General features: G+C 64.1%; 182 protein-coding genes and 1 pseudogene (1 of these 183 cut by a window edge). 121 read left to right on the top strand and 62 right to left on the bottom strand.

Annotation, left to right across the window (positions count from 1 at the left end):
* Positions 1-296 precede the first annotated feature (296 nt).
* The gene (locus AC56LN_RS13690; RefSeq protein WP_499572470.1) at positions 297-2,096 is read right to left on the bottom strand and encodes a DUF885 domain-containing protein; all 1,800 of its coding nucleotides are present in this window, start codon (positions 2,094-2,096) and stop codon (positions 297-299) included.
* Positions 2,097-2,414: 318 nt separating this feature from the next.
* Here AC56LN_RS13690 and AC56LN_RS13685 point away from each other — a divergent pair, with 318 nt between their 5' ends.
* The 9 genes from AC56LN_RS13685 to AC56LN_RS13645 all read left to right on the top strand — a co-directional run bounded on the left by AC56LN_RS13685 (position 2,415) and on the right by AC56LN_RS13645 (position 10,809).
* Positions 2,415-2,798: a hypothetical protein gene (locus tag AC56LN_RS13685; RefSeq protein ID WP_482899121.1), complete on the top strand. Its 384-nt coding sequence runs from the start codon at positions 2,415-2,417 to the stop codon at positions 2,796-2,798.
* On the top strand, positions 2,798-4,264 hold the full coding sequence (locus AC56LN_RS13680; RefSeq protein WP_499572468.1) for an ATPase domain-containing protein: 1,467 nt from the start codon (positions 2,798-2,800) through the stop codon (positions 4,262-4,264). The genes AC56LN_RS13685 and AC56LN_RS13680 overlap by 1 nt, the downstream gene beginning before the upstream one ends.
* A complete protein-coding gene (locus AC56LN_RS13675) occupies positions 4,265-5,578 on the top strand; it encodes a hybrid sensor histidine kinase/response regulator (protein WP_499572466.1) in 1,314 nt (437 codons plus the stop codon).
* 97 nt (positions 5,579-5,675) lie between these two features.
* Entirely contained in the window at positions 5,676-6,209 is a 534-nt protein-coding gene (locus tag AC56LN_RS13670; RefSeq protein WP_499572464.1) for a TetR/AcrR family transcriptional regulator, read from the top strand.
* On the top strand, positions 6,199-7,338 hold the full coding sequence (locus AC56LN_RS13665) for an MFS transporter (protein ID WP_499572462.1): 1,140 nt from the start codon (positions 6,199-6,201) through the stop codon (positions 7,336-7,338). The genes AC56LN_RS13670 and AC56LN_RS13665 overlap by 11 nt, the downstream gene beginning before the upstream one ends.
* 476 nt (positions 7,339-7,814) lie before the next feature.
* Positions 7,815-8,969, top strand: a complete 1,155-nt coding sequence (locus AC56LN_RS13660; protein ID WP_499572460.1) for an FAD-dependent oxidoreductase — start codon at positions 7,815-7,817, stop codon at positions 8,967-8,969.
* A 394-nt stretch (positions 8,970-9,363) separates the two neighbouring features.
* Entirely contained in the window at positions 9,364-9,852 is a 489-nt protein-coding gene (locus AC56LN_RS13655) for a DUF2726 domain-containing protein (RefSeq protein ID WP_499572458.1), read from the top strand.
* Between the two features lie 134 nt (positions 9,853-9,986).
* Positions 9,987-10,346, top strand: coding sequence for a VOC family protein (locus tag AC56LN_RS13650; protein WP_499572456.1), 360 nt, complete (start codon positions 9,987-9,989; stop codon positions 10,344-10,346).
* A 94-nt stretch (positions 10,347-10,440) separates the two neighbouring features.
* Positions 10,441-10,809: a hypothetical protein gene (locus AC56LN_RS13645; protein WP_499572454.1), complete on the top strand. Its 369-nt coding sequence runs from the start codon at positions 10,441-10,443 to the stop codon at positions 10,807-10,809.
* Positions 10,810-10,976: 167 nt separating this feature from the next.
* Here the strand turns inward: AC56LN_RS13645 and AC56LN_RS13640 are convergent, their stop codons facing one another.
* Complete coding sequence (locus tag AC56LN_RS13640; protein WP_499572452.1) at positions 10,977-12,173, bottom strand: pyridoxal phosphate-dependent aminotransferase; 1,197 nt, start codon at positions 12,171-12,173, stop codon at positions 10,977-10,979.
* Between the two features lie 46 nt (positions 12,174-12,219).
* Positions 12,220-13,722, bottom strand: a complete 1,503-nt coding sequence (locus AC56LN_RS13635; RefSeq protein ID WP_499572450.1) for a peptide MFS transporter — start codon at positions 13,720-13,722, stop codon at positions 12,220-12,222.
* 203 nt (positions 13,723-13,925) lie between these two features.
* Between AC56LN_RS13635 and AC56LN_RS13630 the strand changes: the two genes are divergently transcribed.
* From AC56LN_RS13630 to AC56LN_RS13620, 3 genes are all read left to right on the top strand, one after another.
* The gene (locus tag AC56LN_RS13630) at positions 13,926-15,158 is read left to right on the top strand and encodes a beta propeller repeat protein (protein WP_499572448.1); all 1,233 of its coding nucleotides are present in this window, start codon (positions 13,926-13,928) and stop codon (positions 15,156-15,158) included.
* A 107-nt stretch (positions 15,159-15,265) separates the two neighbouring features.
* Complete coding sequence (locus AC56LN_RS13625; protein ID WP_499572446.1) at positions 15,266-17,686, top strand: glycoside hydrolase family 31 protein; 2,421 nt, start codon at positions 15,266-15,268, stop codon at positions 17,684-17,686.
* Positions 17,687-17,771: 85 nt separating this feature from the next.
* Entirely contained in the window at positions 17,772-18,851 is a 1,080-nt protein-coding gene (locus tag AC56LN_RS13620; RefSeq protein WP_499572444.1) for a catalase family protein, read from the top strand.
* 11 nt (positions 18,852-18,862) lie between these two features.
* Here the strand turns inward: AC56LN_RS13620 and AC56LN_RS13615 are convergent, their stop codons facing one another.
* The 3 genes from AC56LN_RS13615 to xth form a co-directional block, all read right to left on the bottom strand.
* A complete protein-coding gene (locus AC56LN_RS13615) occupies positions 18,863-19,489 on the bottom strand; it encodes a LysE family translocator (RefSeq protein ID WP_499572442.1) in 627 nt (208 codons plus the stop codon).
* Positions 19,490-19,575: 86 nt separating this feature from the next.
* Positions 19,576-20,151, bottom strand: coding sequence for an MliC family protein (locus AC56LN_RS13610; RefSeq protein WP_499572440.1), 576 nt, complete (start codon positions 20,149-20,151; stop codon positions 19,576-19,578).
* A 58-nt stretch (positions 20,152-20,209) separates the two neighbouring features.
* On the bottom strand, positions 20,210-21,004 hold the full coding sequence (gene xth, locus AC56LN_RS13605) for an exodeoxyribonuclease III (protein ID WP_499572438.1): 795 nt from the start codon (positions 21,002-21,004) through the stop codon (positions 20,210-20,212).
* A 183-nt stretch (positions 21,005-21,187) separates the two neighbouring features.
* On the opposite strand from xth, the gene AC56LN_RS13600 reads away from it, so the two are divergent.
* The 6 genes from AC56LN_RS13600 (at position 21,188) to AC56LN_RS13575 (ending at position 27,049) form a co-directional block, all read left to right on the top strand.
* A complete protein-coding gene (locus AC56LN_RS13600) occupies positions 21,188-22,018 on the top strand; it encodes a transporter substrate-binding domain-containing protein (protein WP_499572436.1) in 831 nt (276 codons plus the stop codon).
* A gap of 2 nt (positions 22,019-22,020) precedes the next feature.
* On the top strand, positions 22,021-22,719 hold the full coding sequence (locus AC56LN_RS13595) for an amino acid ABC transporter permease (RefSeq protein ID WP_499572434.1): 699 nt from the start codon (positions 22,021-22,023) through the stop codon (positions 22,717-22,719).
* A gap of 16 nt (positions 22,720-22,735) precedes the next feature.
* Positions 22,736-23,428: an amino acid ABC transporter permease gene (locus AC56LN_RS13590; protein ID WP_499572432.1), complete on the top strand. Its 693-nt coding sequence runs from the start codon at positions 22,736-22,738 to the stop codon at positions 23,426-23,428.
* 20 nt (positions 23,429-23,448) lie between these two features.
* On the top strand, positions 23,449-24,177 hold the full coding sequence (locus AC56LN_RS13585) for an amino acid ABC transporter ATP-binding protein (RefSeq protein ID WP_499572430.1): 729 nt from the start codon (positions 23,449-23,451) through the stop codon (positions 24,175-24,177).
* A gap of 166 nt (positions 24,178-24,343) precedes the next feature.
* Complete coding sequence (locus AC56LN_RS13580) at positions 24,344-25,999, top strand: hybrid sensor histidine kinase/response regulator (RefSeq protein WP_499572428.1); 1,656 nt, start codon at positions 24,344-24,346, stop codon at positions 25,997-25,999.
* 69 nt (positions 26,000-26,068) lie between these two features.
* Entirely contained in the window at positions 26,069-27,049 is a 981-nt protein-coding gene (locus AC56LN_RS13575) for an aldo/keto reductase (protein ID WP_499572426.1), read from the top strand.
* A 254-nt stretch (positions 27,050-27,303) separates the two neighbouring features.
* Here AC56LN_RS13575 and AC56LN_RS13570 read toward each other — a convergent pair whose 3' ends face one another.
* From AC56LN_RS13570 to map, 3 genes and pseudogenes are all read right to left on the bottom strand, one after another.
* Positions 27,304-28,050 (bottom strand): pseudouridine synthase, encoded by a 747-nt coding sequence (locus tag AC56LN_RS13570; RefSeq protein ID WP_499572424.1) that lies wholly within the window; start codon positions 28,048-28,050, stop codon positions 27,304-27,306.
* Positions 28,051-28,078: 28 nt separating this feature from the next.
* On the bottom strand, positions 28,079-30,661 hold the full coding sequence (locus AC56LN_RS13565; protein ID WP_482899100.1) for a [protein-PII] uridylyltransferase: 2,583 nt from the start codon (positions 30,659-30,661) through the stop codon (positions 28,079-28,081).
* Positions 30,662-30,671: 10 nt separating this feature from the next.
* A pseudogene (gene map, locus AC56LN_RS13560) lies at positions 30,672-31,556 on the bottom strand (type I methionyl aminopeptidase); the annotation flags it as partial.
* A gap of 294 nt (positions 31,557-31,850) precedes the next feature.
* Here map and rpsB point away from each other — a divergent pair.
* From rpsB to AC56LN_RS13475, 17 genes are all read left to right on the top strand, one after another.
* Positions 31,851-32,603, top strand: a complete 753-nt coding sequence (rpsB, locus tag AC56LN_RS13555) for a 30S ribosomal protein S2 (RefSeq protein WP_499572422.1) — start codon at positions 31,851-31,853, stop codon at positions 32,601-32,603.
* A 139-nt stretch (positions 32,604-32,742) separates the two neighbouring features.
* On the top strand, positions 32,743-33,651 hold the full coding sequence (tsf, locus tag AC56LN_RS13550; protein ID WP_183552978.1) for a translation elongation factor Ts: 909 nt from the start codon (positions 32,743-32,745) through the stop codon (positions 33,649-33,651).
* A 343-nt stretch (positions 33,652-33,994) separates the two neighbouring features.
* Positions 33,995-34,711 carry a UMP kinase gene (gene pyrH / locus AC56LN_RS13545; protein ID WP_183552976.1) on the top strand — a complete coding sequence of 239 codons (717 nt, stop codon included), beginning with the start codon at positions 33,995-33,997 and terminating at the stop codon, positions 34,709-34,711.
* 25 nt (positions 34,712-34,736) lie between these two features.
* Complete coding sequence (frr, locus tag AC56LN_RS13540) at positions 34,737-35,297, top strand: ribosome recycling factor (RefSeq protein ID WP_258834509.1); 561 nt, start codon at positions 34,737-34,739, stop codon at positions 35,295-35,297.
* A 175-nt stretch (positions 35,298-35,472) separates the two neighbouring features.
* A complete protein-coding gene (gene uppS / locus AC56LN_RS13535; protein WP_499572421.1) occupies positions 35,473-36,225 on the top strand; it encodes a polyprenyl diphosphate synthase in 753 nt (250 codons plus the stop codon).
* Positions 36,226-37,056, top strand: a complete 831-nt coding sequence (locus AC56LN_RS13530) for a phosphatidate cytidylyltransferase (RefSeq protein WP_183552972.1) — start codon at positions 36,226-36,228, stop codon at positions 37,054-37,056.
* Between the two features lie 12 nt (positions 37,057-37,068).
* Positions 37,069-38,241 (top strand): 1-deoxy-D-xylulose-5-phosphate reductoisomerase, encoded by a 1,173-nt coding sequence (gene ispC / locus AC56LN_RS13525; protein WP_499572420.1) that lies wholly within the window; start codon positions 37,069-37,071, stop codon positions 38,239-38,241.
* A gap of 17 nt (positions 38,242-38,258) precedes the next feature.
* Entirely contained in the window at positions 38,259-39,608 is a 1,350-nt protein-coding gene (gene rseP / locus AC56LN_RS13520; RefSeq protein ID WP_499572418.1) for an RIP metalloprotease RseP, read from the top strand.
* 81 nt (positions 39,609-39,689) lie between these two features.
* A complete protein-coding gene (bamA, locus tag AC56LN_RS13515; RefSeq protein WP_499572417.1) occupies positions 39,690-42,038 on the top strand; it encodes an outer membrane protein assembly factor BamA in 2,349 nt (782 codons plus the stop codon).
* A 40-nt stretch (positions 42,039-42,078) separates the two neighbouring features.
* Positions 42,079-42,624, top strand: coding sequence for an OmpH/Skp family outer membrane protein (locus AC56LN_RS13510; RefSeq protein WP_332531605.1), 546 nt, complete (start codon positions 42,079-42,081; stop codon positions 42,622-42,624).
* A 57-nt stretch (positions 42,625-42,681) separates the two neighbouring features.
* Positions 42,682-43,734 carry a UDP-3-O-(3-hydroxymyristoyl)glucosamine N-acyltransferase gene (gene lpxD, locus AC56LN_RS13505; protein WP_499572415.1) on the top strand — a complete coding sequence of 351 codons (1,053 nt, stop codon included), beginning with the start codon at positions 42,682-42,684 and terminating at the stop codon, positions 43,732-43,734.
* Positions 43,731-44,243: a 3-hydroxyacyl-ACP dehydratase FabZ gene (gene fabZ / locus AC56LN_RS13500; protein WP_332531607.1), complete on the top strand. Its 513-nt coding sequence runs from the start codon at positions 43,731-43,733 to the stop codon at positions 44,241-44,243. Before lpxD ends, fabZ begins: the two co-directional genes overlap by 4 nt.
* 9 nt (positions 44,244-44,252) lie before the next feature.
* Complete coding sequence (lpxA, locus tag AC56LN_RS13495) at positions 44,253-45,041, top strand: acyl-ACP--UDP-N-acetylglucosamine O-acyltransferase (protein ID WP_499572413.1); 789 nt, start codon at positions 44,253-44,255, stop codon at positions 45,039-45,041.
* Entirely contained in the window at positions 45,025-46,227 is a 1,203-nt protein-coding gene (gene lpxB, locus AC56LN_RS13490) for a lipid-A-disaccharide synthase (protein WP_499572411.1), read from the top strand. Before lpxA ends, lpxB begins: the two co-directional genes overlap by 17 nt.
* Positions 46,224-46,892 carry a ribonuclease HII gene (rnhB, locus tag AC56LN_RS13485; RefSeq protein ID WP_499572409.1) on the top strand — a complete coding sequence of 223 codons (669 nt, stop codon included), beginning with the start codon at positions 46,224-46,226 and terminating at the stop codon, positions 46,890-46,892. Before lpxB ends, rnhB begins: the two co-directional genes overlap by 4 nt.
* Complete coding sequence (locus AC56LN_RS13480) at positions 46,889-47,683, top strand: TrmH family RNA methyltransferase (RefSeq protein ID WP_499572407.1); 795 nt, start codon at positions 46,889-46,891, stop codon at positions 47,681-47,683. The genes rnhB and AC56LN_RS13480 overlap by 4 nt, the downstream gene beginning before the upstream one ends.
* A gap of 50 nt (positions 47,684-47,733) precedes the next feature.
* Positions 47,734-48,930 carry an EAL domain-containing response regulator gene (locus tag AC56LN_RS13475; RefSeq protein WP_499572405.1) on the top strand — a complete coding sequence of 399 codons (1,197 nt, stop codon included), beginning with the start codon at positions 47,734-47,736 and terminating at the stop codon, positions 48,928-48,930.
* 452 nt (positions 48,931-49,382) lie between these two features.
* Here AC56LN_RS13475 and ppsR read toward each other — a convergent pair whose 3' ends face one another.
* Positions 49,383-50,240 (bottom strand): posphoenolpyruvate synthetase regulatory kinase/phosphorylase PpsR, encoded by an 858-nt coding sequence (gene ppsR, locus AC56LN_RS13470; RefSeq protein ID WP_183552950.1) that lies wholly within the window; start codon positions 50,238-50,240, stop codon positions 49,383-49,385.
* A gap of 196 nt (positions 50,241-50,436) precedes the next feature.
* On the opposite strand from ppsR, the gene ppsA reads away from it, so the two are divergent.
* The 3 genes from ppsA (at position 50,437) to AC56LN_RS13455 (ending at position 54,355) form a co-directional block, all read left to right on the top strand.
* A complete protein-coding gene (ppsA, locus tag AC56LN_RS13465; RefSeq protein WP_499572403.1) occupies positions 50,437-52,869 on the top strand; it encodes a phosphoenolpyruvate synthase in 2,433 nt (810 codons plus the stop codon).
* A gap of 90 nt (positions 52,870-52,959) precedes the next feature.
* A complete protein-coding gene (locus AC56LN_RS13460) occupies positions 52,960-53,382 on the top strand; it encodes an NfeD family protein (RefSeq protein WP_499572402.1) in 423 nt (140 codons plus the stop codon).
* Between the two features lie 52 nt (positions 53,383-53,434).
* A complete protein-coding gene (locus AC56LN_RS13455; RefSeq protein WP_499572401.1) occupies positions 53,435-54,355 on the top strand; it encodes an SPFH domain-containing protein in 921 nt (306 codons plus the stop codon).
* A 7-nt stretch (positions 54,356-54,362) separates the two neighbouring features.
* On the opposite strand, the gene AC56LN_RS13450 is transcribed toward AC56LN_RS13455, so the two are convergent.
* The gene (locus AC56LN_RS13450) at positions 54,363-56,546 is read right to left on the bottom strand and encodes a TonB-dependent receptor (RefSeq protein ID WP_499572399.1); all 2,184 of its coding nucleotides are present in this window, start codon (positions 56,544-56,546) and stop codon (positions 54,363-54,365) included.
* 118 nt (positions 56,547-56,664) lie between these two features.
* Between AC56LN_RS13450 and AC56LN_RS13445 the strand changes: the two genes are divergently transcribed.
* From AC56LN_RS13445 to AC56LN_RS13435, 3 genes are all read left to right on the top strand, one after another.
* Complete coding sequence (locus AC56LN_RS13445; protein WP_499572397.1) at positions 56,665-57,828, top strand: PepSY-associated TM helix domain-containing protein; 1,164 nt, start codon at positions 56,665-56,667, stop codon at positions 57,826-57,828.
* Positions 57,825-58,016, top strand: a complete 192-nt coding sequence (locus AC56LN_RS13440) for a hypothetical protein (RefSeq protein ID WP_482899038.1) — start codon at positions 57,825-57,827, stop codon at positions 58,014-58,016. The genes AC56LN_RS13445 and AC56LN_RS13440 overlap by 4 nt, the downstream gene beginning before the upstream one ends.
* A gap of 95 nt (positions 58,017-58,111) precedes the next feature.
* The gene (locus AC56LN_RS13435) at positions 58,112-59,566 is read left to right on the top strand and encodes a Ppx/GppA phosphatase family protein (protein ID WP_499572395.1); all 1,455 of its coding nucleotides are present in this window, start codon (positions 58,112-58,114) and stop codon (positions 59,564-59,566) included.
* Here AC56LN_RS13435 and AC56LN_RS13430 read toward each other — a convergent pair.
* Entirely contained in the window at positions 59,563-60,030 is a 468-nt protein-coding gene (locus AC56LN_RS13430) for a SixA phosphatase family protein (RefSeq protein WP_499572393.1), read from the bottom strand. The two genes, AC56LN_RS13435 and AC56LN_RS13430, sit on opposite strands and share 4 nt — an antisense overlap.
* Complete coding sequence (gene ppk1 / locus AC56LN_RS13425) at positions 60,002-62,152, bottom strand: polyphosphate kinase 1 (protein WP_482899035.1); 2,151 nt, start codon at positions 62,150-62,152, stop codon at positions 60,002-60,004. Before ppk1 ends, AC56LN_RS13430 begins: the two co-directional genes overlap by 29 nt.
* Positions 62,153-62,309: 157 nt before the next feature.
* Between ppk1 and lepB the strand changes: the two genes are divergently transcribed.
* The 4 genes from lepB to AC56LN_RS13405 all read left to right on the top strand — a co-directional run bounded on the left by lepB (position 62,310) and on the right by AC56LN_RS13405 (position 66,023).
* Positions 62,310-62,981, top strand: a complete 672-nt coding sequence (gene lepB / locus AC56LN_RS13420) for a signal peptidase I (RefSeq protein ID WP_499572391.1) — start codon at positions 62,310-62,312, stop codon at positions 62,979-62,981.
* A gap of 124 nt (positions 62,982-63,105) precedes the next feature.
* On the top strand, positions 63,106-64,299 hold the full coding sequence (locus AC56LN_RS13415; protein WP_499572389.1) for a multidrug effflux MFS transporter: 1,194 nt from the start codon (positions 63,106-63,108) through the stop codon (positions 64,297-64,299).
* A gap of 30 nt (positions 64,300-64,329) precedes the next feature.
* Positions 64,330-65,409 carry a hypothetical protein gene (locus tag AC56LN_RS13410; protein ID WP_499572388.1) on the top strand — a complete coding sequence of 360 codons (1,080 nt, stop codon included), beginning with the start codon at positions 64,330-64,332 and terminating at the stop codon, positions 65,407-65,409.
* On the top strand, positions 65,406-66,023 hold the full coding sequence (locus tag AC56LN_RS13405; RefSeq protein WP_499572386.1) for an ATP-binding cassette domain-containing protein: 618 nt from the start codon (positions 65,406-65,408) through the stop codon (positions 66,021-66,023). Before AC56LN_RS13410 ends, AC56LN_RS13405 begins: the two co-directional genes overlap by 4 nt.
* A gap of 6 nt (positions 66,024-66,029) precedes the next feature.
* Here the strand turns inward: AC56LN_RS13405 and smpB are convergent, their stop codons facing one another.
* Positions 66,030-66,479: an SsrA-binding protein SmpB gene (gene smpB, locus AC56LN_RS13400; RefSeq protein WP_482899030.1), complete on the bottom strand. Its 450-nt coding sequence runs from the start codon at positions 66,477-66,479 to the stop codon at positions 66,030-66,032.
* Between the two features lie 96 nt (positions 66,480-66,575).
* Between smpB and AC56LN_RS13395 the strand changes: the two genes are divergently transcribed.
* Positions 66,576-67,007, top strand: coding sequence for a type II toxin-antitoxin system RatA family toxin (locus tag AC56LN_RS13395; protein ID WP_258834442.1), 432 nt, complete (start codon positions 66,576-66,578; stop codon positions 67,005-67,007).
* Positions 67,000-67,332 carry an RnfH family protein gene (locus AC56LN_RS13390; RefSeq protein ID WP_499572384.1) on the top strand — a complete coding sequence of 111 codons (333 nt, stop codon included), beginning with the start codon at positions 67,000-67,002 and terminating at the stop codon, positions 67,330-67,332. The genes AC56LN_RS13395 and AC56LN_RS13390 overlap by 8 nt, the downstream gene beginning before the upstream one ends.
* Here AC56LN_RS13390 and AC56LN_RS13385 read toward each other — a convergent pair.
* A complete protein-coding gene (locus AC56LN_RS13385) occupies positions 67,304-67,834 on the bottom strand; it encodes a DUF4124 domain-containing protein (protein WP_499572382.1) in 531 nt (176 codons plus the stop codon). The two genes, AC56LN_RS13390 and AC56LN_RS13385, sit on opposite strands and share 29 nt — an antisense overlap.
* 149 nt (positions 67,835-67,983) lie before the next feature.
* On the opposite strand from AC56LN_RS13385, the gene guaB reads away from it, so the two are divergent.
* Together guaB and guaA are read left to right on the top strand one after the other, a co-directional pair.
* A complete protein-coding gene (guaB, locus tag AC56LN_RS13380) occupies positions 67,984-69,444 on the top strand; it encodes an IMP dehydrogenase (protein ID WP_482899027.1) in 1,461 nt (486 codons plus the stop codon).
* A gap of 168 nt (positions 69,445-69,612) precedes the next feature.
* Positions 69,613-71,223 carry a glutamine-hydrolyzing GMP synthase gene (gene guaA / locus AC56LN_RS13375; RefSeq protein ID WP_499572380.1) on the top strand — a complete coding sequence of 537 codons (1,611 nt, stop codon included), beginning with the start codon at positions 69,613-69,615 and terminating at the stop codon, positions 71,221-71,223.
* A 176-nt stretch (positions 71,224-71,399) separates the two neighbouring features.
* Here guaA and AC56LN_RS13370 read toward each other — a convergent pair whose 3' ends face one another.
* From AC56LN_RS13370 to AC56LN_RS13360, 3 genes are all read right to left on the bottom strand, one after another.
* Positions 71,400-72,062 (bottom strand): HD domain-containing protein, encoded by a 663-nt coding sequence (locus AC56LN_RS13370; RefSeq protein WP_499572378.1) that lies wholly within the window; start codon positions 72,060-72,062, stop codon positions 71,400-71,402.
* Between the two features lie 80 nt (positions 72,063-72,142).
* Positions 72,143-73,114 carry an alpha/beta fold hydrolase gene (locus AC56LN_RS13365; protein WP_499572495.1) on the bottom strand — a complete coding sequence of 324 codons (972 nt, stop codon included), beginning with the start codon at positions 73,112-73,114 and terminating at the stop codon, positions 72,143-72,145.
* A gap of 107 nt (positions 73,115-73,221) precedes the next feature.
* Positions 73,222-73,599 (bottom strand): VOC family protein, encoded by a 378-nt coding sequence (locus AC56LN_RS13360; protein ID WP_499572376.1) that lies wholly within the window; start codon positions 73,597-73,599, stop codon positions 73,222-73,224.
* A 279-nt stretch (positions 73,600-73,878) separates the two neighbouring features.
* Between AC56LN_RS13360 and AC56LN_RS13355 the strand changes: the two genes are divergently transcribed.
* On the top strand, positions 73,879-74,280 hold the full coding sequence (locus tag AC56LN_RS13355) for a winged helix-turn-helix transcriptional regulator (protein ID WP_499572374.1): 402 nt from the start codon (positions 73,879-73,881) through the stop codon (positions 74,278-74,280).
* 482 nt (positions 74,281-74,762) lie between these two features.
* On the opposite strand, the gene proX is transcribed toward AC56LN_RS13355, so the two are convergent.
* The 5 genes from proX to AC56LN_RS13330 all read right to left on the bottom strand — a co-directional run bounded on the left by proX (position 74,763) and on the right by AC56LN_RS13330 (position 82,320).
* Positions 74,763-75,767 carry a glycine betaine/L-proline ABC transporter substrate-binding protein ProX gene (gene proX, locus AC56LN_RS13350; RefSeq protein ID WP_499572494.1) on the bottom strand — a complete coding sequence of 335 codons (1,005 nt, stop codon included), beginning with the start codon at positions 75,765-75,767 and terminating at the stop codon, positions 74,763-74,765.
* Positions 75,768-75,824: 57 nt separating this feature from the next.
* Complete coding sequence (gene proW, locus AC56LN_RS13345; protein WP_499572372.1) at positions 75,825-76,877, bottom strand: glycine betaine/L-proline ABC transporter permease ProW; 1,053 nt, start codon at positions 76,875-76,877, stop codon at positions 75,825-75,827.
* Entirely contained in the window at positions 76,874-78,109 is a 1,236-nt protein-coding gene (gene proV / locus AC56LN_RS13340) for a glycine betaine/L-proline ABC transporter ATP-binding protein ProV (RefSeq protein ID WP_499572370.1), read from the bottom strand. The genes proW and proV overlap by 4 nt, the downstream gene beginning before the upstream one ends.
* Before the next feature lie 521 nt (positions 78,110-78,630).
* Complete coding sequence (locus AC56LN_RS13335; RefSeq protein WP_499572368.1) at positions 78,631-80,298, bottom strand: sodium:solute symporter family transporter; 1,668 nt, start codon at positions 80,296-80,298, stop codon at positions 78,631-78,633.
* A gap of 21 nt (positions 80,299-80,319) precedes the next feature.
* On the bottom strand, positions 80,320-82,320 hold the full coding sequence (locus AC56LN_RS13330) for an NPCBM/NEW2 domain-containing protein (protein WP_499572366.1): 2,001 nt from the start codon (positions 82,318-82,320) through the stop codon (positions 80,320-80,322).
* Positions 82,321-82,633: 313 nt separating this feature from the next.
* On the opposite strand from AC56LN_RS13330, the gene AC56LN_RS13325 reads away from it, so the two are divergent.
* From AC56LN_RS13325 to agaR, 5 genes are all read left to right on the top strand, one after another.
* The gene (locus tag AC56LN_RS13325; protein WP_499572364.1) at positions 82,634-83,593 is read left to right on the top strand and encodes an EamA family transporter; all 960 of its coding nucleotides are present in this window, start codon (positions 82,634-82,636) and stop codon (positions 83,591-83,593) included.
* Positions 83,594-83,596: 3 nt separating this feature from the next.
* Positions 83,597-84,907 (top strand): D-tagatose-bisphosphate aldolase, class II, non-catalytic subunit, encoded by a 1,311-nt coding sequence (locus AC56LN_RS13320; RefSeq protein WP_499572362.1) that lies wholly within the window; start codon positions 83,597-83,599, stop codon positions 84,905-84,907.
* Positions 84,901-86,085 carry an SIS domain-containing protein gene (locus AC56LN_RS13315; protein ID WP_499572360.1) on the top strand — a complete coding sequence of 395 codons (1,185 nt, stop codon included), beginning with the start codon at positions 84,901-84,903 and terminating at the stop codon, positions 86,083-86,085. The genes AC56LN_RS13320 and AC56LN_RS13315 overlap by 7 nt, the downstream gene beginning before the upstream one ends.
* Complete coding sequence (locus AC56LN_RS13310) at positions 86,069-87,037, top strand: N-acetylglucosamine kinase (protein WP_499572358.1); 969 nt, start codon at positions 86,069-86,071, stop codon at positions 87,035-87,037. The genes AC56LN_RS13315 and AC56LN_RS13310 overlap by 17 nt, the downstream gene beginning before the upstream one ends.
* Positions 87,038-87,115: 78 nt before the next feature.
* Positions 87,116-87,883, top strand: coding sequence for a transcriptional repressor AgaR (gene agaR / locus AC56LN_RS13305; RefSeq protein ID WP_482899008.1), 768 nt, complete (start codon positions 87,116-87,118; stop codon positions 87,881-87,883).
* A 31-nt stretch (positions 87,884-87,914) separates the two neighbouring features.
* Here the strand turns inward: agaR and AC56LN_RS13300 are convergent, their stop codons facing one another.
* From AC56LN_RS13300 to AC56LN_RS13280, 5 genes are all read right to left on the bottom strand, one after another.
* Entirely contained in the window at positions 87,915-89,321 is a 1,407-nt protein-coding gene (locus AC56LN_RS13300; protein WP_499572356.1) for a DUF4832 domain-containing protein, read from the bottom strand.
* Positions 89,318-92,014 (bottom strand): alpha-galactosidase, encoded by a 2,697-nt coding sequence (locus AC56LN_RS13295; protein WP_499572354.1) that lies wholly within the window; start codon positions 92,012-92,014, stop codon positions 89,318-89,320. Before AC56LN_RS13295 ends, AC56LN_RS13300 begins: the two co-directional genes overlap by 4 nt.
* Positions 92,011-93,108, bottom strand: coding sequence for an amidohydrolase family protein (locus tag AC56LN_RS13290; protein ID WP_499572352.1), 1,098 nt, complete (start codon positions 93,106-93,108; stop codon positions 92,011-92,013). Before AC56LN_RS13290 ends, AC56LN_RS13295 begins: the two co-directional genes overlap by 4 nt.
* Before the next feature lie 101 nt (positions 93,109-93,209).
* Positions 93,210-96,053 (bottom strand): TonB-dependent receptor, encoded by a 2,844-nt coding sequence (locus AC56LN_RS13285; RefSeq protein ID WP_499572350.1) that lies wholly within the window; start codon positions 96,051-96,053, stop codon positions 93,210-93,212.
* Between the two features lie 595 nt (positions 96,054-96,648).
* The gene (locus AC56LN_RS13280; RefSeq protein WP_499572348.1) at positions 96,649-97,197 is read right to left on the bottom strand and encodes a cysteine hydrolase family protein; all 549 of its coding nucleotides are present in this window, start codon (positions 97,195-97,197) and stop codon (positions 96,649-96,651) included.
* Between the two features lie 137 nt (positions 97,198-97,334).
* Between AC56LN_RS13280 and AC56LN_RS13275 the strand changes: the two genes are divergently transcribed.
* Together AC56LN_RS13275 and AC56LN_RS13270 are read left to right on the top strand one after the other, a co-directional pair.
* Entirely contained in the window at positions 97,335-98,333 is a 999-nt protein-coding gene (locus AC56LN_RS13275; protein WP_499572492.1) for a GlxA family transcriptional regulator, read from the top strand.
* Positions 98,334-98,721: 388 nt separating this feature from the next.
* Entirely contained in the window at positions 98,722-100,920 is a 2,199-nt protein-coding gene (locus tag AC56LN_RS13270) for an OsmC domain/YcaO domain-containing protein (protein WP_499572346.1), read from the top strand.
* Positions 100,921-101,035: 115 nt separating this feature from the next.
* Here the strand turns inward: AC56LN_RS13270 and AC56LN_RS13265 are convergent, their stop codons facing one another.
* Positions 101,036-102,016: a tripartite tricarboxylate transporter substrate binding protein gene (locus AC56LN_RS13265; RefSeq protein WP_499572344.1), complete on the bottom strand. Its 981-nt coding sequence runs from the start codon at positions 102,014-102,016 to the stop codon at positions 101,036-101,038.
* Positions 102,017-102,468: 452 nt separating this feature from the next.
* On the opposite strand from AC56LN_RS13265, the gene AC56LN_RS13260 reads away from it, so the two are divergent.
* From AC56LN_RS13260 to AC56LN_RS13240, 5 genes are all read left to right on the top strand, one after another.
* Positions 102,469-103,368 carry a LysR family transcriptional regulator gene (locus AC56LN_RS13260; RefSeq protein WP_499572342.1) on the top strand — a complete coding sequence of 300 codons (900 nt, stop codon included), beginning with the start codon at positions 102,469-102,471 and terminating at the stop codon, positions 103,366-103,368.
* A gap of 257 nt (positions 103,369-103,625) precedes the next feature.
* Positions 103,626-105,014: an MFS transporter gene (locus tag AC56LN_RS13255; protein WP_499572340.1), complete on the top strand. Its 1,389-nt coding sequence runs from the start codon at positions 103,626-103,628 to the stop codon at positions 105,012-105,014.
* A gap of 8 nt (positions 105,015-105,022) precedes the next feature.
* Positions 105,023-105,955 carry a hydroxyacid dehydrogenase gene (locus tag AC56LN_RS13250; protein ID WP_499572338.1) on the top strand — a complete coding sequence of 311 codons (933 nt, stop codon included), beginning with the start codon at positions 105,023-105,025 and terminating at the stop codon, positions 105,953-105,955.
* A gap of 16 nt (positions 105,956-105,971) precedes the next feature.
* Entirely contained in the window at positions 105,972-106,664 is a 693-nt protein-coding gene (locus AC56LN_RS13245) for an RraA family protein (RefSeq protein WP_499572336.1), read from the top strand.
* 88 nt (positions 106,665-106,752) lie between these two features.
* Positions 106,753-107,835: a porin gene (locus AC56LN_RS13240; RefSeq protein WP_499572334.1), complete on the top strand. Its 1,083-nt coding sequence runs from the start codon at positions 106,753-106,755 to the stop codon at positions 107,833-107,835.
* 128 nt (positions 107,836-107,963) lie between these two features.
* Here AC56LN_RS13240 and eutC read toward each other — a convergent pair whose 3' ends face one another.
* Together eutC and AC56LN_RS13230 are read right to left on the bottom strand one after the other, a co-directional pair.
* On the bottom strand, positions 107,964-108,779 hold the full coding sequence (gene eutC / locus AC56LN_RS13235) for an ethanolamine ammonia-lyase subunit EutC (RefSeq protein WP_499572333.1): 816 nt from the start codon (positions 108,777-108,779) through the stop codon (positions 107,964-107,966).
* A gap of 10 nt (positions 108,780-108,789) precedes the next feature.
* On the bottom strand, positions 108,790-110,181 hold the full coding sequence (locus tag AC56LN_RS13230) for an ethanolamine ammonia-lyase subunit EutB (protein WP_499572331.1): 1,392 nt from the start codon (positions 110,179-110,181) through the stop codon (positions 108,790-108,792).
* A 196-nt stretch (positions 110,182-110,377) separates the two neighbouring features.
* On the opposite strand from AC56LN_RS13230, the gene AC56LN_RS13225 reads away from it, so the two are divergent.
* Positions 110,378-111,790, top strand: coding sequence for a TonB C-terminal domain-containing protein (locus AC56LN_RS13225; RefSeq protein ID WP_499572329.1), 1,413 nt, complete (start codon positions 110,378-110,380; stop codon positions 111,788-111,790).
* A gap of 90 nt (positions 111,791-111,880) precedes the next feature.
* A complete protein-coding gene (locus AC56LN_RS13220; protein ID WP_499572328.1) occupies positions 111,881-112,198 on the top strand; it encodes an H-NS histone family protein in 318 nt (105 codons plus the stop codon).
* Positions 112,199-112,228: 30 nt separating this feature from the next.
* On the opposite strand, the gene AC56LN_RS13215 is transcribed toward AC56LN_RS13220, so the two are convergent.
* Positions 112,229-112,858, bottom strand: coding sequence for a DUF2306 domain-containing protein (locus AC56LN_RS13215; RefSeq protein WP_499572326.1), 630 nt, complete (start codon positions 112,856-112,858; stop codon positions 112,229-112,231).
* Between the two features lie 223 nt (positions 112,859-113,081).
* Here AC56LN_RS13215 and AC56LN_RS13210 point away from each other — a divergent pair, with 223 nt between their 5' ends.
* The 12 genes from AC56LN_RS13210 to AC56LN_RS13155 all read left to right on the top strand — a co-directional run bounded on the left by AC56LN_RS13210 (position 113,082) and on the right by AC56LN_RS13155 (position 124,494).
* Complete coding sequence (locus AC56LN_RS13210; RefSeq protein ID WP_499572325.1) at positions 113,082-113,864, top strand: MipA/OmpV family protein; 783 nt, start codon at positions 113,082-113,084, stop codon at positions 113,862-113,864.
* 48 nt (positions 113,865-113,912) lie between these two features.
* The gene (locus tag AC56LN_RS13205; RefSeq protein WP_499572323.1) at positions 113,913-114,614 is read left to right on the top strand and encodes a response regulator transcription factor; all 702 of its coding nucleotides are present in this window, start codon (positions 113,913-113,915) and stop codon (positions 114,612-114,614) included.
* On the top strand, positions 114,607-115,938 hold the full coding sequence (locus AC56LN_RS13200) for a sensor histidine kinase (RefSeq protein ID WP_499572321.1): 1,332 nt from the start codon (positions 114,607-114,609) through the stop codon (positions 115,936-115,938). Before AC56LN_RS13205 ends, AC56LN_RS13200 begins: the two co-directional genes overlap by 8 nt.
* Before the next feature lie 78 nt (positions 115,939-116,016).
* Positions 116,017-117,231, top strand: coding sequence for an FMN-dependent L-lactate dehydrogenase LldD (gene lldD, locus AC56LN_RS13195; protein WP_499572319.1), 1,215 nt, complete (start codon positions 116,017-116,019; stop codon positions 117,229-117,231).
* The gene (locus tag AC56LN_RS13190) at positions 117,207-118,064 is read left to right on the top strand and encodes an NAD(P)-binding domain-containing protein (RefSeq protein ID WP_499572317.1); all 858 of its coding nucleotides are present in this window, start codon (positions 117,207-117,209) and stop codon (positions 118,062-118,064) included. The genes lldD and AC56LN_RS13190 overlap by 25 nt, the downstream gene beginning before the upstream one ends.
* Before the next feature lie 134 nt (positions 118,065-118,198).
* Positions 118,199-118,819 carry a thermostable hemolysin gene (locus AC56LN_RS13185; protein ID WP_499572316.1) on the top strand — a complete coding sequence of 207 codons (621 nt, stop codon included), beginning with the start codon at positions 118,199-118,201 and terminating at the stop codon, positions 118,817-118,819.
* A complete protein-coding gene (locus AC56LN_RS13180) occupies positions 118,800-120,266 on the top strand; it encodes an AMP-binding protein (RefSeq protein ID WP_499572315.1) in 1,467 nt (488 codons plus the stop codon). Before AC56LN_RS13185 ends, AC56LN_RS13180 begins: the two co-directional genes overlap by 20 nt.
* An 11-nt stretch (positions 120,267-120,277) precedes the next feature.
* Positions 120,278-120,949 (top strand): iron-containing redox enzyme family protein, encoded by a 672-nt coding sequence (locus AC56LN_RS13175; protein ID WP_499572313.1) that lies wholly within the window; start codon positions 120,278-120,280, stop codon positions 120,947-120,949.
* A 1-nt stretch (position 120,950) separates the two neighbouring features.
* Positions 120,951-121,769, top strand: a complete 819-nt coding sequence (locus AC56LN_RS13170; RefSeq protein ID WP_499572311.1) for an SDR family oxidoreductase — start codon at positions 120,951-120,953, stop codon at positions 121,767-121,769.
* Positions 121,766-122,416: a tetratricopeptide repeat protein gene (locus tag AC56LN_RS13165; protein WP_499572309.1), complete on the top strand. Its 651-nt coding sequence runs from the start codon at positions 121,766-121,768 to the stop codon at positions 122,414-122,416. The genes AC56LN_RS13170 and AC56LN_RS13165 overlap by 4 nt, the downstream gene beginning before the upstream one ends.
* Positions 122,417-122,440: 24 nt before the next feature.
* Complete coding sequence (locus AC56LN_RS13160; RefSeq protein ID WP_499572307.1) at positions 122,441-123,106, top strand: response regulator transcription factor; 666 nt, start codon at positions 122,441-122,443, stop codon at positions 123,104-123,106.
* Positions 123,103-124,494, top strand: a complete 1,392-nt coding sequence (locus AC56LN_RS13155; protein WP_499572305.1) for a sensor histidine kinase — start codon at positions 123,103-123,105, stop codon at positions 124,492-124,494. The genes AC56LN_RS13160 and AC56LN_RS13155 overlap by 4 nt, the downstream gene beginning before the upstream one ends.
* Here AC56LN_RS13155 and AC56LN_RS13150 read toward each other — a convergent pair.
* Positions 124,433-128,926 carry a PDDEXK-like endonuclease domain-containing protein gene (locus AC56LN_RS13150; RefSeq protein WP_499572303.1) on the bottom strand — a complete coding sequence of 1,498 codons (4,494 nt, stop codon included), beginning with the start codon at positions 128,924-128,926 and terminating at the stop codon, positions 124,433-124,435. The two genes, AC56LN_RS13155 and AC56LN_RS13150, sit on opposite strands and share 62 nt — an antisense overlap.
* A 153-nt stretch (positions 128,927-129,079) precedes the next feature.
* On the opposite strand from AC56LN_RS13150, the gene AC56LN_RS13145 reads away from it, so the two are divergent.
* Both AC56LN_RS13145 and AC56LN_RS13140 read left to right on the top strand, forming a co-directional pair.
* Positions 129,080-129,445, top strand: coding sequence for a hypothetical protein (locus AC56LN_RS13145; RefSeq protein WP_499572301.1), 366 nt, complete (start codon positions 129,080-129,082; stop codon positions 129,443-129,445).
* Between the two features lie 85 nt (positions 129,446-129,530).
* A complete protein-coding gene (locus tag AC56LN_RS13140) occupies positions 129,531-131,102 on the top strand; it encodes a TerC family protein (RefSeq protein ID WP_499572299.1) in 1,572 nt (523 codons plus the stop codon).
* A gap of 3 nt (positions 131,103-131,105) precedes the next feature.
* Here AC56LN_RS13140 and AC56LN_RS13135 read toward each other — a convergent pair whose 3' ends face one another.
* From AC56LN_RS13135 to AC56LN_RS13120, 4 genes are all read right to left on the bottom strand, one after another.
* Positions 131,106-131,693: a TadE/TadG family type IV pilus assembly protein gene (locus tag AC56LN_RS13135; RefSeq protein ID WP_499572297.1), complete on the bottom strand. Its 588-nt coding sequence runs from the start codon at positions 131,691-131,693 to the stop codon at positions 131,106-131,108.
* Positions 131,694-131,707: 14 nt separating this feature from the next.
* A complete protein-coding gene (locus AC56LN_RS13130; RefSeq protein ID WP_499572296.1) occupies positions 131,708-133,168 on the bottom strand; it encodes a pilus assembly protein TadG-related protein in 1,461 nt (486 codons plus the stop codon).
* Positions 133,155-133,631 (bottom strand): TadE/TadG family type IV pilus assembly protein, encoded by a 477-nt coding sequence (locus AC56LN_RS13125; protein ID WP_499572294.1) that lies wholly within the window; start codon positions 133,629-133,631, stop codon positions 133,155-133,157. The genes AC56LN_RS13130 and AC56LN_RS13125 overlap by 14 nt, the downstream gene beginning before the upstream one ends.
* Positions 133,632-133,732: 101 nt before the next feature.
* Positions 133,733-134,734 carry an Lnb N-terminal periplasmic domain-containing protein gene (locus tag AC56LN_RS13120; protein WP_499572292.1) on the bottom strand — a complete coding sequence of 334 codons (1,002 nt, stop codon included), beginning with the start codon at positions 134,732-134,734 and terminating at the stop codon, positions 133,733-133,735.
* A 114-nt stretch (positions 134,735-134,848) separates the two neighbouring features.
* On the opposite strand from AC56LN_RS13120, the gene AC56LN_RS13115 reads away from it, so the two are divergent.
* Positions 134,849-136,195 carry an MBL fold metallo-hydrolase gene (locus AC56LN_RS13115; RefSeq protein ID WP_499572290.1) on the top strand — a complete coding sequence of 449 codons (1,347 nt, stop codon included), beginning with the start codon at positions 134,849-134,851 and terminating at the stop codon, positions 136,193-136,195.
* A gap of 6 nt (positions 136,196-136,201) precedes the next feature.
* Here AC56LN_RS13115 and AC56LN_RS13110 read toward each other — a convergent pair whose 3' ends face one another.
* From AC56LN_RS13110 to AC56LN_RS13090, 5 genes are all read right to left on the bottom strand, one after another.
* Positions 136,202-136,933, bottom strand: a complete 732-nt coding sequence (locus tag AC56LN_RS13110) for a hypothetical protein (protein ID WP_499572288.1) — start codon at positions 136,931-136,933, stop codon at positions 136,202-136,204.
* Positions 136,934-136,994: 61 nt separating this feature from the next.
* Positions 136,995-137,681 (bottom strand): trimeric intracellular cation channel family protein, encoded by a 687-nt coding sequence (locus AC56LN_RS13105; RefSeq protein ID WP_499572286.1) that lies wholly within the window; start codon positions 137,679-137,681, stop codon positions 136,995-136,997.
* Positions 137,682-137,769: 88 nt separating this feature from the next.
* Positions 137,770-139,119, bottom strand: coding sequence for a VWA domain-containing protein (locus AC56LN_RS13100; RefSeq protein WP_499572284.1), 1,350 nt, complete (start codon positions 139,117-139,119; stop codon positions 137,770-137,772).
* A gap of 1 nt (position 139,120) precedes the next feature.
* Positions 139,121-139,753 (bottom strand): TadE/TadG family type IV pilus assembly protein, encoded by a 633-nt coding sequence (locus AC56LN_RS13095; RefSeq protein ID WP_499572282.1) that lies wholly within the window; start codon positions 139,751-139,753, stop codon positions 139,121-139,123.
* A complete protein-coding gene (locus AC56LN_RS13090; protein WP_499572280.1) occupies positions 139,753-140,217 on the bottom strand; it encodes a TadE/TadG family type IV pilus assembly protein in 465 nt (154 codons plus the stop codon). The genes AC56LN_RS13095 and AC56LN_RS13090 overlap by 1 nt, the downstream gene beginning before the upstream one ends.
* A gap of 124 nt (positions 140,218-140,341) precedes the next feature.
* Between AC56LN_RS13090 and AC56LN_RS13085 the strand changes: the two genes are divergently transcribed.
* From AC56LN_RS13085 to AC56LN_RS13015, 15 genes are all read left to right on the top strand, one after another.
* Entirely contained in the window at positions 140,342-142,051 is a 1,710-nt protein-coding gene (locus tag AC56LN_RS13085) for a sensor histidine kinase (RefSeq protein WP_499572278.1), read from the top strand.
* 30 nt (positions 142,052-142,081) lie between these two features.
* Positions 142,082-142,735, top strand: coding sequence for a response regulator (locus AC56LN_RS13080; protein ID WP_499572276.1), 654 nt, complete (start codon positions 142,082-142,084; stop codon positions 142,733-142,735).
* 503 nt (positions 142,736-143,238) lie between these two features.
* Positions 143,239-143,412, top strand: a complete 174-nt coding sequence (locus AC56LN_RS13075; RefSeq protein ID WP_499572274.1) for a Flp family type IVb pilin — start codon at positions 143,239-143,241, stop codon at positions 143,410-143,412.
* Between the two features lie 81 nt (positions 143,413-143,493).
* Complete coding sequence (locus tag AC56LN_RS13070) at positions 143,494-144,069, top strand: A24 family peptidase (RefSeq protein ID WP_499572273.1); 576 nt, start codon at positions 143,494-143,496, stop codon at positions 144,067-144,069.
* A complete protein-coding gene (locus AC56LN_RS13065) occupies positions 144,066-145,421 on the top strand; it encodes a DUF8689 domain-containing protein (protein ID WP_499572271.1) in 1,356 nt (451 codons plus the stop codon). Before AC56LN_RS13070 ends, AC56LN_RS13065 begins: the two co-directional genes overlap by 4 nt.
* Positions 145,414-146,256, top strand: a complete 843-nt coding sequence (cpaB, locus tag AC56LN_RS13060; RefSeq protein WP_499572269.1) for a Flp pilus assembly protein CpaB — start codon at positions 145,414-145,416, stop codon at positions 146,254-146,256. The genes AC56LN_RS13065 and cpaB overlap by 8 nt, the downstream gene beginning before the upstream one ends.
* Positions 146,257-146,270: 14 nt before the next feature.
* A complete protein-coding gene (locus tag AC56LN_RS13055; RefSeq protein WP_499572267.1) occupies positions 146,271-147,752 on the top strand; it encodes a type II and III secretion system protein family protein in 1,482 nt (493 codons plus the stop codon).
* A gap of 2 nt (positions 147,753-147,754) precedes the next feature.
* The gene (locus AC56LN_RS13050; protein WP_499572265.1) at positions 147,755-148,012 is read left to right on the top strand and encodes a hypothetical protein; all 258 of its coding nucleotides are present in this window, start codon (positions 147,755-147,757) and stop codon (positions 148,010-148,012) included.
* A gap of 8 nt (positions 148,013-148,020) precedes the next feature.
* The gene (locus AC56LN_RS13045) at positions 148,021-149,199 is read left to right on the top strand and encodes a CpaE/TadZ family protein (RefSeq protein ID WP_499572263.1); all 1,179 of its coding nucleotides are present in this window, start codon (positions 148,021-148,023) and stop codon (positions 149,197-149,199) included.
* Complete coding sequence (locus AC56LN_RS13040) at positions 149,196-150,635, top strand: TadA family conjugal transfer-associated ATPase (protein WP_499572261.1); 1,440 nt, start codon at positions 149,196-149,198, stop codon at positions 150,633-150,635. Before AC56LN_RS13045 ends, AC56LN_RS13040 begins: the two co-directional genes overlap by 4 nt.
* A 10-nt stretch (positions 150,636-150,645) precedes the next feature.
* Positions 150,646-151,620: a type II secretion system F family protein gene (locus AC56LN_RS13035; RefSeq protein ID WP_499572259.1), complete on the top strand. Its 975-nt coding sequence runs from the start codon at positions 150,646-150,648 to the stop codon at positions 151,618-151,620.
* 15 nt (positions 151,621-151,635) lie between these two features.
* Complete coding sequence (locus AC56LN_RS13030; RefSeq protein ID WP_499572257.1) at positions 151,636-152,568, top strand: type II secretion system F family protein; 933 nt, start codon at positions 151,636-151,638, stop codon at positions 152,566-152,568.
* A gap of 225 nt (positions 152,569-152,793) precedes the next feature.
* Positions 152,794-154,410 carry a methyl-accepting chemotaxis protein gene (locus AC56LN_RS13025; RefSeq protein ID WP_499572255.1) on the top strand — a complete coding sequence of 539 codons (1,617 nt, stop codon included), beginning with the start codon at positions 152,794-152,796 and terminating at the stop codon, positions 154,408-154,410.
* 146 nt (positions 154,411-154,556) lie between these two features.
* Positions 154,557-154,775: a hypothetical protein gene (locus tag AC56LN_RS13020; RefSeq protein ID WP_482898953.1), complete on the top strand. Its 219-nt coding sequence runs from the start codon at positions 154,557-154,559 to the stop codon at positions 154,773-154,775.
* A 262-nt stretch (positions 154,776-155,037) separates the two neighbouring features.
* Positions 155,038-156,183 carry a PAS domain-containing sensor histidine kinase gene (locus tag AC56LN_RS13015; RefSeq protein ID WP_499572253.1) on the top strand — a complete coding sequence of 382 codons (1,146 nt, stop codon included), beginning with the start codon at positions 155,038-155,040 and terminating at the stop codon, positions 156,181-156,183.
* 30 nt (positions 156,184-156,213) lie between these two features.
* On the opposite strand, the gene AC56LN_RS13010 is transcribed toward AC56LN_RS13015, so the two are convergent.
* Together AC56LN_RS13010 and AC56LN_RS13005 are read right to left on the bottom strand one after the other, a co-directional pair.
* Positions 156,214-156,867 (bottom strand): VTT domain-containing protein, encoded by a 654-nt coding sequence (locus AC56LN_RS13010; RefSeq protein ID WP_499572251.1) that lies wholly within the window; start codon positions 156,865-156,867, stop codon positions 156,214-156,216.
* Between the two features lie 91 nt (positions 156,868-156,958).
* Positions 156,959-158,017: an AI-2E family transporter gene (locus AC56LN_RS13005; RefSeq protein WP_499572249.1), complete on the bottom strand. Its 1,059-nt coding sequence runs from the start codon at positions 158,015-158,017 to the stop codon at positions 156,959-156,961.
* A 258-nt stretch (positions 158,018-158,275) separates the two neighbouring features.
* On the opposite strand from AC56LN_RS13005, the gene AC56LN_RS13000 reads away from it, so the two are divergent.
* From AC56LN_RS13000 to AC56LN_RS12980, 5 genes are all read left to right on the top strand, one after another.
* Complete coding sequence (locus AC56LN_RS13000; protein WP_499572247.1) at positions 158,276-159,133, top strand: hypothetical protein; 858 nt, start codon at positions 158,276-158,278, stop codon at positions 159,131-159,133.
* An 85-nt stretch (positions 159,134-159,218) separates the two neighbouring features.
* On the top strand, positions 159,219-160,502 hold the full coding sequence (locus AC56LN_RS12995; RefSeq protein ID WP_499572245.1) for a paraquat-inducible protein A: 1,284 nt from the start codon (positions 159,219-159,221) through the stop codon (positions 160,500-160,502).
* A complete protein-coding gene (locus tag AC56LN_RS12990) occupies positions 160,495-162,156 on the top strand; it encodes a PqiB family protein (RefSeq protein WP_499572243.1) in 1,662 nt (553 codons plus the stop codon). Before AC56LN_RS12995 ends, AC56LN_RS12990 begins: the two co-directional genes overlap by 8 nt.
* Complete coding sequence (locus AC56LN_RS12985; RefSeq protein ID WP_499572241.1) at positions 162,153-162,785, top strand: PqiC family protein; 633 nt, start codon at positions 162,153-162,155, stop codon at positions 162,783-162,785. The genes AC56LN_RS12990 and AC56LN_RS12985 overlap by 4 nt, the downstream gene beginning before the upstream one ends.
* A 136-nt stretch (positions 162,786-162,921) precedes the next feature.
* Positions 162,922-163,890, top strand: coding sequence for an IS1595 family transposase (locus AC56LN_RS12980; RefSeq protein WP_499572239.1), 969 nt, complete (start codon positions 162,922-162,924; stop codon positions 163,888-163,890).
* Between the two features lie 12 nt (positions 163,891-163,902).
* On the opposite strand, the gene AC56LN_RS12975 is transcribed toward AC56LN_RS12980, so the two are convergent.
* Positions 163,903-165,039: a PQQ-dependent sugar dehydrogenase gene (locus AC56LN_RS12975; protein ID WP_499572237.1), complete on the bottom strand. Its 1,137-nt coding sequence runs from the start codon at positions 165,037-165,039 to the stop codon at positions 163,903-163,905.
* Positions 165,040-165,563: 524 nt separating this feature from the next.
* Here AC56LN_RS12975 and AC56LN_RS12970 point away from each other — a divergent pair.
* Positions 165,564-167,186, top strand: coding sequence for a methyl-accepting chemotaxis protein (locus tag AC56LN_RS12970; RefSeq protein ID WP_499572235.1), 1,623 nt, complete (start codon positions 165,564-165,566; stop codon positions 167,184-167,186).
* 54 nt (positions 167,187-167,240) lie between these two features.
* On the opposite strand, the gene AC56LN_RS12965 is transcribed toward AC56LN_RS12970, so the two are convergent.
* From AC56LN_RS12965 to AC56LN_RS12950, 4 genes are all read right to left on the bottom strand, one after another.
* Positions 167,241-168,308, bottom strand: a complete 1,068-nt coding sequence (locus AC56LN_RS12965; RefSeq protein ID WP_499572233.1) for an SDR family oxidoreductase — start codon at positions 168,306-168,308, stop codon at positions 167,241-167,243.
* 132 nt (positions 168,309-168,440) lie between these two features.
* Complete coding sequence (locus tag AC56LN_RS12960; RefSeq protein WP_499572231.1) at positions 168,441-170,642, bottom strand: TonB-dependent siderophore receptor; 2,202 nt, start codon at positions 170,640-170,642, stop codon at positions 168,441-168,443.
* A gap of 302 nt (positions 170,643-170,944) precedes the next feature.
* On the bottom strand, positions 170,945-172,039 hold the full coding sequence (locus AC56LN_RS12955; protein WP_499572229.1) for an alpha/beta fold hydrolase: 1,095 nt from the start codon (positions 172,037-172,039) through the stop codon (positions 170,945-170,947).
* A gap of 144 nt (positions 172,040-172,183) precedes the next feature.
* Positions 172,184-173,329 (bottom strand): acetyltransferase domain-containing protein, encoded by a 1,146-nt coding sequence (locus AC56LN_RS12950; RefSeq protein ID WP_499572227.1) that lies wholly within the window; start codon positions 173,327-173,329, stop codon positions 172,184-172,186.
* A 114-nt stretch (positions 173,330-173,443) separates the two neighbouring features.
* On the opposite strand from AC56LN_RS12950, the gene AC56LN_RS12945 reads away from it, so the two are divergent.
* Positions 173,444-174,394 (top strand): 2-hydroxyacid dehydrogenase, encoded by a 951-nt coding sequence (locus tag AC56LN_RS12945; RefSeq protein ID WP_499572225.1) that lies wholly within the window; start codon positions 173,444-173,446, stop codon positions 174,392-174,394.
* 70 nt (positions 174,395-174,464) lie between these two features.
* Positions 174,465-175,100 (top strand): class I SAM-dependent rRNA methyltransferase, encoded by a 636-nt coding sequence (locus tag AC56LN_RS12940; protein WP_482898937.1) that lies wholly within the window; start codon positions 174,465-174,467, stop codon positions 175,098-175,100.
* A 682-nt stretch (positions 175,101-175,782) separates the two neighbouring features.
* On the opposite strand, the gene AC56LN_RS12935 is transcribed toward AC56LN_RS12940, so the two are convergent.
* Positions 175,783-176,736: a helix-turn-helix transcriptional regulator gene (locus AC56LN_RS12935; protein WP_499572223.1), complete on the bottom strand. Its 954-nt coding sequence runs from the start codon at positions 176,734-176,736 to the stop codon at positions 175,783-175,785.
* Between the two features lie 207 nt (positions 176,737-176,943).
* On the opposite strand from AC56LN_RS12935, the gene AC56LN_RS12930 reads away from it, so the two are divergent.
* Positions 176,944-177,924 carry a hypothetical protein gene (locus AC56LN_RS12930; RefSeq protein ID WP_499572221.1) on the top strand — a complete coding sequence of 327 codons (981 nt, stop codon included), beginning with the start codon at positions 176,944-176,946 and terminating at the stop codon, positions 177,922-177,924.
* A 92-nt stretch (positions 177,925-178,016) separates the two neighbouring features.
* Here the strand turns inward: AC56LN_RS12930 and zwf are convergent, their stop codons facing one another.
* The 5 genes from zwf to AC56LN_RS12905 all read right to left on the bottom strand — a co-directional run bounded on the left by zwf (position 178,017) and on the right by AC56LN_RS12905 (position 187,364).
* The gene (gene zwf, locus AC56LN_RS12925) at positions 178,017-179,483 is read right to left on the bottom strand and encodes a glucose-6-phosphate dehydrogenase (RefSeq protein WP_482898934.1); all 1,467 of its coding nucleotides are present in this window, start codon (positions 179,481-179,483) and stop codon (positions 178,017-178,019) included.
* Positions 179,484-179,789: 306 nt separating this feature from the next.
* Positions 179,790-182,735, bottom strand: coding sequence for a TonB-dependent receptor (locus AC56LN_RS12920; protein WP_499572219.1), 2,946 nt, complete (start codon positions 182,733-182,735; stop codon positions 179,790-179,792).
* 157 nt (positions 182,736-182,892) lie between these two features.
* Complete coding sequence (locus tag AC56LN_RS12915) at positions 182,893-184,740, bottom strand: glycoside hydrolase family 28 protein (protein ID WP_499572218.1); 1,848 nt, start codon at positions 184,738-184,740, stop codon at positions 182,893-182,895.
* A 2-nt stretch (positions 184,741-184,742) separates the two neighbouring features.
* Positions 184,743-185,951, bottom strand: coding sequence for a DUF4861 family protein (locus AC56LN_RS12910; protein ID WP_499572216.1), 1,209 nt, complete (start codon positions 185,949-185,951; stop codon positions 184,743-184,745).
* Positions 185,952-185,966: 15 nt separating this feature from the next.
* Positions 185,967-187,364, bottom strand: coding sequence for a glycoside hydrolase family 88/105 protein (locus AC56LN_RS12905; protein WP_499572214.1), 1,398 nt, complete (start codon positions 187,362-187,364; stop codon positions 185,967-185,969).
* Positions 187,365-187,563: 199 nt separating this feature from the next.
* Between AC56LN_RS12905 and AC56LN_RS12900 the strand changes: the two genes are divergently transcribed.
* The 7 genes from AC56LN_RS12900 (at position 187,564) to AC56LN_RS12870 (ending at position 195,118) form a co-directional block, all read left to right on the top strand.
* Positions 187,564-188,388, top strand: a complete 825-nt coding sequence (locus AC56LN_RS12900) for an NAD-dependent epimerase/dehydratase family protein (protein WP_482898929.1) — start codon at positions 187,564-187,566, stop codon at positions 188,386-188,388.
* A 17-nt stretch (positions 188,389-188,405) separates the two neighbouring features.
* Positions 188,406-189,281, top strand: coding sequence for an aldose 1-epimerase (locus AC56LN_RS12895; RefSeq protein WP_499572212.1), 876 nt, complete (start codon positions 188,406-188,408; stop codon positions 189,279-189,281).
* Positions 189,282-189,682: 401 nt separating this feature from the next.
* Complete coding sequence (locus AC56LN_RS12890; RefSeq protein ID WP_499572210.1) at positions 189,683-190,108, top strand: GNAT family N-acetyltransferase; 426 nt, start codon at positions 189,683-189,685, stop codon at positions 190,106-190,108.
* Positions 190,109-190,671: 563 nt separating this feature from the next.
* The gene (locus AC56LN_RS12885; protein ID WP_499572209.1) at positions 190,672-191,475 is read left to right on the top strand and encodes a regulatory protein RecX; all 804 of its coding nucleotides are present in this window, start codon (positions 190,672-190,674) and stop codon (positions 191,473-191,475) included.
* 282 nt (positions 191,476-191,757) lie between these two features.
* Positions 191,758-192,156, top strand: coding sequence for an antibiotic biosynthesis monooxygenase family protein (locus tag AC56LN_RS12880; protein ID WP_499572207.1), 399 nt, complete (start codon positions 191,758-191,760; stop codon positions 192,154-192,156).
* A gap of 265 nt (positions 192,157-192,421) precedes the next feature.
* On the top strand, positions 192,422-193,267 hold the full coding sequence (locus AC56LN_RS12875; protein ID WP_499572205.1) for an SMI1/KNR4 family protein: 846 nt from the start codon (positions 192,422-192,424) through the stop codon (positions 193,265-193,267).
* A 1,557-nt stretch (positions 193,268-194,824) separates the two neighbouring features.
* On the top strand, positions 194,825-195,118 hold the full coding sequence (locus tag AC56LN_RS12870) for a DUF7684 family protein (protein WP_499572203.1): 294 nt from the start codon (positions 194,825-194,827) through the stop codon (positions 195,116-195,118).
* A gap of 246 nt (positions 195,119-195,364) precedes the next feature.
* Here AC56LN_RS12870 and AC56LN_RS12865 read toward each other — a convergent pair whose 3' ends face one another.
* A complete protein-coding gene (locus AC56LN_RS12865; protein ID WP_499572201.1) occupies positions 195,365-196,507 on the bottom strand; it encodes a GGDEF domain-containing protein in 1,143 nt (380 codons plus the stop codon).
* A 303-nt stretch (positions 196,508-196,810) separates the two neighbouring features.
* On the opposite strand from AC56LN_RS12865, the gene AC56LN_RS12860 reads away from it, so the two are divergent.
* From AC56LN_RS12860 to AC56LN_RS12830, 7 genes are all read left to right on the top strand, one after another.
* Entirely contained in the window at positions 196,811-197,140 is a 330-nt protein-coding gene (locus tag AC56LN_RS12860) for a hypothetical protein (protein ID WP_499572199.1), read from the top strand.
* A gap of 81 nt (positions 197,141-197,221) precedes the next feature.
* A complete protein-coding gene (locus AC56LN_RS12855; protein WP_499572197.1) occupies positions 197,222-199,210 on the top strand; it encodes a TonB-dependent receptor in 1,989 nt (662 codons plus the stop codon).
* A 276-nt stretch (positions 199,211-199,486) separates the two neighbouring features.
* Positions 199,487-200,725, top strand: a complete 1,239-nt coding sequence (locus tag AC56LN_RS12850; RefSeq protein ID WP_499572196.1) for a porin — start codon at positions 199,487-199,489, stop codon at positions 200,723-200,725.
* 10 nt (positions 200,726-200,735) lie between these two features.
* Positions 200,736-201,143, top strand: a complete 408-nt coding sequence (locus AC56LN_RS12845) for a hypothetical protein (protein ID WP_499572195.1) — start codon at positions 200,736-200,738, stop codon at positions 201,141-201,143.
* 57 nt (positions 201,144-201,200) lie between these two features.
* Positions 201,201-202,775: a methyl-accepting chemotaxis protein gene (locus AC56LN_RS12840; RefSeq protein WP_499572193.1), complete on the top strand. Its 1,575-nt coding sequence runs from the start codon at positions 201,201-201,203 to the stop codon at positions 202,773-202,775.
* 320 nt (positions 202,776-203,095) lie between these two features.
* Positions 203,096-204,637 (top strand): galactarate dehydratase, encoded by a 1,542-nt coding sequence (gene garD / locus AC56LN_RS12835; protein ID WP_499572191.1) that lies wholly within the window; start codon positions 203,096-203,098, stop codon positions 204,635-204,637.
* Between the two features lie 36 nt (positions 204,638-204,673).
* Positions 204,674-207,103 (top strand): alpha/beta fold hydrolase, encoded by a 2,430-nt coding sequence (locus AC56LN_RS12830; protein ID WP_499572189.1) that lies wholly within the window; start codon positions 204,674-204,676, stop codon positions 207,101-207,103.
* Between the two features lie 44 nt (positions 207,104-207,147).
* On the opposite strand, the gene AC56LN_RS12825 is transcribed toward AC56LN_RS12830, so the two are convergent.
* The 6 genes from AC56LN_RS12825 to AC56LN_RS12800 all read right to left on the bottom strand — a co-directional run bounded on the left by AC56LN_RS12825 (position 207,148) and on the right by AC56LN_RS12800 (position 217,044).
* A complete protein-coding gene (locus tag AC56LN_RS12825; RefSeq protein ID WP_499572187.1) occupies positions 207,148-207,855 on the bottom strand; it encodes a DUF6058 family natural product biosynthesis protein in 708 nt (235 codons plus the stop codon).
* 103 nt (positions 207,856-207,958) lie between these two features.
* Positions 207,959-208,951, bottom strand: coding sequence for a hypothetical protein (locus tag AC56LN_RS12820; RefSeq protein WP_499572186.1), 993 nt, complete (start codon positions 208,949-208,951; stop codon positions 207,959-207,961).
* Between the two features lie 277 nt (positions 208,952-209,228).
* Entirely contained in the window at positions 209,229-212,039 is a 2,811-nt protein-coding gene (locus AC56LN_RS12815; protein ID WP_499572184.1) for a TonB-dependent receptor plug domain-containing protein, read from the bottom strand.
* A gap of 310 nt (positions 212,040-212,349) precedes the next feature.
* Positions 212,350-213,048, bottom strand: coding sequence for a FadR/GntR family transcriptional regulator (locus tag AC56LN_RS12810; protein ID WP_499572182.1), 699 nt, complete (start codon positions 213,046-213,048; stop codon positions 212,350-212,352).
* Positions 213,049-213,160: 112 nt separating this feature from the next.
* Positions 213,161-216,310, bottom strand: coding sequence for a pectinesterase family protein (locus AC56LN_RS12805; RefSeq protein WP_499572180.1), 3,150 nt, complete (start codon positions 216,308-216,310; stop codon positions 213,161-213,163).
* Positions 216,307-217,044, bottom strand: a complete 738-nt coding sequence (locus AC56LN_RS12800) for a rhamnogalacturonan acetylesterase (protein WP_499572178.1) — start codon at positions 217,042-217,044, stop codon at positions 216,307-216,309. Before AC56LN_RS12800 ends, AC56LN_RS12805 begins: the two co-directional genes overlap by 4 nt.
* Before the next feature lie 164 nt (positions 217,045-217,208).
* Here AC56LN_RS12800 and AC56LN_RS12795 point away from each other — a divergent pair, with 164 nt between their 5' ends.
* The 4 genes from AC56LN_RS12795 to AC56LN_RS12780 form a co-directional block, all read left to right on the top strand.
* On the top strand, positions 217,209-217,937 hold the full coding sequence (locus AC56LN_RS12795) for a FadR/GntR family transcriptional regulator (protein WP_499572177.1): 729 nt from the start codon (positions 217,209-217,211) through the stop codon (positions 217,935-217,937).
* Between the two features lie 107 nt (positions 217,938-218,044).
* Positions 218,045-218,956, top strand: coding sequence for a 5-dehydro-4-deoxyglucarate dehydratase (kdgD, locus tag AC56LN_RS12790; protein WP_183552723.1), 912 nt, complete (start codon positions 218,045-218,047; stop codon positions 218,954-218,956).
* Positions 218,957-218,958: 2 nt separating this feature from the next.
* A complete protein-coding gene (locus AC56LN_RS12785) occupies positions 218,959-220,545 on the top strand; it encodes an aldehyde dehydrogenase (NADP(+)) (protein ID WP_499572175.1) in 1,587 nt (528 codons plus the stop codon).
* Positions 220,546-220,617: 72 nt separating this feature from the next.
* A protein-coding gene (locus AC56LN_RS12780) for an MFS transporter (RefSeq protein WP_499572173.1) crosses the window boundary here: on the top strand, positions 220,618-221,204 show its start. The gene runs 802 nt beyond the window's last position; the window shows 587 of its 1,389 coding nt (coding positions 1-587); the start codon lies at positions 220,618-220,620; its stop codon lies off the right edge, out of view.

Below are 221,204 nucleotides of genomic sequence, written 5' to 3'. Positions count from 1 at the left end.
ACGTGCTCAATGGCACTCAGTCTGAACAGCGTCACCCCGACCGGCCACATCACCACGATTATCTACTGGTGAGCTGGCATGTTCAATATACGAGGTCTGACATTCGGACACGACCTCGACAGTCACGTAGCTGGCGCTGGGTAATACTAATATGAGGCAAGACACCAGTGGAATTGGCTAAGGCTGAGGCCGTGTCCAAATGTCAGACCTGACCCCGGCTGTACCAAGGCTAAGGCTGAGGCCGTGTCCAAATGTCAGACCTGACCCCGGCTGTGCTGGCCACTCTGCAGTAGCAATCAGCTTTCCTTCGGATACGGACTCGGTCCGCCATCGGCGATGAACGTGTCGATCCGCTGCTGCAGCACCGGCAGCGGCACCGATCCCATGTGCAGCACGGTGTCGTGGAAGTTGCGGATGTCGAACTTCGGCCCCAGTGCTTTTTCGGCCCTGGCGCGGGCTTCCTGGATCGCCATCTGGCCCAGGTAGTACGACAGCGCCTGGCCCGGCCACGAGATATAGCGGTCGACCTCGGTCTCGACTTCGTGCTTCGACAGCGCCGTGTTCTCCATCAGGTAGGCCTGCGCCTGCTCGCGCGTCCAGCCCTTCGCATGCACGCCCGTGTCGACCACGAGGCGCGATGCGCGCCAGGCCTGGTAGCTGAGCATCCCGAAGACTTCATACGGCGTCTCGTAGATGCCCATCTCAGCGCCCAGGCGCTCGGTGTACAGTGCCCAGCCTTCGCCGTAGGCCGAGATGTACGCACGGCGGAACGGCGGCACGCCTTTCTGTTCCTGCGCCAGCGGAATCTGGAAGGCGTGACCGGGCGCCGATTCGTGCAGCGTCAGCGCCGGCAGGCTGTAGAGCGGGCGCGCGGGCAGGTTGTAGGTGTTCACCCAATACATCCCCGGCCCGCCGCGTCCGGCCGTCCAGAACGGCGCCTGGTCGTCCGGCACCGGCACGATCGCAAAGCGCCGGCGTGGCAGGTGGCCGAAATACTGGTCGGCCTTGGCGTCGAAGCGCTTGGCGGTCCACGCCGCACTCTTGAGCAGTTCCGCCGGCGTCTTCGCGTAGAACTGCGGGTCGGTGCGCAAAAACTGCAGGAATGCCTGCAGGTCGCCCTTGAAGCCGACCTGCTGCATGATGTCGTGCATTTCGGTGCGGATCTTGGCCATCTCGGCCAGGCCGATCGCATGGATCTGGTCGGCCGTCAGGCTGGTCGTCGTGAATTCGACGATCTTCGACTGGTAGTAGTCTTTCCCGCCCGGCATGTCCTGGGCCGCCAGCGTGGTGCGCGCTTTCGGCACGTACTCGTCGCGGAAGAAGGCGAGGGTCTTCGCGTGCGCCGGCTGCACCTTGCCGGCGATGATCGCCACGGCCTGGCGGCGCAGCGCTTCCTGCTCGGCCGCGGGCATGGTCGCCGGCATCGTCTTGAACGGGCCGTAGAACACCGTGTCCTGCGGCGTTTTGGCCTCGGTCACCGACAGCAGCGTGCTTTCGCGGCCGGCCAGCGTGACCTTCGGCGGCGTGAAGCCGCGCGCCAGGCCGGCGCGCATATTGCCGATCTCTTCGTCGAAGTAGGCAGGGATGCCTTCGAGCTGGTCCAGGTAATTGCGGTAGGCCTGCGTGGTCTTGAGTGGGCGGCGGGCGCCGTAGGTGACGCCGGTCCAGAACGCGCTGTCGGCATTGACCGGCTGCTCGAACTCGCGGTACACCTGCGCATCGTGCAGCGACGCGATCTGCGCGCGGTACACGGCAAAGTTGATGCGCTCGGCCGGCGACAGGCTGGCGGGCTTGATCGCATCGAGTTGCTTCAGGATGCCGGCCCAGTACACGCGGCGTGCTTCCTGCGCCGGCGCGTCGACGCGGGCGAAGCCGCGGCTCGCGTCCGGCGCGTCATCGTCGCGCTCGAGCTTTTCGGCGACCCGCCATTGCCATTCTTTGGTGTAGATGTCCTTGAAGCGTGCATCGGCGGGCGTCGCTTTGGCAGACTTGCCCGCGGTCGGCGCCGGTGTTGCCGCTGTAACGACTGGCGCCATGGCCAGTCCCATTACCACGAAGGCCGTCGAGATGACGGCGCTCAGCTTCTTCTTTTCCATTGAATCCCAATCCATGAAGGTGCATGACGGTCGGGCGCGTTCGCGCCCGGTGCCAGCCATCTTAGCGGGGAATGCCGGGAACGCCTACTGCATGCGATTCTCGTCGCCACCGCGTATTGACGGACTGCGGGTCAGATTTCACGCCTTCTTTGACCCCATCATTTGCAGGGGCTTTCAAAAGAAATTGTGAAAAGCCACGATATAATGTTGTCAACCTATCGCCGGGCACACTACAACGCGGGCGTACGACAACTCCGCACCGCAGTGTGCATGGACCTTTCATGATGACAACGGCCGCAATTGTTTTCCGATCCATACATGATCACGAGTAAAGGCGATCCCGGGCGCTCCGAAGAACACCTTTTACTCATTCAGTCGTGGCGGCGCCTCGCTGACCAGCTTGGCCCCCTCATCGGCGACAGCGGTTTCTGCGCGCTGTATGGCCGGGCCCTGCGTCTCGTCGGCCCCGACTACACATGGCTGGCCACGACGGCGCCGTGCAAGACCCGCGCCGCCCAGATCGACGCGCTGGATGACATGCTCGCCAGCGTTGCACCCGACCTCGCACAAGTGGCCCATGCGGCCCTGCTCCAGAAATTTACCGACCTGCTGGCGTCGCTGATCGGGCACGCACTTGCCCGGCGCCTGCTCGATGCCGCAGCGGTAGACGGAGAAGAGAAGAAAGTACAGGATCACAACTAATGAGCGACAAAGTATCACTTGGGAAATTGAGCACTGGTGTGCAAGGGCTCGATGTCCTGCTCGGTGGTGGACTGAGCGAGTTTTCGTTCAACCTGATCGCCGGGCCACCGGGTTCGGGCAAGACCACGCTCGCGCACCAGATCATGTTCTCCCTCGCGACGACCGAGCGGCGTGCCCTGTTCTTCACCGTGCTGGGCGAGCCGCCGCTGAAGATGCTGCGCTACCAGCAGCAGTACAGTTTCTTCGACATGGACAAGGTTGGCACCGCGGTGCGTTACGTGAACCTGGCCGAAGACCTGCGTGCGGGCGACTTCAGCACCGTGCTGGCGCGCATGATGAAAGAGGTCGAGGACTTCGCGCCGAGCCTCGTGTTCGTCGATTCGTTCCGCTCGGTGGCGCAGACGGCGCGCAGCGGCAACGAGGGTGCGGCCGACCTGCAGCATTTCATCCAGGATCTCGGCACGCGCATGACGAGCTGGCAAGCCACCACCTTCCTGATCGGCGAGTATGCCAACGGCGATGCCGAGGCCAGTCCGATCATGACGGTGGCCGACGGCATGATCTCGCTGACGCCCGTGCATGACGACAATTCGGTGGTGCGCAAGATGCGCGTGGTGAAGATGCGGGGCCAGGCCCACATGAACGGCTCGCACACCTTCCGCATCACCGACGACGGTATCCGCGTCTATCCGCGCATGCTGCCGCCACTGGCACACGACCACCATGGCGGCGCGCCGACCGACCGCGATCCCCGGCGTATCCCCACCGGCACGTCCGACCTGGATGTGCTGCTGCACGGCGGCCTGCCACAGGGGCATTCGTTGCTGGTGACGGGACCGAGCGGTTGCGGCAAGACCATCCTGGCCACGCGCTTCCTGCAAGAGGGCGTGCGCCGGGGCGAGAAGGGCGTGGCGCTCTCGTTCGAGAAAGGCACGTCGCGCCTGCGCAATGCCGAACTGGCCGGGATGGTGGCGTCTGGCGACGTGGAGGTGCTGGAAAGCCGCATGATCGACCTGACGGTGGACGAGGTACTCGAGGCGCTGACCGAAGCGATCGACCGCACCGGCGCGCGCCGGGTGGTGGTCGATTCGCTGTCCGAGCTGTCGCTGTACCTGGCGCCGGAAGGGCGCAACCAGTTGCGCTCGACCGTGTTCCAGATGCTCACGTCGCTGGCCAAGCGCAACATCACGGTACTGGTGACGATGGGGATGGATGACGACTTCACGCATCTGCGTTTCAGCCAGTCCGAAATCGCCTACCTGACCGATGCAGTCGTCCTGATGCGCTTTGGCGAGAGCGCGGGCCAGCTGCGCCGCTTCATTTCGGTGGTCAAGGTGCGCGGCAGCAGCCACAGTCACGACCTGCGCGAGTTCCATATCGACGACGTCGGCATCCACATCGATCCGATCAGCTCTGCGCACGAAGGCGTCCTGCACGGGTTGCCCACTTCGCGGGGCGCGGCCTGAATGACTTCCGTGCCGGCGCTACAGGCCAGCGAGCCAGCCTCGCCCGACAGCCGTCTGGCGCAGCTGGAACGCGAGAACGCGCGACTGCAGCGCGAGCTTGACGCCAGCACCACGCTGGCCGTGAGCCTGCGCGAAGCCAACGAACACCTGGTGCTGGCGGCGGTCGACGCCCAAACCTCGCGCGACGACGCCGAAGACACGAACCGGCGCCAGAACGAGTTCCTGGCCATGCTGGCGCATGAACTGCGCAACCCGTTGGTGCCGATCAGCGTGTCTGCCGGCCTGTTGGCGCGCGGCCCGGTCGCGACCTTGCCGCTGGCGCGCCTCACGGCCGTGATCCAGCGCCAGGTTGACCACATGGCGCGCCTGCTCGACGACCTGCTCGACGCCGCGCGTCTGAGCAGCGGCAAGATCACGCTGGCGATCGAACCGCTGCGCCTGGCCGAAGTGCTCGAACACGCGGCCGAGACGATCATGCCGCGCGTGCGCGAGCGCGGCCAGCGCTTGACGATCACCCACGACGAGCGCGATCTCGTCGTCGACGGCGACCGCGTGCGCCTGACGCAGGTCTTCACCAATCTGCTCAACAACGCCTCGAAGTACACGCAGGATGGCGGCCAGGTCACGGTCAGCGTACGCTGCGAGGATGGCATCGCGGTCACGATCGCGGACAACGGCGCCGGCATGTCGGGCGAGACGATCGGCCGCGCGTTCGAGCTGTTCACGCAGGGGCCGCGCACGCTGGCGCGCTCCGAGGGTGGACTGGGCGTCGGCCTGAACGTCGTGCGCAACCTGGTCAGCATGCATGGCGGCAGCGTCACTGCCGGCAGCGATGGCCCGGGCCAGGGCAGCGCCTTCACCGTGCGCCTGCCGCAGTCATCGGCCGGCGCGCCGCACGTGCCCGCCGCCGCACCGGTGCATGCGGCCAGCGCCGCGCGCCGCATCCTGGTCATCGAAGACAATGGCGACGCCTCCGAGGTGCTGCGCCTGTTGCTCGAACTCGAAGGCCACCAGGTCGAGATCGCGGCCGACGGCCACGCCGGCCTGGCACTCGCGCTGGAAGGACGCTTCGACGCCATCGTCTGCGACATCGGCCTGCCCGGCATCGATGGCCTGGAACTGATGACGCGCCTGCGCGCCGCGCAGCCGGTCCCAAGGCCGCTGACGGTGGCGCTGTCGGGCTATGGCCAGCCGAGCGACCGCGAAAAGGCGCTGGCCGCCGGTTTCGATCGCTACCTGGTCAAGCCGGTGGCGTCGGCCACGCTGGTCGATGCGCTGGCGGGCGGGCCGGGCGTGCCAGAGCAAAACGCCTAAAGCCACTTTGCACCACGAGACCAGTCCCGTCGGGACACCGTACGCTTGACATGTACAACGATCGTTGTACACTCGGGCCATGGACAAGAAAACTGACATGGCAGCATCTGCCGCACAGCTGTTCGCACGCGAAGGCCTGCGCGGCATTGGCGTCGATCACATCGGCGCCAGCATCGGTGCATCCACGCGTACGCTGTACAAGCATTTCGGTTCGCGTGACGGCCTGGTCGTGGCCGCGCTCGAATCGCGGCATGCAGCGTTCATGGCGCTCCTGCAGCACGACGATGCAGGGATCGGCCCGGTCGAAGCGCTGTTTACTACGCTCGAACGGTGGTCGGCCGAATTCGGCGCCTCGGGTTGTTTGCTGCTGCGGGCTGGCAATGAGTACCGGGGCGCGAACGATGACATCGTGGTCCTGGTGCGCGCGCAGAAAGCCGCGTTTTTCAGCGAGATCACCAGGCGCGTCAAGCACGCGCTGGGGCATGACGATCCGCTGCTGTCTTCCCAGATCTGGATTCTGTTCGAAGGGGCGACGGCCATCGCGAGCCTGGACGATACGGCCGTGATTCGCGCGGCCAGGGATGCCGCCTTGTCGCTGCTTGCGGGCGCAGTCAGCCACCGTGAAGCATAACGTCAACCTGCTGGCGGCCGCCTTCGCACTGACCGCCGTCTCGTACGGGCTGGCGCGGTTTGCCTTCGGGCTGCTGCTGCCGCAGATACGCACCGAACTGTCGCTCGATATCGGCACCACGGGCTGGATCGGCAGCAGCGCGTTCGTCGCGTATTGCATTGGCGTGTGCATCACCTTCATGGTGAACCGTGCGTGCTCGCCACGAACCATTGCCTTCGCCGCCGGGCTGGCATCGACCGTCGGCATGGTGATCATCACGTTGTCCACGACCGGGTGGGCGTTGGGTGTGGGCGTTGCGCTGGCAGGCATGAGTACCGGCCTGACCTCGCCGCCATTGGCGACAGCAGTGGCATTGCGACTGGACGAGGCACACCGGCCGAAGGCCAATGCCATCATCAATGCGGGCACCGCCGCCGGCATCGTCTTCTCCGGCCTGGCGAGCCTGATCGCACTCGGTGGCTGGCGCGAACTCTACGGCCTGTTTGCGGCAATCAGTTGCGTCGTGACGGTCTGGGTCTGGTGTGCGGTGCCAACGGGGCGGGAACGCACCACGAGCGGGCCGGTCTCGCTCGCGATCTTCAAGCGCCCCGGCATGCTGGCGCTGTGCAGCGGCAGCTTGTTGATGGGCTTGTCGAGTACGGCCATCTGGACCTTTGGCGGCAGCCTGTTGCGCGACGAATTCGATTTCACGCAACGCGATATCGCCTGGATCTGGGTGGCGCTTGGTCTGGCCGGCGTCGCCGGCGCGATGACGGGCGCCTTCGTCCAGCGTTTCGGCCTGCTGCGCGTCCACCGCACGTCGTTGCTTGGAATGGCCGCGGGCATCATTGGCCTGTCCTTCACGTCGATCTCCGCCGCATTCGCGTTCGCCAGCGTGGCGCTGTTCGGGGCGTCGTATATCACCTCGTCCGGCGCTTACCTGATCCAGGGCATCAGGCTGCTCCCTGAGCGACCCGACCTGGGGCTGGGCATGCCATTCCTGATCCTCGCATCTGGCCAGAGCGCGGGGGCGCCATTGTTTGGCGCATTGTTGACGGGGTGGGGCGCGGGTGTTGCGCTGGCTGCATTTGCGGGTGTGGCGTTGCTGGCGGGTGGTATTCGTCCACGGCACTCCGAGGTGGCCGGCTGACCGGCGGGTTCACTACGGACGAGGCGCCACGACCCGGGGGGGCTCTCGTCATCTTGATGGCGATGAGTTGGCGACAAACAAGCCCGGAAATCTTCCATACCGCCGATCCGTATGGCCGACCAGGACGATGTGGAATTGACGGACGTGTGCGGCAGTGAAGAATGCCGCCCTGCGCCTGGCACTGCCTGTTGTGGCAGGCAGTGCATCATTTAGGCTGGCAACTTGCTGCTTCCACGCGGCCGACCAATTCCGGCAGGCGCGAACCTTGACACGAGTGCACCGGCCATGAGAATCTCGGGTTTCGTACACCGCGAAAAACGATGGTGTTGCTGTCCATGATGATGCAGTCAAGCAGCTAACCAATCGCCCACACGCCGCCTGACATCCTGTCATGCCGGCCAGCGTTTCCCCGACTCCGTCGGAACTCTTCGAGCTTGTGTGCCTGGTCGCGCATGCTCAGATCGGAACGCACCGCCATGGCCTATCCTGCACATCGTCCTTGTTCTATTCGTCCACGCATCGCTATCATCGGCGCCGGCCTGGCCGGACTGACGCTGGCACGTGTCTTACACATCAACGGCATAGCAGCCATCATCTTCGAAGGCGAGAAATCCTCCACAGCAAGAGCGCAAGGAGGGTTACTCGACATCCACGAGCACAACGGACAGCCAGGTCTGAAGGCAGCCGGGCTCTACGACGCGTTTCAGGCACTCGTACTTCCCGGCGAGGATGCCAAGCGCGTCGTGGACAAGCATGGCACCGTGTTGCTTGACAGGCCTGGCTCAGACGCTGGATCAAGGCCCGAGGTAGAGCGGGGTGCGCTGCGCCAGCTCCTGATTGCGTCATTGCCAGCGGAAACCATCCAGTGGGGCTGCAAGCTCGCACAAGCTGTTCCACTGGCCAACGGGCAGCATCGGTTATTGTTTGCAGATGGCTGCACGGCCGAGGTGGATCTGCTCGTTGGGGCCGATGGCGCATGGTCGAAAGTACGCCCCCTGGTCTCATCCTCTACGCCACGATACAGTGGCACGTCCTTCGTCGAGACCCGTCTCTTCAATGGCGCGGCACGGTATCCAGCGACCGCAGCGGTCATCGGCTCTGGTACGTTGATGGCAGTGGCGCCAGACAGGGCGATCCTTGCACACCACCATGCCGACGGCACGCTGCACAGCTATATCGCCTTGAACAAGCCTGCATCCTGGATCGCTGCCGTTGATGTCAGCTCTGTCCGCGTCGCGCTTGACAGCGTCGCGAAGGAATTTGCCGGGTGGTCTCCGGAGCTTCTCACGCTGGTCGCCGCAAGCGATACCACGCCAGTCGTTCGTCCTATCCATGCGTTACCGGTGACCCATCGATGGCAACACACACCCGGTGTCACGCTGATGGGGGATGCGGCGCATGTGATGTCGCCATTTGCCGGTGAGGGCGCCAACCTTGCCATTGTTGACGGTGCTGAACTTGCACACGCGCTGTGCAATCATCCGGGTGATCTCGAGGCCGCTCTGACAACTTACGAGCGTGCGTTATTCTCACGCAGCGCTACAGCCGCAATGGCAAGTGCGCGCAATCACCGACGTTTTTTTGGCGGCGAAGCGCTTCGAAGCGTGGTTGCCATGTTTGCGACGCGTTGACGGGGACGTGCGCCAGGTAACTTCGGTGGATCTTCGATTGTCATTGACGGGCAGTCAATCAGCGCACGCAGTTCACCGCCCCAGCTGCCGCGCCAGCCACGCCACCGCTTCCTCAATCCGCTCATACCTGGTTGCATACCGGTAGCCAAGGTCAGGTAGCCAGGGTCAGGTCTGACATTTGGACACGGATTCTTCCTTAGTACCTTCATCAGGGCATTCATGAGTAGGCTTTTTGTTGAGTTCGTGTCCGAATGCCAGACCTGACCCTGTTCTTAGAGCTGACCCTGTTCTTGTTTCAATCCTGCGCTCCGTGACATTCTGCGACTATGTCGGCCATGGCGATCGGCTATGCTGAGCCTACTTGATTGGCAACGAATAAAAAGGCATCGGCGGTATGAAAGTCATGTTGGCATTGCTGTTGTTGGCGTTAATCATCGTCGCTATTGGCAAGGTGGCGGGAAGAGGTCGGCGCAAAGGTGAAGCCTATCAATCCCGCGCATTGATGACTGAAAACGAGGCCGAGTTTTTTGGTCGTCTCATCGTCGCACTGCCGGATTGTTATGTGTTCCCACAAGTCGCCATGTCAGCCCTGATCCAGGCAGCCACGACAGACAAAAAGCGCGCATACAGTGACCATCTTCGTATCGCGCAGCAGCGGGTGGACTATGTGGTCTGCGATCGTGGCTGCCAGATCATTGCAGTCGTCGAGCTTGACGACAGAACACATTCACACAAAAAGGATGCGGTTCGGGACGGACGTCTGCTGCAAGCTGGTATTCGAACAGTGCGGTTCCAGTCCAAAAGCAAGCCAACTGCGGACGGTATACGCGCCACGGTTTTCTCGGCATCCACCACGCCCGTGCCTGAATCAACTGCAGCCTGATTGCGGGAACAGGCCGGCCAGTGCAGTTTTCGAATCCGGAACCTGCCAGACTGGCGCGGCTGGCAGAGTTCGGCAAAAGCAGTCGTTCGACGTCATGCACACCGACATATTAACGTCTTATTCTGGAGGCAAAGATGACAATGCAAAACCGCGACCGAAAGATCGATAATATTGAATTCAATGTTGCCGACATTGAGAGAAGTAAATTATTTTATGCGAAGGCTTTTGATTGGCAATATACGGACTACGGTTCTGCCTATACCGAATTCACAGATGGCCGGCTGACCGGCGGTTTCGTTACGGGTGAAACGCCATGCCCCGGTGGCCCGCTTGTCATCATCTACGCAGACAATTTAGCCGAAACGCAGCGACGGCTTGAGATCGCCGGTGCCGTGATCACCAAGCCAGTGTTCGAATTTCCCGGTGGCTGTCGGTTCCATTTTCAGGATCTTGATGGCTACGAGTTGGCAGTCTGGTCTGACAAACAAGCCTAGAAATTTCCCGGACCGCTGATCTGTGCCGCTGACTCGAATGGCCAGCTTCGTAAAAAAGCGGAACAATATTGATCAGCAAGTTCACTAAACGTCCATGAAACTGCTTTTTTCGATGTGTCTGATGGTCGCATCATCCGCAGTTTTTGCGGGCCAGCCTGCTAAATTTTGTGGCAAATTTTCTCCGACCGACCAAGTGTCCAAGCCTTTGACGATTGCTGAAATAGAGCGGCAAGAAAAGGCGACACTTCCGGATATGCTGAAACTCAGATCGGACTATCCGCAAGTGCCATTCGGATTCATGAACGCGGAATGGCGCGCTTTCAAATCGGTGGTTCGACCCGGCGACAAAATTGTCAGGTACAGCACTGACCGGCATTCCTGGCAACACCTGGCTGGCGAAACCGGCTATGCATTGATCCGGTCGGGATGTGTTGTCGAATTGTTCAAGACGATGTGGAATTGACGGACCTGTGCCGCAGTGAACAAGGCTGGTAAATTGCTGCTATCACGCGGCCGGCCAATGTCGACGGCCGCGAACCTTCACCCAAGTGCAACGCTCATAAGAATTTAGCCTCTCTCACACCGCGAAAGACGATGGTTTGTCTGCGCGTGATGATGCAGTCATGCAGCTCACCGCCCCAGCTGCCGTGCCAGCCGCGCCACCGCTTCCTCGATCCGATCATACTTTGTCGCATACGAAAAGCGCACATGCCGCGACGGTGCGGCCACGCCGAAATCATCCCCCGGCACGATCGCCACGTGCGCGTCATTGAGCAGCGCCATGCTCAGCGCCGCGCTGTCGCCCCGCAGCGGATGATCGAGCCCGGTGACGTCGGCGTACACGTAGAACGCGCCATCCGGCATCACCGGCACGCCGAACCCCAGCGCGCGTAATGCGGGCACCAGATAGTCGCGGCGGCGCTGGAATTCCTGGCGCCGTGCCTCGAAGATCGCCAGCGCTTCTGGCTGGAAGCAGGCCAGCGCCGCATGCTGGGCGATCGTCGGCGCGCAGATGAACAGGTTCTGCGCGAGCTTTTCGAACACCGGCACCAGGCTGTCGGGCACCACCAGCCAGCCTAGGCGCCAGCCGGTCATGTTGAAGTATTTCGAGAAGCTGTTCACGGTGATCACATCCGGGTCCAGCGCCAGCGCGCTCACCGGCACGTGGTCATACGACAGTCCCTGGTAGATCTCGTCGACGATGGCGAAGCCGCCACGCGCGCGGACGGCGGCCAGCATGTCGCGCAGCTGCGCCGGCGTCATCGACGTGCCGGTCGGGTTCGAGGGCGAGGCCACCAGCACGCCGCGCGTGCGCGCCGTCCAGCGCTCGTGCACATGGTGCGCGCCGAGCTGGTAGCGGTCTTCGAACGAGGCCGGCACCAGGACCGGTGTGCCGCCAAAGCTGGTCACGAAGTGGCGGTTGCACGGGTAGGAGGGATCGGGCATCAGGACCTCGTCGCCCTGGCCGACCAGTGCGGCGCAGGCCAGCAGCAGGCCGGCCGAGGCGCCGGCGGTGATGACGATGCGGCGCGGATCGATGTCCAGGCCCTGCGTGGCGGCGTAATGGCCGGCGATGGCAGCGCGCAGCTCGGGCAGGCCGAGCGACTCGGTGTATTGCGTGACGCCGCCACGGATTGCGGCCACGGCGGCATCGGCGACGATGTCGGGCGCCGTGAAGTCAGGCTCGCCGACGCTCATGCTGATGATGTCGTGGCCCGCGCGCCGCAGCAGGGCGGCGGCCTTGACCATCTCCATGACGCGAAACGGTTCGATGGCGTGCACGCGCTGTGCGACCTGCAGGTTGGTGGCGAGGGAATTGGAAGACATGATGGCCGGATCAAAAAAGAAGCAATCCGGCCATCTTACAAGAACCCTACCGGTGCGTGTGATGCTCGGCCGTCAGGCGGCGCATCAGCGGCAGTGCAGCCAGCGCGATCAACGTGCACGCGATTGCCGCCAGGCCCAGTTTGTTGAACAGGCTCGTATAGATCGGCAGCGTCTGCAGAGGGTCGGTCATCCCTTGCGGCACGCTGGCCATCGTGGCCACCAGGCCGCCCAGGTATTGAGAAATGCCGACGGCCACGAAGTAGGCGCCCATCATGAAGCCGCCCATCCGCGCCGGCACGTAGCGCGCGATCATGGCCAGTCCCAGGCCGCTCACCAAGAGTTCGCCCAGCGAATACAGGCCGTAGCCCGCAATCATGATCCACGACGAGGTCAGGCCATTGACCGCAAAGGCGCCGGCGAAGCCGTACGTGAAGAAGCCCGCCGCGACAACGGCAAAGCCCAGCGCGAACTTGGCGGCGATCGACAGGTCGCGGCCCGCATTGCTGGCGCGCGTGTAGACCCAGGCCAGCACGGGGCTGAGCAGCATGATCCAGATGGCGTTGAGCGCCTGGAACTGCGCCGGCGACCACGTGAACAGGTGGTTGCCGAACAGGCTGAAATCCAGGTCGACATTGCGTAGCGCGAACAGCGACAGCGATGTCGACATCTGCTGGTAGAAGATGAAGAAGAAGACCGTCTGCAGTGTCAGCACGAGCGCGGCGACGAGGCCCGCGCGTTCGCTGGCCTGGCTGGTGCGGATCAGGTGGATGAAGATGCCCAGTACGACCAGCCCCGCCAGGTACACGAACAGGCGCGCGAGCCAGCCGTATTCGAGGATGAAGGCCGATGCGATCACGGCCAGCACGCCGCCACCCAGCACCAGTGCGAGCTTGCCCCAGTCGAGCGGCAAGTTATCCGGGGGCGAGCCGATATGTCCGATCGTGCGGCGCAACAGGCCCACCGTGATGAGGCCCACCCACAGCCCGACGCTGCAGAATGCGAACGCCACGTGCCAGCCCAGCTCACCGGCGTAGTTGGCGTTGACGTAGTCCTTGATCGCCGGCGTGGCCAGCATCGAGACTGTCGAGCCGACGTTGACGGCCATGTAGTAGATGGTGAAGGCGCTGTCGATCTTCGAGTCGTTGCCTTCGTAGATCTTGCGTACCAGGTTGGCGGTGTTCGGCTTGAACAGGCCATTGCCCACGACGATCACGCCCAGCGCCGAAAACGTCAGCCAGGTGTTGGTCGTCGGGATGCCCATCAGCGCGTAGCCGAGCGAAAGGATGATGGCGCCGATGACCATCGAGCGGCGCGTGCCCAGCACCTTGTCGCCGATCCAGCCGCCGATCGCCGGCGCGACGTAGATCAGGGCAGCGGCCGCGCCCCATACCAGCGTGGCGCGGGTATCGTCGAACCCCAGACGCTGCACCATGAAGTAGACGATCAGCGCCTGCATGCCGTAGTAGCCGAAGCGCTCCCACAATTCGATCAGCGCGATCGTGGCGAATGAGCGGGTCTGGCTGACCGGACGCCCGAGTGTCGTGTCCATACAAGTCCTCTGCGACTGCACCCCGGCCAGGCCGGCGCGCAAAATCCGACGATTCTATGCCATTTGGATGAAAGACGCATCGGCGGGCGCACTGCGCCGTGCTTACAGTTTCACGACAGTCGGCGGACAATAAACCGGCATGCGAGCGCCGGTCATTGCCTAGAATCGCGCACTGACAACATCCACAAGACCCGGAGACTCGCATGATCGAACACACCAGGAGGGCCACCATCGGCGCCGCCCGCGCACTGCTGATCGGCGCGCTCGTTGCAGCCTGCGGCGGCGCCGACAACCCGGCGGCACCGGTCACGCCACCAGTGGCCGTCACGCCGGTGGCAACGACCCTCGAGTTGCTGTCGTCGACCACGCGCGCGATGGACACCATCGTGTTCCGGGGTGACAGCGCCTATCTGTCGCTGGCCAACAGCGCGACCGAGGGCTCGGCCGTCCTGCGTACCGCATTGCCCCTGACTGCCGCATCGGGCTGGCGCCCGATGGATCCGGGCGCATGCGCCATGGCGCCCATCGGCGACTTCATCGGGCGTTCGCCGAAGATCAAGCTGGTGGGGCAGGACGTGTGGCTGATGCAGCCGTGGGCCGATACGCCCGAGACCAGCAATGAGCACTCGACCTGCTCGCTGGGTCCAGCTGCGATCAGCTTCACGCCGCGCGACCAGGACCTGCGCACCTGCAACGACTACTTCTGCGAGACGCTGTCGATGCAGGACCTGAAACTGGCCGGCAATCGCCTGTACAGCAACGCCGGCGGTGGCAACAACCTGCTCACCTCAATCGACAATGGCACGACCTGGCAGGTGATCCGGGGCTCGAAGGATTCGCAGATGTGCTACGCGACCAAGTTTCACGTGCTTGGCGACCGTGTGCTGGTCGGCGGCGAGTGCCCGCTCGACATGGCCTTCGTCGAGGCCTATCGTCTCACCACGGACGGCGGTGCGCTGGCCAGCCAGGACAAGCTGCCACTGACCTTGCCCGAGCTGGAAAACCGCAATGTCCAGTTCATCGAATCGGTGCCGGGTACCGGGATGGTGTACGTGGGCGTCGAAGGCGGCCTGCTGCGCAGTACGGACAACGGTCGCAGCTTCAGGTTCGTGCTTCATGAGCCGCTGACCAGCACGCAGAGCTACCCGTACATCGATGCCTTCCTGCCGCTCAGGGACAATCCGGGCACGCTGGTCATCGGCGGCTTCGACAAACTGCATGGCCGGCCTTATCTGGCCTGGTCGGACGACAACGGCTACTCATGGAAGGACATCTCGGCGCTGGTGCCGGGCTATGGCAAACAGACCGACGATGAATTCTCGACGCCGTCGGTATCGGCCCTGAGCCAGGACCCGCAAGGGCGCATCATCGTCGTGACCAACGAGCGCGCCGACGGGCAGGGGCGCCTGATGCTGCTGACACTCGGAACCCGCTAGGCTGCGAACGGTCTTCAGTTTTCATGAAGGGCAAGGCTGTTGGTCGCGACCGAATTCTGTCATGCTTCGGCTGCAGCCGCACAACCTGACATAACGACATCGAAGACATGACAACAGCCACGATCGCCCGCCTTGCCCTGTGCATTACCGCACTCCCACTGGCCACCAGCACGCTCGCGTTCGCGCAGAACGCCGAGCGCCAGTTCAAGAGCGTCGCGCAGAACGGCAACACGCTCGAGATCGCGACGGCCGACGGGCGCTACCTGATCAAGCCCTATTCGAGCGCGATCGTCGAGACCACCTTCATCCCGAACGGCGAACAGTTCGAGCCGGCTTCGCACGCGGTGATCCTGGCCCCGGTGCAGGCGCCGGCGAGCTTCAGGGACGACGGCGCGCGCATCACGTACGCGACCGACGGCATCGCGGTCACGGTCGACCGCAAGCCGTTTCGCATCGCTTATACGTACAAGGGCAAGCCGCTCGTGGCCGAAAAGCGCGGCTTTGGCCGCGTCGACGGCATGGACACGATCGAATTCGGGCTTGATGACGGCGAGGCGCTGTACGGCGGCGGGGCGCGTGCACTGGGCATGAACCGGCGCGGCAACCGCCTGCGTCTGTACAACAAGGCCGATTATGGCTACGCCGAACGGTCCGAGCTGCTCAACTTCACGATCCCGGTGGCGCTGTCGTCGAAAAAATACGCGATCCACTTCGATAATCCGCAGGTCGGCTGGCTCGATTTCGACAGCCGCAAGGACGGCACGCTGCGCTATGAAGTCATCGGCGGGCGCAAGACGTACCAGGTCGTCGCGGGCGACACCTGGGACGCCGTCATGACTGGCTACACCGACCTGACGGGCCGCCAGCCGCTGCCGCCGCGCTGGGCTTTCGGTAACTTCGCCAGCCGCTTCGGCTACAAGACCGAGGCCGAGACACGCGCCATCGTCGACAAGTTCGCGCAAGAGAAGATTCCGCTCGACGCCGTCGTGCTCGACCTGTACTGGTTCGGCAAGACGGTGCAGGGCACGATGGGCAATATGGACTGGGACCGCGACACGTTCCCGCACGCCGAAAAAATGATGGCCGACTTCAATGCCAAGGGCGTCAAGACGGTCGTCATCACCGAGCCGTTCGTGCTGACCACGTCCAAACGCTGGCAGGAAGCGGTCGACAAGAACGTGCTGGCGCTGGACGGCGCCGGCAAGCCGGCCACGTATGACTTCTACTTCGGGAACACGGGCCTGATCGACCTGTACAAAAAGGAAGGGCGCGACTGGTGGTGGAACATCTACCGTAACCTGAAAAAGGGCGGCGTTACTGGCTGGTGGGGCGACCTGGGCGAGCCGGAACTGCATCCGTCGAACCTGGTGCATGGCACCGGCACGGCCGACCAGGTCCACAACGTCTATGGTCACGACTGGGCGCGCCTGATCGCCGAAGGTTATCAGCGTGAATTCCCGGCCGAGCGTCCGTTCATCCTGATGCGCGCCGGTTACTCGGGCTCGCAACGCTTTGGCATGATCCCCTGGTCGGGTGACGTCAGCCGCAGCTGGGGCGGTCTGCAGTCGCAGATGGAAATCTCGCTGCAGATGGGCATGCAGGGCCTGGCCTACATGCACTCGGACCTGGGCGGTTTTGCCGGTGCGGTGCTCGACGACGAACTGTACGTGCGCTGGCTGCAGTACGGCGTGTTCCAGCCGATCTTCCGCCCGCATGCGCAAGAGGCGGTGGCGTCCGAACCGGTGCTGCGCTCGGAGCGCACCAAGGTGCTGGCGCGCGAAGCGGTATGGCTGCGCTACGCGATGCTGCCGTACAACTACACGATCGCCTTCGATAACCAGCAGACCGGCATGCCGCTGATGCGCCCCCTGATGTTCGTCGAAACCGATCCGGCCCAACCGATCGAGCGCTCGTCGACGTATCTGTGGGGCCCCGATTTTCTCGTCACGCCGATCGTCAAGCCAGGTGCCACGCGCGCCGAGGTGTACTTCCCGACCACGGGCAGCGTGTGGTTCGACTTCCATACCGGCCAGATGCACAAGGGCGGCATCCTGGAAACCGTGCGGCCGGTCGAGGCCAATATCCCCGTCTACGTGCGCGCTGGCGCATTCGTGCCGATGGCGAAGGTGGTGCAGACCACGCGCGATTACACGGGCCGTCACATCGACCTGCATTACTACCACGATGCCTCGGTCAAGACGTCCAGCGGCAAGCTGTATGACGACGATGGCGAGACGGCTGGCGCCTTCGCGGCGGGCAAGTACGAGATCGTGCGCTTCACCAGCAAGCTGGTCGAGGCAGACGGCAAAGGGCGCCTCGAGATCGGCTTTGCCACTGAAACCGGCAAGGCGATGACTGCCGCCCCACGGGGCTTTGCGCTGAAGGTGCACAACGTGGCCGCCAGACCGCGGGTGGTGACGGTGGACGGCCGCGCCGTGCGCTTCGTGTTCAACGCCCAGCAGCACCTGCTGGAAGTGCCGGTCGCGGCGAAGGCTGGGCAGGCGGCGCAGGTGGTCATCACGTTGTAACGGCGCGTGGTCGGGACGGTGGTCTGGCGAACATCGCAGGGTGTCGAAGTTCGCTACATTGGATGCTTCATTTCAGGAGCCACCAATGACGACCAATGCACCAGCCAATCCCCTCGTGTTCCGCAGCGAGTATGAACACGTTGGCCTCGACGAATCCGAGACCATTCACGCGCTGCAGACCGTATTTGCCAACATGGCCAAGAAGGTGGCAGACCATGAGGGCCACGCCAGCCGCGCCGTTCACGCCAAGGGCCATGCGCTGGTGCGCGGCAAGCTCACCGTGCTGGACAACCTGCCGCCGCAACTGGCACAGGGCCTGTTCGGCCAGGCCGGTACCTATGATGTGCTGCTGCGATGGTCGTCGCCACCGGCCGAGCAGCTGCCGGATGGCGTTTCGACCCACCGCGCGGTGGCGATGAAGGTGCTGAATGTGCCGGGTGAACGCTTCGACACCGCCAAGAGCGGCAACTCGCAGGACTTCCTGATGGTGAATGGGCCGGTGTTTTCGGCGCCCGATCCGCAGGGTTTTCTGAAAAGCGTGAAGATGCTGGCCGCGACGACCAACGCATCCGAAACCGGCAAGAAAATCATCTCGGCCGTGCTGCGCACCGCCGAAAATGCACTGGAAGCGGTCGGCGGCGAGAGCGGCATGCTCAAGGCGCTGGGCGGCGAGCCGCAGCACCATCCGCTGGGCGAGACCTATTTCAGCCAGACCCCGTACCTGTACGGCCAGTACATGGCCAAGCTGTCGCTGGCGCCGGTTGCGCCTGAACTGCTGGCCCTCGATGGCGCATCGATCAAGACTGAAGACGACGCGCAGCGTCACGCGATCGGCTCGCACTTTGCATCGCAGGGCGGCGAGTGGGAACTGCGCGTGCAGCTGAACGTCGACGTCGAGAAGATGCCAATCGAGGATGCCTCGGTCGAGTGGCCAGAAGAACTGAGCCCGTTCATCGCCGTGGCGCGCGTGCGCCTCGAACCGCAGACGAGCTGGGATGCGTCGCTGGAAAAGCTGGAAGACGAAATCGCCTACGACCAGTGGAACTGCCTCGTCGAACACCGTCCGCTCGGGTCGGTCAACCGCGCGCGGCGCCAGGTGATGGCCACGTCGCGCGAATTCCGCTCGGAGTTCAACCGCTGCCCGATCCACGAGCCGTCGGCATAACGATGCTGTGCCTAGCGGGCCACGATCAAGCGCAGCCCCAGTCCGATAAATAACGCCCCCGCGATCCGGTCAAGCCACATGCCGGCCGTGGGGGTGCGGTTCAGCCAACCGCCGATCGTGCCCGAGAAGTAGCCGAGCAGGCCGAAGATCACGGCCGCCTGCAGCGTGAAGACCAGTCCCAGCATGCCGATCTGCAGATTGGCGTCGCCACGCGCCGCGACGACGAATTGCGGCAGGAACGACAGGAAGAACAGCACCACTTTCGGATTGATCGCCGCCGCCACCAGACCCTTGGCGAACAGGCGCCCCGCCGGTTCATTCGACAATCCTTCGCCGGAGACGCGCGCACCACCACGGCTGCGAATGGCGCCCCAGCCCATCCAGATCAGGTACAGGCCACCGGCGACCTTGAGCGCCGTGAACGCCGTCGGCGACGCCGCGATCAGCGCACTCACGCCAATGACGGCCAGCAGCGTGTGACTCAGGCACCCGAAGGCGCAGCCCAGTCCGAAAGCCATGCCGCGCAGGCGCCCCTTGGCGATGCCGGTGCTGAGCACCATCAGATTGTCGGGCCCGGGAGAGAGCGTGATCAGGATGGCGGCGGCAAGAAAGCCGAAGAGCTGTTCGGGCGAAAGCATGGTGGCGGCAAGATGAAGAAAGGGCGAACAGCATAGCGCATGTTCGCCCTTCGTCAAGCATCCCGCAGCGCGGGTTCAAGCAGACATCAAGCCTTCTTGCAGCTCAGTTCCTTGGCGTTCTCGCCCCACTTGATGGTGATCTTGCCATTCTGTTCCTTGAACTGTTCGCCGCGATTGCCGTAGGCGACGCCGTTGTCGCTTGGCTCGCCGCGCAGCAGCACATGTTCCTTGTTGCGCGCTGCGACCATCGACGCTGGCGTGGTCTCGAGGAAGAAGGCAGTGATCTTGCTCTTGTCGCTGCAGGTGTACTTCACCGGGCCTTTGGCCTTGGTGACCTTGTACGCCGTCTGCAGCTGCATGGCGCGGGTGCCGTAGGCATTGTTGATGCAGCTGGTCATGTCCTTGGCATCGGCGCATTGCTTGACGCCGTCCCACCACTTGGTGTGCTGCTCCTGCAGCGTCTTGCCGGCGCCGGCGTCGATTTTTTCAAGGGCTGCGCGGTACATCGCGTAGATCAGGCCTTCCGATTCGGCGGAGCCGGGATGGCCGCAGACCTTGGCTTCGGCAGGGCCGATGCCCTTGGCGCAAAAGCCTGGCATCGAGACAGCTTGCGCGCCGATCGGCAGGGCGAGGGCGGCGGCGAGAACGAGAAGTTTTTTCATGAGGGTTCCTTATGGTGGTGGGCGCAGCGCATCTTTGGGTGCGCCGTCGTGAATTGGGTCAGACAGGCTTGCCGGATAGTTTGCTCAGGTCGAATTCAACCCAGGTCGGCGTGTGATCGCTGGGTTTTTCGCGCCCGCGCATGAATTTGTCCACGCCGGCCGCCTTCAGTGCCGGCGCCAGTGCAGGGCTCAGCAGAAGGTGGTCGATGCGCAGGCCGGCGTCGCGGCCAAACGCGTTGCGGAAGTAATCCCAGAACGTGTAGATCGTTTCATCGGGATGCAGCGCACGCAGCGAATCGAGCCAGCCCTGTTCCATCAGGCGCCCGAATGCGGCGCGGGTCTCGTCGCGGAATAGCGCATCGTCGACCCAGCGTTCGGGCTTGTAGACATCGCGCTCGGTCGGGATCACGTTGAAGTCGCCGGCCAGCACGGCCGGCACGCCGGCGGCCAGCAGCTCGAGGCCGCGCAAGCGCAGGCGCTCCATCCAGGCCAGCTTGTAATCGTATTTGGGACCGGGCGCCGGGTTCCCGTTGGGCAGGTACAGGCAGGCGATCAGAATGCCCTGGTAGGCCACCTCGAGGTAGCGGCTTTGTTCATCGGCGTCGTCGCCCGGCAGGCCGCGCTGCACTTCCTGCGCCGGCTCGCGCGTGACGATCGCGACGCCATTCCAGCTTTTCTGGCCGTGCCACACTGCGTGGTAGCCCGCCGCCTCGATCGCGGCGATCGGGAATTTCTCTTGCGGCGCCTTCAGCTCTTGCAGGCACACGACGTCCGGCTGGCGCTCCTCGAGATAGTGCAAGAGGGCGTCCAGCCTGCTGTTGATACTGTTGACGTTGTAGGTGGCGAGCAGCATGGGGTGTTCCGCATTCGTGAGAAGTAATTATGGCAATATTGCGTGAAATCAGTCGCACGCCTCATCGTGCGCGCGTCGGTACATATACGCAAAACAGTATTATCTTATGGCGAATAGTTCGTTTTCTCATATAAGTGTTTGTTCTATACTACGATCATCGAATATTGTTGCTGGAGATTTTGCATGATCAACCGCCGTTCCCTCATCCTGTGCGCCGTTGCGCTGGGTAGTTCGCTCACGATGGGCATGGCTAAAGCCGACCAGCTGGCCGACATCAAGAAAAAAGGCCAGATCGTGTTCGGGGTGCTCGGCACCGATGAACCGAACAGCTTCATCGACCCGAAGACGCGCCAGCTGGTGGGCTACGAGATCGACGTCGCCACGGCCGTGGCCAAGAAAATCGGTGTCAAGCCGGTGTTCAAGCAGCTGGCCGTATCCGCCCGCATCCCCGAGCTGCAGCAGGGCCACGTCGACATCCTGGCCGCCACGCTCACGCACAACAAGGAGCGCGAAGCGCAGGTCGACTTCGCGCTGACGCACTTCGTTACCGGGTCCAAGGTCATGGTGCGCAAGAACAGCGGCATCACGGCGCTGCCGCAACTGGCGGGCAAGAAGGTCGTCACGGTCCGCGGCGGCACCCAGGAAACCAATATGAAGAAGGCTGTACCGACGGCCAATGTCGTGACCTTCGAGAATACCCAGCAAGCGTTCCAGGCGCTGCGCCAGGGCAAGGGCGCGGCCTATGTGAACGACGAGTCGTCGCTGCTGGCCGACTACGGCAAACTGGGTCCGGCGGCAAAGGACTTCGTGATCCTGCCGCAGTCGATCGGCGTCGAGCCGATTGCGCTCGGCCTGCGCAAGGGTGAGGCGGGCATCAAGACGGTCGTCGATCAGGCGCTGCGCGAGCTCGAAGCCAATGGCGCGGCCGAAGACCTCTTCAAGAAGTGGTATGGCCCCGGCACACGCGCCAATATCGCCAAGCGCACCTTCAAGATCAGCACTGACAAGATCTGACCTTGGCGCTGTTCGATCCGACCATCCTGCAATCCGGCCAGTACCACGACTGGCTGGTGCAGGGCTTCATCCTGTCGATCCAGCTGACCGTGATCAGCTTTGCCTTCGCGCTGCCGTTCGGCGCGCTGGTGGCGGTGATGCGCACGTCGACGTCCGGACCACTGCGCGCGGTCGGTGCTACGCTCGTCGAATCGATCCGCAATGTGCCGCTGCTGGCGCACCTGCTGTTCTGGTATTTTGCGTTCCCCGAGCTGCTGCCAGAAGGACTGCGCGAGATCCTGTACGCGAACAATCCCGAAGCGGTATGCGCCGTCATCGCGCTCTCGCTCTACAGCGGCGTGCACATGGCCGAGGATATCCGCAGCGGTATCCGCGCGGTGCCCGCGACCCAGCTGGAAGCAGCCCGTTCGCTCGGCCTGGGGCGCGCCGCTGCGGTGCGCCTCGTGCTGCTGCCGCAGGCGCTGCGCGCGTCGGTGCCGCCGCTCTTGTCGCAGACGGTCAATCTGTGGAAAGACACCAGCGTGGCCACCGTCATCGGCGCAGCCGAGATGATGTACCAGGCCGCGCGCGTCGAGACGGCGAGCTTTCGCAGCCTGGAGGCGTTCACCTTCGCCACGCTGGCTTACCTGACCGTTTCGCTGGTCATTTCGGCGGCGGCGCACCTGTTCCAGCGTCGCTATCCGGTGCGCGCGGCGGGCTGACCATGAAAGCGTCCCGATGCTGGAACTGATCGATACCTACTGGCTGTACTTCCTGGTCGGCCAATACCCGGACGGCCCGCTGGGCGGCCTGGTGCTGACCATCCTGCTCTCCGGCGCCGCGCTGGTGCTGGCGATGCCCCTTGGGCTGATGCTCGGCATCGCGCGCGTGAGCCGCCGCCGCGCCATCAGCCTGCCGGTGGGCGTGTTCGTGCAGCTCGTGCGCGCCGTGCCGCTGCTGCTGGTGCTGTTCTGGGTGTACTTCTTCCTGCCAGCCGTAACCGGCGTGAAGACCTCGCAGGCGACGACGATGCTGATCGTGCTGGTGGTGTTCGACAGCGTGTACCTGGCCGAAATCGTGGCGGCGGGCATCCGCGCGCTGCCGAAAGGGCAACTGGAAAGCGCCCGCTCACTGGGCTTGGGCTATGGCCAGGCGCTGCGCCACGTGGTGCTGCCGCAGACTTTGCGCCACGGCCTGCCGTCGATCGTGAACCAGCTGGTCTCGACGATCAAGGCGACCTCGCTCGGCTACATCATCGGCCTGTCGGAAGTCTCGTTCATCGCCACGCAGATCAACACACTCGTGTTCACCCGCGCGGTGGAGGTGTACCTGATCCTGGCGCTGACCTACTTCATCCTGTGCTTCGGCCTGTCGCGCCTGGCCTTCCTGCTCGAGCGGCGCCTGCAACGGCGGCCCGCCGGCGCGCACTGAACTCCTGAAAGAAGCGAACGATGATCGTCCTCGATAACGTCAACAAGTATTACGGCGACTATCACGCGCTGGTGGGCATCACCGAGCGCGTGGAAAACAATGAAGTCCTGGTCGTGTGCGGGCCCTCGGGCTCGGGCAAGTCGACGCTGATCCGCACGCTCAACCGCCTCGAAGACATCGATGGCGGGCAGATTGCAATTGCCGGACAGGACATCCACGCGAAAGGCGTCGACGTCAACGCACTGCGCGCCGGTATCGGCTTCGTGTTCCAGCAATTCAACCTGTTCCCGCACCTGACGGCGCTCGAGAACTGCATGCTGGCGCCGATGCAGCTCAAGCGCGCCAGCAAGGCCGACGCGCGCGAGCAGGCGATGCTGCTGCTCGACCAGGTGGGCCTGGCGCACAAGGCCGACGCCTACCCGGACGCGCTGTCGGGTGGCCAGCAGCAGCGCGTGGCGATTGCCCGCGCGCTGGCCATGCGTCCATCGATCATGCTGTTCGATGAGCCGACCAGCGCGCTCGATCCTGAGATGGTAGGCGAGGTGCTGCAGGTGATGCGCACGCTGGCAAAACAGGGCATGACGATGGTCTGCGTGACCCACGAAATGGGGTTTGCGCGCGACGTGGCCGACCGCATCTGGTTCATGGCCGAAGGTAAAATCCTGGAGAAGGGCACGCCCGGCGACTTCTTCGCGAACCCGCAGCATCCCCGCGCCATCCAGTTCCTCGCCGATCGACACCGCAACTGAAGCATTGGCACGGTGTGGCACAGCCCCGCCTGGCGACCAGGCAGGGGTGCACAGTTTCGTGGACGCCATGCATATGCACGGTAACGGAATGCTATTTATAATGGCATTCCTGCCCTCTGCGCCGATGCCGGCCTACCCTCACTGTGCCATTTGAAGCTTTTTCGCGATGACGTCCAACTTTGCTAATGTCGACGAAGATGCACGCCTTGCCGTCCTCGATTCGTTCGGTATCCTCGATACGCCGCCGGAGCGCTCGTTCGATGACGTGGTGCGCCTCGTCGGCCAGTTGCTCGACGCGCCGATTGCCGCCGTCAACCTGATCGCGCGCGACCGGCAGTGGTTCAAGTCGGAGATCGGCCTGGGCACGCGCGAAATGCCGCTCGATCATTCAATCTGCCGCCACGCCCTGCTGGAGCATGAGCAGATGATCGTGCCCGATACGCAGGATGATCCCCGCTTCAGCTGCAACCCGCTCGTCACGGCCGATGGCGGCCTGCGCTTTTATGCCGGCGCCGTGCTGCGCACGCGTGACGGCGTGCCCCTTGGCACCCTGTGTGTGCTCGACAAGAAGCCCCGTCCGGAAGGGCTGACCGAACAGCAGCAGTTCATGCTCACGACGATGGCGCACCAGGTCATGAGCCAGATCGAACTGCGCCAGGCGCTGGCCGAACAGGCATCCCTGAACGAGGCGCTGCGCTGCGCCGACCAGCGCAAGGACGAATTCCTCGCGATGCTGGCACATGAGCTGCGCAATCCGCTGGCGCCGATCGTCTCGGCGGCCACGATGCTGTCCAATTTCGAGCTGCAGCCAAGCATGGTGCAGCGCGCTGCCGACATCATCGCGCGCCAGGCCGGCCACATGACGTCCCTGATCGACGATCTGCTCGACGTGTCGCGTGTCACGCGCGGCAAGGTGGAGCTCGAATTTGTCGAACTCGACCTGAAGGATGTCATGGCCGACGCCGTCGAGCAGGTGCGGCCGCTGATCGAGAAGCACGACCATCGGCTGGTGCTGGAATCGATGCCGGCGCCGCTGCTGGTCGTGGGTGACCGCAAGCGTCTGGTGCAGGTCATGACCAATTTGCTGAGCAACGCGGCCAAGTACACGCTCGAGGGCGGGCGCATCGAGGTGCGCATGGCGACGCGCGGCGCGCTGATCGACGTGGCAATTCGCGACGACGGCATCGGCATGTCGCCCGAGCTGATCGCCAGCGCCTTCGACCTGTTTTCGCAGGGCACGCGCGGGCTGGACCGCAGCCAGGGCGGCCTGGGGATCGGCCTGGCGCTCGTGCGCAGCCTGCTCAAGCTGCATGGCGGCGAAGTGACCGCGAGTAGCGACGGGCCGGGCTGCGGCAGCACGTTCCGGGTCACGCTGCCGTTGTCGGCGCGCGCCGGCGCTGCCATGCCGGCCGCAGGTGCCGACCCTGCCGGTGCGCAGGGCAATCCGGCATCGCTACGCATCGGCGTGGTCGACGACAACGAAGACGCCGCCGTGACGCTGGCGCTGCTGCTCGAGACACTGGGCCACACGGTGTCGGTCGCGCATTCGGCGCGCGACGCGCTGGCGTCGCTGCCGCTGTTCGAGCCGGACGTGTGCCTGCTCGATATCGGCCTGCCCGAGATGAACGGCTTCGAACTGGCGCGGGCATTGCGCGCCAAACCCGGGACCGACCATGCGATCCTGATCGCGGTGACCGGCTACGCGCAGGAGAAAGACCGCATCGAAGCGCGCGCCGCAGGCTTTCACGACCTGTTTGCCAAGCCGGTCGATCTCGAGATGCTGGGCGCGGCGCTGGTGCAGATCGAACGGCGCCCGCGCTAGCCTGCTGTGCGACGGGCTTGGCGCGCGTCAGGCAGAATTTGTGCCTGATCCACGCACGAAGGACATGCCATGACACAGCGCTACCAACCAATCACGCGCCTGGGCCTGGGCGGCACCGGCTTTGGCGACATGTACCACGCCACCAGCGACGAGGCAGGCCAGGCGACCGCCGACGCCGCATGGGACGCCGGCATCCGCTACTTCGACACCGCGCCGCACTATGGCGCCGGGCTGTCCGAGCACCGCTTCGGGCACGCGCTGCGCCGCCGCCCGCGCGATGAGTACACGCTATCGACCAAGGTCGGTCGCCTGCTGGCGCCGTCCAGCCCCGGCGAGATCGCCGCCCCGTTCGTCGGCGCCTTGCCATTCAAGCGGGTGATCGACTACACGGCCGATGGCGCGCGCCGCTCGGTGGAAGACAGCCTGCAACGCATGGCGCTGGCATCCATCGACATCGTCTACGTGCACGACCTGTCGCCCGACATGTTCGGCGACCAGTTCGACCACTACTACCGGATCGCGGCCGGCCCGGGCGGCGCCTTCGAGGGCTTGACGAAGCTGCGCGACGAGGGCGTCATCAAGGCCTGGGGCCTGGGCGTGAACACGGTCGAACCGTGCCTGCGCGCCCTGCGCGACGCCGACCCCGATATCTTCCTGCTGGCCGGGCGCTACACGCTGATGGAAACGACGCCGCTGGCCGAGCTGTTCCCGCTATGCGCCGAGCGCGGCGCCAAGGTCGTCATCGGCGGGCCGTTCAACTCGGGCTTCCTGGCCGGCGGGCCGAATTACGATTACGGCCCGGCCGACTCGGACAAGCTCGCGCAGCGCGAACGCCTGCGCAAGGTAGCGGCCGACCACGGCGTCGACCTGGCCGCCGCCGCGCTGCAATTCGGCCTCGCACATCCGGTCGTGGCCGCCACGATCCCGGGCGCAAGCAGCCCCGAGCACCTGCGGCGCAATGCGGTATTGATGGAGATGGCGATCCCAAAGGCATTCTGGGAAGCGCTGCGTACCGAAGGCCTGGTGGCCGAGAACGCGCCACTGCCGTAACCTGCCTGCAGCAGCAAAGCCGGGGTCAGGTCTGACATTCGGACACGATCTCGGCAGTCGTGTAGCCCAAAAGCCGGGGTCAGGTCTGACATTCGGACACGGTCTCGACAGTCGGGTAGTGGGGCAGTCGAAGCAGCTGGCACCGTGCCATGCTTATGCGGGGCAATACACGACGGGTGGTGGCTAAGGCTGGGGTCGTGTCCTAATGTCAGACCTGACCCCAGCTGTGATCCAGTTGCGTACTATCCGCAGGGTTAGAAACCTTCTTCCGGCGTCAGGTAGCGCCACTGGCCCACCGGCAGGTCGCCCAGCTTGACGCGGCCGATTCGCACGCGTTTCAGGCCCAGCACCTTCAGGCCGACCATGTCGCACATGCGGCGGATCTGACGCTTGCGGCCTTCCTTGAGCGTGAAGCTCAGTTGGTCTTCGTTCTGCCAACGCACCTTGGCTGGCAGCAGCGGTTTGCCATCCATCCACAGGCCGTGTTTCAGCTTCTTGAGTTCACTCTCCGGCAGCGTGCCCGGCTTGGTGTACTCCACGCGCACCAGGTATTCCTTTTCGATGGACGTCGTCTCGCCAATCAGCTGCTTGGCGATGCGGCCATCCTGCGACAGCACCAGCAGGCCCACCGAGTCGATGTCCAGGCGCCCGCACGGCACCAGGCTGCGCAACTGGGTCGGGTGGAACTGCTCCGTCGACGGATCCTCGGCCCAGCGGTTCTCGGGCCGGATCAGCGCCACGGCCGGCGTGTAGCCGTCTTCGGCCTGGCCGCTGACGTAGCCGACCGGTTTGTGGATCAGCACCGTGACGCGCTTGGACTGCTCGGCGGCGGCCTGGCGCTCGACCGTGATGCGCTGCGTCGGCAGCACCTTGCTACCCAGTTCCGACACCACCTGGCCATCCACCCGCACCCAGCCGCGCGCGATCCATTCATCGGCTTCGCGGCGCGAGCACAGGCCCAGTTCGGACATTCGTTTGGAGAGGCGGAGCGGTTCGGTCATTGTCAAAGCTTTTCGGTGAAGGAGTAAATCAGATCTTGAGCGCGTCGAGCAGGTCGGTTTCGAGCTGGACCTGGATGCGCGGGTTGTTCAGGGCAGGGCCGTCGACGAGGAACACGTCTTCGACACGCTCGCCGAGCGTCATGATCTTGGCGGTGTGCAGGTTGATGCGGTAGCGTGTCAGCACGCTCGATACCGCATACAGCAGGCCCATACGATCATTGGCGGCGATCGACAGCACGTGGAACTGGCCCCGTTCGTCGGGCCGCACTTCGACCGTCGGCGTGATCGGGAACGTGCGCGACATGCGCGACAGGCGTCCGCGGCACGGCGGCGGCAGCGGTTCCTGCGACACGAGCAGTGCGCTCAGCTCATGCTCGATCAGGTTGATGATGTCGCGGTAGCTGCCGGCGAAGTGTTCGTCGGCCACCATGAAGCTGTCCAGCGCATAGCCGTGGCGCGTCGTGTGGATCTTGGCGTCGAGGATCGAGAAATCCTTGCGGTCGAAGTAGCTGCAGATGCGCGCGAACAGGTCGGGTTGATCCTTGATGTACACGGCCACCTGCAGGCCTTCGCCGATCGGTGCCAGGCGCACGCGCACGATCGGCTTGTCGCTGTCGACCTTGTCGTGCAGGGCGCGCGTCTGCCAGGCGATGTCGGACGCGTCATGGCGCAGGAAATACGCCACGTCCAGCTGCTTCCACAATGCCTCGTGCGCATCGACCGGCAGGCCAAACAGGCGCAGCGTGGCCAGCGCTTCTTTCTGGCGCGCGCGCAGCTCGCGGTCGGCCGAATGCGGCTCGCCGCCCAGCACGCGCAGCGTCGTCTTGTACAGGTCTTCCAGCAGCTTGGCCTTCCACGCATTCCAGACCTTCGGGCTGGTGCCGCGGATGTCGGCCACGGTGAGCAGATACAGCGCCGTCAGGTGGCGTTCATCCTTGACGACGGCGGCAAACGCCGCGATCACGTCGGGATCGGACAGGTCCTGCTTCTGCGCGACCTGCGACATCGTCAGGTGCTGCTCGACGAGGAACACCACCAGTTCGGTGTCGGCCTCGGTCATCCCATGGCTGCTGCAGAACTGGCGTGCGTCGTCCATGCCGAGTTTCGAGTGGTCGCCCCCGCGCCCCTTGGCGATATCATGGAACAGCGCGGCCACGTACAGCACCCAGCGGTCTCGGAAGTCGGCGATCAGCTGGCTGCAGAACGGGTATTCGTGCGCATGTTCGGGCATCGTGAAGCGGCGCAGGTTACGCACCACCATCATGATGTGCTGGTCGACCGTGTAGGCGTGGAACAGGTCGTGCTGCATCTGGCCGACGATCTTGCGAAACGCCGGCAGGTAGCGGCCCAGGATGCCGAATTCGTTCATGCGGCGCAGCGCGTGCACCATGCCGCGCGGCGCCTGCAGCACGCGCAGGAACAGCGCCTTGTTGACCGGATCGGCGCGGTACGCGTCGTCGATGCGGGTGCGGGCATGCCACAGCGCGCGGGTGGCGCGCGCCGTCATGCCCTTGATGTCGTGGCGCTCGGTCATCACGACGAACAGTTCGAGGATCGCCGTGGGCGTCTGCTCGAACGTGTCGTCCTGCGCGATGTCGATCAGGTTCCCCATCTGCAAAAAGTGGGCGCTGATCGGGAAGGCGACGGCCGGCTGCGGGAATAGCTGGGCCTCGATATTCTGCAGCAGGATCGTGTTGAGCTGCGTGACGGTCTTGGCGGCCCAGTAGTAGCGCTGCATCAGCAGTTCGCTCGGACGGCGCGCGCTCGGGCCGTCGTCGGTAGCGACCAGGCCCAGCGTGTTGGCGATCGCCGTCTGGACATCGAACACGAGCCGGTCTTCGCGCCGTCTGGTCTGCAGATGCAGGCGGATCCGGATGTCCTTGAAGGCGCTTTCCTTTTCCATCAGCTGGCGCGCTTCCATGCGCGTGATCATGCCGCGCGTGGCCAGCTGGCCCCAGCTGTCGGCCAGGCCCGCGGCCTTGGCCACCCACATGATCACCTGCAGGTCGCGCAGTGCGCCCGGGCTTTCCTTGACGTTCGGTTCGAGCGCGAACGCGGTGTATTCATGCTTGGCATGGCGCAGGCGCATCTCGGCCGTCTTGGCCCGGAAGAACGCCTGCGGGTCGAGCGCGTCGCGGTAGCGCTGCTGCAGCGTGTCGAACAGCGGCTCGTTGCCAGTGACCAGGCGCGCTTCGAGCAGGCTCGTTTGCACCGTGATGTCGGCTGCCGATTCGATCAGGCATTCGTCGACCGTGCGGATGCTGTGACCGATCTCCAGGCCCAGGTCCCACAGCAACTGGACCAGCCCTTCGAGGCGCGCCTGCGTGATCGCATCCGGCGGGGCCGCCAGCAGGATCAAGAGGTCGACGTCCGAATACGGAAACAGCTCGCCGCGCCCGTAGCCACCCACACCCACCAGCGCCGTACCGGCGGGCAGGCCGGCCGCCTGCCAGGCATCGATCAGCACCGCATCGACCACCTGGCGCAGGTTGCGCAGCAGTTTTTCGGGCATGCCGTCTTCCTGGAACGCCTGGAACACGAGCTGGCGCTCGTTCTTGAGGCGCTGGCGCAGCGTGGTGCGGACGGTATCCAGGTGTTCGGCGTGACCCATGGCCGGCTCCTTATGCCGCTGCGGCGGCAGGGGCCATTGCGGCAAAGTCCGGCCCGAGCAGCGGCAGGGCGATTGCCGGCGGCGGCGGGCTGCCGGCCGACAGCGTCAGCACTTCGACGCCGGTCTCGGTCACCAGCACCGTGTGTTCCCACTGCGCCGACAGGCTGCGGTCCTTCGTCTTGATGGTCCAGCCGTCCGGCATTTCCTTGATGTCGCGCTTGCCGGCATTGATCATCGGCTCGATCGTGAAGATCATGCCGGGCTGCAGGACTTCGAGCGTGCCCGGGCGGCCGTAGTGCAGCACTTGCGGTTCTTCGTGGAACGCGCGGCCCACGCCGTGACCGCAGAATTCGCGCACCACGCTGTAGCCATTTTTTTCGGCATGCTGCTGGATCGCGTAGCCGATGTCGCCCAGGTGCTTGCCCGGCTTGACGGCGGCGATGCCCAGCCACATGCATTCAAACGTGACTTCGGCGAGGCGGCGCGCCATGATCGACGGTTCGCCGACCAGGTACATGCGGCTGTTGTCGCCGTGGAAGCCTTCCTTGGTGATCGGCGTGATGTCGATGTTCAGCGCGTCGCCGCTCTTGAGCACGCGGTCGCCCGGGATGCCGTGGCAGATCACGTCGTTGAGCGAGGCGCAGATCGAGCCGGGGAACGGCGGGTAGCCGGGCGGGGCATAGTTGAGCGTGGCCGGAATCGTGCCTTGCACGTTGACCATGTATTCATAGGCCAGGCGGTCGAGCTCGCCGGTGGTGACGCCGGGCTTGACGAACGGAGTGATATAGTCCAGCACTTCCGAGCCGAGGCGGCAAGCGACGCGCATGCCGTCGATTTCTTCGAGGGTCTTGATGATGGTGGCCATAGGAGAGTCGTATCCTGCGTGGTATCGGGTGAGCGCCCGGCGACCGGGGTGGCAATGGTCGGGGCAGTATGGCCGCCATTATAAGGGATGTCGCGCCGCTGCTGTAAGGCAGGGGCAGCGCCTTGGGCAACGCGCCGCCGGCGCGGCTGCGATTGCACGCTTGAATAATGCTGACAATTCCGCTAGAATCTCGGGTTGCTCGGATTCACATCGTGCAACGTCGTAAAAATAAAGTTTTTTAATTGATAGAAATCGCGAATGTGGCCCTAAAAGGGTGCCTGCTTGGTGACTGGCCACATTCAAGACCCAACCCTGGAGAATTACATGTCCGTTACTATGCGCGAAATGCTGGAAGCCGGTATTCACTTCGGCCACCAGACCCGTTTCTGGAATCCAAAGATGGCACCGTTCATCTTCGGTCATCGCAACAAGATCCACATCATCAACCTGGAAAAAACCATGGCGATGTATCAGGATGCGATGAAAACCATCAAGCAGATCTCCGCCAACCGCGGCACGATCCTGATGGTCGGCACCAAGCGTCAGGCTCGCGACATCATCGCAGCTGAAGCGCAACGCGCCGGCGTCCCATACGTCGACCAGCGCTGGCTCGGCGGCATGCTGACCAACTTCAAGACCATCAAGACGTCGATCAAGCGCCTGAAGGAAATGGAAGTCCTGGTCGAAGACGGCTCGGTCGACAAGATGTCGAAAAAAGAAGCGCTGATGTTCTCGCGCGAAATGATCAAGCTGCAAAAGTCGATCGGCGGCATCAAGGATCTGGGCGGCGTGCCAGACGCGATCTTCGTCGTTGACGTCGGCTACCACAAAGGCGCGATCACCGAAGCCGGCAAGCTGGGCATCCCGGTCATCGGCATCGTCGATACCAACCACTCGCCAGAAGGCGTCACCCACATCATCCCGGGTAACGACGACTCGTCGAAAGCCATCAGCCTGTACGCACGCGGCGTTGCCGATGCGATCATCGAAGGCCGCGCCAGCGCGACAAACGAAGTGGCTGATATGGTCAAGGCAGCCGGCGGCGACGACTTCGTCGAAGTTTCCGAGCAGGCATAAGTGATGGCAGGCCATGTGCCTGCTGCCACATAGAAGGGGGCGCCGGACTGTCGAGCCCCCCTTTTTTTAAGCTAAATACTTGCAGGACGCTCAACTTGAGCGCACTGCACCCCTGGATACACATTTAGGAGAACACACTATGGCAGCTATTACTGCAGCAATGGTTGGCGAACTGCGCGCCAAGACCGATGCACCAATGATGGAATGCAAAAAAGCACTGACCGAAGCCGACGGCGACATGGGTCGTGCTGAAGAAATCCTGCGCGTCAAGCTGGGCGGCAAGGCATCGAAGGCATCGGCTCGCGTGACCGCTGAAGGCGTCGTGGCTACCTATATTTCGGGCAACGTCGGCGCGCTCGTCGAAGTCAACAGCGAAACCGACTTCGTCGCGAAGAACGATGATTTCCTGGCCATGGTCAACCTGGCAGCACGCCTGGTCGCCGAAAACAACCCGGCTGACGTCGCTGCACTGGCAGCTCTGCCACACGAAGGCGGTACCTTCGACGACGTCCGTACTGCCCTGATCGGCAAGATCGGCGAGAACATGACCGTGCGTCGTTTCCAGCGTTTCGAAACCACCGGCAAGCTGGCGTCGTACCTGCACGGCACCCGTATCGGCGTCATCGTCGATTTCGAAGGTGCGGACGAGCAAGTCGGCAAGGATCTGGCCATGCACATCGCTGCCATGAAGCCAGTCGCTCTGTCGTCGGAGCAAGTGCCAGCAGAAATGATCGAAAAAGAGCGTTCGGTCGCTGAACTGAAAGCCAAGGAAGACGCCGACAAGGCCGTCGCCGAAGGTAAGCAGCCACAATCGGCTGACATCGTCGCCAAGCGCGTCGACGGTTCGGTGCAGAAGTACCTGAAAGAAGTCTCGCTGCTGAACCAGGCGTTCGTCAAGAACGACAAGCAGTCGATCGAACAGATGATCAAGGCGGCAAACACCACCGTCAAGGGCTTCACCATGTACGTGGTGGGCGAGGGCATCGAGAAGAAGGTCGACGACTTCGCAGCTGAAGTCGCAGCACAGATGGCTGCCAACAAGCAGTAATCAAACAAACGGGCCGTGAGGCCCGTTTTTGTAGGGCGGACAGCTTCGCTGTCCGCGCGGTGATGGTTGGCGGCGCGGTGATAGGGCGGCGAGCGGAGCCGGTTTGGTTTGGTATCCGAACGTAAGTTTTGCAGGATGAATATTGCGCCTCCGTTATCATTCCGGATGACCGCGTGGCCAACGATCACCGCGTGGACGGCGCAGCCGTCCACCCTACCTAGCGCGCCCCAAGCCGTACCCGCTTTACAATCCCATCCGTCCCGGCACGGATGAGACCGGCCCACGAGGCCCTGGTCAGACCCGAATTCGATCCACAGCAATATCTTAAAGGAGCCGCTTCATCATGACAAAACCAGCTTACCAACGTGTCCTTCTGAAACTGTCTGGCGAAGCACTGATGGGCGACGATCAGTTCGGCATCAACCGCGCCACCATCGAACGCATGGTGGCCGACGTGGCCGAAGTGGCCAAGCTGGGCGTGCAGATCGCGGTCGTCATTGGCGGTGGCAACATCTTCCGCGGCGTCGCCCCCGGCGCTCAAGGAATGGACCGCGCGACCGCCGACTACATGGGCATGCTGGCCACCGTCATGAATGCGCTGGCACTGGCGGACGCGATGCGTCATGTCGGCATCACCGCCCGCGTCATGTCCGCGATCGCCATCGAGCAGGTCGTCGAACCGTACGTGCGCCCGAAAGCGCTGCAATATCTGGAAGAAGGCAAGGTCGTCGTGTTCGCCGCCGGCACCGGCAACCCGTTCTTCACGACCGACACGGCTGCTGCCCTGCGCGGCGCCGAAATCTCGGCCGAGATCGTCCTGAAAGCCACCAAGGTCGATGGCGTCTACAGCGCCGATCCTAACAAGGACCCAACCGCCACCCGCTACGAGAGCATCACGTTCGACGAAGCGATCTCGAAGCACCTGCAGGTGATGGACGCCACCGCGTTCGCACTGTGCCGCGACCAGAAACTGCCGATCAAGGTGTTTTCCATCGTCAAGCCTGGCGCGCTCACGCGCGTGATCATGGGCGAAGACGAAGGTACACTGGTCCACGTCTAAATTAACTGAACAACAGGAGAGCAGCATGTCCTTAGCTGACGTCAAGAAAAACGCACAAGACCGCATGGTCAAGTCCATCGAAACCCTGCGCGCCGATCTGGCCAAGGTCCGCACCGGCCGCGCCCACACCGGCATTCTGGATCACGTCACGGTCGACTACTACGGTTCGCCAACGGCGCTACCGATGGTCGCCAACCTGACGCTGGTCGATGCCCGCACGATCGGCGTCCAGCCATTCGAAAAGAAGATGCTGGCAGCCATCGAAAAGGCCATCCGCGATGCCGACCTGGGCCTGAACCCGTCGTCGCAGGGCGAGATGATCCGCGTGCCGACCCCGCCGCTGACCGAAGAGCGCCGCAAGGAAATGGTCAAGCTGACCAAGTCCGAAGGTGAAGACGCGAAAATTGCCGTGCGCAATATCCGTCGCGACGCTAACGAAGCGCTGAAGAAAATGGTCAAGGACAAGACCGCCTCGGAAGACGACGAGCGCCGTTCGTCGGACGAAATCCAGAAGCTGACCGACAAGGCCGTGGCCGATATCGACAAGCTGCTGAGCGAGAAAGAAAAAGAAATCCTGACGGTGTAAGCAGGCATTTCATCGGCAAGCCTGCGGGCTTTCCTGCGGACCGGCCCCGGCAACTTGCCGCGGCCGGTCCGCGTGCCTTATGATTGGCCAATTGCGCAATGCCATGCGCAATTCTGTATCGCAGTTCTCTGGCGAAGTTTTATGGCGCAGTTTCATGGCGCAGTTTTATGGAAATATGATGTTCAAAAGCTCGACCACCGCCGTTCCCGATACGTCCGCCGTGCCACGCCATATCGCCATCATCATGGACGGTAATGGCCGCTGGGCAACCAAACGCTTGCTGCCGCGCGTCGCCGGCCACGTCAAGGGCGTCGAAGCCGTGCGCGGCGTGGTCGAAGCCTGCGTCGAGCGTGGCGTCGAGTACCTGACGCTGTTCGCGTTCTCGTCCGAGAACTGGCGCCGGCCGGCCGACGAAGTCTCGCTGCTGATGCGCCTGTTCGTGACGGCGCTCGAGCGCGAAGTCGCCAAGATGCATGCCAATAATATCCGCCTGAAAGTGGTGGGTGACCTGAGCCGCTTCGATGCAAAGCTGCAGGACATGATCGCCAACGCCGAGCGCCGCACGGCCGGCAACACGCGCCTGACGGTCACCGTGTGCGCGAACTATGGCGGGCGCTGGGATATCATGCAGGCGACCGGCAAGATGGTGAAAGCCAACCCCGGCATCACCGAGTTCAGTGAAGACATGCTGGCGCCGCACCTGGCGATGGCGTATGCGCCTGAGCCCGACCTGTTCATCCGCACCGGCGGCGAAGAACGCATTTCGAATTTCCTGTTGTGGCAGCTGGCATATGCCGAGCTGCACTTTACCGACACCTTCTGGCCTGACTTCACGCCAAAGGCGCTGGACGAGGCGATTGGCTCCTACCAGGAGCGCGAACGGCGCTTTGGCCAGACCGGCGCCCAAGTAGCGAAGAAGACCAACTAAATGCTCAAGACCCGGATTCTCACCGCACTCGTCCTGCTGGCAGTCCTGCTGCCGGTTCTGTACTCCAACAATTACACGGCGTTTGCGGTGGTGGCCTGCGTCTTTTTCGGCGCCGCGATCTGGGAATGTTTTCGCCTGTTCAATCCCGGCGCCCGTAGTGCGATCCTGATCGCCGGCGCCTGGACGCTGGCCTTTGCCTATGCGTTCTTCGTGCGCGAGCAGGGCAATCCGACCTTCTGGTTCGGCATCGGCGTGCTGCTGTGGGCACTGCGTTTTGCCCCCACGCTCAAGTTCGGCCTGCCGCCGCTGTCGAGCACGCCCAATACCTTGCTGAGTTTGCTGTACGCGATCTCGCTGGTGGCCTGTTTCGTGGCCATCGTCTACCTCTTCAATTATTCGGCCGTGCTGCTGCTGTCCGTGCTGGCCATCGTCTGGGCCGCCGACATCTTTGCCTATGTCTGCGGCAAGACCTTCGGCAAGCGCAAGCTGGCGCCGAGCATCTCGCCCGGCAAGTCGTGGGAGGGCGCCATCGGTGGCGGCCTCGTCACGCTGGTGCTGGCTGCCTGCACCGTGCTGTTCGGCGGCGAAGCTTTTGCCGGCACCTTTGCCGTGCGCGTGCAGGCGGGCCTGGGCTGGCTCGGCCTGTTCGCCGTGATTGCCCTCATTGTGGTTGCCAGCGTCGTTGGCGACCTGTTCGAATCCCAGCTCAAACGCCGCGCCGGCGCCAAGGACAGCAGCAACCTGCTGCCGGGCCACGGTGGCGTGCTGGACCGGATCGACGCACTCGTGCCGGTCCTGCCACTGGCGGCGCTGATCGCGACCTGGCTCTAGAAGGAAGTTTACATGCAACGCATTACCATCCTGGGCGCCACCGGCTCGATCGGCGCCTCGACCCTCGACGTGCTGGCGCGCCATCCGGAGCAATACCAGGTGTACGCACTGAGCGCCCACACGCGCGTGGAAGAGCTGGCCGCCGCCTGCCGCAGCTGCCGTCCCGCGCGCGCCGTCGTCGGCAGTGCCGACGCGGCCGCGCGCCTGGCGGCGCTGATTGCCGACCTGCCCACCAGCGTCGAATACGGCGAGCAGGCGCTGTGCGATATCGCGTCGAACGACGACACCGACACCGTGATGGCCGCCATCGTCGGCGCCGCCGGCCTGGCCCCGACGCTGGCCGCGGCCCGCGCCGGCAAGAAGGTCCTGTTGGCGAACAAGGAAGCACTGGTCATGTCCGGCCAGCTGTTCATGGACGCCGTGCGCGAGCACAAGGCGACGCTGCTCCCGATCGACAGCGAACACAATGCCATCTTCCAGTCGCTGCCCGCCGCCTTCGGCCGCGTGCCGGCGGCGGCCGGTGTGGCCAAGATTTTGCTCACCGCATCCGGCGGCCCGTTCCTGAACCGCGCCGTCGAGACCCTTGGCGACGTGACCCCGGACGAAGCCTGCAAGCACCCGAACTGGGTCATGGGCCGCAAGATTTCGGTGGACTCGGCGACCATGATGAACAAGGGTCTCGAAGTCATCGAAGCCCACTGGCTGTTCGGCGCGCCCGCCGACCAGATCGAGGTCGTCATCCACCCGCAGAGTGTGATCCACTCGATGGTGTCGTATGTCGACGGCTCGGTGCTGGCGCAACTGGGTAACCCTGACATGCGCACGCCGATCGCGCACGCGCTGGCGTACCCTGACCGGATCGCGTCCGGCGTGGCCCAGCTCGACCTGACGCAGATGGCAGCGCTGCAGTTCTTCCCGCCTGATTTTGCGCGCTTCCCGTGCCTGGCGCTGGCCTTCGACGCACTGCGCGCCGGTGGCACGGCGCCGGCACTGCTCAACGCCGCCAATGAAGTGGCGGTGGAAGCCTTCCTTGAGCGCCGCATTGGTTTCCGCGACATCGACCGCGTCATCCGCCATGCACTCGACGCCGTCGAACACGGCCCGGCGCCATCGATCGAGGCCGTGCTGGCCCAGGATGCGCGTGCCCGCGAGGCCGCAACGCATGCGGTCGCCAGCCTGCACTGATTGACGGATACAGCCCGATGACCCTGCTTTACACCGTGCTGGCGTTCGCGCTGGCGCTCGGCCCCCTGATCGTGATCCACGAGCTGGGTCACTACCTGGTGGCGCGTGCCTGCGGCGTCAAAGTGCTGCGCTTTTCGATCGGCATGGGCCGCGTCGTCTGGTCGCGCCGTTTCGGACGCGACCAGACCGAGTGGGCGGTGTCGCTGCTGCCGCTGGGCGGCTACGTCAAGTTCCTTGACAGCCGCGATCCCGACGCCGGCCCGATCGACAAGAGCGAGCTGTCGCGCGAATTCACGCGCCAGAATGTCTGGAAGCGCATCGCCATCGTCGCCGCCGGCCCGCTGTCGAACTTTGCTCTGGCAATCGTCCTGATGGCGGCACTCTTCATGCATGGCGTGGACGAGCCGTCGGCGCGCCTGCGCACCGTGGCCGAATCGTCGGAGGCCTACCGCGCCGGCGTGCGCGGCGGCGAGACGGTGGTTGCCGTCAATGGCAGTGCCGTGCGTTCGTGGTCCGAGCTGCGCTGGCAGATCATGCACGCGGCGGTCGACAAGACCGATGCGCGCCTTGACCTGCGCAGCACGGGCGGCGGCACGAGTGGCAGCACATATGCCGTGGTGCTGCCGGCGTCCGTCATCGGCAAGCTCGATGTCGACAGCGACGTGATGGCCTCGCTGGGCCTTGACCTGTGGCGCCCGCAGCCGCGCATCGACAAGGTCATCGCCGACGGGGCAGGGCAGCGCGCCGGCCTGCAGGCGGGCGACCTCGTGCTGCGCCTGAACGGCGCGCCGGTCGTGGACGGCATCGCCTTCATCGAGGCAGTGCGCGCCGCGCCTGGCCGCGCGCTGCAGGTCGACGTGGAGCGCGCCGGTGCCCCGGTAACGCTGTCGCTGACCCCGGAGCGCGACGCCAATGGCCGCGGCGTGATCAAGGCGATGGTGGCACAGGCGCCCGAGATGGTGACTGTGTCGTCAGGCCCGTTCGATGCCATCGCGCGCGGTGCCGAGCGCACCTGGGAAACGTCCACGATGACGCTGAAAATGATCGGAAAGATGATTACCGGCGAAGCGTCATTGAAAAATGTGACGGGGCCGATCACGATCGCCGATTATGCCGGACAGACCGCCCGCATTGGCCTCGTGAGCTATTTACAGTTTATTGCCTTTATTAGTATCAGCTTAGGCGTCATGAATTTGTTACCAATTCCCGTTCTGGATGGTGGCCATTTACTGTATTATTCGCTGGAAGTTTTGACCGGGCGTCCTGTTTCTGTGCGCGTCGTCGAGTTCGCACAGCGCGCCGGGATCGGCCTGCTGTTCATGCTGATGGCGCTCGCCGTCTTCAACGACCTGGGCCGGCTGCTCTAGCCGCCCGCGGTTCGCTCCCCAGGAGCCCAGTCAAATCACCAAGCAATCGTTGTCCAAATGAGTGACCCTTTGATCCAGCCAATGAAATTACAACCAGATCGTTTCGCCTTGCCGTTCATTCGCCGCAGCCTGATTGGCTCCGCCGTCGTGGCGCTGTGCGCCACGCTGTACGCAAATAATGCCATGGCCGTCAACCCGTTCGTCGTCAAGGACATCCGGGTCGAGGGCATCCAGCGTACCGAGGCAGGCACCGTGTTCAGCTACCTGCCGGTGCGCGTGGGCGAGACCTTCGACGACGTCAAGGCCTCGAGCGCGATCAAGGCGCTGTACGCGACGGGCTTCTTCAAGGACATCCGCCTCGAAGAAGAAAACGGCGTGCTGGTCGTGCTGGTCGAAGAGCGTCCGGCGATTTCGTCGGTCGACTTCACGGGCACCAAGGAATTCGAAAAAGACATGCTGGTCAAGGCGCTGTCCGAAATCGGCGTCGCCCAGACCAAGATCTTCGACAAGGCATCCGTCGACCGCGCCGAGCAGGAGCTCAAGCGCCAGTACCTGTCGCACGGCCTGTACGGCGTCAAGATCACCACCACCGTGACCCCGATCGAACGCAACCGCGTCACGATCATGTTCAACGTGGACGAGGGCGATGTCGCCAAGATCAAGGGCATCAACATCATCGGCAACAAGGCGTTCAGCGACAAAGAGCTGCGCCAGCTGCTCGAGCTGCGCCCGTCCGGCTGGTTCACCTGGTACTCCAAGGCCGACCAGTACTCCAAGCAGAAGCTCACCGGCGACCTGGAAAAGATCAAGTCGTGGTACCTCAATCACGGCTACCTCGAGGCCAACGTCGAGTCGACGCAGGTGTCGATCACGCCGGACAAACGCGATATCTACCTGACGCTCAACGTCACCGAAGGCGAGCAGTACACCGTCTCGAGCGTCAAGCTCGAAGGCGAGATGTTCGGCCGCGAAGAAGAGCTCAAACAGCTGATCCTTCTGCAGCCGGGCAAGACCTACGTGGGCGACCTGCAAGAGGCCACCAACAAGCTGATCTCCGATCGCCTGGGCACCTTCGGCTACGCCTTCGCCAACGTCACGGCCAACCCGGAACTCAACCGCGAGAAGCGCGAAGTGGCCTTCACGTTCTTCGTCGATCCGGGCAAGCGCGCCTATGTGCGCCACATGAACATCACGGGTAACACCGTCACGCGCGATGAAGTCATCCGCCGCGAATTCCGCCAGTTCGAGAGCTCGTGGTACGACGCCAACCGCGTCAAGCTGTCGCGTGACCGCGTCGATCGCCTGGGCTACTTCAAGGACGTGAAGGTTGAAACGCCCGAGTCGCCAGGCACGTCCGACCAGGTCGACGTGAATATCGCGGTCGAAGAAAAACCGACCGGTAACTTCCAGATCGGCGGCGCCTTCTCGCAGTCCGAGAAGTTCACGTTCACCGCGTCGATCTCGCAGGCCAACTTCGCCGGCAGCGGCAACACGGTCGGCATCGAACTCAATACCAGCAAGTACAACCGGACGATCGCGTTCTCGCAGACCAATCCGTACTTCACCGACGACGGCATCTCGCGCGCGTTCTCGCTGTACCTGCGCACGTCGCGCCCACCGGCGCTGAACATCGGTTCCTACACGGTGCGCCAGACCGGCGGCAACATGACCTTCGGCGTGCCGTTCTCCGAGTCCGACACCGTCTACTTCGGCGCCGGCCTGGAACGCACGGAGCTGGAAACCGACGAATCGTCGCCGAGCATCTACCAGACGTTCGTGCGCCAGAACGGCGGCCCGGCCAGCGGTGTCGGCTCGGCCACCACCAACGCGATTCCACTGACAGCGGCATGGGGCCGCGACACGCGCGACAGCGCCGTGACCCCGAGCCGCGGCCGCTTCCAGCGCGCCAACTTCGAAATCGACGCGATCGGCGACGCCAAGTACTACCGCATCGTGTACGAACACCAGTGGTGGAAGCCGGTCACGCGCTGGATGACGCTGGCCCTGCGCGGCGAGTTCGATTACGGCAAGGGCATCGGCGGCAGCGCCTACCCGGTCTTCAAGAACTTCTACGCCGGCGGCATCGGCTCGGTGCGCGGCTACGAAAGCTCGTCGCTGGGCGTGGTCGACCAGCGTTACTACGATGCGATCGGCGGCTCGAAGCGCATCATCGTCAACGCCGAACTGCAGTTCCCGTTCCCGGGCAGCGGCACCGACCGCAGCCTGCGCTGGTTCACCTTCGCCGACGGCGGCCAGGTGTTCCAGGAAGACGCGAAGATCCGCTTCGGCGAGTTCCGCTACTCGGCCGGTATCGGTCTGTCCTGGATTTCCCCGGTCGGTCCGCTCAAGTTGAGTTATGCTAAGCCGCTGAATTCGCTGCCGGGCGACCGCCTGGAGCGCTTCCAGTTCCAGATGGGTACCGGCTTCTGACCGGCCCACTGCGTCCTGAAGAACGATTGCGAGAGACTTTATGTTGAAAAATCTGATTGCCTCGCTGCCTGACGGCTTCAAGCCCACCGTGGCGCCAGCCTTGCTGCTGGCCGCGGTGTGCGCGTCGCCGCTGGCACAGGCGCAGGCGCAGGTGGCGACGGGCCGCATCGGCTTCGTCTACACCGAGCGCCTGATGACCGATTCCAAGATGGCCAAGGCGGCTGACGCCAAGCTGGCGGCCGAATTCTCCAAGCGTCAGAAGGCCGTCGAAGAGATGGTCGGCAAGTTCAAGGGCGCGTCCGAGAAGTTCGACGCCGAAGGCAGCAGCCTGGCCGAGCTGGAACGCACGCGCCGTGCGCGCGAGCTGTTCAACATGCAGAAAGATGTTGAGCGCATGCAGCGTGAGTTCCAGGAAGACCTCCAGCAGCGCAAGAACGAAGAACGCGCCGCGATCGCCCAGAAGGCCTACAAGCTGGTCGAACAGTACGCCGAAGCCGAAAAGCTCGATGCGGTGCTGGTCGAAGCGGCGTGGGTGAATCCGCGCGTGGACATCACCGACAAGATCCTCAAGCTGCTCGACAAGTAACACCTGTCGGCAGTGTTTTCCTGCTTTACCGATTTTGACTCACACTGAAAGACCGAGATGGGCATTCGACTAGGCGATTTGGTCGAGCGCTTCGGCGGACAGCTGGTGGGCGACCCGAACCTCGAGGTTACGGCGATTGCTCCCCTGGACACGGCCGGCGCTTCGCACATCAGCTTCCTTTCCAACAGCAAGCTGCGCGCACTGGCGGCGCAAAGCGGGGCCGCGGCCCTGATCCTGTCGCCGCTGGACGACCCGACGGTGGCCGCGACCTATGAAGGCGCGCGCATCGTCACCACCAACCCCTACGCATACTTCGCCCGCGCGGCGCAGTATTTCGCTTCGCTGACGGATCACGTGCCGCCCGCAGGCGTGCACCCGAGCGCCGTCGTTGCGGAATCCGCCGTGATCGACCCGAGCGCCCATATCGGGCCGCACGTGACGATCGACGAGGGCGCCGTGATCGAGGCGCAGGCCGTCATCGACGCCGGCTGCTACGTCGGGCGCAACGCCGTCATCGGCGAAGGCACGCACCTGTTCGCGAACGTCACGTTCCACGCCGGCTGCCGGATCGGCAAGCGGGGCATCCTGCATTCGGGCGCCGTGATCGGCACCGACGGCTTCGGCTTTGCCAACGAAGGCGGCGTCTACATCAAGATTCCGCAGACGGGCCGCGTGCTGATCGGCGACGACGTCGACATCGGCGCCAACACGACGATCGACCGCGGCGCGCTCGAAGACACGATCATCGAAGACGGCGTCAAGCTCGACAACCAGATCCAGATCGGCCACAACACCCGCATCGGCGCGCACACCGCGATGGCCGGCTGCGTCGGCGTGGCCGGCAGCGCGAAGATCGGCAGCCGCTGCACCTTCGGCGGCGCCGCCATGGTGCTGGGCCACCTCGAGATCGCCGATAACGTCCACATCTCATCGGGCAGCATGGTATCGCGCTCGGTGCTCGAACCGGGCCAGTACACGGGCTTCTACCCGCTGGCCAAGAACGCCGAATGGGAACGCAGCGCAGCGATCGTGCGCAACCTCGGCTCGATGCGCGAAAAACTGCGCGCGCTCGAGAAAACCATCAAAACCCTCACAGAACAACAACAATGACTACGCCAGAACTCACCACCCTCGACATCAACCAGATCAAGGAATACCTGCCGCACCGTTATCCGCTGCTGCTGGTCGACCGCGTGCTGGACGTCGAACTGGGCAAGCGCATCGTCGCCATCAAGAACGTCACGATCAACGAAGAATTCTTCAACGGCCACTTCCCGCACAAGCCGGTGATGCCGGGCGTCCTGATGATCGAAGCAATGGCGCAGACTGCCGCGATCCTGTCGTTCATGACCATGGGCGTGAAGCCCGACGAAAACTCGGTCGTGTATTTTGTCGGTATCGACAATGCGCGCTTCAAGCGGCCGGTGGAACCGGGCGACCAGCTGCGCATGGAAGTGGAAATCGTGCGCGTCTCGCGCGGCATCTGGAAATACAAGGCCGTGGCCACGGTCGACGGCAAGGTCGCTGTCGAAGGCGATCTGATGTGTACCATCCGGGGCGCTGCCGAAGCGCCGATGAAAGGCGCCGAGGCGGCACCGGCTGCATCCACGCCCGAGTAAGGAGACGTGATGAGCAAGATTCATCCAACCGCGATCATCGATCCGCAGGCGCAGCTGGACAGCTCGGTCGAGGTCGGGGCGTACTCGATCATCGGGCCGAACGTGCGCATCGATGCGGGCACCGTGATCGGCCCGCACGTCGTCATCGACGGCCACACGACGATCGGCAAGGACAACAAGTTCTTCCAGTTCTGCTCCATCGGCGCCGCGCCACAGGACAAGAAGTGGCAGGGCGAGCCGACCCGGCTGGAGGTGGGCGACCGCAACACGGTGCGCGAATTCGTCAGCTTCAACCTGGGCACGGTGCAGGATGAAGGCGTCACGCGCCTGGGCAACGACAACTGGATCTCGGCCTACGTGCACCTGGCGCACGACTGCCAGGTGGGCAGCAACACGATCTTCTCGAACAATGCGCAACTGGCGGGCCACGTGCACGTGGGCGACTGGGCGATCCTGTCCGGCTTTGTCGGCGTGCATCAGTTCTGCAAGATCGGCGCCCACGCGTTCATCGGCATGTACACGAGCCTGACGCAGGACGTGCCTCCGTACGTCCTGGTGTCGGGCAATCCGGCCGGCGCGCGCGGCGTCAACCTCGAAGGCCTCAAGCGCCGCGGCTTCACGCGCGAGCAGCTCGATGGCATCCGCAGCGCCTACAAGCTGCTGTACCGGAATGGCCTGACGCTCGAAGAAGCCAAGGCCGCGCTGCAGGCCGAAGAAGAACGCCTGCCGGCAGCGGCGATCGATATCCGCCTGCTGCGCGACTTCCTCGGCACCGCGAGCCGTGGCATCGTTCGCTGACGGCGTGCCGTCCGCTGCGGCCCGCGATGTGGCGCTGGCCCTGGTGGCCGGCGAGGCGTCCGGCGACATGCTGGCGGCGCGCCTCTTGGCCGGCCTGCGGCCGCACCTGCCGGAAGCGCGCTTCCACGGCATCGGCGGGCCGCGCATGATCGAGCAGGGCATGGTCAGCGACGTCCCGATGGACCTGTTGACGGTGCGCGGCCTGTTCGAAGTCATTCCCCGCTACCGTGAACTCAAGGGCATCCAGAGCCGCCTGCGCGATCGCCTGATCGCCGAGCGGCCGGCCGCTTTCATCGGCGCCGACTACCCCGGCTTCAACCTGGGCCTGGAAGAGCAGTTGCGCGCTGCCGGGATCCCGACGGTGCACTTCATCGGGCCGCAGATCTGGGCCTGGCGCGGTGGCCGCATCAAGAAGATCCAGCGCGCCGTGTCGCACATGCTCGTGATCTTCCCGTTCGAAGAAGCGATCTACCGCGCTGCCGGCGTGCCGGTGACGTATATCGGGCACCCGCTGGCCGAGACGATTCCGCTGGCGCCCGACGTGGCCGGTGCGCGCCGCGCACTGGGGTTACCAGATGACGCGCGCGTCGTCACCGTCATGCCGGGCAGCCGGATGGGCGAACTGAAATACCTGGCCGAGCCATTCGTGCGCGCCGTGCAAATGCTGGCGGCGCGCGATCCCGGCCTGCGTTTTGTCGTGCCGATGGTCGGCGAGCGGCAGCGGGCGTACTTCGACCAGATCGTCAACGCAGCCGGCCTGCAGGGCGTGGAGCTGATCGTGACCGCCGAAGGCTCGCACACGGCGATTGCCGCCGCCGATGCGGTGCTGGTTGCCTCAGGCACGGCCACGCTGGAAGTCGCGCTATTCAAGAAGCCGATGGTCATCGCTTACAAGGTCATGCGCGCCTCGTGGGAGATCATGCGGCACATGGGTTACCAGCCGTGGATCGGCCTGCCCAACATATTGGCGCGCGAATTCGTCGTGCCGGAACTGCTGCAGCATGCGGCCACGCCCGAAGCACTGGCCGACGCCGTCTGGCGCCAGCTGGAAGACACCGCAGGGCGCGAGCGCCTGGCGCAGCGCTTCCTCGACATGCACCACAGCCTGCTGCGCAACAGCGCCGAAGAAAGCGCACAGGCGGTGCTGCAGATTATCGGGCGCACGGCGCCCGGAACACGTAGATGACAAAAACCAGAATCAATCTGTATCCCGGCCTGCCCACCAGGGGCCGGCCGTTCACCGCACTGGACATCGTGTGCGGCGTCGATGAAGCGGGCCGCGGCCCGCTGGCGGGGCCCGTGTTTGCGGCGGCCGTCATCCTCGATCCGCGCCGTCCGATCGACGGCCTGCGCGATTCAAAGAAGCTGACCGCCGCGCGGCGCGATGAACTCGCGCCGCTGATCCGCGCCCAGGCGCTGGCCTGGGCGGTGGCCGAATGCTCGTGCGAAGAAATCGACAGCATCAACATCCTGCAGGCGACGATGCTGGCAATGCGTCGCGCCGTGGAGGCGCTGCAGCATGCGCCGACCATCGCGCTCATCGACGGCAACCGCTGCCCCGAGCTGACAGTGCGCGCACACGCGATCGTCAAGGGCGACGACAAGGTCAATGCGATTTCGGCGGCATCGATCCTGGCCAAGACCGCGCGCGACGCGGCGCTGGTGCGGCTGCACGAACAGTATCCGCAATACGGCTTCGACCAGCACAAGGGCTACGGCACCGCGCTGCATCTGGAACGCCTGGGTACGCACGGACCGTCGCCGGCGCACCGCCGCTCGTTCGCACCGGTGCGCGGGATGCTGCAGACCGACCTGTTTGGCGCCATGGTCGGCAATGGGGTGACCGCATGAAGACCATCACCTCGCGCGACAACGCGTTCTACAAAGAGATCAAGGCGCTCGCCACCAGCTCGCAGGCGCGGCGCAAGGCCGGTCACAGCCTGCTCGACGGCGTGCACCTGTGCCAGACCTGGCTCGACCTGCGGGGCGCGCCGCGCCATTGCGTGGTGTCGGAGGGCGCGCTGGGCAACGCCGAAGTGCAGGCCATCGTCGCGCGCTGCGGCGCCGTGAACGCGCCGGTGACGGCGCTGCCCGATGCGCTGTTCAACGCCGTCAGCCAGGTCGAGCATGGCGTGCACCTGCTGTTCGTGATCGACACGCCGCAGCCGGCGACGGCACCGGCGCTGGTGATGGCCAGTGTGCTGCTCGATGGTGTGCAGGACCCGGGCAACGTCGGCTCGATCCTGCGCAGCGCCGCTGCCGCCGGCATCAGGCAGGTGTACTGCAGCCCCGGTACCGCGTTCTGCTGGTCGCCGAAGGTGCTGCGCGCGGCAATGGGCGCGCACTTCGTGCTCGAGATTTTCGAGCACGTCGAATTGCCGGACCTGGTGCGCACGGCGCAGGTGCCGGTGCTGGCCACCAGCGGCTATGCGGCCGAGCGCCTGTACACGCTGGACCTGCGGCAACCTGTGGCGTGGGTGCTGGGGCACGAGGGGCAGGGCGTCTCGAACGAGGTGCTGGACCTGGCCACGCACCGCGTCGCGGTGCCGCACCTGGGGCAGGTCGAGTCGCTCAACGTCGCGGCCTGCGCCGCCGTGTGCTTCTTTGAAGGCCTGCGCCAGCAGCAGGCACCGCAGGCATAGACGGCGCCCGCGCCATCCAGTAGGCTAGCGGCTTGTAACGTGGAGTAACGATGGACATCGCGCATTTGCATTTTCTGGTGGCGCAAGCCGACCTTTCCGAGCGCCGGGCGCTGGTCGCCTTGCTGGGGCAACTCGGTGCCGGCCAGGTCACCGACGTCGCCGACGGCACGGCTGCGCTGCAGGCACTGGACGCCGGGGCCACGCCCCCCGTCAACGTCGCAATCATCGACCTCGACTTGCCCGGCATGGACGGCTTGATGCTGCTGCGGCGCCTGGGCGAGATCAAGTGCGCCGCGCGCCTGATCGTGACGGGCGCGCAGCCGGCCGACCTGCTGTTTTCCGTGGAAACGCTGGCCGAAGCCTTCGGCATCGAGCTGCTTGGCGCCATCGCCCGGCCGGTCACCGCGGTGACGCTCAAGCCCGTGCTGGACAATTACACGCCGCTGCCGCGCGTCGCACAGACGCCAGCCGAACCGCGCTTCACGTTCCAGCAGGTGGGCATCGGCCTGCAGAAGCGCCAGTTCGAGCCGTACTTCCAGCCGAAGATCGAACTGGCGACGGGGCAGGTGAAGGGCCTCGAAGTCTTCGCGCGCTGGAATCATCCGGAGCACGGTGTGCTGGGGCCAGCCTCGTTCGTCGATGCGCTGGGCGAGAGCGGCCGCATCGACTTTCTCGACTGGAGCATGATCGAATTGTCGGTCGAGCGCCGGCGCTGGCTGCAGGACCAGGACATCGCGATCCCGATCTCGCTGAACATCGCGTCCGAGACGCTGGCCCATCCCGCATTCGTGCGCCAGATGTCGGCGTGTCTGGAGCGCCACGGGGTCGCTGCTACCGACGTGACGTTCGAAATCTCGGAATCGTCTGTGCTGAACACGGACCCCGACTTCATCGAGCGCCTGGTCCGGCTACGGATGATGGGCTTCGGCCTGGCCATCGACGACTACGGCACCGGCCGCTCGAACCTGCAGCTGCTGGCGCGCATTCCGTTCACCGAACTGAAGATCGACCGCAGCTTCGTCGACGGCGCCTCGCGCCGCCTGCCGTTGAGCACGCTGCTGCGCTCCTGCCTGAGCCTGGCGCATAGCCTGGACCGCAAATCGGTCGCCGTCGGCGTCGAAACCCGTCGCGACTGGGATTTTCTGCAAGCCCTCGGCTGCACCTACGCGCAGGGCTACCACATCGCCAACCCCATGCCCGCCACCGCATTCCCAGCCTGGCTGAGCGACTGGCGCCAATACTTCTAGCCCCCACCCAATAGCCCAACAATTAGGGTCAGAGTAGAATTGTTGGGCAATTTCCTTTTCGCCGGCCTTGAATAATGAGGGTCAGAGTAGAATTATTGAGCAATTTATCTTTGGGTAAGCAGTCTCATCTTATTGAAAGTGCTTGATTCTGAAAAGTTGTCAAACAATTCGACTCTGATCCTCATTATTTATTGTCTGAGAGTTCTGATTAACTTGCCTGAATGACTGTCGTTGCTATTTCTCGGTGACGGGGCGTGGATTCCAGCGGCGAGCGATCTCGCGGGGGTGTTAAAAAAGCCTCGCAGCCCGATTCCTGGCCACTAATCAATTAATCCACAATTAGGGTCAGAGTCGAATTATTGAGCAATTTCTCAATAAAAAAGCGACCTCATCTAATTGAGGTCGCCTTATTTTAAAAAGTTGTCAAACAATTCGACTCTGACCCTAATTGTTCAGTATTCGCGGCGGTCTGGGGCGATTTCTTGCAGGATTGTTGTCGCGATTTCTTCGATGGATTTTGTCGTTGACGAGAGCCAGCGGATGCCTTCGCGGCGCATCAGGAGTTCGGCTTCGTTGACTTCGTAGCGGCAGTTTTCGATGGACGCGTATTTACTGCCGGCGCGGCGTTCGTTGCGGATTTGCGAGAGGCGTTCCGGCGTGATCGTCAGGCCGAACAGCTTGGCCTTGTACGGCGGCAGGTTGCTGGGCAGGCGGCCGCGTTCGAAGTCGTCCGGAATCAACGGGTAGTTGGCGGCTTTCAGGCCGTATTGCATCGCCAGGTACAGGCTCGTTGGCGTTTTCCCAGACCGCGACACACCTACCAGAATCACATCGGCATCGGCCAGGTTCTTGTGCGACTGGCCATCATCGTGCGCGAGCGAGAAGTTGATGGCCTCGATGCGGTTCTTGTACTCTTCACTGTCGACCGCGTTGTGGATGCGGCCGATCGTGTGCGTCGACTTGACGTCCAGTTCTTGTTCGAGCGGGGCGACGAAAGTCTGGAACAGGTCCATGTGCATGCCCTTGGCCGAGCGGATCACGCTCGACAGGTCGTGCTTGACCAGGGTGGAGAACACGATCGGGCGCTGGCCATGCAGCGCGAAGCTGTCGTTGATGCGGCGCGCGGCGTCGTGCGCTTTTTCGATGGAGTCGATGAAGGGCAGGCGAATCTGCCGGAAGCGCATCTCGAACTGGCTCAGGACCGCGTGACCGAACGTCTCTGCGGTGATGCCGGTGCCGTCGGACACGAAGAACACGGTGCGGGAGGGGGCCGGCGCCAGTGCGGGCAGGGACTGGGGATCGTCGATCATGGTCGGTTTGTTAAGCTTTGCTGACAGAGTTGCATGTAAAGTGCGCTGCACATCCCCGTTTCGCGGGGTAGAATGCTCGGCAACGGATTTTGCATTGTGCTGCACGCGGGCCAGAATAACAAGAATACGCGAATCGCGCCCCGCCCTGCACCGATGCACCAACAGGTTTCCATCATCAAGTAAGGTGTTTTTTATCATGACCAATCCAGCTACTGCAGCGATCCAACCGGGACAGGCCGACCGCGTCTACGTCGCTTCGTTCGAAGACCTGCGCATGACCGACGTCGAGTCGGTCGGCGGCAAGAACGCGTCCCTCGGCGAAATGATCAGCCAACTGGCCGGCGCCGGCGTGCGCGTGCCAACCGGTTTTGCCACCACAGCCGATGCCTTCCGCGACTTCCTCGATCACAGCATCGACGGCGGCGCGTCGCTGGGCGAGCGCATTGCGCGCCGCCTGGATAACCTCGATATCGACGACGTGCGCTCGCTGGCCGTCGCCGGCGCCGAGATCCGTGAATGGATCGTCGCCACGCCATTCCAGCCGCGCCTCGAACAAGAGATCCGCAACTTCTACGAGCGCCTGTTTGCCGACTCGGAAACCGAAGTCTCGTTCGCCGTGCGTTCGTCTGCCACCGCCGAAGATTTGCCGGATGCGTCGTTCGCCGGCCAGCAGGAGTCGTTCCTGAACGTCGTCGGCATCGACAACGTGCTCGAGGCGATGAAGCACGTCTTCGCGTCGCTGTACAACGACCGCGCGATCTCGTACCGCGTGCACAAGGGCTTCACCCACGCCGAAGTCGCGCTGTCGGCCGGCGTGCAGCGCATGGTGCGCTCGGACACCGGCGCGGCCGGCGTCATGTTCACCATCGACACCGAATCGGGCTTCAAGGACGTGGTCTTCATCACGTCGAGCTACGGCCTGGGCGAGACCGTCGTGCAGGGCGCCGTGAACCCGGACGAATTCTATGTCCACAAGCCGATGCTCGAAATGGGCAAGTCGGCCGTCATCCGCCGCAATATCGGCTCCAAGCTGATCAAGATGGAATTCACCGCCGAAGCCAAGGCCGGCCGCTCGGTCAAGACCGTCGACGTGCCGATCGAAATGCGCAACCGCTACTCGCTGGTCGAAGAAGAAATCATCGAACTGGCCAAGTACGCCGTCATCATCGAAAACCACTACGGCCGTCCGATGGACATCGAGTGGGGCAAGGATGGCCGCGACGGCAAGCTGTACATCCTGCAGGCGCGTCCCGAGACCGTCAAGTCGCAGCAGAAGTCGACCGACGCGCAGCAGCGCTTCCACCTGAAGGGCACCGGCACCGTGCTGACCCACGGCCGCGCGATCGGTCAGAAGATCGGCGCCGGCCGCGTGCGCGTGATCACCGACCCGTCCGAAATGGACCGCGTCCAGCCGGGCGACGTGCTGGTGGCCGACATGACCGATCCGAACTGGGAACCGGTCATGAAGCGCGCCGCAGCGATCGTCACCAACCGCGGTGGCCGTACCTGCCACGCGGCGATCATCGCGCGTGAGCTGGGCGTGCCGGCCGTCGTCGGTTGCGGCGATGCGACCGACGTCCTCAAGGACGGCACCCTGGTCACCGTCTCGTGCGCCGAAGGCGACGAAGGCATGATCTACGACGGCCTGCTCGAAACCGAAGTGACCGAAGTCGCGCGTGGCGAACTGCCACCGATCAAGACCAAGATCATGCTCAACGTCGGCAACCCGCAGCTGGCCTTCGACTTCCAGTCGGTGCCGAACAGCGGCGTGGGCCTGGCGCGCGTCGAGTTCATCATCAACAACAACATCGGCGTGCACCCGAAGGCGATCCTCGAGTACCCGAACATCGATGCCGACCTGAAAAAAGCCGTCGAATCGGTCGCCCGTGGCCATGCATCGCCACGCGCGTTCTACGTCGACAAGCTGGTCGAAGGCGTCTCAACAATCGCTGCCGCGTTCTGGCCAAAGCCGGTCATCGTGCGCCTGTCCGACTTCAAGTCGAACGAGTACAAGAAGCTGATCGGCGGTTCGCGTTACGAGCCGGACGAAGAAAACCCGATGCTGGGCTTCCGCGGCGCGGCGCGTTATCTGGCCGATGATTTCGCCGAATCGTTCGCGATGGAGTGCACGGCCATGAAGCGCGTGCGTAACGAGATGGGCCTGACCAACGTCGAGCTGATGATCCCGTTCGTGCGTACGCTCGGCCAGGCCGAGGCAGTCGTGAACCTGCTGGCCAAGAATGGCCTGGTGCGCGGCGAGAACGGCCTGCGCCTGATCATGATGTGCGAAGTGCCATCCAACGCTATCCTGGCCGAGCAGTTCCTCGAGTTCTTCGACGGCTTCTCGATCGGTTCGAACGACCTGACCCAGCTCACGCTGGGCCTGGACCGCGATTCGGGCATGGAGCTGCTGGCCAAGGACTTCGACGAGCGCGATCCGGCCGTCAAGGCGCTGCTGTCGCTGGCAATCAAGGCCTGCCGCGCCAAGGGCAAGTACATCGGCATCTGCGGCCAGGGTCCTTCGGACAATCCTGATTTCGCGCAGTGGCTGGTGGAAGAGGGCATCGAGTCGATGTCGCTCAATCCTGACTCGGTCATCGACACCTGGCAGAAGCTGGCGAAGATGTAAGCAAGGCGGGCACACAGTGCTCGCAAGGCCCCCGCTATCCATTCCGGGTAGCGGGGGTTTTTTTTCACCACAATAAAAAGGAGACACACCATGGCCGACTGGACCTACTGGCTGATCGGGGCCGGGCTACTCATCGTGGCCGAACTGTTCATCGGCACGTTCTACCTGTTGATGATTGCACTAGGCCTTGTCTCCGGCGCCCTGGCCGCCTGGCTGGGCGCAAGCGGCGCACTGCAAACGCTGGTCGCGGCGGCGATCGGGATCGCGGCCACGCTGGTCCTGCGCCGCACGCGCTTTGCCCGCAGCGGCCGGCGCCCGGCGGCGAATGACCCGAGCATCAACCTCGACATCGGCCAGCGCGTCAGCGTGCCACAGTGGCATGGCGGGCGCGCACGCGTGATGTACCGCGGCGCGTTGTGGGACGTCGAACTGCAGACCGGCCAGGACGCGCAGCCGGGCGAGCACGAAATCGTCGAAGTACAGGGCAATCGCCTGATCGTGGCGCGCCAGTAGGCAAGCCCCGTTTCAGCCAATCCGGATCTACACCAAACTCAAAGGGAACCCCATGGAATCGACCCTCAGCATCGTCGCACTGATCATTTTCGTCGTCGCGCTGGTCTTCGTCTTCAAGACCATCAACGTCGTGCCTCAGCAGAACGCCTGGGTCGTCGAGCGCCTTGGCAAATACCACGCCACGCTGGCGCCGGGCCTGAACATCGTGGTGCCGTTCGTCGACCGCGTCGCCTACAAGCACAGCCTCAAGGAAATCCCGCTCGACGTGCCGCCACAGGTCTGCATCACGCGCGACAACACGCAGTTGCAGGTCGACGGCATCCTGTACTTTCAGGTGACCGATGCGATGCGCGCGTCGTACGGCTCATCGAACTATCTGCAGGCGATCACGCAACTGGCCCAGACCACGCTGCGCTCGGTGATCGGCAAGATGGAACTCGATAAAACGTTTGAAGAGCGTGACCATATCAACACCCACATCGTCAACGCCATTGATGAATCGGCCGCCAACTGGGGCGTGAAGGTGCTGCGCTACGAGATCAAGGACCTGACCCCGCCAGCCGAGATCCTGCATGCGATGCAGGCCCAGATTACGGCCGAACGCGAAAAGCGCGCGCTGATCGCGGCGTCGGAAGGCCGGCGCCAGGAGCAGATCAATATCGCCAGTGGTGAACGCGAGGCGTCGATCGCGCGCTCGGAAGGAGAGAAGCAGGCCGCCATCAACCGCGCGATGGGCGAGGCGACGGCGATTGTCGCGCTGGCCGAAGCCAGCGCATCGGCGCTGCGCCAGGTGGGTGATGCGATCCAGTCACCGGGCGGGATGGACGCCGTCAGCCTGCGCGTGGCCGAGCATTACGTGGATGCCTTTGCCAACCTGGCCAAGACCAACAACACGCTGATCGTGCCCGCGAACATGGGCGACATCAGTACCGCCATCGCCAGCGCCCTGCAGATCGTCAAGGCGCAGCGATGAACGTGCTTTAGAAGCCGACGGTTGCCGACACCGCCACGGTGCGCGGCGCCGCCAGCACCAGGTAGCCCGAACCGGGATAGCCACCGGCCGAGGCCCAGTAGTTCTTGTCGGCGACGTTGTCGACACGGGCGCGCAGCGTCAGGTCACGGTCCATGAAGGTCGTGCGGTAGGTTGCGCCCAGGTCGACGCGGGTCCACGACGGCAGCTTCTGCGTGTTGGCGCCATCGGCGTACTGGGTCGCCGTGTAGACGGTGCGGGCATTCAGTGCCAGGCCCTGCACGCCCGGCACGTCCCAGTCGGCGCCGATGTTCAGCTGCGTTTCTGGTACGCCGATCGCGTCCTTGCCCTGGTTGATGCCGCCGGCCGTGACGCGCTGTTCGGCGTCGATCAGCGTCAGGCCGCCCAGCACGCGCAGGCCGCGCACCGGATTGCCGAACACCGACAGCTCCAGGCCGCGGTTGCGCTGCTCGCCGAACACGCCGAACACGCGGTTCTGCACATAGCCGCTCGGCTGGCTGGTCGAGAACACGGCAGCGGTCAAGCCGTAACGGCCGCTGTCGTACTTGACGCCCGCTTCGCGCTGGCGCGAGACGTACGGTGCGAAGACCTGGCCCTGATTGATGATGTCCGTGCCCGAGGCAACGGCGCCGCGCTGCAAGCCTTCGCTGTAGTTGGCATACACCGACAGGTCCTTGCGCAGCTTGTAGACGACGGCGGCGAACGGCGTGTTCTCGCTGGCCTCGTAGGCCGAGTTTTCCAGGCCGGTGCCGTAGTCGTAGCCGTAGTCCTTGAGGCGCTGGTGGCGCAGGCCCAGGTTGACCAGCACCGTGTCGTCCAGCATTGACAGCGTGTCGGCGATTGCCAGGCTCGACAGGATCGCCTTGGACGTCACGCGCGGATTGGCCATGTCGCCGCCGGTGAAGAACGCCGACGATGGCGGGGCCACGTCACGCGGCGTGTACACGTTCGAGGCAAAGCCGGCGAAGTCGCTGATGCCATAGGCGTTGCGCGACTCGCTGTGGAAGCCCGAGGCCGAGGCGCTGAGCATGTGCTTGATGAAGCCGGTGCGCAGCGCGCCGCGCACGCCCACTTCACCGGTGCGCACCTGGTCCTTGCGGATATTGTCGAAGCGGCTCATGGTGCCGTCGCCATTGGCGTTGTTGACGGTGATCGACGCCAGGATGTTGTACTCCTGACCGCTGCGCGCGCCCAGCGCGGCCCAGGCGACGGCGCCACCGGCCAGGTCGGCTTCGGCGCGCACGGTGCCGAAGGTGTGGCGTTCTTCCGAGATGGTCCATGGCTGCGCGAAGTTGCGGTCAGCTTCCGGCGCGGCAATCATCGGGGTGGTCGCGCCCAGCGTCACGCTCGGGCGTGCATTGGTCAGTTCGTGGTCCTGCGCGCCGATGTCGGCCGACAAGCGGAAGCCACGGCCGCGGTAATCAACGCCCAGCGAATACACGCTCAGTTCACGGCCTTCACGGTCGACCGCAGTGTCGCCCTTGCGGTGCGCGACGTTCACGCGCACGCCGGCGCGGCCTTCCGGCCCGAAGCGGCGACCCAGGTCGATGGCGCCGTAACCCTGGCCGCCCGTCTCGACGCCCAGCGTGACTTCGCTCAGGTCCTGGTTCGGGGCGCGCTTGGGCAGCAGGTTGATCGAGCCGCCGATGCTGCCGCCAGCGGGCGCCGCACCGTTGATGAAGCTGTGGGCGCCGCGCAGCACTTCGACGCGTTCGACCAGTTCGGTCGCGACGAACTGGCGCGGCAGCAGGCCATACAGGCCGTTGTACGCGGTGTCGTCCGAGCCGACCGCGAAGCCGCGGATCATGTACAGCTCCTGGTAGTTGCCGAAGCCGCGCGCCACGCGCACCGACGGATCGTTCTGGACGACGTCGGCCACGCTGCGTGCCTGCTGGTCCTGGATCAGCGCATGCGTGTAGTTGGTGCTGTTGAACGGCGTGTCCATGATGTCGACGTTGCCCAGCAGGCCCAGACGGCCGCCGCGCGCGACCTGGCCGCCGGCGTAGGCGGCCGGCAGGCCCTGGGCCGATGCGTCGGCCGACGCGCTGATGACGACGGTCGGGACGGCGCCGTCGACCATGGCCGGCGCGCCGTCCTGGGCGAATGCGGTACCTGCAACGAGGAGGGCGGCGGCGAATGCGGCCGGGGTCAGGGCGAAACGGCGAGTGTTCATGTGATGCAGTCTGGGTGAATAGGGTAGCGCGCATTCTATCCTCGCGCCTTGCAAATGTAAATGAGAACGATTATTATTCTGGACTCAACGATTTTTGCCATAGGCACGCGCAACCATCATGTCACCCGTCTCCCTGCGCCGCTGGGGCTGGATCCACAAGTGGAGCAGCCTGATCTGCACCATCTTCATGCTGCTGCTGTGCCTGACCGGTCTGCCGCTGATCTACCACCACGAAATCGGCCACCTGCTGGGCACCGAGGTCGAGCCGCCCGTGCTGTCCAGCCCTATGCCCCAGGGGAATGTCGACGCCGTGATCGCGTCGGCGAAAGAGCTGTACCCGACCAAGACGCCGATGTTCATCTCGCAGGAAGCCGACGTGCCCGAGATCTGGAACGTCACGCTGGCCGACCACATGCACGACCCCAACTACAAGCCGATCGCGGTCGATGCACGCACGACGGAAGTGATCACCGAGCCAGCTTTTGAGGGCGGCGTCTTCATGTCGACGATGCTGGCGCTGCACGTCGACCTGTTCATGGGCCTGCCCGGAATGCTGTTCCTGGGCTTCATGGCCCTGCTGCTGCTGGTGGCCATCGTCAGCGGCGTCGTGCTGTATGCGCCGTTCATGCGCAAGCTCGATTTCGGCACCGTGCGCAAGGAACGCAGCGCGCGCCTGAAGTGGCTCGACATGCACAATATGCTGGGCATCGTCACGCTGGTCTGGCTGTTCGTCGTCGGCGGCACCGGGATGATCAATACCTGGGCCGACCTGATGTACAAGTACTACCAGAAGAACGAGCTGGCGCAGATCCTCAAGCAGTACGAAGGCAAGAAGCCGCTGCCGCACACCGCGTCGGTGCACGATGCGATCGAAACGGCCAAGGCGGCGCTGCCGGGCATGCGCGTGGCCTTCGTCGCCTTCCCGGGCACCGATTTCAGCAGCGAGCATCACTATGGCATCTACATGAACGGCAACGAGGCGTTCAGCTCGCGCATGTATCGCCCGGTGCTGGTCGATGCGAACACGGGCAAGCTGACCGATGCCCCGGTACTGCCTTGGTATCTGAAAGCCCTGCTGGTGTCGCAGCCGCTGCACTTCGGTGACTACGGCGGGCAGGCGATGAAGCTGCTGTGGGCGCTGCTCGACATCGCCACCATCATCCTGCTGGGCACGGGCCTGTACCTGTGGCTCAAGCGCGGCAAGACGGGCAACGCGACCACCAAGGTCGCGGCGCACGCGCACCCGCTACCTGCAACGACACTCACCGGAGAACGCTCATGATCCGCACACCATCACAGATCTGGGGCGCGCCGATCGTGCTCGGCATCCTCACCACGATCGGCCTGATCTCGGCGCTGCTGGGCGACGGCATCTGGGACGCTGTCTCGGCCATCGCCCTCGGCATCCCGTGCCTGCTGGGCTTCTGGTTCGGCATGCGCCGTACGCCGGCAGCGCGCAGCGCGCTCTAGGCGCACACCGGCCCAGGCTGTATACTCGGTCCCATGAAGATACCTGGCGCGGCGCCTTGCCCGCCCGGGCATCCGGTCATCATCGAAAGGGCCTCATGTTTGCAGCAGTCGACCTCGGGTCCAACAGCTTCCGCCTTCACATCGGCGAGCCGGCCGGTGGCCGCATCCACATCGTGCGCACCGCGCGCAATCCGATCCGCCTGGCGGCCGGTCTCGATGCCGACAATATGCTCAGCGAAGCGGCAATGCGCACCGCGATCCACTGCCTGCAAGAGTTCCGCAAGATCCTCGACGAATACCAGCTCGACGCCATGCGCGTGGTTGCCACCAACACGATGCGCGTGGCGAAGAACGCCGACCTGCTGCTGCCGCTGGCCGAGAACGCGATCGGGCACCCGATCGACATCATCTCGGGCGAAGAAGAAGGGCGCCTGATCTACATGGGCGTGGCGCGCGCGATCGAGCGCCACGACGAACGGCGCCTGGTGATCGACATCGGCGGCGGCTCGACCGAAGTCATCGCCGGCACCGGGGGCGACATCGGGTTGGTGGAATCCTTCGGGATCGGCACCCAGCCGCAGACGCTGGCGTATTTCCCGGATGGCCGCATCACCGCGCACAACTTCGACGCCGCCGTCACTGCCGCGCGCGCGCGCTTTGAAGACGCCGCGTCGCTGTACCACGCCAAGGGCTGGGACACCGCCTACGGCTCGTCGGGCACGATGCGGGCGATTTCCGAAGTCATCGCGCGCAACGCCATCGGCGACGGCACGGTCTCGCAACACAGCCTGCAGGCGCTGCGCGCGATCCTGCTCGACCTGGGCCACGTGGATGCGTCCGTGCTACCGGGCGTCAAGCGCGAGCGCGTGCCCGTGATGGTTGGCGGCCTGACGGTGCTGATCGGTGCGATGCAAGAACTGAAGGTCGAGCGGCTTACGGCCATCAACGCGGGCCTGCGCCTGGGCGTGCTGTCCGATCTCGAATTGCGCGCGAACCGGCGCGACCGGCGCGACGCCGCGATCCGCGCCTGCATGGGGCGCTTCCGCGTCGACAGCGGGCGCGCGCTGCGCACCGTGGGCATCGCGACGCAGCTGTTCGAACGCCTGCAGCCGCAGGGCGAGACGCACCGGCCGTATCTGGCCTGGGCCGCGATGCTGCACGAAATCGGCCTGGCGATCTCGATGAGCGGCGCGCACAAGCATGGCGCCTACATCGTCGAACACGCCGATCTGGGGGGCTTTACGACACGCGAGCAGCGCATGCTGTCCACGCTCGTGCTGGGCCAGAAGGGCAATCTGCGCAAGATCCGCGAAACGCTGGTGGAGGCCGACCTGGCCAAGGCCGTGCTGGCACTGCGCCTTGCGATCGTGCTGATGCACGCACGCGCCGACGACGACATCGCCGGCCTGCGCCTGCGCATGCGCTCACGTATCGACCTCGATCTGCCGGCGGAGCTGATGCGCAAGCACCCGACGCTCGCGCCATGGCTCGAGAAAGAAGTGCAGGCCTGGGGAGAGGTCGGCGTGCCGTTCCAGGTGCGCCAGGCTTAACGCAGCTTGCCGATCACGTCCGGCCCGGCCACGAGCCGGATATACGGCAGACCGTCGCTGGCCTTGTGCTCGATCCAGAACACGCCGCCCTTGCGGATGCGCCAGTCCTGCTTCTGCCCGCACAGCACGAGCGAGGCCACGTCACCCAGCAGCGGCTGGTGACCCACGACCAGCACCGGCTGGCGGTGCGCCGGCCAGCCGCAGGCCTCGATGATCGCTTCCGCGCTCGACGCCGTGCTCAATGCCTCGACCACCTTGTAGCGCCGCCCCAGCGCATCGGCCGTCTGCACGCAGCGCGTCGCGGGACTGACCAGGATGCGGCATTCGTGCGGCAGCGTGCGCTCCAGCCACGCACCCATGCGGGCGGCGTGGCGCTGGCCTTTCGGCGTCAGCGCGCGCAGTTCGTCGGGCAGGTCAGGCGTGCCCGGTTCGGCTTCAGCGTGGCGCCAGAGGATCAGTTCCATTGTCGATTTCCTTGTTGGGGGCGCTTTCGGCGCCAAGCATGTCCATCAGCGCCTGCTGCGCGCTGAAGCCAACCTGTTTGCCGCGCGGCCGGCGACGGCGATAGCGGCCATCGCTGCCCAGTTCCCAGGCATTCACGTTGTCTTTCAGGTAGGGCAGCAGGCCTTCGCGCATGATGCGGCGCTTGAGCAGCGGCGCGCGGATCGGGAATGCCACTTCGACCCGCCGGAACAGGTTGCGGTTCATCCAGTCGGCGCTGCTCAGGTACGTGTCGTGTTTCAGGTCGTTGCGGAAGTAATAGATCCGCGTGTGCTCCAGAAAGCGCCCGACGATCGAGCGCACCTTGATGTTCTCGGACAGGCCTTCGACACCGGGGCGCAGCGCGCAGGCGCCGCGGATGATCAGGTCGATCTTCACACCGGCGCATGACGCGTCGTACAGCGCCTTGATCACCGATTCGTCGGTCAGGGAATTCATCTTGGCGATGATGCGCCCGGGCTTGCCCTGTTTCGCCAGTTCGGTCTCGTTGCGGATCGCGCGCACGATTTCCTTGTGCAGCGAGAACGGCGCCAGCCAGATGCTGGCCAGCTGCTTGGGCCGCGTCATGCTGGTCAGGTGGATGAACACTTCATTCACATCGGAGGTCAGGTCGTCGTCGGACGTGAGCAGGCCGAAGTCGGTATAGAACCGGGCCGTGGTGGGGTTGTAGTTGCCGGTGCCGAGGTGCGCGTAACGGCGCAGGCCACTCGGTTCGCGGCGCAGCACCAGTGCCATCTTGGCGTGCGTCTTCAGCCCCACAACGCCATACACGACCTGGGCGCCGGCCTTCTCGAGCTTTTCGGCCCAATTGATGTTGGCTTCTTCGTCGAAACGCGCCATCAGTTCGACGATGACGGTGACTTCCTTGCCCCGTTCGGCAGCCGTGATCAAGGCTTCGACGAGTTCGGAATTGCTGCCCGCCCGGTAGATGGTCTGCTTGATCGCCACCACGTTCGGATCGGCCGCCGCGCACTGGATGAAGTTGATCACCGGCTGGAACGATTCGAACGGGTGGTGCAGCAGCGCGTCTTGCTTCCTCAGCGCGGCGAACATGTCGGCACCGGACAGCTTGCCCGGATAGCCCGACACATACGACGGGAACTTGAGGTCCGGCTGGTCGTGCAGGTTGACGATTTCGAGCAGGCGCCCCAGGTTCACGGGGCCGTCCACCGTGAACAGGCGGCTGCGGTCGATGTCGAACTGGTTGAGCAAGAAGTCGGCCAGGTGCGCGGGGCATGAACGGCCCACTTCGAGGCGTACCGCAAAGCCGTACTGGCGGCCATGCAGCTCGCTTTGCAGCGCCTGGCGCAGGTTTTTCACTTCCTCTTCGTCGACCCACAGGTCGCTGTTGCGCGTGACGCGGAACTGAGAATAGGAGACGACTTCGCGGCCCGTGAACAGGTCGGCCATGTGCGACTGAATCACCGACGACAGCAGGCAGTACGAGCTGCCCGGCTTGTCCGACAGGTCGTCCGGCAGGCGGATCACGCGCGGCAGCACGCGCGGCGCCTTCATGATGGCGATGCCCGAGCCACGCCCGAACGCATCCTTGCCACTCAGTTCAACGATGAAGTTCAGGCTCTTGTTGATCACGCGCGGGAACGGGTGCGCCGGGTCCAGGCCAATGGGTGTCAGGAGCGGGCGCACTTCGCGGTCGAAGTACTGTTTGACCCAGGCGCGCTGCGCCGGATTGCGCTCGCTGCGGTGCAGGAGGTGGATGCCCTGGTCGGACAGTTGCGGCAGGATTTCGTGGTTGAACAGCGCGTACTGGCGTGCGATCAGGTGGCGGCATTCGACGCTGGCGCGTTCGAGGTCGGCGGCCAGGGTCTCGGGCAGTTCGCTGTCGTTGCGGTCGATCTGGTAGGTGGCGAGCAGGCTGGCCACGCGCACTTCGAAGAATTCGTCCAGGTTGCTCGCGACGATGCACAGAAAGCGCAGGCGTTCGAGCAGCGGTACGGTGGGGTCTTCCGCCTGTGCCAGCACGCGGCGGTTGAATTCGAGCAGCGACAGCTCGCGGTTCAAGTAAGCGCTGCCGTCAGAGAATTGTTTCAAGTCAGCCTCGGTGGCCTTTTTTTTCATATCCATGGTCTGCGGTCGTAGTCGTCCCGCAATCAGTCTAGTTGTCGAATATGACAGCGTGGTGACACTGCTGTCAGGATTGCGTCGTTAACGAAAGGCTAAGCATTGACCGTTGATCGACATTTACCATCGATGACTTCATCCACGCCATCAGGAGCCGTCCGTGACCAAACTCATCCGCGCCAACAAGGGTTTTCTGCTGTTCCTGCTGCTGTTCGGCGTCTTTCGCACCGCGGTCGCCGACTGGAGGCCGATTCCATCCGGGTCGATGCGGCCCAATCTGCTCGAGGGCGACGTGGTGCTCATCAACCGGCTGGCATACGACCTCAAGATACCACTGACTGAACGGCAAGTGGCGCACCTCGGCGATCCCGTCCGCGGCGACGTGGTCGTGTTCTATTCGCCGCGTGACAGCAAGCGCCTGATCAAGCGGGTGCTGGCGCTGCCGGGCGATCTGGTCGAGATGCGCGATGACCGCTTGAGCATCAACGGGGAAGGGGCCGACTACGCGTTGGACGGGACCGCACGCGAGCTGGCCGGCGGGCGCGAGGTCGACGCCGTCCGGCTCAGCGAATCCGTGGGCGGCGCGCACCAGCGCGTGCAACTGCTCCCTGGCGTACCCGCGCTGCGTGACATCGCGCCGCTGCGCATACCGCCTGGCCAGTACCAGATGCTCGGCGATAACCGCAACAACAGCGCCGATTCGCGCGTGATCGGCCTGGTGCCGCGCGCCAAGCTGCTTGGCCGCGCTGAACGCGTCCTGGTCTCTGCCGACTACCAGCACGACTGGATGCCACGGTTCGAGCGTTTCGGCATGGCGCTAAGCACCCGCTGAAAACAGGGTGGCGGCAGATCGGGAAGGCCGAAATCGATTACAATCGCAGCCCTCCAATGCCCGTCATCCGGTCCCATGCATCGTGCATCGTGCGGCGCCGGCAGGTCTTCCGAAAGCGTCGTCCATGCAAAAAATCCTCACCGTCATCCTCGCCTGCCTCGGCATGATCGGGGCCCTGGCCATCGACACCTACCTGCCGTCGATGCCGGCCATCGGCGCCGAATTCGCGGTCGGGCCGGTCGCGGTGCAGCAGACGCTGAGCGTGTTCCTGTTCACGTTTGCGTTCATGATGCTGTTCTACGGGACGCTGTCCGATTCGTTCGGCCGCCGTCCCGTGATCCTGACTGCGCTGACGGTCTACACGCTGGCCTCCATTGGCGCGGCGTGGGCGCCGAGCTTCGGCTGGCTGCTCGTGTTTCGCGCGTTGCAGGGCCTGTCGGCCGGTGCGGGCTCCGTCATCGGCCAGGCCATCGTGCAGGACCGCTTCTCGGGCGCGCAGGCGCAGCGCATGATGTCGCACATCATGATGGTGTTCGGCCTGGCGCCGGCGATCGCCCCGGTCCTGGGCGGCTGGCTGCACGTGACCTTCGGCTGGCGCTCGTCGTTCGTGTTCCTGGCGGTGTTCGGCGCGCTGCTGATCCTGGTCTGCCTGAAGTTCCTGCCCGAGAGCCTGCCGCGTGAAAAGCGCCAGGTGTTCCACCCGGGGACCATTGGCCGCAACTACATCAAGGTGCTGCGCCATCCGCAGTTCGTGCTGCTTTCGCTGGCGCTGGGCCTCGCGTTTTCGGGCCTGTCGCTGTACATCGGTTCAGCCTCGAACTTCGTCATGGTGATCCTCGGCCTGCCCGAGACGGCATTTGCCTGGATGTTCATCCCGCTGGTGGGCGGCATGGTGGTCGGTTCGGCCTGGGGTGGCAAGCAGGCGCACAAAAGCACGCCGACCCGCATGATGTGGCTGGGCTTTGGCGTGATGGCGCTGGGTGCGGCCTTCAATGTCGGCTACAACGCGGTGTTCACCGCCGCCGTGCCGTGGGCCGTGCTGCCGCTGTTCGTCTACACGTTCGGCCTGTCGGTCGCGATGCCGGCGATCCAGATCACGGCGCTGGGCCTGTTTCCGGACAACCGGGGCCTGGCCTCGTCGATGATCGGCTTCATCCAGATGATGTCGTTCGCGCTGGTCTCGGGTCTGGTGGCGCCGCTGCTGTTCCACAGCGCGCTGCACCTGGCGCTGGGCGTGGCGGCCGGGCTGGCGCTGAGCTTTGGTGCCTGGCGCCTGTCGGTACTGATGGCGGTCAAACCTGCCAGCGTCGCGGCCTGAGTGATGGCAGTGCGGCGCTGGCGGGCAGCGGTGGCCGAACCTTTCGGTACCCTGTTCCTGCTGCGCCGCCGCTACTTCGCCGAGCAGTCGCGGGCACTGTACGCGCGCTATGCGCATGCACTGGTCATCTGTCTTGCCTTGTTTGGCCTGGCGCTGGTCGAGCGGCCCGCGCTGCTGGCCGCGCCGATCCTGCACTTCTGGCGTGATCCCGCTGATTGGCGCACCGGCGCCATCTACGTCGCCGGCTGGCTGCTGGCGGTCGCATTGTGGGCTCGCGTCCACAGGCCATTCGTGCGTGGCGCAGCGCTTGCCGGATTTGCCCGCGCGAGCCTGCATGGGCAGCGCGTGGCGCCCGCGCTGGACCTTGCCTTGCTGCTCGTCGCACTGCAGTGGTGGTCGTTGCCGTTTGCGGTCGCCTTCTGGACTGTGGCCACGAGCCCCGCATCGCCGCCCGGCGCCGACGGTTTGTTTCCCCTGTATGTTCTTGGGCTGGTCCTGCTGACACTCACCGCGGCGCATGCCGTGGTGTTTGGTGCTGGTCGTGCTCGTGGCGCGCATCGCACAGACGCAAGCGGCGTGCTGCGTGCTCCTGCGCTGGTGTTCCTGATGCTGCTGCAGTTGCGCAGCTTGTGGCGCGGCCACCTGCACGTGGCGCTGCCGCGCATCGGGGCGGCGCTGCTCGTGCATGCGGCCAGCTGGTGGATGATCTGCCAGGTGGGCAAGCGCCAGGATGCGGCAGGCTTCATCGCGGTGGCGTGCGCCGTCAGCGCGTATGCCCTGGCCGGCCTGTACTACGCGTTCTGGCGCGCGCGCCAGCCGCTCGAACCCTTCCTGCGCAGCATGCCGTTCGGTGTACCCAAGGCGCTCGCGGCCGAACACCTGGTCGTGCTGGGCCTGGGCGGCAGCATCGCCGTCCTGGTGTGGCTGGTGTACCGCGTAGCGCCGGGGAGCGGCCCGGACCTGCTGTCAATGCTGGCGCGCTGCCTCGGCCTGTCGCTGCTGCTGCTCGCGCTGCTCGGCGCACCGGTGCTGCAGCGGCACCAGTACGGCGCCGCGTTCAAGGCCGCGCTCACGTTCGCTGCACTGACCCTGATGGGAGCAACACAATGACGATCTTGTTGGCAGCCGAAGGCCTGGGCATGCGCTACGGCGGCCAGGTGGTGTTCGAGGACCTGCACCTTTCCTTTACCGCAGGCGCCATTGCGCTGGTGGGGCCCAACGCCGCCGGCAAGTCGACCTTGCTGGCGCTGCTGGCCGGCGTCGACGCGCCGCAGGCGGGGCGGGTGCTGGTCTGCGGGCGTGACCTGGCGCGCGGGCAGGGCGCACGCGCGGCGCTGGCCTGGGTGCCCGACGCGTCGGTCGCCTACGACTTCATGACCGGCGACGAATTCCTGCGCATGGTGCAGGCGCTGCGTGGCTGCGCCGGGCCGCATCGCGCGTTGCTGGAAGGCTTCGGGATCGCGGCGTATCTTGGCGCGCGCTTTGGCGACATGTCGCTCGGCACCCGCAAGAAGTTCATGCTGGCCGCCGGCTTGATGGGGAACGCGCAGGTTGTGCTGATGGACGAGCCGACCAATGGCATCGATGCCGAAGCCCGTGCATTTCTCATTGATCAGATCACCACGCGGGCGCAGGAACACCTGGTGCTGTTCTCGACCCACGACAGTGAACTGATCGCACTGACCGGCGCCCGCGTGCTGGCGCTGCCGGCAAGGGATGCGTAGAACGGCTTAGCGCCGGTTGGTCTTCATCGCCGCAGCGACTTCGCGCTTGGCGTCGCGGTCTTTCTCGGTCGAGCGCTTGTCGTGCTGCTTCTTGCCCTTGGCCAGGCCGATCTCGCACTTCACATTGCCCTTCTTGAAGTGCAGGTTCAGCGGCACCAGCGTGTAGCCGGAACGTTCCACCTTGCCGATCAGCTTATCGATCTCGGCGCGGTGCAGCAGCAGCTTGCGCGAGCGCAGCGCCTCGGGGTGGCTGAAGCTCGACGTGGTCGTCAATGCACTGACGTGCGCACCGAACAGGTACAGCTCGTTGTCACGGACGAGCACGTAGGCTTCCTTGATCTGCACCCGGCTTTCGCGGATGGCTTTGACTTCCCAACCCTCCAGCACGAGACCTGCCTCGTAGCGGTCTTCGATGAAGTAGTCAAAAAATGCTTTTTTATTGTCAGCGATGCTCATGAAAAGGCGAAAATTCGCGTGTCGGTTAAACTACTGCTATTGCGCCAACGGTGGCGCCACTTGCAAACGACCCCCATCATAACAAACGGTTGACCAATGGCAGTAGTGCACAAATCAGTTTTCCTTGGCTATAGCGCAGAACAGATGTTCGACCTCGTTGCCAAAGTTGAAGATTATCCCAAGTTTCTTCCCTGGTGCAGTGGCGTGAACATCGTCGAACGCACCGATGACAAGCTCGTCGCGGCCCTGCAAATTAATTTTCATGGCGTCAAGCAGAGCTTCACGACATCGAACCACAACCAACGCCCGACCCAGATGAAGATGCACCTGGTCGACGGCCCGTTCAAGCTGCTCGAGGCCACCTGGAGCTTCAAGTCGCTGCGCGCGGATGCCTGCAAGATCGAGTTCGACATGCAGTATGAGTTTTCCAGCATGATCCTGGCGCAGATCGTCGGCCCCGTGTTCGGCATGATCGCCAACAGCATGGTCGATTCGTTCTGCAAGCGTGCCGAGGTCGTGTATGGCTGACGTCGCGTCTGCGCCCGCACTGCTGGGCGTCTCGGTCAGCTACGCCAGCGACAAGATCGAATGGCTGCGCGACCTGCAGGTCGAACCTGGCACGACGATCGGCATTGCCATCGAGCGCAGTGGCGTGCTGGAAGCCTTCCCGGATATTAATCTGACGACGCAGCCCGTGGGCATCTACGCCAAGAAGAAGACGCTCGACACGGTGCTGCGCGACCGCGACCGCATCGAAATCTACCGGCCGCTCGTGGCCGACCCGAAAGAGTCGCGCCGCAAGCGCGCGGCCAAGCGGGAAGGCGCTAGCGGCAGTCCTGCAGCGCCTGATTGACCTGCGCGGCCCGTGCGGCCCTGTCGGCGTCCGACATATAACTTTTCTGGCCATCCTGGCCGTAGCGCGCGATGCGCGTGCCGGACGCGAGCTGCGCCTGCGTTTCGCGCGCGGCGTTGCAGCGTTCGGCCAGCTGGCGTGCACGCTGCGCTTCTTCCTGCGCCTTCAGATTGGCCTCGTCACGCGCCTTGGTGCGGGCGCGGTAGGCGGCTTCCTGCTCGGCCAGCGTGGGCGGGCCTTTCGGCGGCACCGGCTTGGTGGCGGGATCGGTGGCGACTGGTTCGACGGGCGTGGTGGAGGGCAGCGCCGGTGCCGGCGCCAGTTCGGGACTGGCGCGGCCCGGTCCCTTGACGATCTTGCTGGCCGGGGTGCCGGGCGGCGGCGGACGATCGGAATACTGGCGCGTGCCGCCGGGACCGATCCAGACATACTGGGCCTGCGCGGCCGTGGCGGCAAGGAAGAGCAGGGTGGCGCCAAGGGCGCGGTACGGCATCTGCGACATAGTTATTGCTCCTGAGAATTAACAGATTTCGCCATGCTTCGGGCTGGCTGTCAATCGCAAACCGTACCGGCCCAACTAAATTTGGGCCAGGGCGGCGACGGAAATCACGGGTTTCTGTATAATTCGCTTTTGCGCCTATAGGAAATACTATGCGTCTCCTCCAAAAAGCACTCACCTTCGATGACGTGCTGCTCGTCCCGGCCTACTCCAACGTTCTTCCGGCCCAAACTTCCCTGCGCACCAAGCTCACCCGCAATATCACGCTGAACATTCCGCTGCTGTCCGCCGCGATGGACACCGTGACCGAAGCGAACCTGGCGATCGCCATGGCGCAAGAGGGCGGTATCGGTATCATCCACAAGAATCTCCGTCCAGCCGACCAGGCGCGCGAAGTCGCGCGGGTCAAGCGCTTCGAAGCGGGCGTGCTGCGCGATCCGATCACGATTCCACCGACCATGAAGATCCGCGAAGTGCTGGCGCTGTCGCAACAGCACGGTATCAGCGGCTTCCCGGTGGTCGAGGGCAACCAAGTGGTCGGCATCATCACCAACCGTGACCTGCGTTTCGAGGAAGACCTGGAAGCCGAAGCGCGCGCCAAGATGACGCCGCGCGACAAGCTGGTGACCGTGAAAGAAGACGCGGACACGGCCGAAGCCAAGCGCCTGATGAACAAGCACCGCCTCGAGCGCGTGCTGGTCATCAACGACGACTTCGAGCTGCGCGGCCTGATCACCGTCAAGGATATCCAGAAGTCGCACGAACACCCGCTGGCCTCGAAAGATTCGCAGGGCAAGCTGCTCGTGGGCGCCGCTGTCGGCGTCGGCGAGCGCGACGAAGAGCGCATCGAACTGCTGGTCGCGGCCGGCGTGGACGTGCTGGTGGTCGACACCGCCCACGGCCACTCGCAGGGCATTCTCGATCGCGTCCGCTGGATCAAGGACCGTTACCCGCACGTGGACGTCATCGGCGGCAATATCGCCACCGCAGCGGCTGCGCTGGCGCTGGTTGAAGCGGGCGCTGATGCGGTCAAGGTCGGCATCGGCCCTGGCTCGATCTGCACTACCCGTATCGTTGCCGGCGTGGGCGTGCCGCAGATCACCGCGATCTCCAATGTGTCCGAAGCGCTTGAAGGCACGGGCGTGCCATGCATCGCCGACGGCGGCATCCGCTTCTCGGGCGACATCTCGAAAGCACTGGCGGCAGGCGCGCACACGGTCATGATGGGCAGCATGTTCGCCGGTACCGAAGAAGCACCGGGCGAAGTCATCCTGTACCAGGGCCGCAGCTACAAATCGTACCGCGGCATGGGCAGCCTGGGCGCGATGGCCGACGGTTCGGCCGACCGCTATTTCCAGGAAGCGTCGAGCAAGGCCGACAAGTTCGTGCCTGAAGGTATCGAAGGCCGCGTGGCCTACAAGGGCAGCGTGCTGGCGATCATCTTCCAGCTGATCGGCGGCGTGCGCCAGTCGATGGGTTACTGCGGTTGCAGCACCATCGAAGAGCTGCGCTCGAAAGCCGAATTCGTCGAAATCACGTCGGCCGGCATGCGCGAATCGCACGTGCACGATGTGCAGATCACGAAAGAAGCGCCGAACTACCGTTCGGAGTAACACGACACGCGACGCGGCCGCAATCGGCCGCACCCACGTGGCCGCTTGCGGCCGCATCCGTAGGGTGGACGGCTCTGCCGTCCACGCGTTCAATCAGTGCTGGCTTTGTCTGAACGCGTGGACGGGAAACCCGTCCACCCTACCTAGATTCCTACTGACAGCTATCTCATGCACTCCAAAATCCTCATCCTCGATTTCGGTTCCCAGGTCACCCAGCTGATCGCCCGCCGCGTGCGCGATGCCGGCGTTTTCTCCGAAGTCTTCCCCTACGACGTCAGCGACGAGTTCGTCCGTAACTATGGCGCCTCGGGCATCATCCTGTCGGGCAGCCACAATTCGACGCTCGAAGGCGATTCGCCACGCGCGCCGCAAGCCGTGTTCGAAGCCGGCGTGCCCGTGCTGGGCATCTGCTACGGCATGCAGACCATGGCGGCCCAGCTGGGCGGCAAGGTCGAAAACGGCCTGAAGCGCGAATTCGGCTACGCCGAAGTGCGTGCCCGTGGCCATACGGCGCTGCTCAACGGCATCAACGACTTCGTCACCGACGAAGGCCACGGCATGCTGAAGGTCTGGATGAGCCACGGCGACAAGGTCCTGGACATGCCGGAAGGCTTCAAGCTGATGGGCTCGACCGACAGCTGCCCGATCGCCGCGATGGCCGACGAAGAGCGCCGTTTCTACGCACTGCAATTCCACCCGGAAGTGACGCACACGACGCAGGGCGAAGCCATCATCGGCCGCTTCGTGCACGAGATCTGCGGTTGCAAGTCGGACTGGAACATGCCGGACTACATCGGCGAAGCGGTGGAGAAGATCCGCGCACAGGTCGGCACCGATGACGTGATCCTCGGTCTGTCGGGTGGCGTCGACTCGAGCGTGGCTGCCGCGCTGATCCACCGCGCGATCGGCGACCAGCTGACCTGCGTGTTCGTCGATCACGGCCTGCTGCGCAAGGACGAAGGCAAGATGGTCATGGACATGTTCGCCAAGAACCTGGGCGTGAAAGTGATCCGTGTCGATGCCGAAGACCAGTTCATGGGGCACCTGGCCGGCGTGAACGATCCCGAGCAAAAGCGCAAGATCATCGGCCGCGAGTTCGTTGAAGTGTTCCAGGTCGAAGCGGGCAAGCTGACCAATGCCAAGTGGCTGGCACAGGGCACGATCTATCCGGACGTCATCGAGTCGGCTGGTAAAGGCAAGAAGGGCCAGACGATCAAGAGCCACCACAACGTGGGCGGCCTGCCAGAGACGCTGAACCTGCAACTGCTCGAGCCACTGCGCGAACTGTTCAAGGATGAAGTGCGCAAACTCGGCGTTGCGCTGGGTCTGCCGCATGACATGGTCTACCGTCACCCGTTCCCGGGTCCGGGCCTGGGCGTACGCATCCTCGGTGAAGTCAAGAAAGAGTTCGCTGACCTGCTGCGTGAAGCCGATGCGATCTTCATCGAAGAGCTGCGCAATACGCCGTTCGAAGTCCCGATGGTGCCGGGCATCGATGCCGGCAAGGCGCCGCTGAACTGGTATGAAGCGACCAGCCAGGCGTTTGCCGTGTTCCTGCCGGTGAAATCGGTGGGCGTGATGGGCGATGGCCGGACGTATGAATACGTGGTTGCGCTGCGCGCGGTGCAGACGCTGGACTTCATGACGGCGCAATGGGCGCATCTGCCGCATGCGTTGATGGGCAAGGTGTCGAATCGCATTATCAATGAGGTGCGCGGGATTAATCGCGTTGTCTATGATATTTCGGGGAAGCCGCCGGCGACGATTGAGTGGGAGTGAAGTTTTCTCAGGAAAACTCTGTGTTTGAAATTTGAAAAAGCTCGCTTCGGCGAGCTTTTTTCATGAATGAACTACGACAAAGAGGTCCCACTCGGCCTCAGCACGCCTTATGTCAATAGCCAGATCCGTGTCGCGATGCCAGGCTTGATGCGGACCGCGGAGTGCTGTCCATCTGCCTATTCCGCGTACGGACCGTTGAGGATACGGTCCACCCACGACGGCGCCTGGTACCCGGGGACATAGCGCTCACCGAAGTCGCGCATGAAGTTGTCATAGGTTGTTTCCGGCTTGTCCCTGGCCATCTGGCAGGCACAGGACATGAACTGGCGCACCATGTTCAGGCGTGGCACGGCCGCGACGATCGCGTCGATCTCGGCTTGCTCAAAACTGGCGTAGTCGGGGGTGCCGAAGTCGACGCCGATACCGCGCGCGCACAGGGCCACCTCGGTCTCTTTGAACAGGCTGATGGAAGGCGTGACGTGCAGGGCGACGCTATCCCATACGAGCTGTATGCGGCGTGCATCGAAGCCCAGGCGCCGTACGAAGTCGGCTGCAACTTCTGCGCCGTTGACTTCGAAGCGATGGGGGCCGTCGCCAAGCGGCGTGAGGCCGATGTCGTGCAGGATGGTCGAGACGGCCACGACCTCGGCATCGTAGGCGATTGCGTGCATGGCGGCGATGCGGGTGGCAAAGATCCACGAGCGTAGGACGTGGTTAAACAGATAGTCTGGCATGTGCGCGCGAGCATGATCGAAGGCGCGCACGATCAGCGGTGTCTCAGGAAGATCAGGAAATACGAGGCGCAGTTGTGCGTATTCAATCTGAGACAGGGTGAACAAAGTGAACTCCTTCGCCGACATCGATGGAATCGGAAACCAGGTCGATCAGGGATGCGAGATCGTCGCACCCCCGATCGCGATCAGGATTGGAAGAAAGCCAGCATATCGGCGTTGATCACATCCGCCTGCGTGGTTGCCATACCATGAGGAAAGCCCGGATAGGTTTTCAGCGTGGCATGTTTCAGCAACTTGACGGCGCGTCTGGCGGTGCCCGCGACCGGCGCGATCTGGTCGTCCTCGCCATGCAAGACCAGCACGGGGACCGTGATCTTTGGGAGGTCGGCCGTGAAATCGGTCTCCGAGAATGCGGTAATGCAGTCGTACTGCGCCTTGATGTCGCCGGCCATGCCCTGGCGCACCCAGTTGTCCGACACCCCCGTCAGCACCGTCGCACCCGGGCGGTTAAAACCGTAGAACGGACCACTCGAAAAATCCTTGTAGAACTGGGCACGGTTGCCGGCAACTGCCTTGCGTATGCCGTCGATCACTTCGGGCGGCACGCCGTCGGGATTGGCGCTGGTCTTCATCAGGATCGGTGTAATCGCGCCGATCAATACTGCCTTGGCAACGCGTCCGCCGCTGCCATACAGCGCGACATATCGGATCACTTCGCCGCCGCCGGTGGAATGGCCGACGTGGATCGCATTGCGCAGCCCCAGGTGTTCGGTAAGAGCGGCCACGTCGGCCGCATAGGTGTTCATGTCATTCCCGCTGGCGCTGGGGCTGGAACGGCCGTGCCCGCGACGGTCGTGCGCAATGACGCGGTAGCCTTTGGATGCGAAGAACATCATCTGGGCATCCCAGTCATCGCCGGACAGCGGCCAGCCGTGGTGGAACACGATCGGCTGGCCCGCGCCCCAATCCTTGTAAAAAATTTGGGTGCCATCCTTGGTGGTGATGATGTTATTTGTCACGGCTGGTTTCCCTTTGGCTGGTGTGGCGACTACGGCTTGGGCTGACCCGATCGCAGTGATTGAACCAGCAATCGCTGCAGCACTTCCCACGAGCAGATTGCGACGCAGGGGATTGCCAGGGACAGTAGATTGGGACATGTGTATCTTTCGTTGAGATATCAAAACCCCGAGGGGGGAACGATCGCCAGTTTCCAGCAGATGAAGGATGGGGCCATGGTCTGGCTGTCCGATCCTGTCAGGCACGATCAAGCCTTGTGCACCACTTCAAAATGGTAGCCATCGGGATCAATCACATCGGCGGCATAGTAGCCAGGATAAAACTCCAGCCTTGCGCGTGGTGAGATGCGATCCTTGGCACCGGCCGCCATCGCCGCTTCGTAGAAAGTGTCGACTTGCTGGTTGTCGCCAGCCTCGAAACCCCAGTGGATCGCCTCCGGAGAAGGTGATCCCTGTTTCAGCCAGAAGAACGCGCGCTTGCCATCGCCGAACCCCCACAGATCGGGGTTTCCGTTGTTGCCTTTGAATGGCATGAACATCGAGATGTTCAGCGGCGCCAGCGCCGCTTCGTAAAATGCCAACGACCGCTGGACATCGCTGACAGTCAAAATGAGGTGGTCGATCATTGCTTTTTCTCCGGTTACAAAAACGTCTATGTGTTTGGCCGGCACCGAGCATCTGGTTCCGGACGGTTGTTCGTTCAATGTCCACGGCTGCATCGCTCTCTGCCGATCCGATGGGAAAGGCGCCACGCTGCGCATATGGGTTTATTCGGCATAAATCGGATGCAAAAACTCGTGTTGCATTTAAAAATAGTTCCGCATCTCAGGTGTGCAAGAATATCGAGATTTGTAAGTCTTCGTAAGGAGGCACTTAATAGTCAGTCACTAACCTGGAGGTAAGTCTTGAGCCCGCGAGAAAAAAGAACGATGCCGCCTGATCCCACCGAACTCTGTAATAGCAAGGACCCGGGTGCCATTCGCGAAATATTGACCAAGGTGGGCGACAAATGGAGCATCTTCATTTTGCTTACCCTGGAGATGTTTCCTGATTGGCGCGCCCGCTTTTCCGTGATCGAGAAATGCATCCCCGGAATTTCGCAAAAGATGCTCACCGCAACGCTGCGCAACCTTGAGCGCGACGGCCTGATAGTGCGCGAGGTTTTTCCCGAGGTCCCGCCACGCGTTGAATACGAGCTCACTGACCTTGGCGAGAGCTTGCTCGATCCGTTGCAGAACCTTTTGCATTGGGTGAATGCGCACGCGGAACAGGTGAGGGCAGCTCAGAGCCAGTACGACGACCGATAGGGTTGCGAACGACGAGTCCAAACAACAAAGCCAGCCAGGCAATGCCGAACTGTTGAGCGCCAAGCAGCAGCGTGTCCGTCATTTGGTGCAGGAAGACCGGCAACTTCGTCGTGACGCAGACAGCTTAAAAAGGCATCGGCCTTGTTTGCCCGCCAGCGCAATTGAGCTAGTGGCCGATAGCAATGCATGAAACAGGCAGGGCGTCAGGAAGTTGAGCGTCGCGAAAAAAACAGCGAGATAGCCAGATAAAATGTAACTAACCAACATGGATGGTTAAGCGAACAGATGTTTCGACGCCAGCAATACCAGTGACTCATCCGTTAATCAACCGGGCTTGCAAGGATGGGGGGGGGGCTCGTCCATCACCCATCCCGGTTTTGATCACGGGCCTCTATCGACAGTGCAGCCGGGGCAAGACAGCAGCCGTCAGGCTGATCGCAATCAATGTATGCTGACGGCGCTGCACCTTGACTGCAGCAAGATCACCTCGTTACTGCCGCCCGCGCCTGCGCAATCCAGCCATCAAATTCCTTCTGATGGAACTTGATCCAGCCCGACACATGGCGCGCAATATCGGCCTGTGAGTTTTCGCCACTGCGCATGCGCGCATTCTGCGCATCGATATCGGCGATCGGCAGGCGCATCACCTGGAACAGCTTCACGGCTGCCGGGTTTTTCTCAGCCCAGGTACGGTTTACGACAAAGCGCGTCGTGTTGATGGCAAAGCCGTAGTCGCTGCCATCGGGCAGGCTTGTATCGGGCTTGCCCGGATACGCGGTCTTCGGCGCCTGCAGCCACACGACATCCTTGCCCGGAATCAGGACGCCATTGACCCAGTAGGGTGTCCAGGCGTAATACAGGATCGGGGCGCCGCGCTTGAAGCGGCCGATGGTGTCGGCGATCAATGCGGAGTAATTACCCTGCACGTGCGTGACCGTGCCGCGCAGCTTGAAGCCGTCCATGTGCTGCTCGATCATCGCTTCGCAGCCCCAGCCCGGATTGCAACCGGCCATGTCTGCCTTGCCATCGCCATCGTTGTCAAACAGCTTGGCCAGGCGTGGCTCGCGCAACTGGCCGATATTCGTGATGCCGTACTTGTCGGCGGTGGCCTTGTCGATCAGGTAGCCCTGGGCGGCCGGCCCGGCGTACTCGCCCATGCGCAGCAGTTTGGCGTCGCCGCCCGCGTTGTCATAGAAATCCTTGTGCAAGGGATCCCAGTGCACCGCCAGGAACGTGGCGTCGCCATTGGCAATGGCGATGTGGGCCGTTGGGTATTCCACTTCCTTGATCGGTTGCGGTGCGTAGCCCAGCGCTGCCAGAGCACGGTCGACCAGCATGGTCTGGAACGTCTCTTCGGCAACCGGGCTTTGCAGCGCTTGCACCTTGATCCCCTTGCCGGGAAGGGCGTCCGCCGGGGTTTGCGCCATGGCCAGGTGGGTAGTCAGCGCCAGTGCGCCAAGCGCGATGGTGGCGATCCAGCGAAACATGCGTCGTGACTGGTGTTTGATCGTAAATTTTTTCATGCGATGCATTCGTGTTCCTTTTTATGATTGTGGCTTGCCGCGCGTCAGGCGCAGGATGAGGCCGGCCGGGCCAGTCTGGTACCAGTGGCGTACGCCACGACGCGGCTGTCCCATCGATTGCGTCAGGCGGTCCAGCGTGATTGCCAGCAGCACGATGCCCAGGCCACCCACGGTTGCGAGACCCATGTCCAGGCGGCCGATGCCGCGCAAGACCATCTGGCCCAGGCCGCCGACGGCGATCATCGAGGCGATCACGACCATCGACAGCGACAGCATCAGCGACTGGTTGATGCCAGCCATGATCGATGGCATCGCCAGCGGAAACTGGACGCGGGTCAGTAACTGCCATGGCGAGGCGCCATAGGCGCGCGCCGCCTCGATCAGGTCGGGCCGCACCTGGCGGATACCGAGATTGGTCAGGCGCACCAGCGGTGGCAGGGCAAAGATGATCGTCACGATCACGCCCGGCGCATTACCGATACCAAACAGCATCACCACCGGCACCAGGTAGACGAAGGCCGGCGTGGTCTGCATGGCGTCGAGCAGCGGTCGCAAGAGGTTCTGGGCGCGGTCGCTGCTGGCCAGGAAAATCCCCAGTGGCAGGCCGATCACCATGCAGAACGCGAGCGACGTCAGCACCAGCGACAGCGTGATCATGGCGTCAGACCAGATGCCCAGCATCGACACGATCAATAGCGCCACCACGGTGCCGATGGCGAGCGTGCGGGTAGTGAATTGCCAGGCCAGCACGCCGATAACGGCGATCACTGCGAGCGCTGGCGCAGCCAGCAGCAGCGCGCTGACGGCGTCGAGCGTGGCGTCGATGGGCGCGCGCACGATCTGGAAGAATGGCCGGAAGTGTTCAACCACCCAGCCCAGCGCGTCGTTGATCCCGGACTGGAGCGGCAGCGAGCCGTCCAGCAGGTCGGACAGCCCGACGCTGGCCTGATCGGGCGATGCGGCTGGTGCGGCGTCGAGCCAGGAAGTATCGCGCGGCGGGGTCGGCAGCCATGGATTGATCTGCGCAGCTTGTGGGGCGACGGCTTGGGTCGCTTTGGCGGTGCCGGAATTCATGCTTGTCCTTTCGGGGTGTGTGGTGCGGCGATGGGCGGCGTGTCGCGGTCAAGGAACTTCAGCAGGGTGGTCTTGCTGATGGCGCCGCGGTATTTGCCATCGTTCGTCACGACGGGCACGCCATAGGGCATCTGCGCGACCTGGCCGAACAGGCCGGCCACCGGTTCGTCGGCATCGATGGTGGTGACATCGGGCAGGTAGGCATGCGCCAGGCCCAGCGGGCCGACGTGGCCGTCGAGCGCGCTGCGCAGCGAGTCGGCCGAGACCACGCCCAGGAATTTCTGCTGCGGGTCGACGACGTAGGCATAGGCCCGATCCTGTTCTTCCAGCATCGACAGCGCTGCGCGCGAACCGCGCGCTGGCGACTCCGACACCACGATCTGGCTTTTACGGGCGATATCGCCGGCCTTGAACACGGCCGCCGCATCGACGCCGCGCACGAAGTTGCGCACGTAGTCGTTGGCAGGCTGGCGCAGGATGTCTTCGGGCGTGCCGACCTGCACGACATGGCCGTCCTTCATGATGGCGACCCGGTCGCCGATGCGCATCGCTTCGTCGAGATCGTGCGAGATGAACACGATGGTGCGGCGCTTGATCTGCTGCAGGCGCAGCAGCTCGGATTGCATCTCGGTGCGCATGATCGGGTCGAGCGCCGAGAACGCCTCGTCCATCAGCAGGATGGCGGGATCGCATGCCAGCGCGCGGGCCAGGCCCACGCGCTGCTGCATGCCGCCCGATAATTCGTCCGGATAGCTGGCGCCGTACCCGGCCAGGCCCACCTGGTCCAGTGCCTGCAAGGCCAGCGCATGGCGCTCGGCCTTCGGCGTGCCGGCCAGCTCCATGCCGAACGCAGTGTTGTCGAGCACGGTAAGTTGCGGCAGCAGCGCGAACGACTGGAACACCATGCTGATGTCCTTGCGGCGCAGCGCGCGCAGCTGGGCATCGGGCAGGGTGTTGATGTCGTTGCCGTCGATCAGGATGCGACCGGCGGTCGGTTCGATCAGGCGATTGAGCATCCGCACCATGGTCGATTTGCCCGACCCGGACAAGCCCATGATGACGAAAATTTCGCCGGCTTCGATCGTGAAGCTGGCGTCGAACACGCCGATGGTGCAGGCGGTCTGCGCCAGGATATCCTGCTTGCTGGCGCCCTGGCGAACCAGGTCCAGGGCGGCTTCCGGTTGATCGCCGAAGACTTTGAAGACCTGGTCGATGATGATTTGTTTTGCCACGGTGTGGTTCCCCCTCGATCTGTCTAATGAAATGAAATCGCCGCCGGCAACGAGGCCCGCGGCGGAGATCGCGACATGGTGGTGAAGCAGACAGCGGTGCCTGGCTTGTCGACGCGGCGACAATGCCAAAGGCGTAACGGCGCTCGCGAGTTGCGCAGTGCGTGCCGGGTGCTGTGTGCGTGTTATTGACGCTGAGTAGCGTTCAGCCGCGATGCAGCGAACGTTGCTTGATGCGGGCGGTTGGCCCAGGGTTCGGTCCCCATGCACGGCATGGAAAACGATCGATAGCAGATGTGCTACCGTGGGTTTTGTTGTAAAAGGGCAGCAATTATAGCAGCAATCATGTCAAACGACAATTGCTTTTTGCGGTAAAACATGATTGCTGGAGCAGCATCAAGCCGGGGCACAAGCCGGGGTCAGGTCTGACATTCGGACACGGACCCAGCTGTGAACACGAGCGCGCTGCCGATCTCGTTCCCTTCGAACGACAAATCGAACCGGCGCGACGACGGTCCTTCAAACTACCAGCCTCCGTAAATCGCCACCAGCACGATAAAAATAACCACCGACCCAACCGCAAAGCCGCGATCCACGCGGAACATCGACCGGTCGATCACCATCCGCTTGTGGCTGCCGTCGCGCTGCGCTGTCGTGCTCAACAAAACCATACCAATCACCACCATGACAAACACGATCAGCATCCGGTCAAGGAACGGGATCTCATATACACCGGCGCCGTTATTGACCGCAAATCCGATCGGCGCCAGAAACCCCAGATCCATCACCATTGGCAAGAACTTGAGAAACACCGAAAACACCAGCCCGCCAATCGTGGCAAACATGGCCGCCGCAGCGGTGGTCTTGCGCCAGTAAAAGCCCAGCAAAAACATCGCCAGGATGCCGGGCGACACAAAGCCGGTGTATTCCTGGATGTACTGGAAGCCACCTTTCTTGTCGATCCCCAGCAAGGGCGCGAGCAGCACGGCAATGGCCATCGCCGCCACCACCGAAATCCGGCCGATCCAGACCATGCGCTGCTCGCTGGCCCCGCGGTTGACGTGCTTGTTGTAGACGTCGAGCGTGAAGATCGTCGCCACGCTATTGGCCTTGCCGGCCAGCGACGCAACGACCGCCGCAACGAGCGCGGCGAACGCAAGCCCCTTGAGCCCGGCCGGCAGCAACGCCAGCAGGGTAGGGTAGGCGCGGTCCGGATTGAGTTCGCCGCCCGGCCGCATCGCGTCGCCAAGCGTGCCCGACTTGTCGAGCGCATAGGCGGCGATGCCGGGCAAGACCACGATGACCGGCATCAGCAGCTTGAGAAAGGCCGCGAACAGCAGGCCCTTGCGCGCCGTGTGCAGGTTGGCGCCCAGTGCGCGCTGGACGATGTACTGGTTGCAGCCCCAATAGTTGAGGTTCACGATCAGCATCCCGCCGATGATGGTCGACATGCCGGGCAGATCCATGTAGTTGGGATCGTCGCGCGTGAGCACCATATTGAAATGCTCACCGGCGCGCAGGTACAGCTCGCTCAGGCCACGCACCGCACCCTGGCCACCGGCCAGCGCCGCCACCAGGTCGAGCGCGATCCAGGTCGTGACCAGCCCGCCGATCACCAGGCACAGCACCTGGATCACGTCGGTATAGCCGATCACCTTCATGCCGCCCAGCGTGATCACGGTGGCAAACACGGCCAGGAACAGCATGCAGGCCAGCACGTTCAGCCCGGCGATACTGCTGATCGCCAGCGCGCCCAGGTACAGGATGGCGGTAAGGTTGACCACCACGTACAGCCCGAGCCAGAACACGGCCATCGTTGCCGCCACCGCCGGGCCGTAGCGCTGCTCCAGAAATTGCGGCATCGTATAGATGCGGTTCTTCAGGTAGATCGGCATGAAGAACACGGCGACGATGACCAGGGTCGCTGCGGCCATCAGCTCGTACACGGCAATCGCCATGCCGATGCGAAAGCCCGCTCCGCTCATGCCGATGAACTGCTCGGCCGAGATGTTTGATGCGATCAGCGAGGCGCCGATGGCCCACCACGTGAGCGAGCCTTCGGCCAGGAAGAAGTCGTGGGTGGCCTTGCCCGATGAGCGTTTCTTGCTCCAGTAGATCCAGATGCCGTAGGCCGAAATGGCGACGAAGTAGATGAGGAAGACGAGGGTGTCGAGGCCGGTGAATGAGGTCATGGTGGTGTCGTGTCCCTGCACTCAGATGCGGTCGCTGCTAGAGGTTCGCGGACCCGCCACAGCAGCAGCCGCCTGCGTCAGCTGCACATTCCCCCAGGTCGCAACGACAGGCACGGCGTTGCCGGTCCTGGCATCCCGCACCACCAGTTCAATGACCTTCATGCCGCGCACATCGGCCGTCAATGCCTGAGCCTTCGATCCGAACCGGGCCGGCGCGCTTTGTGCCAGCAGTTTGCCATCGCCATACACGTAAAAGCGCACCAGCTCCCTGGTGTTGTCCGTCGAATCGTCCACGCCAACCGATGCGGTCAAGCGCGCGTAGCCAGCATCGTTCTTCACCTGAAGACGCGAATTGGACAGCACGCCGAGCCCCGACGTGAACACCTGACCGGCCACCTGCAGGCTCTGGCCGAATGGTGTTGCATCCGGCTGCGCGCCGCCCCAGCCCGCATACTGGGGCCGCGAGCCGCCGGAGCGGGTGCTGGACCACGGGTCGATCATGCGATGGACGGTCGGATCGAGTTGCGGCTGGCGGGTCCCGTCGACGGCGACATTGATGGCCCCCGGAATCTCCGACAGATACACACCGTGTTCCAGCTGGCGCTTGCCGTGCGCTTCGAACACGAGCGTCTCGTGCGGCGCGAGCGTGAAGGCCTTCTCGCCGGTGAAGGTCAAGGTTTCCTTCGTCCACAGGTTGCGCAGCGTGACCGGTGCGCCATCCGCCAGTTTCAGGTGCATCGCCAGCAGCGTCACCGGTGCCGGCGCCGCGCCGCGGTTGAACAATGCCACCGCCTTGCGCTGCCCGTCACCCAGCGTCTTGACGATGATCTGCGCATCGTCGGAATCGTAGGCGACGATGCCCTGGTGGCCGGCCTTGTCCTGGTTCAGGCGAATCACGTCCGCATTGCCGAGGACGGCCAGCAGCGACGCCGGACCATGCTGCAAGTCATAGCTGATCAGCAGCGGCGCATTGATCATCGCCCACAGCGAAAAATGCGAGCGCACTTCGACCGGGTTGCTGGCATCGAATTGGCCATGGCCGATGTGCAGGATATCCGGATCGTTCCAGTGGCCGGGGCCGGCGTACAGCGCGCGTTTGGCCGCGCTGTCGAAGTTGTGCAGCATGCTGGTCCAGCTCGGCGTGATGTCGGCGCTGGTGCGCCACAGGTTGCCGACATCCTTGCCCCAGCTGCGCACGTTCGCCATGCCCCAGGCGCAGATCGACATCACATAATCGCCCAGTGGGCGCGCCGTCTTGATGGCCGCGGCAACGGTCTCGTAGCGGGCACGCACGGCGCCGATCTCCGTGCGGTTGATCGACCCGCGTTCGATCAGCGGCGCCATGCCGCGGTAGCTCTGCTTCTTGACCAGGTCCGAGCCCGGTATGAAGTCGGCCAGTCCGCAGGCGTCGATCTTCAGATAATCGAAACCCCATTCCTTGAAATACAGGTTGATGTCCTGCGTGACGTGGCCGTCCAGGCCCACTTCGCGTTCGGCCGTCGTGCCCTGGGGCAGATTGGGCGAATGCAGGTCGTAGGCTTGCGAGCAGGCGTTGCGCCCGACGTCCGTGTAGATGCCCGCCTTGAAGCCCATTGCGTGCAATTTGTCGGTGAACGGCTTGAAGCTGGTGCCGTCCGGCCCGCCGGTGGCGGCAGACGGAAAAATGCCGGTACGGATCTGCAGGCGGCTATCGCTGGTGCGGCGTTTCATCCACCAGCCATCGTCGAGGATGACATGGTTGTACCCGAGCTTCGCCAGGCCGCTGTCGGCCAGCACCTGCGCCGCGCCCATGACCTTTGCCTCGTCGACTTCCGTGCGAAACGCATTCCAGCTGTTCCAGCCCATCGGGGGCGTGCTGGCGCTGCCACTTGTGTTGCCCTCCCAACGGCCTGCCGGGGCCAGGGGATCGTCCGGCGAAGTGGCATGCACCTGCGTCATCGTCAGGCTCAAGGCAGCAGCCACACTGCCGCAGACAACGATCCAGGGTTTGGTTTCACGTGGCTTGTGCCAAAGGTGGTTCATGCAAATCTCCTGACGATGAATTTGTCTGCGGGCGGGAAAAGGGCGGGCGGTATATGCATCCGTCGTCCTGATGGTAATCGAAAGTATTCGAAAATAAAAGGCGCGATTTCGTTGACCAAAACACGCGAAAGCGAAAATATTTGGAAAGACTTTGCTTTTCGTTTGGCACTTCTTTACTATCGCATGGGTGGCAACGAAAACGTTTGAAACTAACGCACCTGGCGGAGAGGATTCGGATGAAAAGCACAACGAGCGATGGCGTCGAGTACGGCACAAATTGGATGGCGGCATGGATGACAGTGTGGGTGGCCCTGTGAACCCAGTAGATACCCTGGAAAAGACGACGCTGCCTGAGCAAGCTACCGCCAGTGCTGCCAAGCCGCGCTGGCTCGGCTACGCGCTGGCGACGGCGCTGCTGTGGGGCGTGTGGGGCGCGTTCGCCGGCCTGCCCACCCAGAACGGCTTCCCTGAAACACTCGTGTATGTGGTGTGGGCGCTGACGATGGTGCCGCCGGCGCTGTTCGTGCTGGCGCGCTCCGGCTGGCGCGTGCGCCGCGATCGCACCGCCGTGGGCTACGGCCTGGCCATTGGTCTGCTGGGCGCGGGCGGCCAGATGGTGCTGTTCTACGCGGTCAAGGCCGGCCCGGCTTACCTGATTTTCCCGCTGATTTCGCTGTCGCCCGTCATCACGATCGTGCTCTCGTTGCTGTTCCTGCATGAGCGTACGGGCCGCATGGGCGTGCTTGGCATCGTGCTGGCCGTGTGCGCGCTGCCGCTGTTTGACTTCAACCCGGGCGGCGCGCCCCAGCAGTACGGGCTGTGGTTCGTGCTGGCGATCGGCGTGCTGGTTGCATGGGGTTTGCAGGCGTACTTCATCAAGCTGGCCAGTACGCGCATGGATGCCGAAAGCATTTTCTTCTATATGACCGCCAGTGCGCTGCTGTGCATTCCGGTGGCACTGGCGATGACCGATTTCTCGCAGCCGATCAATTACGGGCCATCCGGGCCGCTGCTGGCCGCCGCCACCCAGGTGCTCAACGCCATTGGTGCGCTGACGCTCGTGTACGCGTTCAGGCATGGCAAGGCGCTGACAGTATCGCCGCTGGTCAATGCCGGCGCGCCGCTGCTGACCACCGTGATCGCGATGGCGCTGGCCGGCGCGGTGCCGGGCGGCTACCGGCTGGCCGGCATCGGCCTGGCGCTGGCGGCCGCGCTGTTTCTTGCGCTGCAGGCGGACGACGTCGCGCCTGCCGAATCAACCGAAGGAGCCTGACAAATGGACTACATGTTGAATCTGGTGCGCCGTCACAAGGCCGGCGAAGCCGTCGGGATCCACGCGGTGTGCTCGGCCCATCCGATCGTGCTCGAGGCGGCGATGGAAGTGACGCTGGCGGCGGGGCCGGCGCAGCCGGTGCTGATCGAAGCCACGTCGAATCAGGTGAACCAGGATGGCGGCTACACCGGCATGACACCCAGCGCGTTCCGTGATTTCGTGTACGCCATCGCCGACCGTGTCGGCCTGGCGCGCGAGCGGGTGCTGCTCGGTGGCGACCATCTGGGGCCCAATGCCTGGCAGGGCGAGCATGCGGATGCCGCCATGGCGAAGGCCGAAGTGCTGATCGAACAGTACGTCACGGCGGGCTTTCGCAAGATCCACCTGGATTGCTCGATGTCGTGCGTTGGCGACCCGGTGCCGCTGCAGGATGACGTGGTGGCCGCGCGCGCTGCGCGGCTGTGCGCCGTCGCCGAGCGGGCCTGGCAGGCGGCCGGTGGCGAAGCGCCCGTCTATGTGGTGGGCACCGAAGTGCCGGTGCCTGGCGGCGCGCACGAAGACCTGGCCGAACTGAGCGTCACGACGCCCGCTGCGGCGACGCAGACGATCGCGGCGCACCGCGCTGCATTTGCCGCTGCCGGACTGGATGCGGCGTGGCCGCGCGTGGTCGGCCTGGTGGTGCAGCCGGGCGTCGAATTCGACCACCACAAGGTGATCGACTTCCTGCCCGAGCGCGCCGTGGATCTCGGCCGGATGATCGAAGACGTGCCCACGCTGGTCTACGAGGCCCATTCGACCGATTACCAGACGGCGGCCAACCTGGCCGCGCTCGTCGCCGGCCATTTCGCCATCCTCAAGGTGGGCCCGGGCGCGACCTTCGCGCTGCGTGAAACGCTGTGGGCGCTGGCCGATATCGAGGCCGCGATGGCAGGTGATGGCAAAGGTTCCGGGTTCAAGGACACGGTGCTGGAGGTGATGCGTGCCGAGCCGGCGCAGTGGCAAAAGTACTACGACAACGAGCCGCGCCGCGCCCGCTTCGACCAGCAATACAGCCTGAGTGACCGGATCCGCTACTACTGGCCGCATCCGGCCATCCAGGCTGCGCAGGCGCGGCTGCTGGCCAGTCTGGAGCGCACGCCGCCGCCGCTCACGCTGCTGAGCCAGTACCTGCCGTTCCAGTATAACGCCGTGCGTGAAGGACGGTTGAACAACCAGCCGGTCGATCTGCTCAAAGAGGGCGTAGCCAGGGTGCTGCGCCAATACATGGCGGCCTGCATGGCAGGCGCCGCAACGAAGGAGTTGGAAGCATGTTAGTCGCTGACAGGAATATTCTGGGCATTGGCGCGGAGCGGCTCGATGCCGCCGGCGCCGGCCTGACCGCGCGCGAAATCGCGCAGCAACCGGCCATCTGGCCCGAGATCGAGGCGCTGGTCACTGGTCAGCGCAGCGCGCTCGACGCGTTTCTCGGCCCCTTGCTCGCGCGGCCCGACCTGCGCATCGTGCTGACGGGCGCCGGCACGTCGGCCTTCATCGGCGAATGCCTGGCGCCGGCATTGCTGGGTGGCGGCTGGCGCGCGGAAGCCGTGCCGACCACCGACCTGGTGTCGGGCCCGCGCCAGTTCCTGCAGCCGAAGGTGCCGACGCTGCTGGTATCGTTCGGCCGCTCGGGTAACAGTCCAGAAAGCGTGGCGGCCGTCGATCTGGCCGACGGGGTGGTGGACGAGATCTACCACCTGGTCATCACCTGCAATGCCGACGGCGCTTTGTGCCGGATGGCGCAGGGCCGCGCCAACGCGTATGCGATCCTGCTGCCGGACGCCACGCATGACCGCGGTTTTGCCATGACCACCAGTTTCACGTCGATGCTGCTGGCTGCGGCCAGCGCGTTCGGCGTGCTGGTACCGGGCGCCACCGCCGGGCCGTCGGCGGCGGCCGCGCAGGTACTGGCGTCGATGCTGCCGCTGCTGGACGCCCTGGTGGCCCGGCGTTTTCGCCGCGTGGTCTACCTTGGCAGCAATGCGCTGCGCGGGCTGGCCCGTGAAGCGTCGCTCAAGCTGCTCGAGCTGACCGATGGCCAGGTGGTCGCGCTGTTCGACTCGCCGCTGGGCTTTCGCCACGGGCCGAAGACGATCGTCGATGCCGACACGCTGGTCGTCGTGCTGCTGTCGAACGACGCCCGTGCGCGCCGCTATGATCTCGACCTGCTGCGCGAGCTGCGCAGTGATGGCCGGGCCGGCCGCGTGCTGGCGCTGAGCGGCCGCGATGAGCCGTCGCTGGGCGACGCCTGCATCGCGCTGGACGGGGTCGGGCAGTCCCCGGACCTGGCGCTGGCGCTGCCGTACATTGTCTTCTGCCAGGCGTTCGCGCTGCTGCAGTCGCTGGCGCTGGGGTTGCGCCCGGATACGCCAAGCGTGTCGGGCACCGTCAACCGCGTGGTGCAGGGCGTCACGATCTATCCACTGGCGGAGGACGGCGATGTTTCTCGGGGTTGACGGCGGCGGTACCAAGACGGCGTTTGCGCTGATCGACCGGCAGGGCCAGGTCCTGGCGCGCAACGAGCAGAGCAGCGCGTACTACCTCGAAGTCGGCATGGATGGTGCGGCTGACGTGCTGGCGCGCGGCTGCGCCGGCTTGTTCGCGGCGGCCGGCATCAGTGCGAACGACGTCACCTTCGCGTTCTTCGGCTTGCCCGCCTACGGCGAAGACCGCGCCGTGCAGGCGCAACTGGATGCGCTGCCGCGCGCCGTGCTGGGCCACGGGCGCTACCTGTGCGACAACGACATGGTGTGCAGCTGGGCCGGTTCGCTCGCCTGCGCCGATGGCATCAGCGTCATCGCCGGCACCGGCTCGATGGCCTACGGGCGCATCGGCGGGCAGGGTGCGCGTGCCGGCGGATGGGGCGAGTTGTTCAGCGACGAAGGCTCGGCCTACTGGATCGCGCGCGCCGGGCTGGCGCTGTTCTCGCGCATGAGCGATGGCCGCGCGCCGCGCGGGCCGTTGCACGGGCTGGTGCGCACGCGCCTGGCGCTGCAGGACGATCTCGACCTGTGCCAGGTCGTCTATGGCGACCTGAAAGGGGAGCGCAGCAAGGTGGCTGCGCTGTCGCGCCTCGTGTCCGAAGCGGCGGCGCTGGGCGATGCGCAGGCGGCGGCGATCCTGGCAGCGGCTGCGCTCGAAGTGGTGGCGCTGGTCGACGCGGTCCGGGGCCAGCTGGGTGTCGATCCCGGTACCGACGTCACGGTGTCGTATTCGGGCGGCTTGTTCGGTGAGGATGGGCCACTACGCGCGCCATTTGCCCGCGTTCTCGCTGCCAGCAGTGCCGGCGCCTACCGCTTGGTGGCGCCGCGCCTGCCGCCGGTGCTCGGCGCTGCCGTGTATGCGGCGCACCAGGTCGGCATACCGCTGGAACCCGCAGCGCTCGCACGTCTGGCAGGCGCGCAATGACGCGCCGTCAAGCACTGGGCGTGCCGGCCGTGCGCCAATCTGGTAAGCTGTTTTTTTATTAAATCTGCGTATCCAATCATGGGTCAAACCGGTCAGCGCCGCGACACCATTCTTAAAGCTCTAACTGAACAGGCCTCGGTCCAGGTCAGCGAACTCGTCAAGCAACTGAACGTATCGGCGGTGACGATCCGCAGCGACCTGAGTGCACTCGAGGCGCAGGGCCTGGCCATCCGCAGCCATGGCGGCGCCACGCTGGCACGCATGCCACCGACCGAGCACACGGTGTCGCAAAAAGACGCCCTCAATCACGAGCAGAAAGAGCGCATCGGCGCGCTGGCTGCGCGCCTGGTCAAGCCGGGCGAGAACATCATCATCGATTCGGGCACCACGACGCTGTCGCTGGCACGCCACCTGCGCGATGTGCAGAACGTGACGGTGCTGACCAATGGCCTGAACATCGCCTGGGAGCTGGTCAACGCGGCAGGCGTCGACCTGATCCTCACCGGCGGCCTGCTGCGCAAGCAGGCGTTGTCGATCCAGGGTTTGCAGGCCGAAGCCTGTCTGCAGGCCTACAGTTTCGACAAGCTGTTCCTGGGCGTCGATGGTCTCGACCTGCAGTTCGGCGTGACGACCCACCACGAGGCGGAAGCGAGCCTGAACCACAAGATGGTCGAGCGCGCACGGAAAGTCATCGTGCTTGCCGATTCGTCGAAGTTCGGCTTCATCAGCCTGCACCGCATCGTGCAGCTCGACCGCGTCCACACCGTCATCACCGACAGCGATATCAGCCCGCAATACCGGGACGGCCTGCGCGAGGCCGGCATCGAACTGCTGATCGCGGACTAGGCCGGCCACGCGCCAGCGGCGTGGCAGCACGTCAAAGAATGTGCAGCGTCGTCCCGGTACGGAACGCGCCCGGCGATGCTTCCCATGCCTGCGCTTTGGCGGCATCGTCGGCGTTGGCAGGCCGCACGCTGTAACGCGCATCGCCAGCGAGCGATGCCGCGCCATCCGGCAAGGCCAGCAGCATGTCCCAGGCGCCACTGGGTGTGCCGCCCGGGATGGCAACCCGTGCGGTTGCGGTACTGGTCTGCCCGGGCAGCCAGGTGCGCGGGTCGATCGATGCCAGGGCCAGCCGCACGACCTGGCCGGTGGCGCGGTGCCTGAGCACCAGTTGCACGCCCCGCGGGTTGAAGGCGCGTGCCCAGCCGCTGTTGCGCACGGTCAGCACCAGTTCGCCCGACTGGCCAGCCATGATGCGCGCACTATGCCGCAGCGTCACCAACTCGAACCGGTAGCCCATGCTGCGCCTGACCTGCGCCAGACAGCCCTGCGCCTGCCAGCGTGTGTGAAACAGGTCGCGGTAGTAGCTGTCGTTCAGGTAGGTCAGGCCAAAGCGCCGGCCTTCGCGCAGGATGTCGTCGCAATTCGTACGTGGCGTCGGGTTGACCGCATCGGCAGGGTTACAGGTCTCGGCGCCGAACGGCGCCGTGGTCGACAGCGCGGCCACATAGGTGCGCTCGCGCTGCCGGATCGCCGCGTTCTCGCTGTAGGTGCCGACATCCGTGCCGGATGCGAGAAAGCAGTCGTTGTGCACGCCGATGCGTGCTGCGGTCGAACCGTCGCGCCAGCGCGGCGCTTGCGGCGCCCACGCCATCAGGTAGGGCGGATAGCGCAGTTGCAGGAAGCGGTCGGCGGGCAGCGCGGCCAGCAGCGCATCGCGGATCCGCGTGCGCTGCGTCGGCAGGGTCAGGTCGTTGGATGACGTATGCCATTCGCCCCAGGCCCCGATGAACCCGCCCTGCAGGTACGCGATGACATCGGCATTGGCCGCCAGGACCGGCTTGAGCTGCCCGATATGCTCCAGCACGCGTTCGAGCGGTGCATCCTGCGCCGCGCGGTAGGCCGTTTCGCCGGCCGGGAAGTTGTACATAAAACGCGGAATGACTTTCAGGCCCGCGCGGCGCGCAACGGTAAAACCTTCGGTCAACTCGCGCAGCAGCGTCGCAGGCAACGTGCGGCCGGCATGCGCGTCCAGCCGCACCGGCGCGTAGACGATCCGGTAGCCGGCCGCAAACTGTGCATCGGCCTGCGCCTGCGTCCACGCCGCCAGGTTGTCGGCAGCCCAGACGTACATGCCACGCTCGGGGTTGGCGATTTCGTCTGCCGACGCCCTGAACGTCGTCCCGACCATGCCCCCCGGCCGGTCTGTCGACTGCACGGCGTGAGCGTACCCCGACAACATGACGAGCAGCGCGAGCGGCCGCAGGCGCTGCAGCATCATGCGTCGATCAGCAGCCGGCCGAACGCGCGTGGCACGTGGAAGTCGGGCGCAGCGGTGCGGGTCGGGCTCCAGGCCGAATGCAGGCGGTCTTTTGCGGCGCCTTCGACGCGGAACAGGTTCAGGCGCCAGCCATCGTCGGCGCCGCCCGTAGCGCGCATCGGCACGGCCAGTTCGGCTGTCCAGACCTTGTTGTTCGCATCGACATGCGCCCTGGCGCGGCTCTCGCCGGCGATGCGCCGCTTGCCCGACACCTCGACCGCGATTTCCTGCAGTAGCCCGTTCGGCGCAACCTGCACCTCGCGATAGCTGTTCAGCCCGGCGCGCTCGGGCGCCTGCAGGAAGACTTCGACGACGTCACGCTCCCACAGCGGCCAGATGGCGCTTGCCGGGCCGGCCTGGTCAAAGGTGGCGAGCGTCTCGTACTTGCAGATGAAGCGCAGGTACAGGTGGCCCGCGCCCCGCAGCAGCTGGACACGCGTCGACTGGGGCCCGGCAAGTGGCGTGCCCTGCCAGTCGTGGCGGAAGAAGGTCGCGGGGGCATCGGCCCACTGCGAGGCGTGCGGGAAGCCGTCCGCCCCCACGGCCTGGATCCTGCTGGCAAACGCAACAGGCAGCAGGTCAGGGACGTCGGGCCGCGCTTCGACCAGCAGGCTGTGGGTGAAGCGCAGCGGCAGCGTTGGCTTGTCGGCGGACACCTTGCCCAATGCCTTGCCGCTGAGCGAGTCGCGCAGCGTCCAGGTGCCCGGGCCAAGGCCACGCAAGGCCACCATGCCGTCCCAGCGATCGGCGTAGAACGCGTAGTGCAATGCGCCAGCCTGCTCCACCACGTGGGTTTCCGGCTTGTCGAACCCCAGGTCATACAGCTCGCCCCGGTAACGGCCTTCGGCCAGCCGCCCCTTGTTGTACAGGTCCACCCACTGGCGCCAGTGGGCTTCGCGCTCGGGTGTCAGCAGGAACGAGTCCTTCGGTTTCGGGTCGACGGGCCACGTGAACTTGGTGGCGATGACGGCGCCGATGCCGACGCTGGAGGCGAAATCCTGCCCGCCCGTGCTCAGTTCCACGTGGTCGCCCGCGTAGGCGGACCATGGGCCCATCAGCGCCTTGAGCGTCTTGCCCTTGTGGCGCACCTGCCAGCTCGACAGCGGGTCGGACGATGGCGCCTGGTCCATGAACGGCATGTTGTGGAAGGCGTAGCTGGTGCCGCATGGGCAGACCTCGAGCACCGCTTCCGGGTTGGCTGCATGCACCACATCGTGCATGACCTTGTAGAAGTCGGCGACCGCCTCGACCGATTCCTCCGGGCGCTTGTGCTGGTGCTTCGGATTGAAGCATGGCGCCACGCCGTTGAGGTGCTGGCCATCGACCTTGAGGCCGTCGAAGCCCCAGTCCGCTATGATCATGCGCAGTGTCGCGGCCAGGCGCGTTTGCGTTTTTTCGTAGGCGGGGCACAGGTAGAAGCAGTTCCACCAGGTGACGTCCTGGGCTGCGCCGGTCTCGTCGAGCAGCAGCAGGTCGGTATGCTCGTGCAGCTCGTCGCTGCCGGGCGCCACGGCAAGCGGCGCGATCCACAGGCGCGCCTTCATGCCGCGTGCGTGGATGTCGGCCACCAGCGCCTTCATGTCGTCGCCGCCGCGCGGGAATTTGGCGAGGTCGGGCGTCCAGTCGCCGGTCTTGACCTGCCAGCCATCGTCCAGGACGGCCCACTTGAAGCCCAGTTCCTGCACCTTGGGCAGCGTGGCGCGCACATAGTCGAGCGAGAAATCGCGTTCGTAGCCCCACGCGCACCACTGCGCATCGTAGGCGCTTTGCGGCGGCTCGGGGGCCGCCAGGCCCTGCGCGGCCATCAGGCGGCGGTAACGGTCGAGCGGTACATAGAAGTCGCCACGGTGCACGGCGATGAACGTGGGCGGGGTGGCAAGTGTTGCACCTGGCGCCAGCCTCTGCGGGATGTCGCCGCGCAGGGCGATCTCGACCCCGTCGCCGACCGCCTTCACGGGCAGCGCCACGAGCAGCGGTTGCAGGGCTAGGTGGCCGACGGCCAGGCCGACGTCGCGGCGCCAGACATCGGCGACCGGGGTGCCGCCGCCGTAGTCCGACGCGTTCATGCCCAGGAAGTTGCCCTGCTCGAAACCGCGCTTGACGGGCTGGACCCAGTCGCGCCGGTCGGCGTGGCTGGCGCCGGAATAGGTCCAGTAGCCGCCCGCATGGCGCGGCGCGGCGGCCAGGCGGTGCGCGCCGTTCGCCCAGGCGTCGATCGTCAGCGGCTTGTCGCCGATATTCAGGTATTGCACGTCGAGCAATGCCACGCCCGGATGCTCGTCGAGCAGGGTCACGGTGACGCGCTTTTCGATGCCCGCGGTGGCACGGCCGATGAGGTGCAGCGCCTGTCCGGCGCCAAACGGCGTCGTGGCCCGGGCCGGCGCGGCCTTTTGCAGCGTGAAGCGGCCGACCGGCTTGCCGCCGACGACCAGGTGTTCGCTCGTGTCAAAACCCGTCAGCGCGACCGGCTGCTTGCCCAGCAGGCTGACGATACGGCAACGCAGCTGCCCGTCGAACTGCAGCGAGACGGCGCTGTCCTGCACGCGCACATGGCCCTTGCCGGAGACCGGGGTTGCCGCCGCCTGGGCCAGCGGGATGTGCGTGGCCAGCGGCGCCGCGCCCAGCCAACCGAGGAATGCACGGCGCGCGGTCATGGCTGGCCTTTCCAGGCGCCGGGGAAGGCGCGCTCGGCATTCGTGCGGTAAAGCTTGTCGACGACGTCGCGTGGCAGTGCGAGACCTTGGACGGGCTTGTCGAGATCGGCAACCTTGAACGACTCTGCCGTATTGAAGTAACGCCAGTGCATCCGCCACACGCCTTCGGCTTCGCGACCCAGCGCGGCGCCATCCTGGCCAGGCTCTTGCGCCATGTCGCTGCCGTACAGGATGCGGTCCTGGTACTTGATGAAGAAGTTGCGCACCTTCTCGCGATCGCGCTGGCTCTGGTATTGCAGCTGGCCGATGCGCGCCGACGCGTCCACGACGGCGTGCGGGAATTTGTCGAGGAAGGCGGCCAGTTCGTCCACATTGCGCTCGAGCGACGCCAGGTGCACGCCGACGAAGTGCAGCGTCGGGTGCGCCGCCACCATGCGGTCGCGCGCCGCCATCTGCGCTTCCCAGCTCGGCATCTCGGGGTGCAGGTACATATGGTATTGCGGGTGGTTCTTGAAGTAGGTGCGGTCGTTGTTGACCGTCATGCGCGCCAGCGGCAGCCAGCAATTGTGCGGCTCGCCCTGGTGGCCCAGCAGCGGGATGCCCTGGCGGGCCAGGTCGTCGAACAGCGGCGCAAAGCGCGCGTCGTCGATCATGACAAGTTCTTTATCGGCACCACGCAGGCTCATGCCGATGTTCTTCCAGACCTTCACGCCGACGGCGCCGGCTTCCATCGATGCGGCGATGCGGTGGCGGGTGGCGGCCAGCCAGGCCGGTTGGGCGGAGCCATCGACGGAGAAGCTCGCTGCCCATGCCACGTCCTGCGGGAACTGCTTTTTCAGTGCGATGGCGACGCGCTGCTGGTCATCGAGCGGTGGAAAATCGGGATAGTCGACGTTGATCGACAGGATCTTGAAGTTCTGGCGTTTTGCGCTTTCCATGAACGCCGGCGCTGCGTTATGCAGGTGCAGGTGGGCGTCGATCTTGGCGACGCTGGCGTAGTCCGCCATCGTGTAGCTGGACTGGTCCGCGGCGTGCGCGGCGAAAGGGACGGTCCCGACAATCAGGACGGCAAAGGAAAAGACAGCAGTGTGCATCAGGATTCCAGTTCTCGGTATGGCGGGCCGGTGGATTGCCAGGCCGGCCCGCGCTGGCGATGGACTTGGTGGCGCCACGGACCATGGCGCCGCATACTTCATCAGAATCGCAGGCTGGCGCCCAGGGTCACGGAGCGCCCGTAACGGTAGTAGCCGTTGGGCAGGCTGACGGTGCCGTTGGTCAGCCGGGGTGCCTGCTCGGCATCGGTCAGGTTGTTGCCCTCGATGCTGATGCGCAGCGACTTGTTCACATCATAGGCGAGCTGGGCCGTAACCCAGGTCACCGAGTTGGTCACTTCGTTGAAGCCGGAACCGATCACGTTGCTGGCAGTGACGAACGAATCGGTGAAGTCGGCCGTGGTACTCATGCTCCACGGACCACGCTCATACAGGAGGCCCAGCGACGCGCTTGCAGGCGCAACGCCCTCGAGCGGGCGTTCGACGCCGGCGACCCAGCTGGTCGACAGGTTGCGCGTGTATTGTGCGCGCACGCCGAAACCGTTGTTGAACAGGTGCTGCATGCCGATCTCCATGCCGCGCGCCTTGGCGCTGTCGCCGTTGATGGGGCGTTGCACGTTGAACAGGCGTCCGCCCGGTGCACCAATGTCCTGGCCGGTCAGCCAGAGGTTGGTGATCTGGTTCTTGATGTTCTTCTGGTAGACGGCGAAGGTCATCGCGGAGCCTTTGGCGTAATACCATTCCAGCGACACATCGGCCTGGTGCGCCGTGTATGGCTTCAGATCGGCATTGCCGCCGTAGATCTGCGTGAAGTCGCCCCACGAGATGCTGGCCGTGGTGCTCGACGGCGCCAGCTTGTCGACCGATGGGCGTGCCATCGTCTTGGCCGCGCCGACGCGCAGTTGCAGCTTGTCCGTGAGCGAATAGGTGAAGTTACCCGACGGCAGGGCAAAGCTGTAGGTGGCATCCTGGCGCACGATCGACGGGTCGGCGTAGATGGGCGTGAAGTTGAAAGCGCCGTTCTGCACGATCTCGTTGATCTTGGCGTCCCACGCCTGTGCACTGGTCTTGGTGCGCACGAAGCGCACGCCGACGTCGGCGAACCAGCGGTCGCCGGCCAGGTCGGCCTGCACGAAGGCGGTCGACGTCTTTTCTTCGACGCGGTAGCTTTCCAGCGGGTTGAAGGCGGGGGCCGACAGCGTCGAGCTATAGACGCCGCCGCCCGGCCGCGGCTGGCCATCGTAGCCCGCCAGTGCCTGTGCATAGCTGTCGACGTCGAAGCCGAGGAAGCTGCGCGGGAAGTTGCCGTTCACGCCCGACAGAAAGCCTTTCGGGCTCAAGGTCTGGTTGATCACGTTGCCGCCCAGGGCGCCCACGTTGATCGCGTTTTCGCCAGAATAGTGATCCTGCCCCGAGTTGAACGCATTGTTGATCATGTCGCGCGATTTCTTGCGGTTCGTCTGGCTGAGGCCAAACCTGAGGTAGTCGATGCTGTAACGGTCCACCTTCCAGTCGGCATTGACTGTCGCGCCGCCGATGCGGTCATCGATATTGTCGCCCGCACGGCTGTAGAAGTGGGTGTTGAAGTCCTTGCCGCTGAACAGGCCCTGTGCCAGGCCGCTCTGCAGGTCGCGGCCGTCGGCCAGCGTGGTCGTCACGTCGGGCACGGCGCCGCCGTTGAGCCGGATGCGCGTCGTATTCGGCTGGTTCATGCGCAGCACGACGTAGCTGTCCTTGCCACCGGAATCACGTTTCGATGTCGACAGATAGACATCGCCCGCCACGTTCAAGGTCGGGGAAATCCGCCATTCGGCGCGGGTGCCGTACATGGCGGTATCGACGACCCGGTATTCGGTCTTGTTCAGCACTTCGGGATTGAGCCGCAGTTCGGGGTCGCTGCTGTTCAAGGTCAGGTCGGTCACGACATTGTTGCTGACCTTGATGTCGGACCAGCGGCCCGGCGCATACAGCGGGTAGTACGACAGCTGGTAGCCCACCTGCGGCGAATCGAGCCGGGTCTTGAAGCCGTCGAAGATGACCTTGACGTCGCTGCTGGGCCGCCACTCCACCTTGCCCGAGAGCGCGATCCGCTCCTTTTTCTCCATGATGGAGCCGAAGCGGAACTGGCCGGGCCCGATCAGGCCTTCTTCGTTCGGGTCGAGTACGCCGTTACCGTTCGGATCGATGGCGCCGCCCCAGGTATTGCCCGATTCCCAGAACTGGCTCGGGTCGCTCGGGATCGGATTGCGTGACCAGCCGCCGTCATTGCCGGCGGTGTCGGTGCGCACATCGCGCTTGGCATACACGAGACCGAACAGCACGCCGAGCTTGTTGTCGAAGGTATTGCTGTAGGTGGCGGACAGCTTCTTGCCGTTCAGGCTACTCATATCGTTGTGGTCAGCCTCGGCGCGCACCAGGCCACGCTGGCCCTTCTGGTCGAACGGGCTGGCCGAACGCAGATTCACCAGGCCACCGATGGCGCCTTCGACCAGTTGTGCCTGGGTCGATTTGACGACGTCGGCGCCGCTGATCACATCGGCCGGCAGCACGTCGAACGCGAAATAGCGGCCCGCGCTGTCGGTGCCCAGCAGGCGACCGTTGAAGGTGGTGAGCGTGTAGTCCGGCCCCAGGCCGCGAATGCTGACCCGCTGGCCTTCGCCGCCGGCCGTGCGCGAAATCGAGACACCGGTGATATGGCTGAGCGAGTCGGCCACGTTGTTGTCGGGGAAGCGGCCCAGTTCCGTCGCGCTGATGCTGTCCTGTACGACCGCGGCATTGCGCTTGAGTTCCAGCGACTGCTGCAGACTGGCACGAGTGCCGGTCACAACAACTTGTTCCAGCTTGCCGGCATCGGCTGCGATGACATCCTGGGCGCGGGCCGATGTCGCGAGCGTGGCAAGCGCGAGCAGGGTGGCAGACGTCAGCGGATTGAGCACGAAGCGACCATGACGGTCTGCGCCCGAGCGGCACTGTGAAGGAGAATTCATTAAACGCTTCCTTGTATAAGTTGTTGGAGCAGCGTGGCGAATGCTGGCAAACGGAAAGGCTGTCTCGTTGCGATCACTGCCTACACTAGCCGGGATACGGACCAGCTGGATGATCTGTTTCTTTCTTTCGTTTTATTTCGTATTGCTCAAGTCCTTAACTTACAGGTTTCGGTTCGTCGATATCGAAAGTCTTCGACACTGCTCGAACTGTCACTGTGATGCCAAGTCTATAGCGAAATTCGGTTGAATACAAAGCATCTTTCGTTTTTTCGAATTTCCGTTGTGTTCGCGTATTTCAAGGAAATTCTTTCATTCGAAAGTCGTGTCTGTCGATGATTTTTGTTTGGTGTGGTGGTGGGCGTGACGAGAGGCCGTATGGCGGTGACTGGCGCTGGGCGCAGAGTGTGGTTCGACGCGTGTGCGGACGCATTCAGGACGAATGCACGAAGCACGATCGATGGGGATGGGGATGGTTAGAAACGACAGGGGGGGCTGCCGGAGCGGGTGCGCCGGCATGCTGCTTGGCGTGCTGATGACGGCAGGAGGCAGAGCAGGGCACCCCGCTGGCTCCCGCCCGTCACGGACCAGTTGCTGGTCAGCCCGCCAGATAGTCGTCGGTAGACGGCACCGACGCATAGGCAAAGGCGAGTCCCGCCATGAACGCGGCGTGCACCTGCGCCGCTGGCACGGTCGTTCCACCGAACTCGAGGTCGCGCGTGGCGCAGGCGTCGTGCACGACCGTCGTCTTGTACCCGAAGTCGGACGCCGCTCGGGTCGTCGCATCGATGCACATATGGCTCATGGCGCCGATCACCGTGACTGCCTCGACACCGTGGTCGTCGAGCAGCTCCCTGAGATTCGTCTTCAGGAAGGCATTCGGGAAGTTCTTCACGACGACCGTTTCGCCATGCGCAGGCGACACGGTGTCGTGAATCTGCACGGCCTGCGTTCCCGGAGTGAAGAAGGGCGCGTCAGGGTCCGCGGACTCGTGGCGGATATGGATGACCAGGTCGCCTTTGGCCCGGGCATCCGCGATCACGCGTGCTGCATTTTCCAATGCAGCATGGATGCCGGTCAGGGCCAGCTTTCCGGCAGGCAGATACTCGTTCTGGAGGTCGACGACGACGATAGCGCGTTTGTTCATGGTGTGTTCCTTTCATGGAGATCTGGCGCCCGACGACGATGTCGTTTGACCTGTCGGGCAAACCGGTGCAACGATTATCTGCGGGATGGGGACGATCGAACATTGGCCCGAAGGCTGACTTTCGATACAATCGGGCCATGCATCCACTACACTTCGTTGTCAGCCATCGTAAGATCGCCGTCATTGCTTTCGAGGGCATCACGCCATTTCATCTGTCGGTGCCTTGTCTCGTGTTCGGCAGCCACGCGGCCGGCGCCGAGGCGATGTCGTTCGAGATCACTGTCTGCGCGTCGCAGGCGGGCCCGTTGGCGACCTCTGCCGGGTTTGCGATCTCGACCACTGCCGATCTGACGGCAGTCGACGAGGCTGACATCATCGTCATGCCGTCCTGGCATGCAGACGGTCGCAGCGCGCCGGACGATCTGCTCGACAGTTTGCGCCGTGGACATGCGCGTGGCGCGATCATTGTCGGCTTGTGCCTGGGCGCTTTCCCGCTGGCGCAGGCTGGCCTGCTCGATGGGCGCACCGTGGCAACGCACTGGCAAGCGGCCGACATGCTTGCAAAGCACTATCCCCGAATCAACGTGGACCAGCACGTGCTATATGTGGACGACGGGGACATACTGAGCTCGGCCGGTGTTGCCGCCGGCCTCGATTGCTGCCTGCATCTGCTGCGGCGGCTCTGTGGCGCCGAGGTCGCCAATCGGGTCGCCAAGCACATCCTGGTCGCGCCGCACCGCGACGGCGGACAGGCACAGTTCATCGAGCGGCCGGTGCCGGACGATGCGGCGGCAGGGCGCTTCGCCCAGTTGCTCGACTGGGTCGGCGCGCACCTGCACGAGGAGCACAGCATCGACATGCTGGCCGAACGTGCTGCCATGAGCCGGCGAAATTTCACCCGCCATTTTCGTCTTGCGACAGGGACCTCCTTCAAGCAATGGTTGCAGAGCCAGAGGCTGATCCACGCCCAGCGGCTTCTCGAGACGGGTGACTTGTCGATCGAGCACGTCGCGCACGCGTCCGGGTTCGGCACGGCGCTGTCGCTGCGGCAGCATTTCAAGGCAACGCTGCGTACATCACCGTCCGACTACCGCAAGCGCTTCCGTGCTGGCGCGATCGATCGCGGCGATACCTGATCAGGTGCTGCCTATCAGACGGCACAATCTGCATCTCAATAAAATGTAACTAACCAACAATTAGGCTGAGTACGGCAAAACCCCGCCGTCAGCAGCGGCCCGCGCTTTGTCGGCACGTGACACCGGCGCCAGACGGCTGCCACGCCGGTGGCATCCAATCTGGGAAGAGGGCGACATTTGAAGGACGCGCGCGCTTTTACCTGTCTGCTCATTGCGCCGGTTGTCGATTGCCCGACACTGCAACGATGCTAAAATGGCGGGCCGCGAGCGTGGCACCTGGCGCCTGACGCCGGCAGCCCACCCGCCCGCATACGAATAATAATAGAGCCCTGTTTTTACAGGGCTTTATGCTTTTGAACGATTTAGAGCGTTACTGAGGAAATCTGCGATGGAAATTAAGGTCAACTTTCTCGATAAACTGCGCCTCGAGGCGAAGTTCGATGACTTCACGGTGATTGCCGACCAACCCATCCGATACAAGGGTGACGGCTCGGCCCCGGGGCCATTCGATTACTTCCTGGCGTCGTCGGCCCTGTGCGCGGCGTACTTCGTCAAGCTGTACTGCGACACGCGCAACATCCCGACCGAAAACATCCGCCTGTCGCAGAATAATATCGTCGACCCCGAGAACCGCTACCAGCAGATTTTCAAGATCCAGGTCGAGCTGCCTGCCGATATCTCGGACAAGGACCGCCAGGGCATCCTGCGTTCGATCGACCGTTGCACCGTCAAGAAGGTCGTGCAGGCCGGTCCCGAGTTCGTCATCGAAGAAGTCGAGAATCTCGACGCCGATGCGCAGGCACTCCTGACGCTGCAGCCGTCGACCGATTCGCGCACCTATATCACCGGCAAGGACCTGCCGCTCGAGCAGACCATCGCCAATATGTCGGGCATGCTCGCCGACTGGGGCATCAAGATCGAGATCGCCTCGTGGCGCAATATCGTCCCGAACGTGTGGTCACTGCATATCCGCGACGCCCATTCACCGATGTGTTTCACCAACGGCAAGGGCGCGACCAAGGAAAGCGCGCTGGCGTCTGCGCTGGGCGAATACATCGAGCGTCTCAATTGCAATCACTTCTACGCCGGCGCGTTCTGGGGCGAAGACATTGCCAACGCATCGTTCGTCCATTACCCGAATGAACGCTGGTTCAAGCCGGGGCCGAACGACGCGTTGCCAGCGGAGATTCTCGATGCCTATAGCCTCGAGATCTACAACCCGGACGACGAACTGCGTGGCTCGCACCTGATCGATACCAACTCGGGCAACGCCGCGCGCGGCATCTGCGCGCTGCCGTACGTGCGCCAGTCCGACAACGAGGTTGTATACTTCCCGACCAACCTGATCGAGAACCTGTATGTCAGCAATGGCATGAGCGCCGGTAACACGCTGGCCGAAGCGCAGGTGCAGTGCCTGTCCGAGATTTTCGAGCGCGCCGTCAAGCGCGAGATCCTGGAAGGCGAATTGTCGCTGCCGGACGTGCCGCAAGAGGTGCTCGCGAAATATCCGGGCATCGTGGCCGGCATCGCAGCACTGGAAGAGCAGGGCTTCCCGGTGCTGGTGAAGGACGCGTCGATGGGCGGCACCTATCCCGTCATGTGCGTGACGCTGATGAACCGCAAGACCGGCGGCGTGTTCGCCTCGTTTGGCGCGCACCCGAGTTTCGAGGTGGCGCTGGAACGCAGCCTGACCGAGCTCCTGCAAGGGCGCAGTTTCGAAGGCCTGAACGATCTGCCGCAGCCGACCTTCGCCAGCAATGCCGTCACCGAACCGAACAACTTCGTCGAACACTTCATCGATTCGAGCGGTATCGTCTCGTGGCGCTTCTTCAGCGCCAAAGCCGATTTCGATTTCGTGGAATGGGATTTCACGAGCGAGGGCGAACACGCCAATGCCGAGGAAGCGGCGACGCTGCTGGCAATCCTCGCCGACATGGGCAAGGAAGTGTATATGGCCGTGTACGACCAGCTTGGCGCGACCGCCTGCCGCATCCTGGTGCCGGGTTACTCCGAAATCTATCCGGTCGAAGACCTGATCTGGGATAACACGAACAAGTCGCTGCTGTTCCGCAGCGATATCCTGAATCTGCATCGCCTGGACGACGACAGCCTGGAAGCGCTGATCGATCGCCTGGAAAACAGTGAACTCGACGAGTACTCGGATATCGCCACGCTGATCGGGATCGAGTTCGACGAGAATACCGAATGGGGCCAGCTGACCGTGCTCGAACTCAAACTGCTGATTCACCTGGCGCTTGGCCAGCTCGAAGATGCACATGAACTGGTCGGTGCGTTCTTGCAGTACAACGACAACACGGTCGAACGTCGCCTGTTCTACCAGGCGATGAATGTGGTGCTGGAAGTCTCGCTCGACGACGATCTGGAACTGGATGATTACGTCGTGAATTTCCGCCGCATGTATGGTGACGAGCGCATGGACGCCGTCCTCGGTTCGGTCGATGGCAGCGTGCGCTTCCATGGCCTGACCCCGACCAGCATGGCGCTCGAAGGTCTCGACCGCCATCATCGCCTGATCGACAGCTATAAGAAATTGCATGCAGCGCGGGCGAAAGCGGCGGCGCGCTGAGCTGATGGCGGGTCGGTTCGCTTCGCTTCCTGCAGCAGCAACGGAGGCCCGCCACGGCTCAGCGAGCCGCCATGACTAGTGCAAACACCCATGCACCTCGACGACGCTTTGACATTCACTTCTGCTTATCCGCGAGTACTTCCTGCAACAGCTTGCGAGTCTGATTCAGCGAATTATTCCATTGAGCACCCGGAAGGTAGGCAAAAACAGGAGCGTCTCCGGGGTTTGCTATAGAAAATTCAGGATCACGAACAACTGTTTCGACCGCTTTTTGCAGCTGTAGGGTGATATTCAGCGGAACATTTTTATGGACCGCAAATCCACGTTCCGATGACATCGTCACTTGCAAGCCTGATTCGATCGCTGTCGGCACTTGAGGCAGTGCCTTGATTCTTGTCCGGGAGAGCTGCGCAATTGCACGATACTCAGCCGTTTTCCCGTGATGGAGTTCAGGCACTTCACTTGCACTCACGACCGCAATATCGATGAAACCACCGAGCAAGTCGGTGCGCTGTGCTGCCGTTCCTTTGTACGGCACTTCGTTTAGCGACAATCCCGTTTGCTTGCTGATCAATTTGGCAGCAATCTCGCTATTCGTCCCAATGCCGTTATTTCCGAATGAGACAGAACCTGGTTGCCGTTTGAGGGCTGCCAGAACGCTGGCGAGGTTGGTATATTTGCTGTCCGATCGAACAATTAACACCGTTGGATCATCGACGATTCGCGCGACCAGGCGGAAGTCTTCAGACTTGTATTGGGATTTTTTCGACATCGGGACATACAGGAACCCCGGCATGTTGACGACCGCAATGGAGTAACCGTCTGCCGCAGCACGTGCAACGTAACCCGTGGCAATTTCGCCTCCCGCGCCAGGTTTGTTCATGACGATAAACTGTGTTTTTTCGCCGAGCGGCTTTTGCATGAACCGCGTTATCTTGCGCGCCAACAGATCGGTACCACCGCCTGCTGCGAAGCCAACGACCACTTCGACAGGTTTGTCGTTCGGCCAAGCGGCGTAAGCTGGTTGGTAAAAAGCAGTGCCAAGGATGGCACTGACCACAATCTGTCGGATACTCTTTCTGTTCACTCGGTTCATCTTTTATCTCCAATTATTTTAATTTTGGTGCGCCTGCTGATGGCCATGGCGGCATCACAGGTCGCAGCAGGTTGCATCGAGACTGCAGACGGCGTCCTGGATAAAACGCAGCACTAAACGTGGTGTGAGATTACCTCGGCAGTACCCATCCCACAGCCTTGCTGCGATGCAGTCTCTCTGCCAGATATGTCACCACCACGTAGTATGGTTTCTTTAAAAAACTTCCTCCCAAGGCTCCGTTGCAGTTCAGAGCGCATGTTAGATCACGAGTTCTGCATGAAAAAAGCGAATAATTTCGATTCGGAGTCATTCGTTTTTTTCGTGGTGTACGATCGTTATGATAGGCTGGCCTCATCCCGGTCACCAACGATGTGCGCACGAAAAAACGTCGAGCAACGTTGATTCACTGCCGATGAATTGGACCCCACCGACTTGCCCGAACACGCCATTCCATGACACTCAAACAGCTAGAAGCGTTTTACTGGGCGGCTACTCTCAGTAGTTTTTCCGCCGCCTCGGGTCGTCTCAACGTGACGCAGTCGACACTTTCCAAACGCGTCGCGGAACTGGAGTCTTCACTGGGCGTATCGCTCTTCGCCCGGTCTGCCAATCGGACGATACTCACAGAGCATGGACAGCTTGTGCTGGAGAAGGCCCAGCAAATGCTTGTCATGGAAGCGGACATCAAATCGCTTCATGGCGGTCCACAACCCCTGCGTGGTACCTGCCGTTTTGGGATCAGCGAGTTGACTGCGCTGACATGGTTCCCGAAATTTGTGTCGAGGATCAATGAACTGCATCCGCAACTGCTGCTCGAACCCTACGTCGATCTTGGATCGGCGCTGGAAAAAAAGCTGATGCGCGGCGAGATCGATTTCGCCATCTTGCCAAAGACCAGTTCGGGTAACACGATGTTGTCGACGGTCGCACTGGCAACGCTCGATTTTGCCTGGATGGCATCGCCGCGGCGCATCGCAGCAAAGGACGAGCTAACGATCGAGGAGATCGAGCAACATCCAATTATCGTCATGACGAGCGAGTCGAGGCTGACCGAATCTTTTCATCAGTGGTCATCACAACACAATGTCACCGTGCGGCGTGTCCTCGCCTGCAATAGTCTGAGTGCTATCGTCGGACTCACCGTCGCGGACGTAGGCATCAGTTTTTTACCGCGCCGGTTTCTCGAGCCTATGGTTCAGCAAGGAAAGCTGAGCGCCTTTCAGAGTAATCCTGCGTTGCCTGCAATTGAATATTGCTTCCGCTGGCGGGCAGACGACACGCGCACACTTGGTCCAACCCTGGCGCAACTTGCCCTGGAAGAAGTGGATTACTCGCTGACGTACGGGTTCTAGGGCTGCAGCGCTTGCGAGTCATAGCGCAAGCGCTGTCATGGGGCCAATGATGCGTGGAATTGCTGTTAAATAACTTTTTATTCCTTACGAAAACCTAGCCGCCTTCGACAACACCGATCAAATATTACCGCGAAAAAAACGAATAGCAGCCGATCGAAATAATTCTCTTTTTTCATGCTGGGGTCGTGATCTACCATGGTTGAAAGGCTGCAGCCCGATCTGCAGACCGACAACAATAACGAATATGGAGACACACCTTGGAGAATTCTTCGGGTAAGCGCACGCGCTATCGCTGGATCGTCTTGCTGATGATCTACGTGACCTACATGATTGCCGGAGCGGACCGCGCCAATATTGGCGTGCTTATTCCCGTCATTCGCCAGGATTTTAACCTCTCCAATACCGACGTTGGCGCGCTGGCAAGCCTTTTCTATATCAGCTACGCCATCATCCAGATTCCGGCTGGTTACCTGTTTCAGAAGTTTGGCGTGCGCAAGCTGCTCGTTGGCTCGATGGTGCTGACGTCACTGGCGACGCTGGTAACCGGTCTGGCCGCGACCACATTGCAACTCAAGCTCGCGCGCTTCGTGCTGGGGGCTGCTGAAGGTCCGATCAATATCGGTATCGTGTCGACGATCAACCGTTGGTTTCCTCCGCAGGAAAAGGGGCTTGCGACTGGCGTATTCATGTCGTCCATCAAATTTGCGCCTGCATTCGTCCCGCCGCTGTGCGCATTCCTGATGCTGCATTTCGGTTGGCGCGAGGTGTTTTTCATTTTCGGCATACCGGGATTCGTGTGCGCAGCACTGTGGTATTTCCTGGTGCGCGATGATCCTTCCGAATCAAAAAGGTGTTCGCCGGCGGAGGTCGCCTATATCAAGGATTCACCACGTCAGGATGCAGGCGACAGCGCTGTGCAGCCCAAACAGGTCGCCAGCTCGCCCGATTGGATCGATGGGCTGATTCGTACCCGCGATGTGGATCTTCTCGATACCAACAAGGAAGTCCTGCGATCGTGGAATGTCTGGGCGTGCGCACTGGGATACTTCTTCATGGTTGGCATTACCTACACGATCATGACCTGGATTCCGACCTACCTGGTTTCGGTCAAACACTACTCGATCATGAAAATGGGGCTGGTTGCGTCGGCTCCTTGGGTGGGTGCCATTGTCGGCAATATTCTGGGCGGCTGGCTGTCAGATCGTGTATTCGCCCGCCGTCGCAAACCCGTCATGCTGATAACTTCAGCTGCAACGGTGCTGTCGATGTTTGCTCTGATTCATGCCCCGGCCGCTCCGCTCGCATTGTCTGCGATGTTCTTTTGCGTTGGCGTGTTGCTGAACCTGGGCTATTCGACGTTCCTCGTCTACCCGATGGCCATCGCCACGAAAGAGCGCGTCCCGTTCACAGCGTCGATCGTCAATACGGCCGGATCTCTCGGTGGGGCATTCACACCCTTCGTGGTCGGGGTGTTGCTCGACAAGTTCAGCTGGACCTGGGTATTCGGCCTGCTTGCAGCAACCTCACTACTGACGTTCTTGCTGGTGGTCTCGATGATCGAACCTCGAGCTCGCAAACGCAATTCAGACACCGCTACCGACACGGATGCGCTGTCAGGAACTACCAAATCTTCCTCAGCTCCTTAAGGCAAAAAATGGCAATCTTTATCATGGACCGCATTGCGCAAGAGGCGGTTGATTTTCTGCGCGCCCATTACGAAGTCGTCGATTTCCCGATGTCGCGTGAACGGGATTGGCGGACCGAGGCAACTGCGATGATTGTCAGGACATTCCAGATGCGCGAAGCAGATATCGCAACAGCGCAACGTCTGAAGATTATCGCCAAGCACGGTAGTGGCGTCGACAACATCGATATCCCTGCCGCGACAAGCAAGGGAATCACCGTGACCAACACGCCTGGTGCGAATGCGGACGCGGTTGCCGAGTATGTGCTGACCCTTGCCCTGGCCACTGCGCGCCGGGTTTCGCTGTCAGATCGGCGCCTGCGAACAGGCGTGCCTGGACAAGTGCAGGACGGTATCGAACTTGGAGGAAAGACCCTTGGCCTAATTGGTCTCGGGGATATCGGCTCGCGTACGGCAAGCCTCTTCCGCAAGGCGTTTTCCGCCGAGGTGATTGCCTACGATCCGTATGCACCAGCATCTTCATTTGAACAGTGCGGCGCCCGCCAGGTACATGACGTGTCGAGCGTGCTCACCGACGCTGACGTCATCAGTCTCCATGTGCCGCTCATCGACAGCACACGACATCTCATCGGCGCTGCCGAACTGGCCATGATGAAGCCGACTGCAATTCTGATCAATGCCGCGCGCGGCGGCATCGTCGATGAACTGGCGTTGCATGCCGCATTGCTCGATGGCCGTATTGCTGGGGCAGGGAGCGACGTGTTTGAAAGCGAGCCCCCGCCGGCAGACCATCCCTTGCTTGGTCTGGACAATTTTGTCGGCTCTCCTCATGTGGCCGGCAGCAGCCGTGAAGCACTTCAGCGAATGGGATTCGGTGCTGCACGCGCAGTGCTTGCAGTCCTGTCCGGCGAAACGCCGCCCCATGTTCTCAATAACAAATAATCATCAAAGGTCCCCAATGAAAACTACGAAATTCGACAAAGTCGCCCAGTTCGAGCGTGTTTCCTCCAATCTTGTCGATGAGGCACGTCAGTTCCAGTCAGCTGTGCTGTGTGACGTTGCAGGACGCCGCGGCGCCCTTCACGCACGCATCCAGGGGCTGTCCCCAACAATGAAGCTGGCCGGCCCTGCTTTTCCGGTCGAAGTACGACCGGGCGACAACCTGTTGTTTCACGTTGCGCTGGCGTTGGCCAGGCCTGGCGACATCATCGTCGTCGATGGTAAAGGCTACGAGTCAAGCGCCCTCGCTGGCGAATTGATGGCGACACAGGCCGTCGCGGCCGGCATCGGCGGCTTCGTCATGGACGGTGCCATTCGTGATACCGACACGCTGGGAAAGGGACCACTCCCGATCTTCGCGGCAGGTCGCAATCCGGCCGGCCCCACGAAAGGCCTCGACGGACGCGTGGGCACGACCGTTGCAATCGGCGATGTGGCGGTGCATCCAGGTGACCTGGTGGTCGCCGACTGCGATGGCGTGGTGGTGATTCCTCGTGCCGACGTGCCGGCCGTTCTGCAGGCGGCGCACCAGAAGCTCAAGGCGGAAGCCCAGCGCCTGAAAGAAATCGAAGAAGGTCTGCTGGTGTCGCCTTGGCTCGATGACGCACTGCGCATGGCAGGCGTGATCGGTAAGGAAGAAACCCTGCTTTGATCACCATGAGGGGGCGGCAATGCGTGTCCCCGGCCTGGCTGAGGGCAGCTTGCTCCGGTAATCGCTTCATTTAACTGAAAAGAATGACATGAACAAGAAACTGGTGTCAGTACTGAGCTTTGCCCTCGGTACGAATGCGGCCTTCGCCCAATCCAGCGTGACGATCTACGGCATTGCCGACGCCGCTATCGTCCATGAGCGCGGTGGTGTCGGCGGCAACGTGAACAAAATCACGAACGGCGGCGTTTCCGCATCGCGCATCGGCTTTCGCGGCAACGAAGAGCTCGGTGACGGAATGTCCGCCTTTTTCACGCTGGAGAATGGCTACCGCATCGATAACGGAGAAGTCGATGCTGCCGGAACGCTGTTCAATCGTCAGGCCTTTGTCGGTTTGAAAACACGTGCCGGTGCGGTGTCGATTGGCCGCCAGTACACGCCCTGGCACCAAACCCTGGGCCAGGTCGCCGATCCGTTCGTGACTGGTTATGCCGGCACGTCCAAAAACCTGTTTCCTGATTCGGGGACGAATGTACGAACCAGTAACACAATTCAATACACGGCGCCGGTCATACAAGGGTTTACTGCAGAGCTGGCTTACAGTTTTGGTGAACAGGCCAGCAGCAGCAAGATCGGACGACAGATGGGCGCGTCCATCGGGTACGCAAGCGGAAAACTCGCTGTACGCTATGCATACAACAGCAAGAATACGGACGTTGTTGGTTCACCGGGTATCGCCCCGATCTCGAGAGGCGACAGCACCAACCACCTGATCGCGGCCAATTACAATTTCACGGTTTTGAAGTTGCACGCTGCCTATGGCAGGGACAAAGGCTTCAACAGCGCCCCGATACAGAACCCTAATAATCCATTTGGCGGTGTCCGGCCAACGCCGTCAACGAACAGCAATGCCATGTTGCTCGGTTTGTCAGCGCCCGTGCCCGGAGGGATTGTCATCGCCTCCGTCATGCGCAAGGACGACAGGACAAATGTCGATCAGGACGCGCGTGCCTGGGGTGTCGCTTATGTGTACGCACTATCGAAGCGGAGCACCCTCTACACATCGTACGGTGCTGTCGTGAACGAAAATGGCGCTGGCTATACGGTCGGCAGTAATGGCGAGACAGGCTCCGGAGATCGTGCATTCAACGCCGGGATGCGACACGCTTTCTGAAAAAATCGGCCGGTATGCATTGACTTGCCTTGTTGTTCAACACCGATGCACAGACAAGTGCCAGCGTCGACTTGAGCGTAGTGTGCGCCTGCGCCGCAGGCGCGTCGTGAAGTGGTTTGCTTCACTGCCTACAGCAGGAACGGCGGCCCGCCGCCGCCCGGCAGCGCGTCATCCTGCGTCGTCTCATCCTTCAATGCAACACCGCTCAACTGCCGCAGTTGCGCCTGCCCGAGCAGATAATGCAGCCTGGCTGCAGCCTGGGCATAACCCAACCCCGCCGGTCTGACGTTCGAGATGCAGTTGCGACGCTCGTCGGTCAGCCCGACGCGTGGCGCCCAGGTCAGATAGATGCCCATGCTGTCGGGCGCGCTCAGACCTGGCCGTTCGCCGATCAGCACCACGACGATTTTCGCTTGCAGCAATTCACCGACTTCATCGCCCACCGCCACGCGGCCTTGCTGGACGATCGTGACCGGGGCCAGCGTCCACGTTTCGGCGGCCAGCTCCAGACGCAGCGCTGCCAGAAAGGGTGCGGCATTCTGCGCAATGGCATGGGATGACAGGCCATCGGCCACGACGATGGCCAGGTCGCAGCGGCGTTTGTCATCGTCGATATCGGCCAGGACTGCGCGCGATGCCGGGTCGAGCCGCCGGCCCAGATCCGGTCGCTGCAGATAGACGTTGCGATTCGCAGCCGCGCTGTGCAGCAAGAGGGGCGGGCAGGCATGCGGCCACGCTGCCTGTAGCGCCGGCATGAGCACATCCGTGTCGAGCGGCAGGTGCACGGCGTCGCGCGCCTGCGCATGCGCGAGCTGAAAGTCAAGCTGGGCACCGGTCGGCTGGCTGATGCCGGCCGCGCCCAGCGCGATACGCGCGTCGGTGAACTGGCGCAAGCGCTGCCAGGGTGCGGCGTCGGCAATGGGGTGGTCGGTCGAATCGGCCATGATGGCAACCTCAGGATGACTGCAGCAGCGCGCGCTGGAATGCCGGAGGCACGGTCCGCCCCAGCTCGGCCTGGCCCGCGCCCTTGAAAATACCCATTGCGCGCAACCACGCATCGAATTCGAGCGCTGGCTGCAGGCCGAGCGCGCGGCGCGCATACAGCGCGTCGTGGAACGACGTCGTCTGATAATTGAGCATGATGTCGTCCCCGCCGGGAATGCCCATCACGAACGTGCAGCCGGCCGCGCCCAGCATCGTCAGCAGCACGTCCATGTCGTCCTGGTCGGCTTCGGCGTGGTTGGTATAGCAGACATCGCAGCCCATCGGCAGGCCGAGCAGCTTGGCGCAGAAGTGGTCTTCCAGGCCGGCGCGGATGATCTGCTTGCCGTCGTACAGGTATTCCGGTCCCATGAAGCCCACCACGGTGTTGACCAGCAACGGCTCGAAGGCGCGCGCCACCGCATACGCGCGCGCCTCGCAGGTTTGCTGGTCGACGCCGTGGTTGGCATTGGCCGACAGCGCGCTGCCCTGGCCGGTCTCGAAATACATGACATTGTTGCCGACCGTGCCGCGGCCCAGGGACAGGGCCGCGGCGCGGGCTTCGTCGAGCAGTGCCAGGTCGATGCCGAAGCTGGCATTGGCGGCCTGTGTGCCTGCGATCGACTGGAATACCAGGTCGACCGGCGCGCCGCGCCCGATTGCCTCGATGGTATTGGTCACGTGCGTCAGCACGCAGGACTGGGTGGGAATCTCGTAGCGGCTGATGATATCGTCCAGCATCGTGACGAGCTTGACCACCTGCCCGACATTGTCCGTAGCCGGATTGATGCCGATGACCGCATCGCCGCTGCCGTACATCAGGCCGTCGAACAGGCTGGCCGCGATGCCGGACAGGTCGTCCAGCGGATGGTTCGGCTGCAGGCGCGTCGACAGCGTGCCGGCCAGGCCGATTGTGTTGCGAAAGCGCGTGACCACGCGGCACTTGCGCGCCACCAGCAGGAGGTCCTGGATGCGCATGATCTTCGATACCGCCGCCGCCATCTCGGGCGTGATGCCAGGGGCGACGCGCGCCAGCGTCACGCCGTCGACCGCGTCGCCCAGCAGCCACTCGCGCAAACTGCCCACGGTCAGGTGACGGATCGGCGCGAACGCTGCGGCGTCGTGGCTGTCGATGATCAGGCGCGTGACTTCATCGGTCTCGTACGGCACGACGGCATCATTCAGAAACGTGGTCAGGGGCAGGTCGGCCAGCGCCATCTGCGCGGCGACGCGCTCTTCGGCGCTGCCTGCGGCGATCCCGGCGAGGTGGTCGCCCGAGCGCGCGGGCGTGGCCTTGGCGAGCAGGTCGCGCAGATCGGCAAACAGATAGGTCCTGGTGCCGACGAGGTGGGAAATCTGTGGCATGGACGGCGGTCCTTTGCTGGTGGTAGTCGATACCGGGAGACTGCGTTGCACCACGGTGGCGTTTCCAGCGATAGTGCCACAGGTCGGCCGCGCTCAGCGCGCATGGCGACGGCGCCAGCGGTGTGATAGCATCGCCGCTGATCTTGCACCCTTGGCAACTTGCCACCATCACGCCGACCGCGACCGACCTGACAATGTGAGAACCCCTTCCGACACGCCCACCTTTTCCTGGCGGATGCGCCTGGCATTGCTGCTCTCCGTGGCGATCCACGCGCTTCTGCTCAGCATTCCGCTCGAGGGCGACGTGTTCGGACTTCCAGGATTGCGCATGCCGTGGGAAGAACGGCGCCTGGCAGCGACGGAACTGAATGTCCGGCTGGCGCCTGCACCGGCCCCGGCCCCGGCCCCGGCACCTGCTCCTTCGCCTGTGTCAGCCACCGCACCAGCAGCAATGCCACCCGTGGCAACACAAGCACCGATGGCCACGAGCGAGCCGACGCGGCCCGTCGCGCCAGAGCCGAACGCGCCCGCGCCCCCGGCGGCACCCACACCGACTGCCAGGGTCCCGCCAGCGCCGACACCGCAGAATGACGACGGGACCGGCGCGCGCATCATCGCGCTCGATGACGACAAGCAGGACAAGGCGATCGCGGAAGAACGCGTGCGCCAGCAGGTTGTCCAGCGCGAGTCTGCGCGCGCAGCGGCAGCAGCTGCGTCGGAAGAACAGCGGCTTGCCGAGCTGACGGCACAGGCACAGGCACAGGCACAGGCACAGGCACAGGCACGTGAGCAGGCCGCCCGCGAAGCGCTGGCCAGCGCCGAAGCGGCGCAACGCGACGCCGAACGCGCTGATGCACAGCGCCTCGAGGAAGCAAACCGCAATGCGGCGGCCCAGCGTGAGGCTGCCCGTGCGGAAATCGCTCGCCAGGAACAGGCCAGGCGTGAAGCGGCGCGCCAGGAGCAGGCACGGCTTGACGCCGCGCGCGCCGAAGCGGCACGGCAGGAGCAAACCAGACTGGCGCAACAGGAAACGGCACGGCAGGAAGCGGCACGCCAGGAAGCCGCTCGCCAGGAAGCATCCCGCCAGGAAGCATCCCGCCAGGACGCGATCAGGCAGGAAGCCGCCCGTCTTGCCCAGTTAACGCAAGCGCCACCGGTGCCCGTGCAAACCGCGCAGGAAGCGCAGCGTGAAGAACGCCTGCGCGCGATCGGCCGCCAGCTGAACCAGGAAGCCGCGCAGCGTGACGCTGCCGGCGGGCAGCGGCGCGGTTGGCTGCTGGGCCGTGCCGACGCTAACGCCGACCTCGTGGCGTATGCCGAAGCCATGGGCCGCAAGATCGAGCTGAACATGAGCCTGGACGCCGTGCGCGATGTCGTCAAACAGCCGCACCGGCAGCCGCTCGTGACCGTGGCCGTGCGCAGCGACGGTTCGGTGGAGCGGGTGACGTTCGTGACTTCGAGCGGCGTGCCCGCGGTCGATGAGGCGATCCGCCAGATCATTGCCAGTCACGCGCCGTATGGACCGTTCCCGCCGGCGCTGGCGCGCCAGTACGATGTGGTGGAAATTCGCCGGACGTGGCTGTTCGACGTGGCGGTTCGCCTGCAGTAGGAATGGACCAACAGCATCCGATCGGGTCGCCAACAGGCGGTCCGGCATGATAGGGTGCTGTTTTCATTCACCACAAAGCACCAGGCAACCATGCAAGACCTCTCCAAATATTCGCTGGCCAAACTTCGCGCACTTGAAGCCGAGGTCAACGAGGCACTCAAAACCCATCATTACCTCAGCATCAGCAAAGCGCGCGAACAGATCCTCCACATCGCCCGCAATGCCGGCCTGACCGAGAAACAGGTGCTGGCGATCAAGGCGCCAGCGACCCCGGGCGCGGACGCCGTCAGCTACACCAATCCCGACGATCCTGCCCAGCAATGGAGCGGTCGTGGCCGCCAACCGGCCTGGGTCAAGGCCTGGATCGCCGCCGGCAAGTCGCTCGACGACGCCCGAACACCAGCTTGACCGTCCCATGCATCGGCGCTGCCTGCGCCTTCAGGCCGACCGGCGCAGATACCGTTCTGCGCACAGCAGGTTCGGCACCCAGCACAGGAACGAGATTGCCTGGTAGCTGCCCACCTCGGGCAGCCCCAGCACATCGGCAAGCGGCAGATACAGGCGCAACGTGACCGCGGCCAGCGTCAGCGAGAATGAGCGGATCATCCATCGTTTGTGCTGCGCGATGCGGCCTCGCACGGCGCAGCGCCAGGCCAGCGTCGTGGTCACGAGCCAGGTCGCCGCCAGCGTGCCGAAACCGGCCGTGGTCACGATGCCGGTCGACGCGCCGATCGCCAGCAGGCCGCCCGACAGCGCGCCAACCATACATCCCAGCACATAGAACCGGCCAGCCCAGCGGTGCCAGCGGCCATAGCGCATGCGCAGTGCAGGAAAGAACTGGAACGGTCCCAGCAGCAACGCAGTCGCGGCGCCGGCTGCGTGCACGGCGAGCCATGGCGTGAAAAACGCATTCTCGGCGATTTGCGACGGTACCTCCTGCGCATCGCCAAGATAGCGGTAAGAGACCAGCGCAACGCCAGACGACAGGATCGCCGTCAGGACCAGCGTCCAGGTGGGTATGGCCCTGAGCGGGCGGGGTGCTGCACATGCTCCGGCATGATGTGTCATGAGTTGTTCCTTGCAAGTTGCTTGTACGTGGACAGGCAGTGGCCGCATCACGCAGGCCACCGTGCCCCGACTATGGCGTGTGCACCGTCGTCAGGATGTCGACGCCGCACGACATCCTGACGACATGCGTGGCGGCATAGTGAGCCTGCGTGTGGCGCTTGCCATGCCAACCAACCGACTCACTCAGTGAAACACTCACTCACTTACACACATCAGGGACTCCATGAATCGTCTTCTTCTTCCGATATTGATGTTCGCCGCCGCAGGCAACGCCTGTGCCCAGCAATCGCAGCAACCGCAGCAACCTCGCTGGGGCCTGGGCCTTGGCGCTGCAGTGACGAGCGACGTGTATGCCGGCGAAGGCACGCGTGTCACGCCGGTGCCGCTGGTGACCTTCCAGGGCGAGCGCTTTTTCTGGCGCGGCATTGGCGGCGGTGCGCGCCTGTACACCAGCGGCGGCGTGACGCTTGACGCCATCGTCGCTGCCCGCATGGACGGTGTCGAGCGGGATGATTTCGGCCAGGCCGAACTGGCCGAACGGGGGATTGACCGGGCACTGCTCGAGGATCGCGACAATGGCCTCGATGTCGGCCTCGCGGGCAGCTGGCGCGGGGCGATCGGTCAGCTCGAATTCGATGTCAAAGGCGACGTCACCGGCGCCAGCAAGGGCTACGAAGCGGGGATCCGGTACGCCTACCCGTTCCAGTGGGGTGGCGCGCGGATTACGCCGCACATCGGCGTGTCGCACCTGTCGAAGAAACTGTCCAACTATTACTACGGCACGCTGGACGCCGAAACGGCGCGGGGCGTCGTCGATTACAAGCCGGGCAGCGCCACGATCCCGCGCATTGGCGTGGATGTCGTGCGACCGTTTGCCGGGCGCTGGGCGTTCATCGGCAACATCGCCTATAAAAAACTGCCGGGCAAGCTCGCGGACAGCCCGTTGATCGAGAAGGACACGGACGGTGTGGTATCGGCCTTCTTCGGTGTATCGCGCGGCTTCTGATGCGATACTGTTCCGCTCATCTCCACCCATCTGGCCAACGTATCCACCATGATCACACAGCAGGCACTAAGTATTCTGATCGTCGAGGACAACGCGGGCCTTGCCGCCAACTTCTACGATTACCTGGAAGCATGCGGCCATCATCCTGATGCGGCGCCCGACGGCGAGTCCGCGCTTGGCCTGCTCGCCATCAACCGTTACGATGCGATCGTCCTCGACTGGATGATGCCGCGCATGGATGGGGTGACGATGCTCGAACGACTGCGGCGGGACCTGCAGTCGCGCATTCCGGTGATCCTGGTGACATCGAAAGACCGGATCGAAGACAAGGTCCGGGGCTTCATGAGCGGCGCTGATGACTACGTCGTCAAGCCGGTCGCGCTGGCAGAGCTCGAGATCCGGCTGCGCGTGCTCGTCGAACGCGCGCGCGGCGCCGTGCCCGAGATGCGGGTGCTGGAGGTGGCCGACCTGTGCTTCAACCTCGATACGCTGGTGGTGACGCGGGCCGGCAAGGCCGTTTCCATGACGCCGGTCCGGCGGCTGCTGCTCGAACTGCTGATGCGCAGGTCGCCCAATCTGGTGCGGCGCGACGAGCTCGAAACGCTGATCTGGAATGACAGGGTGCCCGATCACGACGTCCTGCGCTCGCACATGCACATGCTGCGCAAGGCGGTGGACGGCGGCACGGTGCACAAGCTGATCAAGACCATCGCGGGCAGCGGCTACCGCCTGGGCGCAGCCGATGATTGAGCACGCTCGCGCCCAGGCGGTGCAGGCGGACCGCACGCCCAGCCTGCAAAGCAAGATCACGGCGTTGTCGCTGTTGTTCTGCGTGATCCTCACGCTCGGGCTGACCATCCAGGGCAACCTGGGGCAGCAACTGATCGTGCACCCGATCTGGCGCGAACTGCTGCAGTCCAGTACCGACCAGTATCTCGGGGCGCCGTCCCCCGCCGGCGGCCGCTTGCCGTCGCAAGGCCTCGTGCGCGGCTGGCATGTGCGCGGCGCGGTGCTGCCGGCCGATATGCCGCCGTATTTCGCCCGGCTCGGCGCCGGCTTTTACGACGAAGAGCAGATGGATGCCTACGACAACGACATCAGTTACGCGGTGCTCGTCACGCCGGTGGATGGTGGCCGCGACGGCCGCATCGTCATGGCTGTCGATATCACCGAGCTGGAGGATTACCAGAACAGGTCGGCGCTGGTCAGTGTGCTGATCGCGATCGTGAGCGGGCTGATGATTCTTGGCGCCATCCTGTGGCTGTACCGGAGCATGCGTCGCCCGATCCTGACGCTGGCGCAGCGGATGGACGCACTCGACCCCGAGCAGCCATCGCAGCGCCTGTCACCTGACTTCGCGCTGCGCGAACTGACCGACATTGCGCTGCTCGTCAATCGCCATCTTGACCGCGTCGAGCGCTTCATTGAGCGCGAACGCAGCCTGCTCGACCAGGCCAGCCATGAATTTCGCACGCCCATTGCCGTCATCGCTGGCGCCGTGGATGTGCTCAAGCTGCACGACCTGCCGCCAGCCGCCAGGCGGCCGCTCGATCGCATCGAATCGACCACCCATAACCTCAGCCAGATCATGGCGGCGCTGCTGTTTTTGTCGCGCGAAGCCGATACCGGCGCGCAGGGCGACAGCACCCGCGTCGATCTGCTGGCAGCGAGCCTGGTGGACGACCACGAGCACCTGCTGCAGGGCGAGTGCGCGGCGTTTCTGGTCGAGACGTTGCAGCCGCTGTCGGTCGATTGTCCCGAGGCGATCGTGCGCATCGTCGTGGGCAATTTGCTGCGCAACGCCGCCGAGAACAGCCCGCAGGGTGCGATCAGGGTGCGGCTGGTGGACGCCACGCTGCGCATCCAGGACAGCGGCGAAGGATTCGATACCGTCGCGGCAGCCCGCCGCTACACGCAGAGCTTGCGCGACTCGGCGAAGCAGGGGGGCGGGCAAGGGCTGGGTCTGTTTTTGACACGGCGCATCTGTGAACGCTTCGGCTGGACGCTCAGGATCACCTCTAGCCCGGGCGTGGGAACGGTGGCCGAACTGGCGTTCTCCGGCGCGCAGCCCTGATCGCCACGCATATCCGCCGATGGACAGCAGCGCGCGCATCGACGTAGACTGCCCCTTCGATCCGCTCCTGCCCCTGCCATGATCATCTCGTCTTCCCTCGATTTTCGCGCCGCCGCGCAGCGCCGCTTGCCACCGTTCCTGTTTCACTACCTCGATGGCGGCGCGGGCGCCGAGCAGACCCTGCGCAGCAATGTCGACGACCTGCAGGCTGTCCGGCTGCGCCAGCGCGTGCTCAGGGGCAGCGAGCATCTCGACCTGGGCGTGCGCTGGTTCGGCGACGACTACGCGCTGCCGATGGCGCTGGCGCCGGTCGGCCTGACCGGCATGTATGCGCGGCGCGGGGAGGTGCAGGCCGTGCGCGCCGCCGGCCGTTGCGCCATCCCGTTCATCGGGTCGACCGTGTCGGTGTGCCCGCTGGCGGAAGTGGCGGCGCAGGCGGCCACGCCGGTCTGGTTCCAGCTGTACGTGCTGAAGGACCGCGGCTTCATGCGCGACATGATGCGGCGCGCGTGGGAACTCGGCTCGCGCACGCTCGTGTTCACCGTCGACATGCCGGTGCCAGGCGCGCGCTACCGCGATGCGCACAGCGGCATGAGCGGGGCGAACGGCCCGCTGCGGCGCGTGCTGCAGGCGCTGACGCATCCACGCTGGGCATGGGATGTCGGCGTGTTCGGCCGGCCGCACGACCTGGGCAACATCACGGCCTACCTGGGCAGCAGCACCGGGCTGGCGGACTACATCGGCTGGCTGGGTGCCAACTTCGATCCCGGCATCGGCTGGCAAGACCTGCAATGGATCCGCGACGAGTGGCAGGGCCGGCTCGTCATCAAGGGCATCCTCGACCCCGACGATGCGCGCGCCGCGCTGGCGTTTGGTGCCGACGGCATCGTCGTGTCGAACCACGGCGGGCGCCAGCTCGATGGTGCCCCGTCGAGCGCGCAGGCGCTGCCGGAGATCGCCGCTTCGGTGCGCGGCAAGATGACGATCTTCGCCGATGGCGGCGTGCGCACCGGCACCGACGTGTTTCGCATGCTGGCGCTGGGCGCCGATGGCGTGCTGCTGGGCCGCGCCTTCGTGTATGCGCTGGCCACGCATGGCCAGGCCGGCGTCGAGCGGCTGCTTCAGATCATCGAGAAGGAGTTGCGGACCACGATGGTGCTCACGGGCGTGCGCTCGGTAAGCGAGATCGGACCGCATCTGCTGGTACGGTCGCCGGGCGCGAACCCGGGACATGGGACAATGGCGTTGCGCACAACAGAGGACATCGAATGCACATTGCCATCATCGGGTTAGGGGAAGTGGGGCGTTGCTACGCGAGGGCGCTGCACGCTGCGGGCATTGCCCTCAGCCTGTGCAATGTGCGGCCATCGGCTGCCGCCGTCGACTGCGCGTCGTCGCTCGCGCTGCCCTTGCACACCGAGCCTGGCGCATGGCTGGGCCAGGCCGACTGGGTGCTGTCCTGCGTGCCTGGCACCCAGTCCGCGGGTGTCGTGGCACTGGTGCTGCCTTTCCTGAACCGTGAGGCGGCGTTCGCCGATTTCAGCACTGCCACGCCCGATGTCAAACGCAGTAATGCCGATGCGGCGGCCGCGCAGGGTAGCCGGTACGTGGACGCGGCGATCATGGGCGCGATCTCGCTTGGCGGCGCACGCACGCCGCTGCTGCTGGCGGGCGCAGGCGCCGAGGCATTGCAGTGCGTCCTTGCGCCCTGCGGCGCGCGGATTCGTATCGTTGCCAACGGCGTGGCAGGCGACGCCATGTCGCTCAAGCTGCTGCGCAGCGTCTTCACCAAGGGCATGGAAGCGCTGGCCGTCGAGTTGCTGATGAGCGCAGAGCAGCAGGGCATGCGCGAACAGCTGTATGCCCAGCTGGCCGACATCGACGAAACGCCGCTGCGTGATTACCTCGACATGCTGGTGCGTACGCACGTGGTCCACGCGGCGCGGCGGGTCCACGAAGTGCGCGATGCACAAGCGTTGCTGGCCGCCCGCCAGCACCCGTCGCTCGTACTGCCCGGCGTCGAACGCCGCTTTGCCGCGACCGTGCTCGGGCTGGCCAGCGACCCGCTGGGCAACGCCGACCCCTCCGTCGGGCAGGCCCTGGACTGGCTGCTCGCGCAGCGTTAACGGCCCACGCATCGCGGGCGCCCGTGCGTGGCGCGCCGTCTGACCCGCGTGCATCAGCACCACACTCGTCGATTAATCTGGCCTTAATGTTGCCCCCATAAGTTTCGTCATGGGAACAACAAAAGGAGTGACCAGTGTCGACCACCATGCCATGCGCGACTCGCGCCAGCGCCATGCCACCCGCCGCATCCGGGGCGGGGCGCGCTCTTGAAATCGTGCCGCCGGGCCATCCGGAACGCGCATCGCTCGAGGCCTTCATCGCCGCGGAGTTCGCCCGTGTCTACGGTGCCAGCCTGCAGCATTTCTGCCATACGCTTGCCGGGCGCCGCGACAGTGCCGGGCGCTGGGTGGCGGCGCTGGGCTATACGCTGGCCGGCGAGGGGGCGTTGTTTCTCGAACAATACCTGGATAGCCCGGTCGAGACCGAAATCGGCGCGCGCACCGGCCGTCCTGTCGCACGGACGGGCATCGTCGAAGTGGGCAATCTGGCCAGTACCGATGCGGGCGCCGCGCGCGCGCTGATCGTAGCCATGACGCACCAGCTGCATTGCCAGGGCCTGGTCTGGGTCACGTTCACCGCCACGCGGGCACTGCTCAATTCGTTCGCACGGTTGCGGCTGGCACCGTCGGTGCTGGCGGACGCCGATCCGGCCCGCCTGGGGCAGGCGCAGGGGGCATGGGGCAGCTATTACGCGACCCATCCGCAAGTCATGTTCGGCAATATTGGATTCGGTCATGATCAACTGGCGCGCTAATCTCCCCGCAAGCGGCGCCGTGCTGGAAGGCGCGCACGGCACCTGGAGCGCCAGCGTGCTCATCGAGCGTGTCGAGGCGCTGGCGCGGATGCTGCGCGCCACGTTCCGTCCCGGCGCTGCGCTGGCGATCCTGGCCGACAACGGTCCTGAATGGATTGCCATCGACCTCGCCGTGCACGAAGCCGGCATGGCGCTGGTGCCGCTGCCATCGTTCTTCACGCCGCCCCAGTGGCAACACGCACTGACGCAGGCAGCGGTCGATGGCCTGTTCTGCGTCGACGCGTCGCTGGCCGGGGCGCTGGGCTACGCCACGGAGGTGGCCACGCCCGGCGCCCTGTCGCTGTATGCCGGCGCCAGCCGGCCGGGCAGCGTGCCACCCGGTGTGCAGAAAGTGACGTTCACGTCCGGCACGACCTCGCAGCCCAAGGGCGTATGCCTGGCTTCCAGCCAGCAGTGGGAGCTGGCCCAGGTGCTGGCCGACGCGCTGGCCGGCCTGAACATCCGGCGCCATCTGAATCTGCTGCCGCTGTCGGTCCTGCTTGAAAATATTGCCGGTACCTACACGGCCTTGCTGTCTGGCGCGCTCAATATCAGCCTGCCGCTGGCGATGACCGGCCTGCGCGGCGCGGCCTCGTTCGATCCGGGCATCTGTCTTGCCGCCATCGCCGCCACGCGCGCCGAAAGCGTGATCCTGTTGCCGCAGATGCTGCAGGCGCTGGTCGGCGCCGTGCGGCCGAACGATCCGCGTCTTGCCAGCCTCAAGTTCATCGCGGTCGGCGGGGCCAGGACGCCCAAGGCGCTGCTCGAGGCGGCGCAGGCCATGGGATTCCCCGTGTACGAAGGCTATGGCCTTTCGGAGTGCGGCTCGGTGGTGTCGCTGAACCTGCCGGGGCAGGCGCGCATCGGCAGTGCCGGCAAACCGCTGCCCAACCGCAGCGTGCGCATTGCGCCGGACGGCGAGATCGAAGTCGGTGGCGGCGTCATGGCGGGCTACCTGGGCCAGGCACCAGCCGATCACGCGCCAGGTCAGGAAACCTGGCTGGGCACCGGCGACATCGGCCATCTCGACGCCGACGGCTACCTGCATATCGACGGGCGCAAGAACAATGTGCTGGTCACCGCGTACGGGCGCAACGTCTCGCCGGAGTGGCCCGAATCGCTGTTGCTCGGCACCGGCGTCCTGGCCCAGGTGATGGTGGTGGGCGATGCCCGCGCCTACCTGGCTGCAGCGGTCGTGCCGCTGCAGGCGGATGCGCCGGACGCCGTGATCGACGCCGCCGTGGCCCGCGTCAATCAGGAACTGCCGGACTACGCGCGCATCGGCGCCTGGTTCCGTACCACACCGTTTTCCGAGGCCGACGGCACCGTCACCGCCAACGGCCGCTTGCGGCGCGACACGGCGCGCACGCGCTGCGCCGCGCACATCGAACAAATCTATCAGTCCTGAAGGAGCAATGTATGCAGTTCTACGACATCCTGTGCCAGCAAACCGAACCCCAGCGCCAGCAACTGCTGGGCACACCGCTGATCCAGCAGGCACTCATGGGCGATATCGACCTTGACCAGTACGTGGTGTTCCTGACGCAGGCGTATCACCACGTCAAACACACTGTCCCCCTCATGATGGCGTGCGGCAGCCGGCTGAATAACGAGCAAGCCTGGTTGCGCCAGGCCATTGCCGAGTACGTCGAAGAAGAGATCGGCCATGAAGAGTGGATCCTGTCCGATATCGCTGCCTGTGGCGGCAACCCGGACCTGGCGCGCCGTTCGCAGCCGTCGCCGGCAACCGAATTGATGGTGGCATATGCCTACCACGGGATCGACCGCGGCAATCCGGTGGGCTTCTTTGGCATGGTGCATGTGCTGGAAGGGACCAGCACCGCGCTGGCCACCCAGGCCGCGCAGACCATCCAGCTGCGCCTCGACCTGCCGGATGCCGCGTTCAGCTACCTGACCTCGCACGGCAGTCTCGACCTGGAACATGTGGCGTTCTTCGTGAACCTGATGAACCAGCTCCAGAACGAAGCCGACCGCGCGGCCGTAATCCATGGTGCGCGCATGATGTACCGCCTGTACGGCGACATTTTCCGCAACCTGCCGCAGCGCGCCACCAGCCTGGTCGGGGTCTAGCATGGCGCACACGACATGGCGGCTGGTACTGACCGGCGCGAGCGGGGGCATTGGCCAGGCGCTGGCAATCGCCCTGGCGCCGTACTGCGCGTCGATGGTGCTGGTCGGGCGCAATGGCGCGGTGCTCGAGGCGCTGCGCGAACGGCTCGGGCCGCACCTGGTGCGGGTCGTCGTCGGCGACGCGACGCAGGAGGCGACACTTGACGCCATCGCGGCGGCGGCGAGTGAGCTCGGCGGCGTCGATCTGCTGATCAACAATGCTGGGATCAACGCGTTCCATGCGTTCCAGACCCAGGAGCCGGCAGCGCTGCGCAGCCTGCTGGAAGTGAACCTGCTCGCACCGATGCTGCTCACGCAGCGCCTGCTGCCGCAGCTGCGCCTGGCGCCGAGCGCGCAGGTCATCAACGTGGGCTCGCTGTTCGGCTACCTGGGCTATCCCGGGTTTGCCGGCTACTGCGCCAGCAAGTCGGGCCTGCGCGGCTTTACCCAGGCGCTGCGGCGCGAGCTGGCCGATACCGGCATCGCAGTACGGCACTTCATCCCGCGCGCAACCCGCACGCCGATCAACGCCGGGGCCGTCGAGACGATGAACGCCGAGATGGGCGTGGCGCTCGACGAACCGGCCGATGTGGCGCGCCAGTTATGCAAATTCATCGAAGGGTCGGCATGGGAGTACAAGCCGGGGTTGAAAGAAGCGCTGCTGGCGCTCGTCAACCACCTGCTGCCCGCCTTGCCCGACCGGGCCATCCGGGGCCAGTTACCCGTCATCCGCAAACACATGCCGGCGCCTGTCCGGCACGCACAACCGAGGTCATCATGAAAATGTCGTTTCGCACCATCACCACCGCCGCGTTCTGCATGGCGGCCTTCAACGTCGCCGTGGCCGCACCCGCCGACGACGCCGTCAGCACACTGCAACAGCGCTGGGAACAAGTCAAATACGGGGCGCCCACAGCGGGGCAGGAGCGCGCGTTCGAGGCCCTGAGCGCCGAGGCGGACACCGTGCTGTCGCGCTATCCCGACAACGCCGGGGTGCTGATCTGGCATGGCATCGTCGTGGCCAGCCATGCCGGCGCCAAGGGTGGCCTGGGCGCGCTCGGCCTGGCCAAGACGGCCAAGAAGGACTTCGAAGCCGCGCTGCAGATCGACCCGAAGGCGCTGGCCGGTTCCGCCTACACGAGCCTCGGGAGCCTGTATTATCAGGTACCGGGCTGGCCGATCGGCTTTGGCGACAAGGACAAGGCACGCGAAAACCTGCAGCAGGGTATTGCGCTGAACCCGGACGGCATCGACGCCAATTACTTCCTGGGCGACTTCCTGTACCGTCAGGGTGACATGGCGGGTGCCGAGCGCTGCCTGCGCAAGGCGCTGCAGGCGCCGGCGCGGCCTGGCCGCAAGCTGGCCGATTCAGGGCGGCGTGCCGAAGTCGAAGCGCTGCTCGCGCAAGTCGCGGCCAAGCGCAAGTAATACAATCAGCTGGAGACGTGCAGGATGCGAATATTACTTGTCGAAGATGACGAATCGCTGGCATCGGGCCTGAAGCTGGCGCTCGGGCGGGCCTGTTACACGGTCGAACACGTGGGGGACGGCGTGGCTGCGGTTGCGGCGCTCGAACACAATGCGTTCGACCTGGCCATCCTCGACCTCGGCCTGCCGCGTCTCGACGGCATCGACGTGCTGGCGCGGGTACGGCGCGCCGGCAATGCCGTGCCGGTGCTGGTGCTGTCGGCGCGCGATGCAGTGCGCGACCGGATCGTGGCGCTCGACCTGGGCGCTGACGATTACCTGATCAAGCCCTTCGATATCGACGAATTGCTCGCGCGGGTCCGGGTGCTCGAGCGGCGCCGCGCCGGCCTGTCGGTCAACCAGCTGCGCTTTGGCGACCTGGCGCTGGATCTCGCGGGCATGGCGGTCAGCTGGAAGAACCAGCCGATCGATCTGCAGCACCGCGAATTCATGCTGCTCCGGCGGCTCGTCGAGCAGCCCAACAAGGTGTTTACCCGCAGCGAACTCGAAGCGTCGCTGTACGGCTGGGGCGAGGGCGTGGCCAGCAACGCCATTGACGTCTACGTGCACCATGTGCGGCGCAAGACTGATCCCGACCTGATCAAGACGGTGCGCGGGCTTGGTTATCGCATCGGGAATCCAGCCACATGAGCGGTCGGACGAGCGGGCGCCGCTATTCGATCCGCCGGCGCCTGATCACGCGCACGATGGCGTGCATGCTCCTGATCCTGGGGGGCATCTCGCTGGCCGCGCACTGGTTCGCCGGTCACGAGTCCGAGGAATTCTTCAGCGCGCGCCTGGCCAGTTCGGCGCGCGTGCTCGAAACGCTGGCGGCTCACCAGCTCGAGACGGCCACCATCGGGGCCCCGATCGTGATTCCGATTCCGCAGCAGCTCGGGTATTCAGGGGGTGCGACGCCGTATGGCCACCCGTACGAACACAAGATCGCGTTCCAGGTCTTCAATGCCGAAGGGCGCCTGCTGGCCCGTTCGGCGTCTGCGCCCGAAGCGCCGCTGGCGCCCCTGGCTTCAGGCTTTACCAGCAAGCTGCTGGGCGAGACCCTGTGGCAGGTGTTCGCGCTGCAATCGGGCCACGTGTGGGTGGTGGTGGCCGAGAAGGACGAGGTGCGCGAAGAAATGGTCGAGCAGCTTGGCGCGTCCGTGCTGGCGCCCGTCATCATCGGCGGCATCCTGCTGCTGGTGGCGGTCAACCTGGTGCTGGCGACCAATTTGGCGCCGCTGCGCACGCTGGCCGATGCGATCGCGCGGCGCGAGCCGGAGTCGCTCGCACCCGTCGAACTGCCCGACCTGCCGCGCGAGCTGTCGCCGGTCGTCGATGAACTCAACAGTCTGTTGCAGCGGGTCGCCGCTGCCTTCGAGCGCGAGCAGCAATTCATCGACGCCGCCGCGCACGAGATCCGCACACCGATCGCGGCGGTGCAATTGCATGTGCAGAACGCGCTGCGCGCGGCCAATCAGGCCGAGTGCGACGCCTCGCTGGGCGAGGCGGTCGGCGCGCTCGAACGCACGACGCAGCTGGCCGAGCAGCTGCTGACCTTCAGCCGCCTCGCGTCCGGCACCGACATGCAGCTGCAGCGCCAGGTCTCGCTGGCCGAAGTCTGCAGTGACGTGATGGCGCTGCAGGAACCCTTGCTCGACCGGCGCGGCCAGTCGCTTGGCTTGTCGGCGCCGCACGATTGCAGCGTGCAGGGCGACCCGTACCGGCTGCAGCAACTGCTGCGGAACCTGATCGAGAATGCGTCGCGGCATGGCCTGGCGCGCGGCGACATCGACGTCGCCATCGACTGCGCCGACGGGCAATGCCTGTTGCGCGTGTCGAACGATGGCGAACCGGTGCCGGACGAGGAAACGGAAAACGTGTTCCGTCCCTATTACCGGCTGCGGCCCGGCGGCAAATCAGGCGCTGGCCTGGGCCTGAGCATCGTGCGCCAGATCGCCGACCAGCACGGGGCGGCGGTCACGATTGGCCGGAAGGCGGATGCTCAAGGCTGCGTGGTAACGGTGGCGTTTCCGCGTTAAGCGCGTCACGTCCCCATTCGCGGTACTCGACCAGCAGCGGCGTGCGCGCCAGTGCCCCAAGCGGCTCGATCCCCATTGCCGCCAGGCGCGCCAGCAGCTCGGCCAGGATCGTTTCGCGCTGCAGCGACCAGGTCGAGGCAAAGCAACGCCAGAAGGTCCAGCCGGCCCGTTCCAGCACGCGCTGGCGGCCCATGTCGGCCTGCCACCGGTCTGGTCCATGGAACTCGTCGCCATCGAGTTCGATCGCCAGGCGCCGGTCATGCGCGCCTTCCACCACCATGTCAATGCGGTAGCCGGCGGCCGGCACCTGCGGGATGACGCGGTAGCCGCGCTCGAACAGTTCGGTGTACACGTCGCGCTCGAAGCCCGACTCGCACAGGTCGATCAGGCTCGTGGCTTCTTCACTGGCTTCAAGGGGTTTGGCGAAGTGCTCGACCAGCGTGCGGCGCAGGTCGAGCGTCGACAGTTCTTCGAGCCGCACCGAGCGCACCAGGTACATGCGGTCGCGCGCGCGCGAAGCGGCGACGTTGAAGCGCTGGTCGAACTGCACGCCCGACAGCGCGTGATGCTGCTTGCTGTCGGCGACCATCGACAGGAACATGATGTCGCGCTCGCTGCCCTGGAACAGGCGTGCGTCGCCGCAGGCGAAGTTGCGCCGCACCAGTTCAGCCATGTCGCAGCGCGAGCGCACCATCTTGTCGATCAGTTGCGCCTGTTCGGGGCCCAGCAGCGACACCACACCCAGCGTGCGGCCGGCATAGGCCGGATCGCGCAGGATGGCGTCGATCTCGGCGACGATGAATTCGGCCTCGGGGCGATTCAGTCCCTTGTTCTCGCGGTAGCCATTGGCCACGAACACGTCGATCAGCGGCGGATCGAGCCGCTCGGACGCCGTCGGGATGCGCAGCGGCTGGATGAAGCCCTTGTAGAACACGCGGTTGCTGTAGGCGATGATCGGCGCAACGCTGCGGAAGTGCTCGCGCAGCATGACCTTCGACGCAGCAAACACGGTCGAGGCAATGTCGTACAGCGACATGTCGGCCGTGAGCACGGCTTCGAACGGCTGGCCGGCCAGGAAACGCCGGCGCAGGTCGGTGATCTTTGCGGCCGAGACGAAGCCGGCTTCGGGCGAGACCTGGCGGTCATCGCCGACCACCAGGATCTGCTTGCCGCGCAGGACCGCCGGCAGCGCCCACAGGTCAGACTGGCTGGCCTCGTCGACGATGACGAGGTCAAACGCACCGAGCGTGGCCGGCAGCGTTTCGGACACGCGCGCATGGCTCATGATCCAGCACGGCACGGCGGCCTGCGCATTGACCATCGCTTCCTGCGCATCGCGCCGGTAGCGAGGAGCGTTCACGCCAGTTGCCTTGCCTAATTTACGTATCGACGTGCGGTAGGTTTCCAGCGCGCTCAATACGTTCTGGCCGGCCAGGCGGCGCGTGGCCAGCCAGGACGATTTCGACACCAGTTGTTCGTACAGGCGCGCCAGGCCCCGTTCGAGTTCGCGGCGGCGCTCGGCCAGGCGCAGCATCTCGTCGCGCGCATCGATATCGTCGAGGTAGGTTTTCAGGCGCGCCCAGGTCCAGGCATCGCGCCAGCGCACGGGGAACACGGCATCGTCGCCATGGGCGTCGACGGGGATGGTCGTCAGGCGTGCTGCCAGTCGGCCCGCGCCATGCGCCGCGACCTGTTCGGCGAATTCGCGCACGGTGGCCAGGTCGGGCGCCAGCGCGTCGATGCGGCGCAGTTCCGCGAGCAGCGCCGCATAGTCGGCGCTGACCGTGTCGGACTCGAGGCCCGGCATGCCGAGCGCCTGTCCGGCGAGCTCGCGCAGGCGCACGCCGACGGGGCCGTCGGCACCCGCCAGCAGACCATGCAGCGCGGCCATGGCCGTGCGGGCCTGTTCGAGGCCGGCCCGCGCCAGGTGCCGCGCCAGGTAGTCGCGCACGCGCAGCAGGTCGGCTTCGCGGCCCAGCAGGTCGTTCGTCGGCGGCTGGCTGAACACCGCGCGGGCCAGGCCAGGCAACTGCACGTCGTGGCGCGTTGCCTGGGCATGTGCGGCGCGGGCTGTGGTCAGGACCTGTTCGATGGCCCGCAGGTGCGCCACGTCGGCGACCAGCACCGGCAGCGACAGATCGGGTGCGAACGCATTCCAGCGCACGGCGAACGAGTGCAGGCGGCTCTGCAGCGCAGCGTAGCGCTGCACGTGGGCCCAGTCGTCGGTGGAGGCGGGCGCCAGGCCCGCAACGCGGATCGCGGCGATCTGCCCCTTGACGTCGCCGCCGCCAAACGACAACAGGCCGAACGGCTTGCCAGTGTCGACGGCGCGGTGGATCGCTTCGATGGCTTTCGGATTGCCGAGCGCTTCGGTCGGCGCCGTGACGGGCCGCTGCATGAATTCGGCGCGGGCGCGCAACAGCGCATCCATCTCGGGCAGCAGCGCCTCGAACGCGCTGCGCTCGGTGACGAACTGCGACTGGCGCGATTTCAGGCGCAGGGCGTGCGCCCAGTCGACGCCTGACGCTTCGACCTCTGCTGCGGTGGCAATGGCGTCGGCCAGTGCTGCCTGCAAGGCCTGCGCGGCGGCAAAGACGTCGGGCGTTGTGGCGCGCAGCGGGGGCAGCGCGCCACTGGCTTCGTCGCGCTCGATGTCGCGCATGGCCAGCAGCGTGTCATGCAGGCGGCCGATGCTGGCCGGCGCCGGCAGTGCGTCGGCAGAAGGCAGCCGCGCATTGCAATAGACCAGATCGGGACCGAGCCGGCGCCGCGCATCGCGCAGCGCCACCGCCTGTTCGTCGCCAAATGGCGGTGCGTGGTGCGGCGCCAGCGACAGCTCGTCGTCGAACCAGCCGTAACGTTCGGTGCCGTCGATGACCAGTTCGGCCATCTTCTGCGCGCGCATCTCGACACCGTCGACGCTGACGGCAGCCAGCTGCGCATGCGCGATCTCGTCGATCCGGGTGTCGATGGCGGCAGTTTCGGCGTGCGCGCGGTCGAGCGCAACGCGGCACGCGGCGATGGCCTCGGTCTCGAGCTGCGGGTTCAGGTGCGACAGCGTATGGATGATCGCCTCGATCGACGCCTGGAACTGGCGCATGCCTTCCTTGTCGCCCGAGAGCAGGGCGACGGTGAGCGGCCGGATCGATTCCGGAATCTTCTCCTGCAACACCTTCAGCGCCGGCTCGCCTTTGGACGTCACCAGGATGCGTTTGCCCGAGGCCAGGTAGTGGCTGATGATGTTGGCGATCGTGTGCGTCTTGCCGGTGCCGGGCGGCCCCTGGACCGTGACGCCGGGCGAGCGCGCCAGTTGCTGGACGATCGTTTCCTGCTCACGGTTGTACGGCAGCGGGAAGTACAGCTCGCGCGGCTCGCCGGCATTGACCGCGCCGCCGGACAGGCCGCGAAACGCGATCGGTTCGTGTTCGAGCACCTCGCTGCCAGGCGGTGTGACAAGGCTCAGCGGCCCGGCCGGCAGCGCCTCGCTGACGTCCACGCGTTCTTTCAGGCGCGCGATGTCGTCGATCAGGAAGTGCGTCGCGCGCGGTCGCGCGAAGATCACCCAGCCGTGCGTGACGACGAGACGCTCGCCAGGGGGCGGCGCCTGCGTGGCGGCCATGTCGTAGCGGGCGTCCGCGCTGACCTGGCCGGCAATCAGCTTCAGGATCGGCTCAATCGTCTCGGGTGCGAACGGCGAGATCGCGCTGTCGCCGCGTACGGCAAGCAGGCTGCGCGCGGCGCGTTCAACGTCGCCGATCCCGGGCACGCCGCAGGCCGCGAACGCATCCAGTTCCAGGTGCGCGTCGAGCTGGCGGGGCCGCAGGCCGATGGCGTGCGAGGCCGGGTCGATGTCGATTTCCAGCGCCTGCGTGATGAGCGGGTAATGGAAGTCGACGGGTGCCGGGGCGCCGATCTGCCACGACGACAGGCCCATGCCCCAGACCAGTTCCAGCGGGCGCGCCGCTTCTTCGGATTCGAGCCGCGCCTTCAGGGCGAACAGGTCCGCATACAGCGAGATCACCTGGCGCCGCGGGCGTTCGCGCGCTGCCCATTCGTGCCACGGCGCCTGATACACGGCCAGCGCGTGGGCGGCGCCGGCGCGGGCCGGATCGTCGCTCGCCAGGCCGGCCAGCGCGGCTTCGGCGAGTGCCGGCGGATTGCCGGACGGGTCGGCGCCGATCGCCAGATAGGGCGCCAGCGCGGGATCGGCCAGCAGGGGCGGCGGCGTCGCCTCGAGCCGGTGCACGCGCAACCACAGGTCATCCTGCTCGGTTTCGACGTTGAATTCGATCCACGGCAGCGTCGACAGGTCGGCAAAGGTCTTCTTGAATTCGGTGACTTTCGCGAGCGTGAACGCGGAAGGATCTATGTCTTTGGCCTGCTCGACGAGATAGTCGAGCAGAGCGCTCATGCGCTGGGCAGATGTGTGCATCGGATGCTTCCCGGCGGGGCCGGTGGGTAAGGTGGCGGCCATTGTACAAGAGGGCTGCTACGCGTGCGGCGCGCACGGATGGCGTGCGGCGCGCACGGATGGCGTGCGCGGGGCCATGCTAGAATGGCCGTGTCATCGACTTTCCCGCCGTATATGAGACGAGTATTCGTCATCTGCCTGATCCTGCTGCTCCCCCTGAACATGTTTGCCCTGGCCATGGCCGCATCCGCGATGTTGCCGCCCGAGCCAGCCCAGCGCGTCATTGCATCCGAACCGCTCGTCCAGTTGACCACTGCACCGGTGTTCGCCGACGCCTACCTGCCCGATAACTACGACTGCCAGGCCAGCTGCGACATCGATCCCGATGAACCGCCGGCGGGCGCCGACGTGCACGACACGATCAACGAAGAGATTTCGCTGCGCCTGGCTGATGTGCGCGGCGGCGTGCCCGCACCCCCATCCCTGTCGCATCCCAGCCAGTCCTGGCATCCCCTGCTCAAGCCTCCCCGCATCGTGTGACGCCTGCCCGTGCCGCTTTGGCGGCACGCTCTCGCTGCGTCTCGCGCAGCTGCACCTTCACACTGATTCAAACAAGAGGTAACACATGGAATGGCTCTTCGACCCCACCATCTGGGCGGGTCTGCTCACGCTCGTTGTCCTGGAAATCGTCCTGGGCATCGACAACCTGATTTTCATCGCCATCCTGGCGGATAAATTGCCGCCGCACCAGCGCGACAAGGCGCGCCTGATTGGTCTCTCCCTGGCCATGCTGATGCGCCTTGGCCTGCTTACCATCGTGTCGTGGCTCGTCACGCTGACGACACCGCTGTTCGCCCTCGGGTCGATGGCGTTTTCCGGCCGCGACCTGATCCTGCTGCTCGGCGGCGTGTTCCTGCTGTTCAAGGCCACCGTCGAACTGCACGAACGCATGGAAGGCGTCACGCATGTGCAGACCAGGTCGCGGGTGTATGCGGGCTTCGGCGCCGTGGTCGCCCAGATCGTCGTGCTCGACGCCGTGTTCTCGCTCGATGCGGTCATCACCGCCGTCGGCATGGTCGACAATCTGTACGTGATGATGGCTGCGGTGATCATCTCGATCGGCGTCATGATCCTGGCGTCCAAGCCGCTGACGCGCTTCGTCAATGCGCATCCGACCGTCGTCGTGCTGTGCCTGAGCTTCCTGTTGATGATCGGCCTGTCGCTGGTTGCCGAAGGCCTGGGCTTTCATATCCCGAAAGGCTATCTGTATGCTGCCATCGGTTTTTCGATCCTGATCGAGGCGCTGAACCAGTTCGCACGCCGTAATTTCCTGAAACAGGAAGCGCGCGTTCCGCTGCGCGACCGCACCGCCGATTCGGTGCTGCGCCTGATGGGTGGGAAGAAGCGGATGCATCCCGATGCAGATGTGGAACCGCAGGATGAACCGGTGGCCGAGCCCGAAGCGTTCGGCGTCGAAGAACGCAATATGGTCAGCAGCGTGCTGGCGCTGGCCGACCGGTCGATCCGTTCGATCATGACCCCGCGCTCGGAGCTCACGTGGGTCAACCTGGACGACGATCCCGACACCATCCTGCGCCAGTTGCAGGCGTCGCCGCACAGCGGCATGCCGGTGGCGCGCGGGCAGCTGGACCAGCTGGTGGGCATTGCGCGCACCAAGGATTTGGTCAGTGCGCTGATGCTGCACGGGCGCATCGATGCCTCGCCCGAGGCTGGCGTCGTGCGCGCGCCGATCCTGCTGCCCGATACGGCCGGTGTGCTGGGCGCGATGGACACGCTCAAGCGCGCGCACGGTCAGCTGGTGCTGGTGACCGATGAATTCGGGATCGTCCAGGGCCTGCTCACGCCGGTGGACATCCTGGAGGCGATCGCCGGCGAATTCCCGGATGAGGATGAGCAACTGGCCATCCGGCCGCAGGGCCCGGACCTGTGGGAAGCCGATGGCGCGGCCGACCTGCATCAGCTGGAGCAGGTGCTCGAGACCGATGCGCTGGTGGGGGACGAGGACTACACGTCGCTGGCCGGCTTCCTGCTGGCGCGCTTCGCGTCGATGCCGGAGCCGGGGCAGGCCATTGAGCTCGATGGCTGGCGCTACGAGGTCGTCGCAGTCGAGGATCGCCGCATCGCGAAGGTCGCCATATCGCGGGTGGTGCAGGCCACGTCGTCCGACGTCCTGTAGGTACTACCCGCCGCCGCCCACCGGCATTGGCACGCCGGGCGGCATGCCCAGGGTTTCGGCCCGGGCGATGGTGGTGGCGGTGGGCAAGCTGAATGAAAACGGCAGGAATGACGCCAGTGGCCGGTACGGCACCGGTGTACAGACATCGCTGGCGCCCCCGGGCAGGCAGATCCGCACCCTGACCAGCTGGATGCAGTTGGCCGCGTTGGGATTGGAGGTGCAGTTGATCCGGTTTTGCTGGGGACTCGCGGGCATCGATGTCCCGATCGGGGCCGGATTGGCTGTCGCCGGGATCTGCAGGTAATCGATCTTGACGTGCTCGTCCGAGATGGGATCGGCAAAGAGCAGGGCGCCGCGCGTCGTGCGAAACACCGCATGGGTGCGCACGTTCAGCATCGCGGTTGCATCGTTGAAATCACTGTTGACGGCCAGCGCCGTCGCCCGTCGCGTGACCTCCTGCAGGATATTGCAGATATAGAGTGCCCGGATGATGTCGAGAATGCCGAAGAAGAGCATGAAAAAAATCACGGCAACGACGGCGAATTCGACAGCGGCGACGCCACGTTGCCGCTCTGGCGTTTGGCGGATCATGGCATGTCCATCCATCAGGGGTACAAAACGATGCGGGTGCCCAGGGACTGCTCGGTCGCCAGGCCTGCAAACTCGCCGTACAGAGACGTCTTCGTGGCAGGGACGGTCATGAAGAACTTACCGATGCCACGCACGGTGGCATTGCTGCCAGCGACCGGACAGGCGAGCAAGGGCAGGTGCAGGACGCGGCGGTGGGCCAGACCCTTGTTGCTCGCCGCTGGTCCTTTGTAAAATTGGGTACCGGACCTGTAGGAGTAGGGCGTGGGCGTGTCCGCACTGTCGGGATAGGGTGTGGACGTTGATGTAGTCGGCTTGCCCGGCGTGTACAGGGTGCTCCATTCGCTGACGTCATAGGTTGCATAACCAGTTGCCGGTTCCGGCGAACCCGTACTGGCATACGATGCATAAAGGACCGCCTTTGCGTACGACCAGAGCGGACCGAATTGCACGGCCAGGGTACCGGCGGGTGCCGCATCGGGGCCGGCAACCGTCCACCGGCGCTCGGACGTCGCCAGCAGCGCGGCCGACTGCTGCGCGGGCGTCGCGCCCATCCACGGGGTGCCGCTGTTGTGGGTGAATTCCTTGATATTGATGTCGGCGGGCGCCGTGCGGGCGTCGCACGCGGTAGCACCCGTCCCGTAGGTGCCGAAGCGCGAATTGAGGTGCTGCCAGAGCTGGTCGAGCGGGAACGTTGCCGACACCTTGACCGTGCCACCGGACAGCCGTGACATGGCCATCGTGCCAGTGCAGACGAACGGCGCCAGCGTTGCTGCATCAGTGACGGGCGTGGACTGCGCAACCGGATTGACGATGAAGGTCTGGCCAGCATCGGCGCCGGGCAGGTTCAGGTCCAGCAGGTTGTAGCCCACGCCGCGGCGAAAGCCGAATTCTTCAAGCTCGCCAGCGTGGTTGCGGTGGGCTTCGTCACGCATGGCGCAGATGCCCAGCGGGGTGACCTTGATGGCAGAGCGGCCGGCGATGGCGCGGGCACTGGTGAAGGCGTCCAGGATGTCTGTGAACGTCGGGAGAAACAGGGTGGCGACGGTACCGTATCCGGTGTCCAGCTGCGCGGTATCGACTTGCAGGTACAGTAGATTTTCAGGATGTTTCACGGCCTCGCCGAACGCGAGCCACGGGCCGGACGGGCTGGCAGCAAATTCGATGGCCGTATCCGACCAGTTCATTGACGCCTTGCCGTAGTTGTAAGTGAATCTGCCATCCCCCTGCAGGAAGCGCTGCGAGGCGGCTTCCAGTGCGCCGTTAATGCCGGCCGCGGTCCCGTCAAGCCGGTGCGCAGCCGACAGTGCAGCGCTGTCGGCGACATTCTGGAGTTCCATCTTGCGGTGCGTGAGCATGGACAGATCGAGGGTCAGGGCGAGAAAGCCCAGGATGATCATCAGGGCGGCAACGAACATCACGCTGATCGAGCCTGTCTGCGTTACGCGCCTCGGGCACGCGTGTTCACTGATCGACATAGCGCATCGTGACTTCGCTGCTTATCGTCATACCGGCAGAACCCAGGTAGTCCATCGTCAGGTCGCCGAGAACATGATCGTGCAACCCGATTTGAACGCCGGTGCGGACCTTGGCAGGCGCCAGGAGACCGCAACCGTCGCCGTCGCATTGAATCGTGATGACGATGCTATCAGTAAATTGTACGATTTCGCCCAGTTCCTGTTGGGCGATCCAGCGCGCGATCGCGGGAACGCGGGCTTCGTTGAAGCCACCGCCGCCAGTGCGAAGTTCGGCCTGCGTCGCGGTCGCGATATAGCGTGTCGCATCGTGCGCTGCTTTCTGCCCGACGCTGTAACACCATGCGGCGCGCGCGATATACAGCGGCCCGGCGAGCAGGACCAGGAACAGGGGAAGGATCAGTGCCATCTCGACGGCGACGCTGCCTTTCGCCGACCCGTTCAATCGCTTGTAGCGCGCAGCCATGGTTGTCTCCCCCGTAGCGTTCGACCATGGTCGATACTAGTGGAAGCCTCCGCCGCTGATTTGACTTGCGGCAACTATTGAGAGCACCGGTGCGATGGTTTTCAGCGAATGCCGGGCACGCCTACGCGGATCGCGCGCGAAAAATCGCTGCCCTCGACATCGGCCTGGCGCGCCCGCGCGTTGATGTGGCCGCGCTGCTGCAGCACGGCGTACGGCACGCCCGGCGTGAGTGCGTTCTGGTCGTACGCGTATTCGGCGAAGTGGCCCGATGCCAGCAAACGGTAGTCGAGCGGCAGATCCGGTGCGATGCGGTGTGCCAGCTCGTACAGGATCGTCGTGCAGTTGCTGGTGAGCGTGTTGTAGAACTCGGGCTGGCGGCGCAATGCTTCGGCGCGTTCCAGGTAGGCCAGCAGCACGGCGCGCAGCTGCCCCGGCGTGGCGCGCAGGCGGTACAGGTAGACCTGCTCGCCGCGCGCATTGCTGCGCGTGCGGATCAGGTCACGCTCGTCCGAGGCGATGATCACCTGTTCGAACTGGCGAAAGAAGCCGCCGATTGCGCTGAAGGTCTCGGTGCGCTCCTTGCGGATCTCGAGCGAAAACACCAGCTGTTTGCCGTCCTTGAAGCCGAACGTCACCAGTGTGTGGGCGATGTGCGGCCCCATCCAGTACGACAGGATCAGGTCGGCCGACACGATGCCAGCCAGGTCGTAGTCGCGTGTTTCCCAGCGCGGCGTGTAATCCGTTTCGGTGCGCCAGTCGAAATTGCGCACGTTCTGCAGCACGAGGCGATCGCCGTCGACACGCGAGACCAGCATGCGCGACACGTCGTCGGCCCACACGCGCTCGTGCGATGGCGCGAGCGACAACCACCATCCCAGCAGCACGGCCAGCGCCACGGCGCCGGTGACCAGCGCTTTCGTGCCCGGCCACTTGCCCTGGCCGTGCGCCATGGCGATGGTGGCGGCCAGGCCGGCGAGTGACCACAGTCCAATCGCGGCGTAGCCGCCGGGCCGCGATAGCTGGAACCACAGCGCCAGCGCGCCCCATGCGGTGACCAGCAACGCGCACACGGCAAGGATGGCGCGGGGAACGGGGCGGCTCATGATCATCTGCTACTTTCGGAAATGCTGGGGTGGTGCAGTGTAGCCGTTCGGTTTGGCGGCAACAAGCGCCGTCCTGGAGCGCGCCCTGTAGAATGCCGCCTCCAGGAGGGACCAATGACGACGCCAGGCTTGACCATTTCGCGCATCCTGCATGCGGGTTACGTATTCGATTGCGAGGGTGCGACGATCGCATTCGATACCATCTTCGAGAATCCGTTCAGCCGCAACTGCCATGCGTTTCCCGACGTGCGCTTCGATCTCGCGGCGATCCGCCGCCAGCGTTTCGACGCCGTCTTCATCTCGCATTTCCATGATGACCACTGCTCGCTCGACAGCCTCGATCTGCTGGATCGCGCGACGCCCCTGTACATCTACTGCATCTTCGACGCACTGTTCGACATGGTGCGCCAGCTGGGCTTCACGCACGTGCACCTGCTCCGCCTGAACGCGCCGGTGACCGTCGGCCCGTTCACCGTCACCCCGCGGGAGGCGATGGATGTCGATGTCGATTCGATGTTCCAGGTGCAGGCGGCCGGACAGAACGTGCTCAATGTGGTCGACTCGTGGATCGACGACGACACGCTGGCGCAGCTGATCGAACTGGGACCGTGGGACATGGTGCTGTGGCCGTTCCAGACGATGCGCGAAATCGAGGTGCTCACGCCATCGCGCACCGTGCCCGCGCCGCCCGAGCTGCCGGCCGAATGGATCGCGCAGTTGCAGGCGCTGCAGCCGCGCTACGTGGTGCCCAGTTCATGCCAGTTCGTGCAGGAGCCGTGGTCATGGTACAACCGCGCGTTCTTCCCGATCACCTATGCGCAGTTCACGCGGGAGGTCGGCGCGGCGCTGCCGGCCGCATCGATCGTGCGGCTCGATCCCGGCAAGTCCGTGCGGCTGGACGGCGCGGCGCTGCAGGCGGCGGCGCCGCTGGCGTGGCTCGAACCCGTGGGGCCGCAGGATGTCGATTACGTTTATGAAGGCAATGCGGCGCCGCCTTCGACGGCGTCGATTGCCCGGCGTTTTGCGGCCCTGGGCGAAGCGCAGATGGCGCGCGTGGTGGATTACTGCCGCGCGGGTCTGCCTGCCAAGTATGCCGATGTAGAGGCGGCGTCCAGCTACTTCGATGGTCCGCGTTACTGGCGACTGTCGGTGTATGACCATCTGGGCCAGGTGCAGGTGTTCGATTACCTGCTCAAGGGTGACGTGGCCACGCTGATGGATCAAGCGGGCCCGCTTGGCTGGACGACGGAAATCCCGGCCGCCAGGCTGTATGGTGCGCTGGAACAGGGCGAGTCGCTGACCACGATGTACATGCGCATCAACGATGCCCGTTTTGACGCCGATGCCGAGCGCGATCTGCTGGATGTCGATGTCGTCGATGATCCGCTGATCCGCTGCCTGTTCAGCGATACCTTTGGCGCGTACCAGGCGGCGCAGCTGCGCCGCCTTCTCGCGCGCTGACCCGTTCTATTTGCCCAGCAGGCGCAGCGACTGTTCCCAGTCGTCTTCCCAGTCCAGCAGGAAGTCGTGGGTCTTGAAGGCGCGCCGCAGCGGGCCCAGTGGCACGCGGTGGAGGTCATGCAGGCCGAGCGCCAGCGTCACCGGGTTCCACACCGCGTTGCGTTTCGACTTGCGCACGCTGGCCTTCACGCGCGCGCCATCGTCACCAAAGATGCCGATGGCGTTGTCGAGCGCCGCGCCCAGGTCGATGCGCGCATTGGCGGCAAACGCTTCGATTACCTGCGCCTTGTTGATGCCGAAGGCCGATTCGGTTGGCGCCTTCGGCTCCGGCGGTGGCGCGGCTGCGGCAGCAATGGCCGCCTGCGCCTCGCGTTCCAGCCTGACCACCAGCTGCGTCAGGTCTTTTTTCTGGAACCGCAGCGCATCGAGCGGCCGCTTGAAGCCCGGCGCCGGCAGGTGCGCGACGATCTTGTAGGCGTCCTTGGTCATCGTCATCAACACGTCGTCACTGCCGGCAATCAGGCGCGCGATGTCGTCCTGGAAGAAGATCGGCGCCGCGTAACCACCATTCGCGTCGCCAAACAGCTCGGCGTGGTCCGGGTCGTAATCGAGCCAGACATACGGTGTGACCGCGTGTTCCAGCAGACGTGCCAGGGTCCAGGGCGATGCGGTCTGTTGCTCGAGCCAGGTGCAGGCTTCGAGCAGGGTGGCACGGTAGGGCAGGTCGGTGGCGCTCATGTCGATTCAGTGGGGGGCGTGGCTGGCCCCCATTGTAGTGCATGCATATGCCGGACCGCAGTCAGCGGCCGTCGCGGTTGTGGTCATTGGCGTCCGGCGGCTCGATCCCGCGCGCGGTCGGCAGGTGCCAGCCATAGCGGATCGCGGCCAGGCGCAAGCCAAAGCACAGGGCTGCGCCGACGCAGGCAGTCGGCGTCGTGGGCAGTTGCAGGGCATCGCCGATCACCACCACCGACGCACCGGCCAGCGCCGCGACCGCGTAGATATCCGAACGGAACACGGCCGGCACGTTCGACAGCAGCACATCGCGCGCGACGCCGCCGCCGATACCGGTCAGCATGCCCAGCAGCGCAGCCATCACCGGTTCGAGGCCGAACACGAGTGCCTTTTGCGCACCCGCGACACAAAACAGCGCCAGGCCCGCACCGTCGAACAGCAGCACCGGATTGCGCGCGCGGTGGATGAACGGGTGCCAGAAGAAGATCGTCACGCCCGCCAGCAGCGACACGCCCAGGTAGCGCCAGTCCGAAAACGCAGCTGGTGGCGTGGCGCCGATCAGGAGGTCGCGCACGATGCCGCCCGAGGTGGCAGCCACGAACGACAGCACCAGCACGCCGAACAGATCGAGATGACGCCGCACGCCGGCGGTGGCGCCGGACAGTGCAAACACAAAGGTGCCCACCAGGTCGAGCGTGAGCACCAGCGTTTTCATGGCGGCCCCCATGTCGAGGGCAAGAACGGCAAACACGTGAATCCACCTTGCAAATGCTGGTGCGCTCGGCACCGAAGAGGGCGATTCTAGCGCATGGCTGCGTTACTCCCGGATCAACCTGCTTTTATTTGGTGATGCGCAAGATTGCCGAGGCGAGGCGTGAGAAGCAGGGCGTCAGGTCGGCATCCGTTGCCGCGTAACAGTACATGCCGACCGGCTGGTCTGGCTTCTGGCAACGTGGCAACGCGTCGACCGTGTTGGCCATGCACTTCATGATCATTTCGCCATTGGTGCTCGTATCAGATGAAAATGCTTCTTTCAGTCCCGGACCAAAGCCGAGGGTAAAAACGTAGACGCCTTCGCTTCGTGTTTTGGCAGCGATACTTTCGGCAAGATTGCGTGACGCCCGCAGAATATTGCCTTCAAAAAGCTGCGGAGTGCTAATGTCAGCCGTCACGACGCGAGGTGTTGTCGTCACGATCGGGAATTCGCGAACGGATTCGGGGCGCGCGTTGTACCAGTCCGGCAGCCTCCTTACGGCCGGCTGATCTTTGTTGTTGACCGTGCGCCACGTCTTGCAGCCTTCGCTAATAAAATCGAAATCGCTGCTCCCCAGATTGCCAAGCCCGCCTTCTCTCAAGATACGATCGACAGAACCTGCGCGGGTGCAGTCCGTAGGCGTATTGAAAGTCAGATAAGAGCCGAACGAGGTGGGCGCACCATCGGAGAAAAAGACGACGACGCGCATCGTTGAACGATTTGCCAACGGTACGGTGTTGAGCTGTTCACGAGCCTTGTACATGCCTTCGAATGAAGACGTGCCCCCATCGAAGTTGTATGCGTTAATCTTGCTGTTCATTGACGCACGATTGAAGCCACGTGCCAGCGGGTTGATGGGAATGTCTGTTTCGACACCCGAGGCGAAGTGGACCAATGCCACCCGGTCTTGCGTCACATTGAACTTGTTGAGGAAGCTTTTCGCCGATGCTCTCACAGTCGATGCTGATCCCAGCAGAGACCTGGACGTATCGATCACCAGCGCCATATCCAGATCATTCCGAATCGTCTGCGCTGCCGCGATGGGCGTCAGCGTCGTGAAATTCATGATCTGCATGATCGACACGGGCATCGGGGCTTCGGCGACGACATCGATGGTCGCCTGGCCGGCGTTGAAGGTTACATTGGTGCTGGTGATGCGTGGCGACGACAACAGGTAATTAGTCGGAATATTGGCAGCAAAAAAGTCGGCTGCCGCCGCCCGCGCGCTGGCGATCTGCTCCGTCTGGTTATTGCCGGTCGTGACCGCGCGCGCACCGGCCAGCGCCGCGGAATCCACCGCTGCATTCAGGCGCGCCTTGACCAGATACGCCAGCCCGGCATCGACGCACAGGCCCACCACGGCAAGCAGCACGAACATCGACACGGCCACCATGATGGCGATCGCACCGCTTTGACGGGACAGATTCGGATTCATCTCAGAACACACTCATGGAATACAGGTCGGGCCCGAACGTGGGCAGGGTGTTGTTGCCGGTGGTGAAACCGCTGACCAGCATGTCGAAGCGATAGAACGTCTCGACCACGAAGACGACTTCGCCAGGGTCGAGCTTGCCGGTCATGACCAACGTGGTCGGGCGCGAGGCGCTGTTGACGCTCGAGCATTTGCCGGTGGTGCTCCAGGCGCTGCAGCCATATACCTTGCTCTGTGGCGCGTAGCCGCTGCGGCGAAACCCTTGCACACGCTCGGCATCGTCCCAGCGGTACTGGTCCAGCACGACACTGCGCGAGACGCCATTGGTGACCTCGCCCATCACGCGGGTGATGTACATCATCCCCAGCTGGTTGACGTTCAGCGGCGGGGCGCTGGCCATCAGCGCATTGATCGTGTCCTGGCTGCTGTCGTCCAGATCGCTCCCGCTGCGCGAGAGGATGTTCGCGCCTTCGCGCGCAATATTGGTGATGATGATATTGGCTTGCAAGGCGCGCGCGCCATCGATGGCGCACAGCAGCAGCACCACCAGCATCGGCAGCAGCAGGGCAAGCTCGACCGCTGCGACGCCACGCTGGCGGCGCGCAGGATGGATGCGGGCAGATGGCGTGGGCAGCATCAGAAATACTCGTTTCGCATGGTGGCGCCGACGGCGAAATTGTTCTGGCCGCCGGTGAAGAATGCCGAGAGCAGTGGCGTCGTTACGGGCCATGCGCAGTCGAGCTGCAGCACCACCATGTCGCCCGCGCCGCCGAACATGGCGTTGCTGTAGCTGGTGCTCGCATAGCTCTTGCCATTGACCGACACGACGCAATTCGTGCGCTCGTACATGCCCAGCGAGTTGTCGCGGATTTTCGCAATCACCGTGGCGTAGCGCTGCTGGCTGCTGGTCCCGCCCTCGTTGGCGCGACCGGTGATGGCAAAACGCGCACCTTCACGCACCGCGTACTGCATGGTCAGCGTGGCGAAGAACATCATGCTCAGCTCGATAATCCCCACGAGGACCAGCATGAACACGGGCGCGATGATCGCCATCTCGACGAGTGTGGCGCCAGATTGACGCTGGGGTCTCTTAAACAACATATTCGGGCAACTGTGAGAGTGTGCGTTGGTTGTATGCGATAAACTGCAGGGATTCTACAGGGCAATAATCACGCCCTGTAACCGTTTTAGCGAGGAGTCCGCGCGTTTGTCGGCGCGCAACAACATGAGTTGGTACCCTGATATCCGTCGTTTGATGACTGCCGCCCGGCGCACGCCCGGCGTCGCCGCGCCATCGGCTGCTGCGCCCGAAGCAGAAGCCTGGATGGTGTTCGGGATGCGCGTGCTGCTGTCGGTGTCGGCGCTGCTGACCCTGTACATCGGTCCTGGTGGCGTGGTCGCCTCCAGCGCATGGACCTGGCCCGTGCTGGGTGGCTATGTGCTGCACAGCCTGACACTGCTCGTCATCGCGAGCTACCGGGCGGGTTTCTGGCACGGGCCGAATGTCTACTGGATCGACATCATCTGGTACGGGCTGATCGTCCTTGCCACCGGCGGCGGCACCAGTCCGTTCTTTTCGTTCTTCCTGTTCGCCATCCTGGCCACCTCGTTCCGCCACGGGTTCGATGCCGGCGCCAAGCTGACGCTGGGCGCAGTGGGCATCGTGACCCTGTCGGTGGTGCTGGTCCAGGGCTTCCAGTCGTTCCACATCCTGCTGCTGCGCGCGACTTTCCTGCTGGCGCTGGGCTACATGATCGCGTTCTGGGGCGGGCTGTCGGTCGACCAGCGCCGCCGGCTGGCACTGCTGCGCGACGTCAGCCGGCTGTCCAACCCGCGCTTCGGCGTCCAGCACACGCTCGATTCGCTGATGGACAAGATCCTGCGCTACTACGGCGCCAGCACCTGCACCCTGCTGATGCAGGACAGCCACCAGCGCTGGATCCTGAATACCGCCCATCACCCCAAGGCCGGCCGCCCGATCAGCCGCAGCCGGCCCGATGCCGAGGACGTGCAGCCGCTGCTGGCGCTGGCGCCGGGCGCGACGCTGTACCGTGGCCCCGGCGCCGGCTTGCGGCGCCTGCTGCCGGGCGGGGTGTGCGCGGTGCGCCTGGCCACCGGCGAAAAGGAGTGGTCCAGGACGGACATGGATGCCTGCGGCCACGTGGCCGACCTGCTCGATACCGATGGTTTCGTCAGCGCGTCGCTGCCGCTGCGCAAGGGCAGTGGCCGGATCTTCGTCACGGGCAGCCGCCTGCGCCGTGGTGATGCGACGTTCCTCAAGCACATCGTGCAGCAGGCGTTTCCCGTCATTGAAACCATCGATCTGCTCGACCGGCTGGCATCCGAAGCAGCCTTCCGCGAGCGCCAGACCATCGCGCGCGACCTGCACGACAGCACCATCCAGCCGTATATCGGCCTGCGCCATGCCGTGGCCGCGATCCGCAATGGCGCCGGTGAGGACAGCGCCGTGGCGCCCGAACTCGACCGCTTGCTGGCCATGTGCTCGGACGTGATCGGCGACATGCGCGACTTCGCCCAGCGTTTTCGCAGCGGGCGCCAGGAGGAGCCGGAACTGCTGGTGGCGCTGCGCCGCCAGTTGCGCCAGGTGCAGACCTTCTATGGCGTGGACGTGATGCTCGAGGTGCAGGGCGAGGGCGTGGCCAACGACCGCATGGCAGCCGAGGTGTTCCAGATCGTCACCGAAGGCATCAGCAATATCTGCAAGCACACGCGGGCACGCACGGCCGGCGTCGTGATCGAGGACGACGCCGGCCAGCTGGCGATCGATATCTTCAACCCGGTGTCCGATGGCGCCGTGGCGCCGAAACCGTTCGTGCCGCGCTCGATTGCCGAGCGGGTGGCGGCGGTGGGCGGCACGCTCGACGTCGAAGCCGACGCGCGCCAGACGCTGCTGCGCATCCGCATCCCGGTCTGACCGGCACCGACATAACGTATTGGAGACATCATGACCATCCGCATCCTGCTCGTGGATGACCACAAGACCATGCTGTGGGGCCTCGAACGCCTGATCCAGTCCGAGGGCGCGTCGTTCACGCTGGTGGGCAGCGCCAGCGATGGCGCCGAGGCCACGGCCCTGTGCGCCGCGCTGCGCCCGGACATCGTGCTGCTCGACCTCGACCTGAAAGGCAGCAGCTCCATCGACTTTTTACCGGCGCTGGTGGCCAATGGCAGCACGCGCGTCGTGATCCTGAGCGCGAACCGCGACCAGGGCACGCTGGCGGCCGCCGTCAAAGCGGGCGCGCGCGGCGTGGTCAGCAAGGAAGCGCCGACTGACGACGTGCTGCTGGCCGTGCGCAAGGTGCATGGCGGCGAGCTGTGGCTTGACCAGTCGCTGATGCAGGCGCTGCTGGGCCAGCTGGTCGCGCCGGCGCCCAAGGCCGATCCGGAGGCCGAACGCATCGGCACGCTGACGGCGCGCGAACGCGACGTCATCGGCATGATCGTGCAGGGCAAGGGCGCCCTGAACAAGGAACTGGCAGAACGCGCGTTCATCTCCGAGCGCACGCTGCGCAACCACCTCACCACCATCTACCAGAAGCTGGACGTGGCCAACCGCCTCGAGTTGTACGTCTACGCCATCAAGCACGGCCTCGCCTGAGGCATCGCCTTTTGCGCAGTCAGCGTTGTCTATTGATGACGCTGATTGCAATGCAGAACAATTGTCTGCAGAACTGACCCGCCCGCCATCCAGGGCCCAGCGCCAACCCAGGTCATTGACGTTGACTGCGCCTCGCCTTTCCTCTCCGTCGGAATGCGCCGTACGGCGACCCGGTACAAATGTACCGGGTTGCTGTGGCGCAACGTACCTCTCAAAAAGGTAGTTTTGACGGATGGCAACAAAGTTGCCGGTCCGTAAGATTCAACTCATGCGCTGCGTATCGTGACATGCGGTACGACGGCAAGCGAACAGGAGCGAACGGTGCACGACAGAGAAGACAACCCGGAACAGCAGTATGAAAGCAGCAGCAATCCGGCCATGTCGTATGTCGTTCTCTCGGTTCTGCTCGCAGTTGTCTGCTTCATCGCGGCAATGGCTGCATGGACGAGCGCATAAAAGCCAACCTGCTAATGCTTGATTACCGACCCTTGAAAGGATCCACCATGAACTTCATCAAAAACCTGATCAAAGAAGAAGACGGCGTCACCGCCATCGAATACGCACTGATCGCATCGCTGATCGCCGGCGTCATCATCACCGCCGTGTCCCTGCTGGGTGGCAACATCAGCACCATGTTCACGAACCTGGCAGGCAAGATCAACCAGACGCCGAAGTAATTGACGTCCCGTCCGCCGCACGGTGGACCCGATCCGGCACGGGCTGTCCCGCGGCCGGATTTTTTTTACCCGGAGAATTCATTGTCAACTCTGCCACTCCTGCTGCTGTTCGCTCTGCTAGGCGCCGCCGTCCTCACCGACGTGCGCGTGCGCCGCATTCCGAATGCCGTCGTGTTTCCGGGCATGCTGGCCGCGTTCGCGCTGCATGCCTTGCTGCCGGCAGGGGCAGGGTTGTTCACGACGCCGGTCGGCGGGCTCGGCATCCTGTCCGCGCTCGGCGGCTGTGCGCTCGGCCTGGCGCTGCTGCTGCCGATGTACGCGCTGCGCCTGATGGGCGCCGGTGACGTCAAGCTGCTGGCGATGGTCGGGGCCTTCGTCGGCGCCGGCCAGATCCTCACTGTCGGCCTGGTCACGCTGGTGGCCGGCGGCGTGCTGGCGCTGGTGTTTGCGGCCTGGCAGCGTAATCTGCGCCGCCTGGTCGCCAATGCTTACCACATGGCGCTGCACACGACCTACTCGGCGCTGGCCGGCACCGTCGCCGCGCCGACGGTGCCACCCGAAGCTGCCAGCGGCCGCCTGCCGTACGCGATCGCAATTGCTACCGCCACCGCGGGCTGCGTGCTGTGGCTGCGCGTGCACGGGGAGCTGCCGCTGTGAGCCTCGCTCTGCTTGCGCCATCGAACGCCAGGGCGCCGCGCACGGTCGACGAGACCGGCCTGCCGTTCCTGTTCCTGGCCGAATTGCTGGGCAAGATCCTGTTCCAGCGCGGCCAGATGCGCCTGGCGGAACTGGCCGCGCACACCAAACTCAATGTCAGCGTCATCGATCCCCTGATCGCGTTCCTGCGGGCCGAAAAACTGTGCGAAGTCGCGCGCATCGGCAACAGCGGTACCGACGCCGACCTGTGCTACATCCTTACCGAGGCCGGCCGCGCGCGTGCCCAGGCCGCGCTGGGCCGCAATGCCTATGCCGGCCCGGCACCCGTCACGCTGGCCGCCTATGTCGCCCAGGTCAAGGCGCAAAGCGTGGCAAACATGCAGGTCACGCGTGGCGCGATGGCTGCCGTCTTCGATGGCGTCGTCGTCAACCCGGTCGTGCTCGACCAGATCGGCGCCGGCATGAATTCGGGCCGCGCGCTGTTCCTGCACGGCGTGGCCGGCAGCGGCAAGACCTACCTGGCTGAGCGCCTGCGCGACCTGCTGGTCGGCACGATCGCCGTGCCGCACGCGCTGATGGTCGATGGCGAAGTCATTCCGTTTTTCGACAACGTGCAGCACTGCGTGACCGAGCCCGCGCTGACGGAAGCACCGGGCCTGGACCGCGGCAGCGCGCCGGACCTGCGCTGGATCCGCGGCGTGCGCCGCCCGGCTGCGCTGGCCGGCGGCGAACTGACGCTCGACATGCTCGACCTGCGCTTTGATCCGCACACCCGCCTGTACCAGGCGCCGCCGCATCTCAAGTCGAACAACGGCATCTTCATCATCGATGACCTGGGCCGCCAGCGCTGCACGCCGGAAGCATTGATGAACCGCTGGATCGTGCCGATGGACCGCAACGTCGATTACCTGACGCTGCACACCGGCCACACGTTCCAGGTGCCATTCGACGTGATCATCGTGTTCTCGTCAAATTTCGTGCCGCAGCGCCTGTCCGACGGCGCCTTCCTGCGCCGCCTCGGCTACAAGATCGAGGTGCCCGAAGCGTCGACCGACGAATACACGCGCCTGTTCCGCCAGGCGTGCGAATCCGTCGGCGTCACCTTCGACGCCGCGGCCTTCGACTACCTGCTGGCGTGCCACCGCGAGCGCGGCGTGCCGCTGCTGGCCTGCTACCCGCGCGACCTGATGCGCCAGTTGCGCGACCTGGCGCGCTACGAAGACTGCGCGCCCGAACTCTCGCGCCGCACCCTGGACTGGGCCTGGGACAACTATTTTGCCGCGGGCACCCCGGGCCGGCCCGCCTCACAAGAACGCCGCGAACGCGGCACGACGGAGTATGAACATGCGTAATTCGAGAGCGATCCTGATCATCGGCGTGGCGCTGGTGCTGGCGCTGGGCGCCGTGGTACTGGCGGCCAAGTGGATGGGCGAACAGGGCCCGGCGGGCACCCGGGTGGTGGTCGCCGCCACCGAGATCGGGCAGGGCGCGCGCATCCTGCCGGCCAGCCTGCAACTGACCGACTGGCCCGCCGGCTCGATGCCGCCGGGCGCGATCACCGACATCAAGCTGCTCGAAGGACGCATCGCGCGGGGCGACATTGCGCGCGGCGAGCCGGTACTCGAATCGAAGCTGGCGCCGGCCGGCACGCTGGGCGGTCTGTCGGCGGTGGTCGCCAGCGGCAAGCGCGCCATGACCGTGCGCGTCAACGACGTCGTCGGCGTGGCCGGCTTTGCACTGCCTGGCAACTATGTCGACATCCTCGTGAACCTGGCCCCGACCAACAGCGACCTGGCGCAGAACGCCGGCTCGATCTCGAAGATCGTACTGGAGCGCATCCTGGTGCTGGCCGTGGCGCAGGAATCGGCCGTGGACGACACCAAGCCGCGCGTCGTGAATGCCGTGACGCTGGAGCTGACCCCGAATGAAGTCGAGAAGCTCGACCTGGCCCGCTCGATCGGTTCGCTGTCGCTGGTGCTGCGCAACCAGATCGAGGCGCAGCCGGCCAACACGACCGGCGCGACGCGCGAATCGGTGCTTGGCCTGCCGGCACTGTCGGCGCAGGCCCCGGCGCCGGTCCGTGATGCGGCGCCACGCATTGCTCCTGTTACCCCACGTCAGCCAAGCGCGCCGCGCGACGGTGTCCTGGTGATCCGCGGCCTGGACGCCGCTTCGCAAAGCTTTTGATTGAAGAATCCGTCATGACCACATTGACCCACAAGACCCTGCTGGCCTGCGCCGTCGCATTGACGCTGGACGCCGGCGCTGCCGCCCCTGCCGCCAAGGTGGACGCCGCCGTCCCGGTCGCCGCAGGGGCCGACTGCATCGACCTGCGCGGCGGCGCGAATCAACGGCTCCAGCTGATGCGCGGCAAATCCGTCCTCAAGCGCTTCTGCACGCCGGCCGGCGCCGTCATGGTGGGCGACCCGAAAGTGGCCAACGTCGTGGTCCCGGGCGCCAGCGAAGTCGTGATCGTCGCGCGCAGCGTCGGCAGCACCAACCTGATCGTGTCCGGTCGCGACAAGCGCTCGACCGTGATCGACCTGGACGTGGCCATCGACACGTCGTCGCTGCGGGCGCAGTTCGACGCGCTGTTCCCGCTCGAGCGCGATATCCGCATCGGCGCCAGCGGCAACGCGGTGGTGCTGTCGGGGATGGTCAGCGACGTCGGCGTGGCCAGCGCGCTGGTGGACCTGGCCACCGCGTTCCAGGAAAGCGCCGTGCCTGCCGCTGGCGGCCAGGCCGACAGTGGCGCTGGCAGCCCGTCGCCGCTGTCCGTCGGTGCGCCGGCGGCGGCGCCCGCCGCGGGGTCGGCAACCGCCGCGAAAGTATTGAACATGCTGGCGATCGCCGCACCGCAGCAGGTCATGCTGGAAGTGAAGATCGCCGAAATCTCGAAGTCGCTGGTGGACCAGCTGGGCGCCAAGGCGGGCTTTTCCAAGACCAACGGCAACTGGACCTACGCTGCCGTATCGAGCCTGCTCAGTGGCGGCGCCGGCGCCATCAGCGCCGTGGGCAACGGCATGAAGCAGCTGACCATCGACGGCGAAAAGCGCGACGGCCTGATCAAGATCCTGGCCGAGCCGAACGTCATGGCCATCAGCGGGCAGGAGGCAAGTTTTCTCGCTGGCGGCAAGATCTTCATCCCGGTCGCGCAGAATTCGTCCAGTGGCGCGGCGCTGATCACGCTGGAAGAAAAAGAATATGGCGTGGCCGTGAAATTCACGCCGACCGTGCTGGCGGGCGGACGCATCAACCTGCGCGTGGCGCCGGAAGTGTCGGAACTCAATCGCGAAGGCATCGGCATCACCACGCCCGGCGCGACCAACAACAGCGCGACCGCGATCCTGCCGTCGTTTACCACGCGGCGCGCGGCGACCACGGTGCAGCTGCAGGATGGCCAGAGCTTCGCCATCGGTGGCCTGATCCGCAATAACGTGACCAGCACCATCAAGCGCTTCCCGCTGCTGGGCGACGTCCCGGTGCTGGGCGCACTGTTTCGCAGCAGCGACTTCCAGAATGACCGCACCGAACTGGTGTTCATCGTGACGCCGCGCCTGGCCAAGCCGATGCAATCCCAGCCCGCGTTGCCGACCGACGACTACGTGCAGCCAAGCCGCACCCAGTTCATGCTCGGCGGCCGGCTCGAAGGCCGCGCCGCCCCTGCCGCCAAAGAGAAATGATCATGAAGACGACCACCACCGCCATCCTCGCCGCAACCTGCGCCAGTCTGCTGCTTGGCGGCTGCGCTACCCGGACGCCGGCCGGCACCGGCAAGACCGTGCGCAACATCATGGCCAGCCAGATCATCGCGCCCCAGGCCACGCCAACCGTGCCGGGCAGCGACGCCGGCAGCGCCATCCTCGCCTACAAGAATTACCAGGGCTCGTTCGCCGCGCCCGCGCCGCAGGTCGAGATCACGCTATTCGGCGGGAACAAGTAGAGGCCATCATGAAAATCGCAGTCCTTTCGCGCGACGAGCGCCACCTGATCGAGCTGTCGCGCCAATTGCGCGCGCGCCCGGGCAGCGACGAAGTCGACATGATCGCCGGTACCCCGGCGCGCCTGTCGACGATGAGTGACGACGCCATCCCCGACCTGCTGGTGGTCGACCAGCCGCGCGCCGACGAGGGTGACCTCGACCAGCTCGAGCGGCTTGGCCACCTGTTCCCGCGCATGGCCTTCATCGTGCTGTCGGGCGACCTGTCGCAGGACTTTTTGCTGCGCGCGATGCGCGCCGGGGTGCGCGAAGTGCTGCCGGCCACGCCCGGCGCGGCCGAACTGGCCAAGGCCGTTGACCACATCGCCGAGAAGTTCGGCAGCCAGGGCGCGGCGCAGGGCAAGGTGCTGGCCTTCATCTCGTGCAAGGGCGGCAGCGGCGCGACCTTCCTGGCCACCAACCTGGCCTACGCCTTGTCGGCGGGCGGCACCAAGCGCGTGGCGATGATCGACATGAACCTGCAGTTCGGCGACGCGTCGCTGTTCGTCTCGGACAGCAAGCCGCTGGCCACGCTGTCGGATGTCGCGACGCAGATCCACCGGCTCGATCCGTCGTTTTTGTCGTCGAGCATGGTCGCCGTCACGCCCAACTTCAGCGTGCTGGCCGCGCCGTCCGATCCGGCCCACGCCAGCGACGTCAAGCCCGAACACATCGACGCGATCATCAAGCTGGCGCGCCGCCAGTACGATTTCATCGTGCTCGACGTGGCGCGCAGCCTGGATCCGGTGACGATCCGCGCGCTCGACCATGCCGACACGATCTACCCGGTGCTGCAAACGACACTGCCGTACATCCGCGACGGCAAGCGCCTGCTCGACGTGTTCCGCAACCTCGAATACGGCAGCGACAAGGTCGAAATCGTCGTGAACCGCCACGACAACAACAGCGACATCAAGCTCAAGGATCTCGAGCAGGCGTTCGACACGACGCATCTGCGCACGATGCCGAACCACTACGATGCGGCGGCCAAGTCGGTCAACCAGGGCGTGCCGATCACGCGCCTGGCGCCGGAGAGTCCGCTCAGCGTCGCCCTGATGACGATGGCGCGCAGCCAGACGGGCGAAGCCGCGCCACAGGCGGCGGCGGGCGTGATGGCGCGCCTGTTCAAGCGCCGCAAGACTGACGTATGACCCGCGAACTGCTCAAGGAGTCCAACGACATGAACATGATCCCTTCCGCGTCGCTGCGCGAACGCCTCGGCAGCGCAGCGCTGTCCAGCAGCACGACGCCAAACACGCCGACGCGCGTGACCACCGGCGCCCCGGCGCCACGGACCGCCGCCGTGCGCGGCGGGCCGATCGACAACCGCGCCTACCACCAGCTCAAGGCCCGCATCCACGAGGCGCTGCTCGACCGCATCGACCTGGAAAGCATGCAGCGCCTCAATGGCGACCAGATCCGGCAAGAGCTGCGCCTCCTGGTCGAGCGTCTGCTCGAAGAAGAGATGGTCGTCATCAACGACGCCGAGCGCAAGATGCTCACGCGCGACATCCAGAACGAGATGCTGGGCTTCGGCCCGCTCGAGCCGCTGCTGGAAGACCCGACGGTTTCGGACATCCTGGTCAACACGCACAAGCAGGTCTATGTCGAACGGCGCGGCAAGCTCGAACTGACCGACGTGACGTTCACCGACGAAGCGCACCTGATGAAGATCATCGACAAGATCGTCTCGCGCGTGGGCCGCCGCATCGACGAATCGAGCCCGATGGTCGATGCGCGCCTGCCGGACGGCTCGCGCGTGAATGCGATCATCCCGCCGCTGGCGATCGATGGCGCGGTGATGTCGATCCGGCGCTTCTCGGCGGACCCGCTGCGCCTGGCCGACCTGGTTGCCTACGGCAGCATGACGGCCGACATGGCCGAGGTGCTGCAGGGCCTGGGCAAGGCCAAGGTCAATATCGTGATCTCCGGCGGCACGGGGTCGGGCAAGACGACGATGCTCAACGTGATCTCGGGCTTCATCAACCACAACGAGCGCATCGTGACGGTCGAAGACGCGGCCGAACTGCAATTGCAGCAGCCGCACGTGGTGCGTCTTGAAACGCGCCCTGCGAACATCGAGGGCAAGGGCGAAGTGACCCAGCGCGCTTTGGTGAAGAACGCGCTGCGGATGCGGCCCGACCGCATCATCCTGGGCGAGGTGCGCGGCGAAGAAGCGATGGACATGCTGGGCGCGATGAACACCGGTCACGAAGGCTCGATGGCAACCCTGCACGCGAACACGCCGCGCGAAGCGCTCACGCGCCTGGAAAACATGATCAGCATGGCCGCGCCGAACCTGCCGCCCAAGGCCATGCGCCAGCAGATCGCGTCGGCCGTGGGCGTCGTGGTTCAGGTCTCGCGCCTGACCGACGGCAAGCGCAAGGTGCTGTCGATCACGGAAGTGACGGGCATGGAAGGCGACGTCATCACGATGCAGGAGATCTTCACGTTCCGGCAGACCGGCGTGGCCGATGACGGCACGGTGCTGGGGCAGGCGACCGCCACCGGCGTGCGGCCGCACTTCGCCGAGCGCCTGCGCACGTTCGGCGTGAACCTGGCGCCGCACATCTTCGAGCCGCGCTAGGACCCCGGGCATGGATACCACCTTCCTCCTGTTCATCCTGCTGGTGTTTGCCGCCGTCCTGCTGCTGGTCTGGGGCGTGTACACGGCCTGGCAGGCGAACAACAACCCGGAAGCCGAGCGCATCGCGCGCCGGCTGCGCAGCGTGATCGGGCGCGAGACACGCGAGCTCGATGTCACCATCGTCAAGGAACGGCGCCTGTCCGACAATCCGGAGCTCGAACCGCTGCTGCAGCGTCTTCCCGGCGTGTACCGGCTGGACCGCATGCTGCTGCAGGCGGGTAGTGCGCAGAAGGCGGCGTCGCTGCTGGCCGTCTGCGCAGCGTGTGCCTTCGGCGGACTCATGGCCGCCTTGCTGCTGCGCCTGCCGTTGCTTGGGCTGCTGGCCTGCATGCTCGTTGCCGGCTGGCTGCCGCTGCTGCGCCTGACGCGTGCGCGCGACGCACGCATGGTGCGTTTCGAGCGCCAGTTGCCCGAGGCACTGGACATGATGAGCCGCGCGATGCGCGCCGGCCACGCGTTCCCGACCGCCCTGAAACTGGTGGCCGACGAAGTGAGCGCGCCGCTGGGCGACGAGTTCAAGACCGCCTTCGACGAAGTCAATTTCGGCGTTTCGATGGGCGACGCGCTGAACAACCTGGCGCAGCGGGTGCCCAGCATGGACTTGCAGTACTTCGTCGTGGCGGTGCTGATCCAGCGCGAGAGCGGCGGTAACCTGACCGAATTGCTGACGTCGATTTCCAGCATCATCCGCGATCGCCACAAGCTGGCCGGCCAGGTGCGCGTGCTGTCGGCCGAGGGCCGCATCTCGGCCTGGGTACTGTGCCTGCTGCCGTTTGGTGCCGGCGGCATGATGGCGGTGGCCAATCCCGAGACGATGGGCGTGCTGGTGAACGACCCGATCGGGCGCCAGCTGAGCGGCGCGGCGCTGGGCATGATGAGCTTTGGCGTACTGGCGATCCGCAAGATCGTGCGCATCCGGATGTAAAGAAAGAACGACACGATGACCATCCCGAAAATAGTCATGCTGGCGGTGATGTTCCTGCTGGTGTTTGGCGTTGCGGTGGCAGCCTTGCTGCTGCTCACGCGCGACCCCGTCAAGGCGCGCCTGGTCGCGCTGGACGAGCGCGATGTGCCGAAAACCAGGCGCGGTGACGGCTGGCGCGAGCGCCTGGCCGAATTCGCCGAGCCGCTGGCCAGGTTGTCCGTGCCGACCGAAGGGTGGGAATCGTCGCCGTTGCGGCTGCGCTTCATCAATGCCGGCTGGCGTGCGCCCTCGGCCCCCGGGTTATACCACGCCGCCAAGACGGCGCTGACGCTCGGCTTGCCGCTGCTGGTCTGGATCGCGCTGCCGCATCACGGTAACCGGCCGCTGGCGCTGACCTTCCTGTTCCTGGTGAGCGCGGCCAGCATCGGCTACTACCTGCCGGATTTCCTGCTCAAGCGCCGCGTCGCCAACCGGCAGCGCGACATCTTCGAGGGCTTTCCCGATGCGCTCGACCTGATGACCGTCTGCGTCGAAGCGGGTTTGGCGATGGATGCGGCGCTGGCGCGCGTGGGCAGCGAGATCGGCCTGAAAAGCCCGGTGCTGGCCGACGAACTGCAGCTGGTGACGCTGGAACTGCGCGCCGGCAGCGCCAAGGAAAAGGCGCTGCGCAACCTGGCGCTGCGGACCGGCGTGGAAGACGTCGATGCGCTGGTCAAGATGCTGATCCAGGCCGAACGCTTCGGCACCAGCGTCGGCACGGCGCTGCGCGTGCAATCGGAGCAACTGCGTACGCGGCGGCGGCAACTGGTCGAGGAAAAGGCGGCGCAGATTGCGACCAAGCTGCTGTTTCCGCTGATCTTCTGCATCTTTCCCGCGTTGCTGGTGGTATTGCTGGGGCCGGCAGTCATCCAGATCTTCCGCGCGATCACGCCTGTTGCAGGCAGCTGACGTCGGTCAGGGCGCATTGCATGCATGCCGAATCGACCATGCTTGAGGTTCAAAGCATTTACGCGGACTACGCAGGGATTCGCCGCCATTGATGGGAGATGTTGGCCGTGTGCAACACATGAGTTTCTCGCCTGTGCGATCATGTTGCCTTTGGGCATCTTTGCCACGCGGCGTTCCTTGCATACGCAGGGCGCCGGTCTCTCCCACCTTCCCGGACAACGTTTGATGAAAAACTTAAAAATTGGCACACGCCTGGCGTTCAGCTATGCGGCCGTCCTGCTACTCATGGCCATCGTGATTGTCGTTACCCTCGGTCGCATGGGCGACATGAAGGACGCGACTGACCGCGTGGTTAATACCAGCATGAAGAACCAGCGCAACGTGGCAGAGTGGGCGAAAATCATCGAAGTCAACCGCGTGCTGGTCGAGATGGCTTACCACACGCCCGAGCCGGAACAGGTCAAGATCATCGGCGACCGCATCGCTGCCGGCTCGGTGCGCTCCACCGAATTGCAGCAAACGATCAAGGCCGGCTTGCGCAACCCGAAGTCGCAGGCACAGCTCGAAGAGGTCGTGGCGGCGCGGGTGCCCTATGCTGCAGCACGCAAGGCGCTGCTGGCGGCCAGGATGGCTGGCGACACGGAAGGCGCACGACGCATCTTCGAGACCCAGATGCTCCCGACCAGCGTCGTCTACGTCGACTCGATCAGCAAGCTCGCCGCTGCGCAGCAAAAGTCGGCGGAGAAGTTCGTGGCCGACGCCTTTGCAGCGCATGACACCGCGCGCACGACCCTGATCGGCCTGGGAAGCCTGGCCATGGTGCTGGGTGTCATGTTCGGCATTTTCATCACCCGTTCGATCGTGCGTCCGATCCAGGATGCGGTGGCCGTTGCCGACCGCGTCTCGTCAGGCGACCTGGGCAGCGAGTTCACCGTCACGACCCGCGACGAAACCGGTCAGCTGATGACGGCACTGCAAAAAATGAACGATAACCTGCTCGGGATCGTGCGCCAGGTACGCACCGGCACCGAAACGATCGCGACGGCATCGGCCGAAATCGCTGAGGGCAACCTCGACCTGTCGCGCCGTACCGAGCAGCAGGCCGGTTCGCTGGAAGAAACCGCGTCGTCGATGGAAGAACTCACGTCCACCGTGCGCCAGAATGCCGACAACGCGCGCCGCGCCAACACGATGGCCTCCGAAGCGGCCAGCATTGCCGGGCAGGGCGGCGCCGTGATTGCGCAAGTGGTGGGCACGATGAGCGAGATCAATGCGTCGTCGCGCAAGATCGTCGACATCATCAGCGTGATCGACAGCATCGCCTTCCAGACCAATATCCTGGCGCTGAATGCCGCCGTGGAAGCAGCGCGTGCCGGTGAACAGGGCCGCGGCTTTGCCGTCGTCGCCAGCGAAGTGCGCAACCTGGCGCACCGCTCGGCGGCAGCGGCCAAGGAAATCAAGGGCCTCATCGACGACTCGGTGCAGAAAGTCGAAGCCGGTACCAGCCTGGTGGACAATGCGGGCACGACGATGACCAATATCGTGCACAGCATTTCTCTCGTCACCGGGATCATGAGCGAAATTTCCCACGCCAGCGACGAGCAGAGTGCCGGCATCGAGCAGGTCAATGCTGCCATCACCGAGATGGACCAGGCAACGCAGCAGAACGCCGCGCTTGTGGAGCAAGCCGCCGCTGCCGCCGGTTCGATGCAGGAGCAAGCGGCGCACCTGGCCGATGTGGTCAGCGTGTTCAAGACTGACGTACACGTCGGTGCTGTCCGCACGGCGCCAGCGCGCAGTCACGAAGCGCCGGTTGGACGCCTGGCGCTGGCTGGCATCTAAGACCGTGTGGTTTCCTGTTATCGATCAAATATCGATTTCCAAGATAGTTGTTTTGTGAATGACGACTATCATGGATCGCAATTTGATTTCTATCTGATAGAGCGCATACTAGCTTCATACCAGATCAAATAAACAGGAAGAAAATCATGACCACCTTGTCCCTCCGCCCGTCCTTCGCTGCCCAACTGTCCGCCCTGGTCAGCACCGCATTCGATTTCGTGCGTGAAGTCAAGACTGCGCCAGCGGCTGCAGCCCGCACCACTGGCAGCGCCGATGTCTGGGCGCTGTACCGCATGACCCGTGGCGCCGACGCCGTGTCGCCAGCCGTGGCCCGTCGCCTGGCTGCGCACGCCAAGTCGAACTGATCGCATCACGCCGATCGTGTCACACTGATCGTGCTGCCGGGCCCGTCCCGGCATCGATGCAACGCCCCGCCCGATGCGGGGCGTTTGTCGTTTACAGCCACATTTTCGCGCCCGGACACTGGCGCTGCCGGCAACGCTCTTCCGGCACCTGCACGTCAACCTCCGACAAGAATGGTAGTGTGTCTCCTACGCAGTGCAAATGTTGCAACCTCGATAATGTCGATTGAGACTTCGATAGCGGTGCTCTTTCCGCATTTGCACCATGACCCATCAGAACACGCCTCTCGAAGGCGAATTTAGCGAGTTGGACAATGGCTGGCCCGAATCGTACGCATGGGCGATCGAGCAGATGCCATGTCCTGCATATTGTTGCTCGCCCACGGGCGCGCTGGTGCACGTCAACGCGGCAGCCAGGCGCATCTGGGGCGACGACTGTCCGCATGTCAGCGATATGCGCTGGGACGGTTTTGAGACGCTGCGGTCGCTGGATGGCCAGTTGCTGGACAAGAAAGCCAGCCCGGCAGCGCTCGCCGCCGCCGGGGCGACGCCATCCCCGACCGAGCTGCTCGCCGTGTGCCGCGATGGCCAGCCGCGCCGGATCGTCATTCACGCCAAGCCCGTGTTCCACGCCGGCGGCGCCGTCGTGGGCGCATTGTGCTGCCTGACCGACATCAGCGAACAGCGCCGGCTGCAGGAGCGGGAACGTGACGCTGCCCATGCCCGCGAGGAATTCCTGGCGATGCTGGCGCACGAACTGCGCAACCCGCTGGCACCGATCATGAGTATCGCGGGCCTCCTGCAGCGTGCCAACAACGATCCGGTCGTGTCGAAAATGGCCGGCGTCGTGCAGCGCCAAACCCGGCAGCTCGCGCGTTTCATCGCCGACCTGCTGGACGCGTCACGCGTCGATTGCGTCCACAACCTCCCGGTCGAGCCACGCACGTGCACGAAACACGAGATCGTGAACCTGTCGCTCGACGCGGTGGAAACACTGGTGCGTTCGCGCAACCAGCGCCTGATCGTGGAAGTGGATAACCCCGACGCCGAGCTGTTGTGTGATCCGGAGCGGGTTGCGCAAGCGCTGGGGAACGTCTTGTGCAATGCGAGCGCATTCACGCCGGACGGCGAAGAAATCTGCCTTCGGGTGTTCATCGAAGGCAATGTGCTGCGCGCGGAGGTGATCGATTGCGGGGCGGGTATCGCCGCCGAAGACTTGCAGCACATTTTCGAACCGTTCGAGCGGCGCGCGCTGGCGCCGGGTCGCGCGCCCGTCGGCGCCGGGCTGGGCCTGACGATCGCCAAGGGCGTCTGCGAAGCCCATGGCGGGTCGATCTTCGTGCGCAGCGCGGGCCCGGGGAAGGGCACCACCGTCTCGCTGGCGCTGCCAGTGGCGGTCTGCGCCGCCTGATTCACTGACGCCGCAGCCCCTGCCGCTGGCTCAGGCCTGGCCGTCGGCGCGGCGACCGCGGTGGCGTTCCAGCAGCCAGGCCACGATGCCTGGCACCAGCGACAGCACGATGATCCCCATGATGACGGCGGTCAGGTTGTCCTTGACCCAGCCGATATTGCCGAAGATGTAGCCGACAACCGTCAGCGAAACGACCCACAAGGTGCCGCCAGCGACGTTGTACGCGAGGAAGGTGGTATAGCGCATGCTGCCCAGTGCCGCGACGAACGGCGCGAGCGTACGCACGATCGGCACGTAACGCGCCAGCACGATGGTCTTGGGGCCATGGCGCAGGAAGAAGCGTTCGGTATGCGCGATGTGCTCTTCCTTGATGAGCCGGAACCGGTAGCCACGCTTGACGCGTTCGCGGAACGCACTGCCGATCGCAAAGTTGACGATATCGCCCGTCACTGCAGCGAAGATCAGCAGCGGGATCAGGATTTCCAGCGACAGCATGCCTTTGGCGGCCAGCGCGCCGGTGACGAACAGCAGCGAGTCGCCAGGAAGGAATGGCATCACGACCACGCCCGTCTCCACGAAGATCACGGCAAACAGCAGCACATAGACAAGCAGCTGGTATTCGGCGGCCAGTACGGCGAGGTGGCGGTCCAGGTGGAGGAACCAGTCGAGCAGGGTAGTCAGCATTGAATGTCTCGTTGAATCGGGTTGCGGCAACACCCCGGCCAAAGGATGCCGGCCGGGGCAAAGCGCGTATCTTACCCTTTACTCTTGCCCTTTACTCTTCCTGGAACTCGTCCGAGCGGCAGAACAGATCCCATGCTGCAATGAACAGGGCGGCAATGACCGGCCCGATCACGAAGCCATTCAGGCCAAACAGCGCCATGCCGCCCAGTGTGGACAGAAGGATCACATAGTCGGGCAACTTGGTGTCCTTGCCGACCAGGATCGGGCGCAGGATGTTGTCGACCAGACCGATGACGAGCACGCCATATGCGGCCAGCACCACGCCCTGCCAGATATCGCCTGTCACCAGGAAGTAGATCGCAACCGGCCCCCACACCAGTGCCGCGCCGATCGCCGGCAGCAGCGACAGGAACGCCATCACCACGCCCCACAGCAGCGGGCCGGACACGTCCAGCATCCAGAAGATCAGGCCGCCCAGCGCGCCTTGTGCAACCGCGACCAGCACATTGCCTTTGACCGTGGCGCGGATGACCGTCGTGAAGTTCTGGAACAGGCGACTCTTGTATTCGACGCTCAGCGGCACGGCGCGCTGGATGCGCGCCGCCAGGATGCGGCCGTCGCGCAGCAGGAAGAACAGCAGGTACAGCATGATCGTCATGCTGACGACGAAGTCGAGCGTGTTGCGGCCGATATTGAGCGCGTAGGTGGCGGCTGCCTGGCTGATCTGCGCTGCAAATTCGGTGATCTTGGTCTGCAGCGACGCCAGGTTGGTCAGTTCGAACCGTTCGAGGATCGAAATGGCCCAGTTCGGCAAGGCGCGCATCACGATCTGGAAGTAGCCCGCGAAATCGATCTGGCCGCTGCTGACCATCGTATAGATGCCGGCAACCTGGTCGACCAGAGACGCCGTGATCATTGCCAGCGGCAGCAGCACCATCAGCACGATGACCAGCAGCGAGAGCAGGGCGGCGACGGTTGGCTTGCCCTTGGTCGCACGCAGCAACCTTGACTGCAACGGCGCGAAGATGATGGCGAATACGACGCCCCAGAACACGGCGCCGGAGTACGGCAGCAGGATCCATAGGAAAGCGATCGTGACGATCGTGAGCAGGAGCAGGAACGAATTCTGCGGAAGGGTAAATTGCTTCATTGGCTGCGTTTGTGAAAAGGTTAATGTTTCTGGATGATAAACCATGACTTGCAAAGCACCGGGTGCGTTCGTGTAATGACGCGGAGCGGATGTCACATGTATGCAACTTGCATGACATGACATTCCCGTGTGGCTTAATGACCACAAAGTCAGTTCAATCGTGTGGGTTGGCAAACTAACATCTTGCGATAATTAATTGTTGCCGCGTCGAGACACAGTCTGGCGGGCACTTCTTTCAATTGATTATCCGGAGAATCCATGTCCCGCCCTGCACCACGCACTGCTGCCCCGTCCGTTCACACCACCCTCGTCCGCGCGCTCAAGGGCGCCATTCTGCTGGGCGCCGCCGCAGCAGGCATGGCGCAGGCGCAGCAGTCGCCAGCGCTCGACCGCGTCAGCATCTCGGCCGGCGCGTTCTATGCCGAGCCTGAAATCCACCTGGGTGGCGACACGCGCTACGGCCGCGTCGATACGCCGGACGAAGAGATCAGCGACGTCACGCTGCCACGCGTCAAGGGCGAAGTCCTGATCGGAGACAGCCACGGCATCTCGTTTGACTATTTCCGCTTCGATGAGGGCTACGGCGCCGATCTGAATGGCGACACCGTGTACGAAGGCCGTCCGGTCAGCGGCACGATCCGCGCGGATGCCAACCTGCGCATCGAGCTGGCGCGCCTGTCGTACAAGCTGTGGTTTGGCAAGGAAAAGAACGTCTTCGGCGTCGGCCTGGGCGCAGCCCACCTGCGCGCCAAGATTTCCGGTTCGGCGACGGCCAACGTCAGCTCGACCGCGCCAGTGGAAAACTACTCGTGGAGCGGCTCTGCATCGGCCAGCGAAAGCGTCTGGGCCCCGACTGTCGAACTGGCATGGCGCCACGCCCTGAACGATCAGGTCCGTTTCTATGCGGAAGCCTCGGGCGTGAAGAAGAACGGCGGCAACGTCGAAGGCCATATCTATAACGGCGCGGTCGGCGTGGAATACTTCCCGCACAAGAACGTCGGCCTGGTGCTGGACTATGGCATCCAGAAAATCGACCTGCACCGCAATGGCGAACGCACGGCCGACATCGACCTCAAGCTGACCGGCCCATCGGCCTACCTCAAGGTCCGCTTCTGATCGGACTGCGCTCACGTTGGAACTGCACGTTCAGTTGCTCTCGGTCATAATACCTAGTGTGAAAGCACTGGTGTAAGGGGAGTGGGTGAAAACGGATCAACTGGTCGCGTGTCATGACTGTGGCAGCCTGTATCACTGGCGGCCGCTGGCCGCCTGCGAGCGCGCGAGCTGCACCCGCTGCCAGCACGAGTTGTACCGCTGGCACAAGGGCAGCCCGGCGCGCCAGGCCGAGGTGCTGGCCGCCCTGACGCTGGGCGCCGTGTTCGTGTTCCTGCTGGCGCAGTGGTTCCCCATCGTCACGCTCGAGATGGGCGGCATGCTCTCGGGCGCCACGCTGTACCAGGCGGTGGCGGTGCTTTGGGGGGCGGGAGACCAGGTCATCGCGGCCATGGTCTTTTTTTGCGCCATCATCTTTCCCGGCATCGAGCTCGCTTCGCTGTTCTACGTGGCGCTCGGCCTGACCCGGGGCGTGCGGGTGCCCGGTTTCAACCTCGTGCTGCGCACGGTGCAGGGCGCCCGCCATTGGGCAATGACCGAGGTGCTGATGATCGGCATCCTGATCACCGTGATCAAGATGACCAGCCTGGCGCGCGTGGAGCCACATCCGGCCCTGTTCGCCTTTGGCGTGCTGACGGTCCTGTGCGCGCTCGTCATGCGCTACGAACCGAAAGCGCTGTGGGCGCTGGCCGACCGTCTCGCACCGCTGCGCAAATCCGATCCGGCGCGCCAGACCACCACGATTCCCGAAGCCGATTCGGTGCTGGTCTCGTGCAGCGCCTGCGGCCTGGTGAACCACACCTGTCCGTCGCGCGACGGCACCGATCGCTGCGCCCGCTGCAGCGCAGCGCTGCACCGCCGGATTCCCCACAGCGTCGGCTGGACCTGGGCCATGCTGCTGGCGGCCACGCTGCTCTACATTCCCGCGAATATGCTGCCCGTGATGTATACCCGCTCGATCGGGGGCACGGAAGGCGACACGATCATGAGCGGCGTCGTGCTGTTCTGGAACACCGGCTCGAAGGGCCTGGCCATCATCATTTTCGTGGCCAGCATCGTGGTGCCGGTGTCGAAACTCGCCGCGCTGGCATGGCTCAACGCCACTGCCCAGGCGCGTTCGCGCACGGCGCCGATGGCGCGCACGCGCGCGTATCGCGCCATTGAATTCGTCGGCCGCTGGTCGATGCTGGATATTTTCGTGGTTGCCCTGACCGTCGCGCTGGTGCGCTTCGATGCGCTGGTGGTGATCACGGCCGGACCGGGCGCAATTGCGTTTGGCTGCGTGGTGATCGTGACGATGGTCGCGTCGCACCAGTTCGACCCGCGCCTGATCTGGGACCCTATTGAATCGAACGGAGAACCACATGTCTGAGCAGGACAGCGCAACACCACCGGGCACACCGCCGCCAACCCCGCCCGGACCACCCGTGGGGCCATCGGCGCCGCTGGCGGCTTCGCCCGCCGTCGACCGCCCGAGCCGCTGGCTGCCGTCGCTGATCTGGATGATTCCCGTGCTCGCTGCGCTGATCGGCGCCTGGCAGGTGGTCAGCTGGGTGACCAACAAGGGCGCGACCGTCTATGTGTATTTCTCCAGTGGCGAAGGGCTCGAGGCCGGGCAGACCAAGGTCAAGTACAAGGACGTCGACATCGGCCGCGTGGTCTCGGTCACGCTCGGCGAAGACGGCAACCGCGTCGTGGCCAAGATCGAGATGGCCAAGGAGGCCGACCGCTTCACCGCCATCGACTCGCGCTTCTGGGTCGTGAAGCCGCAAATCGGCGCCAGCGGTGTCTCGGGCCTGGGCACGCTGCTGTCCGGCCCCTACATCGGCGCGGCGCCCGGGGTCAAGGAAGACACAACCAACAGCTTCACCGGCCTGGAAACGGCGCCGCCGATTCCGATTGGCCTGAAAGGCCGCGAATATAAGCTGCATGCGGAGACGCTCGGTTCGGTGGCACCCGGTTCACCGGTCTACTTCAAGCGCGTGCGCGTGGGCCAGGTGGCATCGGTGGCGCTCGACAAGGCCGGGCACGGTATCGACATGTCGGTGTTCGTCGAACAGCCCTACATCGGCCTGGTGGGCCCGGATTCGCGCTGGTGGCATGCCAGCGGCGTCGACCTGCGCCTCGATGCAAGCGGCCTGAAACTCAATACCCAGTCGCTGGCGGCGCTGGCCACCGGCGGCATCGCATTCGAATCGGCCGACGACCGCAAGCCGGTGACGCCGGCGCCGGCCGGTACCCGCTTCGTGCTGTCCGAAGACCGTAGCGCCGCGCTGCGCCCGCCTGACGGGCCGGCGGTGACGGCCGTGGTGTACTTCGACCAGTCGCTGCGCGGCCTGTCGCCGGGCGCCGTCGTCGATTTCCGCGGCGTGGCGCTGGGCGAAGTGCGCGCGGTCGGCATCGAATTCGATCGCGAACGCCAGAAATTCACCATGCCGATCACGGTCGACCTGTATCCGGGGCGTCTCGGCAAGGGCTTCATGGCGGCAATGGAACGCGAAGACGGCGGCCTGCGCGCCTTGACCGCGATGGTGGGCCGCGGCCTGCGGGCGCAGCTGCGCAATGGCAACCTCCTGACCGGTCAGCTGTACATCGCGCTCGACTTCTTCCCGAATGCCCGCAAGGCGACGATCGCCGCGCAGGGCGACACGCTGGTCTTGCCGACGGTGCCGGGCCAGCTCGACGAGCTGCAAAGCCAGATCTCGCGCATCGCTGGCAAACTGGACAAGATTCCGTTTGACGAGATCGGCGTGAACCTGAACCGCACGCTGGTGCAGGCCAACGCGACGCTGGCACGGATCGATGGCAAGGTACTGCCTGAAATGCAGCAGACGCTCAACGCCGCCAAGGCCACCTTCGCCAGCGCCGAAAGCGTGCTGGCGCAGGATGCGCCGCTGCAGTCCGACCTGCGCAAGGCGCTGCAGTCGGTGACCGACACGATGGCCAGGATCGATGCGCTGGCCGATTACCTCGAACGCAATCCGCAGTCGCTCATTCGCGGCAAACCTCAGGAGAAAAAAGAATGACGCTGTTTACCCAGGCGCGCCGCGCACTGACCGGCGCGGCGCTGGCAGCCCCGCTGCTGCTGGCAGGCTGCTCGAGCACACCGACCGACCAGTTCTATACCCTCAGCGGCGGCGCGGCCACGGTCGTGCCGCCGGCAGCGGCGAGTGCGCCGTTGTTCTTCGAGATGCGCCCCGTGACGATTCCCGCGCAGGTGCGCCGGCCCCAGCTGATGGTAGCGGGCGAGGGCGGCAAGATCGAGCTGATGGAGCATCATCGCTGGGCCGGCCCGCTGGCCGATGAAATCACCACCGGGTTGTCGCTGGGGATCGCCGCCGAGCTGGGCGGCGTGGATGTCTACCGCAACCCGGCACCTGCCGGCAGCACGCTGTACCGCATCGGTGCCAACGTCCAGCGTTTCGAGTCGAAGGAAGGCAGTTACGCGCTGATCGACGCCGTCTGGAATGTGCGCAAGGTCGATGGCGGGACGGTGCAGACCTGCCGCAGCGTGTTCCAGGAAAACGTGGGGCCAGGTTACGAGGCGCTGGTGGCCGGGCACCGCGCCGCACTGGCCAGGCTGTCCGCGGCAATCGCGGCCGGCGTGCGCAGCCAGGTTGCCGGCGGCACGCTGGCCTGCGTGAACAACCCATAGCGCGACAGCGGGCATGCCCGCGTCACGCAGTTGTCGCGGGCTTACTCTTGGCGCAGTCAACGTTAAATAGAGGAGCGCTTTGAACTGATGAGTGAATTCCTGGTCCAACCCCTGTCCCCAGCGTCAGGAGAAGATCATGAAAGCGCCGTGTTACAAGGCCTGGTTCGCAAAACTGCCTTCGCTGAACCAGCCACAGCGCCGGCAAGTGCTCGATGCCCTGCATCCTGCAGCCGGGCTCGATCGGGTGGTCGCACTCATCACTGAGGTCAGAACGCCAGGCCGCTGCTGCCCCAGATGCGGCAACGAGCGTTGCTACCGGCACGGTTTCGCCAACGACTTGCAGCGCTACCGCTGCTGCGCCTGCGGCCGCACCTTTAACGACCTGACAGGTACGCCACTGGCGCGGCTGAGGCTCAAAACCAAATGGCTCGCCTATTCGCAGGTGCTGCTCGATTCACTCCCGGTACGCAAGGCAGCAGATCGGGTCGGGGTACACCGCAACACGGCCTTTCGATGGCGCCACCGCTTCCTGCAATGGGTCAAACTCGACCGGCCCGCGGCCCTGAATGGCATCGTCGAAGCTGACGAAACATTTCTGCTCGAATCACAAAAAGGTTCGCGCTCGCTTGATCGGCCACCGCGCCACCGCGGCGGCCGTGCCGGTAAACGAGGCATTTCCAGCGAACTGGATTGCATCCTGGTCGCGCGCGACCGCGAGGGACGCACGGTCGATGCAGTCACTGGCCGTGGTGCACTCACAGTTGCGCAACTCGAGCGTGACCTGCTACCCAGGCTCGATCCGCAGGCACTGCTGGTCAGTGACAGCCATGCTGCCTACCGCGCCTTTGCACGCAAGCACAGGATCGCGCACGAGACGGTCAATCTGCGCGCCGGGGTGCGTGCGAGGCGGCTGGGGAAGCTTGCCATCCATGTGCAGAACGTGAATGCCTACCACCAGCGTTTCAAGGCTTGGCTACAAGGCTTTCGTGGCGTGGCGTCGTGCTACCTGCCCAATTATCTGGGCTGGCGCTGGGCGCTGGATGGTGAGCGGATTTTTTCGCCAGAACAATTGCTTGGTATTGCCATCCGCGTCATCAACAGATAACGCTGACAGCGCCTACTTTTTCGGTGTCAGCATCAGGAGCTTGCCGCGCGGACCGTCCTCCAGCAGCCATACTGCACCGTCCGGCCCGGTGCGAACGGCGCGGATGCGTTCGCCCATGTCCCAATGGTCGACCTTCTTCGCGTTCTCGCCGTCGAGGGCGATGCGGTCCAGCGACTTGCCCGAGAGGCCGGTAATGAAGAGGGAATTTTTCCACTTCGGGAACAGGTCCGCATCGTAGTAGGCGAGGCCGCCCGGTGAGATGGCCGGATCCCAGGACACTTTCGGGGCTTCGAAGCCGTCGCCAGGCTTGTGGTCGGGGATGTCCCGGCCGTCATAGTGGCTGCCATTCGATGCTTTCGGCCAGCCATAGTTCAGGCCCGGCTTGATCAGGTTGATCTCGTCGCCATGGCGCGGTCCCATCTCCATTTCCCACAAGCGCCCCTGCCTGTCGAAGGCCACGCCCAGCAGGTTGCGGTGGCCATACGACCAGACGGCCGGGTTGAACCCCTTCGCCGCGAGCGGGTTGCCGGCCGCCGGCGTGCCGTCGAGGTTCAGGCGCAGCACCTTGCCAAGCGTCGACCTGGGGTCCTGCGCCGGGTCGAACAGCTGGCGGTCGCCACTGGTAAAGAACAGGTACTTGCCATCCGGCGAAAAGCCGATACGGCCCGAATAGTGCCCGCCCGTCGACGCATCCTGGCTGCGGAAAATCACCTTCGTATCCTTGAGTGCAGCGCCGGCCTGATCCAGTGTCGCAGTCGCGAGCGCGACCCGGGTGTCGGCACCGTTACCCGCTTCGGAATAGCTGAAGTAAAGCAGCTTGCTGGCCGCGAAGTCGGGAGCAGGCACGATGTCCATGAGCGCGCCCTGGCCCTTGCTGCTGACGGTGGGCGTGCCTGACACGGTCTTCCTGGTACCGGTTGCAGGATCGAACAGGATCAACGTCCCTTCCTTTTGCGTCACCAGCACTTTGCCGTCAGGCAGGAATGCCATCGCCCACGGGCTGTTGAAGGTGGCGACCGGCTTGACGTCGAACGGCAGGCCGCCGGTCGCGGTTGTGCTGGCCTGGGCGTTTGCGGCCACCGGGGCGGCAGCAAGCGCGAGAAGGGTGAGCGAGAACGTGGTGGCAACGCCGAGTATGTTCGAATTCATGTTTTCCAGATCTCCATTCGCGGATTAACGCCAGGTGGTTAAGACGGTGCGTACCCGTCGCCCATGCGCGCGACGTCATCGCCGGCGCTATTGGTGTGAAAGTGCGGTAGGAAGTGTAGAGCAAAACGCCAATTCGATGCCAGATTCGGGTAACTGGTCCAGGTCAGCTGCTGCGGGCAGTACGAAAAACTCGTCGCCACCAAGGCGTGCCTTCGAGCATGTTGTTTATGGGCAACGAATAATTCTTTATGTGTAACGCATGGTGCGGTGCCCTGAATTCTTGCTTACACTAAAGCCTGTATTTACTCAGTAATGTGGTCGTCATGCCGGTCTGGCCTGGCACTGACTGGACCATGACATCCCGTCATGACGACACACCGTCGACCCGCTGCATTCCACGCCCTGAACGGCCTGTATGCGATGCAACATCATTCTGTCGTTGCCAGTCACACCGCATCCGGCTTTCGCTGCGCGTGCCCACTTCACCGCTGATAGTAACCAGCAAAACCCCTCGAGGCAAAAAAATGAACGCATTCAAGAGCTTGAAAATCGGCACGCAACTGATGCTGGGATTCGGTCTGGTCACTGCATTAATGCTGGTGCTGGGTTCATTCGCGATATTCGGTTTGACGAGCATTCACGCCGCAACGGAGAAGCTGCACCGCGTCAACCAGGAGCACCTCAAGCCCTTGTATATCGCACGCGAAGCATTGGCGCAGACCGGACTGGCAGCGCGCAATGCGTATGTGTTCACCGGCGACGCGCAGGCCAGGAACGAGCTCGACCTGGTCGATCAGCAAAAGAAGGTGTATCTGGCCGCGCTCGACGGCATGTCGCCGGCATTTGCCGGCGATACCCAATTCGACAAGGTGCGCTCAGGATTGCTGGCGATGGCCACTGCGCTGGAAAAACCACGCAAGTTTCGTGAGGCCGGCCAGATGGAGGCGTTCGGCAAATTCCTGGTCGAAGAGTGCAGTCCGCTGCGCCAGCAGATCGTCAAGGACATCGCGGTACTGGTCACCAACGCCGAGCGTGAGGTGGCTGACGCCGATGCATCGGCCGAGCAGGCTGAAGCTGCTGCCCGCAACTGGGTGATCGGCCTGACGCTGACCGCATTCGTGTTCAGCGTCGTGATCTCGACCGCCATCAAGCGCCTGCTGCTCAAACAGCTGGGTGGCGAACCTGCGTACACTGCCGCGATTGCCAACCTGATCGCGTCGGGCGACCTTGCCACGAACGTGGACGTGCGCACGGGTGACAGCACCAGCCTGCTGTTCTCGGTAAAAACCATGCGCGACAGCCTCGCGTCGATCGTCGGTAAAGTGCGCCATGGAACTGATGCGATTGCGAGCGCCTCAGCAGAAATCGCCGAAGGCAGCTGCGATCTGGCCACCCGCACCGAGGTGCAGGCGTCTTCGCTCGAACGTATTGCATCGGCGATGGAAGAGCTGACCACGACCGTGCAGCAAAATGCGAACAACGCACAGCAAGCCAACACCTTCGCGCAGTCGGCGTCCTCGGTCTCGCAGGAGGGCGGCGCGGTCATGCTTCAGGTGACAGATACGATGGCGTCGATCAATACGTCATCGAAGCGCATCGTCGACATCATTTCGGTCATCGACGGCATCGCGTTCCAGACGAATATCCTGGCGCTCAACGCCGCGGTAGAAGCGGCGCGCGCAGGCGAACAAGGGCGCGGGTTTGCCGTCGTGGCCAGTGAAGTGCGCAACCTGGCGCAGCGATCGGCGAGCGCCGCCAGGGAGATCAAGGTCCTGATCGAAGACTCGGTCGGCAAGGTGGACACCGGCTCCGAACTCGTTCAGCGCGCGGGCAGTACCATGCAGACGCTGATGGAGAGCGTGCAGCGCGTGACTGAAATCATGGGTGACATCACGATTGCCAGTGCCGAGCAGAGCGTCGGCCTGGGCGAAGTGAGCAACGCAATCGGTGAAATGGATGGCATGACCCAGCAGAATACGGCGCTCGTCGAAGAAGCCTCGGCCGCATCGCAGGAACTGCAGGCGCAGGCAGCTGGTCTGGCCAGCCTGGTGGGCCAGTTCCGGCTGGCCAGCGCCGGTGGCGAGACCGGCCGGCAAGCGCGGCCAGCACGTACGCCTGCCTCGTTGCGTCTTGCCGCTGTCGCCTGAACCTGGCGTGCAGGCGTGGTCGCGAACCGGCCCGTCGCACGCCAGCCTGGTTGATTACGGAATCAGGCGCTCTGCGCGCAGGCGCGCAAACAGGTCGAAGAACGACGCGTCGGTCGCCTGGTAAGCCGTGAAGCCCAGGCGGCGGCTGTTGGCCATGTCCGTCATGACTTCAAGGGGCCGGCCCAGATCGAGGTCGGTATGCCAGGCCGAGGCCAGGCGATCAAGATCGGCCTCCACCAGGCCATGGCGCGCCGCGATGTCGCGCCACAGCGGTGCATCGTTTGCCATTGCTGCTTCGAGTGGCTGCACGGTGCCATTGAAACCGGCCGCCTCGACGCCGAAGAACGCGGCCAGCTTCGGCCACAACCAGCTCCAACGGAACACGTCGCCATTGACGATATTGAAGGCTTCGTTGCGCGCCGCATCGGTATCGGCGGCCCAGACCAGCTGCCTGGCCAGCATGCGGGCATCGGTGACGTCGGACAAACCATTCCACTGCGCAGCTGAGCCGGGGAACTGGAACGGGCGCCCGGTTTCCTTGCAGATCGTCGCATACACGGCCAGCGTGGTGCCCAGGTTCATCGCGTTGCCCACGGCCAGGCCGATGACGGTGTGCGGACGGTGGATGGTCCAGGTGAAGCGGTCACGCTCCGCGGCCGCATAGACTTCGTCTTCCTGCGCGTAATAAAAATTCTCGAGCGGCAGGCGTGGCTGCGATTCGCGCAGCGGCGTGTCGGGCAGCGTGCCCGAACTGGCGTACGCTTCGAATGGTCCCAGGTAATGCTTCAGGCCAGTCACGAGCGCGACGTGGCGTACGCTTTTCTGCGGCGACAGCGCGTCCAGCAGGTTGCGCACGAGCGCGGCGTTGACGCGGATGTTCTCGGCCTCGGTGTCCTGGCGCATCCAGGTCGTGATGAAGACGTGGGTCGGGGCGACGTCCTTCAGTGCGGCGCCCAGCGCGGCAGGGTCGAGCAGGTCGGCGGCAATGTGACGCACCTGCGGCAGGTCGCGTGGTGCGCGGCGCGATAGGCCGACGACATCCCAGCCTTGCGCCAGCAGTTCGCGGGCGGCGTGGTTGCCGCCAATGCCGGTGACGCCGACGACGAGTGCAGTTCGTTTCATGGTGTGGCTCCTGAATTGACAATTGTCATTCATTCTACTGCGCACGATTGATGTGCGTGCTGCCGCACCGCGCTGCACCCGCGTCGGGCCCATGGCCAGGCCCATGACACAGGGCGTTACTGCATCACCGCATCAGAAGCGGTAGCGCAGTGTCAGCGACGTGTTGCGCGGTGCGCCGTACGTGAACTGGTTGTAGGCAGCGAACATCGCAAACGTTTTCTTGTCGGTCGCGTTGTTGACGTTCAGCTGGGCCGACAACTGCTTGTTGAACTCGTAGCGCGCCATCAGGTTGACCAGCGCGTACGACGCTTGCTCCATGCGGCCATCGATCCCCGGCGCCACGGTGCCATCAATCGTGTAGGTGCTGCCCTCCCAGTTCACGCCGCCGCCGACGGTCAGCTTGTTCCACTGGCCTGGCAGGCGATAGCTGGCAAACGCGCGCAGCGTCTTGCGTGGATAGATCGAGTTGAAATCGACGCCGGTGGCATCCTTGGCGCGGAAGATCGCGTAGCCGACGCTGGCGTTCAGGCCCGAGACGATTTCGCCCGAGACATCCAGCTCGATCCCCTTGCTGGTGGCGCCCTGGGCGGCGCGATAATAGTTTTCTTCAAGCAGCGGTCCGGACGGCCCATCGCGGTCGATGCGGCCTGCGGTCTGGCCCAGGTTGTCCTGCTTCAGGTGGAATACGGCCAGCGAAGCGTTCACGCGGCGGTCGAAGAACTCGCCCTTGATCCCGGCTTCATTGGCCTTGCCCTCGATCGGGTCGAGCATATTGCCCGCGACGTCCTTCAGGTTTTGCGGCTCGAAGATGCTGGTGTGGCTGGCGTACAGCGAATAGGTATCGTTCAGGTCGAACACGAGGCCGGCATATGGTGTGATCTCGTTGTCGTACTTGAGCGAGTAGGCCGGCGTGTACGGGCCACCGCCTTCTTTTTCATACCTGGTCACGCGTGCGCCGACGACGGCCTTGAGGCGGTCCGTCAACGTGAAGCGCGCCATGCCGTACAGGCCTTGCTGGGTGGTTTCGCTGCCTTCGTAGAACGCCTGCGCGCCGAACGTCGGCGTCGGGTACGACGCCGGATTCCAGTTGTTGATATCGGCCACGACCGGGTCCGTCCCATCGTACCTGGCCGCGCGGCTGTTCGAATTGAAGTCTGTCTTCGCATGCAGGTAGCCGAAGGCGGCTTCGTGCTGACGCTCGCCCAGCGTGAACTTGCCGCTCGTGTGCACGCCGAAGTCCTTCTGCGTGGTCTGGATCACGTACGATCCCGTGAAGGCATTCAGGCCGCCGCCCGTTACGCGATCGGGTACGCCCGACAGATACAGCAGGTGCGAATCGCCGTCGCGGGTGGCGTCGGTGTAGGTCAGGCGCAGCTTCCAGCCATTGGCGAAGCGGTGCTCGTAGTCGGCAAAGAAGTTGTCGTACTGGTTTTCGTAGCCGGCCCATGGCGTGGCGGTGGTTTTCGAGCGGTCCCAGTCGATGACCGAGCCATCGCTGTAGCGGTACGGCAGGCCGCCCCACATCGAGCCGCGCGGGCTCATTTTTTGGCGCGAGAAGCCGGTCGAGAAGGTGCCGTCGCGGCCGATGTCGGCTTCGACGGTGGCGTAGATGGTGCGGTCCTTGTTTTCCAGGTATTGCACCCAGCTGTCGCCCGCGCTGTATTCGGCCACGGCGCGGCCACGGATGCTGCCCGAGGCATTCAGCGGCGTCGAGACGTCAGCCATGACGCGGCGCTTGTCCCAGCGGCCGACGGTGGCTTCGACCGTGCCATCGAGTTTCTTGCTGAAGGCGCGCTTGCGCACCAGGTTCAGCGCGGCCGACGGCGTGCCGGCACCGGTCATCAGGCCGGTCGCACCGCGCACGACTTCGACGCGGTCGTACAGGGCGAGACTACTCAGCACTTCGCCCGCGCTCCAGGCGGCGTCCCAGGTGGTCGGGATGTTGTCGATCTGCAGATTGGTCACCTCGAAGCCACGCGCGGTGAAGCTGGCGCGGTGCGTTTCGTACTGGTTGACCGACACGCCGGTGACGTTGTTGGCGACGTCGGTGACGGTGAGCAGGCCCTGGTCTTCGATGCGCTGCTGAGTGATGACTGACACCGATTGCGGCGTGTCGCGCAGCGACATGTCCAGTGGCGTGGCGGTGCGGGTGCGGCCGATGGTGTACGAACCGACGGCGTCGCCCAGCTTCTGCGCCTGTACCTGCACTTGCGGCATCGACGTCGTGCCGGCATCGGTGGACTGGGCCTGGGCCAGCAGCGGCAGGGCGAGGCCCACGCAGACCGTCAGTGTTTTCAGGTGAAGACGCCCGGCAGGGCAGACCAGCTTATCCATCGTTGTTCCTGTTGTTCGTGATTGATGCGGAAGGCGACGACCCGGGACCCGGGTGAGACGCGCCAGCCATGGTCACATGGCTGATCATCCGTAATGATAACCATTCTCATCTACTGGTGTCAACTTGATATTGAGCAATGCGACGCGCAGCCTGGGAGGCAGGCAGCTTGCCGGCTGGCCGACGGGGGAAATGGAAATGGTGCCAGCGCGGTTCGCGGCGGAGGAGGTGCGTCGATGCCGGGGAGTCCGCGGCACGAGGAGTTGAAGCGGACAGCGGCGCCGGGCGCGCCGCTGTCCGTGATTCAGGCGCCCGATGCTGCCGGCGCGCCGAGCCAGTCGAAGATGGTGGGCCACAGCGTGGCATGCGCGCTGCGGCCGACCAGCACGCCGACATGCTGCAGGTTCACACCGATGTCGCCATGGTATTGCAGCACCTGCTTGCGCTCGCTTGAGGTCGCCTCGTGGAAGGGCACCACGGCGGCCGGTGGAATGACCTTGCTGCGGAAATCGACGACGCTGAGTAGCGGCGAGCGCAGGTCGGCCGGCCCGATCGTGCGGTCGTTGATGGCAAGACGGCCTGCCATGAAGTCGTCGTTGCGGTACAGCGACTCGACGATGTCGACGAACAGCTTGCCGGGCAGCGCGAATTCGTCATGGCTCCAGCGCTCGACCTGCATGTGCGTGGCCAGCGCGGACGGATCGAACAGTGACAGCCAGCGGTCGGTCGCGCGTTCCCAGCCGAAGGCGTGTGGCTCGGCCATCGCGCTCATCATGTTGAGGAAGGCGCCCGGCACGTGGTGGAAGGTGTCGGCGATCTGGCGCGCGTCGGGCGTGGCCTTGACCAGCGGCGCAAAGCACGAGGCGCCGTGCGCGAAACGCAGCGGCGACTCGAGCAGCACGGTGGCCGTCACACGATCGGGATGCATGGCGCTGTAGATCGCTGCCAGGATGCCGCCCAGCGAATGGCCCACCACCGTCAGGCTGGCTTCGCCGCTGTCGGCCTGGATGGCGCGCTGGCAGCTCGACAGCATGCGATCGCCGTAATCGGCCAGGCCGACGGCCGGGTCGCCGTCCGGCATCGGCAGCCATTCGGCCAGGTAGACGCGGTAGCCGCGTTCCTGCCAGCGCTGCACGACGCTGATGGCGGGCGCCAGATCCCAGATGTAGGCGCGCTTGATCGGCGCCGGCACCAGCAGCACCGCCGGCCCGCTGGCGGCAACGGGTTCGTAGCGGCGCAGGTGCAGGCCCGTTTCGGCCAGGATGACCGTGAACGGCGTTTCCTGCGGGCCGTGACCGGCCTGCTCGAGCTGCCGGCCGCGTTCCTGGCGGCTGCGGTCCATATTCCTGAGGGCTTGTACCTGCTGCGGCCCCAGGGTAGTCCAGTTGCTGGCGTACATGGCGATCCCATCGAAGTGGCGACCATCGAACTGTACCCGCTTCGGCGATGTTCGCCAATCGGGGCGTGCGCGAATCGCCACGGGGTTTGCGCTCGCTGCTATGCGGTCTGCAGCGGCAATGCCATGCCGACATTGCCGCTCGCTCTACAAGTACTTGACCCAGGCCTGGCCGCTCTCGCGTTTGTAGCGGCCGAACCGCTTCGTCGGCCAGTACAGCAGCGTCGCCAGCAATACCGAGCCGAGCCATACCTGCCAGACATGACCGACATCGACGCGCGGCAGCTCCAGCACGAACGCGGCCACGCGCTGGGCCACCAGCAGCAGGTACAGGTGCGCGATATAGAAGAACAGCGGGGCGCCACCGAACACGGCCGCGACCCGCACCCAGCCGGCGTCGATGCGCTCGATCCAGGCCAGCACCAGCACGCCCACGCCGAGCGTGAGCAGCAGGAAGTCCAGCGATGGCGGGTATTTCGTGAAGTTCAGCCACGACATCGCGCTGTGCAGCAGGGTGTCGTGCGGTGCCCAGGGCTGCGGCTCGCCGTACACGTTCCAGGTGCGCAGCACCGCGAGCAGCAGCAGGCTGGCCACGCCAGCCATGACCAGCCAGCGCCGGCGCTGCGCAGCGGGCATGCCGCGCGCATACAGGGGGCCGCAGGCGTAACCGAGCAGGATCACGCCGATCCACGCCAGCAGCGGATAACTGATGCGCACCCGCACCGGGTCGTACATCAGGTTGCCGCGCTGCTCGAGGATCTTCCAGGCGCTCTCGGCCCAGCTATCCGGCGCGAATGCCACGCCGGCCAGTGCATTGTGGCCAGCGACGATCACCACGCCGATGGCCGCCAGCAGTAGAAGGGGCAGGCGGTGCAGCAGGGCCAGCGCCAGCATCGACAGCCCGATTGCCCACATCACCTGCAGATAGATGGTCTGCGGCGTGAAGGTGCCGGTCCAGGCGAAGTTGATGACGACGATTTCGAGCAGGATCAGGAAGGCGCCGCGTTTGGCCAGGAAGCCCGTCGCGCTCCTCGGGCCGCTCGCCGGATTGGCATACAGCCAGGCCGACAGGCCGGTCAGGAACACGAACATCGGCGCGCAGAAGTGCGCTGCCAGGCGCGAAAAGAACAGCGCCGGGTCGGTGGTCGCGACGTCCATCGGATCGCTGACCTGGTGCTGCAGATAGAAGGTTTCGCGAACGTGGTCGAGCGTCATGATCAGCATGACGAGACCGCGCACGACGTCAATCGAGGCGATGCGCTGGCTTGGCGTGTGGGCTGTGAGGCTGTGCACTTCGGGGTTCATGCAGTGGTGAAGTCCCGCATTCTACCCTGCGCTGCGATCAGCAAACGTCGCCTCTGGCATACTTGGGCCATCTTCCACGACGAAACGGCAGGGTGTTGAACGATGAAACCGAGCATTCTCGTATTGGGCAGCGTCTGGTCGGACGACGTGCGCGCGCAGGTGACGAAGGCCTTCGACTGTCACTTCATGAAAGCCATCCCGCAGGCGGGCGACGCCGCGTTCGACGCGATCGCCGGCAGCATCCGCGGCGTGCTCACCACCGGCACGGTCGGCGTCACGCCCGCGCTGGTGGCGCAGCTGCCGCGCCTTGAAATCGTGACGGTGCACGGCGTGGGCGTCGATGCGGTGCCGCTGTCGCTGCTGGCCGGGAAGGGCATCCACGTGACCAATACGCCCGACGTGCTGACCGATGACGTGGCCGATTTCGCTGTCTTGCTGCTGCTGGCCACGGTGCGCCGCCTGCCGGTGCTCGACCGCTACGTGCGCGCCGGCGACTGGCCGGCCAAGGCGCCGCTCGGGCACCTGCAGGCGCGCGCTTTGAAGGGCAAGGTCGCGGGGATTGTCGGGTTCGGGCGTATCGGGCAAGCCGTCGCCGCGCGTCTGCAGGGCTTCGGGCTGCAGATCCGCTACTACCAGCGCAGCCCCGGGCCGGCGCCGGCACAGCGCAGCGCGACGCTGCTCGCACTGGCGCGCGAGAGCGACATGCTCGTGCTGTGCATGCCGGGTGGCGCCGACACGCAGGGCATGATCGACCGGGAGGTCATTGACGCTCTCGGGCCGGAAGGCACCCTGGTCAACATCGCGCGCGGTACCGTGGTCGACGAAGCGGCACTGGTCGCGGCGCTGCAGGACGGCCGGCTGGGGGCGGCGGGCCTGGACGTGTTCGAACATGAACCGCAGGTGCCACAGGCGTTGCTGGCGCTGGAGAATGTCGTGCTCACGCCGCACGTGGGCAGTTTTACCGTTGAAGCACGGCGCGCGATGGGCGCGCTGGCAGTGGCCAATCTGGTCGCGCATTTCGACGGCCAGCCGCTGCCGACGCCGGTGGACTGAGGTCGGCAACAAGGGGCGATAAGGGCGCCGCATTGCTGTATCATCCCCGTCCTGCAAACGAAAGTCTCACATGCTCATCATTACCATCAAGCAGGGCAAGGAAAAAGCCCTGCTCGCCGGCGACCCGTGGATCTACCTGTCGGCTGTCGAAAAAGTCGACGGCAAAGGCCACGAACGCAACAAGCCAGGCATCACCGCGATCGTGCAAACGTCGACCCGCCAGTTCATCGGCCGCGCCGCTTACAACGCCAAGTCGCAGATCGTCGGGCGCATGTGGTCGCTGCGCGAGGACGAGCCGGTCGATCACGCGATGATCAAGCGCCGGGTCCAGGCCGCCATCGACAAGCGCGCCGCCGCGCTGCGCATTGCCGATCCGCAGGCGCTGATTGGCTTGATCGATGGTGAAAAGGATGGCTTGCCGGGCCTGCAGGTGCATCAGTATGGTGGCGCCGACGGCTATCTGATCTGCCAGTTCAACGCTGCCGGTGTCGACATGTGGAAGGTGCCGGTCGTGCAGGCGCTGCTCAAGGCCACCGGTTGCCGCAACGTCTACGAACGCAGTGACCCGCTGGTGCGCCAGGGCGAAGGGCTGCTGAATACCCCGGGCGCGCTGGCTGGCGACGAGCCACCCGACCGCCTGATGGTGCGCGATGGCAAACGCCTGGTGCCGATGGATATCGCGACCGGGTTTACCTATCCGCGCTGAGCGTTTGACCTGTCAGTCCAGCCGCTCGTGATGGTCGGCCACGCCGCGTTTCCGGCAGTGGGAGGCCTTGGTCGCTCGGAGTGGTAAGCCTTTGTCGATCAGCAGTTCACATATGTGGGTCAACAGCGCCGTCCAGTAACGCCCAGACCAAGCCGGCGCTTGATCGCTCAGCCAAGTCCGTCAGCACCTGCAGCAGTTCGAATTGGCTTGCCACTCAGTCGAGTTTCACATCGGAGCGTGTGGCAAATGTGCCGTAGTCTGATATATCAACTAGCAGTACCCCTGCATGCTTGCACTGTCCACCGATTCTTCGAGCTGCGCGGCACGACCGGCAGTGCGCTCTCGTCGCCGATTAGCAAAAAGCGGCTCAGTCTTCAGCGCCAAGATCATCGAGCCATGCGGCCACCTGATTATGGCGACTTACCGAACGTGCCGTTACGAGTCCATTCAGCTGTCCCTCTGTGGATTTGTGCGTCGACTCCATGTCGATCTCGCGGGCTGCACTGTCGAAGTCTGAGCCGTTTTGATTAATTCACGCAACGGGCGACGTCATGATCCCTCTAAGGGAAGTGCAGGTCCGCGAAACCTTGGCAACTTATTAGCGCACGTCCGCCACAATTCGTAAATCGGCTCGCGCGCGCACCAGATATTGGGACGGCAGTTAATTCAACAGCGTTAGACCTTAATGCTGTTGCCTTACTAAATTTGCTAGTGAGGCCTTGTCATGCACATCCAGTTTTTGATAAATTCTTTGAAGAAAATTGCGCGCGGTGGTCGGTTCGATATGCAGCGTATTTGCGATACGCTTCGCCGACATTCCTTCTGCGTACAGGCACGCTACTTCGAGTTCCCTTGGGCTCAAGCGTCCTAATGTTGGACTGGGCGCGATGCGCAAAAAAAGTAATGTTCCCACCAACTTGCCGCCCGCCGCTAGATGCCGACCATTAAAGCGGGGCATATCTGGTTGTGCTATTGCTGATATGAGAGATTCTGGTAGCCGTGACTTGTGCCACCGTGGCCATTCCAATTCGATCAATTTCTGAGCCTCACGACTACAGTAATGGATCGCACCGTCTTGTTGGGCGATAAGCAGGTTACCACGTGCTGAGGGAAGTGGCTCGACCAAGCGCCGATTTAATCTGAGTGCTTCCTGAAGGTGGGGCATCAATACTTGCACTATATTCATATCGCGCAATTCAAATTGCGCATCCTGATTTTTCCGGTAGAAAGATAAGCCATCTGTATGGCCGGTGGCCGGATCGTCCAGCACCATCACCAGCCCGTTCTGATGGCCGTATCTTGTAGCATAGTCGCGAATGACAGCATGCTTAGGTTGCGCGAATAAGACTGGTGAATTGAATGACAGAGGTACGCCACGGTGCGCTAGCACATGGGGCAGCACGAGATCAGCATGCTGTATTTCTTCCCAGTCGCGCGCATTTTCAGGTGGAATATTAAACATCAAACAACCACTGACAACCGCAGTTTCTTCTGTAAGAAACGTACTCAGTAGACGCGCTGAGTCAAATTGCATCACGGCGTGCACAAGCGACATCATTGCTTCTGGGAATTCGTCAGGGGGCAAGTTGGCCGCAGCTCGATATATTTCCAAGAGTAATTCGCCGATAGCATACATATGAGTCTTTCCTTCTTGCTGAGGCAATCACACCTGATGAGTAAGTGTCTGAAAGTCTGTAATGCATCTGCATCATTTACGTATGCGCGCATGTCTGCGAAAGTTATCTTGATCCTAACGGCGTGAATGCATGATCGTCAATCAGCTTCTGGCATGACGCTGGCATGGAGCCGTCAGGCCCTTCAACCAATGACCGGAGTGATTAACATGGAACACGATATCTCGGAAGCAATAAATATGCAAACTGGCACTTTTCCTTTGGACGTACAGCACGCAATTTCCGCCGCCGGTACGCAAGGCGACCTGTTTTCAGTCAGCGGCGTACGCGCGTTCGCCGGCCAGATCCTAAAGACTGGCGTGCTTACCTTTCAACCAGATGCAAGATTGATCCTGAATGATTACAGTTACCCTTGGATTGCAATTGTCACAAACCAGCTTCAGTTCGTAGACACCAACAAAGACGCGGCGATCAGGTTGTCAATCGACTGGCAAGCAAAAGTACAGGAAACGCCCGCGCAGCCCGCACCCCAACCGAAGGGGCCCAAAGCTCCCATCACTCAGGATGGCGTGGCAGGCGTCCCTGGAACACCTGGACAAGAAGGTCTGCGCGGCGAGAATGCACCGCCCACGCCGCGACTGTACATTGTTTGCGGGAGTGTGGCTGATAAGCAAAGTAAGCCGATTCCAGCAGCATTGACACTGAGCGTGTTTGCGAACGGCTATTCCGGCGGCAATGGCGGCGCCGGCGGTACCGGTGGCAATGGCGGAAGCGGCGCGGATGGGGGCGATGGCGAAATGGGATCGATTTTGGAAGGCTGCAAGCACAGCGCAAGCAATGGTGGTCCCGGCAGTAGGGGTGGGCAGGGTGGTGCAGGAGGGCAGGGCGGGGATGCGGCGTCAGGCGCTGATGTGGTGTTAGTTGGAACTCAGGACGCCTTGACTGCGCTTTCTTACGCCGCATTCGAAACCCATGCTGGTATGGCTGGCCAAGGCGGATACTCCGGCGCTTCGGGGCTTTCCGGCGGCGGTGGAGCTCGTGGCGCTCACCCAGGTAGCTGCGGCGGTGGAGAGCCTGGTGCTACGCCCGTGACGCCGCCAACACCTCACGTCCAACAGTCTGGAGGTCACGAAGGGCGCGCAGGGATAATCACCAAGGTTATCGATAACGATGTGGCGCGCTTCTTCTGAATTAGAGCGCGCCATACCGGCTTCGGTGTCGACCGCTACCCACGGCTTGGACTACGTGTAAATTCTCAGTGATGTCGAATGCATCGCTGCTTTTACTCGACCCAGCCAAACCCGTCGCGCGCCAGCAGCGCGAACGACTCCGGCGGCCCCCAGGAGCCGGCTGCATACGCATGCGGCTTTTCGCCCAGCGTCTCCCAGCCATTGATGATCGGCTCGACCCATTCCCACGCGGCCTCGAGTTCATCCCGGCGCATGAAGTGCGTCAGGCGGCCGCGCACGACGTCGATCAGCAGGCGTTCATAGGCTTCGGCGCGGCGCTGCGCGAAGGCCGATTGCAGATCGAGATTCAGCGCGACCTGCTGCATCAGCATGCCGCTGCCTGGCTGCTTGGCAAAGATCTGCAGCTTGATGGCTTCTTCGGGCTGCAGCTCGATGACGAGGCGATTGGCCACGCCACCCGGCGTTTCGGGGAACAGCGGGAACGGCGGATTGGCGAATTCGATGACGATCTTCGACGAGCGGCGCGCCATGCGCTTGCCGGTACGCAGATAGAACGGCACCTTCGACCAGCGCCAGGTATCGATGTGGGCGCGCAGGGCGACGAAGGTCTCGGTGTGGCTGTCGGCCGGCACGTTGCTTTCTTCGTGATAGCCCTTGGCTTCCTGGTTGCCGCTCACGCCACGCGAATACTGGCCGCGCACGGTATCGCGCGCGATATCGGCCAGGCCCATGCGGCGCAGCGAGCGCAGCACCTTGAGCTTTTCGTCGCGCACGGCGTCCGGCGACAGCGACGTTGGCGGTTCCATCGCCACGATGCACAGCAGCTGCATCAGGTGGTTCTGCACCATGTCGCGCATCGCGCCGGCGCTGTCGTAGAAGCCCGCGCGGCTGCCCACGCCGACTTCCTCGGCCACCGTGATCTGCACGCTGGCGATGTTCGGCGCGCGCCACAGCGGTTCCAGGATCGAGTTCCCGAAGCGCAGCACCATCAGGTTCTGCACGGTCTCTTTGCCCAGGTAGTGGTCGATGCGGTAGATCTGGGATTCAGCGAAATGCTTGCCGACCGCCTCGTTGATTTCGACAGCCGAGGCCAGGTCGCGGCCCAGCGGTTTCTCGAGCACGACGCGCGCGTTGGCGTCGACCAGGCCGGTGGCGGCGAGCTTGTCGCAGATCATCGTGAACAGCGATGGCGCGGTAGCGAGATAGAACACGCGCTGGGCGCCATCGCGCGAGACGTCGCGCAGCGTGTCGAAGATGGGCGCTGCCGCGACGTCGACTTTCACGTAGACCAGCAGGTCCAGGAAACCGGCCCAGCTTTTCTCGTTGAAGTTGTCGCCGCTGATGAACGAGCGCGAATGCTCTTCGATGAAGGCGAGATAGGCGGCGCGGTCATAGTCCTGACGGCCGGTCGACAGGATGCGGGTCGATGCCGGCAGGTTGCCGTGCAGGTAGGCCATGTACAGGGCGGGCAGCAGCTTGCGCATGGCAAGGTCGCCCATCCCGCCGAAGATGGTCATGTCGAGGGGGAGGCCGTTATCAATCTCGGTCGAGGTGCTCATGGGTCTTTCGCTGGCAGGTTGGAGAAAATCGCGTGCGTCGCGGGCCGTAGATTGTAGCGTACCTGAAGCCATGGGATGCCCTGGCGTGCCGCTGTGGCATGCGGGACGCTGGCAACATCGGTAGGGTGGGCGGCTACGCCGCCCACGCGTTCAACGCACCGCGGCATGCCACGTTGCGACGTTGGTTTGGACGCGTGGGCGGGAAACCCGCCCACCCTACGGCATGCCACGGTGCGTTGAACGGGCGGGCGCGGACGAAAAAAAACCCGCGCAAGCGCGGGCCGAAGGACGCGAGGACGCGTTCGGTCAGAACTTGTAACGCAGCCCGAACAGGTATTCGCGGCCCGTCACGTTGTTGACGACAACGCTGTTGCGCGCCCGGCTGATGAACTGGTCGCTTTCTTCGTTGGTCAGGTTGACGCCTTCGAGCGTGAACTCGAGCTTGTCGTTGACCTTGTACGAGAACGACAGGTCGACGTTGAGCGTTTCGTTCTTGCCTTCGACGTCGTTGTTGTTCTGGCCCGGCACGCGGGTCACGAAGCCCGAACGCTGGGCGGCCGAGACACGCGCGCTGAACTTGCCGTCGTCATAGAACAGCGTGGCGTTCCATGCCTTCGGCGACAGGTTCAGCAGGTCGTCCGTGATGCGCGCGTCGCTGGTCGGCGAGACCAGGTATTCGATCTTCGACGAGACCCGGGTGTAGTTCAGCAGCGTGCCGAAGTTCTTGCCCCAGCCGGGCAGGAACGTGAACGGCTGCTGGTAGTTGATCTCGAAGCCTTTCAGCTTGCCGCCGTCGGTATTGACCGGGGTGGTCAGCGCAAACACTTCTTCACCCGTGAAGTTCGCCGGCAGCAGCGACAGCGGCAGGCCCGAATCGCGGAACGCCACGTTGGTGCGCAGGCTCTGGATGTAGGTGTCGATGTTCTTCTGGAACAGGCCCACGCCGACGAACGCCTTGTTCTTGAAGTAGTACTCGAAGCTGGTGTCGAAGGTCTTGGCGCGGAACGGCTTCAGGAACGGGTTGCCGGTGTTGATCGACAGGTTGCCGGTGGTCGCGATACTGCCACCCGGCGACAGGAAGCCCAGTTGCGGACGCGTCATGACCTTGGCGGCGCCGACGCGCACGATGAATTCGTCGGTGATGTTCGCAGCCAGGTTGAACGATGGCAGCGTGTCCTTGTAGTCGTGATCGACCGTGACGGCGGTGCCACCGCCGGCGGCCTGGTAGCCGGTCGTCGACAGGTCGGTCTTCACGTGGCGCACGCCGACGTTGCCGCGCACCGGGATATTCCACAGGTCGTAGCGGAACTCGCCCATCAGGTACAGGCCATCGCTTTTCTCGGTGACCGAGCGGTTGTTGCCGCGTGCATTGCCGTTCTCGATCGACGACAGCCGGAAGTCGCCCGGGCCGCCGGCAGGGCCGCTCTTGATGCAGTTGCAGTAGATGTCGTAGGCGGCGGCAATCGCCTGCAGGTTCGGCACGACCCAGCCGGTCGGATTCCCGGCGGGCAGGCCGAGGTTGCTGCCAAAGCCGGTCAGGTTGGACGTCAGCCCGCCGGAACCCGCTGGCGGCGCGAAGATCGTGTCGTTCTGGTTCACGCGCCGGAATTCGTAGGTGTCCGAGCTGTACTTCTTGCTGTTGACGCCACCCTTGATCGTGAAGATGTCACTGGCTTCCCACGCCAGATCGAACTGACCAACGTTGTTGACGTTGTCGGTGCCTTGCGGACGGGTACGGATTTCGCTCGTGGTCGTATTGGCGACCGTGGACGGCTGCGTGCCGCTGGCCACCTGTGGCACGCCGACCAGGCCCAGACGGTTGCCCATCGGGTCGAACGGATAGCCAATGACCGGACGGCGGTCGTCGTTGCGGAAGTCGAGCGTGTAGCCGTCGACGTTCAGCGCGTCGAGCGTGACCGTGGTCTGCACCGGATTGCGGAACTTCGAATTGGCGCGGCCATAGCGGGCGCTCATGCTCAGCGTGTCGGTGAGCTTATGTTCGAGCGTCAGCGTCGGCTGCGTGAAGGTGGTCTTCAGTTCATCGAAACGCTGCTCGGAGCGGATGTCGACGCCGTTGTATTTGCCGTACAGCAGGGAGCCGTTCGGCGCGTACTCGGCCTGCACCACGCTCATTTGCGGCTTGCCGCCCTGGCTGGCGCTGCGGCTGAACGAGGTCGCTTCCAGGAAGTCTTCCTGGCGCGTGGCGTCGAGCTTCGAATACAGCATGTCGAAGGTGAGCAGGGTGCCGCGCTGCGGGCGCCATTGCACCGACGCGGTCAGGCCCAGACGATCCTGGTCGTGGGTCAGGCGGCCATAACGTGGCAGGCGCGGATGGAAGTTGTCCGCGCTGCTGGCGGCGGCATAGGCAGCCTGGTTTGCCGGGGTGTTCGGCAGGCGCGCAACGCCCTGCGCGGCCGGGCCGCAGGTGGTCGCGGTGGAATTGGTGGGGTTGGCGGCGGCGCCTTGCGGTGCGCACCAGCCGCCCGACGACGGGCCGTTATCCCAGCGCACGGTGCTGAAACCGTCTTCCAGCACGCGCCGTTTCGAGAACGCGCCCGAGACCAGCACGCCGACCTTGCGGTCGAAGAAGGTGTCCGAAATCATGAAGGCCGCGCGCGGATCGGTCTTCTCCGAGCCGTCGTTGTACTTGCCCTTGAGGGCGACCGTGGCGTTGAAGCCTTTCAGGTCGAACGGACGCAGCGTCTGCAGGTCGACGGTGGCGCCGAGCGAGCCTTCGTCCACGTCGGCCGAGGAGCTCTTGCGCACGGTCAGGGCGCTGAACAGTTCAGATGCAAACACGTTGAAGTCAAAGCCACGGCCGCGGTTGGTGCCGCCCGAGCTGTCGGTGCCGCCCGTGGTGGCAAGACCTTCGATGCCGTTGATGCGCACACGCGTAAAGTCCTGGCCCAGGCCGCGCACCGTGATCGAACGGCCTTCACCTGCATCGCGGTCGATGACGACGCCCGGCACGCGCTGCAGCGATTCGGCCAGGTTCGTGTCGGGGAACTTGCCCATGTCTTCCGACTTGATGACGTCGACAATGCCGTTTTCCTGACGCTTGGCGTTCAGGGCGCTTTCGAGCGAGGCGCGCAGGCCCGTGACGACCACCGTTTGCGCTGCGCCGGTGCCGGTTGGTGTCGCGGCCACTTCCTGCGCGAACGCAGGGCCGAGCGACATGGCGGATACCGAGGCCGTGCCGAGCAGGCACAGGGTGAGTTTGCGCAGCGAGGCGCGGTGCGGGTGTTGGTTCATGCTGTCTCCATGCGTTTTTATCGGGGTGGACGCTGACGGGTCCACCGGCGCTGCATTTAATTATCTGGTCAGGCCAGTTTTTTGATTCTATGACACAACAAGCACTTTTGGTCAGGCCAATTAAAAAATATTTTCATTTGGCCTGACCTGTTGCGAGTCAGGTCTTTTTATGCAGCACCTGCTTGTACCGCTTGCCGCCGATGGTGACGTTGTCCAGCGTGATGTCCACGGCGTTGTGCACGAACCACGGTTGCGCGGTGTTGACGGGCGTGCCGAAATCCGAATCGCTGATGCGCACACGCGCGATCGGCGGTATCGCCGTGCCTGGCGCGCCGTTGAAGCTCGACGCCACGGGGCCGAGCAGGACGAATGCCTGGTAGCACGAGAACTGGCCTCTGCCCGAAGCGACATTCTTCGCGCGGACGTTGCGGATATCGATGTCCGATACCTGCGGCGGGCGATTGCGCATCGTGTCGTCGCCCGGCACGTAATCGCAATCGATCGTGACGATGGCGCCGGCGCTCGAGGCGACCGGTGTCTTGAGTTCACGCGCGCCGGCAAGGGGCTTGTACAGCCCGGGCTCGAGCGCCACGCCATTGGGGAGCGTCACGTCGCGCACGTAAAGGTGGCGCAGAAAACCGCCCCGGTTCATGTTCGTCTTGAGCCGGATCGCCGTATTCAGCGGATCGTCCTTCCAGTGCGTGTTGCGAAAATCGAGCTGCTGCGCGTAGACGTGTTCGATCCCGCCGGCCATCTCGCTGCCGAGCGTGACGCCGCCGTGGCCGCTGTTCATCACGCAGCGCTGGATGACGATATTGCGCGTCGCACCGTGCTGCGTGTCGCGGTTCTTGCCGGCCTTGATCGCGATGCAGTCGTCGCCATTGTTGAAGTGGCACTCGTCGACCAGTACGCCGTCGCAGGCTTCCGGGTCGAAGCCGTCGCTGTTCGGGCCCAGGCTTTCCATGTTCACGCGGCGGATCAACAGGTCCTTGCAATCGACCGGGTGGTGCAGCCAGAACGGCGCGGCATTGACCTGGTAACCCTGCAGCAGCACCTTGCTGCAGCCAATCAGCTCGATCATGCACGGGCGCAGGTAGTGGCCGTGCCCAAACACGCGCTGCTCGACCGGCACGCCGGCTTCGGACAGCGCCGGCAGGTAGCGCGAGTCGGTCTGCCAGCGGTTTCCCTCGCCCTGGATGCTCGCCTGCAGGGCCGCGTCGATGCCGGGAACGACGCGGTCGAGCGGGGCGTTGGCCGGGTTGGCGGCCACCTCGGTGCGGGTGCGTTTCGGTTCGCCCGGCTTGGTGCGGCCTTTCCAGTCCCACCAGCATTCGGGTTGCTGCGCAAAGCCCGGTTCGAACGGCACGCCGCCCTGGCCATTGAGGATGCTGGTCCAGTCCTCGCCCGTCAGCGCGATATTCTGCTGGTCGATCGCGTACACCATCGGCGAATAATTCAGGCAGTCGTTGCCCTGCCAGCGCGACAGCACCAGCTTGCCGTTGGCGCCGCAGTCATGCGCGCCGTGGCGCGCGAAGTGAGCGGGATTGGCCGAAAAATGCACACGCGCGCCGGCAGCCAGGTGCACGTGCACGTTCGAGCGCAGCACGATCGGCCCGGCGCAGTACCAGTCGCCTTTCGGGATCACGACGCGACCGCCGCCCTTGGCGTGGCAGGCAGCGATGGCCGCTGCGATGGCCGGATAGGCGTCGGGCGAGTCGGGCGCGGGCGTGTCAAGCACGCCATCGACGAGCGAGGCGACCTGGCCTTTCACCTGCACCATCGATGCCGGTCTGGCGCCGTAGGTGGTGACGTCGAAGTCTTCCTTGCGAAATACCAGCGGCGTGGCAAAGCGGGCGATGATGTCGTTGGCGCGTTGCCACGGGTCGGCTGGCGTGGCCGCTTTGCGGGCGGTGGCGGCGGGGGCAGCTGCGGTGACGCCGGAGAACAGCAGCGAGGCTGCCGGCACGGTGCGCAGCAGCGCGCGGCGTTTCGGGTGAAATGGCATTGTCAGTTTCCTTTGGTCGGTGCGATGGTCACGCGCACCGGGCTGGCGTCGCGCGCGGCGACGGCGGTCGCCTCGCGTTGCCACAGTTCGCGGCTGGTGATCTCGCCCGCGCGGCGCCAGGCTGCGCCGGCGTAGTAGCGCAGCGGCGTGCCCGGCGTGGCCCTGGCTACGATCAGCTCATTGAGCGCGTCCTGGGCGAAGCCTTCGGCCGTCGGCAGCACAACGGCCGTGCCGAATGCATCGTTGGTGGCCTGTTCGATCCACTGCAACAGCACCTTGCCGTCGCGGGTGGTGGCGATTTTCGGGGACTGGCCCTTGTCCGCCGGCGTCTTGTTCAGGCCCACGGCGACTGACAACGGGCCGTCGCCGCTGGCGGTAAAGGTGCTGTCGATGCGGTCGAACCATTGGCCGGCGTCGACAGTGAAGCGTTTGACTTCGCTGACCTGGCGCCCGCCAGCGTCCCACGGCGCGTAGTGCAGTTCGAATACGGTGCGGATCGGGCCATTGGCGAGGATCCTGAAGTTCGCGTAGTTCACGCCCGGGTACAAGGTCTCGCCGCTCCAGACGCCACTACCACCGGCGCCGCGCGACTTGCCGACGTTGTACATGTCCATGCCTTCGCCCTGGTCCTTGTGATAGTGATCGTGCCCCTTGTTGTACCAGCGGTCGACGATCGGATAATCGACGCGCTTGAACCAGATATCCAGGCCACTCGTCACCAGGACTTCCTTGACGACGCCGGGCGGCGCGGGTGCTGCCAGCGCCGGCCCGTAGGTGCGGTGCGCAACCTTGTCGTTCTCCCACGCGAAGTCGTCCAGCCGCTCGGGCACCTGGCGCGCGAACGTCTTGACCGGGAACGGCGGCGCAACGCCTTCGATGCGCTCGATGGTGAAGCCCGCGCTTTTCTCGCCGGCGGCAAAGCTGTGCTGGAACAGCAGCTCGCCGTAGGCGACGCCTTCGTTCTTCGGGTCCTTCGCCTGCGGCGCAATATTCGTCACCTGGTGCGGCAGCACCCGGCCACGCGCATCCTTTACCGCGATTTTTTGCACCATCGCGCCGGGGAGGGCGGCATTCACGTCCTTCCACGGGATCGCGATGGTTTCGGCGGGGCGGGCGATTGCCAGGTCCTGCTGGACAGTCACGCGGATGCCATCGGCATGGGCGTGCGCCAGCGGCGCGGCCAAGATGGCGGCGAGTACAAGTCGGTTCATGATGTCATTCCAGGATCAGTGGTGTTCGCGGTAGTCGGTCTGCCCACCCTTGGGCATGTAGTGGTAGGTACGCACCTTGTGCTGCACCTCGAACGCGGGGTTCGTCACCAGCCGGATGATCTCGGCGCCGGCCAGCAGCATCGGCCCGTAGCCGTGCAGCGCATCCACGCTGGTCGGGCGGTTGTAGTAATAGACCATGTCGCCCGCCAGCGTCGTACCAACGCACGTGCCTTCGACCTGGCCCAGCGCCGTGATGCGGGTCGACAGCGCGTTCCAGCCGGTTTGCGCGATCGAGCCGTAGGTGGTCGGGCTGACCCAGCCCTCGTTGACGGCATGCGCGAACACATACGTGAAGATGGCGCTGGCCGAGGTTTCCAGATACGAGTCGTTGCGGTCGATCATCTGGTGCCACAGGCCGCTGCCGCTTTGCAGTTCGGCGATGCCCTTGAGCGATGCGCGCAGCTGCGCCAGCACCTTCGGGTAGCCGGGATGGTCTTTCGGCAACACGTCGAGCAGGTCGGACATCGCCAGCACCGCCCAGCCATTGGCGCGCGCCCAGTAGAAGCGCGGCGCATCCGGGTGGTTCGCATGCCACCCGTGCGTATACAGGCCAAGCTGCGGATTGAACATGCGGCTCGACATGCCCATCACGTTATTCACCGCGTCGTCGAAATACGCGCGTTCGCCCGTCAGGCGGCCCATCTCGGCCAGCGCCGGGATGCTCATGTACATGTCGTCGGCCCACAGCGACACTTCCTGTGGGCGCTTGCGGGCCATCGTGCCATCGTCCAGCCGGAACTGGCGCTTGGCGACCCAGTCGCTGCAGGTGTCGATCATGGATTTGAGATCCGGCCCGACCTTGGCGGCGCGCGCGCGCATCAGGGCCGCGCACATCGAGCCGGCGTCGTCGAGCGAGCGCGGATCGAGAAAGCGCGAGAAGCTGTTGGCGCGTTCGAGCTTGAACTGCTGTTCCTGCGCGCGGAAATACGGTAGCGTCTCGCCAAAGAAGGCGAAGTGGCGTTTGGTCATCGCGGTGAAGCCGGGGTCCCTGGTGACCTGGGCCGCCTTGAGCAGGCCCGAATGGACCACGCCCATTTCGTACACCTGGATGCCGTAGTCGCCAGCGCTCTTTTCGAAGATGGCGTCGGCACTCGGTTTTTTCAGGTCCGTGATTGGCTGGCCTGTGCGCTTGCTGACGATGCGGGTCGGCGTCGCGCGGTCCATGAAGGCGCGGATCGCCTGTAACTGGGCGGTGACCTCGGCCACCACCGGTTTTTTATACGGGATCGGGTAGCTGCCTTCGCCGGCGTCGCCCAGGTTCGTGTTGTCAGTATTGCGGTATTGACCCTCGGCCAGCGCGGGCGAGGATACCAATGCGCAGCCCAGCAGGGCGGCAACGAAGTGCAGTTTCATTTGTCTCCAATCGGCATCGTGATATTCACTGTTGTATTACCTGTGTTCCGGAAGTGCAGGTAAAGCTCTTTTGGTCGGCTCATTCTAATTTGGTCTGACCAAAATCGCAAGCTGGACTAGCCACTTTTCGATGTTGTATGGCATACTTTCCCCGAGCAAGGTCGCGGCAGAATCTAACAGAACACATGAGGAGATGGGCATGACCCAAGCAGTACAGAAAGTCGGCAAGCCATTCAAACGCATCCTGTTGACCGGCGCGGCCGGCGGCCTGGGCAAGGTGCTGCGCGATCGCATCAAGCCCTGGGCCGACGTGGTGCGGCTGTCGGATGTCGTCGACATGGGCGAGGCCCGCGAAGGCGAAGAGATCGTCCAGTGCGACCTGGCCGACAAGGACGCAGTCATCAAGCTGCTCGAGGGCGTGGATGCGGTGCTGCACTTCGGCGGCGTCTCGACCGAAAAGCCGTTCGAGCCGATCATGCAGGCCAATATTCTTGGCGTGGCCAATCTGTACGAGGCGCTGCACAAGGCCGGCACGAAGCGCGTGATCTTCGCCAGCTCGAACCACGCGATCGGCTACCACCGCACGACCGAGATGCTCGATGCGAACTCGCCGACACGCCCGGACAGCTACTACGGCCTGTCGAAGGTGTTCGGCGAACAGATGTCGCGCTATTACTATGACCGCTTCGGCATCGAGACGGTCTGCGTGCGGATCGGCTCGAGCTTCCCGGAGCCGGCCAACAAGCGCATGATGAGCACCTATCTGTCGTATGACGACCTGACCGAGCTGCTGCGCTGCGCGCTGTTTGCGCCGCGCGTGGGCCACACGATCGTCTACGGCATGTCGGACAACGACAGCGTCTGGTGGGACAACCGCCTCGTCGCGCACTTGGGCTTCAAGCCGAAGGACAGCTCGCGCACCTTCGCGCACCTGTTCCCGGATTCGGCTGAATTTCCGGCGCCGGACGACGTGACGACGATCTACCAGGGCGGCAAGTTCCTGCTCGACGGCCCGCAATACTGATGCCGGCGGCGCGCCCCATGCTGCAACGCCTCTTCCTGCAGAACCACAGCCTGGCGGCCGTCATCGTGCCGCAGATCGGCGGCGGCCTCGCGCGCCTGGACTGGCTGCGCGGCGCGCAACCGGTGCCGCTGCTGCGTGGCCTGCCGCCCGATTTCACGGACATGCCGCAACCGGGCCAGCTGGCCTGTTTCCCGCTGGTGCCGTGGTCGAACCGGATCGCGCCATCGGGCTTCGAGTACGACGGCCAGCGGTATGTGCCGACGCCGAACCGCCCGGGCGAAAAGGTCGCCATTCATGGCGATGGCTGGCAGCAGGCGTGGGACGTGCAATCGCTGACGTTCGATTCGATCCTGCTGCGCCTGACGCGGCACGCGTTTGCGCCGCTCGCGTATGACGCCACGCTGCGCTACACGCTGGATGGCGACGCACTGATCGTGGAACTCACGGTGCGCAATGCCGGTGCCGTGGCGCTGCCATTCGGTCTTGGTCTGCATCCGTGGCTGCCCGACCCGGGCGGTGCGCAGCTGCAGGCGCGGGCCGATGCGGTCTGGTTGTCGGGGCCGGACAAGCTGCCGTCCAGCCGGCGCGCTGTGCCTGCGCACTGGGACTACCGCACGTTTGCGCCGCTGCCGAAGGAGGCCGTCGACAACGCGTTCGCCGGCTGGGATGGCGTGGCGCGTGTGCGCTGGCCGGAGCGGGGTGTTGGCTTGAACATCGAGGCGGCGATGGATTACTTCATCCTCTACGCGCCACCCGGCCGCGACTTCTTCTGTTTCGAGCCGGTTGATCATCCGATCAATGCCCACAATATGCCGGGCTATCCCGGTTTGACCGTGCTGGCGCCCGGCGCCAGTGTGAGCCGCTCGGTGATCTTCCGTGGCGAGTCGCTGTGACGCGCTGACCGCTGGCAATCTGGTTGTTGTTGGCGGTCGCCAGCGCTGCAACAGCGCGATCGCCCAGCGGTGCAACGCCAGGAGCGCGGACCGTACATTTGTCTCTGGGTATCCCGACATCCGTGTTCCCAGCAGCACGCCACCGGTGGTGGTGCGAGTGCGGGAGGACGTTGTCCAGGCGGGCAGGGGCGAATAGTCGCGGGCGATCGATCTGTAATATCTGCGACCGCGCCCCCGCGCGGTGGGTGGATTGGTTGCTGAATAGAGTGCGACTGAAATATATGAAAATAAACTGAGACCCAAAACAATGATGTTTGACACGGCGGGCTGAAGCGGACACGTGCTCGGGAACTTATGCTATCGGCCAAAACCGACCCACGTAATCCTCGGAGTTACCCGAGATGAAAATTCGTACGGCTGCGACTGAGGACCTGGAGCGTATCGTTCATTTGTTTGGACAGCTCGGATATTCAACTGAACCAGAGCAAGTAGAGAAACAGCTCCATGCACTGCGCTGCGGTTCCCTGGGACAGGCATTTGTAGCGGAGGATTGCCGCAGCATTGTCGGAGTCGCGATAGTGCACATCTTGAAGCCGTTACATGTCGACGGCTCATGGGCTTTACTATCTGCGTTGGTGGTCGATGACAAATGCAGGAGTTCGGGCGTAGGCGCGCACTTATTGACCGCTGCAGAGCAGTTTGCGATGCAGCACGGCTGTTCACAAATCGAATTGTCCAGCAGCACTGCGCGCATTCGAGCGCACATGTTCTATGAGCGAAACGGCTATGAAGAAAAGCGACTGCGTTTCGTTAAATTTTTGTTGTGACTCCGGCGTCCGGTTCGGGACGGTTCGGGACAGTTCAATCTGTCGCGGCCACAGCTGAATTTTCAGCCTGACAACTTGCAATGCTGGCCTGAACAGCTGGGTTCGGCCAAAAACGGACGTTGCAGCTGTCATTGTTCAGGTACATACGCTCAGGTATCGTGTTCACACTTCCGATCCAAACGTCACCATCGACTCAGGGATTTTATGTTCAACTTTTTCCATCCTAAGCCTGTCGTTGACGGCCGCGCGGTCGCAGTGATGGTTGTACAACAAAGGCATCAGCTCTGCAGGACAACCGCACGTTGATCGTGAAGACCCGAAATGCTGAACCGACCGGGCTAACTGCAAAAGATGGGGGTTGCGAGAGATAGTGTTTGTCTGCTTTGGGTCGGATGCGGCCTGTCGCACCGGCCCCTACTTTTCGTTTGGCAACCTGATATGCTTCACCCTACGGCCGGGTTCGGCCACAAGCCACAGTGCACCTGTGCAGGGAATACAATGGTCCGGCGAGGCGATTCGCCTGACGCCGACATCGTTAATCATGCCGCGAGCCTGACCTATCCATGTACCTGATCAACTCGAAGACCGGAAAACCTGAAGAGGTCACCGATGATGACCTTAAAGGGTATGGGAGTGGCGAAAAGCCGAAGCGATCAAACTTCGGAGCGAGACCGAAGAGCAAGGATGACCAGACCGACCGGCCCAGCAAGCTTCCGCAACGTACTTTTGAGACGGAGGAGGCACCGGCGCAAGATGGTGTGCCTAAAATCACACGCAGCTCAGACTACAAGAAGAAGGTTCCCAAGACCAGTTTCGGGACGAAAAAGCCTGCTCCTGGAGAATATACAAGGACGTCCGACAAAAAGCCAAAGTACAAGGCGCGCGACCCGGCTCAGCCACAGCAAAAACCGAAGCAACCGGCGCACCAGTATGCCGGATGGCTCCTGTCCAAACGGGAGTATTCGGCAGCCGTACTGCGGCGCAAGCTAGTCCTGCGAGGCTACAGCGAACAGGAGGCAGATGACGCACTGATCCTCCTGCAGGGGTTGAATTACCAGTCCGATGAACGGTATGCGGAGATGAAAACGCGGCAGATCGAACCACGGGTCGGTGACGCGCGTGTCGCGCTGACGCTTCGACAGAAGGGGATCGACGAGCAACTTACGAAGGCAACCATCGAGCAAATGGAGCCGGAAGATGAGCGCGTTGTGATTGTGGTCGAGAAGTTTCGCAAGGACATTGCACAGACGGGGATGACACAAGAACTGCGGCAGAAGGTTTATCGCTTCCTGGCTTACCGGGGCTTCAGCGGCCATTCGATAAATATCGCCATGGAGCATCTGAAATCGGGGCCTGAAGATGACTAGACGTTGCACTGGTAATGCGATGTGAAGCGATCAAGGCGCAGAAATTATTTCAGGATTTCCCTGCGCGATTGCGGGTGACACGGCGTTAGAATCCTGAGGCGGTTTTTCTTGAGCCAATAATTTCCCGCTTGACAGGCTGCCTCGGGGCGACGGGCGCTAACGGGTGCCTGAGAAATGATGTGCTTGGACCGGTTGGCGGCTATTAGCGAGAGCCAGGACAGTCAGCCACCTGGGCCGCACACAAAAACTTTCAAATGAGCAATTCCGCCCGGTTGACTGCTGATGATGAAACTTCCGCTATCGGCCGAAAGCGGTCCTTCGGTATCCATTCGCGAGCAGAATGGTTTGGCCACAACCCGACAGGATGATATGCACGCGATTTACTTCAGATGGAAGGTAGCCTCTGGCCATGAGCGAGACTTCGAGCAGGCCTGGCTAGAACTCACCAAACTTGTACGCGACGAGCGAGGCGGTCTAGGGTCGCGTTTGCATCGGTCCACCGACGGCCACTATTTTGCGTATGCGCAATGGCCGTCCGAACTCGCCTGGGCTACACAACCTGAGCCTACTCCACGCATGGTCGAGCTGCGAAACCGAATGCATGAATTCGCCGAACTCGTGGATGGCCCACTCCGGGCTGACGTCATTACCGACCTTCTGATATCGGTAGCTCCCGATTGAGGGTACAGCTTAGCGAGAGCATTTACAGGCGCGAATGACTGGTTTGGGTCGGTTGCTGCCCTTTGTTACAGTCCGCGATTTTTCCGCCTTGGCGACCTGATATGCTGAGGTGACCGGCCGCCTTCCGCTAGAAGCGGACGTTTAAGAGACCACGCCGCCAATATTGACAAAGCACTGCCAATACACATGGTAACCACTTTCACGATCTGGAACCCCGCACCAAACGTAACCCAGTATCCAAGCGTCCGCAGGAGTCCATTCCGAGATGAACATTCGTTCGAACGATCAATCGAAACGTATCTGGCGTGTTCCCGCCTATTTGCCTTACCTGCAGCCCGACCTGACCGACGAGGCGTTGGCCGACGCCGAGCAAATACTTGGGTATTCTTTGCCCAAGGATTTCATCAGCTTGCTGCGCGAACAAAACGGCGGGTATATCCGATATGCCTTGTCAGACATGCCCCATCAGTTAATCAAAGGCATTGGTCCGAATTTTCCGTCGCTGACCGATTTCGACTGGTCAGAGGAGCAAGAATACGTAAGCTTCCCTCTCGACGGGCTAGTGCCGTTTGATGGAGACGGTCATTGGCATATTTGCTTGGACTATCGTGAATCCGCAGAAGCTCCCTCGGTCGCTTATGTCGATGTTGAGCGCGATTCGAGTTCGATTATTGCCCCTTCGTTTAGCGCTTATCTTTCATTGCTCGAAACTGCCTATTCAGATCAATTCGTCCTGCAGCCCTTAGGCGATATCGACGGCTTCATTTCCCGGCTTTCGTCGGCATTGGACTGCGAATTTTTAGATCCGGACAGTTTAGCGCACGGTTACCCTGTGTATCGAGCCAGACTGGGCGGTCCAGCTTCGTCCGAGTGGATCTGGTTGAGTCCAAACCGCGCGCCACGAGGATTCGTTCGCAGCGATGATCCTCGATACGAGCAGCTAAGGAATGTGCTTCCGGGGCATGGATTACGCTTTGATGAATTGCCAGAAGCGAGCTATTTAATGGGCGCTACAGAAGGTCAACGGGACCACGTACAGCGTGCAGTCGAGACGCTTGGCTATGTGCTTCAGCCGTTACATGGTTACGTCGACGACAATCCGAAAAGCTAGTCGAGAATAGCTCAGGGCTTCGTCGAAGCTCCCGATGCTCAGTCGCTTAGCTGGCTATCAAGACAGCCGGTGACTTCTCCAGCCCGGCAACCTGCTAAGCTAACGCGAACGGCCAAGTTCGGCCAAAAGCGGACCTTTAAACCAATAAATAATTATTATGAAAACCCATAGAGAAGTAATGTTTTTGGCTCTGATAGTATCTCTGTCGATCCAATTGCAATCAACTGCTCAGGCTACGGAAAATTATTCTTGCTGGATTAAGCGAGTCGAGGCACGCGAGGGAAAACTGTATATATCTTTCCTACCAGATTACCGACGGCGCGCATTTGTGACAGACGAGGTTCAACAACGGCAGAGTACAACCTCATCAACGGCCGCTTCAGATGACCTGATCATGTGGGAAAATGAAAAGGCAACTATTGATAATGGATTGCACAGCGGTTGCACAATCACTGCTGAGAAACATGAGGGACGGCTTGGAGTGCAAGTTCGAGCCTACGTTTCCCTTCCCGGAATGCCGGCTAGTGAGAAAACGGAATTTATCGCTGCAGCAAGATCCGAAGAAGCGCAACAGCCGAAGTAAATGAAGACGAGGCATTCGTATCAACTTGGTCGAGAAGAGCAGTCATGGTCTGCTTTGGGTCGGTACCGGCCTGTCGCGGCACACACTGAATTTTTAACCGTGCATCCTGCCATGCTGGTTCGGCAGGTTGGATTCGGCCAGAAGCGATCATTGACGCAGAAAGCTGGCCACGGTTGAAAGGAAACGATGAAGAAAGTTATCGTGTACTGATTGGTGGCCCTTTTTGCGACCCTGCTTTCCAGTTTAGTGCCGCGCAAGGTGGACGCGGTGATTCCAGGGAGCATGAACTGCGAGAGTGGTTGCACCTTCGTTGCAGCCGGCTGGCCTCTGGCATACCTAGTTGATCATCATGGGATTTCGCCCCAAGGTTCAGTGTCGTTAATCTTGGGATTTCTAGGCGACGACCATATAAGAAAAGCGGATTTCTTGCTGACTTTCGTGTTCTGGCTGGCTATTTCGGTAAGCGTACGCAACGGAGTGAAGCGTTGGCGGCCCCGCGTATGAGCTTGTCGGCGAGGTCCGCTATGGGTCGGCCTCTGCGTGTCGATACGGTAGGTGATTTTCCCAGTCCGGAAACTTGCTTTTCGAACGCGAATGGCTGGGTTTGACCAGAAGTGGACTTTTTGAATCACCGAAATTTCGCCGTTTCGTAGCATCTCTAAGGGAAAATATGCTTTTGGATTTGTTTGTAAACATCGTTGGCCCCATTGCGGAGAAACGCTATCCAGCAGTACGCAAAACGGTTAGGTGGTCCGGCGCTGTCCTTCTGAGTGCATTCGCTCTCTACGTCGGGTATGCATTTCTGGCGTCTTAAGGTAGGTCCGCCTCGGGGCGGTACCTGGCTGTCGCTGCTACCTCTGAATTGATAAGCGGCTAAGAAATACTCAACTGCGAGCGGCAGTCATCTCGGAAGTATCTGAGCATCCTGCCTGAATGGCTGCGTTGGGCCAGAACTGGACTGTTGAAAGTCAAGGATGACTTACCCTGGAAAAATCGTATTGGTGTCTGCGTCTGGATACAGGCCTGAGCAAGACAATGCCTTTTTGCGTGACCTGCTCGCAGCGCGTATTGCGCTTTTCTGCGCGATTGGCGTGGACGCGGAGAAGTGGGAAGACGCTCTCGATTGGACGTGCGTCGGGGAAGACGAACTTGGGGAACACATGATCCTCACGACATCGCATAAAGAAGAATCTCTTGCCGAAGTTGTCGCATTCGCCGAAGCCTTCGAAACGCACGTGCCCCATCCTGTCCAAGTCATCTATCGCTAGCCCGGCCACCTTCAGTAAAGAAGCGCTTCGGGTCGTATTGCGGCTGTCGTTCCGGCAGCGAACCGGTCCTGCAGCAACACGGACAGCAGGCCCGGCGACCCGGTTCAGCCATCAGCAGTCACGAGTTATCGCACAAAACGGGTGCGCATTTGTTGGCAGCTACTCGTACGCTGTAAGGTCACAACCGCCTGATTGCCCGCACTTCCCATCAGCCGCTGAGTGCAGTATGCCGCCGAGGCCGCGCGCTCACGCCGCCTCGCTGCGGTCGCGACCGGCCGCCTTGGCGCGGTAGAGGGCGGCGTCAGCGCGCGCCATCAGGGCTTCCAGGCTCTCGTCGGACGCCTGCTGGCTGGCGATGCCGATGCTGACCGTGTAGTCTGGCAAGTCGCCGCCGCGCGCTGCGAGCAGCAATGCCTGGATGCGTAGCGCCGTCGCTTTCGCCCGCTCGGCCGTGGTGCCCGATAGCAGCACGATGAATTCCTCACCGCCGAAGCGCGCCACGTGGTCGATCTCGCGCAGGGCCGAGAGGGTGGTGCGCGCCGCGTGCACCAGTACCTGGTCGCCGACTGCGTGGCCGTGCTGGTCGTTGATGGCCTTGAAGAAGTCGAGGTCGATGCTGAGCAGGGAGATCGGCTCGCCGTGGCGTTTCATGCGCGCTACCTCGCGCCCGTAGGCGGCGGCGAAACCGCGTCGGTTCAGCGCCCCGGTCAGTGGGTCCGTGCCGGAACGGTGCTCCATCACAACCTGCAGGCGCCGGGTGGCGACGGTCATGAAACCGACTGCCATCATCAGCGTCATGAAGTTGGCGGTTAACAGGAAAATACCCTGTATCGTGCCGTTGCTGGCATTGCTCGTGCCAACCGCGCCATTGAGCGCCGCCACCAGCCGCAACAGCAGCACCATCGACTGCACCAGCAACAGCGAGCCAAAGAACCAGCTGGAGAAGTGGCGCTCCCCATGACGCACCAGCAGCACCAGTTGCGCCACGTAGAACGACAGCGTCAGCAATGAAAACACCGCGACCCGCAACGCGTAATTCTGGGTGATCACATACCAGCCGACCAGACAGCCCATGCCGGCTACCCACGTCAGCGCCAACCACCACCAGCTCGGCTTACGGCCGTAGAATAGCTGGGTGCCGACCAGCATCAGCCCGGCGGCGCCCAGCATGGTGCTGTTGGCCACGAACAGCAACAGCCCTTCAGGAATCAGTGGCGCCACACAGAACAGCACGCCGCTGACCGTCAGCGACAACATGCCGAGCGCCTGATAGCCCAAGCCCCGCACTTCGGCAGGGAAGCTACGGTACGCAGAAAACAACACGACGGTCATCGCCGCCGCCATCATGGTCGACGTGAGAATGACGGTGGTAGGGTCGAGCAATATCACAGTGGTAAATCGGGAAAGGTGGTGATCGGCGAGGATACCAGCAACCTCGACCATGCCGTTAGGCCAGTCGCTTTTCCGGTCGTTTCTTCACAACACTACCGGACTGTGCCCCTGCATCACCGCGAACACCCTGTCGCCTCAATGCGCGCTGCTATCCGGAGGTCGCCGGATCAGTGGCCTCCAATGCAGAGCGCTCCCCGCCTCCATGCCTGGTCAATACAACTGCATCGCAATGGCTGATGGTTGCTGTCGCAATCGGCGCCCATCACGTAGAATGCGCCGGTCAACCGTCATTCGCCGCGCATGCCACGCTCCATTCTTCATTGCCTGCTATCGCTGTTATTGCTCATCTCGCAGCAGATGGCGCTGGCGCACGGGCTGTCGCACTGGCACGGCACGCAGCAACACCAGGGCGTGCAGCAGGCGGGTGGCCAACCGGATGCGCCTGCGCTGCAGGAATTCTGCGCCGAGTGCGCGGCCGACGCCCAGCTCGATGTCGCGCTGCCGCTGCCGCACTACATCGGGCATGTGCCGCACACGGCCGTCGCCAGCCCGCTGGCGCTGGCCGCCGAGCGCGTGCGGGCGCAGCCCATTCACGCGAGTTACCCGCGCGGTCCCCCTCGGGCGAACTGAGTCGATTCGCAGTTATCGATGCATTGCCGTGGCGCCGCCATGGCAATGCCGTTCGCACCCATTTTGCCCAAGGTTGTCACCATGAATATTCAACGCACGCTGCTTGCCAGCGCCATCCTGCTCGCCTGGACTATGCCAGGACAGGCCCAATCGGTCCGCACCGCCGACACGCAGCAGGTGATCGTCACCGCGTCGCCGTTCCGTAACGGCGAAAACGACCAGATCCTGACCCCGGCGAAAGTACTGGCCGGGGATGAATTACGCGAAAAGGCCGGGAGTTCGCTCGGCGAGACGCTGTCGCAGGAACTCGGCGTGTCCGCCTCGGCCTTCGGCGCCGGCGCCTCGCGCCCCATCATTCGCGGCCTCGAAGGTTCGCGGGTAAAAATGCTGGAAAACGGCATGTCCGTGTCCGACGTGTCGGGCCTGTCGAACGACCATGCGGTCTCGGCCGAGGGCGCGGTGGCGCGCCAGATCGAGATCCTGCGCGGACCGGCGGCCTTGCTGTACGGCTCGGGCGCCATTGGTGGCCTGGTCAATATCGTCAACGAGCGCATTCCGACGCACCTCGAAGCCGCGCCGACCGGCCAGGTCGAGACCCGCTACAGCACCGGCGACAACGGCAAGAACGTCTCCGGTACCGCGGACGCCGCCAGCGGCAAGATCGCCCTGCACGTCGATGGCAACTGGCGCGATACCGACGACTACCGCATCCCGGACCGGCGGGTCCTGCAGGATGCCGACTCGGCAATGCGCCGCCTGACGCACTCGGACACGCGCGAAAAGAACCTCGGTGCCGGCGCCTCGTGGGTCGATGAATGGGGTTACGCCGGCGTGTCGGCATCGCACCTGACCAATCTGTACGGCATTCCGAGCGCCGAGGGTTCGCGCATCGACCAGAAGCAGGACCGCTATGATTTCGACAGCATGCTGAAGCAGCCTTTCAAGGGGGTTGAATCGCTGCGCTTGAAGGCTGGTTACACCGACTACGAGCACGCCGAGCTGGGCGAGGACGGTCCCGAGGTCCTCTTCAATAACCGGTCGCTCGAAACCCGGCTCGAACTGACGCACGACGCCATTGCCGGCCTGCGCGGGACGATCGGTGCCCAGACCGAGAACACGCACTTCTCGGCCCTCAGCGCCGAAGGCGGCCCGGACACGGTGCCGTTGACCCATTCCAGAACGACGGCCTTGTTCATGGTGGAAGAGGGCGATGCCGGCCCGCTGCGCATGAGCGCCGGCGCGCGCTACGAGAACGTCAAGCGTGAGCCGGTCAGCGGCAGGCAGCGTACGTTTGACCTTGGCTCGGGTTCGGTGGGCGCCGCCTGGCCGTTCGTGCCGGGCTACAGCGTCGGCGCGACGCTGTCATACGCGCAGCGCGCGCCTGCGATCGAAGAGCTGTACTCGGCCGGGCCGCACGATGCCACTGCCACCTTCGACATCGGCAATCCGGATTTCGACAAGGAGACCTCGCGGAACGTCGAGCTCACGCTGCAAAAGAACACGGGCCTGGTGCGCTGGAAAACCAACCTGTTCCGCAACAACATCGACAATTACATCTTCGGCCGCATTGGCAGCGACATGGTCGACGAGGCAGGCAACCCGGGTGACGAATTGCGCACCCGCACGTTCGAGCAAGGCCGTGCCCGCATTCATGGTGCGGAAGCCGAGGTGACCTACAACCAGACCGGCGCCGGCTGGTCGGGCCGGCTGTTTGGCGACACCTCGCGCGGCAGGCTCGCCGATGGCGGCGGCAACCTGCCGCTGCAGCCCGCAGACCGGATCGGCGCCAGCGTCGGTTACCGTGAGGGTGCGTGGCGCGGCGGCTTGTCACTGGTGCATGCGCGCGGGCAGGATCGCCTGGCCGCCAACGAGCAGCAAACTACGTCGGCCTATAACCAGCTCGACGCCAACCTGTCGTACACGCAGCGCGTACAGGGTCTTGACCTCACGTGGTTTGCACTGGCCAAGAATATCCTGAACGACGATATCCGCCTGTCGACCTCGGTCCTCAAGGACATCGCGCCGCTGCCGGGCCGGCGTGTCGTGCTGGGCGTCAGGACGGCTTTCTGACGCAGCGGTAGTGCAGGGCGCCGGGCAGCGCGCGAGCCGTTGCAGCCTGGCGTCGTCAGCAGCCTGGGAATCGGTTGAAATAGTTGAATTGCAATAATGCGTTAGAAGTTCGCAACAAAAACACACTTATTGAACAGAAAAAGTGACTTTGTGTGAATTTTCGTTGCGGCAACAGTTTCCAGATGGATACAATTGCCTCAGCAAATGCGATGCGGCGCAGGTCATGTCGCTGCTTTTGCATTCAACAAACCACTTCACCGCACTCCCCAGGAATTTATGAAAACACGTTTCATCGTGGTGGCACTCGCTTTGCCATTCGCCGTCGCATCTGCCTTTGCTCAGGATAACAATACCGTTCGCATCAGCGGTTTCGGCACCGGCGCTCTCACGTTTGCCGACACCGACCAGGCTGAATTCGCCCGCTCGAACCAGTCGTCCGGTGTCAAGAAGGATCCACGCACCGGCGTCGATTCGAACCTCGGCCTGCAGGCCGACTATACCGTCAACTCCTGGTTGTCGGTCACCGGCCAGGGCCTGGTGCGCAAGGATGGCGAAGACAGCTTCGGCGCCGAACTGTCGTGGGCCTTCGTCAAGGCCAAGCTGTCGGATAACCTGAGCATCCGCGTCGGCCGTATGGCCATGCCGGCCTTCATGATTTCGGAATACCGCAACGTGGGCTACGCCAACACCTTCCTGCGTCCGCCGCAGGAACTGTATTCGCAGATGCCACTCAACAACATCGACGGCGCCGACATCACCTGGCAGCAGCAGTACGGCGAGACGACCGTCACAGCGACGGCTGCCTACGGCCGCAGCGACTTCAAGACGTCAAGCGGTCCTACCGCCGAATCGCGCGACCAGTACGCACTGAACCTGACGGCCGAACAGGGCCCGTTCATCGTGCGCGTGGGCCGTAGTGGCACCAAGCTGTCGTCGGAGAGCGCGCAACTGGATGCAGCCGTGATCACCTTCAACAACACCGCTGCCGCGTTCAACATCCCGCAAGTCGCGGACATGGGCAACCTGCTCAACACCAAGGACCGCAAGTACACGTTCACGTCGGCTGGCCTGTCCATGGACTGGAACAATATCGTCGTGCTGACCGAATACGCCAAGCGCAAGATGCCGGATTCGTTCCTGGGTTCGTCCAAGTCGTTCTACGTGATGGGCGGTTACCGCTTCGGCAAATTCCTGCCGTACTACACCCACGCCAAAGTGATGTCGAAGGGTGTGACCAACACCATCCCTGGCACCTGCCCGGCAGGTTCCCCGTTCGTGTGCGCGCCAACCCTGGCGGCGCTGTCGGGCCTGATGAACACGCTGACCACGGCCATCGATGGCACCAGCCAGACCACCGACAGCATCGGTGTGCGCTGGGACTTCACGACGTCGGCCGCGCTCAAGGTGCAGATCGATCGCATCAAGCCGCAAGGCAACGGCCAGTTCGTCAACGTCCAGCCTGGCTTCAAGGGCCCGGTGACCGTCGGCGCAGTGGCGCTCGACTTCGTGTTCTAAGGAATTACCAATGAATCAACTGTTCAAAGCAAGCATCATCCTGAGCGCCCTGTTGCTCGCACTGCCAGCCGCTGCCGAAGTCGTCGTCGTCGTCAATGCGAAAGCTGCCGAATCGTCGCTGACCAAGGACCAGGTGTCCCAGTTCTTCCTGGGTAAATCGACCGCCATGACCCCGGTCGACCAGGCCGAAAGCGCGCCGGCGCGTGCCGAGTTCTACAAGAAAGTCACGGACAAGGATCCGTCGCAGATCAAGGCACTCTGGTCGAAGCTCGTCTTCACCGGCAAGGCCACGATGCCGAAGGAAGTCGGCGACAACGCCGGCGTCAAGAAAGCGGTTGCGGCTGATCCGAAGGCGATTGGCTATATCGACAAGAGCGCGGTCGACGCGTCGGTCAAAGTGGTCTATTCCGGTTCCTGATCATTTATCGGTACCCCGCCGCGCGTGCGGCGGGTTTTGCATTCAGGAGCAGGCAGCATGAGCATCAAACGCAGGATCTGGGCACTGCCGATCATCTCGGCCATCATTTTTACCCTCGGGGTTGCCGTCAGTGCCGGCATCGCCAACAAAGCACTCACGTCGATCAACACGACCGAAAGCGTGGATTATCCGGCACTCGACATCAGCAAGGAACTGGCCGGTGACATCGAGTCGGTCACGAATGGCTTGCGCGACGCCGTCAGCGAAGGCGACAAGGCGCGCCTGACACAGGTTGGCGAACAGGCCGACAAGGTACGGGCCAAGCTGGCCAGCTTCGGCAAGATCGACGGCATGGGGGCAACCAGCGCCCGCCTGCGTCAGGAATTCGAACAGTATTACGAACCGGCCGTTTCAGCGGCCAAGATCATGCTCGAAATGGAGCAGGGCGATCCGCAGGCCGTCGTGACGCGCATGCAGTCGACGCTCGCAACCCTGACGACCGACGTCGCCAAGGTCAATGAACAGGCGCAGCAGCAATTCAAGGCCGGCATTTCGCGCAGCGAGACCAGCGTGACGAACGTTGTGACAGTCACTATCGTTACCGGCCTGATCGTGATCGCCGTACTGATCGCTGTCTCGTGGTTCATGGTGCGTACGATCTGGCAGCAACTGGGCGGCGAACCCGAATATGCGCGCGACATCGCCCGCATGGTCGCCGACGGCAACCTGTCGATGGCGATTCGCATCGAGCCGGGCGACAACAGCAGCCTGCTGGCCGCGCTGTCCGACATGCGCGATCGCCTGGCCAATATGGTGGCCGGCATCAAGACCTCGGCCGACACGATCGCGTCGGCCAGTGGCGACATCGCCAGCGGCAATGCCGATCTGGCGAGCCGTACCGAGCTGCAGGCCGGTCGCCTCGAAAACACGACTCGTGCCATGGAAGCCTTGACCGACACGGTGCGCGCCAATGCCGCCAACGCCAACCAGGCCAAAGACCTGGTGGTGACGGCCAGCGACATCGCCACGCGCGGTGGCGAAGTGGTGGGCAACGTCGTGCTGACCATGAGTGCCATTAATACGTCGGCCACCAAGATCGTCGAGATCATTTCGGTGATCGATGGCATCGCGTTCCAGACCAATATCCTGGCGCTGAATGCGGCCGTCGAGGCAGCGCGGGCAGGCGAGCAGGGCCGCGGCTTTGCGGTCGTGGCGTCCGAGGTACGCAATCTGGCCCAGCGCAGCGCCACCGCCGCCAAGGAAATCAAGGAGCTCATTGGCGACTCGGTCTCCAAGGTCGACGCCGGCAGCGCGCTGGTAGACCAGGCGGGCAGCACGATGGAGCAGATCGTGGCCGCGGTGCGCCGCGTCCAGACGATCATGGGCGACATCAGCGACGCCGGCCAGCGCCAGAGCGAAGGTATCGAGCAGATCGGCCTGGCGATCAGCGACATGGACCAGATGACGCAACAGAACTCGGCGCTGGTCGAGGAAGCGTCGGCTGCGGCCACGTCACTGACGGACCAGACCGCGCAGTTGTCGGAAGCCCTGGCGGTGTTCAAGCTGGACACGTCGGCGCCAATGGCGATCAGCGGTGGCCGCCCGGCCCCGTTGACGCTGGCGCATCACTGACGCTGACAACGCAACAGACGTCGCTGCTTGTGGCGTCTGTTGCGCCCGGTTCGCCGCCAGGCGAATGCCGTCCCGGTCGCAGTAACAGACCATACCCCCTCCATCATCCTGACTGTCCTCCGGCCCGCCTGCGCGATCGCGTCGCAGGTCGTCCGGGGCACCCGTCGCCGCTCACCCCTCGATTCTCGTATTGTGCTGTTTTGGTCAGGCCATTCTTATTTGGTCCGGCCAAAATAGAGATGTGGACTAGCCGCATTGGAACGTTTTATGGCATACTAAAAACGATCCTCCCAACTTCAGCCGACAGGCAGACACGAAACATGAACCACGACGTTCCGCGCACGATCCGCATGCAGCCAGGCGACAATGTTGCCATCGTCGTAAACGATGGCGGCCTGGCCGCCGGCACCGTGCTGCCCGGCGGGCTGGTGCTGCTCGAAGGCGTTCCTCAGGGCCACAAGGTCGCGCTGAGCGATCTGGCGGACGGCGAACCGGTGATCCGCTATGGCGTGACGATCGGCTACGCGAGCGGTCCGATCGCGCGCGGCAGCTGGGTCTCCGAGCGCGTGCTGCGCATGCCGGCGGCGCGCTCGCTCGACGACCTGCCGGTTGGCACCCATGCCGTCGCTGCCGGTCCGCTGCTGGACGGGTACACATTCGAGGGCTACCGCAACAAGGATGGCTCGGTCGGCACCCGCAATCTGCTGGCCATCACCAGCACCGTGCAGTGCGTCTCGGGCGTGATCGAGTACGCGGTGCGGCGCATCCGCGACGAACTGCTGCCGCGCTACCCGAACGTCGAGGACGTGGTCTCGCTCGAGCACGTGTATGGCTGCGGCGTGGCGATCGACGCGCCCGGCGCGGATATCCCGATCCGGACCATCCGCAACCTGTCGAAAAACCCGAACTTCGGCGACAACGTAATGGTGGTGAGCCTGGGCTGCGAAAAGCTGCCGCCCGCGCGCCTGTTCCCGGCCGGCTCGATCCCGATTGGCAATGGCGCGCCGTCGGTCGTCACGCTGCAGGACCAGCAGCACGTGGGCTTCATGTCGATGATCGACGCGCTGATGGTCACCGCCGAACGGCACTTGCAGGAACTGAACGCGCGCCAGCGCGAAACCTGCCCGGCGTCCGACCTGGTGGTGGGCGTGCAGTGCGGCGGCAGCGATGCGTTTTCGGGTGTGACGGCCAATCCGGCCGTGGGATACGCCACCGATCTGCTGGTGCGCGCTGGCGGCACTGTGATGTTTTCCGAAGTGACCGAGGTGCGTGACGGCATCGACCAGCTGACCGCGCGCGCCGCAACGCCGGAAGTGGCTGCGGCCATGGTGCGCGAGATGCAGTGGTACGACGATTACCTGGTGCGCGGCAGCGTCGATCGCAGCGCCAATACGACCCCCGGCAACAAGAAGGGCGGCTTGTCGAACATCGTCGAAAAGGCGATGGGTTCAATCGTTAAATCGGGCAGCACGGCCATCACGGGCGTGCTCTCGCCGGGCGACAAGCTGACGCAGAAGGGCCTGATCTACGCGGCGACGCCGGCCAGCGACTTCATCTGCGGCACGCTGCAGATGGCGGCCGGGATGAACGTCCACATCTTCACCACCGGACGCGGCACCCCGTACGGCCTGGCCGCGGTCCCCGTCATCAAGGTGGCCACCCGCACCGAGCTGGCGCGCCGCTGGCATGACCTGATGGACCTGGACGCTGGCACCATCGCCAGCGGCGAAGCGAGCATCGAGGACGTCGGCTGGCAACTGTTCCGGCTGATCCTGGATGTGGCCAGCGGCCGCAAGACCTGGGCTGAACACTGGAAGCTGCATAACTCGCTGGCGCTCTTCAACCCCGCACCCGTGACCTGAACGATGGGGCGGGCTGCAATGGTGTGCAAACGCATCGTGCTCGCCTGCCTTGCGTTGGGTACGCTCTCGGTCATGGCACTGGCGTCGGCGCAGGCACGCTACGACGCCGACACCACCTATAACAAGCTGGTGCGCGACTACCCGTTCATCCGGATTGCCAGCGCCGACGCACCGGCGCCGGTGCAGGTGCGCAAGGATATCGTGTACGCGAAACGGGGCGCACTGACCCTGGCACTGGATCTGTACCTGCCGGCAGCGGGCGCCACCCCGGCGCCGCTGGTGCTGCTGGTGCATGGTGGTGGCTGGGCCAGCGGAGAGCGCTCGAACATGGCGCCGCTGGCCGCGCGCCTGGCCGCGCGCGGTTATGCGACGGCCACCGTCAGCTATCGATTATCGGGCCAAGCGCGCTATCCGGCAGCAATCGACGACGTCAAGGCAGCGCTGGACTGGCTGCGCGCGCAGGCGCCCGGCCTCGGCCTGGACCCGGCGCGCATCGCCATCGCGGGCGGTTCGGCCGGCGGGCAGATCGCGGCGCTGGTGGGCATGACCCGGCCCGATGCGGTGCGCGCCGTGGTCAATATCGATGGCCTGTCGGATTTCACGTCCGAACTGGCGTTGCGCTTTGAAGACGACCCGGCCAAGCGCCCGTCGGCAGCGGGCGCCTGGTTCGGCGGGCGCTATGCCGAGCAGCCGGCACTGTGGCGCGACGCCTCGCCACTGACCCATGCCAGCAAGGACAGCCCGCCGGTGCAATTCATCGTTGGCGCTGCGCCGCGCTTTTCGAGCGGACGCGAAGCGCTTGCGGCCACCCTGGCCAGCCACGGCATCCCGACCGATACGGTGGCGCTGGACGGCGCGCCGCATTCCTTCTGGCTGTTCGATCCCTGGCTGGCGCCGACCGTCGATGCGATGGACCGCTTCCTCGGCAAGACGCTTGGGCCAGTATCCGCACGCGCGCCGTGGTCGCCGGATCTCGGCAACGGCCGCTACCGCAATCCGATTTTGCACGCCGATTATTCCGACCCCGATGCGATCCGCGTCGGCGAGCGCTATTACATGGTGTCGTCGAGCTTCGCCAACGCACCGGGCTTGCCGCTGCTCGCGTCAAGCGACATGGTGAACTGGGAGCTGGTGGGCCACGCGCTGCCACAACTCACGCCACCGGCCACATTCGCCGCGCCCCAGCCAGGCAAGGGCGTGTGGGCGCCCAGCCTGCGCCATCACGACGGGCGCTTCTGGATCTTTTATCCCGACCCGGATCACGGCATCTACGTCACGACGGCAACCGAGTTTACTGGCCCGTGGAGCGCGCCACACCTGCTGTTGCCGGGCAAGGGCATCATCGATCCGGCCCCGCTGTGGGACGACGATGGCCAGGCCTGGCTGATCCACGCCTGGGCCAAGAGCCGCGCCGGTATCAACAACGTGCTCACGCTGCGCCGCATGGCGCCCGATGGACGCAGCCTGCTGGATGAAGGCCGGGTGATCATCGATGGCAACCGGTTGCCGGGCTACCGGACCCTGGAAGGGCCCAAGCTGTACAAGCGCAATGGCTGGTATTACGTGTTCGCGCCGGCCGGTGGGGTCGAGCAGGGCTGGCAATCGGTGTTTCGCTCGCGCCGGATCGAGGGGCCCTACGAAGACCGGATCGTCATGGCGCAGGGCGCGACCAGGATCAACGGACCGCACCAGGGCGCCTGGGTCACGACGCCGCAGGGCGGTGACTGGTTCTTTCACTTTCAGGACCTGCGCGCTTATGGCCGCGTGGTGCATCTGCAGCCGCTGCGCTGGAACGACGACTGGCCGTTGATCGGTGAACCGTCTGCTACGCCGGGCGTTGGCCAACCGGTCGTCGAGCATGGCAAACCTTTGCCGGGCAAGTTTGCCCGCCGCGAGCCGGCAACAAGTGACGAATTCGATGGCGCTGCGCTGGGCCATCAATGGCAATGGGCCGCCAACCCGCAGCCCGGCTGGTACGCCCTCGACGCACGTCCCGGCATGCTGCGCCTGTTTGCGCAGCCAGCGGCGCCGCTGCGCACGCTGGCGTCGGTGCTGACGCAGAAATTCCCGGCGCCGGCCTTTGGCATGACGGCCAGTGTCGAATTGCGCGCGGGGCGCGATGGCGATCAGGTTGGGCTGGGCGTTCTGGGACTGACCAGCCAGTGGTTCGGACTGCGCCGCGTTGACGGCAAGCCACGCATGGTGGCGGCGCGCTGCGAGGTGGCGGGCGAGTGCATTGAAACGCTGGGGCCGGCGCTGGCCGGCTACAAAGTGCTGCTGCGCGCGCACGTGACGCATGGCGCGCGCGTGGCGTTTTCGTACAGCCAGGATGGGATAGTGTTCACGCCGGTGGGCGCGCCGTTCGATGCTGCGATGGGGCGCTGGGTTGGCGCGCAGGTCGGCCTGTTTGCGACTGGCGCGGCGGGTGCCTGGGCTGACATTGATTACGTGCGCGTTGCGCCTTGACGGCTTGGGCTTTGCAACAAGACGCCCAGCCCAATCCCGCCACGTCAGGTGGCGCCAGCCGATCTGTGGATGTTTTCTCGCAGATCCTCGACCAGTCGCTTACGGCTGCTTGAAGCATACTCAATGGGCGAGAAAGGCATGGCCGCTGCCGCGTAAGCGTCGATCAACTCGTGGGTCGCCTGCGCCAGTTGCGGAGAAAACACCGTTTGACGCCCGTTATCGCTGATTTTTGTGAGTTTTTCTTGAAGCACTTCTTTGTACGCGATGTGCGCCTCCGACATTGCATTGGCAACGCACAAGCTGAACGTCCCGTTCAAAAAATGCTCCCACGCAGCATCGGTACGCGCGAGCAAGCCATCGACAATCGGTGCCCCATGGTCATCGAAGCTGTCACGCAAACGCCAGGTTGACAGATTCAGCGTTGCGAGCGCGGTGGCGAAATTGGTTGTGAACTGAGCCTTCAGGCGTACCTCGGCGTCTTCCTTCGCATCGCATGCGATGGCGTGGCGTGCCCGATCGATCCAGATCAGTTGCGACGGGGGAAAGTAACGACCCGGCGTGGCGCCGGGTGCGGCCATCTCGCCGAACACAAACGAACACAGGTTCCCCGCCCCGGTGACCACATACGATGGCGCGGGAACCAGTCGTTCGTGGATCAGAGCATCCAGCTCATCGATACTTATGGCACCGGCACGTGTCAGCTGTACCTCGTTCAGGAAATGTCTTTCGAGGTAATGATTCAGTTCTGTCATGCGTTGGTTTCCATTGTTGCTGTGTTGCGTATGTTGAAGCGTAGGGCTGTCTGAAGCGCCCTTCGATGGCGGGAATGATCATGGACAGTGCTGGCGGCGCTCTTCAAGCGCGTGCTAATTCGCGCTGCACCCGGTCATGCACAAAACCCAGATGGATGCTTTCGCGCCTTCCTTCCGCAATCCATGCCCAGGGTATCGGCATGATTTTACGCTCCAGCGCCGCGACGAGTGTCTTGGCCTCCTTGCTTGCCCCGCACAGGTAGCATGCGACGGCAAAGTGGTTCAAGCCCACAGCGCGGAACCCGTCGCCAGGCTGATTCAGTTTCTCTTCGAACGTGGCAGGAGTAGCGTTGAGCCAGGCATATAGCGCGGTGCTAACGCGGTCGGCATGGGAGGCGTTGCGCAGTTGCGCGACCGTATTTGCTTCCAACGTCAGAGCATGTTCGCAATATGCCAGGGCCACCAGAAAATGGATCGCACTCCCGCGCGGCGCCCGCTCCGCGCTTTCCTGAGCAAAGCGGAACATCCTCTCGTGGCTGCCGCCCCATTTCTCGGTGGTGACCATGAAATACCGATAATACGTCGGCCAGTGCATGGGAACGCGTGCAGTGGCTTGGGCAAAGTACTGGTCGATCAGGTCACGATCGCCGCTTCTTCGCACTTCCGCCAGGATCAGCCATGCGAACGGGTCGGCCGTCCCCGCGTCCAGGCTTGCCGCCTTGAGCAGCGACTGCGGGGCGCTGTTGATCAGGTCAAAGAACGGCTCGATGGCCGCTGGGTCGACGTTCTTGCCATAGGCGTTGCCGCGAATCTTCCATGCCTTACCGATCAGGCTGGCGCCCAGCACCGTGTGCGCAATTGACGAGTCGCTCCTGCTACGCACCCATTGCTGCGCCAGGTCGACCGCATCGTCGCGCTGGGAGAACGTGTGGAGCATGCGCTCGCGCTCCTCGTCGCTTGCGGAGAGCAGCTGCCGTTCGGCTTCCTGGTAGCTACCCGCGATAACATGCTTGAGCAACTGGCTCGCCGATGGCGTCACGATGTCGTCGATGACGGCTGCCTTGGGAGTCAGCCCGAGGATAGAAAGGATGGACATCCGACGATTTTCTCCTGACAAATATTTTACGATCGAAAGCGGCAGCCTGACCTTTTTGAGCTTAATGAACCTTGCAAACCTCAAGCAAGGAGATGAAAGCTCCATTGGGATCAATCTCAAACTACCTTAAAACGATAGCACTCTATTATTTAGAGAAAATCCACTGATTGTCACAATGTTAAAATTTGGGGCTCTTGCGAATGCTGCCTTGCACAGTGGCTGACGGGCGTACACCCGCCGTTCCCGCACAGACGGAAACGGCGGACCTCACCGACGATCAGAACGTGTAATCGACCCGCACCGTGAACGCCCGGCCAATCGGCTTGGCAATATTTTGTGCGAACACCACACGCGACGACAGGCGCTGGTTCGACAGCGGCGGATCGGTGTCGAACAGGTTGTTCACGCCGGCGCCAATCTTGAGCTGCTTCGAGACCTTGTAGGTCGTCGACAGGTTGTAGACGCGGTACGGCTCGATCACGTTGTAGAACGGCTGCCCCGGCTGCTGGGTCGGCAGCGCGTTGGTGTCTTCGTAGCTCGAGCTGTACTGCTGCGTGAGCTGGGCGAAGAACGGGCCGTACTGCCAGTTCACGCGCGCCTGGTGCTTCCACTTGAAGATGTAGGTGTTGGCCGAGGTCGAACCGGTCGAGAGCGCGCCGATGCGTCCGACGCTGTCGACCCACGGGCTGCCCGCATCGTTCTGGCCTTCGTAGCGGTCGGTGTAGGTGCCGTCCATCGAGAAGCCGAAGCGTCCCCAGTGCGCGGTTGGCAGCATGTAGTTCAGGCTCAGATCGATGCCCTGGGTCTTGAGCCCACCCATGTTCAGGCGCGTCTTCGTGATGTACTGCAGCGTGCCGTCCGGGTTGCGCACGAACAGGTCCTGGTAGCGGTCCAGGTTATCGAAGATCGAGTCTTCGTTGATCTGGGCGATCGTGCGCTTCATGTCGATCTTCCAGAAGTCGATCGTCGCGACGAAGTTCTTGACCGGCTCGATCACGAAGCCGACCGTGTAGGTCTTCGATTTTTCCGGCTCCAGGTCCGGGTTGGCGCCGACGAGCGTGGTCAGGCGCGTGTTGCAGACGCGCTCTGCGTCCAGGCCCAGGCCGGCAAAGCGCGGGTCGGTGGTCAGGGTGCCGGAACCGGCCACGTTTGGTGTCGGGCCGGGGCACAGCAGCGGATCGTCCCAGCTTGACGTCGATGGCGTCAAGGTGCGCGGTACGCCGTACAATTCCGGCAGGGTCGGCGCGCGGAAGCCCGTGCTGACCGTGCCGCGCACCATCAGTTCCTTGATCGGCTGGTAGCGGAAGCTGGCCTTCGGGTTGAAGGTCCTTCCGAAGTCGCTGAAGTGGTCGCCGCGCACGGCGAAGTTCAGGTTCAGGTCCTTCGTCACGGGGGCGTCGAGCTCCGCATACAGAGCGGCCACGCGGCGCTGGCCGCTCGGGTTGTTGCCGGGCGCGCCGCTGACGCGCCAGACCACCTCGTTGCCGATCATCGGCACGTTCTCGGCATAGGTTTCACGGTGCCAGTCGCCGCCCACGGCAATCCCGAGGTCGCCGCCAGGCAGGGCCATCAGCGTGCGACTCAGGTTGAAGTCGACGCCGTAGTAGCGCACGTCGGCTTCGCGAAACAGCTGGCCGTCGGCCGAGATGTCCTCGAGGTAGGCGCGGCCTGCTTCGTCCTGCGCGCCGAACGGATTGAGAATGCCATTGGCCACGCCGGCGTACACGGCTGGCGTGCGCACGAAGTTTTCCTTGAAGCCGGAGTCGCGGTGGCTGTAGCCGTACGAGCCGCCGACGCGGTAATCCCAGCCCTTGAACTCGCCTTCGTCGGCAATCACCAGGCGGTGGTTGGTCTGCACGTCATGCAGCTTGGCTGCGCCCAGTTCGTCCAGGCTCCAGGTCAGGGCCAGGTCTTCGCCGTTCACGCCGGCCACGGCCGGCACGCCGCCGCGACCGCCCGGATACCACGGGCTGGCCCTGGTGATCATCAGCGGGCGGCGCGAGGCGGTGAGGCGGTCGTAGTCGGTGTTGTTGCCGAACGGCTGGGGCGGACTGATCGCGTCGATGTACGAGCGCGACAGATTCAGCTCCACGGTCAGCATCTTGCCGTCGCCGTGCGCCAGGCTGCCCTTGGTAAACAAGGTCACCTGCTGGTTTTCCGGCAGCAGTTCCGGGTAGATGCCTGGGTCGGTGATGCAGGTCCGGGCGCCGTTGGCCGCGGTGCGGGTGGACGGCACCGTCGTCTGGGCCAGGCCAGGGGCCACGCAGCCGGCGGCGAAGTAGGGGTTGCCGGTGATGTTGGCCGGGCGCCCGTTGCGGTAGATGGTGAAGTTGGCCGGCGAGGCCGAGCCGCCCGATGTGTTGGCCGTGAATGGCGTGCCGCCCAGCGACGCGAGCTTGCCCGCGTCCCAGATCTGCGGCCGGTCGCGTTGCAGCAGCGAGCTGCGGCGCTGGGCGCTGAACGCGGTGTAGACGTTCCAGCCGTCGGTGGCGAGATCGCCTTTGCCGGCCACGAGCGTCACGCGCTTCTGTTCGCCGCCGCCGGATTCCTGCGGCTGCACGGTGCTGGCGTGGATCGTCACGTCCTGCACCGTGCGCCGGGTGATGAAGTTGACGACACCGGCGATCGCGTCGGTACCGTACAGGGCCGAGGCGCCGTCGCGCAGGACTTCGACGCGTTCGATGGCGGCCATCGGGATGACGTCGACATTGACCGAGCTTGCGCCCAGTGCTTCGTTGGCCAGGCGGCGGCCGTTGAGCAGCACCAGCGTGCGGTTGGTGTTCAGGCCGCGCATATTGATCATGGTGCCGCCGCCACCGCCGCCAACCGGTTCGTTGGTCGCGGCCACGGTCAGGGCCACGGCCACTTCCGACATTGTGGTCAGGCCCTGATTGACCAGTTCCTCGGCCTTGTAGGTGGTCAGGGGCAGGGCGTTTTCCGTCGCCAGGCGCTTGATGGAGGAGCCCGTCACTTCAACACGCTGTGGCTGCGCTTCCTGCGCAGCCGCGCCGTTGGCGAGGGTCATGGCGGCCAATGCGATGGCCGAAAGTAAAAAGCCCGGGAATGCGGGTGTACGGTAGATCTTCACTGAGTGTCTCCTGCCTGTCATCGTGAACGTGCGTCCGGATGTGTCTCGGGATCGCGTGCTTGTCTGGCGGTTCGTGATTTCTATGAATCATGCGAGACCGGCGACTGGTATGTTCAATTTTACTTTGGTAAGACCACTTAGGCAATCTGGACGTGCCGAAATATCTTCTGGTCTATACAGATGATGTCTTATTGAAGTCGGATGACGCTGGGGAGGCAGGGCGCGAGCGGTGCAGGGGAAGGGCGTGCGCCGGGCGGCGCTTGCCCGTGAGACGGGCGCGATGCGCAACCCGCCGTCGTGGCGGGGCTGATCAGCCGCGCGAGAAGGTGCGCGTGACGCGGTCGAGGTGGGCGCGCATCGCCTGGCGTGCGCCGGCGACATCGTGCGATGCGATGGCGGCGAAGATATTGCGGTGGTCGATCAGCGTTTGCTGGCGCAGCTCCTCGGTCTGGAAATGCTCCTTGAGCTTGTGCCACAGCGAGCCGCGCTGGCTCCACAGGTATTCGATCACGCCGACCATGGCGCTGTTGCCAGTGGCGCGCGCGATCGCCAGGTGAAAATTGCGGTCGGCCATTTCATTGGCGCTGCGGTCTTCATGGTGCTGTTCCATCTCTTCGACGGCGAGCAGGATGGCGTCGATGGCCGAATCGTTGGCATGTTTGGCGGCCAGCGCTGCAACCTCGACCTCGATCATGCGGCGCGCGGCCAGCACTTCGAACGGGCCCGGCCCGGCCGTCGGCACCACCGCCTGCGGCGCCGCCTGTTCGCTGACATAGACACCGGAGCCGCCACGCACCTCGACCTTGCCGCCCAGTTCGAGCGCGATCAGGCCTTCGCGCAGCGACGTGCGGCTGACCCCGAGCTTGGCCGCCAGCTCGCGCTCGGCAGGCAGGCGCTCGCCACCGCGGATCCTCTCGGCACGGATCAGTTCTTCGATCCTGGCCGCCACGACCCGGTACAGCCGCGGCTCGGTGGTGCCGGGTTCATTCGGCGCTGGAGTAATCTTCATCGGTCGGTTTGTCCTGGATAATTGGCAGCTCTGCCAAAACTAGCGAATCTTAGTTTGGCCGGCCTGATGTGGCAAGGGTTCACGGCAAATAGTTATCGTGGTTGCTATATGTTCATGGCTGCGGGTCCCAGCCGCTCCCGGCAAACACGGCGGCGCGGGTCCGATAGCGCGCCGCCTGCGTGGCGTCCAGCACGGTGCCGCCGTAGTGGCGCGGCTGGCCGTCCGGCGCGCGGTTGCCATATTCGCGCCAGCCGCCCTGCAGCGGATTGGGCGCCGGACGGCGCAGCCAGCCATCGGCCGCGATGTGCGGGCCGATGGTGCACTCGACGAAAGCGACGTGGTCCCAGGTGTTGGCCGTGCCCGGCGAGCGCGCCAGGTAGGCGCTGCCATCCGGGGGCAGGTTGCCCGCCGGTCCGGGGCCGCGGGTCAGGCGCGAGCGCAGGAAGACGAAGCCCGTCTCGGCCGGGCCGATGGTGCGCGCCTGGACGATGTAGCCGCCGCTGTCGGGATTCGCGCTGTCGCCAACCGTGCGGATTTCGCTGTCTTCGAACAGTGTCGTCTGGTTGTTCCCCCAGACGAAGTCGACATTGCCCTCGACCAGCGATTTGTAGATCCACGCGTAGCTTTTCAGTTGCAGCGTATCCTGCTCGCTCGAAAAATGCGCATTGCGCACCGCCAGGCGCCCATCCGGGCTGTTGAAGAACAGCGTCTCGGCCTGCGGCGAATGACCGTCGCTGCGCAGTGTGGTGTTGTGCAGGGCGATGTCGCGCAGTTCCAGCAGGTCGCTGTCCTGGGCCAGGAACAGCGCGCGTCCGCCCAGCAGCCCTGGCTCCTGCGGCGCCTGGCCGCTGCCGGAACCTGGATTGAGCGTGTCGCTGTTGGTGGCGCGGATGATCGTCGCTTCGCGGCTGGCGCCGCGCAGCGTCAGCCGGTCCTTGTCGCGCAGGTACAGGAGTTCGGGATAGACGCCGTCGCGCACATTGACCGTCAGCGGCATGGCGCGTGGCAGGCCCATCGCGTAATCGAGCGCACCCTGCACGGTGCGGAAGTGGGCACGGCCCGTGGTGGCGACCGTGATGCTGTCGCCCACCGGGCGGTGCGGCGTCGTGCGAAACGCCCAGCGCCCGCCAGTGAAGTCCGCGCCGCGTATCAGGCGTGCCTCGGCCGCCGCGACATACTCGGTATCGTAGTCGAGGCCCTGCGGCAGGCGCGCCTGCAACTGGCCATCGACCAGCCGCAGCCGATGCTCGCGCACCAGGCGCTGGCGCGGCGCCGGTCCGATCCTGCTCACGGTCTCGCCGGGCCGGATCACGCTGACCAGCGCGCCATCGCGCTTGCGCCAGATCCGGATGCTGCCTTCACCGCTCAGCTGCGCGCCGGGCGCCAGCGTCAGATGCAGCGGCGTGTCGGGCGGTACGCCGCGCTCGCCGCGCGCCGGGTCGAGGCCGGCGCTGACCGGCGCGTCCGTGGGTTCGGCAAAGCGCGGGCCGACGGCCACGGTCAGATTCGCCCCGGCCCACGGGTCGCTCGCGCTGCTGAGCGCGATCGTGGTCTGGCCGGGCGCCAGCGGCGTGATCCGCAGCGCGCCATCGACCACGGCAGCCGTCGCGATGCGCGCATCGGCCACCACGGCAACGGGGTCGGACGCGCCGCCGATGCCGACCGTCTCGGCCGGGTCGCCGGCCTGCAGCGCGATCCCATTGTCGGCGACCTGCGGCGTGACGCGTGCCGGCGCCGTGCCTTGCGGTCCGGTGCGTACGTCGAGCACCGTGTGCGCACCCGCTTCCCAGTCGAGCGGCAGGTTCGTCGGCAGCGGCGTTTCCAGCGCACTCGTGACGCGCTCGCCATCGATCAGCGCAAACAGGACGCCGGCCTCGAACGTCAGACCCACTGTGAGCGGGGTGCGGGAAGACACGAACGCCGGTGAAAGACGGCGCCGCACCTGCTTGAGGCGTTCCAGTTTGCCGCTGCGCGACGCCAGCAGTTCGACCTGAAGGGTCGTTCCTTCATCGACCAGCTGGACGCGCACGCCTTGCCAGTCGCCCTCGGCCTGGCGCCGGGCGCGCAGCACGAACGGTGCGCCCGGCGCCAGTGACAGGCGCACTTCGGCAATGCCGTCTTCGCCCTGGGCCGGGCGCGGGCCGGCGTTGGCCCGCACGTGGTCGGGCACCAGCTGCGCCGGCAGCGCCGTGTGCGCGTAGGGCAGGGGCGCCAGCGCCGCCCCGCCAAACGGACAGGCGCCGAGCGGGTGGCCATTGAGCAGCGAGCCGCTGTCGGCAAACACGCCGTGGCTCGACCCCGGGTCGCGCACCACGTCCGCGCAGCCACGGGCGCCGGTCACATCGAAGGCGTTGGCGTCAGAGCGCACCAGCGCCTGGTGTCCCACGCCGATGCTGTAGTGGTGACCGTAGACGGATCGCTTGCGCTCGCCTACATAGTAGTTATTGAAAAGGTGCACCTGGCCGTAGCGTACGCGCGGCGCGCGCTCGGCGACGTGCTCGAACAGGTTGCCCTTGAGCGTGATGCGCAGCCGGTCCGTGTCGCCGGTGGCGCGGTCGCTGGCGCCGATCAGCATGTTCTTTTCATGCTCGGCGAAATGGTTGTAGGTAACGCTGACCAGGTCCGCGCCCTGCGAGATATCCAGTGCCCCGTCGTGGCATTGCCTGGTCTTGCCATTCTTGACCGGCGCCCGGTGGTCCGTGTCGGGTGCATCGGTGAAACTGTTATGGTCGATCCAGACATGGCGCGCGGCCCGCACCGTGATGCCGTCGTAGTCCGAGTTCCAGTTGCCTTGGGGGCCGTCGTGCGCATCCCATTGCGGCGTGATGTCGCATGGATTGCGGATCGCCAGGTGACGCACGATCACCTGTTCGACGCCGCTGACAATCAGGCTGGCATTAACGAACCCGGCCCCGGGCGCGACGCCCAGCAGCGTGGTATGCGAAGGAATGGTCACCGCGCCGCGCCGCGCCTGATCGGCGTTGTCGGTAAAGGCGCGGCCTTCCGTCATGTCGATGGTTGCCGCCACCCGTACGATACGTGCCGGCGCGGTCGCCTTGAGCGCCGCGACCAGTTCGGCGCGGTTGCGCACCGTGTAGACGTGAGCGGGCAGGGCCAGCGCCCCGCCGCGCGTGCCGCCTTGCTGCGCGGCCCAGCCATCGGCCGGGGCGTGCTGGCGTTCGGCGCTTGCTGGCGCCATGGACTGCGCGTGGACGGGTGGTACGGCCAATGCCAGTGCGACCACTGCCAGCGCGGCCTTCATTGCGCGCCCCCGGCGCCGTCGGTCGCAAGCAGGTCGCCCGCCAGCTGCGGCACCTTGCGCTCGATCTCGCGCACGACGATGTCCGAGAAGCGTCGGGCGCCCAGCGGGCCCACGTGCGTATGGTCGAAGTTCTCGCCGACGCGCGCCAGTTTGTTGGCCTCGTCCGGCCCCATCGCCTGGACTGCCGCCAGCGACAGGGCATTCAGTTCGATCAGCGGCGTGGCCGTGGCGGCGGCAATCCGGCGCACGGTGGCCGCCCATGGCGCCAGGTCATCCTGTACATAGCCCTGCTTGAAGCTGCGGCGTGTGAGCGGCGTGACCAGCACCGGCACCGCGTTCAATGCGCGCGCCTCAATGACGTAGCGTTGCATATTGGCGGGGAATTCGGTCACGTAGTCGGTCGAGCGGCCCGGCTTGCCCGGCTGATCGTTGTGGCCGAACTGGATCAGCACGAACGTGCGTCGGTAGCCGCCGGCGCGCAGCAGGCCGGTGACTTCATCCCAGCGGCCCTCGGCCCGGAAGCTGCCCGAGCTGCGCCCGCCGCGTGCCAGGTTCAGGCACGCTGTTTCGGGCGTGAAGCGTGCGCACAGTGCGTCGCCGTAGCCCGTGGTGCTGGCCATCGTGGAGTCGCCCACCAGGATCACGCGGTCGTGGGCTGGCGGCGCGGCCGTGGCGGCCACGCCATATAGCGACAGGCACAGCAGGGTCAGGGCAGAAGGGCGGACATACGCCATGGTGTCTCCATATTCTTATGATCAGTTGATTCTAGGTTGGTCGGACCAATTTTGCAACGTGGCTATACCACGATCATAGTAACGACATGAGTAAGTCATAGGATGTCGGACAACTTGAAGGTCGCGTATAATCAAGGCCATTCCAATCTTCGCGATTTCCCACCATGACGCTCCCGCAACGCAAACACCGCAGCCTGTCCCAGGGAGTGGTCGAGCAGATCAGTGGCACGATCCGGCAGGGCGTACTCAAGCCCGGCGACAAGTTACCCACCGAGTCATCGTTGATGGGCGAGCATGGCGTCAGCCGCACCGTCGTGCGCGAAGCGATTTCGCACCTGCAGGCGGCCGGGCTGGTCCAGACCCGCCACGGGATCGGCACCTTCGTCATCGAGCGCGCGCAGGCGGGGCTGGGCCTGGATTCCGAGAACATCGTCACGCTGCGCGATGTGCTGGCCGTGCTGGAATTGCGCATCGGCGTCGAGACCGAGACGGCAGGCCTTGCAGCCAGCCGCCGCAGCCAGGAACAGGCCGACGAGCTGGCCGCCGCGCTGCGCGAGATGCAGCAGGCGATGGCCGAGGGCAGGCCGGCAGTCGAGGCCGACAAGCGCTTCCACCTGCTGATTGCCCTGTCGACCGGCAACCGCTACTTCGTCGATATCCTGACCCGCCTGGGCGATGTCTTCATCCCGCGCGCGCGGCTCAATACGCCCGTGCTCGACCAGGACAAGCCCGCCGGTTTCCTCGAGCGCGTCAGCCGCGAACATGACGATATCTACCGCGCCATCGAGCGACGCGACCCCGAGGCTGCGCGCGCGGCAATGCGCACCCATCTGTCGAACAGCCGTGAACGCCTGGTGGAAGCGCAGCGCCGCCTGGAAAGCACGCTGAACTGAATTCCCGCATTTTTTGCTTGCGGACCTGCGCAACCAGTTGTACGATGACTTACAACCTGCTCGATGGCAGGTATTTCGTCCAACAACCAGATAGCGGAGACAGCACGATGCAACCAAACGAACTCAAGCAAGTCCTTTCCCACGGCTTGCTGTCGTTCCCGATCACCGATTTCGATGCGCAGGGTGACTTCGATCCAAAAGGCTATGCCGCGCGCCTCGAGTGGCTTGCACCGTTCGGCGCCACCGCGCTGTTCGCCGCCGGCGGCACCGGCGAGTACTTCTCGCTGCATGGCGAAGAATACGGCCAGATCATCAAGACGGCGGTCGACACCTGCGCCGGCGTCGTGCCGATCCTGGCCGGTTGCGGTGGTCCGACCCGCACCGCCATCGCGCACGCCCAGGAAGCCGAGCGCCAGGGCGCCAAAGGCCTGCTGCTGCTGCCGCACTACCTGACCGAAGCCAGCCAGGACGGTTTGATCGCCCACGTCGAAGCGGTGTGCCGCTCGGTGAAGATCGGTGTCGTGGTCTACAACCGCGCGAACTGCCGCCTGACTCCCGATTCGCTGGAAAAGCTGGCCGATCGCTGCCCGAACCTGATCGGTTTCAAGGACGGCAATGGCGACATCGAACTGATGGTCTCGATCTGGCGCCGCATGGGCGACCGCTTCAGCTACCTGGGCGGCCTGCCGACCGCTGAAGTCTACGCCGGTGCCTACAAGGCGCTGGGCACGCCGGTGTATTCGTCGGCTGTATTCAACTTCGTGCCGCAATTGGCGATGGACTTCTATCACGCCACCGTCGCTGACGATTTCGCCACCACCAACCGCCTGATCGACGATTTCTTCCTGCCATACCTGGAGATCCGCAACCGCAAGGCCGGCTACGCAGTCAGCATCGTCAAGGCAGGCGCCCGCCTGGTCGGCCATGGTGCAGGCCCGGTGCGTCCGCCACTGACCGACCTGACGGCCGAAGAAGACGCGATGCTGCTGGCCCTGCTCAAGAAGAACGGGGTCGTCTGATCATGGCGATTCTCGGTGAAATGATCATTGGCGCGCACAGCGTGCGCGGCGCAGGTAAAGAGGTATTCGGCTTCAACCCTGCCACGCGTGAAGACCTGCAGCCCGGCTTCGGCCAGGCCACGGGGGACGACGTCGAGCGCGCCTGCGCACTGGCCAGCGAAGCGTTCGACCCGTATCGCGCACTGCCGCTCGAGCAGCGCGCCGCGTTCCTCGAACTGGTGGCCGAAGAAATTCTGGCGATCGGCCCCGAGCTGATCGAACGCGCCCAGCTGGAAACCGGCCTGCCGCAGGCGCGCCTGGAAGGTGAGCGCATGCGCACCGTGACCCAGCTGCGCCTGTTTGCCAAGGTCGTGCGTGACGGCTATTTCATGGATGCGACCATCGACAGCGCCTTGCCGGAACGCGCGCCGCCGCGGCCTGACCTGCGTCTGCGCAAGATCGGCCTCGGTCCGGTCGTCGTGTTTGGCGCCAGTAACTTCCCGCTCGCGTTCTCGGTTGCTGGCGGCGATACGGCATCGGCCCTGGCGGCTGGTTGCCCGGTCGTGGTCAAGGCGCACGGCGCCCACCCCGGCACATCGGAGCTGGTCGGGCGCGCCGTGCAGCGCGCCGTCAAGGCAAGCGGCCTGCCGGAAGGCGTGTTCTCGATGCTGTTCGGCGACGGCCGCACGGTCGGCCAGCAACTGGTCTCGCATCCGGCCATCAAGGCCGTGGGCTTTACCGGTTCGCGCCAGGGTGGCCTGGCGCTGCTGCGCACGGCTGCTGCGCGCGCCGAACCGATTCCCGTGTACGCCGAGATGAGCAGCGTGAATCCCGTGTTCCTGCTGCCGGCGGCAGTGCAGGCCGGTGGCGCCGCACTGGCGCAGGGCTTCGTCGATTCGCTGACGCTGGGCGTCGGCCAGTTCTGCACGAACCCGGGCCTGGTGTTTGCCCTGGCCGGCGCCGAGCTGGATGCCTTCGTCGCCGCAAGCGCGCAGGCACTGGGCGCGAAGGGCGCCGGCACGATGCTCACCGCCGGTATCCACGACGCCTACACGAAGGGCGTGACCGCGTTCGACGCCGTCGACGGCCTGCAACTGGTCGCACAAGGCACGACCGAAGGCAACGGCTGCGCTGCGCAGGCTGCGCTGTACGTGTGCGACGCTGCCACCTACATGGGCAACCCGGCGCTGGAAGATGAAGTGTTCGGCCCGTGCGCGGTGCTGGTACGCTTCACCGACGCGGCCCAGATGCTCCAGGCAGCCGAACACCTGCACGGTCAACTGACCGTCACGGTCCATGCGCGCGACGGTGACCTCGACCTGGCCGCCAGGCTGCTGCCGATCGTCGAACGCAAGGCGGGCCGGGTGCTGTTCAACGGCTTCCCGACCGGCGTCGAAGTGGCGCACGCGATGGTGCACGGCGGCCCGTTCCCGGCCACCAGCGACAGCCGCACGACGTCGGTTGGCGCCAGCGCGATCGACCGCTTCCTGCGGCCGGTCTGCTACCAGAACGTGCCGGGCAGCCTGCTGCCGGAGGCGCTGCGTGACGACAATCCGCTGGGCCTTTCGCGCCTGCAGGATGGCACGTTGCAAGTGGGCGGGGTGAAGTAACACACGACGCCTGAAGCAGTACCAGCCGGAGGAGACGCCGGCTGTCACCCAACTTGAAAAGAACTGATCATCATGAATCAGCAAGTCATCGACGTAACACCGGCGCAATCGGTGGTGGGCAGGTATCGCTGGACGATCTGCGCGCTGCTGTTCTTTGCCACCACCATCAATTACCTGGACCGCCAGGTCCTCAGCCTGCTCGCACCGGTACTCACCGAGCAGTTCAACTGGTCGAACACCGACTACGCCAATATCACGGCGACCTTCCAGTTCGTCTACGCGATCTCGATGCTGTTTGCCGGCCGCGTGATCGACCGCATGGGCACCAAGCGCGCCTACGTGCTGGCCATCGTGATCTGGTCGCTGGGCGCGATCGGCCACGCGTACGCAATCGGCATCGGCGAAGCAGTCAACACGGTCTTTACCAGCATCGGCCTGGCCGTGGTGCCCGTATCGGTGGCCGGCTTCATGATCGGCCGCGCGGTGCTGGCCATCGGTGAAGCCGGTAACTTCCCGGCCGCGATCAAGGCGACTGCCGAATACTTCCCGAAACGCGAGCGCTCGTTCGCCACGGGCATCTTCAATTCGGGCGCCAATGTCGGCGCGATCCTGGCGCCACTGACCGTGCCGCTGATCGCTGCACACTGGGGCTGGCAGGC

The organism is Telluria sp. ZT3P26 (assembly GCF_059686035.1).
The sequence above is the reverse complement of the archived record's forward strand: the minus strand, read 5'-3'. Positions and strand labels throughout refer to the sequence as shown.

Bases quoted from the DNA above. Each gene is read 5' to 3' on its own strand.
- AC56LN_RS13475 (WP_499572405.1), top strand. From the start codon at position 47,734: ATGGACATCGCGCATTTGCATTTTCTGGTGGCGCAAGCCGACCTTTCC.
- AC56LN_RS12965 (WP_499572233.1), bottom strand. From the start codon at position 168,308: ATGAAACGAACTGCACTCGTCGTCGGCGTCACCGGCATTGGCGGCAAC.
- AC56LN_RS13100 (WP_499572284.1), bottom strand. From the start codon at position 139,119: ATGAATCCGAATCTGTCCCGTCAAAGCGGTGCGATCGCCATCATGGTG.
- AC56LN_RS13210 (WP_499572325.1), top strand. From the start codon at position 113,082: ATGAATCGTCTTCTTCTTCCGATATTGATGTTCGCCGCCGCAGGCAAC.
- AC56LN_RS12785 (WP_499572175.1), top strand. From the start codon at position 218,959: ATGGCGATTCTCGGTGAAATGATCATTGGCGCGCACAGCGTGCGCGGC.
- AC56LN_RS13140 (WP_499572299.1), top strand. From the start codon at position 129,531: ATGGAATGGCTCTTCGACCCCACCATCTGGGCGGGTCTGCTCACGCTC.
- AC56LN_RS12990 (WP_499572243.1), top strand. From the start codon at position 160,495: ATGTCTGAGCAGGACAGCGCAACACCACCGGGCACACCGCCGCCAACC.
- AC56LN_RS13125 (WP_499572294.1), bottom strand. From the start codon at position 133,631: ATGGCTGCGCGCTACAAGCGATTGAACGGGTCGGCGAAAGGCAGCGTC.
- AC56LN_RS13220 (WP_499572328.1), top strand. From the start codon at position 111,881: ATGCAAGACCTCTCCAAATATTCGCTGGCCAAACTTCGCGCACTTGAA.
- lpxD (WP_499572415.1), top strand. From the start codon at position 42,682: ATGGGCATTCGACTAGGCGATTTGGTCGAGCGCTTCGGCGGACAGCTG.
- AC56LN_RS13385 (WP_499572382.1), bottom strand. From the start codon at position 67,834: ATGTCGCAGATGCCGTACCGCGCCCTTGGCGCCACCCTGCTCTTCCTT.
- AC56LN_RS12845 (WP_499572195.1), top strand. From the start codon at position 200,736: ATGAATCAACTGTTCAAAGCAAGCATCATCCTGAGCGCCCTGTTGCTC.
- AC56LN_RS12855 (WP_499572197.1), top strand. From the start codon at position 197,222: ATGAATATTCAACGCACGCTGCTTGCCAGCGCCATCCTGCTCGCCTGG.
- AC56LN_RS13430 (WP_499572393.1), bottom strand. From the start codon at position 60,030: ATGGAACTGATCCTCTGGCGCCACGCTGAAGCCGAACCGGGCACGCCT.
- AC56LN_RS13130 (WP_499572296.1), bottom strand. From the start codon at position 133,168: ATGTCGATCAGTGAACACGCGTGCCCGAGGCGCGTAACGCAGACAGGC.
- AC56LN_RS13510 (WP_332531605.1), top strand. From the start codon at position 42,079: ATGTTGAAAAATCTGATTGCCTCGCTGCCTGACGGCTTCAAGCCCACC.
- kdgD (WP_183552723.1), top strand. From the start codon at position 218,045: ATGCAACCAAACGAACTCAAGCAAGTCCTTTCCCACGGCTTGCTGTCG.
- AC56LN_RS13440 (WP_482899038.1), top strand. From the start codon at position 57,825: ATGATCCGCACACCATCACAGATCTGGGGCGCGCCGATCGTGCTCGGC.
- AC56LN_RS13655 (WP_499572458.1), top strand. From the start codon at position 9,364: ATGAAAGTCATGTTGGCATTGCTGTTGTTGGCGTTAATCATCGTCGCT.
- AC56LN_RS13150 (WP_499572303.1), bottom strand. From the start codon at position 128,926: ATGCACACATCTGCCCAGCGCATGAGCGCTCTGCTCGACTATCTCGTC.
- AC56LN_RS13250 (WP_499572338.1), top strand. From the start codon at position 105,023: ATGGCAATCTTTATCATGGACCGCATTGCGCAAGAGGCGGTTGATTTT.
- AC56LN_RS13615 (WP_499572442.1), bottom strand. From the start codon at position 19,489: ATGCTTTCGCCCGAACAGCTCTTCGGCTTTCTTGCCGCCGCCATCCTG.
- smpB (WP_482899030.1), bottom strand. From the start codon at position 66,479: ATGAGCATCGCTGACAATAAAAAAGCATTTTTTGACTACTTCATCGAA.
- AC56LN_RS13565 (WP_482899100.1), bottom strand. From the start codon at position 30,661: ATGGGTCACGCCGAACACCTGGATACCGTCCGCACCACGCTGCGCCAG.
- AC56LN_RS13310 (WP_499572358.1), top strand. From the start codon at position 86,069: ATGTTTCTCGGGGTTGACGGCGGCGGTACCAAGACGGCGTTTGCGCTG.
- guaB (WP_482899027.1), top strand. From the start codon at position 67,984: ATGCGTCTCCTCCAAAAAGCACTCACCTTCGATGACGTGCTGCTCGTC.
- AC56LN_RS12945 (WP_499572225.1), top strand. From the start codon at position 173,444: ATGAAACCGAGCATTCTCGTATTGGGCAGCGTCTGGTCGGACGACGTG.
- AC56LN_RS13435 (WP_499572395.1), top strand. From the start codon at position 58,112: ATGTTTGCAGCAGTCGACCTCGGGTCCAACAGCTTCCGCCTTCACATC.
- lldD (WP_499572319.1), top strand. From the start codon at position 116,017: ATGATCATCTCGTCTTCCCTCGATTTTCGCGCCGCCGCGCAGCGCCGC.
- AC56LN_RS13365 (WP_499572495.1), bottom strand. From the start codon at position 73,114: ATGTCCCAATCTACTGTCCCTGGCAATCCCCTGCGTCGCAATCTGCTC.
- AC56LN_RS13090 (WP_499572280.1), bottom strand. From the start codon at position 140,217: ATGTTGTTTAAGAGACCCCAGCGTCAATCTGGCGCCACACTCGTCGAG.
- AC56LN_RS13335 (WP_499572368.1), bottom strand. From the start codon at position 80,298: ATGACCTCATTCACCGGCCTCGACACCCTCGTCTTCCTCATCTACTTC.
- AC56LN_RS13635 (WP_499572450.1), bottom strand. From the start codon at position 13,722: ATGGACACGACACTCGGGCGTCCGGTCAGCCAGACCCGCTCATTCGCC.
- AC56LN_RS13010 (WP_499572251.1), bottom strand. From the start codon at position 156,867: ATGCTGACTACCCTGCTCGACTGGTTCCTCCACCTGGACCGCCACCTC.
- AC56LN_RS12895 (WP_499572212.1), top strand. From the start codon at position 188,406: ATGCTGCAACGCCTCTTCCTGCAGAACCACAGCCTGGCGGCCGTCATC.
- AC56LN_RS13215 (WP_499572326.1), bottom strand. From the start codon at position 112,858: ATGACACATCATGCCGGAGCATGTGCAGCACCCCGCCCGCTCAGGGCC.
- proX (WP_499572494.1), bottom strand. From the start codon at position 75,767: ATGTTTCGCTGGATCGCCACCATCGCGCTTGGCGCACTGGCGCTGACT.
- ppsA (WP_499572403.1), top strand. From the start codon at position 50,437: ATGACCAATCCAGCTACTGCAGCGATCCAACCGGGACAGGCCGACCGC.
- AC56LN_RS13025 (WP_499572255.1), top strand. From the start codon at position 152,794: ATGAAAAACTTAAAAATTGGCACACGCCTGGCGTTCAGCTATGCGGCC.
- rnhB (WP_499572409.1), top strand. From the start codon at position 46,224: ATGACAAAAACCAGAATCAATCTGTATCCCGGCCTGCCCACCAGGGGC.
- AC56LN_RS13285 (WP_499572350.1), bottom strand. From the start codon at position 96,053: ATGAATTCTCCTTCACAGTGCCGCTCGGGCGCAGACCGTCATGGTCGC.
- proW (WP_499572372.1), bottom strand. From the start codon at position 76,877: ATGAATTCCGGCACCGCCAAAGCGACCCAAGCCGTCGCCCCACAAGCT.
- bamA (WP_499572417.1), top strand. From the start codon at position 39,690: ATGAAATTACAACCAGATCGTTTCGCCTTGCCGTTCATTCGCCGCAGC.
- AC56LN_RS13075 (WP_499572274.1), top strand. From the start codon at position 143,239: ATGAACTTCATCAAAAACCTGATCAAAGAAGAAGACGGCGTCACCGCC.
- AC56LN_RS12860 (WP_499572199.1), top strand. From the start codon at position 196,811: ATGCCACGCTCCATTCTTCATTGCCTGCTATCGCTGTTATTGCTCATC.
- AC56LN_RS12825 (WP_499572187.1), bottom strand. From the start codon at position 207,855: ATGACAGAACTGAATCATTACCTCGAAAGACATTTCCTGAACGAGGTA.
- cpaB (WP_499572269.1), top strand. From the start codon at position 145,414: ATGCGTAATTCGAGAGCGATCCTGATCATCGGCGTGGCGCTGGTGCTG.
- AC56LN_RS12940 (WP_482898937.1), top strand. From the start codon at position 174,465: ATGCTCATCATTACCATCAAGCAGGGCAAGGAAAAAGCCCTGCTCGCC.
- ppk1 (WP_482899035.1), bottom strand. From the start codon at position 62,152: ATGGATATGAAAAAAAAGGCCACCGAGGCTGACTTGAAACAATTCTCT.
- fabZ (WP_332531607.1), top strand. From the start codon at position 43,731: ATGACTACGCCAGAACTCACCACCCTCGACATCAACCAGATCAAGGAA.
- AC56LN_RS13320 (WP_499572362.1), top strand. From the start codon at position 83,597: ATGGACTACATGTTGAATCTGGTGCGCCGTCACAAGGCCGGCGAAGCC.
- AC56LN_RS13395 (WP_258834442.1), top strand. From the start codon at position 66,576: ATGGCAGTAGTGCACAAATCAGTTTTCCTTGGCTATAGCGCAGAACAG.
- AC56LN_RS13035 (WP_499572259.1), top strand. From the start codon at position 150,646: ATGGATACCACCTTCCTCCTGTTCATCCTGCTGGTGTTTGCCGCCGTC.
- AC56LN_RS13675 (WP_499572466.1), top strand. From the start codon at position 4,265: ATGACTTCCGTGCCGGCGCTACAGGCCAGCGAGCCAGCCTCGCCCGAC.
- garD (WP_499572191.1), top strand. From the start codon at position 203,096: ATGAACCACGACGTTCCGCGCACGATCCGCATGCAGCCAGGCGACAAT.
- AC56LN_RS13030 (WP_499572257.1), top strand. From the start codon at position 151,636: ATGACCATCCCGAAAATAGTCATGCTGGCGGTGATGTTCCTGCTGGTG.
- AC56LN_RS12885 (WP_499572209.1), top strand. From the start codon at position 190,672: ATGTACCTGATCAACTCGAAGACCGGAAAACCTGAAGAGGTCACCGAT.
- eutC (WP_499572333.1), bottom strand. From the start codon at position 108,779: ATGGCCGATTCGACCGACCACCCCATTGCCGACGCCGCACCCTGGCAG.
- AC56LN_RS13460 (WP_499572402.1), top strand. From the start codon at position 52,960: ATGGCCGACTGGACCTACTGGCTGATCGGGGCCGGGCTACTCATCGTG.
- AC56LN_RS13405 (WP_499572386.1), top strand. From the start codon at position 65,406: ATGACGATCTTGTTGGCAGCCGAAGGCCTGGGCATGCGCTACGGCGGC.
- frr (WP_258834509.1), top strand. From the start codon at position 34,737: ATGTCCTTAGCTGACGTCAAGAAAAACGCACAAGACCGCATGGTCAAG.
- AC56LN_RS13175 (WP_499572313.1), top strand. From the start codon at position 120,278: ATGCAGTTCTACGACATCCTGTGCCAGCAAACCGAACCCCAGCGCCAG.
- AC56LN_RS12840 (WP_499572193.1), top strand. From the start codon at position 201,201: ATGAGCATCAAACGCAGGATCTGGGCACTGCCGATCATCTCGGCCATC.
- AC56LN_RS13145 (WP_499572301.1), top strand. From the start codon at position 129,080: ATGAGACGAGTATTCGTCATCTGCCTGATCCTGCTGCTCCCCCTGAAC.
- AC56LN_RS13275 (WP_499572492.1), top strand. From the start codon at position 97,335: ATGCATCCACTACACTTCGTTGTCAGCCATCGTAAGATCGCCGTCATT.
- AC56LN_RS13245 (WP_499572336.1), top strand. From the start codon at position 105,972: ATGAAAACTACGAAATTCGACAAAGTCGCCCAGTTCGAGCGTGTTTCC.
- AC56LN_RS12795 (WP_499572177.1), top strand. From the start codon at position 217,209: ATGACGCTCCCGCAACGCAAACACCGCAGCCTGTCCCAGGGAGTGGTC.
- AC56LN_RS12930 (WP_499572221.1), top strand. From the start codon at position 176,944: ATGGAACACGATATCTCGGAAGCAATAAATATGCAAACTGGCACTTTT.
- AC56LN_RS13650 (WP_499572456.1), top strand. From the start codon at position 9,987: ATGACAATGCAAAACCGCGACCGAAAGATCGATAATATTGAATTCAAT.
- AC56LN_RS13095 (WP_499572282.1), bottom strand. From the start codon at position 139,753: ATGCTGCCCACGCCATCTGCCCGCATCCATCCTGCGCGCCGCCAGCGT.
- AC56LN_RS12890 (WP_499572210.1), top strand. From the start codon at position 189,683: ATGAAAATTCGTACGGCTGCGACTGAGGACCTGGAGCGTATCGTTCAT.
- ppsR (WP_183552950.1), bottom strand. From the start codon at position 50,240: ATGATCGACGATCCCCAGTCCCTGCCCGCACTGGCGCCGGCCCCCTCC.
- lpxA (WP_499572413.1), top strand. From the start codon at position 44,253: ATGAGCAAGATTCATCCAACCGCGATCATCGATCCGCAGGCGCAGCTG.
- AC56LN_RS13085 (WP_499572278.1), top strand. From the start codon at position 140,342: ATGAGTTGGTACCCTGATATCCGTCGTTTGATGACTGCCGCCCGGCGC.
- AC56LN_RS12880 (WP_499572207.1), top strand. From the start codon at position 191,758: ATGATGAAACTTCCGCTATCGGCCGAAAGCGGTCCTTCGGTATCCATT.
- AC56LN_RS13005 (WP_499572249.1), bottom strand. From the start codon at position 158,017: ATGAAGCAATTTACCCTTCCGCAGAATTCGTTCCTGCTCCTGCTCACG.
- AC56LN_RS12960 (WP_499572231.1), bottom strand. From the start codon at position 170,642: ATGGATAAGCTGGTCTGCCCTGCCGGGCGTCTTCACCTGAAAACACTG.
- AC56LN_RS13270 (WP_499572346.1), top strand. From the start codon at position 98,722: ATGGAAATTAAGGTCAACTTTCTCGATAAACTGCGCCTCGAGGCGAAG.
- AC56LN_RS12935 (WP_499572223.1), bottom strand. From the start codon at position 176,736: ATGTATGCTATCGGCGAATTACTCTTGGAAATATATCGAGCTGCGGCC.
- AC56LN_RS13200 (WP_499572321.1), top strand. From the start codon at position 114,607: ATGATTGAGCACGCTCGCGCCCAGGCGGTGCAGGCGGACCGCACGCCC.
- AC56LN_RS12820 (WP_499572186.1), bottom strand. From the start codon at position 208,951: ATGTCCATCCTTTCTATCCTCGGGCTGACTCCCAAGGCAGCCGTCATC.
- AC56LN_RS13450 (WP_499572399.1), bottom strand. From the start codon at position 56,546: ATGAACACTCGCCGTTTCGCCCTGACCCCGGCCGCATTCGCCGCCGCC.
- AC56LN_RS13570 (WP_499572424.1), bottom strand. From the start codon at position 28,050: ATGACCGAACCGCTCCGCCTCTCCAAACGAATGTCCGAACTGGGCCTG.
- AC56LN_RS13330 (WP_499572366.1), bottom strand. From the start codon at position 82,320: ATGAACCACCTTTGGCACAAGCCACGTGAAACCAAACCCTGGATCGTT.
- AC56LN_RS13190 (WP_499572317.1), top strand. From the start codon at position 117,207: ATGCACATTGCCATCATCGGGTTAGGGGAAGTGGGGCGTTGCTACGCG.
- AC56LN_RS13180 (WP_499572315.1), top strand. From the start codon at position 118,800: ATGATCAACTGGCGCGCTAATCTCCCCGCAAGCGGCGCCGTGCTGGAA.
- xth (WP_499572438.1), bottom strand. From the start codon at position 21,004: ATGCTGCTCGCCACCTACAACGTCAACAGTATCAACAGCAGGCTGGAC.
- AC56LN_RS13625 (WP_499572446.1), top strand. From the start codon at position 15,266: ATGACAACAGCCACGATCGCCCGCCTTGCCCTGTGCATTACCGCACTC.
- AC56LN_RS13265 (WP_499572344.1), bottom strand. From the start codon at position 102,016: ATGAACCGAGTGAACAGAAAGAGTATCCGACAGATTGTGGTCAGTGCC.
- AC56LN_RS13590 (WP_499572432.1), top strand. From the start codon at position 22,736: ATGCTGGAACTGATCGATACCTACTGGCTGTACTTCCTGGTCGGCCAA.
- AC56LN_RS13015 (WP_499572253.1), top strand. From the start codon at position 155,038: ATGACCCATCAGAACACGCCTCTCGAAGGCGAATTTAGCGAGTTGGAC.
- AC56LN_RS13205 (WP_499572323.1), top strand. From the start codon at position 113,913: ATGATCACACAGCAGGCACTAAGTATTCTGATCGTCGAGGACAACGCG.
- AC56LN_RS13585 (WP_499572430.1), top strand. From the start codon at position 23,449: ATGATCGTCCTCGATAACGTCAACAAGTATTACGGCGACTATCACGCG.
- AC56LN_RS13230 (WP_499572331.1), bottom strand. From the start codon at position 110,181: ATGCCACAGATTTCCCACCTCGTCGGCACCAGGACCTATCTGTTTGCC.
- AC56LN_RS12980 (WP_499572239.1), top strand. From the start codon at position 162,922: ATGAAAGCGCCGTGTTACAAGGCCTGGTTCGCAAAACTGCCTTCGCTG.
- AC56LN_RS13530 (WP_183552972.1), top strand. From the start codon at position 36,226: ATGCTCAAGACCCGGATTCTCACCGCACTCGTCCTGCTGGCAGTCCTG.
- AC56LN_RS12875 (WP_499572205.1), top strand. From the start codon at position 192,422: ATGAACATTCGTTCGAACGATCAATCGAAACGTATCTGGCGTGTTCCC.
- AC56LN_RS13685 (WP_482899121.1), top strand. From the start codon at position 2,415: ATGATCACGAGTAAAGGCGATCCCGGGCGCTCCGAAGAACACCTTTTA.
- AC56LN_RS13390 (WP_499572384.1), top strand. From the start codon at position 67,000: ATGGCTGACGTCGCGTCTGCGCCCGCACTGCTGGGCGTCTCGGTCAGC.
- AC56LN_RS12800 (WP_499572178.1), bottom strand. From the start codon at position 217,044: ATGGCGTATGTCCGCCCTTCTGCCCTGACCCTGCTGTGCCTGTCGCTA.
- AC56LN_RS13045 (WP_499572263.1), top strand. From the start codon at position 148,021: ATGAAAATCGCAGTCCTTTCGCGCGACGAGCGCCACCTGATCGAGCTG.
- AC56LN_RS13445 (WP_499572397.1), top strand. From the start codon at position 56,665: ATGTCACCCGTCTCCCTGCGCCGCTGGGGCTGGATCCACAAGTGGAGC.
- AC56LN_RS13055 (WP_499572267.1), top strand. From the start codon at position 146,271: ATGACCACATTGACCCACAAGACCCTGCTGGCCTGCGCCGTCGCATTG.
- AC56LN_RS13000 (WP_499572247.1), top strand. From the start codon at position 158,276: ATGTCCCGCCCTGCACCACGCACTGCTGCCCCGTCCGTTCACACCACC.
- AC56LN_RS12810 (WP_499572182.1), bottom strand. From the start codon at position 213,048: ATGAAGATTACTCCAGCGCCGAATGAACCCGGCACCACCGAGCCGCGG.
- AC56LN_RS13050 (WP_499572265.1), top strand. From the start codon at position 147,755: ATGAAGACGACCACCACCGCCATCCTCGCCGCAACCTGCGCCAGTCTG.
- AC56LN_RS12850 (WP_499572196.1), top strand. From the start codon at position 199,487: ATGAAAACACGTTTCATCGTGGTGGCACTCGCTTTGCCATTCGCCGTC.
- AC56LN_RS13295 (WP_499572354.1), bottom strand. From the start codon at position 92,014: ATGACCGCGCGCCGTGCATTCCTCGGTTGGCTGGGCGCGGCGCCGCTG.
- AC56LN_RS13575 (WP_499572426.1), top strand. From the start codon at position 26,069: ATGACACAGCGCTACCAACCAATCACGCGCCTGGGCCTGGGCGGCACC.
- AC56LN_RS13260 (WP_499572342.1), top strand. From the start codon at position 102,469: ATGACACTCAAACAGCTAGAAGCGTTTTACTGGGCGGCTACTCTCAGT.
- AC56LN_RS13640 (WP_499572452.1), bottom strand. From the start codon at position 12,173: ATGTCTTCCAATTCCCTCGCCACCAACCTGCAGGTCGCACAGCGCGTG.
- AC56LN_RS13315 (WP_499572360.1), top strand. From the start codon at position 84,901: ATGTTAGTCGCTGACAGGAATATTCTGGGCATTGGCGCGGAGCGGCTC.
- AC56LN_RS13300 (WP_499572356.1), bottom strand. From the start codon at position 89,321: ATGATGCTGCAGCGCCTGCGGCCGCTCGCGCTGCTCGTCATGTTGTCG.
- AC56LN_RS13165 (WP_499572309.1), top strand. From the start codon at position 121,766: ATGAAAATGTCGTTTCGCACCATCACCACCGCCGCGTTCTGCATGGCG.
- AC56LN_RS13080 (WP_499572276.1), top strand. From the start codon at position 142,082: ATGACCATCCGCATCCTGCTCGTGGATGACCACAAGACCATGCTGTGG.
- AC56LN_RS12905 (WP_499572214.1), bottom strand. From the start codon at position 187,364: ATGAAACTGCACTTCGTTGCCGCCCTGCTGGGCTGCGCATTGGTATCC.
- pyrH (WP_183552976.1), top strand. From the start codon at position 33,995: ATGACAAAACCAGCTTACCAACGTGTCCTTCTGAAACTGTCTGGCGAA.
- agaR (WP_482899008.1), top strand. From the start codon at position 87,116: ATGGGTCAAACCGGTCAGCGCCGCGACACCATTCTTAAAGCTCTAACT.
- AC56LN_RS12910 (WP_499572216.1), bottom strand. From the start codon at position 185,951: ATGAACCGACTTGTACTCGCCGCCATCTTGGCCGCGCCGCTGGCGCAC.
- AC56LN_RS13670 (WP_499572464.1), top strand. From the start codon at position 5,676: ATGGCAGCATCTGCCGCACAGCTGTTCGCACGCGAAGGCCTGCGCGGC.
- AC56LN_RS13040 (WP_499572261.1), top strand. From the start codon at position 149,196: ATGACCCGCGAACTGCTCAAGGAGTCCAACGACATGAACATGATCCCT.
- AC56LN_RS13690 (WP_499572470.1), bottom strand. From the start codon at position 2,096: ATGGAAAAGAAGAAGCTGAGCGCCGTCATCTCGACGGCCTTCGTGGTA.
- ispC (WP_499572420.1), top strand. From the start codon at position 37,069: ATGCAACGCATTACCATCCTGGGCGCCACCGGCTCGATCGGCGCCTCG.
- AC56LN_RS13680 (WP_499572468.1), top strand. From the start codon at position 2,798: ATGAGCGACAAAGTATCACTTGGGAAATTGAGCACTGGTGTGCAAGGG.
- AC56LN_RS13115 (WP_499572290.1), top strand. From the start codon at position 134,849: ATGACGACGCCAGGCTTGACCATTTCGCGCATCCTGCATGCGGGTTAC.
- rpsB (WP_499572422.1), top strand. From the start codon at position 31,851: ATGTCCGTTACTATGCGCGAAATGCTGGAAGCCGGTATTCACTTCGGC.
- uppS (WP_499572421.1), top strand. From the start codon at position 35,473: ATGATGTTCAAAAGCTCGACCACCGCCGTTCCCGATACGTCCGCCGTG.
- AC56LN_RS12920 (WP_499572219.1), bottom strand. From the start codon at position 182,735: ATGAACCAACACCCGCACCGCGCCTCGCTGCGCAAACTCACCCTGTGC.
- AC56LN_RS13645 (WP_499572454.1), top strand. From the start codon at position 10,441: ATGAAACTGCTTTTTTCGATGTGTCTGATGGTCGCATCATCCGCAGTT.
- AC56LN_RS13600 (WP_499572436.1), top strand. From the start codon at position 21,188: ATGATCAACCGCCGTTCCCTCATCCTGTGCGCCGTTGCGCTGGGTAGT.
- AC56LN_RS13455 (WP_499572401.1), top strand. From the start codon at position 53,435: ATGGAATCGACCCTCAGCATCGTCGCACTGATCATTTTCGTCGTCGCG.
- AC56LN_RS13110 (WP_499572288.1), bottom strand. From the start codon at position 136,933: ATGAGCGCCACCGACCTGCCCTACCGTGCCACCCTGCTCGAAGCCTGC.
- AC56LN_RS13290 (WP_499572352.1), bottom strand. From the start codon at position 93,108: ATGCACACTGCTGTCTTTTCCTTTGCCGTCCTGATTGTCGGGACCGTC.
- AC56LN_RS13415 (WP_499572389.1), top strand. From the start codon at position 63,106: ATGCAAAAAATCCTCACCGTCATCCTCGCCTGCCTCGGCATGATCGGG.
- AC56LN_RS13155 (WP_499572305.1), top strand. From the start codon at position 123,103: ATGAGCGGTCGGACGAGCGGGCGCCGCTATTCGATCCGCCGGCGCCTG.
- AC56LN_RS12970 (WP_499572235.1), top strand. From the start codon at position 165,564: ATGAACGCATTCAAGAGCTTGAAAATCGGCACGCAACTGATGCTGGGA.
- AC56LN_RS13120 (WP_499572292.1), bottom strand. From the start codon at position 134,734: ATGAGCCGCCCCGTTCCCCGCGCCATCCTTGCCGTGTGCGCGTTGCTG.
- AC56LN_RS13020 (WP_482898953.1), top strand. From the start codon at position 154,557: ATGACCACCTTGTCCCTCCGCCCGTCCTTCGCTGCCCAACTGTCCGCC.
- AC56LN_RS12870 (WP_499572203.1), top strand. From the start codon at position 194,825: ATGACTTACCCTGGAAAAATCGTATTGGTGTCTGCGTCTGGATACAGG.
- rseP (WP_499572418.1), top strand. From the start codon at position 38,259: ATGACCCTGCTTTACACCGTGCTGGCGTTCGCGCTGGCGCTCGGCCCC.
- tsf (WP_183552978.1), top strand. From the start codon at position 32,743: ATGGCAGCTATTACTGCAGCAATGGTTGGCGAACTGCGCGCCAAGACC.
- AC56LN_RS12805 (WP_499572180.1), bottom strand. From the start codon at position 216,310: ATGAAGGCCGCGCTGGCAGTGGTCGCACTGGCATTGGCCGTACCACCC.
- AC56LN_RS12985 (WP_499572241.1), top strand. From the start codon at position 162,153: ATGACGCTGTTTACCCAGGCGCGCCGCGCACTGACCGGCGCGGCGCTG.
- AC56LN_RS13620 (WP_499572444.1), top strand. From the start codon at position 17,772: ATGACGACCAATGCACCAGCCAATCCCCTCGTGTTCCGCAGCGAGTAT.
- AC56LN_RS13360 (WP_499572376.1), bottom strand. From the start codon at position 73,599: ATGATCGACCACCTCATTTTGACTGTCAGCGATGTCCAGCGGTCGTTG.
- AC56LN_RS12900 (WP_482898929.1), top strand. From the start codon at position 187,564: ATGACCCAAGCAGTACAGAAAGTCGGCAAGCCATTCAAACGCATCCTG.
- AC56LN_RS13240 (WP_499572334.1), top strand. From the start codon at position 106,753: ATGAACAAGAAACTGGTGTCAGTACTGAGCTTTGCCCTCGGTACGAAT.
- AC56LN_RS13580 (WP_499572428.1), top strand. From the start codon at position 24,344: ATGACGTCCAACTTTGCTAATGTCGACGAAGATGCACGCCTTGCCGTC.
- AC56LN_RS12975 (WP_499572237.1), bottom strand. From the start codon at position 165,039: ATGAATTCGAACATACTCGGCGTTGCCACCACGTTCTCGCTCACCCTT.
- AC56LN_RS13630 (WP_499572448.1), top strand. From the start codon at position 13,926: ATGATCGAACACACCAGGAGGGCCACCATCGGCGCCGCCCGCGCACTG.
- AC56LN_RS13480 (WP_499572407.1), top strand. From the start codon at position 46,889: ATGAAGACCATCACCTCGCGCGACAACGCGTTCTACAAAGAGATCAAG.
- AC56LN_RS12915 (WP_499572218.1), bottom strand. From the start codon at position 184,740: ATGCCATTTCACCCGAAACGCCGCGCGCTGCTGCGCACCGTGCCGGCA.
- AC56LN_RS13135 (WP_499572297.1), bottom strand. From the start codon at position 131,693: ATGATCCGCCAAACGCCAGAGCGGCAACGTGGCGTCGCCGCTGTCGAA.
- zwf (WP_482898934.1), bottom strand. From the start codon at position 179,483: ATGAGCACCTCGACCGAGATTGATAACGGCCTCCCCCTCGACATGACC.
- AC56LN_RS12955 (WP_499572229.1), bottom strand. From the start codon at position 172,039: ATGTACGCCAGCAACTGGACTACCCTGGGGCCGCAGCAGGTACAAGCC.
- AC56LN_RS13660 (WP_499572460.1), top strand. From the start codon at position 7,815: ATGGCCTATCCTGCACATCGTCCTTGTTCTATTCGTCCACGCATCGCT.
- AC56LN_RS13160 (WP_499572307.1), top strand. From the start codon at position 122,441: ATGCGAATATTACTTGTCGAAGATGACGAATCGCTGGCATCGGGCCTG.
- AC56LN_RS13280 (WP_499572348.1), bottom strand. From the start codon at position 97,197: ATGAACAAACGCGCTATCGTCGTCGTCGACCTCCAGAACGAGTATCTG.
- AC56LN_RS13170 (WP_499572311.1), top strand. From the start codon at position 120,951: ATGGCGCACACGACATGGCGGCTGGTACTGACCGGCGCGAGCGGGGGC.
- AC56LN_RS13610 (WP_499572440.1), bottom strand. From the start codon at position 20,151: ATGAAAAAACTTCTCGTTCTCGCCGCCGCCCTCGCCCTGCCGATCGGC.
- guaA (WP_499572380.1), top strand. From the start codon at position 69,613: ATGCACTCCAAAATCCTCATCCTCGATTTCGGTTCCCAGGTCACCCAG.